Source organism: Mucilaginibacter sp. SG564 (assembly GCF_013149275.1).
GTDB lineage: Bacteria > Bacteroidota > Bacteroidia > Sphingobacteriales > Sphingobacteriaceae > Mucilaginibacter.
In genome coordinates this window covers 461374-692059 of the sequence record NZ_JABGNA010000001.1, presented here as the reverse complement: position 1 = coordinate 692059, position 230686 = coordinate 461374, and the positions used below count along the sequence as shown (strand labels likewise).

The following is a 230686-nucleotide window of genomic DNA, read 5'->3' as shown; positions in this document are numbered from 1 at the left end:
TGCCGCCTGTTTCCAGGTGTACTGTTTTAATATGCGGTGTCTTAAAGTCTCATTGTAAGGCGTTTTGCTTGCCTTTTCAACAGCGGCCAGGATACTTTCCGGTGATGATGGATCGCAGTAAAAGGCGTCGTCGGCAAAATACTCGCGTACATCGCCTTTATCGCTGGTTACAATATTGCAACCCATGAGCGCGGCTTCAATCGAGCTCAGGCCGGTAGTTTCAAACCAGCTGGGCAGGATGTGCACTTTTGCCCGGCGGTAATATTTTACCAGTTCCTGCTGTGGGATGTGATCAATAAAAATCACATTATCGGCAGCTATTTCCCGGCATTCCTGGTAATAGGCCAGCTGATTTGGGGCATGTGTGCCAATCAACAGTAAGCGATAGGGGGTATTGTTGAGCGCACGTATCAGGTTCAGCTGATTTTTGATACCCTCTATTCGTGCTGCGCAGATCACCAGTTTCTCATCCTTTGGATAGTCCGGATCATACTGAAACATATTCTGATCGGCCCCGTTAGGCACTACCAGGTGTTTCACCTTGCGCTCGTATGATTGGATCACCCGGTTATACTCCGACTCTGAATTGGGCAGTATCATAGCGGCCCTGCTCAATATATTCTTGATGCTCTTACGCTGACCAAGCCAGGTGTATGACAAGCTTGCCAAACTATCGCGCCCCAGCAGGTAACGGGCTATGGATTTAATATACTCGATAGTATCAGTCGACAAATAGCGCAGCAGTCTGCCCATGCCTTTGCGATGGTATTTATCATACTCACCGTAATTGCACAAAATGGTAGATACTACATAGGGCTTACCTGCTTTCTGGCTATGATACAGGATATCGGCCGGGCGGGTAAGATTAAAAAAGTGAAGCAAATCGTAATGATTGTAGTGGATACTTTCATTAGCCAGCCTGATATCGGCAGTGATGCCCATCTCTGTCAAGTGACGCGCAGTCTGCACCGCCTGGATGGTATCACCGCCGGGCACGGTATATATGGTTGAGCGGGTTATAAATGCTACTTTGATCATTGCGCCAGCCTCCCTGAATTTAATTTATGAAACCACATGATGAATTTTTCGGGCAAAAAGCTGATAGTATATAACAGATAATTATCAAGTCGTAATGGCGATATGCTGATAGCTTTTACCACATGTCCCCGTGCCTTTTGCGGATGATAATTATTGACCAATAGTTTTTTGGCACACAAGGCATAATAGGCGCCATGCTTAACCTGGCGCAATTGCTGTTTTTGACCCATTGCGGTTAGCTGAGCACCGTCATCTGCGGTAACTACCTTGTTTTTAAGCGTGCTGTATTTTATTTTGAGGAATTTACGAGGTCGCCATTTTTCATCAATAGTGATGGATTCCGGATTAAGCCTGTGTTTGATTAAAGGCTGGGCGAAATTACAGGCCTTTTGATCTTTCAGGATGCTTACCCATAAAAAATGATCCTCATAGGTGTAAGCATATTCGCTATAACCGCCTGCTTTTAAGATCACTTCTTTTTTATAGAACACGGTGGGATGCATAAAGGGGCAAACCGACGATGCCAATTGCTGAATGTCTTCATTGCTTGTTGCCGGAGGGGTAGAGGTAAAAAGATAAGTACCTTCCATATCCATATAATCGGCGGCGGAGCCTATGATACTGTAATCGGGATTGTTGATCATAAAATCATACTGTATTTGTAAGCGCTCAGGATGGCACACGTCATCGGCATCAAACCGGGCTATATAAGGGGCACGGGCATATTTTAACCCGGTATTCAAGGCCAGGGATACCCCTTTATTGTCCTGGTGTATCATCACTATGCGCGGGTCGGCAAAGGAATGGATCACATCAACGGTATCATCTGTAGAGCCGTCATTAACTATAAGCAGTTCAAAATCGGTAAACGATTGCTCCAGCACCGACCGGATAGCATCGGCTATATATTTACCCACATTATAAGCAGGCATCAGAACCGTTATTTGGGGTGTGTCAAAATTCATGGGAGAATTGGTTTAACGGTTTCATTTTCTTTGATATTGAGCAATAACAGCAGTTCAAAAAACACCATTACCGATAGTTGTTCAAACCAGTAATCGGTCAGCAGAACAGCCAGCACCAAAAACAATATGGGCAAACCATAAGTGAGCTTTTGATAATGACGTATAAAAAAGCCTATATAACAGACTATAAACAGGATAATACCCAGTAAACCGTATTCGGCCAGTAATTGGTCATAAACAGAATAGGGGCTATTACTGATGGAGTGTAAACTTGTTTGTTTGCTATAAAAATACAGGTACAGATCAAGGTGATTAACCAAAAAATCGTGGTTGATATAGGCATATTTGGCAGGATACCCACCGGCAAAACCAGATCCTGCTGTTCGGTAAGCCAATTTCGATGAGAAATTACCAATACCTGTACCAGTGAGTATCTTGCCCAAATGGGTCCGAAAAAAGGCAATGGTTTGCAAAAATCCTGCCGCCTTACCGGGTATAGCATAAACAAAATCATCATTTCCGGCAGTAGGCAGGGCTGTTTTGTGCAATTTTATAAAATTCACCAATTGCAGCATTGCAAGCGGGGTTTCTTTATTGTATTGATAAAAATCACCGTTCAGGTTGGGTTCTGTAATGGCTATACGCCCTCCATCAGCCAGGAAAGCATTCTTTGCATAGTCCGGACGTCTACGCACCCTTATCGAATCCAGCATCTTGCCTACGCTGTCCAGATACAGGGTAGCTATCTTTTGTTTGCGTTCTTCGGGCGTTAGGGTATTATCGGGCCGGTCGGTAATACGCCAGTCGGCCATTGGGTTTACAGGCACGGCCGCGGTATTTACCGGTTTATCTTTTTTAAATAAGTGAATGAGTGTTTGCGTGGTGTAATTATTATTCTGCGGCGATATCTTAGCCATGAAAACAACCAGAAAAACAAAGCATACAACAACCAGGCTTTTTTGATAACGATCAGTTTTAAAAACAAACAGCAGCAATAATATGGGTAGTAAAGCCAGATTAACAAAATTGCTTGCGGTAAGCAGCAGGATAGCCATACAAACCAGCAGCATTGCGGCATTTTTGCGTATCAGGAAGTAAATAACACCAAAAGCGCATAATGTAGAATTGGTAATGGAAGTATCAAAGGCTATTCCTTTAATATAATCACCGGTGTTGATAAAGTATTTCTGATACTGCCCCTGGTAGGTATATGGGTTGATAGTGTGCGTTTTTAAAACGATAACGGCAAGTATCAATAAAGATATCAGGGCATTGATTATAAAAAAGGCTGTTATGGTTTGATGTACCTTTTCGGGGGTATTGTTGTCAATAGCCAGTTTAACCTGGTGTATAGCCAATATGCACAGCAGCCAAAAACCAATGCCGGTAAGCAGCACAATATTGTAATTACCATTGGTATAACCTTGATAAATGATCCAGTTAACTACAGCTATGATGATGATGAGCGGATAAAAAAGCGGCAGGCGGGAATCTTTAAACCGGAATCCGAATTTAAAATTGGCGGGCCATAAGCTAAACAGCAAAATAACCGGAATTTTTATGGCCAGCTTTACGTTTAAAAAAAGCAGCAAAAAGGTGAGTAGCCTCCAATCCACCTTATCATTTATTTTATCCCTATAAAAAGCCACTGCTCTGGTCAACATGCTCCGGTTTCTTTATAATCATTACGACCTAAAAATGGGATTGGTTGCCTGGAAGTTTTTTAAAGTATCAAGTAGTTAGTGTCAAGTATCAAGACTTTTAAAAATACATTCAGTCTACAAAAATCCAGATACTGGCTATCCGATACCCTGATCTATCGACCCAATATTTTACGGAAATTTTTATAGTCGGCAATTTTGATCTGGCGGCTAAGTGCTAAAGCCATAAAGTAAAAAGCCACCGAGGCCAGCAAAGCCAGCCAGAAGTTTTGGAATAGAAATTTAGCCAATACACCGCCGATAAGCGCGCAGGTAGTGCATTTTAACAAAATAAACAGACTACCATTCAATTCGCTGAGTTTATTTTTTGAGTTGAATAAAATAGCCTGCACAACGCATGATGCCAGGAAAGCGATAGCGGCGCCTTCGTTTTTAAAAAAGGGGATCAGCAGCAAATCGCCTATAACATTTACACCAAACGTTACCAGGAAAACCTGCAGGATCATTTTTAGGCGATTCTGTACAAAGTATATCGTCCAGAAAAAATTCATGATGTATATGAATGGCAGGCATAACGACAGGATGAAAATGGTATTACTATTAACTACGCCGTATTTTCCGCCGGTGATGTGATCAATCAATGGGTTCCAGCACATGTTCAGCAGCAAAGCAGTAAATGTAGCAATAACCATCTCGGCCCTGATCAGGAGTTTCAGGTTATTGCCGGTATAGCTTTCATCTTTAAACAACTGGGTAAATCGGGGTATCAATAAGGGCGCTATAGCCAGCAGGGGCAGGGTACCTATTTCGAATACTTTGTATGCAAAGCTATATTCGGCCAGTTTGATGGCCGATACCATAAAGCCGATAAACAACCAATCAAAACGGGCCAGTGCCGAGGTGATCAAAACAACGCCTACCTGTGGTAAGGACTGCCTGACCAGCAAACCGTATTCGGCTTTATTCCATCGGGGCGCGATGGATATGCCAATATATCTTTTGAACAGGTATACGCTGAATAAGAACTCCAGCGTATCACCGGCTATAAATACCCACATAATACCGGTAATGCTTAACAAATGCGTTATCGCTAATACAACCAAAGCGCAACCCCGAACGATGTTTGACACCACCAGCATATAAGCCTGCAGCTTAAATCGTTCCATCCCCCCGGATATCTGTTTAAGCGGGGTAGAAAAAAAGAGCATCAGCTTGCCCGCGCCAATAAATAAAATGAGCCGGTAAAGTAAGATGTCGCTGGTAAAAACTAGTTTGCCCAGTAACAGGATACCGTAGAACAAGATCCCCGTAAAAACTACATGGAATATATAAATGGATAGCACACTACGGGCATCATCGCCATGAGCTATCTTCTTTACCACGGTTTGATCGATACCAAAAGAAAGGATATTGAACGCGGTAAATATTACCGTAAGCGCCAGGTTAATCAACCCAAAACTATCTTTATCCAAATTGACAGAAAGCACGTAGAACATCAACACTCCGAACAATTGATTGATTACCAATTGCAGTGTATTGGCCGAAAGGTTTTGGATGAGCGTTTTTTTCATGGGCAACGCCCCGCTTTATTCGGTATGGGCATTGGCTTTAAGTTCGTATGCCATAACAGGTACTTCATACAGGTTTTTCTTTCCAACGGGATTTTGTTCGGCCTTATCCAGGTAATAATATTTTAACCAGGTATTTTTAAAGGCCATGCGGGCAATATTCCAGCCTTCTTTGCCATCTAAAAAACCTAATAAAAATACGTAAGCTTTTACAAAATGGAAGATAGGAGCAAGATATAATTTTACCATGCTGGCTTTTTTACCACTTTGCTGATATTTTAAGGCGCTCAACTGAGCGTAGTGCACAATTTTGGCCTCATGTTCCTGCACATTTTTAACTGAATAGTGGTGCAGATGACCGCTCAATTTCTGCACACGCATATTCTGCGGCAGCACCAGGGTTTCATGTACAGGTGGCTCCGACCATTTTACACGTGTGCGGTTAAATAACCTGATGTGATGATCGCGGCCCCAATTGCCAAAATTGATAGCTTTGTTGCCATAATAAGCTTTAAAAGGTATATCATAAACGGTATCGCAATCATCCAGCTTTAAGCGACTGATAGAAGTAAGCAGGTCAGCATCTGGTATTTCGTCAGCATCGATGCTCAGTATCCAGTTATAGCGGGCAAGGGCAATACCTTTATTTTTATTAGCTCCGTATCCGTCCCAGCTTTTTTGGTAAACGCGGCAGCCATTCTCTACCGATATATCAATAGTATGATCGGTACTATCGTTATCAACTACAACAATATCATCGGTTAACTGCCTCAGCATCGTGATGCTGCGGCCTATCATTTCGGCTTCGTTTTTGGTGATGATCACAACTGAAACTGGTACCATATGCAGATAATTAAAGATTTATCAAGCTTTTATTACACCATACCCGCCGGATACACCTGCAGGCTCTAATATGGTTGTCTATTAATATATCGTTGCTTCACAGCAAAGGGTTGCCCAACGCATAAAGAATTGTCGTTTTATTTTAATATTTTATGATGTAAGCACTGTTAACCAGAGAAATAATTTGCGGTGGCCGAATTTTAGATACATTTGTAGAGTGATTAGTCAGTTTATATATGGATAAGTCAGCATCAATTCTTTCAACGGCCCTAAAATTGTTTGTACAATACGGGTTTCACGGTACACCCACCAGTAAAATAGCTGTGGAGGCCGGTGTATCAAACGGTACACTTTTTCATTATTTTAAAACCAAAGACGAATTAGTAGTGACCCTGTACAACCAAACAAAAGAGGAGCTGAACACCCATCTGTTTGAAAAGATAGACCAAGGCGAAACTTTTAAAGATAAATTCAGGAACATGTTTGTGTATTCGTTAAAATGGGGGGTTGCACATCCGGAAGAGTTCTTTTTTCTTCAACAATTTCACTTTTCACCACACCTGGCCTTGGTTCCTGCCGAGGATATAGCCAGGCATTCCCAGAAGCATACGCAACTTTTAGAGGGTGCTGTACAGGCCGGAATATTTAAGTATTTACCTACCGAGCTAATTGCCACGCTTGCCTGGAGCCAGATTAACGGGATGTATGAGTTCTTGGTGAAATGCGATCTATGCAGCGACAAAAAAGAGCAGATCATTAACGATGCATTTGATCTCACCTGGTTAATGTTGGTAAACCCTGCAAAATTATGAGAACAAAAATAAGGGCTATTATAACAGGGGCCACCGGAATGGTAGGCGAGGGGGTGATGCACGAATGCCTACAGCACCCCGATGTAGAAGCTGTTCTGCTGATCAACAGGAAAAGCATGAACATTACCCATCCCAAACTTAAGGAGATAATACATGGTAATTTTTTTGATCTTTCGGCTATTGAGCGTGAGTTATCAGGATATAACGCCTGTTATTTTTGTTTAGGGGTATCATCAGTAGGCATCAAAGCCGAGGAGTATTATAAGTTAACTTACACGCTAACCATGCATGTGGGCGAAACGCTGAGCAAACTTAACCCTGGCATGACCTTTTGCTACATCTCCGGAGCCGGAACTGACAGCAATGAAAAAGGCAAAGGCTGGGCCGCCGTTAAAGGAAAAACCGAAAACGATTTGATGAAATTATCTTTTAAGCAGGTATTTGCCTTTCGGCCAGGTTTTATCAGGCCGATAAAAGGTTTGTTGAACACACATAGTTTTTATAAATACATCAACTGGTTGTTCCCCATTGGCAGAGCGTTGTATCCTGCTGGCTTTGTTACTTTGCAGGAGTTAGCCCATGCCATGATCAGCGCTACCAATGATGGCTATGGCAAGCAGATTATAGAAGGGAAAGACATTATTGCTCTGGCTAAAAGCCAGTAAAATAATGTCATCGCGAAGAGGTACGAAGCAATCTCGTAGCTATGCTAACCGTTTAGAACGCGAGGAGATTGCCACGCTGCGCTCGCAATGACAGATTATGGAATAAATGCGTAGGGAATGTCAGTCTGAGCTTGTCGAAGACTCGCGCGCAGAGGCCTGCCCACCATGCTTCGACAAGCTCAGCATGACATCCTTTTTGTTACCCTTTTATTTAGGCCTAGCCGGGTTGATATTCCAGTTTACACCCACAGCAACACCTGTTGACCGGAGGTCAACACGACCAACGCCTATGCCTGTAACCGGGAGTTTCATGTATGGCTGTATAACAGTGCTGAATTTGGAATTGATCCTGCGCTCGTAAGTCGCATTTAAATTCAATACGCCTAACCAATGCTGGTTGCGGCCATCAACCTGAACATCATATGAGGGTTTTGAGCCATCGGCAAATTCAAAATGATAATTTTCGCGCAGCATAATATAGGATGACAAACCACTGCCTATGGCAAACTTGTTTCTTCCCTTGGCATAGAACTGATAATTCAGATTCAGTGGTATATCCAAAACCTTGCAATTGGCGGTTACATAATCGGGCAGATCACTACTTGATCGCCCCTGCCAGGCTATGGAGTTATATTGGCTGCCGGTAGCTTGATATGGCTTAACCGCATATGAAGCACCGGTAGATATACTAAATTTTTTAGACAGATGAATGCCCAGCTGCACACCAAAGTTGGTACCTACCTGGTTACGACTGAATGAATTTACCGCATTCAGATCAGGTGCGGCCATTATGGCAAGTGTAAAGCGTGGGCCTGTCCTTAATATCGGTTTAAGAGATGCCTTATCCTTTTTGGTTTGTTGCACAGGTGGTGTTACTTTACCCGCGGTATCTGGCTGGTTGGTATCCGGCGTGTTGGCGGCCAGGTTATTTTTCGTTTGCGTATCGGTAGAAGCAATCTTTGACGGATCAACTACACTGTTATTTTTATCTGCCGGAACCGGAACAACCTTATTTTTATCGACACTGTCTTTTGTTACTTTGTTGTTCTGCACATATGGAGCCATAGGGCTTTGATCTGCAGGTATATTATTGTTTTGCTGCTTTTGTTTACCTGGGGTAATACCCAATATTGATGATCCTGACTGACTTTTGTTACCATTTACATCACCCTTAGCCAAATTTTCGATACCCGGAGTTACATGTTTAACCGAATCTTTTACAGGCTGAATATTTTGGCCATTATCTTTCACTACAGGTACAGTTGTATCTGTTTTGATTTTTGGTTTAACAGCCAGTTCATCTTTGGGTTTTTCTACTTTATTGTCCCCGTTAAATAAGAACAAGCCTATCGCCAATAATAAAATAGCCGCTATAGCCGCTGAGTAATAAATTATCCTCCTGATGGCGGCCTTTTTACTGGGTTTATTATCCAGCAGGCGCTCCATAGAAGCCCAATCCTCCTCACGAAAAGCAAAATGATCTTCAGAGCCGGATAACCCGTCTTTGAATAGCCGATCTAATTTATTTTCGTTTTTCCCTTCTTTCATCGCATTATTAATTCAAGCAAGTGTGATAATCCAACAGTAAACGCGCCTATTGCAACAATTTTATGCCGGATATCCTCAGAACCATTGTCCGGCAAACGGCCGGAGTTGAGTACCATTGTTTTTAGTTTTTCCCGCGCTTTAAATAAGTTAGATTTTGAAGTACCGGTACTGATACCCAACTGGGCAGCTATTTCTTCGTGCGAGAAACCTTCAATAGCAAACAAGTTAAACACGGTACGGTAGGCATTCGGCAGCTGCTGGATCATACCCAGCAGGTCATCATAATTTAGTTTTTGGTCGGGCAGTTCATCATGGCCTATATCTTCGGCAGCATCCAGATCATCATTAAGTGATAGTTTAAGGTTACTCCTGTAATAATCAACCGAGGTATTCATCATAATACGGCCAACCCAGGCAATGAACGGCCGCCCCGTATCATATTTATTCAAATTAGTGAATACTTTTAAAAAACCCTGATTCATGATCTCCGACGCCTCATAGCGGTTACCTGCATATCGCAGACATATGCTCATAGCAAAGCCATAAAACGCCTTGTAAAGCATTTTCTGATCCTTTCGGTTTTGCTGCAAACAGCCCGCAATAAGTTGTTGTAGTTCCGCCTCTCCCATATAAGGGGTAATAATGGGTTAAATTGTACTAATATTTATCATTTTTTCAGTTATCACGTAGCCTGATAATAAAAGGTTGCCTGCACAATTCATTTTTTTTAAAAATATATGATCAGTTAAAAAACCACTAAACCCAGGGGCGAAGAATCTATGGGTAAATGTACTAAAATTAAGTATAAAGACATTTCAAATTTCTCCCTGACTAGTAAAAATCATAACAACGCCGCGAACCTTCAAATTTACGATAGGTATCAGAGCGGGATGGCAGTGTAGTTTCATACCCGATACTCCCCTCTGATGAACCGCTGGTATTACTGTAATTTAAACCACCGAAGGGAGCATCATGACTAACCCCTAAACGCAGCTTTTCGCCGGCATCGTGATGGACAAAAATATCAAATATCAGCGAGAGTACCACCGCACTTGGCCCTGCCGATCCGCCGGTACGGTACCACAGGCCAGCATTGATGCTTCTCCGTTTAAACTGCATACCTGCATTGATAGATTGCGCGCTGGCTTGTTTATATAAGATAACCGATGGTATCAGGAATGATTTTTCGTCCTCATCAAGATTAGCGTAAGGATTCAGATCAAGGCGGTAACTCGCGTGGGCTGTGACACGCATGGGTAACTTGGCCGGAATACCTGTAAACGATTCATTGGGGCGATTGATGTGTTGTAATGCGCCGCCGATATTAAAATCGCTGATCACAAGGTTAATACCCGCACCAGCATCAAAATAATAGCGGTTATCAAAAAGTGGCGGTTCCGCGGCGGTAGGGGTGCCCGGTATATAGCCAAACTGCGGGTCTATCTGATCGCTGAACACCAGTTTATTGTAATTGACCGACCGATTGGTAATGCCCGCCTGCAAGCCAAACGACAATACAAAATCATCTGAACCAACGCTGTAGGAGTAAACACCGGCTATATTATTTTTAACCAATCCGGCAGCGCCCTCGCTGCCACGGGTAAACAATAAACCTACACCACCGCCAAACCGTGGAATATTATAATCAACAGATGCCGTGATATAATTAAACCCCCCCGGTACCGAGGTATACTGATTACGGTAGATAAGGTTCATCCGCAAATCGCCGGGGAACTGGCCATTCAACGCAGGGTTTAAGTATACCGGTGAATTAAAGAATTGCGAATACATATGATCCTGGGCAAAAGTTATCATGCCTGTCAGCAGTGCTGCAAAAAATAAAATACCTTTTTTTAATGGGTTGCGCATCTGCTATCGTATTAAATTGATGGTACCTGTACGTTTGGGCAGCGAGTTGTTATAACTCATGCCTTTCCACTCCGTTCCGTTGATAAATGTTGCTGAGGCCTGCCATATATAAACACCTTGCTGTACCGGTGCCCCCCTGAAAGTTCCGTCCCAACCGTCGCCACTAACAGGTGTACCTTTGTAATCATCCAGTTTATCGGTTTCCCACATCAGCTGCCCGTAATTATTGTACACCTGCAGGTGCCATTTTTTGATACCTGAGCCCTTGGCTATAAACTTTTGTAGCTCAGTTGAACCACTGGTGGGCATAAAAGCATTGGGCAGATAAAGTTGTCCCGGAATGCCCGTGATATGAACCTTGTGCGAAATAACACTATCGCAACTGCCCCGATAAGTAGTTAGCGTTACTTTATAAGTGCCTGTATCAATATAGGTATGGGCAGGATTTTGATTGTTAGAGGTTTGCCCATCTCCAAAATCCCAGTGCCATTGCGTGGGGCCATTGGTGCTTTGATCAACAAAAGTAAAGCGGTAATTAGGTATACTGATAGTGGTATCCGGCTTAACCCCAAACGCGGTAAAAGGCGGCGGGTTTACCGTGATATAAGTATTTTTAATCAGTGTGGCCGTACATCCGGTTACAGGGTTGGTAACCAGCAATGTAACCGTATATGGCGTATTGCTAAACTGATAAGTATGCGGGGCCGGGTTTTGCTCAAACGCGTGTGCGCTCCCATCACCAAAATCCCAGTCGTACTGGTAAGAGCTCGCGCTGGAATTTCCATCCGGCGCTTGTGTGCTATTGGTAAAATTTACCACCAGCGACTTACAACCTGTAGTAGCATCGGCTGTAAAAGCAGGTAAGGGTAATGGATTAACCGTTACCGTTACTTTATCCGACTCGATAGACGAACAGCCATTAGCCGCCGTAATGGAAACCCTGTAAACACCCGCCGCGGTAAATGTATAAGCAAATGTACTGCCCAAACCACCGGCAGTTAAATGGGTAACATTACCATTAGGATCATAAATATTATAGGTAAACGTATCACCACCGGTTGAGGCATTTACAAAGCTGGTAGCAAAAGGAGCGCAGCCCGTGTTATTATTATCGGTCACAAAGGTTTTTGCTACAAAATCTGGTGGCGATACGGAGATGGGCCATTCTATACTTTTTGTAGTATTACCGCAAAGATCTTCGGCTACCATATACAACTTAAACAATTTGGCTACTGTTGAAGTTACGGTGAAAACAACCGAAGTTTTATCGGTCTTTGTTACAGGAGGCAGAACGTCCTGCTGTGTGGCCGGGTCATATAGGTGATAAGTATAGGTCTTATTATTACCCGGCGATGCATTCTGAACGGTTACATCAAATGGAGAACAACCACTTAGCGGACTTGGAAGAATAAGTGCCACCGGTGATGCAGGGTGCACAGTGATTGTAGTTGTAGCAGCAGGTACATTTCCGCAGGAACTTACCAAATTCAAAGTTACTGTATATGTCTTATCCTTACCATCGGTACCCGGTGCAAAGGTATGGGTAGGGTTTACTTCGGTTGAGTTAGTACCGTCGCCAAAATCCCAGGTAAAGCTGCTGCTGAGCGGTACGGAGGTGTTAGTGAATTGAACAGGTAACGCCCCGCAACCAGAGGTTACACTGGCAGTAAAGCCTGTTGTAATATGTGCAGGTAAAACATGAACAGTTAAAGTAAAAGGATCGCCGTTACAGTTACTGCCCGTAGCCTGTATAATATAGGTGACTACAGCGAAATTGGATGGATCGCTGTTGGTGATCACATCGTTGATAAAAGAACCACTGCCGTTGGTATAACCCGTAGCCGATGGCGAAGTGTTGGCAGGATCAATTGTCCAGGTAAAAGAGCTATTGGGTTTAGAAGCTGTTATATGATAATTAAGGGCAGTTCCCGAACACAGATTATTAACCGTAGGGGCGCTGGTGATCACCGTTTGAGGTTCAATAAGTACCGTTACCGTACTTATCACCTTATCGCAGGGAACGGGCAGGGTAGTGGTACCGGCTAATGCAAATGTAACCTTCCCGGCGGCTATATCGGCGGCTGATGGCGTATAAGTAGTAACCAATGCGTTAGCATTGTTAAAAGATCCCGTACCGCCTGTCCATGTCTGACTGGTTATGGTGCCACTTAATACAGTACCTGTTAAATTAATATCCGATCCCGCGCAAACTGTCGGGGGGGCGGCAGTGCTAATGGTTGGCGATATTTGAAAAGTAAGGTGCTGGGTAGCTGTTGCCGGTGGGCCGCAATTATTTTTTACAGCAACAGTAATGGTATAGGTGCCGGCGTCTTTAAATAATATCTGCGGATATTGAGAATTAGCGGTGGTTCCGCCGGTAAAATCAAACGCGCCGCCACTTATTGTCCAGGTGTAGGAATCAGGTTTCAATTCACCTATACCGTCCAAAACCGTGTGGGTAATACCGGCATCGGTATTAAATTTAAGGGTTTGGTTAATACCGCATACCTGTGCATCTGCCGAAAGTTGGGCAGTTGGCGTATCATCAACTGTTATGGTTTGCGCGGTACCTAAAACCGGACCGCAGCTTTTGGTATTGATAATAAGGTTAACCCGGTAAACACCTGCTTTAGAAAAAACCATATGTGGTTGCTGACTATTAGCGTCTGTATTATCTGCGTAAGTAAGGCTTCCTGCTGGCGCATCCGTTATCCATTGATAGGCATTGGTATTATTACAATTGGCATCAATAACCGATGTGTTATCGGGTATTACGGTTAAAGGCCCGCAGCCAGATTTCACCGGGAAATTAAACTGTACTGTTGGTGGATTCTGGATACAAATTTCCCGTGTAACATCGGCAGCCCCGCAAATACCGGCGGTATTTTGTAACACCAGCCTTACTTTATGTATACCCTGTGTAGTAAAGGTGTAAATGAAGGGCTGGGTAGCTCCATAATTTTGAACCTTCAACACATCATCAACATACCAAGAATACTTAGCATCCGTATTAATACAACTTGCCGAAGTATTGGTAGTGCTGCCAGATTGCCCCGGATAGGAGGTATTGGCAAAAGTAACAGGTGTATTTACACATCCTACATCATTATTGGAAAACTTATTTTCGGGTGGGGTAAGTACCTGCGCATATTGAGTTGCAGGAGTGCCTATATCACCGCAATACGTGCTGGTAAGCTGTAAATTAACGCCAAAAACGTTCTTAACTGTATTGTTAACGATACTGCCGCATGACGACGCGGTATAAGTATGTACAATTTTACCACCTTGTGCAATAATTTGGCAAAGCGTAAAGGTGCTGCTTGTACCATCTCCCCAGGATACCTTGTAAATATGGCCCGGGTAGTTATTCTGCAAACCTGTTTCCGGCGATGTGATATCGGCATTAAATGTTAGTTCGCCGCTGCCGTTTGACAAACATACCGAGGTAATACCCGTAGCCCCCAAAACACGATTGGCTACGTTATTCATAAGCAGGTACGACTTTGTACCTACAACACCGCCGTTTACCGCTTTAACGGTTACCGTATAATTAGCAGCCTTAGCGTTAAAAACCCCGTTGGGCGAAATGCTGACAACGCCACCTTCGACCGTTTGTGCCAGGTCATTAAAAAAGGTTGCCGTAACAGATGTTCCCGATGCCGATTGATTTAAGAAAGTATAAGCTGTAGCAGCATTAGGCCGGCCGTTACATGTACCAAACACTTCGGGATATTGCGGATTGATGATCTGGGAACTTACCGCGGCAACCACCCCGGCCACATTATTAACAGTAAAGGCCGAAGAGGCCGCGCTGGTAACAGCGGGTACTGTAGATACCACCCTTAATTGATATCCGGTTCCGGATGGCGTTCCGGCAGGGATAATACCGTTTACAAATGTGGCATAAAAGCCGCTGATACTACCTATCTTTTGTTGTGATCCGAAATTCCCATTGGCATCTGATAAGTAAAGATCAAACTCATTGTTTGCGGCAAAACAATCAGAATTACTCAGTTTTATAGATATGCTAATGGTTGAGCCCGAACCATAGGGTCCCGCATCAACAGTACCAATATTGATGGTTTGAGCTGCGGCGGATGACACAAGTAGACAGAGAAGAGCTAAAAAAAATAATTTTTTAGTGTACTTTATGTTCATTAAAAATTGGTTTCACAATGATTAAATGCTTCTTAACTCACCATCCTATTAAGGTGAATTTGGGGGCAAAACAATTATCAAGCGAAAACAGCTAACGTGAAGCAGGTTTCACGGTTGCCGAATCCGTACTCTTATACGGAATATTTTTACTGCTGGTTACAAAAAAAGAGAAGGATATGAGGGAAAATTAACTTGTTGGAAAATATCGAAATCTATTGAAAATTAAATTATTAACCAAAAAACAAATAGGCCACCAGAATAGCGGCAATAACGCCGGCACAATCGGCTAGCAGGCCTGCCGGAATAGCATAACGGGATCTTTTTATACCTACCGATCCAAAGTAGAGGGCTACAATATAAAAGGTAGTATCGGCCGAGCCATTAAATACACAAGCCAGGCGCCCGGCAAAGCTGTCAACCCCAAAAGTTTGCATAGTATTGATCATCATGGCTTTCGATCCCGAACCACTCAGAGGTTTCATATAAGCAACCGGCATAGCATCCACAAAACGGGTATTGAGGTTAAATTGAATACATACCCAGCGCAAGCCATCGTTCATATAATCCAAAGCGCCACAGCTTCTAAAAACACTGATGCCAACCAGCATGGCTACCAGGTACGGTATTATTTTCACCGAGGTTTCAAACCCGGCTTTAGCTCCATCAATAAAAGCATCAAATACATTGATCTTTTTGATCAGCCCGCCCAAAATAAACATTACGGGTATGGTGAACAGCAAAAAGTTACTGCCTATGTTTGATACCGCGCTGATTTGCACTTTGGTTAAGTAATGGGTAAAGCACCAAACCAGCAAGGTTATAAAAGCGGTTAAGCCGCCCAGCCAGGTTATGATCACCCTATCCAAAAGGTTTATTTTTTGTTTAACCGCCACCACAAGCAGACCAACCACAGTGGCTACATACGTAGCGATAATACAGGGTATAAATACATCGGTAGGATTGGCGGCATTTAGTATGGCACGCTGCGCTATAATGGTAACGGGCAATAATTGTAAGCCCGAAGTATGCAGCACCAGGAACATGATCTGGGCGTTTGAGGCCGACTCTTTATCCGGGTTTAACTCCTGCAGGCTGCCCATAGCTTTTAAACCCAGGGGAGTGGCAGCATTATCAAGTCCTAATAAATTGGCCGAGAAGTTCATGAGCATTTGCCCGGTAGCCGGGTGGTCGCGGGGTACCTCGGGGAAAAGCCTGCTGAAGAAAGGTCCTACAATTCGCGAAAGAAAATTAATGGCACCCGCCTTTTCGCCAATATTCAATATGCCCAGCCAAAATGCCATGGCACCAACCAATGGCAACGCGATATCCATTACCGATGATTTTGAGGAACTGAATATACCATCAACCAATAACTTAAACGCTTCTGCATCACCAAAAAATATTAGTTTGACAAAAGCAACCACAAAGGCGATCAAAAAAAAGGCTATCCAGATATAGTTAAGGACCATCGGCTATGTTTAAGGCTTTGAAGTTAATGGTTTTGTTATTTAATATGAAATAACAATCTTTAAATACTATTTGATTAAAGCAAAATGAACCACGTTGTACAGGAATTAACCGATACCATTGATGAATTTCAGGATATCCGATTACAGGCGATTGACTGGGAAACCTGGCCAGCTCCCGGCAAGTGGTCAAAGAAAGAGATCTTGGGCCATTTGATCGATAGCGCGCAAATTAACCTGCAAAGATTTATACGCTGCACCTACGAAGAAAACTTCAGGCTTACTTATGAACAGGATGCCTGGGTAAGTGTGCAACGCTACCAGGATACAGAGGTTAATGACATCATCGATCTTTGGATACTGTTGAACAAACAGATCATCAGCGTATTAAAAAATTATCCTTTGGATAGGGTAGATGCCCGCTGCGACAACAGCAAATCGGAACCAAACCTGCAAACCGTAGCCTGGCTGGCTAATGATTATGTGGAACATTTAAAACACCATATGCGGCAGATTGCACCATGACCGGATATTCAGGAACACCACTGGCAAAAAAGCTGGGCATCAAACCAGGCTTCAAGATTAAGCTGATCAACGCGCCCGCTTATTATATGGAATTGTTTACCGATTTGCCATCGGGGCTATATTTTGATGATACCCCAGGCCCGCAAAAGGATTTTATCCATTTCTTTACTTTAAATAAGGATGAGCTGCTGATCAGGCTGCCCTTACTGAAAAGGCAGATCAAAGCAGATGGCATGATATGGGTTTCCTGGCCCAAAAGGGCCTCTAAAGTAACAACTGATGTGACGGAAGATCTGGTAAGGGGTACCGCTCTTAAAAGCGGACTGATTGATATCAAAATTTGCGCAGTAGATGAAACATGGTCGGGCTTAAAATTAGTGATACCTGTAAAAGACAGGAAACCATCAGTTTAAGATCATTTTTATCAAAAACAATATAAAGCGGCCCGGCTGTACTTTATTAAGCGCCCGCAAATACGTAACTTAGCCTTACAATATATTCAATATGCCTAATAAAATAGAACTTAAACGTGTACACGGCGATTTCGGGTTTGAAGCGGTTGACGCTAATGGCCACACTGTAAAAATGGATAGCAGTCCTGAGAGTGGCGGTGAAAATTTTGGTGTTCGCCCAATGCAGATACTGTTAATGGGCCTGGCAGGCTGCTCGGCCATTGACGTGATCAGTATTCTTAAAAAACAACGTCAGGAAGTAAAAGATTACAAAATGATAGTTAACGGCGAGCGTGAAGCCGGTAAAGAACCCTCATTATGGGAGGATATTGAAATTGAATTTCATTTATACGGCGACATTGACGAAGATAAAGCGGCCCGCGCGGTCGAACTCTCGTTAACCAAATACTGCTCTGTTGCAGCTACCTTGGGTAAAGCCGGTGCTGATATTAAATCAAAAGTTTTTGTACACCCTGCTGTAATATAGTTCATGGTTCATTGTTGATGGTTCATGGACACAGATTGAAGAATGTAGTTACTACGAACCTTGTGGATTCAGATGTAGCTCCTATGATCTATGAACCATCAACTACAACTATGAACACTATCCCCATACCAACCATACACCTTTTTCCAATTCTGGATCAATTGCTCATTGAACTGCTCAGATCCTTATTGCCCGAAGATTGGAACAAACCTACTGTAGCTAAATTATGGACGGTAAAGGATGTCACTGCGCATCTTTTGCATGGCAATGTGCGTACGATATCTTCCAAACAATCATTTACCGGTGATACGCCTCCTGTTATTAACAGCTATAATGATCTGGTTAGTTTTATCAATAATGAGAACGCCGTTTGGGTAAAAGCGATGAAACAGGTAAGCCCTGATCTGCTGATACAACTACACGAAACAACCGGTAAACAGTTCGTTGATGAATTAGCATCTTTAGACCCTTTTGCCAATGCCCGCTTTTCTGTAGCCTGGGCAGGAGAGGAGCAATCGGCCAATTGGTTTCATATAGCCAGGGAGTATACCGAAAAGTGGCACCATCAACAGCAAATACGCGATGCGGTAAACAAACCGGGTATTATGCGCCGCGAGTTATTTTATCCTTGCATGGCCACTTTTATGCATGCATTGCCGCATACATATCGTCATGTACAAGCTCAAGAAGATACTTTAATTAAAATAATCATTGAAGGTGAAGCGGGCGGCGAATGGTATATAAAAAGAAGTAACAACAAATGGATTATTGCTCCGGAAACCAACAACCCGGCAGATTGCACCGTCAGCATCAAACCAGATATTGCCTGGAGACTTTTCACCAAAGCCATTACACCAGTAGCGGGTTTACAAAATTCAATATTACAGGGTAATACTCAACTGGGTGAAAAAGTATTTGATACTATAGCCGTTATGGCTTAATGTGTATTTATTATTTATAATAACATTTATTTAATAATTAACAATACAATATATATCTTCAAATAAAAACCTTATTATTGTTTAAATTTCATCCAAATTTCATCTTCTGGGTTTCAGGAGGTTTATGAACAATATACCTATAGTTAATTATTGTATAGTTTAATATATACAAATTATAAGTTTTGAATACAGATTGTACTGTTTTTTACTCATTAACTATCCGATACAAAAAGTCAATAATTAATAATTCCAACCCGTTAAAACACGGGTTTTTCCCTTGTTCAGGCGATGCTCTTAAAAGGGGCTCTATCAGTTGTTTATACTCAATTTTTGACTCTTTTACCTTAAAATGAACCTTCATTTTAACTTGTCGGCTGATTTAGAAATTAGACAGCTGGCATTAATGTTGCCAAATGGGGGTATGGTTTATTCAACAGTAAACCAATAATTAAACACAACGATATGAAATCAAATTTAAAAAAATCCACGCTGCTTCTAACAGCACTTATGGTAGGTGGTAAACTATTTGCCCAATCACCTGACTCTACGGCTTCGAGCTATGATTATGTAAAACCTTTTTCAGGTGGCGATAAATTACGTACGTGGTCTATAGGTGTACACGGTGGCATGTTAACCCCTTATACCATCTTCGGCACCAATAGCAGACAGGATTTTAAAAATCCAACCGAACAACTAGGTTACGGTGCTTATATTAAAGATCAGATCCTGCCTTCATTAGGTATACAAGCTGATTTCTTACGCGGTAAAGTAAAAGGTAACAACAGCGCCCAGCTAGATGGATCAGGTAATTCTATTTACAGCTCATTTAGCACCCAGATCAATTGGTCGGCGGCGTTAAGCGCAAACATTACTCTGGCTAACATTAACTGGCGCCATGACAAACCATTTATTCAGCCTTATTTAACTGTAGGTGGTGGATATATGAGCTACAAACAAAAACTCATCAACACGGCAGGTCAGGAAACCAACTTCAGAACAGATGGAAAATCTACCAAGGAAGTTTTTATCCCGGTTGGTCTTGGTTTGAAGTTTGACATCGCTCCGGGTGTAAACCTTGATTTGGGTTACCAGGTTAACTTTGTACAATCTGACAACTTTGATGGTAACAACTACGGATCAGGTAACGACAGATTTTCTTATGCACACATCGGTTTAGAGTTTGCTTTGGGTAGCCGTAAAAAACCACAAATGGCAACACACAACCCGGTATCATCAATGCGTAAAGAATACTTATGGGAAAATCAACAAACCAAAACTGCATTACAACGTGAAATTGATGCAGAAAGAGCTAAAAACGACCAGTTAAGAAATGATTTGAACACTACTAATGCTAACCTTGCCAAATTAACAACCGATAGTGATGGCGATGGAGTTCTGGATATTAATGATAAATGTCCAAATACACCTTCTGGTACAAAAGTAGATGGTTCTGGCTGTCCATTAGCTAAACCGGTTATCGTGGTAACTGAAGAAGATAAAAAAGTTGTTAAAGACGCGATCAAAAATCTTGAGTTTGATTTAGGTAAATCAACTATCCGCGCTCACTCATTACCAAGCTTAGACAGGGTTGCTAATTTATTGATTGAGAAAAACTTTAGCTTAAAATTAGCAGGTCATACTGATAACACAGGTTCAAAAGATCTGAACATGAGATTATCAAAAGACCGTGCAGAGTCAATCAAATCTTACTTAGTAAGTAAAGGTGCCAACGCATCACGTATTGAAGCTACTGGTTATGGACAAACACAACCAATTGCATCTAACAAAACAGCTGCAGGCCGTCAGGCAAATCGCAGAGTTGAGTTCACACTATATTAATAGTTGAATTTCAGTTTAGATACAATCTATCAAACAAAAAAGCCGCTCATTTGAGCGGCTTTTTTTATTACCCTTATATCATTGCAATGACGCTTTTTTTATTATTATTCTCCTTCAAAAAAGTCTATCAGGCCACCAAAATAGCTGTTATTCCAGCCGTCAACCATATCATCAAAGTCAGTATCTGGGATATTAGTGTGTCTCAGTTCTACCGATGATCCTCCTTTATCAGTGTGTAGTTTAATTGTTACTATGGAGTTATCAGATTCGCCTTCAAAATACCATTGTTGTACGATCTTCTTGTTTGGCTCAAATTCCAAATTTTTGCCAGTGATACTGCCATCCCACATCGAAAATTCAGAACCTGGTTCGGTTGACATTTCTGCGATTTCACCAGTCCATAATTCTATGGTGATCGGATTGGTCAGGGCCATATAGATCTCTTCGGGAGTGGCCGGTATATTGTAATATTTTTTAAAATCTTTCACCTGCGCAATTTAGCAGAATTAATTTTAGCTTTTAAATTAAACATTAACCGGACCTATGGGTAATATAACCCTGCCATAAACTTCATTTAACACATTGGCAATACCTGTATATATAGCCGATGCGCCGCAAATAATTCCTTCATACCCGGCCAGATGTTTTATACTATTGTTACCTGTGGCATCGCCGGCAACCAGCAAAAAGAATAGTATGGTTAAAGAAGCGAATACAAACTGCAATGCACGATTGAGCTTTAGTGTACCAAAAAACAATAGTAAAGTAAATATGCCCCATACACTTAGATAAGCACACATAGCGCCTTCTGAAGGCGCAGCACCCCAGCCCAGTTTTGGCATTACAATTAAACCTACTAATGATAGCCAAAAGAAACCATAAGAGGTAAATGCAGTTAAACCAAACGTATTGTTCTTTTTGGCTTCAATTACGCCGGCTATTACCTGGGCTAATCCGCCGTAAAATATACCCATGCATAGAATCATCGTATTCATCTCAAAGAAACCGGCATTATGGATGTTTAACAATACGGTGGTCATACCAAAGGCACAAAGCCCAAGAGGAGCGGGGTTGGCAATGCCATCTTTAACTGCTACAGGTGTTGTAGGAATCATAATAGGTTAGATTTTAAATTGGTTCACCGCAATCTAACTGATTTATAAATATTAAGCAAATTTTTGCAACTCAAGAGCTACTTTTATGTTAAGTATTTACCTATGCAGAAATTAGTATTGATACGCCACGGCGAAAGTGCCTGGAATTTGGAAAACCGCTTTACCGGCTGGGAAGATGTTGACCTTTCGGAAAATGGTTATATACAGGCCAGAAATGCGGGCAACATCCTTAAAAAGAATGGTTATAAATTTGATGTCGGTTTCACCTCTTATCTTAAACGATCCATCAAAACCCTGCATTTTATTTTAGAGGAATTAGATCATCTCTGGATACCGGTTGAAAAATCGTGGCGGCTAAATGAGCGTTTTTATGGCGCGCTGCAAGGTATGAATAAAGATGAAGCTATAGCCCGGTACGGACCCGAACAAGTTCATAAATGGCGACGCGACCCCAATGAGCATCCACCGGCAATTACCAAAGATGATCTGCGTTATCCAGGTCACGATCTGCGGTATAAAGGACTCACTGAAAGAGAACTACCTCTAACTGAAAACTTGAGCGAAACTATGGATCGGGTTTTACCTTTTTGGAACGAGCGCATTGTAAAGGCTATGCGGCGCAATCAAAAGGTAGTGATCGTTGCTCATGGTAACAGCTTGCGATCCCTGGTAAAATATATTGATTTGCTGAGTGATGAAGACGTCAGCAATCTTGAGATACCCACAGCTACGCCATTAGTGTATGAGCTTGATGAGGGCTTGAACCGGATAAAACATTATTACCTCGAGTAGAAGATATTCAGGTTGAATAATTAAACACAGGTAATGCGGCTCCACATTATTTTATCGTAGAGACACATTACATGCGTCTACTGGATAATATTAAACGGCCTCTGCAGTTTGTTCAACCGTCGCGGCTAAAGTCACCCCGGTAAGCTGATCAGCAAAAGCGATGAAGGCTTTACTCTCAGAAATAAGATCCTGGTTATCGATCAGGTCCTGCAGGTTAACTTTTCCGATAACAAACTTATAGCTACCTGAATAATAACGCTCCTGTATATGCTTAAAGTTTAATGCTTCAACCAGGCTTTCGTCGTCATATCGTAGGTAAATATTCAGTTCGATATTATTGGTAAAGTTAAGATCGGTTTTTTCTTTGGCCTTCTTATACTCATACTGGTAGTTATAACGTAAGGCCGCGATATCAGACAACACCGCCGATCCGGTAGGATGGCCCCCCGCGCCTTTACCAAAAAAGAATTGCTGGTCGGCAAATGCGGCTTGTACAGTTACGCCGTTGTATTCATACTCTACATTATATAAAAACTCCGTTTCGTTTACAAATTTGGGTAGTACAAACAGGGCCACATTATGTTCATCCAGCTCTTTGGCTACCGGAACCAATTTGATCTTCAGGTTCTTTTCGCGGGCATATTGCAAGTCTTGTGCGCCCAGGTTTTGTATACCGAAGTTAAACACTTCGTCGGGCTGTACAATTACACCGTAGGCATGCGCAGCAGCTATTACCAGCTTGTATTTGGCATCAAAACCGCCAACATCACTGGTTGGATCTGTTTCTGCAAAGCCAAGGTCTTGGGCTTGTTTCAGTGCGCTGTTATAATCCAGGCCCTCTATAAAACCTTTTGAAAGTATATAATTTGATGAACCGTTAAAAATACCGCTGATTGAGTGCAGCAACTCGTTATCATAATACTCTTCCAGGTTACGAATGATCGGGATACTACCGCAAACCGCGCCCTCATATAATAAAGATGTCCCGTATTTATGCTGTATTTCGATCAGTTCCTCCAAATGAAGGGCGATCATTTTTTTACTGGCCGAAACCACATTTTTACCAGATTTTAATGCTCTTGATACAATTTCAAAAGCAGCCTCCGTATCATTGATCAGCTCTACAATAGTATTGATCTCCGGGTTGTTCAATAGCTCGTCCCGGTCTGTAGTAAACAAATGTGCAGGCAAAGAACGCTCTTTATGCGGATCCTTGATGGCAAATTTTACAATTTCAATGTTTAAATTTTTGGTTTTAACGATGTCATAAAGTCCTTGCCCAACAACTCCAAATCCAAATAATCCGATATTTAACTTCTTACTCATTACGCTGTACGTTGTAATTCTATAATTTTTCCTTTTACATCAGTTTTAAAAAACGATGTGATAATATTTGTTAATGCTTCTGTTTCAATTAAAAACCCATCGTGTCCATAAAATGAATCAAGCTCAGCAAAGGCTGATTTGGGGATATGGTTAAATAAGTATTTCTGTTCTTCAAGCGGGAACAGCACATCCGAATGGATACCGATTACCAAAGTACGGGCCTTGATCAGGCTTAAAGCCTTTTCAACTCCGTGACGGCCGCGCCCCACATTATGCGAATCCATGGTTTTGGTCAGATACCAGTAACTATAGGCATTAAACCGGTTCACCAGTTTTTGCCCTTGGTAGCTTTGGTAGGTTGACGCACGGTAATCATCTGTTTTATCATCGCTTTCTTCCTGCTGGGTTATGGAATAAGTTTTATAGCCACGATAGGAGAGCAGGGCGATGCTTCTGGCCGCTTTAAGTCCTTTTTGACCACCATCGGGCGTATTGGCATAAAAAGTACGGTCGGTTGTAATAGCCAAACGTTGCGACTCGTTAAACGCTATTCCCCATGGTGAATGACGCGCGTTGGTAGCTATCAGGATCAGGTTTTTGATTCGTTCAGGCTCTGTAATAGCCCACTCAACAGCCTGTTGCCCCCCAAGTGACCCACCTACCAAAATATGTATATGATCAATCTGTAAATGGTCTGCAAGCAACTGATGTGCTTTTACAATATCCCTGATGGTAAATTGAGGGAATGCCTGATAATAAGGCTGCCCGCTTACCGGGTTAATACTTAAAGGATTACTTGTACCATAAGGCGAACCCAGAATATTCGCGCACACAATAAAATGTTCTTCGGGATTGAAAAGATAACCTGTACCCACCAGCCCCTTCCACCAATCAAATACGTCGGCATTGGCTGTGAGAGCATGACAGACCCAGATCACATTGTCCTTAGCTTTATTTAACCGGCCATAAGTATGAAAACCTATTTCCAGATCCTGTATCTGCTGACCCGATTCAAATTCAAATGCTTCTGTGTACTTAAATATTTCTGTATTCATTATTCTATTATTCGAGTTTTAAGCAGTGCGTGTTGAGTTTCTATTTTCAACTCACCACTCACTGCTCACCACTCACTTATTATACTAACTCTGCAGCAAGCTGCTCTACTTTGGCAAATGCCTGTTCAAAATCGGCCTTGATGTCATCAATATGTTCGATGCCTACCGATACCCTTAATGATGTTGGTGTAACGCCCGCAGATAACTGTTCTTCGTCAGAAAGCTGCTGGTGCGTTGTAGCCGATGGTTGGATGATCAGCGTTTTGGCATCACCTAGGTTAGCCAAATGACTTACCAATTGTAAACTATCAATAAAATGACTTGCCTGTTGTTTGTCGCCTTTGATCTCAAAGGACAATACAGCACCAAATCCATTTTTTAAATATTTTTTTGCCAGGGCATGATATGGGGATGAAGCAAGGCCCGGATAACTAACCTTAGCTACCTGCGGATGTTGCTCCAGCCATTTGGCCAGTTCTAAAGCGTTATCTACATGGCGCTGTACACGCAAAGACAACGTTTCCAAACCCTGTATATTCAACCAGGCGTTAAACGGTGATTGCGATGGACCGAAATCTCGCAAACCTTCCACACGGGCACGTATAATAAATTGGATATTGCCAAAACGGCCGTCAATACCAAATACATCGGCAAATACTAATCCGTGGTAACCTTCAGATGGTTCAGTAAACTGAGGAAATTTTCCGTTACCCCAATTGTAGTTACCACCATCAACTATAATACCGCCAATGCTGGTTCCGTGACCGCCGATCCATTTAGTGGTTGATTCTACCACGATATGAGCACCATGCTCCAAGGGGCGGAATAGGTAACCTGCCGCACCGAATGTATTATCAACGATCAGCGGTAGATCATGCTTTTTAGCCAGGGCTGCTACTTTTTCAAAATCGGCTATAGCAAAACCCGGGTTACCTACAGTTTCCAGGTAAATGGCCTTTGTTTTATTATCGATTAAAGCCTCCAGATTTTCGGCGGTATCATCTTTGGCAAAGCGAACATCGATGCCTAATCGCTTAAAAGCTACTTTAAACTGATTGTATGTACCGCCGTACAGGAAAGGGGAGGTCACGAAGTTATCGCCAGCCTGTAATATATTATTTAGTGCTAAAAATTGTGCTGCCTGCCCGGATGCTGTGGCTAAGGCTGCAACACCGCCTTCTAAAGCCGCTACCCGTTTTTCAAAAACATCGGTAGTGGGGTTCATTAAGCGGGTGTAGATATTACCAAACTCCTTGAGCGCGAAAAGATTAGCACCATGCTCCGCATTTTTAAATACGTATGATGTGGTTTGATAAAGTGGTACAGCACGTGAGCCTGTTGTTGGATCAACCTCCTGACCGGCGTGTAATTGAAGGGTTTCGAATTTTAAATTGTTGGCAGACATAGTTGTAAGATTGAAATGTGTTTAATTAATTTTTTACTGTTTTGATGGATTTTTAACGGGCGGGTAAATAAACTTTACCTGTTTGTTGCAACACGTGTTTTCCGGGATCAGAAAAAGAGGACGCGTCCAGTGGATCAGCAGCAACACATACACATACTGCTAATATTTAAGCAAATAGGTTGTATGTTACCGTTTGAGGTATTAAAAATGTGGCGCTGACTAAATTTAATTAAACTTTTCATGGTTATAAATTTATATTCCCCGGGGTTATTTTCCGGGACAGGAATTGGCACCTTCTCCAATTTTGGAGGGTTGCCAGCGGGTCATTGAGCCTGATCTCTCGCCGCTTCTTTATAAATCAAAACCCGAACTATCGCGGAGAATTGATCAATGGTATCGCTACCAAATATTGTTGCAAATATAGGGTGATATAAATTAAAAAACCAAATTAAATTTTAGTAACTTGTTTTAACCAATGAATACCTGCGTAAAAAAGTGCATTTTCTTACTTATTAGTCTTTTATACTCATTAGCCAGTTTTGGGCAGATCAAAGAAGATACTGCTCTAATAAAACCTGAATTAATTGAAAAAGACTCTCTGTTTGTAAAGCGGTTAGCTCATGTATATAAAAATGCTCCGGCCAGTATACTACCATTGTTTAATGCAGTAAACCGAAAAAGTAATGACCTTGGTTTTAATTATTACTCAGTTCGTGGCATTTACGAAATCGGGTATTTATCCATTCGCTATCATTTTATTTTCTTTAAAGATAAGTTGATCAGTTATGAACTAAGCTCTCTTTTACCATTTGACAGCCGATTAACAAACAGGTACAGAGAAATTTGCTCACTACTATTTGAGCCCGGCAATGGTTATTTCACTAAGCCTGTTTATTACAAATACGATGAGATGGTAAAGCCTTTAAATACGAACACAAAACAATATACAACAGATAAAAAAATACAATTTTTAATGACACCGTACTCGGGTGAGATATATGGTGTTTATGCTTTTATGGGGTATTCCCCCATTTTACTTGAAAATCGACGTAATTATAACGCCATTAAAGATAAGATCACTCCCGAAATTGAGCTCATGTTACTTTACAGTAAAAATCCTGCTACACGTTTATCGGCAATTGAATATTACTATCAACACCCGGAACAATTTATAAAGGATAAAGACAGGTATGAAAAAAGGGTCAAGGCCATATATGCGGAATCTCCTTTAATTGAAACAGTTGTTGCAGACCGTCCCTCTACACAAAATGCAGAAGAAATGGTGAAACTATTTGCAGCCTGGCATTAATCCAAAGCTTGTTTCAAATCCGCTATCAGATCATCAATATGCTCTAAACCAACTGATACTCTAAGCAGGTTTCTAGGAGTTTTAGTGTCCGGACCTTCAACGGTTGCGCGATGCTCAATCAGGCTCTCCACACCGCCCAAACTGGTGGCACGGGTAAACAACTTGAGTTTGTTAATGATGTTATGCGTATCGTTTTCATCGCCCTTAACAATAAAAGATAACATGCCTCCAAAAGCCAGCATTTGTTCTTTAGCAATGGTATGTTGTGGATGTGAGGGTAAACCTGGATACATTACCTGATCAACTTGAGGATGCTGCTCTAAAAACTCAGCCAGCAGTTGCGCGTTTTGTACATGGCCTTTAACCCGGTAAGGTAGCGTTTTAATGCTGCGGGCCAGGTAATAACAATCAGTTGGAGAGGGGATTGCGCCCCCCATTTCCTGTACCTGCCGTATTTTTTGCCACCATTCACTTTTTTCGGCTGTGATCAGCGCGCCGCCCATCAGGTCGCTGTGGCCGCCAAAATATTTGGTTGCGGAGTGCATTACCAGGTCGGCGCCCAAAGCAAGCGGTTGCTGACATATCGGCGTGGCGAAAGTATTATCGCAAACCACTTTAATCCCTTTCGCTTTGGCAATAGCGACAACCTTTTTAATATCGGTTATTTTAAGTAAGGGGTTCGATGGCGTTTCCAACCATATCACTCCTGTTTCTGGCCTGATGTGCTGCTGCAACACCTCTGTATCGTTTACATCGATAAAATCAAAAGTTAAAATTCCGGCAAACAGGTTTTTAAGCTGGTTGCGCAATCCATGATACATATCATCAGGCGCTATAACATGCGTACCTGGAGGCAGCGACTGGAATACAGACATACCAGCAGCATTACCAGATGAAAAAGAAGCCGCATCTGCACCATTCTCTAGCTTAGCCAATACATTTTCTAGCGACCAGCGGTTGGGGTTTGATGACCTGCTATAGATATGTCCGCCCGGGAAATCACCATCAATACCACGTTCAAAAGTGGTAGATAATATAATAGGCTGTATTACTGCTTTTGACGATTCGTCCTTTTTATTCCCGGAGTGGATAGCTATAGTTTCAATCTTCATTTGGCCAAATTAAATAAGATTATTTTTATAAGGTGTAACGGGGGGCATAATTTTTGCGTAATATTCTAAAATACCCCCCTGTAATCATGAAAAATTTTTATTTCTCGTTAATTATTGCTTCGTTACTGCTAAGCAGTTGCAAGAAAGACAACATTGCTAATGAAAGTGAGTTTAATAAAAGCTATAACGCTTGGTTAAGCTTTAAAAGTAATGCGCACAATTCCTATCTCTATACCTCGAACTCCGGATCCGTTTTCGGTTATGGGTCAGAGACTAAAATCAGTGTAATTAATGGTAAGATAGTTTCAAGGGATTTTATTTCAACCCAACTTAAGCGAAACGGCACAGCTCAAAAAGACACGTTAAAACAATGGCATGAAGATGCTGATCATATCAACACACATCCTAACGATGCAGGCGAATCACTTATATTAGATGATGTTTACCAAAAAGCCAAAACGGTTTGGCTTAAAGCCGATAAGAAAGCCAATGACATTTACTTTGAAGCGAAAAATAACGGTATGATATCCAGTTGCGGATTTGTTCCCAAAGGGTGTCAGGACGATTGTTTTAACGGCATCAACATAAGCCTGATTACCCCTGTGCAATTTTAGTGTCATTTACTTCCATCCGCTTTGCAATGAATTATCTCATAAAGCATAGTTTTATGCTTTTTAGTACATTTGCGCAAAGTTTTTTCCATGGAAGCTGAAGGTAATTTACAGTTATTATTACAAAATCCGGATCTATCCGCTGATTTAAAGCACATTGCCGAAAAAGTTCTTAATAACGAACGCATCACCTTTGATGAAGGTGTGATATTATATGAGCAGGGCGACCTGGGTTATTTGGGCGTTTTAGCCAACTACATCCGCGAGAAACGGCATGGTCATAAAACTTATTTCAACCGTAATTTTCATATCGAGCCAACTAATTTGTGTGTTTATGACTGCAAATTTTGCTCGTACTCTCGCTTGCTGAAGCAAAAATCAGAAGGCTGGGAATATACCATGGACGAAATGTTTAACATGGTGACCAAATATGATGGTGAACCCGTAACCGAAGTGCATATAGTAGGTGGCGTTTTGCCACAATACGACGTACCTTTTTACCAGGAGCTTTTTAGCCGTATCCGCGCTCATCGCCCGGAACTGCATATCAAGGCATTAACACCTGTTGAATATCATTATATATTTAAAAAAGCCAAAATTGACTATGCTACAGGTATGCGCCTGATGCAGGAAGCTGGTTTACAGTCAATTCCCGGCGGTGGTGCCGAGATTTTCCATCCCGAGGTTCGTGACCTGATATCCAAAGATAAATGTACCGGCGACCAATGGCTGGCTATTCATGAAGAATGGCACAAGCTGGGTGGCCGCTCCAATGCTACTATGCTTTATGGTCATATAGAAAAGTTCTGGCACCGGGTTGATCATATGGAACGCCTGCGCCAGTTACAGGATAAAACTGGAGGCTTCCAAACCTTTATACCGTTAAAATTCCGCAACCAGGATAATCAAATGTCGCACGTGCCCGAGTCAACCGTGGTTGAGGATCTGCGTAACTATGCGGTGGCACGTATCTACCTTGATAATTTTGATCATATTAAAGCTTACTGGGCTATGATCAGTCGTACTACGGCACAACTATCCCTAAACTTTGGAGTTGATGATATTGACGGTACGTTGGATGATACTACTAAAATATATTCTATGGCTGGTGCCGAAGAACAGCACCCGGGCATGAGCACCAAACAATTGGTAGAACTGATCAAAAATATTGGCCGACAGCCTATTGAGCGCGACACTTTATATAATGTAGTAACCGACTATACTAATTTTGAATTCCCGGAAACTGAGCCAAAACCTCAGTATTACAAGTTGCCTGTAATTAATTGATGGTGAAAGGCGAAGGGTGAAAGGTAAAGGGTTTATCTTTTTTATACAAACCTTTTACTTTTCAGCTTTTACCTTTCATCCTAAACAAGAATGATACAAAAAACCTTATATATAGTACGCCACGGCCAAACAGAACTCAACAGGCTGGGTGTTGTACAGGGACGGGGAATGGATACCGATTTAAACGATGAGGGCCGTAAACAGGCAGCTCAATTTTTTGAGGCATACAAAACTGTACCATTTGATAAAATATATCTATCGGCCTTAAAGCGTACTCAACAAAGCGTTCAGCCTTTTATTGATCTGGGAATTCCCTATCAAAAACTATCAGGCCTGGATGAGCTGGCCTGGGGAATACACGAAGGGCAACCGGCTACGGCCCAAAACAAAGCCGCCTTTTTACAAATCATGCGCGACTGGCTCGATGGTCGCTTAGACAGTAAATTTGAAGGCGGTGAAAGCCCTAACGAGGTGGAGATACGAGAGCGTGAAGCGCTCGATGTGATCATGAGCCATCCCGAAGAAAAAACAGTACTCGTCTGTATGCATGGTCGTGCCATGCGCTTATTGCTTTGTATATTATCAGGCGTTCCGCTTACAGAGATGGACACCTTTCCGCACCAGAACCTGGTTTTATACAAAGTGACCTACAACGGCGAAAAATTTGAGATCGTCGATTTTAACAACTCCGAACATTTAAAACAATCCTGAAAGAGAGCGTTTCTGTGAATAAGATAAGAATATCAGCTGTAAGCTACACCAACACCAAACCCTTTATATACGGCATCCAGCATAGTGGAATATTAGATAAAATTGAATTGAGCCTCGATATGCCGTCAGACTGTGCTCAAAAACTAATAGATGATGTGGTTGATATCGGCCTCATTCCTGTAGCGGCTACCTTGAATTTACCACATTGGGAAATAGTTTCTGAATACTGTATCGGGGCAGTAGGCGCTGTAAATTCGGTATTTATTTTTAGCAATTGCGATGTTAAGGACATCAAATACCTACAGCTCGATCCGCAATCGCGCTCATCCAATAACCTGGCGCGTGTTTTACTAAAAAACTACTGGAATGTAAACCCCGAATTAATTAAAGATGCTACAGACTACAGCGAATCTACAGAAGCCAACACCGCTTTTGTACAAATAGGCGACCGCACCTTTGGCAAAAAAGATAAATATAATTATGTGTATGACCTTGCCGAAGAATGGCAAAACTTTACGGGTTTGCCTTTTATGTTTGCCGGCTGGATAGCCAACAAACCTATTCCACAGGATTTTATGGACGAGTTTAACGCCGCCCTGAAACATGGTCTTGATCATCGGGCAGAGCTTTTTAAAGAACTACCCATGCGTGAAGATTTTGACATACAGGATTATCTGATGCACAAGATAGATTTCGATCTTACCGAAGGAAAAAAGAAAGCGCTTTATATGTTTTTGGATTATATAAAAGTACTATAGCCATCACCAACATATTTTTTCTGTTGAAGGGACGCGTAATTGCGTCTCTTTTTGTTTACAAATGTTTAATATATAAAACCTTATCCTGTAAAATACATTGGTTATATTAAAACAATTAAATCTGTAGATAAATGAACCCATCATTAAAAGGACAAGCGGCACTGGTTACCGGTGCCGATAGCGGTATCGGTAAAGGGGTAGCCCTGGCTCTCGCAGCCGCTGGTGCCAAACTGGTTATCAATTACGCCCACAATCATGATGCTGCGGAAGTTACCGTAGCTGAAATAAAGGAGATTGGCGGCGAAGCATTTGCCGTACAAGCTGATGTAAGCCAGGAAACTGAGGTAAAAGAAATGTTTGCCCAGATGTACGCGCAATACGGCACCATCGATATATTGGTAAACAATGCAGGTTTGCAAAAAGATTCCAAATTTGTAGATATGACCCTGGATGATTGGAATACAGTGATCAGCATTAACCTTACCGGGCAGTTTTTATGCTCGCGCGAAGCAGCCAGAGAGTTTATACGCAGGGGGGTAGTGGACGAACGAAGCCGTGCAGCTGGCAAGATCATTTGCATGAGCAGTGTACACGAGGTAATTCCATGGGGAGGGCATGTTAACTATGCCGCAAGTAAAGGGGGCATTAGCATGTTTATGAAAAGCATAGCCCAGGAACTGGCCCCGCATAAAATCAGGGTAGTGGGCATCGGACCCGGAGCTATACAAACACCTATTAATAAAGCTGCCTGGGATACACCCGAGGCATTAGATAAACTGCTCACCCTCATACCTTATAACCGAATTGGCAAGCCTGATGATATTGGCAAACTGGCTGCCTGGCTGGCATCAGACGAGGCCGATTACATCACCGGCACCACCATTTTTATGGACGGAGGCATGACTTTGTATCCAGGTTTCGCGGATAATGGTTAAATTGAGGTTAAAATAATTTGAAAAATCGGTTTAGCTAATCCAAAACCTATTTTTTTGCACATTTTTAAATTTACATATTGTAAATTATACACTAAGTGCATTATAAAAATTTAAATTTTTCATCATAAAAGTAATATAATTATAAAATATTCATAAAAGTTAAATTTTATTTGTGACATTACTAATCTTAGCATACTTTTGTTATGGATTTAAAATTTAAACGAACATGAAAAAGATATTTTTAACAACAGCAATTGCCGCTTTATTAAGCGTTAATGTATTTGCCGCTGACGGCGTAAAAAAAGTAGTTGATGGTGGAACAAACGTTTCTTACATCGCTTTACACGGTTTCACAGTTGACTTTTCCGATGCAAAAGATGTAAACTGGACTGTAACCAAAAATTGCCAAAAGGCTACCTTCACTATCGATGGCGTTAAAAAAACCGCTTTCTACAACCTGAATGGCGAGTTTTTAGGTGTAACTCAACGTGTTGACGCTAAAGCTATCCCTGCTAAAACTTTAAAACAAATTGCTAAAGATTACAAAGGTTACGAAATAGGCGAGGTTATCGTTTACCAGGCTAATACCGACCTGAACGACAACATCGACCCAACTTCATACTTTGTTGACCTGAAAAACGATACTCATGAAGTATTGGTAAGGATCACTCAACAAGCTAACCTTGAGTTTTTCCAACAAGTAAGATAATTCTAAATAGTCTTCATAAAAAGCCATTCCGACAATCGGGATGGCTTTTTTATGTCACAAGCTTGTTATTTTGCCCTTCATTGTAACTATTAAGCAAACAAATTGAGGCTTTCTGTCTTTATTAATAAGTATAATTTATTAATATAATTCGCAGATATGCCCAAGACCATCATTGTATCTAACCGGTTACCTATCAAAATTTCAAAAAACGAAGACGAGTATATTTTATCGTCCAGTGAAGGGGGTTTAGCAACCGGTTTAGGTTCAATATATAAACAAGGTAATAATGTATGGATAGGCTGGCCCGGCATCGAGATCACCGAGCAACAGGATAAAGACCATGTTTCCCATCAATTAAAAGAACTCAGCCTAATACCAGTTTTTCTTGACCAGGAAGAAATCAATCAATATTATGAAGGATTCTCCAACGAGGTATTATGGCCGGTTTTCCATTATTACGCCTCCACGTACGCCAATTACAAGCAATCAAACTGGGATTATTACCAAGCTGTAAATCAAAAATTTAGAGACAGCATCCTAAGTGTTGCCGAACCTGGCGATATTATATGGATCCATGATTACCAGTTATTACTTTTACCTGCCCTGGTAAGGAATGAATTGCCTGATGTTTCTATTGGCTTTTTCCTGCATATTCCATTTCCCTCACATGAAATGTTCCGGTTGATACCCTGGAGATCTGAACTATTGGAGGGTATGCTGGGTGCCGACCTGATTGGCTTTCACACCTTTGATGATGTGCGTCATTTTTTGGGAGCAACCTCACGTATTTTGCCGGTAAATACCTCATCAAACATCATCACCATGGATGAGCGTTCCATCGTGGTAGAATCATTCCCCATGGGAATAGATGAGCAAAAATATGCCACTTTACCGCTACAGGATGATGTCAAAGAACAGATCGAGCTGATAAAAAACAATTTCAAAGACACCAAGCTCATCCTTTCTATTGACCGGCTGGACTATAGCAAAGGTATACTACAACGCTTGCAGGCTTTTGAATTGATGCTGGAGCTTTGCCCCGAGTGTATTGAAAAAATAACGTTCTACATGATCGTTGTGCCTTCAAGGGATACCGTTCCGCAATATGCCCACCTGCGTGAGGAAATTGATAAAAGGGTAGGTAATATCAATTCCATATATCGAACCATGGATTGGACACCTATCCATTATTATTACCGGTCGTTCCCGATCGAAACACTATCTGCCTTATACCATACTGCCGATGTATGCCTGGTAACCCCCATGCGCGATGGTATGAACCTGGTTAGTAAAGAATATATTGCCAGCAGAACAAATAACGATGGCGTATTGATATTAAGTGAGATGGCCGGTTCATCTAAAGAATTAATTGATGCTATCGTCGTTAACCCAAATAATACGGGCGAGGTTTGCCGGGCGATACTGGAGGCCCTTAGCATGCCACTGGAAGAGCAGCAAAGGCGCATGATACCTATGCGGCAGTTAGTATCAAAGTTTAATATTTCGCACTGGGTCAAAATTTTCTTTGACCGTTTAAAGGAGGTTAAACTCATGCAGCGCTCCCTACAGGCCCGGCATGTTAGTTTCGCCACCGAACAATCTATCATCAACCGGTATATCAAAACCAAAAAAAGGATCATCTTTTTAGATTATGATGGTACCCTTGTGAACTTTAAATCAAATATTGAGCAGGCCAGTCCCGATAAAGAATTATACGATATAATTGATAAACTATCAGAAGATCCTGCCAATCAGGTCGTGCTCATCAGTGGTCGTAAGCATGAAAACCTCGAAGAGTGGTTTAGCCATACCAATATATACCTGATTGCCGAACACGGTTCCTGGTTTAAAAGACCTGGCACCAGTTGGCATAAAATATCGGGATTGAGCGATCAATGGAAACATGATATTTATCCCATCCTGGAAACCTATGTAGACCGTACTCCGGGCTCATTTATCGAAGAGAAAACCTATTCGCTGGTTTGGCACTACCGCAAGGCACAAAATGGCTTAGGAGAGCTTAGAGCGAGCGAATTGATGAACAACCTGAAATATTTGGCCAGCGATAAAGGCCTACAGCTGCTGGCAGGGGATAAGGTACTGGAAGTAAAGAACATGGATATCAACAAAGGTAAAGCCGCGTTAACCCTAACAGAAGGCAAAGATTATGATTTTATTATAGCCTTTGGCGATGATTATACCGACGAAGATATTTTTAAAGCATTACCGGAAACTGCAATTACCATCAAAGTAGGCAGCAATTTATCAGCAGCTAAATTTTATCTCCGCAACCCCGCAGAAGTACGCAAACTACTCACCAGCTTCACCCAGCATATTACGGTGGAAGTTAATTAGAGAGTTAAGTTAGTGATTTACTGAATTAGTGATTAAGTAAATTAATTAGTGAATTATTGAATTAGTTGCGTATTGTTCAACTAATTCAATAATTCAATAATTCACTAATTCACTAATTCACTAATTCACTAATTCACTAATTATAGAAATATAGGTCTGTCCAATTTCATGGCTATCCGGTAGGCCGCGTTCATCAGGCCTACGTGGCTATATGCCTGCGGAAAATTACCCCATTGGCTACCGTCCTGTTCATCAACATCCTCACTAAACAATAGCAGGTGATTAGAGTATTGCAGCAGATTGGCAAACTCGCGCTGGGCATCATCCAGGCGACCAACACTGGCCAGAGCCTCTACATACCAAAAGGCACATATCAGGAAAGTAGTTTTAGGTTTGCCAAAGTCGTCAGTATATAAATATCTGTAAAACAACCCATTAGGGGTTCTTAGCTCTTTTTCTAATGCAAGTAAATGATCCTTAGCTTTTTGCGATTCCGGGTCAAGATAATTCATCATGATCAATTGCAGCGTACTGGCATCCAGATTGGAGCTACCTGCCGAATTGGTATACACTTTCCTCACCGGGTCATAACAGCTTTCTATATGCGCGGCCGCGCGTTCTTTCAATTCTATAGCCTTGTCAATAAGTTCTTTATTGTCAATAGTGCGTGCCATCTTTTCAGCGGCCGAGGCCCCGGCCCATTGGAACAGGTTGCTGTAGCAATGTATATTGGCCATGTTTCTGAACTCCCAGATCCCGGCATCCTTTTCATCAATGGTACGGTCAATCTTATTCAGTAGCGACTCTATCCAGCGAACCGAATCCTTCCGTTCCGAAAAAACGAAACGGTGATCGGTATATAGCGGGAGCAGGGAGATCATTACCTGCCCATAAATATCATTCTGGATATGCTCATAAGCCTGGTTACCAATACGTACCGGCTGGTTACCCATATAACCATCCAGATCGGTCAGTATTTCCTCAACCAATTTTCTTTTACCGGTTATGCCGTAAAGTGGCTGATAGCGTTCATCTTCGGAAAAGGAGATATCCGTAACATAGCTAAAATACTTCTCCATTTCCTCAAAGTGACCAATGTGGTTCAGCGCGGTGATCACATAGTAAGTATCACGCAGCCAGCAGTAGCGGTAATCCCAATTGCGACCACTTCCCGGCGATTCGGGTAAACTTGTAGTACTTGCAGCTATAATGGCCCCCGTATCCTCAAACTGGTGTATTTTTAATGCCAGGCCTGAGCGGATCACAAATGGCTGATAATACGTAGCGATAGAGGAGTGCTTGATCCAGGTGCGCCAGTATTGAATGGTTTCGGCCAAAAATCGGTCAGCGGTTGATATCAGGGCGGCTTCCAATGGTTCGCCGTAGGTTAAGGCGAGGTATTTGGTTTCATTCAGCACAAAGGCCTGCTCATCAAATACATAACTGATAGGAATATTGGTGGTAAGCCGCATATTCTCCTCACCGCCAAGGTATTGTATATGGTTACTTCCACGGTTTACATTCAGCTTTACCGCGCCATATTCAGATACAGGTTCACACTTCACAATAACCCTGGGCGAGCCTTCAATAGCTTCTATTTTCCTGATCAGCATTAAGGGTTTATAATACCGCTGATGCTGATAAAACCTTGGTGCAAAATCGGTTATACGGTATTTACCACCACTTTTGGGGCTTATCTCCGTTATCAGCACATTGGTATTTTCCAGGTAGTGCTGCTCCGATGTATATTCTCCCTCAGGGCGGATGGAAAACTCGCCGCCCTTTTTTTTATCCAGCAAGCCGCCAAAGATGAAGGTGCTGTCGAACTTGGGCCAGCAAAGCCAGTCGACGTTGGTATTTTTATTAATATGGGCCAAAAAGGCGCAATTTCCAATTATTCCGGTCTCATAGGTATGTCTGCTCATTCAGTTTTTGTGCTTAGTTAATAGGTTCAACAATATTTGCGGCGTAATGTTGAAGCAAAATTTAAAAGCGCAGATCCGTAATGGTTAACAATTGGTCTTGAGTTTTTTAACCCGGTTACAAAATTCAAACCTCAGGATAAGGGCAGCAGACTTTTTAAACCCTTATTTTAACACTTTTCTGATCAAAAATGATGTAAAGAAGCTCACTTATTAGCCATTTTAACAAAGCTTTAACGCCATTTTAACACTTTTTAACAAATTTTTGATGGGTTTTAAAAACTTTAAAAAGAATTAATTTTCTGATATCCAAATAACTGCGTACTAAACAATGCTTTTTTAGCCTATTTTGTCTCTTTAACCAAACGGCCCCACTTACATTTTTCAATTAAGTGGGGCCGTGGCTGGTTATACTTAAATATACAAAATATTTACGGTTTTTGCAATTAAACATTTTCAACAACAAGCAGGCAGTTTTATCCGTTACATAATTCTGTAAATTTTAACCCGATGTTATTTTTACATTTTGATTTATCAATTAATGTATAGTAACTTAGTAGTCATTTATTCTTTATAAATAAAACAACATAATCATGAGTTTACGATTAGGCGATAAAGCCCCAAATTTTCAGGCAAAAACATCAGCAGGTGAAATTGATTTTTACGAATATCTTGGCGACAGCTGGGGCGTGCTTTTTTCGCACCCAGGCGATTATACCCCGGTTTGTACAACCGAATTAGGTAAAACTGCCGCTTTGAAAGACGAATTCAGCAAGCGCAATGTAAAAGTATTAGCGCTGAGTGTCGACTCGGTAGAATCTCACCATGGCTGGATAGGGGATATCAACGAAACCCAGGGCGTAGAAGTAAATTTCCCGATCATCGCCGATGAGGATCGCAAAATTTCCGAAGCCTATGACATGATCCATCCAAATGCCTCCGTTAACGCTACAGTACGATCGTTATTCATTATCGGTCCGGATAAAGCGGTTAAGCTCATCATTACTTACCCGGCATCAACAGGTCGTAATTTCCAGGAGATCCTACGGGTAATCGATTCTTTGCAATTAACAGCCAATTACGGTGTAGCTACACCGGCCGACTGGAAAGACGGAGAAGATGTAGTAGTGGTACCAGCTATAAAAACAGAAGATATCCCGGCCAAATTTCCAAAGGGTTATAAAGCTATAAAACCCTATTTAAGGATAACCCCACAACCAAATAAATAATTTTATTTGGTTTATTAATAATTTTATATATTTGGTAAAGATGGGTTTATCTATTCCTTCTGATTATTAAAACCGTTTTATTTTCAGTTTGGCTTTAGTTATTAATCTTATATACGAATTTTTTTTTAATACGATAATTATAATTATGAAAACTGGAAAAGTAAAATGGTTTAACACACAAAAAGGTTATGGCTTCATCGTTACCGAGGATGGTAAAGATCTTTTTGTCCACTTTAAAGATGTACAAGGCGGCGTAAATGCTATTAAAGATAATGATGATGTAACTTACGAAGTGGAAGAAGGCAGAAAAGGATTGCAAGCGGTAAACGTAAAAAAAGTATAGTTTAACCAAACACTCAAAAAAAGCCCCTGCATACACAGGGGCTTTTTTCATGATTAAATTTTTGATTTTATATAATTCTGCTACTTTAGCCTCCACAAATACCCCATGAAAAACATATGACTACTACTACAACACCATCGGCCCAAGCCACAAGGAACATGCTATTCCTGGTTCTTGTTGCCTCACTTGGCTATTTCGTTGATATTTATGACCTGCTTGTTTTTTCCATTGTACGGATAAGCAGCCTGAAAGATATTGGTTTAACTCCCGAGGAAATAACAAGTAAAGGACAGTTTATTATCAGTATCCAAATGTTTGGACTTCTTTTAGGAGGCATTATATGGGGTATTGTTGGTGATAAACTTGGGCGCATTAAAGTTCTTTTCGGCTCAATTTTATTATATTCCATTGCCAACTTTGCTAATGGTTTGGTGCACGATGTAAATACCTATGCCATTGTCAGGTTTATCGCAGGTCTTGGTCTTGCAGGCGAACTGGGTGCTGGTATTACCCTGGTAAGTGAAACTTTAAGCAAAGAAAAAAGGGGGTACGGAACCATGACGGTTGCCGTTATTGGCCTGTTTGGCGCTACTGCTGCTTACATGGTTGCCAAATTTGGCTGGCGAAATGCTTACTTCGTAGGAGGTGGCCTGGGAGTACTTTTGCTTTTATTGAGGATAGGTACTTTTGAATCGGGAATGTTTAAGAATATCGAACAAAGTAAAGTATCAAAAGGAAACATGCTTATGCTCTTTACCAATTGGAGCAGATTTAAAAAATATCTTTATTGCATACTGATAGGTGCACCGTTATGGTATGTGGTCGGCGTGCTGATCAGCTTTTCTGACCAGTTTGGGATAGCACTTGGCGCAAAAACAATCATCAAACCAGGCGATGGTATTTTTTATAGTTATATCGGCATAGCAGTTGGCGATCTTTTCGCAGGCTTGCTGGCCCAGATCACCAGATCAAGAAAACTAACCATGGCTGTTTTTCTATTATTATCGCTGGTAAGCGTATATTTTTACCTGAGTGCCACAGGTATTACCCCCGAGCGTTTTGTATGGCTTAGCTTCTTTATGGGGTGCACTGTTGGCTATTGGGCTACATTTGTTACCATTGCTTCAGAGCAATTTGGCACCAATATACGTTCAACCGTAACCACAACGGTACCAAACTTTGTACGCGGATCCCTTATTCCAATAACAATAGCATTTAACGCATTTAAGGCAAATTACGGCGTTATAACCAGTGGTTACATTATGATGGGTATATTAACCCTGATAGCCTTATTCTCTTTAAGTCAGCTCAAAGAAACCTTTGGCAAGGATCTGGATTATGTGGAGATCAGTTAGGTTGAAGATAGTATCAAGTAGCTAGTATCAAGTATCACGACTTTTGAAAAGCATATTTATAAACTACCGGAAATCTTGATACTTGATACTAGCTACTTGATACTAAAAAAGTATTTTTACATCCTATGATAAGCAAAGAACAAATAGCCACCGATTACCAGCAGATACAAGACGAAATATGCGCGGCGCTGGAATTAACCGACGGCCAAGCCCGGTTTGAAGAAGAAGTATGGGAACGTGACGGCGGCGGCGGCGGCAGAACCCGCATCATCCAAAACGGCAATATATTTGAAAAGGGAGGCGTGAATTTCTCGGCCGTTCATGGTAAACTGCCCGAAAATATGCAAAAGGCCCTGCAGGTAGAGTCGGACGATTTTTTTGCTACCGGCGTATCTATCGTGATTCACCCGAACCATCCTTTGGTGCCTATCATCCACATGAATATCCGGTATTTTGAAATGCCAACACCAGCAGGCAGCGATCAGCAGCCAAAAAGATGGTTCGGCGGCGGTATCGATCTTACACCACATTACATTATTGATGCTGATGCCCGATATTTCCACGGTAATATCAAAGCGGTGTGTGATACTTATTATCATGATTTTTATCACCGGTTTAAACTTTGGGCCGATGATTATTTTTATATCAAACATCGTAACGAAACCCGGGGCATAGGCGGCATATTCTATGATCGCTTAACTGCCAATGAGGAGTTATCATGGGAGAGCATTTTTGAGTTTTCAAAAGCCCTGGGCCGATCATTCATCCCTACCTATACCGAACTGGTGGAACGTAACCGCCATAGCGCGTTTACCGAAGAACAGCAACTTTGGCAATACCAGCGCCGCAGCCGCTATACCGAGTTTAACCTGGTATATGATGCAGGCACCAAATTTGGACTGGAAACCAATGGCCGTATCGAATCTATACTGATGAGCTTACCGCCCACAGCCAAATGGATCTATAACTATCAGCCTGTAGCAGGCAGCGAAGAAGAAAGGACATTATCTTTACTCAAAAAAGGGATTAACTGGGCTTGAGAGTCAGTATCAAGTAGCAGAATTTGATATCAAGCAGCTAGTATCAAGTATCACGACACTCAAATGTGGTATTGAAGAAGAAAAATCTTGATACTTGATACTAACTACTTGATACTAAAAAATAAATACTATGAAAAAAACGATCTTCCCGGTATTACTGATTGCCCTATTATGCGGCTTTACTAATGGTGAAAGCCCGTTAAAAGGCGTTTGGGAGTATAGGGGAGGGCTGTTTAATGGTAAACAGGACAGCGTATCCACCAGCTACACATTGCAGCGTACGTATGACGATCTGCATTACCAGGCCAAAGTAATTGAAAAGGGACAAAAAACTTTTATTTACGAAAAGGGCGACTATAAACTACAGGCAGATACCTGCTTTGAAACACAAACCTATTGCAATCAACCATCAAAACTGTTGGGCAAAACTGTAAAATACGCTTATACAGTGAGCAACGATACGCTTAAACTTTTAGCTACCTTACCCAATGGCAACAAGATCGAAGATCATTGGGTGAGGGTTCATTAGTGTCAATGGTTCATTAGTTCATTGGTATTATTAGTTCATTGGTTTGTATCGGGTAATATATTGCATTAAATTGGTTTGGTGATTTTTGTTAAATCATTTACTAATAAACTAATGAACCATTGACACTAATGAACTAATAATACCAATAAACCACTATGATTAAACAATGGATAAAAGGCCGGATCATGAAATATATCAGCCATTTCAAAGATCTGGACGGCTGGCTTACTGAGCGCGAGGCTATGGGATTGTTTCTTTTAGCCCTTAAGGCACCACGCAATGCCACCGTAGTTGAAATAGGCAGCTGGCAGGGTAAAAGCACCTATTGCTTATCCAGAGGGCTCAGATCGGGCAGGGTTTATGCCATTGATCCTTTTAATGCTGATGGCGGCCTGGATAAGGATAGTGAAAAAATATACGCCGAAAAAAAAGGCACTGATGATCTTTATGCCAAATTCATGGATAACATGACCAGGCTTAAAGTGCTGTCAAAAATTGTTGCCAAACGGGGATATTCCTACCAGTTTGCCGCAGATTTTAACAAAATAGACGTGCTTTTTATTGATGGCGATCATTCCATAGAAGGTTGTAAGCTCGATTTTGAGCTATTTTCACCTAAGGTTGCTATCGGTGGCTATATCGCTTTTCATGATTATGATCAAACACGTGATGAGCTGGGCCCTACCTATGTAATACAAAATCTGGTGATGAACTCATCATCTTATGTTTATTACCGGCAATATGACTCGCTGTGGGTGGCTAAAAAGATCGCGTAGGGTAACCTATTAACTTTTACGCAAATCAATAGCACTAATGAACTATTGAACCAAAAATTGGCACAATAATCAACTATTTTCTTAACTTCGCAAGTCGCTTAAAAAACACTTTTTAACGCGCAATTATAGAGAAGATTCCACAAATTAATAAAAATGGCTGAAGGAACAGAAAACGACAATTCAAGCAAGGAAGACAGAATAATTTCGATAAATATTGACGAAGAAATGCGATCCGCTTACATTGATTATTCAATGTCGGTGATCGTTTCCAGGGCATTACCCGATGTCCGCGACGGATTAAAACCTGTACACAGACGTGTTTTATATGGCATGTTTGATATGGGCTTAAATAACAACAAGCCTTATAAAAAATCGGCCCGTATTGTGGGCGACGTAATGGGTAAATATCACCCGCACGGTGATAAATCTGTTTATGATACCATGGTGCGTATGGCCCAGGACTGGAACCTGCGTTACCTGCTGGTTGACGGTCAGGGCAACTACGGCTCGATGGATGGTGACGAACCAGCGGCTATGCGTTATACCGAGGCCCGCCTGAAAAAACTGGCCGAAGAAATGGTAGCTGATATCAACAAGGATACTATCGATTTTCAGCCAAACTTTGACGAGTCGGAACAGGAACCAACCGTATTGCCATGTAAATTCCCTAACCTGCTGGTTAACGGTGCATCTGGTATCGCGGTAGGTATGGCTACCAATATGGCACCGCACAACCTCTCTGAAGTGATTGATGCTACCATCGCATTGATAGATAACCGCCAGATAGAGATAGCCGAACTGATGAAATTTGTGAAAGGTCCGGATTTTCCTACAGGTGGTATCATCTATGGTTTTGAAGGCCCGCGCGAAGCGTTGGAAACAGGCCGGGGCAGGGTAGTGATCCGCGCCCGGGCCGAAATTGAGACCCATGGCAGCGACCGCGAACGGATTGTGGTGACCGAAGTACCTTACCAGGTAAACAAGGCCCTTATGATTGAACGTACTGCCGACCTGGTAAATGATAAAAAACTGGAAGGTATATCCGCTATCCGCGATGAATCAAGCCGCGAAGGTATCCGTATAGTTTATGAAATTAAACGGGAAGCCAATGCTGCTATAGTACTGAACAACCTGTTCAAATATACCGCGCTGCAAACATCGTTCAGCGTAAACAATATCGCGCTGGTTAATGGCCGGCCAATGATGCTGAACCTGAAAGATCTGATTCACCATTTTGTGGAGCACAGACACGAGGTTGTTGTTCGCCGTACCAAATTTGAATTGGCCGAAGCGGAAAAACGCGCCCACATATTAGAGGGTTTATTAATTGCCCTGGATCATCTGGATGAAGTAATTCGCCTGATACGTGCATCACAAACACCTGATGAAGCCCGCGAAGGCTTGATGAGCCAGTTTGGTTTAACCGATATACAGGCCCGTGCCATATTGGATATGACGCTTCGCCGGTTAACCGGACTGGAGCGCGACAAGATCAAAGATGAATACGCGGAGTTAATGAAACTGATCGACTATTTAAATTCAATTTTAAATGACGAAGGTTTAAGGATGCAGATCATTAAGGACGAGCTGATTGAAATAAAAGACAAATACGGTGATGAGCGCAGAACAGAAATAGTTCACTCATCCGCCGAAATGCAAACCGAAGACTTTATTGAGGACGAAGATGTGGTGATCACCATATCGCGCGAAGGATATATCAAACGTACGCCTTTAACAGAATATCGTCGTCAGGGCAGAGGGGGTAAAGGCTCTATCGGCAGCAATAGCCGCGATGAAGACTTTATTGAACACCTGCTGGTAGCATCCAACCACAACTACATGTTGTTCTTCACCGAATCTGGCCAGTGTTACTGGCTCCGGGTATTTGAAATTCCGGAAGGCACACGTACCTCCAAAGGTCGAGCTATCCAGAATATCATCAATATCCCTAAGGAAGACAATATCAAGGCTTATATTAAACTCATCAGCCTTAAGGATCAGAACTACCTGGAGAACAACTTTATTATCATGTGTACCCGCAAAGGTACCATCAAAAAAACCTCGCTCGAGGCCTACTCACGTCCGCGTGCCAATGGTATCAACGCCATCAACATCAACGACGGCGATTCGTTACTGGAAGCAACCTTAACCACAGGCAGCAGCGAAATTGTGATGGCCTTAAAATCGGGCAGGGCTATCCGCTTTAATGAGTCGACTGTTAGACCGATGGGCCGTACCGCAACCGGTGTTCGTGGTATCTCATTAGATAGCGACAACGATGAAGTAGTAGGTATGATCAGTATTGACGACGCCGAAACAACCGTTCTGGTAGTATCAGAAAAAGGCTATGGCAAACGTACCGATATTGATGATTACAGGGTAACCAACCGCGGTGGTAAAGGTGTAAAAACTTTAAATATTACCGAAAAAACCGGAAACCTTGTGGCCATAAAAGGTGTTACTGATAAAGAAGACCTGATGATCATCAACAAATCGGGTATTATTATACGTATAGCGGTTAGCGAGCTGAGAACTATGGGCCGTGCCACACAGGGCGTTAGATTAATTACTTTAAAAGGTAATGACGAAATAGCTTCTGTTGCAAAAATTGAGCATGACGAGGATGAAGAGGCCGAACTGGATGAAAATGCCGTAAATGATGCCGGTGATGGTGATGAAGCAGCTAATGACAGCAACGAATCAGCAACAGAAACTACTGAATAAACAATATGGGTTACCGTAAAATTATCCTGGCGGTTATAATATCATCAATGACTACAACCTTTGCCTTTGCTCAAAGCGAAGCGCTAAAGGTTGTGGTTAATAATCTGGCTTACTATAAGCAAAAGAATGATCTGAAGTACCTGGCAGCGGCCAAAAAATCGGCTGATAGCCTGATCATTACCAAATCAGACACGGCCGATCTGGAAAAAAACACCTACCGGGCCCTGGTTAACGCGAGCATTCTGTATATCGATTCGCTCAATAAACTGGGTCAGCCGGATAAATTATTACCGGAAACTTCGACTTTAGTTGATAAACTTTCGGCAAATAAAAAGGAATACAAATTCCAGGCAGAAATTGATTATAGCAAGCGCTGCTTAGCCAATGTTTACATCCGTAAAGGATTTGAGTTTACCAATAATTCAGATTTCACCAAAGCCAGGGAAGCATTTGACAACGCACGCAAATATGCCCCCAACTTTAAACAAATTAATGATTATATAGCCTATTCAAACAATAAGGCTGGTAATTTAGTAGATGCAGCGAAATACTACAGCAGATTATTAGCGGTTGACAGTAATCGCGCCGAATACATTGAAACCGCTTCCAGTATTTATAAATCATTAGGAGATACCTCCAAAGCTTTAGAGATATTGCAAAAGGGGAGGAAGGTACTACCCAACGACCGCTTCTTGCTGCTCGATGAGGCAAACATTTACAACAACCAGAAAAATTACAAGGCCCTGGAGCCATTAATAGGCCCATTACTTGATATTAATGCAAATAACGCCGATATTGCATTTGTAGCGGCTAATTGCTATGATCATTTGAATAAATTTGATAAGGCGGAGTCACTTTATCTGCGTACAATTGAGTTAAACAGTTCTGCCTACGATCCCGCTTTTAATTTGGGCTTGCTTTATTTAAAACAAAGCGCCAATGCAAAGGAGGGGAGCGAGGATCAGGATATCGGTCGTGCTGTACAATGGCTTGAAAAAGCTAACGAAATATCCCCTAATAATGTACAGGGCTTAAAAGCGCTGCAACTGGTTTATACTAAAACCGGCAATAAAGATCAATTAGATAAAATAAACAGTAAACTAAAACAGTTAACAAACTAAATAAACTATGAAAATCAAACTTTTGATGGCGGGCCTGTTAGGCTTAGTTTCAGCAACAACGTTTGCACAAAAAGGTGAATTAAGCACTGCAAAAAGTGAATATGACAATTACGAAGGACTAAGGGGATCAAAAGCTACTTTAGCCGTTGCTACTAAAAGCCTTGGAACTGCCAAAACCTCTATAGACAAAGCTGCTGCTAATGAAAAAACAGCCAACTTACCACAAACTTTTGCTTTAAAAGGCGCCATTTATGCTGCGCTGGCCGTTCAGGATACTGTTGCTGCCACCTCATTACCTTTGTTTACAACTGCCGATGAGTCATTAAAAAAAGCCAAAGAACTGGATGCCAAAGGCGAAAACAAACAAGTAATTGATAACGCTTATTTAAACCTGGCTCAATACCAATTAACCAAAGGTGTTGCTGAATACGGTGCTCAAAAATATGATCAGGCGTACCGTTCATTTGATTACTACCGTACTGTTTTGCCTGAGGATACCAACGCTATTTACTACACAGGTTTAGCAGCAGCCAACGCTAAGAACTATGCAGCGGCAATTACCAATTATAACAAACTGGTAACCACCAAGTACTCCAAAAACGCGGGTGTTTATATGGACTTATCATCGCTTTATTTAGCTAATAAGGATACTACCAACGCTCTTAAATCAGTTAGCGAAGGTATAACCAAATATCCATCAAATACCGATCTGCGTAAAAGAGAGATTGAAATAAGCCTGCAAACCGGTAAAGAAAAAGAAGTGATTCAAAAAATACAAGCTGCTTTAACTGCCGATCCTAAAAACAAAACACTATACTACTACGCAGGTTTAACTTATTCACAAACTGCCGAAGCCATTATTAAAGAACAAGCCAAAGCAAAAGACGCTGCAGCCAAAAATACTTTACAGCAACAAAAAGTTGATAATTACACCAAGGCTGCAGACATGTACAAAAAAGCCCTGGAAATTGATCCAAACTACTTTGAGGCTAACCTGAACTTAGGTTACGTAATTTTAAACCCAGCCATTGACGCCTACAACGCGGCAAATAAATTACCTGCCAACAAACAAAAAGAATATGACGCGGCTATTAATAAAGCCAATGCACAATTCGACCTGGCAAAACCATACCTGGTGAAAGCCACAGAGTTAAATCCAAAATCAATTGACGCTTTAACAAACCTGAGAACTTACTACTTAGGTAAAAAAGATAACGTTAACGCAGAAGCAACCAAAAAGAAAATTGACGCGCTAAACGGTCAATAAGATATCATACAGGAGAGGGGCTTTTTATAAAAGCCTCTCTTTTTGATTTTATTACTTAACATAATGTTAATTATGTGAAAAAAATTCAATTACATTTTGACGAACCATTTTTAAAAACCTTCCAGAGCAAGCACCAGGTTAATTTAATAAGATTTAAATCTGATACATCCTTTTTACAGTTTGAGGATAATGAGCTGATCCCAAACTTTGTTCGGTCATTAACACCTTATTAATAATGCCGATGGCCAAATGGATAAAGCTTTTTTTGATGTAAAACGCGAAGAGCTGCTGCTTATATAAATTCAATGTAAGCGTTGAACGGTTCGCCTATTTAACCGGGCGAAGCTTATCGGCCTTTAAGCGGGATTTCAAATTCATCTTTAATCAAACACCCAACCGATGGCTGGTGGAAAAACGTTTACAGGAAGCTCATTTTTTAATTCAAAGCAAGCATGAAAAACCTTCCGAAATTTACCAGGACCTTGGGTTCGAAGCCCTGTCGCACTTTTCATTTGCTTTTAAAAAACTTTTTGGAGTAACGCCAACAGCATTAACCGGGCAACGGAATAACTAAATCCATCTTTAATATCGTAATATAAAACTCAAGGTATCTGATTGAAAAGCAGTGAAGATCCCTATGCCATTAACCACATTAGTTGGTGTATTGAGCAGGTTTTGGGAATTGGAACCAAGGGTATTGCTCTTTAACAGATCGGCATACTCCTGGTTCACACTGAGCAAAACCACCTGGAAATTACCGTAATAAGGAAAGCTGTCAGACTCTACGAAATACACCGATTTTCGATCTGCCTGCATTATAAATTGATATGATCCGCTATTGGATATAATGCCTGCCCGTAGCGGAAGCGTTGTTTTTTCGATATTATCAAATACCAGGACATGGTTGAGCGAATCGGGGTTATCCCAGGTAAATTTGTTCAATGTATCAATCTCTCCACGGGTTGTATTTTTATCATTCTCATAATAAACCTGGCCATATTGCGTCTGAAAATTTTGTGGTTTGTATGGCATTACGGTTTTCGCAGAAACTGTTTGTGACAAATATTTAAAGCTCAGGCTGTAAGTTTTGCCCGAAACCAGGAAGGTGCTATCATTCGAAGTGTACGTACCTTTTGTGGTTTCGGTCAACTGGATCTGCTTGCTTCCATCAGATATATAAAGCTGCTGCCCGGTTATTGCTGGGCCATAATTCGCGGTATCAGTCAACGATTTTTGCTGATACAGATTAACTGTAATGGGATGACCTGCTAAAAGGTAAGCCTGAACTACAGGTTGCCCTGTCGAATTGAGATTATTTTTCTTACATCCGGTCGTCACCATAAAGATGATACCGGTTAGCCAAATGAAATATAGGTTGCGTTTCATTTAAATCTTAAACTTAAAGTAATATTAGGTGTAAAGCCCAGGTAATCAACGTCGGTGCTCACCGCCGCGTTATTGCGAATAAAGTATTCCTTATACCAGGTATTCACGTGATTGTACACATTAAAAAGCGAGATACCGATGCTTCCTATTTTATCGCCGCTGATTTTCAGCAGGTCATAAGTAGCAGATAGGTCGAGCCGGTGATAATCTGGCAAACGCTCTGCATTTTTACCGCTCACATTAAAGTAAACGGTGCGGTTACCATCCACACCGGTAAGCGTATAGGTTGACAAAGGAGCAGTGTATGGATGCCCTGTACTGAATATAAATACTGCCGAAAAATTCCAGCGGTTATCATGATACATATTGATGGCTTTAAACTCGTGGCGTATGTCCTGATCGGCGGGATAATAATTATTACCATAAATGGCAAACTTATTCTCGGCATTCGCTAGTGTATAGCTCAACCAGCCGGTATATTGGCCCAGTTTTTTCTGAACGAGCACTTCAATACCCTTGGCACGTCCCGAACCTGTGTAAAAATCCTCGGTAACAGTGGGGTTACCCCCTCCCCGGCCGAAACCGGTTTGGGTAATGTTATATTGCGTTAAATCGGAGAGCCATTTGTAGTATCCTTCTACATCTATCAAAAATTGATCATTTTCATAAGCCACCCCTCCCATTAAATGACGCGACCGGCCAACAGGGATATCGTTATTATTGGATAAAACCCAAAAATTACGGTTGCCATTGGCAATATCATTGCGTGTTACCGAATTCATGAACTGGTAGAACTGCCCGGTAGCGAATTTAATCGTGTAATTATCATTTAAAACATAACTTGCCGACAGGCGTGGTTCTACATATACCTTACTGGTTGGGTTATAATAAGTGGCCCTAATCCCCGGCTGCACATGCAACGCGCTTGTAGGGTCATATTCGGCTTCCAGGTAACCACCTCCCGAGAAGGCACTATTGTGCTGATTGATCAGGTGTGAAGTATCATTTTGGATGTAATCATAGTTGATATGCTGAAAGGATGTAAAACCGCCATATAAAAGTTTGAAATTGTTATTCATTTCCCACACCCAATCTGATTTCAGGCCCACGTCTTTCAAATTATTATTCTCCACCGTACCGTTATTAAAACTCGTCTGGTTACCATTGCTATCGGTGGTGGTACCGGTTGTTGAGCGATTCCTGTCGTTGAAATAAGAAGAATAAGTTATATAGGTGTTGGAGTGTAATTGTTTATTCCATTGCCTGAACCATTTTAAACTGCTGGCCAGGTTGCCATATTTGGTATAGTCGGTAATATCTGGCGCGGTGCCGCCCAAAAAAGAAGGTAACTCAAGTTGCCGGCTATTATCAGTATTATCCTCACCTGAGTAAAAGCTCCAGGTAAATATGTCATTCTGATCTGCACGGTAATTGTATCGTACATCGGCATCATAAAAATGAGAAGCCGGTGTGGTTTGCTGACCGAATCCACCTCTTCCGCCACCGCCTGCCCCGCCGCCAAAGCCACCACCGGTAGATGTATTAAACTGGTGGAAGATCTTATCATAAAAAGGCCCCTGGTACGAGCGCCGGAATGTCATCAAAAGTGATGATTTATCGTTGATCGGCGTTTCCATGAATGCGTTTAAACTCAATAGGCTGACATCAACCCCGAAAGCGGCTTGTTTAGTATTACCATCCTTACCACTGATTTGCGTTACGCTGGAAAGGCGCCCCCCATATTGCGCGGAAAAACCGCCTTTAAACAGCTGTACTTCTTTTATCGCGTTGCTGTTGAAAGCACTGAAAAAACCGTAAAGATGGTCTACCTGGTAAATAGTAAAACCATCAAAGGTTACCAGGTTCTGATCAGGCGTGCCTCCCCGTACATATGCTCCTGAGGAGGATTCATTGGTTGCCCCTACTCCCGGCATGAGCTGGAAGGCACGCATTACATCCTTTTCGCCAAGGTTTGGCAATTTGTCAAGATTGGCCGGTGTAAGTTGTAGCACGCCAACCTTTTTAACATCGGTATTCATTACGCCACTTTTTTGCCCCATGATATTAACCTCATTTAACGTAGTGAGGGCTGGTAACAAGGAAAGTACTAAGGGCTTTTGAAGCAGATCGGGGTTGAGTTTGAAACTGTCTGGCTGATAGCCGGAATAAGAAACATCCAATGTGCAGGTATCTGCGGGTACATTAAATAAAGTAAAATTACCATCATTATTGGCAACAACCGTAAGATTGGTATTGCGCACCCGAACTGTTGCCGAGGGTAAAGCCAGGCCCGAGTTCATATCAGCTACTTTACCACTTACGGTAAGGTGCGAATTTGACTTAGTTTTATCAACCTGGCTAGCCTGTAACGACATCTTATTAGTTGATACAGCCTTTGATTTTTGACCCACACCTCCACCCTCTGCTGCCGGTGGTGAAGCATTCGCCTGCTTAAGTTTAGCGGCCTTTTGTTCGGCTTCATACATGGCGTCAAAACCCCGATCTTGTTCTACGGGCGTACCATCCGGGTTCTTGGATTTAAGAGCTGATTTTGGCGACTTCAGGGTTTTAGCCAATTGCTTCAGCCTTTGCATATCATCTACATCCTTTACAATAAACACGGTGCCACTGGCATCGGTCCAGTAGTGCAGGTTGAATTTTTTGCAGCAGAAACCGAGCACATCTTCTAAGGGCTCTTGAAAAAAGTGTTCCACCACATCATATCTATGCAGTGAATCGCGCTCAAAAACAATTTTTAACCCGTAATTAACAGAAATTGTATCCAGCAATTCATCAAAAGGACTGGATACAAATTTGTTGAGTGTATCCTTACGTAGTAATTGTTTGGTGTTTTGCGCGTTGGCATAACAGGTGCAAATTATCAGGAAGATCAGAAGTAACAGTTTTTTCATTCGCGGGCTGGTTACAGCAGGCAATTTGCAACCTATGCGCAGACGATAAAAATAAATGAGACCATCGGGCCGAATGTGTAGACAAGGGGCCCAATTGTGCGTTTACGCCAAAGCTTTCCCGGTCATTCTATCAATCATATCGCGGTAAGCATCGCTTAGCGGTAGCTCGCTGGTTAATGTTTTTATCTTACCCCTGCGAATATGCTGTACATAATCTACATTGATAATATACGATTTATGTACCCTGTAAAAACGTTCAGCCGGTAATTGAGCTTCCAGCGTTTTTATGCTCATTCGTGTGAGCAAGGGTTTGTCGGCACCTGTAAGGTGGATCTTCACATAATCTTTAAGGCCTTCTGCAAATTCAATCTTATCCAGGTTGATCTTAATCAGATTATAATCCGAATAAACAAAAAGATAATTGCGCGACTGTGCCGCAGGTAATATTTGCGCTGCTTGGCGTGTTTCCATAACGCGGTAAGCTTTCTGGCAGGCTCGCAGAAAGCGATCCATCGGAACAGGCTTGATCAGGTAATCCAGCACCTCTAAATCAAAGCCCTGCAGGGCAAAATGCTCATAGGCAGTCACAAAAATAATCATTGGCCGCACGGTCATACTGCTTACCATTTGCAAACCGCTGATCCCGGGCATCTGTATATCGCAAAAGATCAAATCTACCGGGTTATCTCTTAATATCCTGAGGGCATCTGCCGCGTTGCGCGCTTTTCCTGTTACCTGTATATAATCAACCTGCCGCAGGTTATCCTCTAACAGATCAAGCGCCAATGGTTCGTCGTCGATAATAAGGCATCGTATCATTTTAATTGCAATTGAAGGTGAATATTGTAGGTGCTGTTTAATTGTTGAATGTCCAAACGGTGTTTATTGGGATACAGCAGTGCAAGCCTGCGTTTAATATTGTTAAGTCCTATACCGTGATGTTCATCCTTATTAAGTTCAACCGGGTTGTATTGATTGGATACCCTGAAATCAAGCATGCGGTTGTCGGCTATCAGGCTGATCGCTATAGAAGGATTAGTAACATCGCCTGTGCCGTGTTTAAAAGCATTTTCAACAAAGGGAATAAGCAGCATGGGTTCAATTGTTTTTTCGGGCGAACCGATGTGCGCATCGAAATCTACCTGAACAGCAGAACCGAAACGGAGTTTTTGCAGTTGGATATAACTGTTCAGGTATTCCATTTTCCGCCCCAGCGTAATTCGTTCCTCATCAGATACATACAGCATGTAGCGCAATAATTGAGACAACTGTATAAGCGTAGGTTCAACAGCCGGGGGATTCAACCGGGATAATGCTACAACGCTGTTGATCACATTAAACATAAAATGCGGACTGATCTGCGAACGCAGAAAAGCGATCTCCGAAACCATGGTGGCATTAGCAATCTCCCCTTTTCTGGCCACATAGCGAAAATGATCGGTAAGATACCGGTAAGCAAAGCTGCCGGCGGTAATAGCTATCAGCGGCAAAATGAAAAAATTACGTCCCGGCGGTGGTCTGTGCCCCGCAAACATACCCGGTGGAAAAAAATTTCTTGGACGCATACAAGTAATCAGCACACTGGCCAATAAAAAGGTAAGGATCAATAGAAAAAAGAATATCCAGGGTTGCCTGTGCTCATTCAAATAAAAAGGTATAAGGATAAAGGCATTCAAATAAAAAACAACGGCAAGCAGTGTATTGATCAACACGATATGTTGAAACGGGATAAACCGGTGCGGTGTTGCAGAAAATAACGGCAGTAAAGTGATGAGCGCCCAAAAGAGCACATGCAGCAGCACCTCCAGCAATATGGCAGGTTTTATACGGCTTAAGTTAACCATCGGGAGTGAATCAGTTTTAGTTTTGGTATGGGAACGCACGTTAGCTGGCGAAATTATAGCTACTGTTGCCTACATACGTCAAAGTGAACTGATTTAACATTTTTTAACGTAAAACACAGTCAAAGAAACAGCTGTACAGATCTTAAAAATGATTATTTCTGCGATAATATTTTATCCCGCGTAGCCGTGGTGTATGCTTTTTGCATGTTGGTAGCTACAGGCAGTTGCTGTGCTGCAGCTCTTAATGTTACAAGTGACATGCAAATAACAAGTATTGGGAACTTAGTAATCATCTGTTGGTATTTCAAAAATAACGCTGATAATAAAGCAAGCGAATTTATAAGAATTATCAAATAACAGGTGTAGTTTATTTTAACGCGACTTAAATAAGGTTGCCAGTGTTGTTGGATCAAACCCTGAATATCGTTTAACTTCATTAGACAGATGCGCCTGGTCATAATAACCCATTTCATATGCAAGCTGTGAAAGGCCTTCTTTAAAATCTTTTTTACGAATCCTTTTCAAAACCTGCTGAAACCGGATCACTTTAATAAACTCCTTTGGACTAATCCCCATATGTTCATTAAACATACGCTCCAGGGTTCTGTTGGTGATGTGATGTTTTTTAGCCAGTTGATCTACCGTAATTTTCCCTTTATTGTTTTCTACAGTTTTAGCCAAAGAAATCAGGTTGCGGGTATCCTTGATTTTCCGGGTAAAGAAATCATCCAAACGATCGGTAACTTGAGCATCCACATCTAGCAGATCATACAGAAAACGATCCGGGAACTCTATAACTTCATCGGTAAGTTCTTGCAGTGGTAGTTTATAAAAGAATGCGAAACCGCCGGGCTTAAAACGGATGCCAATGAATATGCTGTTCGGCAAACGTTGAATAAGGCTTGAAGTGGTCATGGTGCCACCAAAGTAAATAGTACCGGGTAAAAGCGGTGTATTGTTAAGTAAAGGCCTGGTGCTACCCATATTAACAAAAATATCTGTAGTGCCATCCGCATATAACCGTACCTCTGTCGGCTGGTATAACGGTCCGGTTTCCATTATCCAATACGTATCTATAAAATCCCTCAGATGTTCAACCGGAGGAATTTCGACATACCTGAATGAGCTCATAAACAAACTTCCTACCCCTATCCTGAATAAAATTAACGATTTTTTGCCGCTCTTTCCAGGTTTTTAATTACGCTATTGCTCTTCGCATCAGGAAATTACGTCGTTCCTCAAAATTATTTTGTTCTACAGGCAACAATATGTTTTCCAATAATTCAGTAACTGCCGCAGGATGATTAGTGGCCTTTTGCGTTTGGGTGTTAAAATACACAAAGTTTGTCCATAGCATGGCCTTCAGTTTAGTTTTGCTTTCGTTCCACATACGCATTTCGATATGGACACTTTTGGGAGTGAAGGCGATCAGCTGTGATTCGATGAGTACATTTTCAATCACGTTTGCCGGGGTCAGGTAACATATCTGATTAGATACCACAATCCAGGCCTCACCCGTGGTTTTTAAATTTTCGAACACATCAAAATTGTAATTATCCAGTAAATGATCTTCGCGGGCATTAATGAAGTAATTAATATAACTGGCATTGTTTAAGTGATTAAATGGGTCACAATCCTGAAACCGGATCTTGTAGCTGGAGCTTAATATTTTTTCCATGATATTTTTATAACTACCTGCAAAAGAAAGCATCAGGAATAAGAATGATTTGGAAAAATACGACAAAATGATTTTTCCAGGGCGATAATCATCGTTGCAGTTATTTTCCTTATTTTCAAGCAACTTAATTACAGACACCCATGGAAGAAGAACAAATACTTGATGCCCTGAATGCGCACTGGCGCGCGTCGGCAGTTGGTGATATAAACGCGGAACATGATATTTATGCAGACGATGCCATTTGTGACTATCCCCAATCGGGCGAGCGCATCCTTGGCCGAAGTAATTTACAAGCCTTGCGGAGCCATCATCCGGGTAAACCATCGGGTTTCCATATTAAGCGAATGCTGGGACAAGGCGATCTTTGGATCACCGAATATACCATCACCTACCAGGAGCAATCGGCATACACGGTGAGCATTATGGAGTTCAGCAATGGTAAAGTGGTACACGAGACACAGTATTTCGCCGATGCTTTCGAAGCACCTGCCTGGCGAAGCCAATGGGTTCGGCAACTCCCTTAAAACTTTACAATACTTTGCAGGAAAGTTTCTGTTCGGCAACGTACAGCAACTGTAACATTTCCGAACAATTGAGCTTTTATATGAGTTATAAATCACTAATAATCAATATATTATAATAAAGGCACGTTATTGGCATACTTGAGGTAGTATCGACACATTTTAAAACCGGCCGCACCATGATCAAAACATACTTTAAGCTTGCTTACAGGAATATCGTTAAGGATAAAGCCTATTCCATTTTAAATATAACAGGTTTAGCCATAGGCCTGGCATCAAGTATTTTAATCTTACTTTGGGTACAAAACGAATTAAGCTACGACAAGTCCCATAAAAATGCCAACCAGATCTATCGCATCAATAACGATTTTGGTGATTCAAAAACCGCGGCAAGTTCTGCAGGCATGCCTGCCGGTTTGAAAGCGGAAATGCCAGTTATTAAAAATACAGTTCGTTTACAACCAGCTTTTCCTTCTGTTTTATTTGAAGTGGATAACAAAAAATTCCAGGAAGAGCGTGCGTTTTATGCCGATCCGAGCTTTATGGATGTGTTTTCTTTTCCGTTAGTGAAGGGCGATCGTACCCAAGCATTAAATCAGGTTGATGGCGTTTTAATAACGCAGGAAATGGCCACAAAATACTTCGGCAACGAAGACCCTATTGGGAAGATAATAAGAAAAGACAATAAAGAAAACGTGGTTGTAACCGGTGTTTTGGCCAATATCCCTGCCAACTCCGATCTGCAATTTGATTTTATTCTTCCAATGGCCTCATTAGCCAGGACGAATAATGATTTAAAAAATAGCGTGTGGACTAATTTTAATTTTTATGACTATGTTCTGTTAGATAAAAACTTCGATCCTTCCCCAGCCAATTTATCAAAACTGGAAAAGCAAATTGACCAGATATCGCTAAAACATACCCCGGGAATCGAAGTAAAAGCTTCTTTTCAATTGGCACCTCTAACCAAGATCCACCTGGCACCCGAAAGATTGGGCGATTCGCCGGGCCATGGAAACGCGCAATATGTAAGCATCTTTTTTATTATCGCTGTTTTGATATTGGTAGTAGCCTGCATTAATTTCATGAACCTGGCTACCGCAAGGTCGGCCCGCCGGGCTAAAGAAATTGGTTTACGTAAAGTGGCCGGTGCTGTACGTGGGCAACTGATCTTCCAGTTTTTAAGTGAATCGGTATTTATTTCTTTTGTGTCCTTATTGCTTGCGCTCGGGATCGTTATTTTATTCCTGCCTGTATTTAATGAACTGGCCAACAGAAAACTCAGTATTGATGTGTATGATGTGAAGCTCTGGTTAAGTCTGTTTGGTATTGCCCTGTTAACCGGGCTTATCTCTGGCAGCTACCCTGCCTTATTCCTTTCGGGCTTTAACCCGGTTAAAGTACTCAAAGGCAATGTAAAATCAATGGGGGGCAATTTATTGTTTCGCAACGCCCTGGTTGTAATCCAGTTCATGGTTTCTATTGTATTACTGGTTGGCACCGTAGTTATTTACAACCAGCTTAAATTTATCCGCGAACGAAACCCCGGCTTTGAAAAGGCTAATCTTTTGTATATACCCGTAACCGGAGACATCTGGAGCAAGAAGCAAGCCTTAAAAAACGAATTAAATGCCAACCCGCTTACCAGCGATTTTTCTATCATTACCGATCTGCCCACCAACCTCGGCGGCTGGACAATGAGCGTTGACTGGCCCGGCAAAGATCCCCGCGCCCAAACAATTTTCCCGGTAATGGGTGTGGACGAGGATTTTACCCATACATTCAGGATGAAGATGATAGCGGGCCGCAGCTTTTCAAGGGCCTTTAAAACCGATTCAGCTAACTACCTGGTTAACGAAAAAATGCTGAGCATTATGGGCTTAAAGCCTAATGCTGCAATAGGTAAACCATTAACACTTTGGGGCAACAAGGGTACTATCATTGGCGTGGTGAAAGACTTTAATTTTAAACCGATCCAGCAAGCTATAGAGCCATTGGTTATGCCGTTTAATAAAAATGGCAGCTTTATAGTAGTACGAACATTGCCCGGCAAAACCAATGCTACCATAAAGGCATTATCAACCATAAGCCAGGAACTTAACCCGGCCTACCCTTTCAAATTTGATTTTCTTGACCGGGATCTGGCTAACCTTTATAAAGGCGAACAACAAATGGGCGAAATTTTTAACCTGTTTGCCGCATTGGGTATTTTTATCTCCTGCCTGGGTTTATACGGCTTATCTGCCTTTATGGCCGAGCAGCGCACCAAAGAGATTGGTGTACGCAAAGTGCTGGGTGCATCGGTATTAAGCCTTGTTTATTTATTAGCTTCTGGCATCACCAGGCTTATCCTGATAGCCATAGTTATAGCTATACCACTTTCCTGGTACGCTGTGAACACCTGGCTAACGGGTTTTGCCTATCATATCCATGTAGGCTGGCTGGTATTCATCATAGCATCGGTATCTGCATTGGCAATTGCATGGCTTACGGTTAGCTATGAATCTGTAAAAGCAGCCGTTGTTAACCCTATCAAGAGCTTGCGGACAGAGTAATGATATGATGCAACCATCATATCATCTTTTTAATTTGTGAAGCCATAAACGTAGTACCCAGGCCTAATAATGCGATCAGTGTGAAAGACCAGCGTAAATTTGTTGCTTGCGCGATAAAACCGATCAACGGTGGCCCTATCAGGAAACCCAGAAAACCGACTGTTGATACTGCCGCAATGGCAATACCCGGCGCCAATGTTTTTGATTTACCTGCTATGGCCAATACCAATGGCACTACCGATGATACGCCTATCCCTACCATTAAAAAACCAGCTGTAGCCGCGTATATGTTAGGAAACAGAACCGCAAGCAATAAACCTGTTGTACTGATCACACCGCTGCATTGCAAAATCCTGCTCACACCATATTTGGTTACCAGGCCATCGGCGGTAAACCGGCCCATAGCCATGGTGGCCATAAAGGCTACGCTGCCTACGGTGGTTAAGGTTTCTGGTACGGTGACTACTTTCTGGAAATAAACGCCGCTCCAGTCAAACATCGTTCCTTCGGTTATCAGGCTCGCGAAAGCGATGAAACCCAGTTTCAGTATATTATAATCGGGCTTGGCAAACAGCGGTTGCGATTCTGAGGCTTCATCCTCGGGCAACAGGTTTTTAAAGGAGATCAATACCATGATCCAGCAGAGTACAGCAATAATGATATAATGCATCCAAAGCGGCCATCCCAGGTTTATAGCCAGCGTACCTATAGCCACGCCACTAAAACCGGCCAAACTCCATAAACCATGAAAGGATGCCATGATAGACCGGCCATATAATGATTCGATGCCTACTGCCTGGGTATTCATGGCTACCTCAAAAACATTATTCAAAAAGCCAAAGCAAAACAACACGATAACCAGCTGCCATATATGTGTTATCAAGCCAATCATACATAAAACCAGTGGAAAAAGTATGCCAGCGGCTATCAGTACCCGGCGACTTTTATACTTGGTTACCATCCAGCCCGAAATAGGTAAACTGGTGAGCAGCCCTATGGGCAAAGCAAATAATACGCTGCCCAGCTCAGCATTGTTCAAACTAAAAAATGCTTTCAGATCATGTATGCGGCAGGTCCAGCTGGAATAGGTTAAACCGCAGATAAAGAAAAATATACAGGTAGCAACGCGATGCGAACGCTTGATATCAATAGATGAAGTGGATACTGGTGATGACAACATACATTTATTTAAAAGCCCGGGGGCGGTAGTAAAATTACCTGTCCGGAATATCGGTTATTCCAGACAGGTATTATCCATTAAGTATTAAGCAGGCACAGCCTGGTTCCAGAGGTGCTGATGAATTTCATCATAATCGTCCAGTTTTACAATATGGCTGATCTCGGCCAGTTTTTTATTGTTGATACCGATAAAGCGGATCCCCAACTGTTTCGTGGCTTCATAATCCCAGCGACCATCGCCTACATAAACAATATCGTTCTTGGGTACTTCTATGTTATGCTGTTCGTTCATCTGCCTGATGGTATTGCCAATAATATCGCGCCTGGCTTTGGCATCCTGAGCAAAAGAAGTAGCAACACAACCTTCCAGATTGATACCGGCACAACGCAGCTTAAATAAAGCCGACTCACGCCAGCCACCCGTAGCCAAGCCAATACTTATCCCCTCTTGCCCACAAAGCGTATTGAAAATCTGGGCGGCTTTGGGTATTTCTTTCATGCAATGCTTTTCCTGCGCATAAGCCGCTTTTAACAAATTACAAAAATGACTGATAAAGCTTTCCCGTTCTGCATCGGTATAGGTACGCTGATGCTGTTCCTGGAATAATTGATCAATAATACCAGAATCGGTGGTATTTACATAATGACCGTAATTGGTTTCAAAGCCTTTGAATCCAAAAACATCTTCCAGGGCCCGTGTAAAACAACGATCGTCAACCTCTGTCGTATCGGTTAAAGTTCCGTCGATATCAAAAATAATGTATTTCATGGTTTGATTTTTAATAGGGTATTAACTAAACTGAATTAAATGGTGATCACCGATTTTAAGCTCGAAATATTATTGCTGCGCTCACGCGTGCCCACGTTAACACCTAAATGCTCAATGGCCAGCTTAAAATCATCCAGGTTATAATCATTGGTGATGATCTTTTCCAGACCCATGCGTCCGCCATTGATCATATCCACCGCATGTTTAAAAGTGTCCATAGAGTCAATAGAACCAATAATGGAAATACTGCGATCGGCTATCTCCCTTGGGTTAATGGTTTGCTGGTTATTACGCAGCCCCATCATGGATATTTTACCGCCATCGGCAATAGCCTGCATTGATTTTTCCAATAAGGAACCTGTAGTATCGATGATCAGGTCGTATTGATTTTTTTGGGGGATAAAGGCCGGTTCAATTTTCCAATGTTTGGATAATACATTGTTATCCTCTATCAGTTTGATCCTTTGGCGCGATGCTTCATAGATCACCCCTTCTTGTACACCATGCTGGGTAAGGGCCATATAAAACAGTAAACCTATCGGGCCGCCACCCAAAATGGCCGTGCGCATAAAAGGTGTTACTGCCAACTTTTTTACTGCTGTGAGTACACAGCTCAATGGTTCAGACATGGCGCCTTGTTCAAAAGGGATATTGTCATTAAGCGGGTAAATGAAGTGTTTGGTAGTTTTAAAATATTTGGTAAAAGTACCATCGATAGATACACCCGCTTCGGTACTCGATTTATGCAGACAGTGGTTACGCTGCCCCCTGCGGCAGTTTTCGCAATAACCGCAAAAATAAGTTGGGTCGATGATCACGCGCTGGCCCTCGAAGCAGTTATCAACCCCGCTCCCCTTGGCTACAATAATACCGGCCGATTCATGCCCGATGATCACACTGGGTTTGGCGTTATACTCGCCCGAGATGATACTCAGGTCGGTACCACAAATACCCGTCGCTTTAATTTCTACGATCACCTCATCTGGCAAGGTAATTTCCGGTTCTGCTTTGTCCTGAATATCAATATCCCAGGCTCCGCTGTACACAATTGCTTTCATGTTTTTATATCTGACTAAAAATTTTATTTAAACGCGAATAGATCTCTTCAATATCATCAACAGTGGCGGTAAGTGCCGGGCGGACTTTTACCACATTGCCAAAACCATAGCGGGAGCTTCGTAAAATGAGGCTATGATTTTCAAAAGCAGCATCAATGATCTTGTTGGTTAGATCCGGATTGGGAGCACCATCCTTATCGATGATCTCCAGGCCCCACATATACCCGATGCCCCGTACATCGCCAATAATACGCGGATAATTTTCCTTCAGCTTATTCAGTAAGTCGCCCAATATGATGCCAGTGCTGCGTACGTTTTCCAGGAAACCTTCGCGGGATACCACTTCCATGGTTTTTTGCGAAGCGGCCAGCGACAAAAGATTACCGCCCGAGGTATAAGAATGCTCGAACTTTTCCAATACAGCATATTCCGGCTTATACAGAATGGCGGCTGCCGGGATACCAATGCCACCCAGCCCCTTGGCCAGTGTAATGATATCGGGCTTAATATCATAATGTTCGCTGGCAAACATGTGGCCGGTACGTCCTATACCTGTCTGCACTTCGTCGGCAATGAGGGTGATATCCAGCTCATCGCATATCTGCCGTACTTTTTCAAAATAACCTTCCGGTGGGATAATATTGCCCCCATTGCCCAATATAGGTTCCATCACCATCGCCGATACACTGCCCGAGCTGCCATATTCCACATAATCATAAATAGCCTCGGCGCACAAAAAGCCACATTTACCCGGACCTTTAGCCGAGAATGGGCAGCGGTAGCAATAAGGGGCCGGCACAATGGCGTTTTTAGTAGAAATAGTATTGGAAAAAGACTTCCGCCTAAATGCGTTGCCCGAAATATTGGTGGTATACAATGTTTGCCCATGATGTGAAAGCGAAAGGCTAACCACTTCATTTTTGCCATTAAATTTGTTTGCGATCTTCACCGCGCCCTCATTTGCCGTTGAACCGATAATGTCGCGCATCCAGCCATCGGTGATATGCTCCGGCGCTTCGTCCAGAATGCGGTCAAGGACCTCTTGCGCCAGCTCTGCCGTAAACGCCGATGATACATGGATCAAATTTTCAACCTGTTGTTTAAGTACCTCTACCAGTTCGGGGTGACTGTAGCCCAGTGAGAGGTTAAATGTTCCTGAAGCCCCGTCTATGTACTCTTCATTTTCGGGTGTGTAGAGGCGAATGCCACTACCTTTTGTAAAAGTGACGTTGTTGGACATGTTTTTAATGTTTGGTTAGATAAATTGGTTTTTATAAGCTTTTAGTTCATTATTTATTAGGCAATACTATTCCATATGGCTATTTTTCAGTGCCATAAACAAATAAGTAGGAATATATTATCCTATAATAACTTAATAAAACGTTTTATTAGGTAAATAATAAGCGCAATGTAGGATATTTTTATATAAAGTCAAGAGATTTTGTATTTCTTTTAGATTAATAAATAATGAACTTTACTTTCTCATGAAGAAATTTTATTGACATAAATAAAAATTAATTCATTTAATCGATTATAAACCAGTCATTTTAATAATATAAATTACTTTATAAGGTACATGATCTACAATACGCGTTATTACCTACAGGTATTATAATATCAAAAACACATATATAAACCCAGGCAGATTTATAATGAAAAGTAATACCGGCACCTTCTGCGCGGAACATTTTGAATTCAAAACCACATACAAAAAAAAGGCTTTCGTCATACTGACAAAAGCCCTTCGATATCTCACAAAAAAAGCCTGAAGTTATTTCAGGCTTTTTTGTTAAAAAATTTCATCAATAATTTTAATCATCATGTCCATGATGTTTATCATGACCATGACCTCTGTCATCGTCACGGTCTTTTTTCCAACCTTTATCTTTTTTATACCAGCCTTTGTGTTTACCGTTATCCCAATGATTACGATATTTCTCTTCTTTGCTATCACGGATGATCACCTGATCGCGTCTGCCACGATAACCGGCATACCTGGTCCTGTAAATATTGTTCCTCAACCATGGATCCCGGTCATTGATCACCACTTTATACCCCCGGTACACATCGTAGTTGCGATACCTTACCGGTAATGTTACCGTACGTACCCATGCATTATTTTGATAATAAATATATTGGTGCGTTGGAACCGAGTAATAAGCATCAATATCGGGCATGTAATAGTATTCGGCATGATCATAACCAACTGGCCCCCATTCTGGCTGACTACCAATGTTTATGCCTAAACTCACATTAATTTGAGCACTGGCTATTTTGAATACGAAGCAGTTTACTAATAAAGCTGCGGCAAAAATTATTTTTTTCATCTTACAGGATATTTATACAGTACGACAGCATTACATTCAATTGGTTTAATTTGTTTTGTCTGCAGGCGCAAGACATTACACTTTTTAAAGTGCAAAAAGGCGTATTTCTGTATTAAGATACGCCTTTTTTGCAATATTAAATAATAATTCTAATTAATCTTTTCAAACCGCCATTGTTGCGCGCCACCCCCGTTATCTGTATAAATCTCGACATTGTTATTGGCATCGGTTCCGCTGGTAACATCCAAACATAGTGTTGGCGCATTGGCCGGCTGTAGTTTATAATAACCCGAGCCCACACTCACTACTTTCCATTTCTGCGCGTTGGAACTCACATCGCTGGAAATATCTACATTGGTACCTGATGCAGTACCACCACCTGTAACATTAAGCACTTTGCCGGGAGCATTTTGCGGAGCCAACTTATAATAGCCATTACCCTGGCTGGTTACCTGCCAGCGTTGGTTGTTGGTATTGCCATCGGTATAAACCGCCACATTGGTACCATCGGCGGTGCCGCTGCCGGTTACGTCCAGGTTGCGTCCTGGTGCACAAGCGGCTTTCAGCTCGTATACACCATCGGTCAGAGCAGTTGTCTGATCAAAATTAAAATTGATCACGGGAAGATTATTGGCAAAAGTATATAAATAGCCAACTGTGCTCCTGTTGCCATTACCCATGATGAGGGATATAAACAACTCATAGTCGCCGGTAGTTTTCTGCAGCTCTGAAATAGGCATGGATACCGTAAATGAATTTCCAGTTGGATTAACCGACCAGGCTACTGCATCGTAATTATTATTGGGCTCACCATAGGCAGGTCCGGGATCCTGGTAAACATTTACCGCGGTTATAACATCGGTAGTTGTAAACGTTCCGGAAACTATAAAATTGCCATTGCTAACGCTTCCGTTCAACGATGTGAGTGATGCCGATGATGTATTGTAAAATGTTTTTACCGTTTTTGAGAATACCTGGCAATTATTCAGGATGGCACTACCTGCCCGGTTTATAAATGTTGGTGCCGAACCCAGTGTATAATTTCCAGAGCCCATCAGGTTGGTACCCAAAGTTGAATGCTCTGTATTTGTTTCGTGCGAGTGTGGCAGGTTTAGACCATGACCCAATTCGTGCATCATACCACCAAACCACTTGGTAAGCAGGTTGCCGTCAGTTGTAGCCTGGCCCATATACTGGATGTCAAATTTGGCGTAATCCAGTGCATAGCAAAATCTGCCGGTTCCGTAAAAAGGTACATCGGCAGCATTAATATCCGGCACCGGCATAATAACCAGGTAATGATCGCTTGCTTTGAGGCTTGGGTTAGCTGTAAAATAACTATTGATCTCCTGTTCCACCGTACCTTTATTACTATAGGTATAGGAACTCGCCGGACTTTGCCCGTTGATAATTACAATACGAACAGATGAGGTATCGGCTGTTTTTACAAACAACCCGAATGTGGAGTTATAACCATTACGGATCATGTTTGAACGGTAAAACTCCTGCCCCCAGCGCAATAATTTACTCAAACGGGTCTGGTAACCGTTGATCGCTGTACGGTCTGATGGCACAAAATAAACTACATTCAAACTGTAAGCATTCTCCGACGAATAATCGCCGCTTACCACTCTGGGTTGTGTGTTGGATCCCGTCTTGTTTGCTTCGTTTGGTGATTTACTAACCAGGTCTTTTTTGCAGGAGCATGCCAGGGCAACCCCACATAATAATACAATTGTTGTGAATTTGTTTAACCTCATTTTCATAGTGATTGTGGTAATTTAATTGGTTTGTTATTATTTGATAGATATTATTATAGAAAGGCGCGACCCTACAAACCAATGGATACCTAAAACCCACCACATACCTCACCAGGAACCGAGCCTTAGCGCCCGATCAAATTCAGCATCTGAAAGCAAAAGCATGCTTTCGACACATCATTACAATTAATTAATATTCAGTTATTTATTGGCTTGTGTCAACAAGATAAATATTAAATGTTCGGGAAACATTTCTAATCTTAACACAAACGTTTGTGTTAAACCTTTTAATTGACGGGAAAGTAAATTTAATTTTATTTAACTGAGTTTAAATACACACTAAACATTCATTATTTACAGAATATAATCCATTAATAATAAACTTATAAATAACATAAGTTTCATCATATAGCATTATCGGCAAAAAATAGCACACAAACGTTTGCTATCCATAAAAAACAAACTATATTATAATAGTTTTAATACATAAGAAAGGGGCTTTATATACATAAAACGCCTTTCTTCTCTAATAAAATAACTTATTATTGACTAATCAATTTTATCACCCGGTCAGCTTCGGTTAAAAAATTGCCGGTTCCTTTAGTTGGATAAGCGTTTTGCTGCCTGGCCCAGTTTTTTTCAACAGTAAAATAGTCAACTGTTTTTGAGCGTTGCCCTTTAAGCCGGCTATCCAGTTCGTTGAAAAACATTTGCCAGCGATGCAGGTAAAAACTACCCAGCATACCACCCCACTCTTTATTGGCGTATTCGTGCAGGTCGGTCTTTGGGTTATAATCCGGCCCCCAATAGGTTATTTGTGCCCTGGCATTCCACTCGCAAAGTTTTTTATCATCTGGGGTAATACCAAAGGCTCTGGCCTGCTTCAGCCATGTACCCAGCATAAAATTGGGTTCGGTATTTAATAACTCGTTTTGCAAGCGTATCATTTGCAGAAACAGATCTCTCCATTTTTGATAAGCCTTAATATCTTTTGCCTTATAGGCTTTCATACAATCAACATAAACCACCCGGCCCTGGTTTGACATCACCTGCCTGGCCAGATCAACCATATCAACCTTAAAAGTAACCGAGCCTTGAAATTGTACAGCAGCTTTGCGGAAAAGCCGCAATGCCTGCACCGGTTTCTGAGCATCGTACTGCGTGGAATCGGATCCCCATGTGGATGTGTTGGTCACATTTTCAGAGGGCCGGGCGCAAAATATAGCTTCTGCGCCTTTGGAATCGGGTACACCGTACAAAGAATTTAATAATAGTTTCCAGCCCTCATAAACGTCCTTATTATAGGCCCCGTAACGGTACGAGATATACCTTTTGATCACATTATCCATATCGGCTCCAGGTTCAGACCAGGCCGTTTGCAAGGCCAGGTCAAAAGCAACAGGATTAGCAGTGATTGATTCAGGGATAATACCGATCCCTTTCATCCATTTACCCTGCGGCGATCGGTATGCCCGCTGAGGTTCAGTAACCAATCGCTTCAGATCACCTATCATGGTGATCTTACCGCCCCAGTCATTTACCGAGCCCCATATGTAAGGTGTCCCCTCAAAACCATTCCGGCTTTCCCATTCGTTAAACTCTTCTCCTTTTAAATCCAGGATCAGCACATTTTCCTTTTTGAGTCCCGCTAACAGCTCTTTGCGGGGATTGTCCTGCCAACCCTGTAAAACCCAGATGCTGCCGGGATAATATTGCTGCATGATCTTTTGAATATCGCCAGCCGCCTCCGGAACATCAATGCCCGTTGCTTTGCCACCCTCATGAAACAGATCGCCGCCAAAATACTGGATGTCCTTACCATACAATGTTTGCATTTCAGTATAATACTGACGGGCCATTTTTATGAACAAGCTATCTGAAGGGGCCAGAAACGCCGGACGCTGAAAGCCACCCGCCCATTTTCCCTGCCTTACAATTTTAGCTTTAGGGTATTTTACAGCCAGGTTATCCGGCACCAGCCCGGTGAATGCCTGCAATACCGGTTGGATACCCAGTTCTTTCATTCGTTTTATTATTTTTTGCTGAAGAAGCCCCCATTTGTTAATCATACCATCGCTCACCGGCCCACCCCAGCCTTCCATATTACCCATCAGCCACCATGCATTAAAACCCGGGCCCGGGATATAAGCGCGAATCTCGCTATCCGTATAACCCAGACTAGTCAGCATTTTTTGCCATATTTTTTCGGTGCCTATGGGAGCCAGCATAGTGTTTATACCGTTGAGGGCCATCCAATCCAGCTCCCGTTCCCAATCATTCCAGTTATAAAAGCTGTACGTATAATTATAGGTGCAATAATTTAAGGCGTAACGGATCTGAAAAGGTGTATTTACGCTGACAGTATCTGTAACTGCAGGTAGCTGTGTTATCGCTCTTACATTATCGCCATAATGAGAAAGCGACATGTGGGCATAATTTTTCAGATAATAATTTACCCCGTAGGCCGCCGCCGACACCGTACTGGCCTCGATAACCAATGACCTACCATGCTGATAAAGCCGAAAGGTATCTCCCTTATCCTTTATGGTTGTTTTCCGGAACTGGACTTTTCCTTTTAAAAAAGGGAACTGCCTATTGATGAGTTGCTGAACCTGGCTGTATTCCTGGGCATGGGGCAAGCTAAACGCCATACAGGCTATCATTAGGGTAAATATCTTCTTCATAATTGCATGAAGATATCATCCTGATGAGTAAGCGGCTCATATTTTGATCAAATTTCTCTACACAAACGTTTGATGATCACCCATAATAAGCAAGGGGAGCGCTCTATATAAATAAAGCTCCCCCCTTCTCCTATCAAAACACCTTGTTATTAACTAACAAGCTCTTTTAAAACCGGATCAGTACCTTACCAAAAGGCCTGTCTTCAATTAAATAACGTTGTGCTTCGGCAGCATCGGCAATATCAAATACTTTGGCCACTATGGGTTTTATTTTTTTCTGCGCTAATAATGGCAGCAACTGATCCCATACCTGTTTTTGTTCTTCGGCATTAAACCATCCAGCAAGGCTTTGCCCCCTCATTTGTAAACCCTTCCATACAAAATCGGTTATGTTGGCTGTGAATTGCACACCCGCCGAGTAGCCAATGGTAACCAGTATACCATTACGGGCCAGCGAATGAATGGCCTGACCGGTTAAATCTCCACCGATACTGTCAACCACCAGGTCTACCCCTTTCCCTTCGGTTATTCTTAATACACCATCGCTGATGGATTCTTTGGAAAGATCAATAACATTTTCGATACCCGCTGACCGGGCGGCTTCGGCTTTTTGAGTTGAGCCTGCAGTAGTGATAACCAAAGGCGAGCCATAAGCTAATGCCAGTTGAATAGTGGCGTTACCAACAGAGCCACCCGCGCCTAATGCCAATACACTTTTGTTGTTGGTAAAATCACCTTTATTTAAGCTGGCCTGTGCCGAAAAAAACGCAACCGGAAAGGTGGCGGCTTCTTCATCAGATACATGATCGGGCGTTTTAATCAGTTCCTGCGGGTATAAAGCCAGATACTCTTGCCAGGTTCCGTTGCTTGAGATGCCTCTTATCGAACCATCGGGTGCAAATGGTGATATGATCACCCTTGTCCCCTCCGCAAACTCGCTGTTACCATGTACCACTACCCCGGCGGCCTCGTTGCCCAAAATCATAGGCGGCTTTTTTGCCTGCGGTATTAAACCTTTTCTGATAGTATTATCTACTGGGTTCACCGCGGCTACATTTATTTTAACCAATAATTGCCCCTCCTGTAGTTCCGGGATATCAAGGTCGACTACTTTAAGGGTTTCATATGCTCCGTATTCTTTAAATTGAATTGCTTTCATGTTAGTTTTCGTTGTTCAAATGATCAGCCGATCATTCATCGAAGCAAAATTATACCGATTGGTATAATTTATTATAATTGGATTGTCACACTTTTAAATTTCCATTTTGTCAGCACCATTCCATCTTTTGTTTGTAATGATATATGCCGACAAAACATTGGTACTTTTAATCATCAACTTAATTATAGAAAGAATATGGATCTTCAATTGAAAAATAAAGTGGCGCTGGTAACCGGTTCAACCGCCGGCATTGGTTATGCCATAGCTAAATCACTGGCTGCCGAAGGCGTAAAAGTATATGTAAATGGCCGTACCGATGAGCGTGTTAAAACCGCGGTAGAGCAGATCAAAAAAGAAAGCGGCAGCCAGGATGTTTATGGCTTAACCGGCGATGTGGCCAGTAAAAGTGACATTGACCGTATGATAAACAGCCTGCCTGATGTTGACATACTGGTTAATAATGTAGCGACTTTTGAACCCAAGGCATTCCAGGATATTCCTGATGAGGACTGGCTGAAATTTTATGAAGTAAATGTATTGAGCGGTATCAGGTTTTCCAGGGCATATTTTGACAAGATGCTCCAAAAAAACTGGGGTCGCATTATTTTCATCTCCAGCGAGTCGGCTATACAAATTCCCGAAGAAATGATCCATTACGGCATGACCAAAACCGCGCAGGTAGCCGTAGCACGTGGCCTGGCCGAGCTAACTAAAGGAACAGGAGTAACGGTAAATTCCATTTTACCTGGCCCCACCCGCTCAGAAGGCGTTGGTGGTTTTATTGACAAGCTTGCTGCGGAGAAAAAACTAACTGCCGGCGAAATGGAGAAGGAGTTTTTTAAAAACATGCGCGGCACATCTGTCATTCAGCGTTTTCTTGATCCGGATGAGATTGCCAACATGGTTGCTTATATAGCAAGTCCGCTATCGTCAGCAACCAACGGGGCTTTGCTGAGGACCGATGGAGGCGTGATCAAAAGCGCGTTTTAAAATAATTGCCGGATGATGCTCTCATCCGGCAATTATTTATTACGTAACCTGTGTTAATGAACAGGCTTTGTTGTGGTGTCTTTTTTAGTAGTATCGGGCTTTGCCGTGGTATCGGTTGCTGCGGGGGCCATCTTTTTTGAAGTGTCGGTGCTCGTACTATCTGATCCGCTGGCTGTTTTTGAAGAACTACAACCCGCTGCTATTGCACCTACCATCGTCGCGACAAGTGCCAAACGTAAAATTTGCTTTTTCATAGTTATCTGTATTTGAATAAATTATCTATTTTATATAGAATACCTTATTAACCATACAGCAACAATTTTGTTTAAGTTAAAAAATCTATCACCCTATTTATATACCAGGAACAACCCTAATTTTACATTATAAATGCTATTAATTTCTTATAATTTTCAGATATTTAGGGTCTATGGTGGTATCTGAACGAATGTTAAAGTGGGCGATGCGTTTATACCCCCCTCTTTTTTTTCAGCGTATCTGGGTGATAAAATTTGATAAGGGGTTTAAGGGTGTTAAGGTAAAGATCGCTAAGAGCATCCTGAATAAAAACTATAACAATGCCATTTTTGGTGGTACCATTTTTTCGGCTGCCGATCCGTTTTACCCGATATTGTTTCACCAGTTACTTATTCAAAAAGGTTATAAATTAAAGGTATGGTCAAAATCATCAACTATACATTACTTAAAACCAGGCTCGGGTAATTTGTATTTTACGATAACTTTAACCGACGCGGAGATTGAACATGCCGAAATGCTGTTAAATACCGAAGGCAAATACATGGTACACCATCCTATTGATATTTATAATAAAGATGGTGAAATGTGCGTATCAGTAACCATTGAGGTGTATTTGCGCAATTTAAATTTTACAAGTACTAACTTATAATTCTATCTTAATGGCTACATATATGAACGATGAAGTCTTTATCAAAAAAGGCTTCCTGATATCTACCGATAAAAGCTTACTCAACGTTGATCTGATATACAATTACCTGAACGACGACTCCTACTGGGCACAGGGCATCCGGCGTGAAGTGCTGGAAAAAGGCATTGCCAATTCCATGTGCTTTGGCATTTATCAGCAAGGTGTTCAGGCCGGTTTTGCAAGGGTTGTTACCGATAATGCCACCTTTGGCTATTTGTGTGATGTTTTTGTTTTGCCCGATTTCCGCCAGAAAGGCCTGTCTAAATGGCTGGTACAAACTATCGTTAAACATCCCGATCTGCAGGGATTAAGAAGATGGTCATTAGCTACTTTAGATGCACAGGGCCTTTATAACCAGTTTGGATTTACCCAGATAGTTCACCCCGAAAGATGGATGGAAATACATACCCCTTATATTAAGCCTCAGTAACCAGTTTAACGGATAGGATAAAGCGCAAACATGAACCATATCAAAAAATTGATATTTGAGGGCGAAGGTGTATCACTCGACTTTAAAAAAACAATTACAAGCTGCGAAAAGATTGCCCGCACCATGGTATCCTTTGCCAATAACAAGGGCGGCAAACTATTGATTGGTGTTGCCGATGATGGTACCATTAAAGGTGTAAAATCTGAAGATGAGGAGCGCTATATGATCACCAAAGCTGCGCATATGTTTGCCAGACCGGCTTTGGAACCCATATTTGATGAGGTTTATGTGGATGATAAACTGGTGCTGGTGGTAGATATACCCGCAAGCGACCTGAAACCGCACTACGCCCTGGCCGAAGACGGCAAATGGTGGGCCTATGTGAGGGTAAAAGACAAAAGCGTACTGGCCAGCAAAATTGTTCTGGAGGTGCTTAAACGCTCATCAAGTGACGAGGGAGTATTAATTGAATACTCTGAAAATGAAAAATCACTATTGCAATACCTGGAGCTGCATACCCGCATTACCATTAAAGAGTGCGCTGAGCTGTTAAAGATAGGCCGGCGACGGGCACAACGCATCCTGGTTGACCTGATATTATCGGGACTTATCCGCATCAATACCACCGAAAAAGAAGAGTTTTATACGGTAAGCTGATAAACCTATAGCTTAAAGCCGAAGGCTAAAAGCTATATCAATACCAAAACTATTGCCCGGTGCTGACGCGGTAGCCAAAAAATTTATAGTAATTTTGCCAATAACCAGCAATGCAGCTTTGGGCTCTCTGCCTTTAGCTTTCTGCTCTCCTGTACCTGAATAAATGAAAAACGTTTTCCTGAAATACAAACCTTATTATGGCGAAAGCCTTAAACTGGCTATCCCCGTGGTGATATCACAGCTAGGGCATACGCTGGTTCAAATGTCCGATTCTATTATTGTGGGCCACTTTGCGGGTACAGTATCACTTGCCGCGGTGTCATTGGTGAACAGCCTTTTTATGACGCCGTTGGTTATTGGCATGGGTATCTCCTATGGCTTAACTCCCCTCATCGCACAAAATAACGGTCGGGGAAATGTTAAAGAATGCGGTTTACTGCTATCCAACAGTTTGTTTTTAAACATCCTGAGTGGCATCCTGTTGTTTGCCGGCATTTACTTTGGCACTATGCTGCTCATTGGTCATTTGGATCAATCGCCAGAGGTGGTAACCGAAGCCAAGCCTTACCTGCTGCTGCTTAGTTTATCATTGATACCGCTGTTGATATTCAATACTTTTAAACAGTTTGCCGAAGGACTTGGATTTACCAAACAAGCCATGCTTATTTCCATCTGGGGTAACGTACTGAACATCTGTTTGGGAATCATCTTTGTAAAAGGCCTGTTTGGTGTACATCCTATGGGCATTAAAGGTGTTGGCTACAGCACCCTGATAGATCGTTGTGTGATGGCCATAGTAATGGCTACATACGTTTTCAGATCGCCCATATTTAAGCAATATCTGAAAAGCTTTGCAATTAAGAACATCGATCGCCTGCGGGGCATACAGATTATGAAGATAGGCGCGCCGGTGGCTTTGCAGTACACATTTGAGGTAAGCGCATTTGGTGGGGCCGCCATTTTAGTAGGTGTTATCGGGCTCGATCAGCAGGCCGCGCACCAGGTAGCCATCAGCCTGGCATCCATGACCTACATGATGGCCAGCGGTATATCTGCCGGGGCGGCCATTAAATCGGGCAATTATTTTGGTGCGGGCCATCATCAAAATCTGCGAATGTCGGCTATTTCCAATTATCATATTGTGCTGGCATTTATGTCGGTCACCGCGCTCATATTTACTTTCGGCAGGCATTTACTACCCTGGATAATAACTTCCGATCAAACTGTTATTGACATTGCAGCACAGTTACTTATCATAGCGGCCTTTTTCCAGTTATTTGATGGCGCGCAGGTGGTTGGCCTTGGCATCCTGCGCGGTATGGGTGATGTAAATATCCCCACCATTTTTACCTTTTTGGCGTACTGGGTAGTGGGCTTACCCGTGGGTTATCTATTAGGGATCAAGCTTAACCTGGGCGTAAACGGAGTTTGGTATGGTTTAACTTTAGGGCTGGCAACAGCTTCGGTGTTGTTATTTATCCGGTTTAATATTATAAGTAAAAGGCACCGACAAGACACTGTGCCGATACTGGCGAAGGATTAAAAGAAAACCTTATTGTCATCCTGAGGAAAGAAGGATCTACTCTGCGATTGAAAAGTTTCATAATAGATGCTTCATTGCGTTCAGCATGACAAGCATTTTTTAAAAATTAACCATTATCAAAAATACAGATCAGCCGCTACCTTAAAAGTATTGCAATGCGCCTCCACAATATCTTTGATCTGGGGTGAATAACCGCCACCCATACTAACCTGTACCGGCAGATTATGGGCGATACACTGTTCAAACACAAACTGATCGCGGGCTTTGCAGGCTTCTTTACTCAGGGCCAGTTTACCCAATTTGTCGGTCGCCAGGATGTCAACACCCGAAAGGTAAAATATAAAATCGGGCTTTTGTTGTTGGATCAGACCAGGAAGGGCACCATACAGTATACTTAAATATTCATTGTCTTCAACTCCATCAGCCAGTGGAATATCTAAGTCGGATGTCTCCTTACGATAAGGAAAATTATTTGCACCGTGCATCGAGAAAGTGAATACCCGGGGCTCGTTTTCAAATATCTGGGCGGTACCATTACCCTGGTGAACATCTAAATCAATAATTAAGATAGATTGAGATAAATTATTATTTAATAACCAGTTAGCCGCTATAGCCTGATCGTTTAACAAGCAAAAACCTTCGCCCCAGTTACTACCCGCATGGTGCGTACCCCCGGCTACATTAAAAGCGATACGATCATCAAAAGCAAACCTGCAGCCATCGATAGCTCCCTTAGCTATCCTGATCTCGCGCTCCACCAGCCGAGCTGATAGAGAAAAACCAATGCGGCGCTGCTCCTTTTCGGGCAAGGTCAAGTCGCGCAGTTGGTGCCAGTAATTTTCATCGTGTGTTTGCAGGATAATATCCTCCGATAACACATCCGGCGAAAACAAGTTATCGCGGCTGATCACACCTTCATGCAGCAATTGAGCAGGGATCAGCTCATATTTCAGCATCGGGAAGCGATGTCCTTCGGGCAGCGGGTGCGCGTATATGGGATCGTAGGCTATCTTGAACATATAATTTCTTTTCTACCCATCACGTCATTGCTGCACAGCGTGACAATGACGTGGGGCTGTTTTTCATCTGCACATCTGAAATTCGCACATCTGCACATCTAAAAACCTAACCCAATATCTCCCCCACATGTTTCTGAATATTCTCGCAGATATTATCCAGCGGCAGGTCGTTCGCATCGTAACCAAAGGGGTCTTCTATCTCCTCGGCCAACAGCTCGATACTGGCAAAAACAAACAATACAAACGCAATGATCGGGATAATAAAATACTTCAGATCAAAGGCCCAGGTAAAGGGCAGTGTCATGATGTAAGTAAAAATAAACTTCTTGATAAACACATTATAAGAAAAAGGAATAGGTGTTTTTTTGATCCGCTCGCACCCACCACAAATATCTGTAAATGAAGTTATTTCTGCCGTAATACTAAACAATTGCTCCGGATTAATTACGCCACTTTTATTGAGCTTGTACACGTTTTCGATAATAGCCGAGGCCACCTGATTGGGCACATGTTTCTGCGGATCGATGGTAATGAATTCAGATTCTTCTGGTACATATTTGTCGCGCAAATGATCCCGGAGCGAGCGTGCATAAAGCGATATCGTGTAGTTGAAAAACGCAGCGTCATTGTCACCAACCAGGTGCCTTAGCTTGATGGCCAGGTTACGGCTGTTATTGGTCAAACTCCCCCAAATCTTACGTCCTTCCCACCAACGGTCATATGCCGAATTGATACGGAATGCCAGCAATAATGAAAATACAAAACCAATGGTTTGATGAATGTAACCTACCTTGCGGAGCAAGCTACTATCGGGCAATTGCCAAAAATCGATCAAAAAATAAGTCACCACACCAGCGTACGCACCAACCGCAATCATCAGCGGAAACAGCTCCCGCATCGTATCGGCCTTATTAATCTTGAAAATAAAAGAAAACCACTCTTTAGGATTATAGTAAACCATGTTTTGTTAAGTCAAAAGTAAAAATTCAAAATTCAAAAGCTTTCCTGCTTCGGTATTACTGCTTTATCGCCGCAGCCATTTGTTGCACGGTTTTATACACATCCTGGAATGTATTGTAAAGCGGTACCGGGCTCAGCCTGATCACATCGGGTTCGCGCCAATCGCCTATTACGCCGTTATCGGCCAGGGATTGGAAAATAGCTTTGGCATTCCGCTTACAAACTACCGATAACTGACAACCCCGCTTCTGCGGATCTGCTGGTGTAATGATCTTAAACACCTCCTCGCCCTGCGCCGTATTCAACTCATTGATCAAAAACTCCATATAACCCGTTAAAGCCACGCTTTTCTCGTGCAGGACACCAATACCACCCGCTTCATCAAAAATAGCCATAGAAGCCTTAAATAAAGCCAGGAGCAATATCGGACTGGTGCTCACCTGCCAGCCATCGGCGCCTTTAGCCGCATCAAAGCCGGGCGCCATCAAAAAGCGCTTATCTGACCGGTAACCCCACCAGCCCGCAAAGCGGTCTAATTCTGGATTGTCGAAATGCTTTTCATGCACAAAAACACCACTGATTCCACCCGGACCTGAGTTCATGTACTTATACGAGCACCAGCAGGCAAAATCAGCACCCCAATCGTGCAATCTCAGCGAAACGTTACCAGCAGCATGAGCCAGGTCGAAACCCGCGTAGGCGCCGGCTTTGTGAGCCGCAGCGGCAATGGCTTTCATATCGAACAGTTGACCGGTATAATAATTGATGCCGGCAAACATCACGAGGGCCAGCTCATCGGCATGTTCATAGATAGTTTGGAGGATATCTTCAGTGCGTAAAGTAAGCTCGCCTTCACGCGGAAAGACCTCCACGATAGCATCCTTTGGATCAAAGCCATGGAACCGAACCTGGCTTTCCATAGCGTACTGATCTGACGGAAAAGCCCCCCCTTCCATGATAATTTTAAATCGATTACTATTTGGCTTATAGAAACTTACCATTAATAAGTGAAGATTCACTGTAAGTGAATTCATCACCGTAACTTCATTTTCCTGTGCACCTACAATGCGGGCTATCGATGGCGTAAGCTGTTGATGATAAGCAAGCCAGGGATCATCGCCCTGGAACCAACCCTCTACCGCGAGGTTCTGCCAGGTACTGAGCTGATCGGCTATATATTTCCCTGCCGAGGCCGGTTGCAGACCTAAAGAATTGCCGCATAAATAAACCGCGTCGGCACCCCGATGTTGGGGAATCAGAAAACGACTCCTGAAATTTCTTAACGGATCAAGCGCGTCCTGCTCCAAAGCAAACGCTAAACTATTTTGATAATTCATCGAGCCAAAGATAATTAATTAGTGAGTGGGGAGCAGCGAATGGTGAGTTTTCACTTCAAATAAAAAACCTTACTAAGTCCCCTATTACTACTACCTACTCACAACTCACTTATTCGGTTTACTTACATAAACATCACCTTTCACGTAAAAGCGATACGGCAACAGCGCATCTTCGGCTGCATAGGCAACCCCTATCCGCGGTCCTACCGTTATCTGGTCATCGGTAAAATTCAACCCACGATCTTCCAACCAGAGCGTGTCGCTCTGCAAACTAATAGCATTAATATTCCGGGAAATACCTAAAGCTTTAGCGACAGAACCCGGTCCGGCAGTGATGGTTGATTTAAGTACCGGCATATTACGCCGCGCCTGCATGGCCTCGATACCATCGGTTGGGTGCATGGCCCTGATCAGGATAGCCTGGGGATGCCCTTCTGTAGAAGTTACGATATTAAACATTTCGTGAATGCCGTAGCACAGATAAACGTAGGCTATACCACCCTGCATAAACATGGTTTGGGTACGTGGCGTAAGTCGGCCGCCATAGGAGTGCGCGGCTTTATCTACGATGCCATTATAGGCTTCTGTTTCAACAATATAACCACCCGTAGTTACACCATCAATACAGGTAAATAAATACTTACCTAATAAACTTTTACTTATAGCCACCACATCGGTGCCCAGGTAAAACTCTTGGGGCAACTTCATTTTTTGAGGATGTTTTTTAATAATTTATTGATCTCTTTTGCCTTATCAAATATCATAATATGAGTACCACCTTTAACAATGGTGGCACCAATGATACGCTTAAAAGAGAACACCAGATCCTTATCACCGGTGATATGAAAGAGATTTGGCGGGATAATATCGTTTTTCCAGTGTAGAACTACCCCCATGGCCCACTTCACAAAAGTCGGTGATGAATTTTTCAGCATATCGTTAAACAACCAGGCATCTTCTGCACTCATATGCCCAAATAAAGGCTTGATCATAAAGCCCATTGCGGTGAACAATTTCCCGGGAATAAGCTTATAAATGGGCAACGCGCGAAAGACACTAAAATACCCGGGCGCTTCGCTATTTGTTTTGATGCTCGATACCAGGATCACCTTTTTCACCGGGATCTGTTTTGCCATTTCCACAGCTATCATTCCGCCTAAGGAGTTACCTATAAGGATCGAATTAGGCAATATATGATATTGATGGATAAGTTTTTGCGCATAAGTATTTAAAGTATCTGATTGATGGGGTTCAATCCAGTCAACAGGGATCACTTCATGATCATGAAGGTCGATATTGTTATAAACCCGGGTATCGGCACCCAAGCCAGCTATCAGATAGATCCTGCTCATGCAAAGTTCAGCAGCTTTACAATTTGCTCCAGGTACAGCGCATCGGTTTCATCAAACTGATCCAGCAATTCGCTGTCCACATCCAAAACGGCAATCACTTCTCCATTATGAAATACAGGCACTACAATTTCTGATCGCGAAAGCGAACTACAGGCGATGTGACCAGGGAAGGCTTCCACATCGGGCACTACCAGCGTTTTGGCCTGCTGCCATGCCGCGCCACAAACACCTTTACCTAAACCAATACGGGTACAGGCTACGGGGCCCTGGAACGGACCTAACACCAGTTCGCCATTTTTTACCAGGTAAAACCCTACCCAAAACCATTTAAACTGCTCCTTTAAAGCCGCGGCCACATTGGCCAGGTTAGCCACCAAATCAGGCTCGCCATAAAGCAGTGCCTCAATCTGCGGAATAAGCGTAGTATATTGCTCAGTTTTATCGGTTGATGTGGTTATGTTTAAATCCTCTGCCATAGTACAAAAATAACAATGTACCGCAGAAAGTACATCAACAGCATATCATATTTAGGCTGTTGACGGGATAAAGGTATTTGCCGCGTGATATTGACCCGCCTTGACATTGCTGCATATTTCCTATATGTCATTGAAAGGAGGAACGACGAAGCAATCTCCTTGCGTTCTCATCGACGAGAATAGCTACGAGATTATTAATGTTGTTAACTGTTTTTTACGGCATTAATGAGCTCCCGCTGGTCGGTTGTCCACGCTTCTCTCAGCAATGACATGTTTTTTTACCCCGTCTTTGCACGGAAGGCGAACTTGAATACCAATCCAATAAATCTTTTTAAAGTTTTTAAAACCATCAAAAATTTGTTAAAAAACGTCAAAATAACTTTAAAGCGTTAATAAAAATGATGATCACTTGTTCTTTTCACCCTGTTTTTGATCAGAAAATTGTTAAAATTTGAGGTTTAAAAAGTTTTTTGGCGGGGGTTTTACAATTAATGTTTTATTTAGCAAAACATGATCGTTAGCCTTACCATTGTCCGATACCGGAAACTTTTTATCCCTTTTGCATTGCTGGCCATGGCCATACATCGCCTGCCCATGTGGCTGCAAAAAGGCTGTAGTTTTTATAAACTGCTGGGCTCGGGTCATAATGGCACATTTGATTTGCAGCCCGACTGGCAGCAATGGGGCCTGCTGGCCTGCTGGGACAGCCGGGAAGATTTCGATCGATTTCAGGCCAGCTCTGTTGTTTCGGGCTGGTGGAAAATATTTGGCCATGAAGGCTGGACGGTACTATGTGAACCTCTGCAAAGCCATGGCAAATGGGATGGCAAAACACCCTTTGGCAACCCGGAAATAAAAGAGTATACCGGCCCTATCGCAGTACTTACCCGTGCTACGATCAGAATAAGCCGGTTGAAGAACTTTTGGTCGCATGTAGACGAGGTAGCCAACCTGATGGCCAAAGCACCGGGTTACATTACCTCTTTTGGCATTGGCGAAGCGCCGGTTTACCGCCAAGCCACCTTTTCGGTTTGGCAAAGCCTGGATGCTGTGAAAAATTTCGCCTACAAAAGCCGCGAGCACGCAGAGGTAATCAAACTCACCCGCAGCGAAAACTGGTACAGCGAAGAACTTTTCGCCCGGTTTGAAATACTGGAAAGCTTTGGATCACTCCACGGAAAAGATCCTCTGGAAGATACTGGAGCAAGGATCATTGGAGCAAAGAACAGGAATTTTGAGAGCAAGGATTTTTAGAACGAGAATTTAAAGATTAAAGACAAAAGTTATTATTCAAAAATCCTTACGCCTTACTCCAAAAATCTTTACTCCATAAACAACTCACTAATTCAATAAATCACTAATTCAATAATTAATCTATGAGAATTATAGCCGAACTACCGCACCCGGATTTTAAAATATCCATCCTGAACATGAACCAAAAGTTTATTGTGAAGATAGAACAGGGCGCCCTGGAACAAAGTTACAAGATACCCGAGATGGATTTGACGGATGGCGTAAACAGTGTTTTTGAATTACTGGATGAAGAGTTTTTGAAAACGGTAGGCGCTCGCTTTACCGAAATGCGAAAAGACTTCAAAGAGTCATATTATCGGTACAATTATTAACCATAACTATCTATAATACAGTTATTTAATTTTAAATAGCATTACAAACAGAATTTTATTCTGCAATAAAGGCTAATTTAAAGCCAAAAATAATTCCTTATTGCTATTAATTTACACCATTACTTTGTATTTATTATTTAATTAATTGTAATATAAATAGTTATACATATATAGAAAATTTAATTCTGCGGCTATTTTTGCCAAATAAATGGGAAGTTATGCCAAAACAAGGTCGCAATACCAAAATCCTGAGCGTTTTTGATCAGTTACCGAAACGCAGGAGTCATCGGCATTTTGGGGCGCTTTATATTCTTTAAAAATCTTCACTCCTGTTTTGTAAGGTATCGTATTTTTAAAAATCGGGCCCTTAAAAGTGAAGGTGTGGAACTCACCATTCTCGCCGCAAACATCTACATCATCGGGCAGGGCATCAATCAGTTCCGGGCTGATCTCCTTCCCTACTATGCGCTCCAAACGTTCCTGGGTACAGGCTATCACGGTACCAAAGCCAAGGCTTAAAAACTCACTAATCAATTCGCCGGTATCACGTTTCCACAAGGGATATATGCCTCGCAAACCTACCTCGCTCAGGCGGGCATCGCGGTAAGCTTTCAGGTCTTCTAAAAATATGTCACCAAAAATGGCATGGGTAATACCCTCGCTCTTAAAATACATGAGGTGGCGGTGCATCACCTCGTCATATTCCTGCATACCGGGCATCTCGGGCAGGCGGATCTGGTATAGCGGGATGCCGATACTCTCAGCCTGTTTAATCAGCAGTTCCGTACGCACACCATGCATGGATATCCTGTCGGCCGCGTCATTAATAGTGGTAACCAGGTATTTGATCTCCAGATCAGGGTTCTGAAGACAATAATATAAGGCTATGGCGCTGTCCTTACCCCCGCTCCAATTGAATATGCACTTTTTCATTATTTTTTAATTAGTGATTTAGCGAATTAGTGATTTTTAAAAATGCCAGGCAGATTTAAATTATTATTTCTGAAGTTTTGCAGTTCACACGAGCAATGTCATTAAAGGTTTACTACTCCGTAGGAGTAAAAGCTTTGTAGCAAACAAAGAATAATATTTTAGCATACCATAGGTATGCAACCTGAGTGCAGTACCCACGGCACTGAATGAAAATCGACTTTTTTACTACAAAGCTTTAACCCCATGGGGTTTGCAAAATTCTTTAATTTAATAACATCACCCCTTGATCTTGAGGTCTCTTACCCTCAAAAAGTGGGTTTACATGTAAACCCACTTTTTGAGGGTAAATTATATTTAAATATTTGATTTTCAGATAATTATAGTAATTCAAACCATAAAAAGTGTAAACCATGTAAACCCACTTTTTAGATGACTACTTAACCCCTTAAATTATTGATCTTTCAGAAGCTGATCTACCAATGCAGGTACGCCAACAGTAGCCCTCTCCTGTATTTTTATCAATTGGCCCCTCACACTTACATCCGGTATCTTTGGGTCGATAATATATCTTGGGATCTCCGGTCGCACATAGCTGATGAGTCCCGCAGCCGGATATACCGCCAGGGATGAACCTACAAGCATAAAAACATCCGCATCGGCACAAATACGCGCGGCGGGGCCTATCATGGGTACGTCCTCGCCAAACCAAACGACATGGGCCCTCAGGGGCGAGCCTAATTCACACACTTCATCCACCCCAATCTCCCAGCCATTAATGGGATAAGTAAGCTCAGGATCGATACTTGATTGCGATCGGGTTATAATACCATGCAGGTGCATTACATTGGTGGAACCAGCCCTTTCGTGCAGGTCATCGATGTTTTGGGTAATGATAGTTACCCGATATTTTTCTTCCAGTTGGGCGAGAGCATAATGAGCAGCATTGGGTTGCGCTTCTAATACCGATTTGCGGCGCTCGTTATAAAATTGCTGTACCAGAGCCGGGTTTCGCTGCCATGCCTGCGGTGTTGCCACGTCTTCTATATCGTAACCTTCCCACAGGCCGTCGCTGTCTCTGAAAGTCTTTAAACCGCTCTCGGCGCTTATACCTGCGCCTGTTAGCACTACCAGTTTTTTCATAGGTATCTAAAAATTATATATCCATAAAAAAAGCGACCTGCCCTGGTGGCAAATCGCTTTTCTATATTATTGAGTTAGCTTAAAGTGCCAGTTGCTTTTTAGTGCGTAAAAAAGTGTATTTGGTTTTAGCCAGTTCAAAACCGCCAAATAAAATAAAGCCAAATACTAAATTGCCAAATACCATATTCTTTTCGAATGGGATGGCGTTAACCAACGATGTGCCATAACCGGCTAAGGTGTGGGGATATAAAGTTCCCGGTAGATCGGTGAGCAACCAATGGATCAATACGGAAGCAACGGAAGCTAAAACTACATTCAGTACAGTTACTTTTTTAATCAGGCTACCCACCAGGATCATTAAAATAAAGGCCAGATACGTCCATTCGGCACCGCTATACCATAAAGTTAATTTATGGAAGTACAAGTAATTCAGGATAATATCCGTTCCGAAAAGGGCCAGCATTACCGTAACGTAGCTTTTCCATTTATCGGCAAAATACACACCGCCAAATATAGCTATGGCTCCTACCGGATTAAAATTACTCAGCTCCTTATACTTAAATGCCAGCAACCTGAACGCGGCCGCTACCACGATCATCAGTATCAATACGATATTGCGGGTTGTATTATCTTTTGAGTTCATGATTCAAATTTATGAGGTAAAATTACTTATAAATGTACTAAATAAAAAGCTGCTAATTAAACTGGTATTTGGCCCCAAGCATGAAGTTGATACCCATGGTATTGTAACCCAACCAGTCGGTATATTTTTGATCCAATAGATTATTCAGATCGCCAAATACGCGCAGGTTTTTGGTTGCCTTCAGCTCCAGGTGCAGATCGGCCAGGTGATAATGTTTTAGAGTAACTACTGTAGACGGATAGGTTGCAAAGTTTTGATCGGTACGGTTGCCGGTATATTTATAATTCACGCCAAATGAAAAATCTTCAATAACCTGGTAGTTAAAATTAATGCCTAATGTGCTTTTTGGTCTGCGGTAAAGATTGGCCGTTTGTACGCCCTTTTCATCGGTCAATTTACCGTTTACATAAGTATAATAGGCTGCAGCCGTTAATTTATCAGCGTGATAATTCAACTCGCTCTCAAAACCTTTATCCTTTTGAAACTGACCGTTTTGATAAAAAGATGCAAAGGGCGAAACAGACTGAGTAAAGAAATAGATCACATCCTTAGCATTCCGTTTATAGAAATGGGTATTGAATGTCAGTGCGTTTTTAACAATCTCCCAATCAAAACCAGCTTCATAGGAGGTAGTAGTTTCGGGCTTTAGTTTTACATTACCATATTGGGAATATAACTGATACAATGATGGCGATTTATAGGCTGATGCTATTGATCCGAAAATTTTAAATTGATCGGCCAGGAACAAAGACGGGTTAATGGTATAGGTAAAATTATCGCCATACGTGCTATGGTGATTGTATCGCCCACCCAGTTCCATGTGAAAAATATCAGCTTTAAAAAACAAAGAAGTATAAGCGCTGAATATATTATTATGAGCCAAATTATCGGCGATAGTACTGGCTCCGGGATGATAACCTGTTGATTCATATAAGCTATATTGGGTAGTGTTGCTATATTTAAAACTTACCCCACTGGTTATGTCAAAATATTTACCTAATTCTTGATTCAACACAACTTCGGCATTGGTAATACGCCCAATATTTTTAGTTATCTGGTGGGTAGAATCGTTGTCGGTAGGAAAGTTTTTAAAATTATTCCAAACTGTATTTTGCGATATATTGAAACGCAGCGACCCTTTTGGCAATATTAATTTAGCCCCTAAACCTCCAAACAAAAACGTATTGTTGTAAGTATAATTTTGATCGTCGGTAAATGCTCCGTAGGGTAAATTACCTGATGTATAGCTTGTTTGCAGGTTTCCATTCAGGCTGAAATTCCTGGAAACTGCCTGATTGATATTTACACTCGCCGAACGCTGATGAAAGCCATCTTTTTTAAAATTGCCTTTACCCGTTGTATCTGTTGCTGCCGCAAAACCTCTTGAATCGGAATTGGAAATATTTACAGCAACTCCCGTTTTGTTTACCGTTCCATTTAATGAAGCCGACTCTTTGAAGGTTTTATAACTACCACCCATTAGCTGCAGGCTACTTTTAAGTCCTTGCCCCTTTCCTTTTTTGGTAATGATATTGATAACACCGGCCACAGCGTCTGAACCATACAAAGTTGATCCGCTTCCTTTTAAAATCTCGATATGATCTATCAGATCCAATGAAAAAGCGTTCAGGTCATAACTGCCGTCTATGGCTGCTGCATTGTTCACTGGGAAACCATCAATCAATATCAACGTGTTTCCTGTAGATGCTCCATACAGATAAATGGATGTAGCGATACCCGGCGCATTCTGGGCGCCCGAAAATGTAAGTCCCGGAACGGTATTTAGTAATTGGGGTAAGGTTTTCCCCTGTGAGCGATTAATCTGCTCGGCCGGGATCACGGTAACTACCCTGCCTATATCAGATAGTTTTTTTGGTGAGCGGGTAGCGGTAACCACTACATCATTAAGCAATCGCGTAGTATCCTGCGCTTGTGCTGTGGTTACCAGCAATGTAGCCTGCAATAATCCAATTCCTAAAATACCTTTAAAGTAAAGTTTGTCCATATAACCTGTTATAATTAAATAATGCTTGTTATCAACTTATACTATATCCAATATATGATCAGGGCAAATGAAAATACACTCAATGAAGGGCATTCACATTCAAGCTTCAATCCCCGAAAGCTATGAATACTATAAGTGCCTGGGCAGGTGTTCTGACTTGCTCCCCAAATTGCCCTGCCTTCCCATTCTTTTCAGAACAGTGGCCATAAGAGTGGGCAATGGTTAAAGAGCTTACAGCTGCGGGACAGTTACGGATTATTCACCGTATTCCCTTTTAATTCATTTACAGTAATAAACCGTATGAAACCTAAAGCGCAACAAAAGTAAGCTAACTATGAGCAATCGCAAAGTAACAATCTGTATATTTATGATAATGAAACCGTACATTACATTTCTGTTGCTGGTAATCGCCATATCCAGCTTTGCTCAGCAACCTGATACTGTTTTCCTGAAAGAGCTTTTACAAAGTCATCCGGAGCTATTTAGTAAGATATTGAGCCATCCTACCCAAAATGAGGTACAAATATTGTATACGCAAATCGACCGAGATAAAAACAACACACCGCATTTTAAGTCATACAGTTATCGACTTAACGCTAAACATTATTTCTATCCTGCCAGTACAGTTAAACTACCAACAGCCATTTTCGCGCTGGAAAAACTTCACGAATTACATGTTAAAGGCTTAACCACAAGATCAACTATGATCACCGACAGCGCCTTTGCCAAACAAACCAGGGTAAAAACAGATACCTCATCGGCAAATGGGCTACCCAGTATAGAGAATTATATTAAAAAAATCTTATTGGTAAGTGATAACGACGCTTTCAATCGCTTGTATGAATTTGTTGGCCGTGAAGAGATCAATCGCAAACTAAAAAAATACCAGTTATATCATACCCGTATTGTGGGTCGGCTGGCAGTAGGCGATGCCGGAGAAAACACAAGACATACCAACCCCATTACTTTTTACGATGGAAACCAAGTGGTATACCGCAAAAAGGCATTATATGATAGCTTAAACTATCCGATGCGCCTGGATAATATGATTATGGGGAAAGCCTATCTGGACAGCAGCGACCGCCTCGTGAATAAACCCTTTAATTTGAGTGAAAAAAATGTGTATTCTATTGCCGATCAGCAGCTGGTATTAAAGAGACTCCTTTTTCCGCAATCATTTCCGACGAATCAGCGCTACAACCTCACATCTGCCGATTATGCTTTCATATACCGATATATGAGTACATTTCCTACAGAAAACATAAAACCAACCTATAACCGACCAGACTATTTCCCGGCATACTGCAAATTTTTATATTACGGTGGAGATAGTTCGGCGGTAATTGAACCCAATATCAGGATATTTAACAAAGTAGGCGACAGTTATGGATATGATATTGACAACGCCTACATTGTCGATTTTAAAAATCATGTTGAGTTCTTACTAACTGCGGTAGTGCAATCAAATGAGGATGGGGTTTATAACGATAATAAATATGAATACGCCACGATTTGCCTTCCATTCCTAAAAAATCTGGGGCATGTTATTTATCAAAATGAATTGAAAAGGCCTAAAAAACATCTGCCCAATTTAACTCAATTCCAATTTAATTACTCACAGACAAAATAACTTCATACTAAAACAAAAAGGCCTTCTGAATAAACAGAAGGCCTTTTTTATTAAGCTTGCGCTAATTATTTTACTGCATCAATCACGGCTTTGAAAGCATCTGGATGATTCATCGCTAAATCAGCCAATACTTTACGGTTTAAACCGATTTCTTTTGCTGCTAATTTACCTATTAACTGAGAGTAAGAAATTCCGTGCTGACGGGCACCTGCGTTAATACGCTGTATCCACAAAGCTCTGAACTCTCTTTTTTTGGTTTTGCGGTCACGATAAGCGTACTGTAAACCTTTTTCAACTGTGTTTTTTGCAATGGTGTAAACCTTGCTACGTGAACCCCAATAACCTTTGGCGAGGTTCATGATCCTTTTCCTGCGTCTTCTCGACGCTACTGCGTTAACTGAACGTGGCATCTTGTTTGATTTTGGTAGTGAGTGCCTGTTTTTATAACAGAACTTAAAACTCTAATACCTGGTTAAAAAATTTGTGAATTACTTTCCGATACAAAGCATACGTTTAACGTTACCCATGTCAGCATCAGAAACTAAGCTGGTGTGACCAAGGGCGCGCTTACGTTTTGTCGACATCTTGGTTAAGATGTGGCTTTTGTATGCGTTTTTTCTTGCGATTTTACCGGTTCCAGTAAGCTTAAAACGCTTTTTTGCACTGGAATTGGTTTTCATTTTTGGCATAACTCTATTTATTTGTTTTTAGATATTAACGTTTCTCAACGTTTTCCTTTATTTAATGGTACAACGTCAACGTCGTACTTAAAAATTATTATTTTTTTACTGCTTTAGGAGCTAGAGTTAAAAACATCCTTTTTCCTTCAAGCTTTGGTAACTGCTCTACTTTACCGTTATCTTCCAACGCCTGTGCAAAACGAAGTAACAGGATTTCGCCCTGTTCTTTGTACACAATGGCACGGCCTTTAAAGTGTACGTAGGCTCTCACCTTTTCACCGGCTTCCAAAAACTTCATGGCATGCTTCAATTTAAATTCAAAGTCATGGTCATCGGTATTTGGTCCGAAACGGATCTCTTTAATAACCGTTTGCTTGGCATTGTTTTTTATCTCTTTTAGCTTCTTCTTTTGTTCATAAATGAACTTATTATAGTCCGTTACCTTACAAACCGGTGGGACAGCGTTTGGAGATATTTCAACCAGGTCGAGCTCTTGCTCCTGTGCAATTGCCAGCGCGTCTCTTAAAGAGTAAACTCCCTGCTCAACGTTATCGCCTACCAGACGAACTTCCTGAGCCCTGATGAATTGATTAATGTTGTGTTCAGCTTCTTTTTTCTTAAAAGGAAGCCTTGGTCCTCTATTGAAAGGTTTGTTTAATGCCAAGTTATACTTTTATTTCTTTAGTTATTTGTTCTTTAAAATCTTCTATGCTCATACTTCCCAAATCGCCCTGACCATGTTTCCTTACAGAAACCAAGCCTTCAGCCGCTTCTTTTTCACCTACAATCAACATATAAGGGATCTTTTTGACTTCAGCATCACGTATCTTACGCCCTATTTTCTCGTCTCTAAAATCAATCAGCCCGCAAATATCGGAATCTTTTAACACATCAGAAAGTTTTTTTGCATATTCCTCAAATTTTTCTGATATGGGCAAAATAATAAACTGCTCCGGCGACAGCCAAAGCGGGAAATTACCTGCGCAATGCTCAATCAACACCGCTATAAAACGCTCCAGGGAACCAAACGGCGCCCTATGGATCATTACCGGACGATGTTTTTGATTGTCACTGCCAGTATATTCCAGTTCAAAACGTTCAGGAAGATTATAATCAACCTGTATAGTACCCAATTGCCATTTACGACCCAGGGCATCCTTCACCATAAAATCAAGCTTAGGGCCATAAAAAGCGGCTTCGCCCAATTCCTGAACGGTGATTAAACCTTTTTCTTCGGCAGCTTCAATAATTGCCGACTCAGCCAAAGCCCAGTTTTCGTCAGTACCGATGTATTTACCCTTATTTTCAGGATCGCGAAGCGATACCTGCGCAGTATAGTTCTCAAAACCAAGGGCTTTGAATACATACAACACCAGATCAATCACTTTTTTAAACTCATCCTTTACCTGATCTGGGCGGCAAAACAAGTGCGCATCGTCCTGAGTAAAGCCACGTACACGGGTTAAACCATGCAGCTCGCCGCTTTGCTCGTACCGGTAAACAGTACCAAATTCCGCCAAACGTACCGGCAAATCTTTGTAAGAGCGCGGCTTGCTTTTGTATATTTCACAGTGGTGCGGGCAGTTCATTGGTTTTAAAAAGAACTCCTCTCCCTCCTGCGGTGTTTTTATCGGCTGAAATGAATCGGCGCCATATTTTTCGTAGTGACCTGATGTTACATACAGGTTTTTATGCCCAATGTGTGGTGTAATTACCTGCTCATACCCTGCCCTAACCTGCGCTTTTTGTAAAAAGCTGGTCAGTCGTTCACGTAATGCAGTGCCTTTGGGTAACCACAATGGCAAACCCATACCCACTTTTTCAGAGAAAGTGAACAATTCCAGTTCTTTACCCAGCTTGCGGTGATCGCGCTTTTTAGCTTCTTCGATCATGTGCAGGTAATCAGTTAACTCGCTGGCTTTGGGAAATGTAACCGCGTAAATGCGTGTAAGCTGTTTACGGGTTTCGTCACCGCGCCAGTAAGCACCGGCCACGCTCATCAGTTTAACAGCCTTAATAAAGCCTGTATTAGGGATGTGCGGCCCACGGCATAAATCGGTAAAATTACCTTGTGTATAAAAAGTGATCGAACCATCGGCCAGATCCTTGATCAGATCAAGCTTGTATTCATCGCCTTTTTCGGTAAAATATTCAATCGCATCGGCTTTGCTCACCGGTTTGCGGATGTACTCTTCTTTGGTTTTGGCCAGCTCAATGATCTTATCTTCAATCTGTTTAAACTCATCAGACGAGAATTCACGATCACCAAAGTCAACATCATAATAGAAACCGGTTTCAATAGCCGGACCGATACCAAATTTGGTACCCGGATACAGGGCTTCCAGGGCTTCGGCCATTAAGTGGGCTGATGAATGCCAGAAAGTTGATTTACCCGAAGCATCATTCCAGGTTAATAATTTAACGTGCGCGTCCTGTTCAATGGGGCGGCTGGCATCCCAAACCTGACCATCAACTTCGGCGGCTAATACGTTACGTGCTAATCCCTCGGAGATCGACTGGGCGATCTGTGCGGAAGTAATCCCCTTGTCATACTGACGAACGGATCCATCAGGAAGTGTAATACTAATCATCTACAACTATGATTTAAATTTTTATAAAATTACGTTTGCTGATCACCTACAAAGTGATCTTTATTTTTGTGGCGCTAATTTAGGATTTTATTTTGATTTAGATTTTCTAAATCCCTATACCCTTTCCAAAAACTTTTTAAACCTTAAATTTTAACAATTTTCTGATCGAAAACGGAGTAAAAACGGCTGAAAATTGATTCAAAACCATCAATTTTAACACTTTTTAACAAATCTGAACACTGTTTTGTTATGCTTTTAAAACTTTAAAAAGTATTAAATATTTAATTTTCAAATAACTATATGCAAAACAGACAATTTTTGATCATGTCTTGGTCTTAACTAAACAGCCCGCTGCTCTTAGAAAAAGAGCAGCGGGCTGTTATAATATAAAGATACGAAATCCGGAGCAGACCGGCAAATCCGGCCCCCCCAGGGCATAACACATGTTGATTTTAGCTCAGGTATTTTTCTTTAATAATATTAATATGATGCAGCTCGTGCCCGGCAATATGATAGGCAAGGGCCCTTACCGTAGCGTCATTGGCGGTGCCGGTGCCATGTCCCATCCTGCCGAAAGCATTATCGGGAAGGCCATTAAATAAAGTTATGGTTGCCCGCCTCACGGCCTCATACTCTTCAAAAATATTATCGAGCGAACGGCTGTCGGCTTCCGAATAAAGCGCATAGCTATCCTGGTCAAAACCGATGAGGTTGTTTTTTTCGTTACGGGCAAAGCGCAGGGCACGATAGGCAAAAATGCGTTCGTCATCAATAATATGTACCAGTGTTTCTTTTATACTCCATTTACCAGGGGCATAGCGATAGTATAAGACATCTTCGGGTAAGGAATAGACCAACTGCTTCACCATATCAAAATTATCCTGCAGGTGCTTTAATATCAGTCCATCGGTAGGTAGTAATTTCATGTACATGATAGCGTACGACGGGTATTCTCCGGGTTGGGGTGGTGGTATTATTCTCATCAATGGTTTTTACTTATCTGTTTTTTCGGGCAGCATTTTTATTAATTCGGTTTCGCCGTTAAGCAGGTAATAGGCCACAAATTTAAGCGGTTCGGTATCCGATTGGTTATCAAAATGCGCGATGGTAGTATTTGCAGGTTCATAAAAGGCATCGCCTGCGTGTAATACTTTAGCGGATTGTCCTTCTACCTCAAACAATACCGTTCCCGAAACAATGTAGCCCATTACCGGTATAGGGTGCTGATGCCTGCCCGTTTTTTGTTTTGGGCCAAAATTAATCTCACGAACATCAACACTGGAAACATTACGCGTTGGGAATTGAGCCAGCAATATCTTTTTTCGGATGATACTATCCGGCAGGTTGAATTTATCAGGATGTGGTAAACCTTTAGCACTTGCCATACCGGCCACTGCCAAACAAAGTAATAAAACGGCTAAGTTTTTCATACTGTTATGACGTGGCAATATCATTTTTGTTTCAATGTAACTTGCAGTTAACCATAAACCCTTTTTGTTTTTTCCTAAGGCTGCTATTGATCTTTTTATTATTTTCAAACCCGGATACTAACCTTAAATCACACAAAAGCATGATCATTTATGGTATGCGGGCCTCCCTGCGCAAAACAGAACTTATTGCCGATAACTGCCGGCAGATATTGAAATTAAAGGAAATGCCGGCCTCTGTAAAACTGGGATACGAGAACCTTAAAACCCATGCTAAAATGCCGGTATGGACTTTCTCCGGACTTTTACTTATAGCCCTTGCCATTGTTGGCTTTTCCATCGCTGATAAGCAAAAAGCGGCCAAGGTTAGTCATATGATGACTTCCTTAAAAAAAGATGATATCCTGGAAGTTAAAATGAAAGATGACCACTAAACCCTGTTCAAGGTTGATCATGTTGATGGTAACATGGTTTATATAGCTATCAATAAATACCAAACAAATATGGAAACCGGAATCAGCGACCTGAAAGACAAGGAGTTTGATGAATCTGTTATCAAGGAATTCCCGGTATCACAACTTCTTCAAAACAGTAATTTCGAAATTATAGATATCGATAGGAAGTAGGTCGTTGACTTTCAAGAGACCAAGAGATGACAAAAAACTATGACCTAATGAATGTAAGCCATTCTTGTAGCAAGGCCTTTAAATCCTGCATAGATATAACTAAGTCATTTTCACCGAAAACTATATTGGGAAAATTCAATTCTATACTCTCATGTTCGGTCCCGTCTGTTACAAAGTATTGTTCATGATATTGACCATTAAGAACATTATTTATTCATCAATTAAACTTTGTGTTTCAGTTTGATTAAGTTGTTGGATGATTTGTAGTACATTATACTCGTTAATAACACCCCGTCTATTGCAAACATGAATAATACTCCCATCAATTGGATCTTTACTTTTATAAAACTCCAGTCCGTATTGTTCTCTTTTTGTCATGATATTGAGGCGTATTGTTAAAGAAACTTGATCTGTGTTACAATGTTGGCAATGGGTCTATATCATTTGGTCCAAGTATAGAGATTGCTTCGTACCTCGCAATGACGTGGTTTTTATATAACTTCACTCACATCCCAATTCCCAAATCAAACCCTACACATTCCCCCAACCCAGTGTCAGCACATCGGCCAGGTGCATGGTTTGTATCGGGATACTGTTTTTGTCGATATAGCTTTGCAGATGTAGCAAACAGGAGGCATCAGTGGAGATAATATACTCCGCTCCTGCGGCCAGCGCGTTATCCACCTTTTGTTGGGCCATAGCAGTAGAGATGCCATCAAATTTTACGGCGAAGGTTCCGCCGAAACCACAACAGGTTTCGTTATCTTTCAGGTCGAGCAGTTCCAGGCCCAATACTTTGGAGAGTAGCTGGCGGGGCTCGTCCTTGATCTTGCATTCACGCAGGCCTGCACAGCTGTCGTGGTAAACGGCTTTACCGTCGAGCTCGGCGCCAAAATAATCAAACTGCAGGATGTTCACCAGGAAGTCAGACAATTCATAGATATTGCCCTGCACGGCCCTGCATTTATTGTGTACAGCGGTATTGGTGAACAGATCATTATAGTAATTTTTCACCATGCCGGTGCAGGAAGCGGACGGCGTTACGATGACGCTATCGTCGGAGAAATCACTCAGGAATTTGCTACCCACGGCTTTGGCCTCGTCCCAGAAACCGGCGTTAAAAGCAGGTTGTCCGCAGCAGGTTTGGTTTGGATTAAAGCTCACTTTACAGCCAGCCTTTTCCAATACTTTTACGGTATTAAAAGCGGTATCGGGAAACAACTGATCAATAAAACAGGGTACAAATAACTCAATCTTCATCTCTTACACAATTACACGGCGCTTAGCTCCGTATTTTTCTTTAGCTTATTTTCTGCTGCCAGCAAAGAAAACAATAATATTAAACCTATTATAAAAAAGATGGCCAATACCAGTACCGAATTGCGCGGACTGCCGGTAAGCTCTTCAAAAAAACCAAAGCTGAATACTCCGCCCACTATCGCCAGCTTTTCGGTAACGTCATAAAAACTGAAGAACGATGCAGTGTCCGTAATGTTTTCGGGTAAATATTTAGAATAGGTTGAGCGCGACATGGACTGGATGCCGCCCATCACCAGGCCTACTACTGCGGCTACTACATAAAACTCTGTGGCCGTTTTAGTTAAATAAGCGGCAGCACACACCCCTATCCAGATGATCACTACGGCAATGAGCACTCGTACGTTGCCATATTTGCCCGATAAGCGCGACATAAGTGTTGCCCCACCAATAGCCACCAATTGGATAATTAAAATGGTTGTAATGAGGGCCGATGTAGGCATGTGCAGTTCCTTGGCGGCAAAACCTGTGGCTACCAGCATAATGGTTTGTACCCCCATGGAGTAAAAGAAAAACGCCGGGAGGTATCTTTTAAGCAAAGGCATGGTCTTCACTTTTTTCCAAACTTTTCCAAGTTCTATAAAGCCTCCTTTAATGATATTATGATCATGACTAACCGCGTTGGGGCTCCCCTTGGGTAGTACGATGAATGGTATAAGAGCGAAACCCATCCACCATAAACCAACCAGTAAAAATGATAAACGGGCAGGGAATGTTTCATCAACAATACCAAACAGCTCGGGCTTCAGCACAAACACAAAACAAATAAGCTGCAGCAGCACGCTGCCGATATAGCCATAAGTAAAACCTTTAGCGCTCACCTTGTCCTGCATATCTACAGTAGCAATTTCGGGCAGGTAAGAGTTATAAAATACAAAACCACCGCTGTAACCAATAGCAGCCAGCGCGAAGGCGATGATCCCCGGCTCAATATGATTCGCGTCGAAAAAATAAAGCACACAGCACGCTATTGCTCCAATGGCCGTAAAAAACTGCATGAATATTTTTTTATTGCCCTTATAATCGGCAATGGAGGATAGTATGGGCAACAGGAAAACAATGATAAGATAAGCGACCGACAAGGCATAATCAGACAAGGCTGTATTTATAAAGGTTTTGCCGAAAAACTGCACCTTACCCCCATTGGTTTTAGTAGTGGTAATAGCTACATAATAAGCCGGAAAAATGGTAGAGGTGATAACCAGGTTGTATGCGGAGTTGGCCCAATCAAAAAAGGCCCAGGCCCTGATGGTTTTTTTATTGTTTTTGGTTTCCATTGAACAATAAAAGTATACAAATTTTGGTATTTGCAAAACCACTGCTGGATATATAGCTCAATTAAGATGCTTAAAATTATGCGTGCATCTGGCAATACTGGTTTAATTTTTGAGAGAGTAAGAAATTTTGATAATTTAAGTAAGGGATGTAGCCAATAAAAATATAAAATGCATCTTTTACAAGCCAGGTTATATAAAACAATTATAGCGGCGACTCGGGAAGGATAATATTTTAATGGAGGATTTGTCAAAACTAATCATCACATGAAGCAAACCGGCAAAACAGAAACAACAACTCAAGACCTAATTCATCATCATGACGCCAAAGCGCTGCTTTTAGATGCCAACAACGCGCATGGCGGCAGGAAACTTGACACGATCAAAACACTGCGCTATACAGCTACTATTATGGGTGTAAAAGCAGTATCTTATGTTGATATTCAGGATAATAAAATACGGATAGAGCTTTGGGAAAACGAAAAGGTTATTTCGACCGAACAGGAAGAAAATGGCATTGGCTGGCAATGGCTCAACGGCAAAAAAGCAGATATGCCCCCTGCCCGGATAGCCGAAATGAAAAGCACATTTTACTCGGGTTTACTTGGGCTGCGCAAACCAGCCATCAACCAGATGCAGGTGCTGCATATGCAAAAACTCAAAAACAATACTTATTCGGTTCAGTGCAAACTGGACGGTAACGATTATATTTTTGCCATCAACAACCAAAACCAACTGGTAGCCGAGGCCAATAAAACATTCGGTCGGACATCGGTATCCGCATTATCAGATCTGCGCCCGGTACAGGGAATTATGATACCCTTTCATGAAGTAGTAACCTCGGGTATAAAGAAATTGGTTATACAATATGATAGTTTTGAGATTAACCCAGTGTTTAATGCTGATACGTGGGCTGCACTGGCGGGAATGTAGGGAGGCATAAAAAAAACATGTCATTGCGAGGCACGAAGCAATCTCCTCGCAGGTATGAATAAACGCGAAGAGATTGCCACGCTGCGCTCGCAATGAGATGTTTTTTATTTTATAATTGGAACTATTTACCGTTCCACTTTTGTTGTAAAAGCTTGATATAATATCCACCCACCACACTACGAGCCTGGAAACCTACCTGTTTCCCGTTGATAGTTTCGTGCCAGTCGCTTAGTGGCACACGAGTTGGGGTTTCCATAGCGTATTTATAAACCGGGTTAACCAATGCCTCAAAATCGGCCCTGTTTTTGGCTAAAGTAGCTGTCCAGATGATCCAATCACTTTTGGTATAGGTTTTACGGCTATCCAGCGGTATACCATATTGGTTTTGTTTGGTCAGATAAAACTTTATTTCGCGGTCATAAACCGATTGCGGGAACAGGTTTAAGCCCAGTATCTTATCCCAAATGATATTATACTTCTGGCTCCAGGTATCTTTTTTATCAAACACCAGGGAATAATGATCTCCGGCATCGGCCATTTTCATCCATTTGGAAACCATATCCTTAGCCATGGCATTGTATTTTGCAGCCACATCTTTTTGACCAAGCAGGCCAGCCAGGTGAGCATAACAGCCCACACCCACAATAGCCTTAGCCGATAGATTGGCATTACGCGCCAGGTGACCCGCAAAATCATCGGTACAAAGCTGGTTGGCAGGATCCAGGCCTTCTTTAGCTAAGTAATTTGTCCAGGTGGTTAAAGTTTTCCAGTGTTTTTTGGCATAGGCCGGGTTGTTGCCGTTGGCACGTACTATAGCCGCAGTTAAAGCCAGCATATTACCCGATTCTTCAACCGGCATGCCCTCACCATAGGTTTGTCCATTGGCTAATGGATAAGTACCCAGGTCATGCGCAGCGAAATCATGCGCGAATTTACCCGTCTCACTAAAGTAGAAGATACCATTCAGCATACCTTCCATCAACTTAGGATTGTAAAGCAGGAATAAAGGTGCCGATGGGTATGTTACGTCGACCGTATTGATAGAGCCATTACTAAAATTCTCTTTCGACAGGAATAAGATCTCACCCTGCGGACTTTTCACCAGGATGTGAGCAGCAATACTTTGCCTGTAAGCCAACACACATAATTTAGCATAAGGTGTGCCACCCGCATTTTGGGCATCTTTATACATAGAAGTATTAAACGCGGTACATTTTTGCAGCACTGCCGGATACTCCGCGGCAGCTTTGGCTAATACCTGCTCTATGGTTTTGGTTTGCGCGTTTTGCCACCATGGCTTTAAATTGGCATGAAAATATTGTACGGGAGTGATATCATCATAGCCCAATTCTACAAATTTAGCTACCGCTGCTTTGCCCACCTTACCAAAAGGGATCACGGTATTTAAAACCAGGTTGGTTCCCTCCTTTACCGTTGATTTACTGCCTCCACTAAAAAATGAATCGACAGCTTGCTTACCGGTGCTTACGTATTGCTGTACGTTGGCAGATTTTGGTGCAGCTACATACATATACCCCCAGTCGATACGCAGGTCATCACCTTTCTTTTGCAATACCGGTTGTTCTACAGTACCCGCTTTTAAAACAGATAACGTGCCCGATATGTACTGTTGCGTAGTTACCGGTTGCTGTGGTGTGTTACGCGCGATATCTGCCGATGCACCGAAATAAACTTTTATATCATGTGCGGCACCATCATTTGATTTTACTTTATAGCTGATATAAGATACCGGGCGCGACAACAGGTTCAGGTCACTCATCAATAAAGGTGAAGTAAATGTAACCTGCAGATCGGCCTTACCGCATTTAAAATTATAAATGGTTTGGGTGGCATTTAAGGTTACGCTGGTTTGTTTGGCCAGTTCAAGAGCGGCATGACCCGTTGGTTTTAACTCATCGGCCAAACCGGCATCAAGCCAGGCGCCACCGCCTGTGTTGGTACAATGTAATGCCAGCACATTTTCACCTTTTTTCAAGGAACTTATGGCGGCATCGTTCAATGCAAAATATTGCAGATCGCCGTTGGCACCACCTTGTTCGCTTACTTTTTTTCCATTGATATAAACCTCTGCTTCATCATCATGGTGCAGTCTTAACCAAAGCTTATTAAAGTTAAGATCATTCAGGGTAAAAGTACGGCGTACCCAGATTTCCCGGCCTGTCCATAAAGTTTTGGCAGCCTGTTTATCATTACTGAAAGGTGCCGTGCCTGTTTTCCAACCGCTATCCTCAAATTTGGCAGACGCCCAGTCTTTGGAAGGTTCTGCCTCCGTATACTTACAGGTATAGGGCTTTTCGTCGGCCGCAGCCAGTACAGTTTTGTACTCCACGGGTTCCTTACCCATAAAACGGTAAACAGCACCGTCAACCTTGATCAGGCCCAGCAGCGATTGATCTTTACCGGTCCAGTGATGGGTGGTAGATTCATTCAGGTTATCGGTGAACGACCAAATACTGAAATAAGGATTGTGTGTAATGAGCGGATAAGCAGGCGCTTTGGTAGCCTGTGCCCTGGCCAAAAAGCCTGCTAACATAAGGCAAGCAACTAATGGGAACCTTTTCATGTTTTTATAAATGGTTTATACAATATGGATTTATAGAGCCGTAAATATTTGCATTTTCCGGCTTAAAACAGATATACCACTACAAAAAGCGTTAAATTGACGATTAATTGAGACGATATGTAGAAGATGTGCAGATGTGCGAATGTCCAGATGAGATTGAATATGTAAATGCACCAGATCAAGAAATCAAATCATTAATCATTACCTTCATTTGCACATCCGGCCTTATTTGCATATTTGCACATCTTGTATTACTTAAATAGTTCAAAACTATATTGGGCTACGCTCCAGAATTCGTCAAGCGCTATGATGCGGGGTTTAAAAAAGGATATCAAATTTGGCCAGTCGTTACGGTTAAAGATGCTTGCTGATGGTAACGTTTTGATGATGCGGCTTACCAGTTTATTGTTTTCGTCGCGCGTATGCAGCTCCCAGTCCCACTCTTCATTAACATTAGCATCAAATACTGTTTTTAGCTCTTTGAATTGCTCAAACATCAGTTCCTGCATCCCGGCGTCGGGATGAGAAATTTCGATAGCAATGTAGGCCTGACGATTACCGGTTTGCATTTTAAAGTTAAGGTATTTGATGCCTGTTTTGTAGTTGATCCAGTTAATTCTTAAACCATCGGCCGAAAGTTGCGGCGCTATGTATTGCCCAAATGCGGTCCAAAAAGCCTGTCTGATCTGTGATGCCTCGTCTTTTGAATACAATTTTTTATTGATTTTTACCAAAGCGTCAAAATTAACAAAAAATTGACTGACGCGTTAAAGGATAGGCAGGATATAGAGATATAGCCGTATAAGAATATGGATCATCATTTTGATAATCTCTGGGTACTGGTTCATGCTCATAACCAAAATTCAACTGTGAATACGAAATAGGTTTTACTTTAAAATAATCACAAGCAGCCTCAACCAGGCTGCTTGTGATTAGAAGGACTGGCTTAAAACCTGTCCCAAAATGCAGGTGGCTCGATACCCAAACTACGCAAAAAAACGTATCCCTGAGCCCTGTGATGGATCTCGTTGTCTACAACATACTGTATCGTATTGATATTTTTATTTTCATAAGCACCAAAAGCTACTTCCACTTCCTGAAAACGCTCGGGTGAAATTTGTGGCCAGTATTCGTTCAATTCCTGGGTGATCTGATCCCAGCGTTGCAAGATGGACGCTTTACTTTCAACCGCTACTTTTTCTGTGGCATGATCAAGCGTTTCGGCCGATCTCCATGTACCAGTCACTACACCTTCAACACCATATTGTGACAGATCCATAATTTCAACAGCCATTACACCAAATGAACGCATCCCTCCTATCGAATAACCAAATAATTTATCTTCCGGAAAAGCCTCAATGACTTTTCTGGTTAGGCCGCGGTGTCCTTGCCAATTATTTAAAAAAGTTTCAGGTGAAATGAACTGGGCAGTTGAATTTTCTACTTGTGGGATTGCATTTGTTTCCATGGTTTCTTTTGTTTTGATTTTGTATTACAAAGAAACCTATGGTTAGTGACAGCCTTATGTCAGTAGGATTCAAAGAATTTAAAAAAGTTGAAAATTCTTTGAATTATCTATTTTTTTATAAGTTTACCGCAACTTTAGGGGTGTCCTTTAATGGACTGAGATAATACCCTTTGAACCTGATGCAGTTAGTACTGCCGAAGGGAAAAGTGACGATAACCCTATGTGGTTATTTTTTCTTTCCTCCATGTAAACGGGGCCATTCCTAAAGTCGAAATTTTAGATGCAGAATGGAAATCACCGTAAATCAACAAACTTACCAGGTTACCGATGTGTGCAATGTACAGCAAATGCTGGCTATTGTATTTGATGCCCAGCCAAAAGGCATTGCCGTAGCCATTAATCAGGTCATTATTCCGCGATCCAACTGGGCAGATCAACAGGTCAGCCACCAAGATCAAATCGTCATCATCAAAGCAACCCAGGGAGGGTGATGTTAGATGTGCAAATATGCGGATGTGCAAATGAGTTTCCCTTCATAGAACGCACTAACGCACTAATTCAATAATTATGATGTGCAAATGAATCCCCCCTTCAAAAAATCAATAAATCAATAATTAGCTCCAATCACTAATTCACTAAATCAATAATTCAATAATTGTATAAGTATGAAGCAAGAAAAAATTCCAACCGGCCAGGTATTAACTACCGAGCCTTTCCCGGCCTCCAGAAAAGTTTTTGTGCAGGGACAGCTGCATGATATACAAGTAGCCATGCGCGAGATTAGTTTAAGCGATACTAAACTGCATGGTCGCTTTGGCGAAACAGAACCCAATGCCCCCGTTACCGTTTATGATACCAGCGGCCCCTATACCGATATAAACGCCACTATCGACGTAAAAAAAGGGCTCCCCCGCCTACGTGAGCAATGGATCACGAACCGGAATGATGTGGAACAACTCAATGGCATCTCCTCCCAATATGGGCAACAGCGTTTAAACGATCAAAGCCTGGATGAGTTACGTTTTGCGCACGTAAGTAAGCCTTTAAGAGCTAAACCGGGTATGAACGTATCGCAGATGCACTACGCAAAAAAAGGTATTATTACCCCCGAAATGGAATACATCGCGATTCGCGAAAATCAGCGCATCGACCTGTTAAAAGAGCAATTGAATGGGCAATACGAGGTGATGAGTCATCAGCACCCCGGTCATAGTTTTGGTGCAAATACACCAAAAGGGTACATAACGCCAGAGTTTGTTCGCTCGGAAGTTGCCGCAGGCCGTGCGGTGATCCCCTCCAATATCAACCATCCAGAAATTGAACCGATGATCATCGGTCGTAATTTTTTGGTGAAGATCAACGCCAATATCGGCAACTCGGCGGTTACTTCCAGTATTGAAGAAGAAGTAGAAAAAGCGGTATGGGCCTGTCGTTGGGGAGCTGATACTATTATGGATTTATCAACCGGGAAAAACATTCATGAAACCCGCGAATGGATCATCCGCAATTCGCCGGTGCCTATTGGTACCGTTCCCATTTACCAGGCTTTGGAAAAAGTAAACGGTAAAGCCGAGGACCTAACCTGGGAGCTATTCCGCGACACACTGATTGAGCAGGCAGAGCAAGGAGTGGATTATTTTACTATCCATGCTGGTGTACTATTGCGCTATGTGCCGCTTACCGCCAAACGCATTACCGGTATTGTATCGCGTGGTGGCTCTATTATGGCCAAATGGTGCCTGGCCCATCACAAAGAAAACTTCCTGTACACCCATTTTGAAGAGATCTGCGAGATCATGAAAGCTTATGATGTGGCCTTCTCTTTAGGTGATGGTTTACGACCAGGCTGTATTGCCGATGCGAATGATGCAGCACAATTTGGCGAACTGGAAACACTGGGCGAGTTAACCAAAATTGCCTGGAAACACGATGTGCAAACCATTATTGAAGGCCCGGGCCATATCCCCATGCACATGATCAAGGAAAACATGGACAAACAACTGGCTCATTGCGGTGAAGCGCCATTCTATACATTAGGTCCGCTTACTACCGATATTGCTCCTGGCTATGACCATATTACCTCGGCCATCGGCGCCGCCATGATCGGTTGGTTTGGTACAGCGATGCTTTGTTATGTTACACCGAAGGAGCATTTGGGCTTACCCAATAAAAAAGACGTAAAAGATGGGGTAATTACCTATAAAATAGCCGCTCATGCGGCAGATCTGGCTAAAGGACACCCCGGTGCGCAGTATCGTGATAATGCCTTGAGTAAGGCCCGTTTTGAGTTTAGATGGGAGGATCAGTTTAACCTTTCGCTCGATCCGGATACCGCCAGGGAATTTCATGATGAAACCCTGCCTGCCGACGGTGCCAAGATAGCCCATTTCTGTTCCATGTGCGGCCCTAACTTCTGCTCCATGAAAATCACCCAGGATGTACGGGAATACGCCAAAGAAAATGGTGTGGACGAAGCTGCTGCACTGGCAAAGGGGATGGAGCAAAAATCAAAGGAGTTTGCAGAGAAAGGGAGCGAGATATACCTGTAATAAAATCTGGTACAAGAGCCAGGTTGTCATGCTGAGCCTGTCGAAGCATGGTGAGTAGGCCCCTATACGCGAGTCTTCGACAAGCTCAGACTGACAGGCTCTTAATGAATAAAGATATATGCAATTGATAGTTATTTCATATCCCCAGCAGGTAATCAACGAGGCTGCGATAATAAATCAACTTTTTGAGGCTGGTTTAAAGCGCTATCATTTGCGGAAACCGGCTTGGGACGAAACACAGCTGGTTGACCTGTTACAGCAGATAGATCATGCTTTTTATCCGCAGATAACATTACATCAGCAACATCACATCGCCTCGGATTTTGATATCAAGAAATTGCATTATACCGAAAAACACAGGTTAGATACAGAACCGGGTAAACTGATCCTTAAAAAAGAAGAAGGTTACGTATTGAGCACATCAATTCATAATATAAATGAGTTGAGCTCATTACCACCATTTGACTATACTTTTTTCGGGCCTGTATTTAATAGTATATCCAAACCGGATTATCAAAGCCAACTGCCCGATAATTTTCAACTGCCACCAAACACTGCAACACAGGTTATTGCCTTAGGCGGTGTAGGGTACGCAAACCTGCATAAAGTAAAACATATGGGTTTTGACGGCGCGGCGGTTTTGGGTACAATATGGAACAATCCGGCGCATGCGATCACCAACTTCAACAAATTACAGGAACACCTTTTAATTAAACAAACATGATTGATAAGCTTCATTATATATCGCAACAAACACCAATCCGTACGCATCTCTCGGCCATCAAAGAAGCCCTTAACGCGGGCTGCAAATGGATCCAACTGCGGGTAAAGGATGAGCCCGAATCTACCATCCTGGAATATGCACAAGAAGCTCAGGCATTATGCGAACAATTTAGTGCAAAGCTGATTGTGAATGACCATCCGGAGGTTGCACTGAAAGCCGGCGCTTATGGTCTGCACCTGGGTTTACAGGATATGCCCATTGCAGAGGCACGGCGTATAGTAGGCCAGGAGATGATCATCGGTGGCACAGCCAATACTTTTGAGCATATTCAACAAAGAGTTGCCGAAGGCGCCGACTATATTGGTTTGGGCCCCTACCGGTTTACCAAAACAAAAGAAAAGCTGAGTCCGATTTTGGGATTAGAGGGCTATCAGGATATTTTGGCTCAAGTAAGATCGGCAGCGATGAACATCCCCATCATCGCCATTGGTGGGATTGAACCTAATGATATTGCCGCGATCATACAAACCGGGGTACATGGCGTGGCTATTTCCGGAGCGATCACCCACGCTGCCGATGCTGCACAAACCACGCAATACATCTACCAACAGTTACATATGAACGTTTTAAAAGAAGTATAAGATGTTAAAAATAGCCGATAAAACTTTCAGTTCCCGCCTGTTCACGGGTACGGGCAAATTCAGTTCATCCGCCTTGATGGAGGAAGCTTTGGTAGCTTCGGGATCAGAATTGGTTACCGTAGCTCTGAAACGGGTTGATGTGAAGAACAATGACCAGGACGATCTGCTGATCCGCTTAAAATACCCGCATATTAACCTGCTGCCCAATACATCTGGCGTGCGCAATGCTAAAGAAGCCGTTTTTGCGGCACAACTGGCACGGGAGGCCCTGGAAACCAACTGGATAAAACTGGAGATCCATCCTGATCCCAAATACCTGATGCCCGATCCTATTGAAACACTTAAAGCCACGGAAGAACTGGCCAAAATGGGCTTTGTAGTACTCCCCTATATCCATGCCGACCCGGTTTTATGTAAACGACTGGAGGATGCGGGTACCGCAGCGGTAATGCCTCTGGGTTCGCCGATTGGCAGCAACAAGGGATTAAAAACCATTGATTTTTTAGAGATCATCATCGCACAAAGCAACGTGCCCGTAATTGTTGATGCCGGGATTGGTTCGCCATCTGATGCTGCCCGGGCACTTGAGATTGGCGCCGACGCGGTCTTGGTAAACACCGCCATAGCTGTTTCGGGTGATCCTGTGCGTATGGCCGCGGCCTTTAAAATTGCTGTGGAGGCTGGTCGGATGGCCTTTGAGGCTAAGTTGGCCTCACCTGTTTCACATGCTGTCGCCAGTAGTCCACTAACCTCTTTTTTAGATGCATAGCTTTAACGATATTTTTGAAACCTATAACTGGGACGAGGTCAAAGGCAGCATCTACGCCAAAACCGGCGCGGATGTGGAAAAAGCTTTATCAGCTACCAAACGTACGCTGGAAGATTTCAAAGCTTTGGTTTCACCCGCGGCTGCTCCTTATCTGGAACAAATGGCACAACTTAGCCAGCAATTAACCCTTAAACGTTTTGGCAAGGTGATCCAGATGTATGTACCGCTTTATCTATCCAACGAATGCAGCAATATTTGCACCTATTGTGGCTTTAGTTATGATAATAAAGTAAGGCGAAAAACGCTGTCGCCCATGGAAATTATGCAGGAAGTGGCAGTGATCAAGGATATGGGATATGAACATGTGCTTTTGGTGACCGGCGAGGACAATGTTACGGTGCATGTAGATTATTTTAAGAAGGCGCTGGAACTTATCCGTCCACACTTTGCGCATATCTCTATGGAGGTACAGCCCATGGATCTGGAAGATTATGAACAACTTACGCCATACGGCTTAAACACCGTACTGGTTTATCAGGAAACCTATCACCGGGAAGATTACAAAAAACATCATCCCAAAGGCAAAAAATCCAATTTCAAGTACCGCCTCGAAACACCTGACAGGCTCGGTCAGGCTGGTATCCATAAAATGGGCCTGGGCGTATTGATAGGTCTGGAAGACTGGCGTACCGATTGTTTTTTTACCGCCCTGCACCTGAATTACCTGGAAAAACGATACTGGCAAAGCAAATACAGTTTATCGTTCCCCAGATTACGCCCATTTAGCGGTGGATTAGAACCTAAGGTAGAAATGAATGATCGCGAATTGGTTCAACTGATCTGTGCCTATCGCTTGTTTAACGAGGAGGTAGAACTATCAATTTCTACACGCGAATCGCCGCGTTTTCGGAACAATATCATCAAACTAGGTATCACCTCCATCAGTGCGGGTTCAAAAACCAATCCGGGAGGCTATGCCGTTGAGCCAGAATCATTGGAGCAGTTTGAAATATCGGATGAACGGAGCCCCGCAGAGATTGCCCGGGTGATCAGCCAGCAGGGCTATGAACCGGTATGGAAGGATTGGGATAATTGTTTAACATAGTGCCTTACCCTGCCCTTTACATCCCGATAGCTATCGAGAGAGAGGGTTCAAAATATAAAAAGATGTTGGAACGTGATGAACTGAAACTATATAACCGCCAGATCATACTGCCAGAATTGGGTTTAATCGGTCAGGAAAAATTAAAAGCTGCCAGCGTGCTGATGATCGGCGCAGGTGGCTTGGGTTGCCCTGTTTTACAATACCTGGTGACTGCCGGTGTTGGCCATATTGGTATAGTTGATGATGATGTGATAGATATGAGCAACTTGCACCGGCAGATCTTATATACTATTACCGATGTGGGAAAACCCAAAGCCGAAACGGCTAAACAAAAGCTGGAATGGCTTAACCCTTTCGTAGAATTGATTGCTTATCAGGAAAGATTAAATGCTGATAACGCAGAAAAACTTATTAAGGAATACCACATCATCATCGATGGTTCGGACAACTTTACCACACGCTACCTTGTTAATGATATCTGTGTAGCCCTAAACAAACCCCTGGTATTTGGTTCCATTTTTAAGTTTGAAGGACAGGTATCGGTATTCAACTATAAAGGCGGGCCAAATTACCGGGATCTGTTTCCAGAGCCCCCTCCTAACGACGAAGTACCGAATTGTGACGATGCAGGCGTTATCGGTGTACTGCCGGGTATCATCGGTACCTATATGGCCAATGAAGCCATCAAGATCATTTGCGGTTTCGGTGAAACCTTATCCGGCAAACTATTCAGCATGAACGCACTGGATAACAGCATGAGTGTTTATCAAATAACCAAACAAAAGCAGGTTGTTTCAACACCTCCGCTTGTTGATAAAACAGTAGCCAAAGATCATGATATCAGCATAGAAACTTTAAACAACTGGCTGGCAGAATCACCTGACGACATCTGTCTTATTGATGTACGCGAGACCTATGAATTCGATGATTATAATATTGGCGGGATAAATATCCCCCTGTACGAGCTACAGGAATCTGCGGATATGATACCTCTTGACAAAAAACTGATATTCATTTGCCAAACGGGGCAAAGAAGCAAAATAGCCCTGCAATGGACAGATCCGTATTTAAAAAATGAAAAATACAGTTTAAAAAATGGGATTAAGTTTTGATGTGCGAATGCCATCATGTACGAATGTGTAATTTTACAGACATGCTCAAAATCAGATCATCAGGTATAATTATTTTCATCTGCACATTTGCATATCGGCACATTTGCACATCTGATCACATCTGCACATCTATTTTTTATCCTAAATTCGCTCTTGTTATTTATACCGGAGCAAAGCATTGAGCAATACAGAAACACAGGACAGCAATCACCATTTTATTTTCAGGGGCACCAACCTGGAATCGATGACCAGCAGGGATATCGCTCAATATAATTCTGCAGGTTTCTATACTGATGAAGATGCCGGGCAATATCTTAATCCGCTAAGTCTGACAGTTAACGAAGGAGCATTTAATAATCTTAAAAACATCACTTTCCCTACTGTTACAGTATCACAGGAACCCGAGCAATTGCTGGTCACCTGCACCTGTACCAACGAGTTGGGGAAATTATGTGAGCATGAGGCAGTGGTATTGCAAACCATCCTGCGAAAGGATGAATTTGTTGTGTTTTTTAATACACGGATTCGCCATCAAAAATTAAAAAACGCGGCCATACCTTATGGCTTGGAAAACGAGCCTGATCCCGATCAGTTTTTCCGGATCGAGCTGATTTATAATAAGCTGGTGATCACTTCACATTCTCCCGATCTTTTCCCAGTGACTAAAGAAAGCCTGAACACGCTGCGCACCATGCTACCTTCGAACCCTGATCAGCCGCCAGCGTCATCCCTTGATGATCAGGAACAAAGCGCATTTGTGGTGATCCGGGAGCATAAATATTATAAGTATCTGCATGTAGAGCTTTTTGCTTCGGCACTTACCAAAGAGGGAAAATTAAAAAACCCGCTGAACCGCCTGGAACCCATGGACCTGGTCTGGAAAACTACCGATCATGAGGAGCTGAAATTCTACACCGGTATCAGCAAATTCCAGAATAACCTTACCGGTAAAAAAAGCGAAACAGACCTGGCAGCTTTAAGAGCCATCGCTAAAAACCCAATGGGTTATCCTTTTTATTATCAGGACGCAGAAAAAGGAGAAAAGATCAGTGCCTCATCATTGATACCTGTAAAAGTAGCACCGCTTCCGCAGGGTGTGCAGCTCCGCGTAAAACCCGACGGCTCTTTTTTTGAACTGTCGCTTGATATCACTATTGATGGCGAACGCCACACTCTGAAAGACCAGCGCATCATGTTCAGCTATTTTTTGCTTAATGGCGATACACTGTACCTGGCCGATAACCTGCAGGCTCTGAATGTGATGAGTTTTCTGAAACAAAGACCCGGCAATATGCTTGTGCACCAATCTAAATACCCTTTGATCAAAAGTCAATGGTTAGGCAAACTGGAGGATACCATCGATGTAAAATACCAGCATATTCAAACCGCCACGCCAAAGCAGCTGGAGCAAATGGGCTTTAACCAGGATCCGGAAAAGATCATCTACCTGTCGGATTTTGGGAGCCATATTATGCTTATCCCGGTTATGCGGTATGGTGAAGCTGAAATACAAATCCGTACCCCAAAAAATATTTATGCCATTGATGCTAACGGAAAAGAATTCCTGGTACAGCGCAATGAGCCCGCTGAAAAAGCCTTTATAGCCAGTTTGATAAGGCAGCATCCTTATTTTGAGGAACAAGCTGATGACGACCTGCACTATTTTTACCTGCATAAAAAACACTTCCTGAATGAAGATTGGTTTCCGGATGTTTTTGAACAATGGCGTAATCAGCAGATCATTATACTGGGTTTTAATGAGATAGAAGGTAACCGGCTTAGCCCTTACAAGATCAGTATTGATATTAAGGTACTGAGTGGCATGAATTGGTTTAATACCATTATAGAAGCCAAGTTTGGACAAAAGAAAGCGAGCTTAAAAGCTTTGCATAAAGCTATCCGCAACAAAAGTAAATTTGTACAGTTGGATGATGGTACACTCGGCATCCTCCCTGATGAATGGATTGCCAAATTTGAAAGCTATTTTAACGCGGGCGAAGTTGCGGACGATGATATGCTACACACGCCTAAAATCAATTTTTCATCTATAGAGACGATCTATGAGGCACAAGTGCTGGCAGAAGAAGTTAAACAGGACCTGAGGATTTACCGCGAGAAATTTGCAAACTTCGAAACGATCAACCCCGTTGATGTGCCCGCTGATTTATTAGGAACCCTTCGCCCCTATCAACAACAGGGATTAAACTGGCTCAACTTCCTGGACGATTTTAATTTTGGCGGCTGCCTGGCAGACGATATGGGCCTGGGAAAATCAATCCAGGTGATAGCTTTTATCCTGTCGCAACGTAAAAAGATTAGTCAAAACACCAACCTGATTGTCGTGCCGACATCACTCATTTTTAACTGGCAGCAGGAAATACAAAAATTCGCCCCTTCCATTCGCTTGCATACCCTTTATGGGGCCGACCGGGTAAAGGAGATACATGATTTTGATCAATACGAAATTATCCTCACGAGCTACGGCAATATGCTCTCTGATGTTCGTTTTCTGAAAGATTACCATTTTAACTATGTTATTCTGGACGAATCACAGAACATCAAGAATCCGTCATCGCAACGATATAAGGCAGCCCGTCTGCTAAAATCGCGCAATAAACTGGTGGTAACCGGCACACCTATAGAAAATAACACCTTTGACCTGTACGGCCAGCTTTCCTTTGCCTGCCCCGGTTTACTGGGCGGTAAGCAATACTTTAAGGATATCTATTCTACACCTATTGATCAGTTCAAGAGCGCGATCCGTGCTGCCGAATTACAGAAAAAGATAAAGCCTTTTATCCTGAGAAGAACCAAGGAGCAGGTAGCCGGCGATCTGCCCGAGAAAACAGAAATGGTACTACATTGCGAAATGGGTGCCGAACAAAAACGGATCTATGATGCTTACGAAAAGGAATTCAGGGAATATATTTCGGCCATTGATAATGAGGAGCTGAAGAAAACCCCGATGAACGTATTAAAAGGGCTTACCAAGCTCCGCCAGATCTGCGATTCGCCGGTTTTAATGAGTGGCGACCGGCTGCCGGGCAAAGAGTCGGCCAAGATCGATACGCTGATCGAGCAAATAGAAAGCAAATCGCCGGAGCATAAAATACTGGTGTTTTCGCAATTCACCGGTATGCTCGACCTGATTAGCGAAGAACTGCTCAAGCGGAAGATCTCCTTTGTGCAGCTCACCGGCAAAACCCGCAACCGCGAAGCCGTAGTACAATCATTTCAACAGGATCATCACTGCCGGGTATTCCTCATCAGCCTAAAAGCCGGTGGCACAGGACTCAACCTTACCGAAGCTGATTATATCTACCTCATCGACCCCTGGTGGAACCCGGCAGTTGAAAATCAGGCGATTGACCGTGCTCACCGCATAGGGCAAAACAAAAGAGTTGTAGCCATCAGGCTGATCTGCCCTGGTACTGTAGAAGAAAAGATCATGCAGATACAGGAAAACAAAAAAGGCCTTGTGCATGACCTGGTTAAAACGGATACCAACATCCTCAAATCCCTATCCCGGCAGGATCTGTTGGATCTGCTCACGCCTATGAATGTTTTATCGGTTTAGGTGGAGATATGGTGGTGTGTTTTTTCTTCCACTCAGAATATGTTTTATCAGATAAAATTTAACATATCTATTATCAAAATGTCATTCAATTATTATTAAAAATCAATATGTTTAAGTCATTAAACCTTGACAACAAATGATTATAAATCTTCCATTCTTTAACGAGTTAGATTCTGATTCTTTAACAGATTATTATGAAATTGATATTGATTTAGAGCAGAACCAAATTCAATTAGATATAAATTTCGACGAAACAAACATTGAACCTGGTAGACTTGCTGTTTTAAAAAGCTATTTGGATGATCTTCCTAAAATTATTGATACTGCAAAAAAAGAGATCTTCAATGACTTTGACCAGGGCGACGCGGTTAAGGAATATTTAACTTTTCATACCGAAGAACTCGATCAGAGTGACTTGGATAAACTTCTGAAAAATACAGACAAGAACTTGTCTATTGATCTTCAATTACTTTCCATATTAAAATTAAGAAGAATTGGCTTTTATCCAGACGAAGAAGAAGAGTTCGCCATTTTAGACTTTATTCTTGATAAAGATATATCACAATATATTCTGGTTGTAAAAATGAATGATAACAAAACCCTTGATCACATAACCATGGAAAGCTGAATGCAAAAAAAAGCCGGCCTTAACGACCGGCTTTTTTGTCTACCTATTTAGCACGCTCAACGTATTCGCCGGTACGGGTATCTACCTTTATTCTATCGCCCTGATTAACAAATAGAGGCACTTTAATTTCTATACCATTTTCGGTAGTCGCTGTTTTCAGCGCGCCTGATGAGGTATCACCTTTAACGGCAGGTTCGGCGTAGGTAATTTCCAGCTCCACAAAGTTGGGTGCTACAGCCATGATCGGTTCTTCGCTTTCAAACGAAACGATTACGCTCATACCTTCTTTCAGGAATTTCACCGCGGGCCCAAAAAGCGCCTTAGGGATATTATGCTGCTCAAAGGTGGTATTATCCATGATCACCATGGCGTCGCCATCTTCATACAAGTATTGAAAATCGTTGGTTTCTACACGGCAAATTTCAACCTGCTCGTCGGTGCCCAAGCGGGCCTCAACAATTTTTCCTGTTTTTATGTTACGAAACTTATCCAGGTAGAATGCTCCGCCTTTGCCTGGTGTACGGTGCAGTACTTCTGTTACGGTTACCAGTTCGCCGTTGAAGCGCAATATATTACCTACTTTAATTTCGGATGCCTTTGCCATGAAAATATAATTATAAGATTTAAGCCCCAAAGATAGATTAACTTTGCTAATCACCTAAAATTAAAGTTCGGCCGTCAAAACTTAAGTAGTTTTGATCCTTTCAATCAGTATACGTAACTACAATTTAACACCCATACCCAAAGAAAGCAAATTCATTTTTTGTTTGCTGTTCTTTTTAAGTCCATCAAAAATAGCGCTGAGGCTAAGATTTAATAACAGGTAATATGATCTTTGAACTGTTGTGATAAACATTGATAGTTTCTTTTACAAAATCCGTATCCTTTGCCTGGTTAATATCCAAAAATTGCTGCGGATTTCTGTCTGTTAACGGGAACCACGAGCTCTGTATCTGTACCATTATTTTATGGCCTTTTTTAAAGGTATGTGCAACATCGGGCAGCGTGTACTTTACCCGTGTTGGTTTACCAGGTACAAATGGCTCAGGCTTTTCAAAACTGTTGCGAAATTTGCCCCGCATGGTTTCTGCGCGTACCAGCATCTGATACCCACTCATCGGATATCTGGTGATTGGGTTAGCCTGTGTATCTTCCGGAAAAACATCAATTAGCTTTACTATAAAATCAGCGTCTGTGTTCGATAGGCTTACCAATAGGTCGGCAACTACCGGACCTGCTAATGTTATATCATCCGTTAGTATTCCTGTATCATAAACCAGCACATCCGTACGGCGTGCGGCAAAACGCTGGTCATCAACCATATATTCACGGGTACGGTCGGCATGTATTTTTTCCGCATAAGGTACCGGCTTAGCAGGGTCGCTTACATAGCTGTCAAAAGTAGGCTTTGTACTTTTTGTGGCTGTAAATGATATCTTACCATGTGGCAACAGGTAAATTGGTGTTTCTTTGATGTCGGCTAGCGGCCATTGCGAAAATTTACGCCATTTGTTTTCGCCCGAGAAGAAAATTGTCACTTTACTTAACGAGTCGGTTCCTTTTCCCTTTAGGTAATAATTAAAGAACGGAACTTCCATATCCTGGTAATAAGCTGCCGTATTACTATCAAACCGCACATTGCCTAAATGAGTACCGTCTCTGCTCGCCCATTGGCCATGGTACCAGGGCCCCATGACAAGCTTACTGTTTGTTGCAGGGCTTTGCTTAATCAAAGCTTCATAAGTATGCCAGGCGCCGTATCCATCCTCTGCATCAAACAATCCTCCGGTTATCAGCATAGCCGGTTTAACATTTTTTATTCCGGCACGGGCATCACGCGCTTTCCACCAGGCATCCAGGTTGGGGTGGTTCATCATGTCGCTCCAAAATTTCATGGTATCACCACTCAATTTGGTCAAATTGGGCATTGCCCCCATTTTTAAATAATAATCGTAATTGTCTTTATAATTGATGTCAACGCCTTTGGCCCCTTTTATGGATGGTTTACGGCTTGGCGCGCTAAAACCATAGCCTACATGAAAATCAAAGGCGTCCATCAGCATCAAAACACCATTATGGTGGTCATCATCACCAAAAAAACGATCGGTAACCGGTGCCTGCGGACTAACTGCCTTTAGCGCCGGATGCCCGCTTAGCGCTATCATGGTAGCAAAAAAGCCAGGGAACGATATACCTATTCCGCCAACATTACCATTGTTGTTATCAATATTTTTAACCAGCCAGTCAATCGTATCATAACTATCGCTTGCTTCATCAACATCCTTATTTGTTTTTTTTTGGGGGTTAAATGGCCTTACAACTTCAAATATCCCCTCGCTCATGTACTTGCCACGGATATCCTGGTTAACCATAATATAGCCCTCGCGGCAGTAGCGCATCATATAACCCCGCCAATACGGCCTGTAAGCTGCACCATAAGGCCCAACCGAATATGGGGTTCGGGTTAATAATATGGGATGTTTTTCTGATTGATCTTTTGGTATGTAGATAGATGTGAAAAGCTTAACCCCATCCCGCATCGGTATAGTTACTTCTTTTTTAATATAATTATTTACAAACCACGTTGAATCTACGTTTTGGGCATTGGCTGTAATTGAAAAGAAAAGTAATACCGATAAGTAAATGTTTTTCATATAGAAGAATAGGAGCTTTGAAGCTAAATATATTGATTTTTGCTGGGAATGAAAACAAAAAACCCAGTCAAATATGACCGGGTTTTTAACTGTTGTGCGGAAGAAGGGACTCGAACCCCCACGCCGTGAAGCGCCAGATCCTAAGTCTGGTGCGGCTACCAATTACGCCACTTCCGCATTAGGATTTTTAACAGGTCGCAAAGATAGTGTTTAATGCTAAATTTTAAAACAAAAATTTAGTTTTTTAGCTATCTCTCTCATTTCTTTGCTATTAATTTAACGTTAATTCATTTATTATGCTTTTAAAATAGCCAGGGGCATACAATAATCGGCTGCCATACCACGAAAATATTTCACCATCAACCAGCATGATTTTTGCCTTAGGCAGCATAAGCTGAAATTCGTCGATATGTTTTTGCTTAAACGGATATGGTTCTGATGATAAAAGGATCAGATCGGGGTTAATTTTTATAATTTCCAGCGAGTTTATCTCCGGATAACGATCAATATCAATAATGTTCGTAAGTCCGCATTTTTGAAGCATATTATCAATAAAAGTCCCAGTTCCGGCAACCATATAAGGCTTGCGCCAGATAAAATAAGCTACGCTTAAATTTGTGTTTGGTAATGCAAGATTGTTAAAGCGGTTAGTAATATCAACACACAGCCTATTGGCTTCTGTTTCGCGATTGACCAGCAACCCTACAGTACGGATCATATCAAGCGCGCTATTCAGGTCATGGATGTCGCTTACCCAAACCGGGCAAATATTCATGAGTTCCTCTACCTGGCTGCGTTCATTTTCTTCTTTATTGGCGATGATCAGATCGGGCTTTAAAGCTTTTATCAGTTCGATATTTAATTGTTTGGTACCCCCTACTTTAGTTACCGTTTGAAATTTATCCTTCGGATGGATGCAAAACTTAGTGATGCCAATGACCTCCGTATCGAGCCCTAAATAGAACAACAATTCAGTTTGCGATGGTACTATAGATATGATCCTTTTGGGGATTGCCGGCAAGCTGATTACACGATTGAGCTGATCGTGAAAAATAGCCATGTTAAAACGCGTTTTTCTCGCCTTTCACCACATTCCATACGGTAAGGAAGATGATCTTCATATCCAGCAGGAACGACCAATTTTCCAGGTACCAAACATCAGCTTCTACCCGTTCAAGCATAGCCTGGGTTGTTTGTGTTTCGCCTCTAAGGCCCTGTATCTGCGCCCAGCCGGTAATGCCCGGTTTAAGAAAGTGGCGTACCATGAAAGTATCAATCAATTGAGAGTATTGCTGGGTATGGCTAATCATGTGTGGCCTTGGCCCTACTACAGACATATTACCTAAAAGTACGTTGAAAAACTGTGGTAATTCATCAATACTTGTTTTACGGATAAACGCCCCTGTTTTGGTAATACGCGAGTCGCCGCGGGTCGCTTGCTTCTTATCAGAATCTTTATTTACCCGCATGCTTCGGAACTTATAGCATTTGAAAGGCTTATTGTCGCGACCTGAGCGTTCCTGCACAAAAAATATAGGCCCCCTTGATTCCAGTTTTATCAAAATAGCGAGTATAGGAAATAACCAGCTAAACACGAATAAAATGATAAACAGGGAAAATGCAACGTCAAATAATCGCTTAATTGACCGGTTAAGCATGTTCTCTAAAGGCTCGGGCCTTACTGATATTACCGGAATATGCCCAAAGCTTTGTATAAAAGTTGGTTTTTTGGCGTAATCATAATATTCGGGAATGAATTTAAACCTGATGAGGTTTTTATCAGCATCGAGCATCAGCTTTTCAATAGTTTGCGCCTCTGAATTAGGCAGGGTACAAAATATTTCATCAACTTTATTATTAAGCACCCAGCTAATACAATCTTCCGTTCCGCCCAGATAAAGACGCTTATCCATAATATGATCGGTGTTATCATCAAAGAATCCGATCATGCTATATCCGCGTTCGGGATTTAATTTAAAAAAGCTGTAAAGGTCGGCACCTATTCTGCCGCCTCCAATAATAATTACGGCCCTGGTATCAATCAATGAAGCACGATCGCTTTTACGTATGGTGAGGAATACCAGCTTCCATAACCCCAGCAAAAAGCCAAATAATGCCAAAGAATAAAACAAATATTCACGCGTTATAAAATACGCCTTTGTGCCTATCAGTATGATAATGGTGAAACAAATAAAGCTTACAAATAAAAGATAGGTTTTAATTACACCCCGATAAGTTTTTATGGAGTCTTTGTTTAAAACATGTTCATATAAACCGGTGATATTTGCGGATAACAGCCAGATCAAATTAAACACCAGCACAATGGGTAAATATCTCCTGTTATTTATCCAAAAAATATACGATCTGTCTTCGATGAAGTAAGAAATTACCATGCTTATATTAAGTATAATATAGTCAATGGTAAGGTTCACTGCTTTAATAAAAGTAGCGTATCTGTGAATCATTTATTAGAGCTTATTATAGTAGAAAACACACGCTAAAATTAGCATAATTTATTTATAAAGCAACCTGAAGGCTGAATGTTAAACGGGTTGTAAAGCTGTAAAGTTGCTGCCCGCAAAATTATAAATTAAGAGAATCCATACAAAACCAAATATAAAACAATTAACTAAAACAAAAGACCCCGCAATATATAAACAGTTTTTTATATAGCCGACAGGAATTATAAACGCCCGCTTACAAGATCTTTTTCTAAAATTCCTTTGATATCATATATAACCGATAAATCGTTTTTCTTGAGCTCATTGTAATTTAGATTAAGAAATTCCCGGTGTCCTACGGCAATAACTATCGCGTCATAATTTCCGCGCAATTTATGAATGTCCTTTACCGTATCTACGCCATACTCTTGTTTAACTTCAGCCGGATCAGCCCAGGGGTCATATATTTCACAACGGGCTTCGAAGCCGCTTAAAACTTTTACAATATCAATGACCCGGGTGTTACGCACATCCGGGCAATTTTCTTTAAAGGTAAAACCTAATATTAGTATATTGGAGTATTTAACTGATATATCGTTTTTTATCATCAGTTTTATAACCTCCAAGGCTACGTAAGTACCCATACCATCATTCAGTCTGCGCCCTGCTAGTATGATCTCAGGATGATAACCCACCTCTTGTGCCTTTTGAGCAAGATAATACGGATCAACCCCTGTACAATGCCCGCCAACCAGTCCAGGTTTAAAATTCAGGAAATTCCATTTGGTGCCCGCGGCTTCTAAAACAGCATGGGTATCAATATCCATGATGTTAAATATTTTGGCCAACTCGTTTACAAAAGCAATATTGATATCCCGTTGCGAATTTTCGATAACCTTGCATGCTTCGGCCACTTTTATATTGGGCGCCTTGTGCGTTCCCGCGGTTATAATAGACCGGTAAAGCCCATCAATAAAATCAGCGGCCTCGGTTGTTGATCCCGAGGTTACCTTTAAAATATTGGTAAGTGTATGCACCTTGTCGCCCGGATTGATACGTTCTGGTGAATATCCAGCAAAAAAGTCAGCATTAAATTTAAGTCCGGAGCTTTGCTCCAACACCGGGATACAAACATCTTCTGTAGCACCCGGATATACTGTAGATTCATAGATCACCACATCCCCTGCTTTAAGCACGCTGCCTACACTTTCACTGGCTTTAATCAGCAAACCCAGATCAGGACGATTATATTGATCTGTAGGGGTAGGAACAGCGATGATATAAATAGTACAGGAAGCGATATCCTGGATAGAAGATGTAAATAAAAGCCCTTTATCTGCTGCTACATTAGTTGTTAATACCGAAGATAATACAGCCGAATCCGTTTCGAGGGTACGATCAAAGGCACTGTTCAATTCTTCAACACGGCTTTGTTTGATATCAAACCCTTTTACCGGGTATTTTTTGGCAAACTCTACGGCTAAGGGCAACCCAACATATCCTAATCCAATAATAGCAATATGAGTATTGGCTGATGGTGTAAATTTTTTTTGGAATTGATTTGACTCTTGATCAATCATTTTATATAGCTGTAGATCGTAAATATAGATTTATTTTTTTGTCGCTTAGCCTACCCTATTGATTATAGATCTGGTAAACTCCCTTGATAGTTCTTTCCAATGCAGAACCCACTAACAGTGTTGTGATCTTTTTTTCGATCATTAATTGTTCGGCCCGGCTCACGAATTCCTCTTCATCAATAATAATAGGGTTCGGGGTCATAATTTCGGCAACCGTTAAAGTTGAAGTATCCGGATGTTGTAATAATGCCCTGCGCAAATCACCGTCGGTAACTATTCCTTTGATATAAGTGGCGTCCCCTACCATTACCATCCCTAATCTCCCGGCAGACATGCTGAGCAATAACTCCATAAAGGTGGCGCTTTCATTTATAAAAGGCAGCTTATCTGTACGCATCAGATCCTTTACCTTAACTAATAACTTACGTCCCAGGCTTCCGCCGGGATGAAACCGGGCAAAATCATGTTGCTGAAAGTCTCGTGATTCCATTAAGGCTATAGCAAGGGCATCGCCCATAACCAATGCTGCCGTAGTTGATGAAGTAGGCGCCAGTTCAAGTGGACAAGCTTCTCTTGAAATTTTTATATTTAAATGATGATGGCTGTTTTTTGCCACTGTTGAGTTCGGGTTACCCGTAACACCAATAACAACGTTCTTATTCCAGGTTAAAAATGGGATGATCCTGAGCACCTCATCCGTCTCTCCCGAGTAAGATATCAGCATCACCATATCATTGGAGCTTACCATACCCAGATCTCCATGAAAAGCTTCGCCCGGATGCAGAAAAAAACTGGGTGTTCCGGTACTGGCTAGCGTGGCTGCTATTTTCTTGCCTATCAAACCAGATTTACCTATCCCGATCACGACCAGTTTACCTGTAGATTTTAGTATAACATTAACTACTTTGGAAAATTCATCATCAATTAAGCCGGCCACATGTTGTAACGACTCAATTTCAATATCAAAAACCCTTTTAGCAATATCTTTCATCCACAATTAATTATTGAATTATTGAGTTACTGAATTAGTGATTTACACATTATTCCTTCTGTGTATGAATACATACTCATGAGCAGTACTTTATTAGGTTTACCATAATCGAAATTTTACTTATTAATTATTCAACCTGGATTCTGTTAATTCTTTAATTCAGTAAATTCAGATTCAGACAAATTAGTTCATCAAGACACCAGCGGAGCCATTACCTTATCCAGATCATGCAATTTAACCATGTTTGGGCCATCACTTAGCGCGTTATCCGGATCAGGGTGTATCTCCATAAAGTATCCATCGGCACCAAATGCCTTTGCCGCCAGGGCCATCATGGGTACAAAAGTACGATCGCCACCAGTTTTACCACCAGCACCACCGGGGCGCTGTACCGAGTGGGTACAATCCATACAAACAGGATGTCCGAAAGCTTTCATATCATAAATATTCCTGAAATCAACAGCCAGGTTATTGTATCCATACATATTACCCCGCTCGGTAAGTATCACCTGATCATTACCGGCTTCAATAACTTTTTGTGCAGGGTAAAACATATCCTGACCTGATAAAAACTGCGCTTTTTTTACATTGACTATCTTACCAGTTTTTGCAGCAGCTACCAACAGATCGGTTTGGCGGCATAAAAAAGCCGGAATTTGAAGTATATCAACTACCTGGGCGGCTATAGCAGCTTGTGCGGGTTCATGAATATCGGTAGTTACAGGCAAGCCAAAACGGTCTTTTACATTTTGCAGCATTTCCATCCCTTTTTCGATACCCGGGCCACGATACGAATGGATAGATGTACGGTTAGCTTTATCAAATGACGATTTAAATATTACAGGAACCTGATAACGTTCACCTGCTTCGGCCACTTTTTCGGCTACCTGGTATAAGAGCTCCTGGTTTTCCATTACGCATGGCCCTAATATAAAGAACGGCTTCTGCCGTATTTTTTCAAACAACATATTGCGGTGTATTATGGTGTAAGAGGCAAAGATAATGATAAGCACCAATTACAACGAATAGGAAATACCGGACACTAATTTCACGGATAAAAACTAATTAGCACGAATGGATACTCGCAAATAGAAATTGCACACAGTTCAATAATATGGATGTAATTAATGCACATCCATTCGTACTAATTAGTTTTTATTAGTGAAATTCGTGCTATGAATTATTTTGAATTTTACGACATACCTGAATCATTTGATATAGAAGCGGCATTGCTGAAAAAGAAATTTTACGCGCTAAGCAAACAATATCATCCTGATTTTTATGCCGGCGAAGATGAAACTAAACAGCAGGAAATACTGGAATTATCTACACTAAATAACAAGGCTTACCAGGTACTTTCGGACCCGGCACGCCGTATGGAATACATTTTAAAGCTGCATAACCTGGTATCTGAGGGGGCAAAACCACAACTTCCGGCAGATTTTTTAATGGAAATGATGGATATTAATGAACGCCTGATGGAAGTTGACGACGCCGGACAGCTGGCTGAGGTTACCGCGGAAGTGCTTGCTATTGAGGGCGATATTAATGACAAACTTACTAAACTGACTGCCGGTTACGAACATTTGGACCACACAGCGCAGGAAAGCCGACGCAATGAAATAGCAGAAATTTACTTTAGACAAAAATATCTGTTGCGAATTAAAGAGAGTTTAGATACATTTGCAGCCCGCTTGTAAGAAATACCACTTACAATAAGAGCATGCCCAGCTGGCGGAATTGGTAGACGCGCTGGTCTCAAACACCTGTGGGAAACCGTGCCGGTTCGACTCCGGCGCTGGGTACAAAGCCCTCTTGATTTTTCAAGAGGGCTTTTTCATTTTAGCGAGGGAACCGAATGATTATTGCAGGTTTAATAATTAAACTTGATCTACTTTTGACAAGTAATAATTGATACTGTATTGTTGATGAATAGTATCGTAGTCCAACAGATCGTTATCTGTTCTGAATCGTGTATCCAGAATCTCAAATGCCCGGCCGTTTTTATAGATCTTCTTTAAATTTTCCAGTGTAAGCAGGTAAACTTTATCTGAACCCTTTATGCTGAAGTAATGGGTAAGGATTGGTTTGAAAAGGTTAAGCTTATCCCCCGGACGCTGGCGTTCGTAAATGATAATTGCACCTCTTTCCAGAATTTTAAAATCTGATAGCTTCAGATTTTTAATTGCCACGAGTGAATCCTGTGTTAACGGAGTAAGTTGAATATTAAAGCTATTGGCCTGCACTAATGATTTTGCCAAAAGCAGAACAAATAAAATGATCGAAAATTTGAAAGTTTTCATTGTAAAAAATATAAGTACCGAAATTCTCCAGCAACAAATTGATAAATAGGAGATATTAAATAATAAGTTGAACAATTAATTTCGCCTGAATAGCGATTAAATGATTATGGGGTGAAATACCTGAGGTATTAAATTCTGTAACTGGAATATAGGATGTAAAGAGGATTACGCTGAACATGTGGTGCCTCACTATTATAACCCTGTAATTCTTTTAAGGCGATCTTTTCCAGGGAAGCTGGATTGAAAAATACAAGATCAACTAATGCAAACGATTTTTTTAAGCTTAAACCTGTTTTGGCCGAAACATGATTGTCTTTTACTTTGAAGTTTGCCTTAACAATTTTGCAGCAATCGGAACCACTTGCTGCCTTATGGTCACTTTTTAATGCGGGACTAACAGACAGAGAAACACCGGCTAATTTACCACAGCAATAAAACTTAGTTATGGTAATTCCACAAACAGATGCCGTGTAGATCAGGAGAAGTAATATGACTGCGACTCTTTTCACAGTGCTAAATTACGGCAATTCTTTGATCCGTTTTTATACAATTATGGTAAAAGTTTATACTCTGTTGCAGGATATAAAATTCAATTGCATCGTAGATATCACAACCATTCAATATTGATATACCCTCTCAAAATGAGAGTTCTTTCAAAGCGTGGCGTATACATAGCACTCTGTTATTTTTCAATTTAATAAATTGACCAACAATCAATTAGTTTAGTTTACTGCGATTTTCTCCTGGTCTGGCCCTTGTTTTGGCACTACGAGGCAAACAAGAAATGCTCGCCATGCAAAAACGAATACATCTCCCCGCCACTAAGTCCTCTGAAGAAAAGGAAAAATACACATTTAAGGATGTTGTCATTATTGTTTTCGCCTGGCTCATGACCTTGTCCCTGCTCTATATCTGCTACTTAAAATTTCATTTTTTCCTGCATCACTAAATAAATACTCAAAACAAATAACAACTATGATCTATGCCCTGCTCGGCCTCGCTTTCTCGCGGCTATTTTTAAATCTGTCCACTCCTTCAGAAACTAAACCTTATGATCTTCATCCTTGCCATATTCATGTTTGCGTGCATGGCTTATGTGCTCCTAAACTCCAAATTTCTAATTACCAAAACTATAAATCCTGTGCTACAGGTGTTTAACTCAGCGAAAGTAAATGTATTATAATTAAACGCGCCATTAGACCAGTTGAGAACAAAGAATTAAAACAAAAAAACAAATGAAAAAACTTATTACAGGAATAATATTATTAATGACTGCCGGTGCAATGGCACAGGAAACAAAAACTTCTCCCATTACCATAAGTGCTTACCTGGAAGCTTATTACAACTATGATTTTAACAGGCCACTCAACAATACTATGCCGCCATTCTTATACAATTTCAGCAGGAATAATGAGGTTAATTTAAATCTGGCATACATTAAAGCCGCTTACAGTTCTGACAAAGTGCGGGGGAATTTCACATTTGCCACCGGTACCTACATGAATGCTAATTATTCTGCAGAACCTGGCCTGCTCAAAAATATCTATGAAGCTAATATTGGTGTCAGGTTATCATCTAAAAATAATTTATGGATAGATGCTGGTGTATTGCCATCACACATTGGTTGGGAAAGTGCTGTAGGCAAGGATAACCCAACACTTAGCCGCAGTTTGGCTGCCGAAAACTCACCCTATTTTGAAACCGGAGCGAGGCTGAGCTATACCTCCCAAAATGAAAAATGGTATTTAAGCGCCTTAGTGCTGAATGGATGGCAGCGCATACAAAGAATTGATGGTAATACCACTCCGGCCTTTGGCACACAGGTTACTTTTAAACCATCATCCAAAATAACACTGAATAGCAGCACCTTTATTGGAAATGATAAACCGGATAGTGTGCGAAAAATGCGTTACTTCCATGATTTTTATGGCATTTTTCAGTTAAGCGACAAATGGGCGGCCACACTTGGGTTTGATATAGGAGCTGAGCAAAAAACCAAAGGATCATCAGATTTTAACACCTGGTATACATCTGCCCTGATCTTAAAATACGCGGCTACGTCCAAAACCAGCATTGGTGTAAGGGCTGAATATTATAATGATAAAAATGGCGTCATTATAGCTACAAATACACCCAATGGTTTTAAAACATGGGGCTTTTCGGCAAATGTAGATTATAACATCCTCAGCAATTTAACATGGCGAACAGAGATTAGGAGTTTGAATAGCAAAGACGATATTTTTGTCAATAACAACAACAAAACATTGGATCATAACATCGCCTTAACCACTTCACTGGCGTTTAGCTTTTAATTGACCGGGTACCGATTTAAAAATTACGGGGTAATGGTAAGAATTGTATCCAGGAAGCTTTTTTTTCATGGATACAATTCCTTTCATAAAAAAGCCGATGTTACCCTTAGACCGTCTTGTTAACTTTTTTATATAATTTAACTTTCGTATTTTGATATAATTGCATCAGATATATCCTAAATATGCCACCTCCTAAAATGCAGCACCAAGAATTTGAACCTCCTGAAGAGCTACGGGATACCATAAAATGCTTTTGGTACAACATAAGAGAATCAGGAGAATTACCATCAAGTTTTGAAGTGCAGCCTGATGGCTATGTGGAGATTATTTTTTATTTCGGAGATATCTTCATTTCATACAATGGCGATTTGCAGCCATTACCATCACCGTTTATGATGGGGCTACTCAATCAGCCTGCCCACTTTTACTCAAAAAAACGTTTAGAGATTATCGCCATCAGGTGCTTTCCTTGGACGGTTTTCGATTTGCTTGGACTGCCTTCTGGTGAAGGTGGGGTGCGTACATTTGAGCATCCCATAGCCCAGCTTCAGCCTGCATTAAACAAGTATATTCAAACAGGTAAGATAAACGAAGCGATAGCCGAGGTAAAACAATACTTTATGAATGCACGGTCGAACGTAGCTACCAGCAGCATGCTATTTAAAGCAGGAGTTGCCATGAGAGAGGCAAACGGCACTATGCCGGTAAGTCAGGTAGCGGAGGCTGCTCATGCAACTGTTCGTACCCTCGAAAGAAACTTCAAGCAATCATCGGGACAAACGGTTAAAGATGTATCTGCCCTGATACGTTTTGAGCAGGTACGAAACCAATTATGGACTAATCCAAACGTCAACATTACCGGCTTAGCTCATGAACTGGGCTATACGGATCAACCACACCTAAGCAGGGAATTTAAACGTTACAGTGGAACAACACCAGCTGCCTTCGCGCGAAAAGCCAGAAAAGAAAGACCGGCTATAAGCAATGATTTTGTCGCGTTTATACAATCCTGATACAGGAACATTCGGGAGTTTTGTGTATAAATAATTCAATATGAAAACTACACAAAATCAATCAATATACGATGTAATTATTGCAGGCGCAGGCCCCGTGGGTCTGTTCCTGGGTTGTGAACTTGCCCTGGCCAAATGCACAGTTCTTATACTGGAAAAGGCCGAGAATCCTCATTCACCTCTAAAACAGCTTCCTTTCGGTATCCGGGGGCTTAACGCGCTTTCTGTTGAAGCGTTATACCGCCGTGATTTACTAAAAGATCTTGAGCTACATAAGCGCGTTAAAAACCCACATCAAAATACCAAACAAGGCGCACAACGCCCCGGAGGTCACTTTGCCGGCATTCAATTTCTTGATGCCAACATTGACACTTCACAATGGAAGTATCGCCTGCCAAGTTCCACCGATACCAATTTGATCACCGAAATGCAGGAGCTTGAGACCGTGTTGATCCGTCGCGCGGAATCCCTGGGCGTAGAGATCAAACGCGGGCTGGCCATTACCGGCTTTCATCAAACCCCGGATGGAGTTACCGTTCAATCAGATGAGCAATCTTTTCAAGGTAAATACCTGGTTGGTTGCGATGGTAGCCGTAGCGTGGTTCGTAAAACCGGCGGCTTTGAATTTGCCGGTACCGAACCGGAATTTACCGGTTACTCTACACTGCTTGATATTACGGATCCCGAAAAGCTCAAACCGGGCCGAAACGTGACAGATAAAGGCATGTATATGCAATCGCAACCGGGTTACGTACTATTACAGGATTTTGATGGCGGTGCATTCCATCACTCAAAGAAACCTCTTACGCTTGAACATGTACAGGAAGTGCTGCGCCGCATCTCCAATACCGATGTAACTATCAGTGCCCTGCGTACCGCAACCACATGGACCGACCGTGCACGGCAAGCCACAACCTACCGCAACGGACGGGTATTTTTAGCAGGCGATGCCGCTCATATTCACTCACCCTTGGGCGGCCAGGGACTTAACCTTGGCCTGGGCGATGCCATGAACCTTGGCTGGAAGCTTGCTGCCACCATTCACGGGCAAGCGCCGGAAAGCTTACTGGATAGTTATTATACCGAACGCTATCCTCTTGGGGCACAGGTGCTGGATTGGTCACGCGCCCAGATCGCAATCATGAAACCGGGTACCACAGCCAATGCACTTAACACAATTTTTCGCGACCTGATTAACACCCGCGATGGCGCCACCTACTTTGCAAGCCGCGTATGGGGCATTAACACGCATTATAATCTCGGTAATAATCACCCGCTGCTCGGCCGTAGCATTCCTAACTTTGAGTTGGAAAACGGCGTTACAATTGGCGAATTCATGCACCAGGGTCAGGGAATATTGCTTGACTTTGATTCGAATGCTTCACTTAAAACACTCGCTGGTGAATACGGTAACCAGATCAGGTATGTTTCGGGCCGGGCAAAAGAACAACTAGGCCTAAGCGCCTTACTAATACGTCCGGATGGGTTTATCGCCTGGACTTCTGATCAGGATCCTGACCTTGCAGAAATTCAACGGGCTGCCGAAACCTGGTTTGCTGCTCCACACTATAAACTTACCTAATCTACCCCATTGCACATTTTAATAAGTTCGTTGGCATCATCGTCAACGAACTATTATGCTATCATGAAGAATCCTCTTTTTGTTATTTTCACTGCCATAGCACTTGATGCCGTTGGCATCGGTCTTATATTTCCTATATTACCTGGCTTGCTCCGGGAAGTGACACACACCAGTAATGTAGCTCCTTATATCGGCATAACAACCGCACTTTACGCAGTAATGCAATTTGTATTTGCACCAGTGCTGGGCGCGCTCAGCGACAGACTGGGGCGGCGCCCTGTATTACTAATATCGCTAGGCGGAGCAGCTATCAGCTATGTACTGATGGCATCTGCATCAACACTTTGGTTATTACTGATCGGACGTGCCATCGCCGGACTTACCAGCGCCAATATGGCCGTTGCAACAGCTTATATCACCGATATATCACCAGAAGATAAACGAGCTGGCCGGTTCGGTGTTTTTAATGCCATGTTTGGCGTTGGCTTTATTATAGGCCCCGTTCTCGGTGGTCTACTGGGCGATTACTGGCTACGGCTCCCCTTCATCGTTGCTGCGGGCCTTAATGCTTGTAATATGCTGCTGGCATTATTTGTACTGGCCGAATCGCGCAAAGCTCAGCAAGAGAAGATCGATCTAAGCGCATTAAACCCACTACAGCCAATGAAATGGGCTTTCTCCATGAAAGTGTTAGCGCCATTGATCTTAGTATTTTTCATCTTCAGTTTTTCTGGTGAGGTATATGGCACCTGCTGGGCGCTATGGGGCGCCGACACCTTTAAATGGAATGGGTTATGGATTGGTTTATCATTGGGCGCATTTGGCGTTTGCCAGGCGCTTGTGCAGGCTTTCCTCACCGGGCCCGCGGTTAAACTTATGGGCGATCGTCCAACCATATTTGTGGGTCTTGCTTGTGCATGTCTTGCACTGGTGGTCATGGCTTTGGCAAAACAAAGCTGGATGATTTTTGCGATAATGCCGGTCTTCGCCCTTGGTGGTATAGGCACCCCAGCCCTGCAATCACTGGCTACAAAACAAGTAGAAAAAGGTAAGCAAGGGCAGTTTCAGGGAGTGCTTACCTCTGTTATCAGCCTATCTGCTATTATAGGTCCACTGGTTTTCTCTTCCATCTATTTTCTGGTTCAAAAGCAATGGCCAGGTGCTGTTTGGCTATCCAACATTGCTGTTTATATGATCATCGTACCCATAGTTATGAACCTACGCCTGAAGAAAGAAGAACCAGGCCTCATCAATGACCTGGACTAATGCAATACTATTTATAGTTCAAATCAAGGCTTCTTTATATCGGAAAGATCAAAAAGAACAGTATTCATTTCGGGCTTTAACCGGAACAAAACTCCATTGCCAGGTTTTGAAAAGCTGCCCCTGATTGGTTTAAAAACATAGTCCATACCTTCAAAACTACATGCGATCTGATTATCAAGGATTGCTTCAAAGGGCAATTTCGCGTTAGCAGCGGTAGTCATATCAAAATACCACGTATAAGCATGGTCACTAACCAGCTTCATTTTCAATCGCTTTTCGTCCATATCCATCTCAAAAGATCCCTTAACAGAGGTTAAGGGCCAGGTTACATGTAAGTGACCGGCCTGAGTTTGACTATATACCGGATCTTTCCCTTTTACCAATACTTCCTGCCCATCAATCAATACTTTCAATCTTAGGCCAGCTATTTGATCAGGTTTACTCCAAATATAGCCATCAATAACCGGTAAGGTAAAAAATGAGCATTCATTAGAGGTTGCTACTTGTTTGGTATAAACAGAGGGAAAACTTTCATCAAAAAGATGAAGATCACGAATACGGAGCGTACCATTTTCCCACAACATATTGATCCGGTAAAAACGACTATTGAACCATACGGTTTTCAGATCACTTCCCTCCATATCTTTACTCACCGCGAATGAAGTGGCTGGTGTAACTTTATATTTCTCTTTAAACCAGCGGCCCGAAGTTTCCATAGTTTCCACCCTGATCTTGTGCTCATCTCGTAATCGCGCCAATAAAGGCATCTGTATTTCAAAACCTTTAGCCATAGCATCCCAGGTAAACGAATTTTCCTGCCCCGCTTGTGTATAATTAAATCCAAGACACTTATCCTCTGTAAATGATTTTAAAAACCAATTTACCCAGGCAGAGTCGCCGCCGCCAAATTTGTAAACGGGCTCTAATGTTACCACGCCCTGGCGGGTTGTCCCCAGACCAGTATCATACTGGCGTATGGGATCAGATCCCAGCATCCGGAAGATCGGCACGGGGATCTGGTTCTTTTCGTTTTGAGCAGGCATATAGGAGTTGATCTTGCTCGGATAATAAGCCTGGTTCCAATAACCACCCCAAAGGGTATAGCCATCCGTACCGTATTGATCTTTGCAATTGCTGGACGCCACAATATGGTATTTTTGATACATATAATTCAGGCTGTAACTATCAATGAACCAGGAACCCACAGACTTAGGATAATAACCAAAGATCCGTTTAAATTCGGCCATGTACACATCAATCAGCTTTTCCCGTTCCTCTGGTGTATAGCCGGTGGAAAAACCAATATTGGCGCGCCAGTCCCATGGATATCTTCCGCGCCATTTTAATCCCGCTTTTTCTACCTGTGGCTGGGGTATTTCCCACCAGGCTCCTATCTCAAAAGAATCGCGGGGTAAAGCTTTCAGCAGTTTTTGATACCGTGGGTCAATCAGCGCGTCATATTGTAATAAAAAAGTCCCCCCGAGTTTATACTTCTTCATGATCTCTACCTGCTTCACCACAGTCTGGTACAATACATCCTCGGTAATCGCGGCATCACGGGGTTCCAGTAAACGAATGAAATTGACAATATTAACGATGCGGGGTGTTGGCTCATCTACCGGGGATGTTGCTTTCTGCTTATTTTGATTCCGAAACGAGCTTAACGTACCGATACACAGCAATCCTATTATAAAAGAAGCACCAAAAATTTTACTGATTATATTTTTCATTAACAGATTATAAAGTGGCATTGTGAGGGAAGTTGTTCTATTACGATCTTCTGAACAGAAATACCGGTAAACTTCATCACATAGCGTTATAATGGTTCAGGCTAATGTAATCATAGCCAGATAATCCACTATCCTTGTCTGTCTTTTAAGGAAAAGTTTTTCTATCGTGGTTTAACTGGCAGCCCTGTTAAGACTTACCAGGTTATTGTTATAAGCATCAAGGTAACCACGCGGAGAATTACCAATAATATACTTAAACACACGGTTAAAATTGGTTATGCTGTTAAAACCGCATTTATAGGCAATTGAGTTAATGCTTTCAAATTTGTGAGCGATCAGTTTTTTGCAGGCCTCGTTGATCCTGATCTCATTCAGAAATGAAACAAAGGTATGCCCAGTGTGTTTTTTAAAATAACGGCAAAACGACTCTGGTGTCATATAGGCTACTTTAGCTACATCCTCCAGGGTAATAGGATCGCTATAATGCTGCATGATAAAATTATAGATTTTACCGATGCGTATACCTTCATTTTCGGTGATACCGGGGAGATTACCATAGGTGGATAATGGATCTAATTTATCTTTTAGATTAGTAAGCCCCTTAAGAAGATATAAAAACTGCACAAGCTGATCAGGGCCCGATGCATTTTTCAAAGTGGTCATTATTCGCAATATCTCATCTGTATTCTCACCAGGAATCTTAAACCCTTGTTGATGCTGTTGCATAAATATCCTGCCCGGGGTCATCTCCGGTAAATTAAACAAAGAAGCCAGCGCTTCCTCCGGGTCAAAAAAGATGGTTAATGCTTCTACCTGTTTATTGGTGTTTTGCGCAAAATATTCGGGATTGCTTTTAAATACATGCGGCAAATTGGCTCCTAAAAAGAATATATCACCGGCCGAATAATCATGCATATTATTTCCGGCTATCAAAGTACCCTCCCCTTGCCGTATCCAGGTGATCTGGATCTCTTTATGCCGGTGTAGATAAGGATAATGATGAGGTAGATGAACCTTTTCCACTATTACACTTTTGTCATGAGGCAACGGGATGGTAAATTGTAAAACTTTCATCTTGCTGTGAATTAATTCATTCTGAAATTACATTTATTTAACTCAAAAAACCATTAATCAAACATAAAAAGATAATATCCGGCTATTAGTGGATAATTTATTGTAACATCAGGATAAAAATGCCCTAAAAATTGACGGATAGTTTGCTTTTATTGTTAACTAAACAATTTTAAAATATAGAATAACTATATATAAATATGAATATTTATAATTGTAAATAAAACAATTATAAATAAATTATTAATATAATTCTACTAATAAGAGGATAACTATCATGAGAATTTGAATTTATCCTACCGGTTAGGATCAAAGCCATTAATATTGATGGTTGTTGGTTTACCCGAAATAACTTCAGTTACCAGTAAACCGGTTGCCGCCCCCAAACTTAAACCCATCATGCCGTGCCCGGTAGCTATGGTCAGATTAGCGTATTTATTACTCCTGCCTATATAAGGCAACCCATCTGCCGATGCTGGCCGGAAGCCATACCAGATATCTTTTTGCTGTGGAACAACAGGTTTAAGATCAGGAAAATATTGAGGTACCGACTCTACTATGCCCTTTACTCTGTTCATATTTATCCGGCTATTGATCCGGTCAAGCTCCATTGTTCCGCCGTAGCGTAAACCTCCGTTCATGGGGGTAATAGCAACACGGGCTTCGGCCAATAAGGCTGGGATCTGCATTACATCGGCATTATCCGAAACATTAAAGGAATAGCCCTTACCCGGCATCAGCAGGATTTTCAATCCTAATAATTTGCCTATGGCTGGCGACCATGAGCCACCTGCTATCACATATTCATCAGCTGTAAATTCTTCTCCAGATGCCCATGCACGGCTTACTTTGCCGTTTGAAGTTTCAATTTTTGTAACTTCCTTGTTAGCGATCAAATTAACACCTACAGCCCGTAGATATTTTAATAAAACAGTCATGAGCTTATTGGGCGAAAGGTGCGCATCACAACCGTAATGCACTGCACCCAATACATCCAGATTCAATTTGGGTTGCAGCTTTATGCAGTCGGCTGGTGTGAGCACTTTCATATCCAGGCCTAGTTGCCTGCCCTTTTCAGTCATATGAGCTTCTTCTTCGGCAGCCTTTTCGGTTTTATAAAACATCAAGATACCCTTTTCAATCAAATCAAATTCAAAATCAGGCTCTTTGCTCAGCTCCTGGTAAAGTTGTTTGCTCAATAAAGAAAGTTCTGTTAAAGGAATAGCCGATCTTTCCACATGCTCAGCATTAGCCTTTTTCAGGAATTTAAGGCCCCAGGATATCAATTCCGGATTGAGCGAAGGTTTTACATAGAACGGGCTTTTACTGCTAAACATCCAGCGGATACCCTGACTTACCATACCTGGTGTGGCCAGGGGTATAAAATGACTTGGTACGATCATGCCGGCATTCCCATAAGAGCAATTGTCGGTCATATTTCCTTTATCAACCACGGTAACCTGGTGCCCGGCTTTATGTAAATAATAAGCTGAACTCAGACCAACAATCCCACCACCAATAATCAGCACTTTAGTCATAATGTATTTTTGAGATTTTGATTTTAAAAATAAAGCAAGTTATATCACCTGGAAACCATGAGCGTAAGGATCGTCATCGTCTATTTTAATGGTATTGTAGCCATACACCTTTGCCCAGCCTTCCACACTTGGAATAATGGCATCTATATCATTGATCTTTACCACTTCTTCTACCCTGCCTGTAAATTTACTACCAATAATACTTTCATGGATAAAAGGCTCACCAACCTGCAGCTTTCCCTTGGCATGCCATTGCGCCATACGGGCTGAAGTACCTGTGCCGCAAGGCGACCTATCTATAGCCTTATCGCCATAAAATACCGCGTTCCGGGCTGTGGCATCGGCGGATAATGTAGCCCCGGCCCAGAGGATATGTGTACAGGTATTGATGGTAGGGTCCTGTGGATGCACGAACTCATATTTTTCGTTGATACGTTTGCGTAATACCTGGCTCCAGGCAATCAGTTGCCCGGCGGTATAATGCTCAATCCCTCCAAAATTGGGCTGTGGATCAACTATGGCATAGTAATTTCCACCGTAGGATACATCAATGGTGAGCATGCCCAGGTCCGGGCATTCCACCTGCAGATCTGTTGCTGCCAGATAAGCCGCTACGTTTTTAAGCTTTACCGAAGTAACTTTTTTACCTTCCTGTTTATATTCGATCAATACCAGGCCTGCGGGGGCTTCCATGCGGATGATACCCGGCACTTTAGGTTGTATCAGTCCCTCTTCCACAGCAATGGTAATAGTTCCGATGGTTCCATGACCACACATGGGTAAACAACCACTGGTTTCGATAAACAAAACAGCCACATCATTTGCCGGGTCATGAGGCGGATACAGGATACTACCCGACATCATATCATGGCCCCGGGGCTCAAACATTAGTCCCGTCCTGATCCAATCATACTCCTTCAAAAAGTGCTGGCGCTTTTGACTCATGTTATCGCCCTTTAATGTTGGGCCGCCACCGGCCACCAACCTTACAGGGTTACCGCAGGTATGCGCATCTATGCAAAAAAAAGTTTTACTGGCCATGTGTTTTATTGTTATACAACCACGTTTAATTTACCCCAACTTCCTACAGGTAACAACGGACGAACAGCAAGCGCATCGTTAATGATCTTTTGAACTTTTTCACGCTCAGCACCAACTAATGGCAAACGCGGAGCACGTACATTTTCGGTACCAATACCGGTTGCCACTTCTGCCAGTTTAATGTATTGTACCAATTTGGGATGGATATCCAGCTCCAATACCGGTAAAAACCAACGGTATATAGCCAGTGCCTCATCGTATCGTTTAGCCTTAACCAGGCGGTATATGGCTACAGTTTCTTTAGGGAAAGCATCAACCAGGCCAGCAACCCAGCCGTCTGCACCCATCACCAGGCTTTCCATAGCCAGGGGATCAACACCGGTTAATATTTTAAACCTGTCGCCAAAGCGATTGATCATGCGTGTTACGTTAGATACATTGCGGGTTGATTCCTTTACCGCCTGTATATTATCATAGGCTGCAAGTTGTTCAAACATATCCAGGGTGATCTCTACCTTATAATCAACCGGGTTATTGTAGATCATGATGGGTAGCGGCGTGCTTTTGGCAATAGTACTGATATAAGCGATGGTTTCGCGCTCATCGCTGCCATAACGCATGGGCGGTAATAACATTAAGCCATCAGCTCCATTGTCAAATGCTTTTTGCGCGCAGATAACGGCAGCCTTGGTTGTTTGCTCCGCAATATTGAGTATAACAGGCACTTTTCCCTCCACAAAGGCTGCGGTATGAGCAAGCAGATCGTATTTTTCCTGATCGCTCAGTACGCTTGCTTCACCTAAAGACCCGCCCAGTATAAAACCATCAACACCCGCTTCCAGTTGGGCATTTAAGTTGATATTAAAAGCTTCAAAGTCCAATTCATCATGATTGGTAAACTTGGTAGTTACGGCGGGTAATACGCCTTTCCATTCAAATGCTATCATTGCTAAATGTTTTTTACAAACTTAGTTTCGCAGCCCATATGAATAACTCAATAATTTAACTGGTACTAACCATATTTTATCCAGGCAAACTGTTTTCGGCACTCAAATCGTGATAATTCATGGTGCAAAAAACTTTTTAAACCTTGAATTTTAACACTTTTTTAGTCAAAACGGAGGTAAAAGCGGCTATAAAATATTCAAAACAGCCTCATTTTAACACTTTTTAACAAATTTAAACCCCATTTTGATAAGCTTTTTTAAGGCTTAAAAAAGTATTAAATAATTGACTATCAAATAACTAAATAAAAAACAGACTATCTTTGTTCCTTTCTGCGTTTAACCAAAACAGCCCGCTCGTATTTTTTACATACAAGCGGGCTGTTACCTACACAAATATACTAAATAAATTTGAGGCATATACTGACAGCAAAATGGGGTAAAATCCGGTTATCACCCTGCAAATTATCATCCATCACATTTCTGTACATACCTGTAGTTTTACTTTACATATCCGGAAAACCAAACGTATGATCAAGAAAAGAAAAACAGTCTGCATGCTACCGCTATTCATAATAGCATTTACAAATATGGCCTTTTCACAGCAAAAAGATTATCCTATACAGCCTGTGGTCTTCACCAGTGTTCACGTGAATGATCATTTCTGGCAGCCCAAAATGGAGGTTAACGCCAATGTGACCATCCCCTACGTTTTGGCGCAATGCAAGGCAAACGGCCGCATGGATAATTTTTTAAGGGCCGCCAAAAAACTTGATGGCGATAAACTAAGCGAATTCCCGTTTGATGATACCGATGTATATAAGGCTATCGAAGGAGCCTCCTACTCCATGCAAAACAAAGCTAACCCTCAACTTGATAAATATATCGATACACTGATCAGCATTATCGGTGCCGCACAGGAACCCGATGGTTACCTGTATACCTTCCGTAGTGTACATGCCCAAAAACCGCATGAATGGATAGGCGCCAAACGCTGGGAACAAGAGGAAGTACTAAGCCACGAATTGTATGATTGCGGCCACTTGTACGAAGCTGCCGTTGCCCATTACCAGGCTACCGGTAAACGTACATTGCTTAATATCGCTATAAAAAATGCCGATCTGCTGGTTAGGGTTTTTGGACCGGGCAAGCTGGAAGAATATCCCGGTCACCAGATAGTAGAAATTGGGCTATCAAAAATGTACCGGGTCACCGGCAACAGGCAATACCTTGATCTGGCCAAATTTTTCCTGGATGTGCGCGGCCCCAAGGGCGACGCTTACAACCAGGCCAACAAAAAAGTAGTCGACCAACATGAGGCCGAAGGGCATGCGGTAAGGGCAGCTTATATGTATACCGGTATGGCAGATATTGCAGCCTTAACGGGCGACACCAAATATTTAGCCGCTATTGATGATATATGGGGCGATGTGGTCAACAAAAAACTATACATCACAGGCGGTATAGGTGCAACCGGTAACGGCGAGGCTTTTGGCGACGCGTACCAGTTGCCAAACATGTCGGCTTATGCCGAAACCTGCGCGGCTATTGGTAATGTGTACTGGAACAACCGGATGTTTTTGCTGCACGGCGATTCCAAATATATTGATGTACTGGAAAGAACACTTTACAATGGTTTGCTCTCGGGTGTTTCGCTCAGTGGCGATCGTTTCTTTTACCCTAATCCACTGGCATCTATGTCGCAAAACGAACGCAGTGCCTGGATCAGCTGCGCCTGCTGCATCAGCAACATGACCCGTTTTTTGCCATCGTTGCCGGGGTATGTTTATGCCAAAAACAAAAATGACCTGTACGTAAATCTGTTTATGGGCAATACCAGTAACATCAAACTGGCATCAGGCAATGTGAACATCGTTCAAACAACTGATTACCCCTGGAAAGGCAAAGTTGATATCACGGTTAATCCGGAAAAAAACACCGAATTTACCTTAAGGATACGTATACCAGGGTGGGCCAAACAGCAACCAGTGCCGGGTGATCTATATACTTTTATGGATAAAAAAGTGTTACCCGTGATGTTATCCATCAACGGTAAACCGCAATCATTTGTTACCGAAAAAGGATACGCGGTATTAAAACGTACCTGGAAAAAGGGCGACCAGGTTTCCTTGCTGTTACCCATGAAAACCGAAAAAGTATTGGCCAACCCATTGGTAAAGGATGATATCAATCGTTTTGCTTTTGAACGCGGACCAGTTGTGTATTGCCTTGAAGGCCCCGATAATAAAGACAGCCTGGTTCAAAACATTATGGTTGATAAAAACGCCATTGCCGAGGCAAATTATTATGCCGATCTGCTCAACGGCGTTGATGTGATAAATACCGTGGGTAAAAGCACAAAACGCCAGTTAAACAGCAATCGATTAATCGAGGCCAACCAACAGGTAAAAGCCATTCCCTATTATGCCTGGGCAAACCGCGGACCAAGCGAAATGACCGTATGGATCCCGTACGAAGCTTCGGCTGCAAGGCCAAAACCTGCACCTACCATAGCAAGTACCAGCAAGGTAACATCGTCGTTAAAAAATACCAGGATGTTTGCATCTATAAAAGATCAATATGAACCTGCTGACTCTAAGGATACCAACTACCCTTACCTGCATTGGTGGCCGGCTAAAAACACCAGCGAATACGTACAATATAATTTTGATACCGCACATACCGTCAGCGAATCAAAGGTATACTGGTTTGATGATGGCCCCTGGGGCGGCTGCCGTATCCCGGCATCGTACAAAATACTGTACCTGAAAGACGGTCAATGGGTGCCGGTAAAAAACACTATTCCGTACAATATCAGTAAAGACAGTTTTAATACCGTAAGCTTTGAACCAGTAAATACTACGGCTTTAAGAATGGAAATTCAGTTACCGGCAGATAATTCATCGGGGATACATGAATGGGTGGTGAAGTGAGTAATAAACGATGAAAAGGCATAACGAAAAATACTACTAAAAAAGGGGACTGTCACCCTGAGCGCCGTCGAAGGGTGGAGCTCAGGGCCCCCCACCACCATGCTTCGACGGCGCTCAGCATGACATACTTTTTAGGATAGCTACTACTTAATGGGTTATTACTGTTAAGTGATCATCACACCAATGATTGCCACCAATTATCCCATCCTTTTGTAATTGCCATTTGTTACATTTACATATACATTAACCTTATTTTATGGCAACAGTGGCATTGGGCAGTTCGGCCGGTAAATGGATCATGGTTTCGTCTATCATGGCCTCGGCCATGGCTTTTATTGATGGCACTGCCCTTAATGTGGTACTGCCATCGTTGCAACAAAGCCTTAATGCCAGCGGTACGGACCTTTTTTGGATACTGAACGCTTATTTATTGATGCTGGCCGCATTAATCATGATCGGTGGCGCTCTGGGCGATAAATTGGGCCGAAAAAAGATATTTATGGCAGGCATCTTTATTTTCATCGTGGGCTCAACAACCTGCGGCTTTGCCCCCGATGTTAATTTGCTCATAGCATTCCGGATGCTGCAAGGTATTGGTGGCGCATTGATGATACCGGGCAGCTTATCTCTAATATCCTCCTCCATAAACGAAAAAGAACGGGGCAAGGCCATCGGCACCTGGTCGGCTTTTACTACGGTAGTTACTTTAGGGGGCCCTATTTTAGGCGGCGCTTTTGGCGATGCCGGTTTATGGCGCTATATCTTTTTCATTAATGTACCGATAGGCGTTGTAGCCTTGCTGATCCTTTGGTTTAAAGTAAACGAAAGCCGTGATGAAGACACCGACCACACTCTCGATTTCCCCGGAGCGATTTCCATAGCACTTGGCTTAGCCGCGCTTACCTTCGGCTTTTTACGTGCGCCAGCTATGGGATTTGGACACTGGCAGGTTTACACTACCTTAATAGCGGGGACAGTGCTGCTAGCCACTTTTATCTTTATCGAAAGTAAAAGCACTCACCCGATGATGCCCTTAACACTATTCAAAAACATGACTTTCAGCGGGGTTAACCTGCTTACGTTTTTTTTATATGCCGGCCTTAGCGCGGCTATGTTATTTCTTTCGCTCAACCTGGTACAGGCACAGGGTTATAGTCAACTACAATCAGGTCTTACTTTTTTGCCTTTCACTATACTGATGATCATTATGGCCCGTTTTTCCGGGGCCATTGCGGATAAGCACGGGCCAAGATTGTTATTGATAGCAGGGCCAGCGACAACAGGCATAGGCTTATTAATCTTATCATTTGTTGGGCAAACCAAAGGCCCGGCAGATTATGGGACCACCTTTTTCCCGGGTATCATCATATTCGGTACGGGCATGTCGTTTACGGTGGCTCCTCTTACAGCGGCGGTTATGGGCTCGGTAAGTGATCATTATTCGGGAACGGCATCGGGAGTAAATAACGCACTTTCGCGCATTGCCAATGTTTTTGCCAATGCCATATTGGGGGCCTTTGCGGTTTTGCTTTTCACCGGCGCGCTACAACAGGATATTCAGCAAATCCCATTAAATGAAAAACAAAAACAGGCAGTGATGACGCAGGCGGTTAACCTGGGCGATGCCAAAGTGCCCGCAGGCTTTGACACGCATGACCAACAGGTTATTAAAAAACTTTACCGATCTGGGTTTATTACTGTTTACACCAAGGTGATGCAGCTGTCGGCTTTGCTTGCTTTTTTAGGTGCTTTGATGTCATTTCTGTTTATTCGGAACAATACCATTAAAAAAGGCTCTACCTTGGATGCCTCATAGGAATAAATATTTTTGAGATTCAGGAGGCTCCTCTGGAGCTACTGCACTTTATTACTCTTTCTATAAACAGGATGCTCCTCCGGAGCTATAATTTACGCTGGTTTCACGATGGGACACCGGTTATAGTTAATACGAGTTTTTTTCTCGGCAACCATTCATTTTATTAATTTTTATGAACGCAGGAACTACAAACTATCAGGCTCCAGAGGAGCCATCTGTTTATAGCTGATAGGAGATATTTCCCGGCTCCGTAGGTGCCTCCTGCACCATCGTTTCGGGCGGCAATGCTAATCACGTCCAATACGTTCAATCTCATAATATGGAACAATCATAACAACTTTTGCGCCCTGAACAGGTTATCTGTATTCTGTAATATTTTGGCTTTTAACTTTGGATTATAGTTGGGATGAGTACTTAAAAATTTTTCTACAACTTCGGTAGCTTCCTTGTCCTGATAATAACCAAAGATCGCCTGCAACCATGATTGCGGGAAAAATATGTCTCCCGTTCTCTGTATCTCTTCTACCAGTTCCAGGCTTTTGAGCAGATACTTTTCCGAAGTTTTTTGTCTAAGCGGATGATGCAGGTAAATCAAAGCAGTGGTTACCCAGGCTTCTTTTTGCCGGTTCTTCACATCCTGTAAACTATTAAAAAAACGGTCTCTTTCCTGCTCGTCTGAGGAGAGTGCCGGAATTAAAAATTCCAATCGTTTTTTACGATCTACATTGGCAATTCTTGTCTCCTGCATCTGTAATACGCCGGGCACCGAATCACTTTTTAAAGCGATACTCAGTGCCAGGGAGGTATAATCATCTTCATTTAACTTTACGCCCAGCGGTGGTTTTTGCTGCTGCCATATAGTGTAGATATTCTTTATAGCAGCCCTGGTTAAATACACATCCTGATAAGCGCGGAACAGTACTTTTTTATTATTTGGCTTCTCTTGTTGCTGTAATGCATACCATAAATTATTCTCCAGATCAGCGGCTATAGCATCACGAACAGCAGGTGTGATAAACTCCCAGTAAATATTACCCATATAACCGGTTAGCAGCCTCAGATTTGTTTCTTCTTTTTCCCGGGCTAACCCTTTTGAAAAAATACTTAGTAGCTCCTGTGGCTTAAAATATCGCCCTGCCAACATATTTTCGTAGGCAGATATATATAGCGAGGCCCTTTGCAGAGGGCTGCCGATCCGGAATAAACTATCCGTGCCAGCCTTATCTACCGGAAACAAGCCATATCCTATCCCGTTTGAATTGAATAGCACATACTGGGGCTTATCAAGACCTTCCGCTTCCTTTAGTTCAATACCCGCGCTTTTCATATTCACAGCAATGTTTTTGGTGTAGGCCGGGTAAACCAGGGTCACGTTGAACGATTGCGGCCAAATACGTGCAGCACCAAACTCAGGATGTTGGGTTATGGTAAAATTGCTGATCTTGTTATCCTTGTAAAGGACCTTATCGTCAAAAACAGGCCGGCCGGGTTGATTTACCCATACTTTATTCCAGGTATACAGGTCGGTTGTAGTGTGTTTACTCAGAATAGCTATCAGATCGTTCCAGGTGGCGTTGCTATAAGCATATTTTTTCAGATATTCCTGTATTCCCAGCCTGAATGGCTCCTTTCCCATCAATAATTCCAATTGCTGCATCATGATGGGTGCTTTGTGGTAAATAATGTTACCATACAGCGAGCCTGCATCTTTCAGGTTATCCAGATCCTGCCGTATAGGGTTAGCGCCTTGTGTACGATCGATGCTGTAAGCCGCCGGGTAATGATCCTGCAGGAATTTCAGATCAAAAGTTTCGCTGCCCATGAGCTTTTCGGTTATTTTATCGGCCATAAAATTAGCGAATACCTCCTTCATCCATACATCATTGAACCAGCGCATAGTTACCAGGTCACCAAACCACATGTGTGCCGTTTCGTGCGAGAACAGGTTCGACCGGGCTATAATCATATCTTTGGTAGCCCCATCATCCAGAAACACCGCCGAAGCTTTGTATTGTACTTCGCCAGGGTGCTCCATACCACCGAACTGAAAATCGGGTATGGCTATAAAACCCACTTTTTGAAAAGGGAACGGGATGCCTGTCCACTGTTGTAAAAAGCTAATAGCATCTTTATGGGCGGTAAACGTTGGAGCGATGCTCAGTTTAATCTTGGTGGTATCTGTTTCGCGATATAAAAACTCGGCCTGCCTGCCATCAATAAGCTGTTTAATGCTGTTGAATTTACCTGCAGCAAAGGAAAATAGGTAAGTACTCAGTTTGTCCGATCTTTTGAAGCGATAAGTGGTTCTTTGATTCCGGGTTACCGAATCGGCAATAGCCGCGTTGGTCAAGGCTTTCCATCCTGCCGGTACGGCGAGCGTAAGCAGGTAATTAGCTTTCAGATCGGGCTGATCAAAGCAAGCAAAAACCGTGCGTGCCCTGTCGGGTACAAATAAAGCATATAAATAATCGTCATTACGGTTAAGGGATTGATCGCCCGTAGTAAATTGAAGCGAGATGGTATTTTTACCCACACGTAAATATCCGGGAGCTATCAATAAATGCTCCTGCTCCAATTTTACAGGAATTTGTTTGTAATTCACTTGTATGGCATGCACCTTATCCGCACCCTGTTTCAAATCGAGCTGCAAGGGCTGATCAGTATGTTTTAAAACCAGGCTGATGGATTCTTTAGCTTCGATACCTTTATTTTTATCTGCAGGAATATCCAGATTAAGTGTATATTGAATATCGCTGATCACCGAACGCCTGTATTGAGCCAGCACCCGTGATACGCCCAGTTCAACTACCTGATTGTTGGTTTGCGCATAAGCAATTACCGCGTTAAAAGCAATAAGGAATAAGGTAATACCGGATTTGTGTATTTTTTTAAAAATCATAGGGTAAATCAACAGCCTGGTACCAGGTCATCAAATTTATAAAAATGAACCCGGTTATTCATGATCAAAACAAACCCATAAACACTTTCATAGCATTTGACTGCGGCAGGTCTTTCCGGTACGCGATCAACGTGGTTAATACGCCCTGCTCGCCCTCGATGCGGTATGTTTTTAACTTCCGGTTATAATACATCTGGCTGAACAGATCTTCGGGCATAATAGTTATCCCCACCCCTGCTTCCACAAAATTTACTATGCCCTCCAGCGTATTCAGCACGGTACATTGGTAATTAAATATCCCCTGGGCTTTTAGCCAGTCTTCCAGCTTGGGGCGATAGCTACAACCCACGTCAAAAACAACAATTTTCACTTGTCCTTTTTTTACGTAATCCTGCAGATCCGGATAATTAGCGGCCGTAGCGATGGCCAGCGTTTCTTCTTTTACCAGATGTACACCCAACTCCGGCGCGGTAACCGGAGCGGCTACAAAAGCGGCATCGAGCTTATAGTTCAAAACATCATTGATGAGATTACCGGAGTTGTCGGCCCTGAAACTCAAGGTAACATCGGGGTATTCATCAGTAAACTTCTGTATCAATCCGGGCACTTTAAGCGCCATTGTAGTTTCAATACACCCAATTTTAAGCGAGCCGGATAGCTGATGAACATTGGATAATTCCTGTTTTAAGGTTTCGGTGAGATGGTTCAGTTTTTTACAGTATTGGATAAATATCTCACCCGCCGATGTTAACTCTACCGTGCGCGATGTTCTTTTAAATAACTGCACATCAAATTCCTCTTCCAGGCTTTTTATCCTCGCGGTAACGTTTGATTGTACGGTGAACATGGCCTCGGCAGCTTTGGTAAAATTACCATGGGTGGCCACCGCTTCAAATATTTTAAGATCATTACTATTCATAAATCACTTTTTATGATGTTTTGCATTATTATTAATCGTTTTTAATAATCAAATATACAATATAAATTTGAACTATGAAATCAATCACATTAATCAAATGGCAGTTTATACTACTGCTTATCACGGGCGGAACTTTATCCCTGCATGCCCAGCAAATACATACAACAAAAAACAATCAAATGAAAACGACAACCATCCATTACAACAATGTTAAGGTAAATGAGCTGAATATTTTTTATCGTGAAGCAGGCCCAAAAGATGCACCGGTTATCCTGCTATTGCATGGGTATCCTACTTCATCATTCATGTTTCGTAAGCTGATACCTATACTGGCTGCACAATATCATGTGATAGCGCCCGATCTGCCTGGTTTTGGTTTTTCAGATGCTCCCGATCCTAAAACTTACAGTTACACCTTTGATAACCTGGCTAAAGCGATGCAGGGTTTTATTGATAATTTGAAGATCAAACGTTTCGCGGTTTATATTTTTGATTATGGCGCTCCTACCGGTTTGCGCCTGGCGCTGGCCAATCCTGAAAAGATAACCGGTATCATCTCGCAAAATGGGAATGCTTATGAAGAAGGTTTAAGCACCGCCTGGAACCCGATCCAAAAAGCGTGGGACAATCCATCGCAGGAAAACCGTGATGCTTTAAAAAACTTCGTATCATTAGATATGGTAAAATTTCAGTATGAAACCGGTGTGACCGACAAATCGTTGATCGAACCGGAAGCTTATACCTTTGATAAACATATCCTCGACCTGCCCGGTCACGTAGACATACAAGTTGACCTGATGGTTGACTACAAGAGCAATGTGCTGCTGTACCCTAAATTCCAGGCCTACTTCAGGGATAAAAAACCAAAACTACTTGCCGTATGGGGCAAAAATGATCCCTTCTTTTTGCCTGCCGGCGCTGAAGGCTATAAAAAGGATAATCCCAACGCCAAAGTGAAGTTTTATGATACCGGTCATTTCGCCCTGGAAACTCATGTCCAGGAAATTGGCGCCGATATTCTGGAATTCATGAAAGATTTGCCAAAATAAGTTTAGATCTGGTACAAAAACAAAAAGCCCGGTATAGTATACCGGGCTTTTTGTTTTGATCAAGGTTTACAATTTCACTTTCTTTTCGCCTTCATCCACACCTTGGATGAATTTTATTAAACCGTTCATATAGGTTTGCTGATCATCATACATGCTCATGTGACTGCCATTGGCGCAATACAGGTAACTGCCATTTTGAAACTGGGTCGCCATCCACTGCATGTGTGCGGGATCCATCGTATCATATTTGCCACCTATACTCAAAGTTAGGACTGAAATTTTAGGCAGATCTGCTTTACGATCCCAATGCGTTAACTTACCGGCAATACCAAATTCACTGGGCCCCTGCATGGTTACATATAACGATTGGTTGATCTTGCTGAAAGCGCGGTTAACAGGTTCGGGCCATTGCTCAATCGGGATACGGCATATATGCTTAGCGTAGTAATTGGGCAACAGCAACTGCATATACTCCGGGTTTTCAAAATCGCCTTTGGCTTCAATTGCCCTGATGCGGGCCAATACCTTGGGATCAAACTGCTTGGCCAAAACATTATCGGCATATTTACCATAGTCCGGACAACTGGACATCATGTTGGAAATGATGAGCCCTTTTAAATTCTGCTGATATTTAAACGCGTATTCCAGAGCCAGGATACCACCCCATGAATGGCCCAGCAGGTAAAAATTATCTTTATCTAATTTGAGCGCCTGCCTTACCTGCTCCACCTCTTCTACATAACGCGGTAAGCTCCACATGGCGGTATCTTTAGGATTGTCGGAATTTCCTGTACCCAGTTGATCGTAATAGATCAGTTCAATGCCCTCGGCAGGTAAAAAGCCTTCCATGCATTCAAAATACTCATGGGTAGCGCCCGGTCCGCCGTTCAGCAGCAGTAACTTAATCTTAGGATTATTACCAATTTTCTTTGTCCATACATTAAATTTTCCTTTTGGCGTATTGATGGAAACTACCTGCACCCCGCCTTGTTGTACACCTTTTGTAGTGTCTTTTAAAAAACTGTGTAAACTCAATTCGGTCTTCTGCGCTGCATCAGGGTCTTTACACGCTGCCAACCAGGTAAGCGCGATAAAAAATGCGATTTTTAAATGTTTTATGTTCATAGTAAGTGTTTGGTATTACAACAGGATATAACCAATTGCATTGTTTGTAATTTATAGCCCTAATTTATCAACTTTAAATCATTAAGCATATCACCAAAAGCGGTGGTAAAAATAGTTTACCTGTTGATATTTAAAATAAAGGGATGTTTGTTGATTGCTTTAAAGTTTATACATTTGCGGTATTACAGTTTCACATCAAAAACATGAAAAGAATATTAGGGCTTTTAATCACAACAATAGGTATCTTAATCATAGGCGGTTTCTTTATTTTCACGCCAAACCACGCGTTTAACCCTGCTGATTCTATTAGCGGTGTTCAGGCTTCTGCCGGTGTTGTTTATGGTGGTTTTATAACTTTCGGTATAGGTATGGTTATCTTTATATCTACTTTACCATTCGCCGGAGAAAAATCAAAAAACTCCTGAGTGATATAATACTTAAGGAAAATTCTTTTTCGACATATAAAAGGCGGTCTGTTAACAGACCGCCTTTTACTTTTTAAGGCAAATACTATCAATACGCAATTGCCCCCGCATATTGTCACATTCACACCCTTTTCAGTAGGATTGCTTCAGGTAACTTTGGTATAACAAAACAAATTGAAGTAAATCATATTAAAACAAATTAAGGAGAATACATTATGCAAAAGATCACCCCATGCCTTTGGTTCAACGGAAAAGTTCAGGAGGCTCTCGATTTTTATACCTCGATATTCAAAAACTCAAAAGTTTCAGATATTACCCGCTATGGTGAAACACATCCACAATTAGCCGGCGATATACTGGTAGCCCGCTTCGAGCTGGACGGACAAGAATTTATGATATTGAACGGAGGCCCTGGGTTTCCGTTTACCGAGGCGATATCATTATCGGTTATCTGTAAAACCCAGGAAGAAATTGATTTTTATTGGAATGCCTTATTAGCCGATGGTGGAAAAGAAAACCAGTGCGGCTGGCTTAAAGACAAGTTTGGCTTATCATGGCAGGTAAGCCCTATAGAAATTGAGGCCATGCTGAAAGATAAAAACACCAAAAAAGCCAACAATGTGATGAATGCTATGATGCAGATGGTTAAAATTGACCTTAATGTATTAAAGGAAGCCTACGCGCAAGGCTAATCATCAATTCGGTATATTTATCTGCTATGAGAGGTTCAGATCTTCCGGCACCACGAGATGCCGATGAATATATTGCCCAACAACCAGCAGCATTCAGAGCGATACTGGAAAAGTTAAGGCTCATCATCAAAGACACCGTTCCGCAGGCCATTGAAATGATTAGTTATCAGCTGCCTTGCTACAAGTATCATTACATGCTGGTGGGGATCGGAGTAAATAAAAAGTACTGCAGCTTTTACACCATGAACCCCAGCCTGGTAAAATCTATGAAGGATGAGCTCAAAGATATCAGGGTATCTGGTTCTACACTGCATTTTGCACCAGGCGAAGCCTTACCTGTTGAACTCATCAGGAAGATCATATCAGAACGAATGATGCAAAACGAGATCCTGGCCCTATCCAAAAAAAGTAAAAAATAACCTTCATCTCTCAGGTACGCTACCGGTGCCTGAGAGATTTGTTTTAGTTAGTTTCGGTATGATCATCCGTTTCGATCATTTCCAGGCCACCCCGTTCATTCACACTATATTTTGAAAAAACTTTAACACTTGAGGGTCGATCTGGCGTGTTTTCCCGTCGCCTGGCGGGCCCTCGAAATGGTAATATCAGGATACAGAGAAAAATACAGACCTTCATTATAGCTATCAGCATAACATTGATTTTGACGCGACTTTAACAGCCGCATTACAGCATAATAAAGCACATGATTGGTTGAGCTTTGCAGATGTTTAGCCGCGGTTGATTAGTCCCGGCTCACAAAGGCTAAGATAAGGAAATGATCAATATTTCTAAAATTTGAGTCTGAATGTTATTCAGGCTGGGCAATAGCAGTGATGGCCTGCATAAACCAGGCCGCATGAGGCAGCCATTGCTCTGTCCAACGCCACTCGTTTCCGTTATCTTCAGTTTTAAAATCAATGCCGCTGCCATCTGGGTTGCCTTCTTTCCCGGTAATACCATTAGATATACCACCCTTGCCCGATCCATGCCCAAAACTGGAGCTCATGTACGGTACATTATTTTTGCCAAATTGGTACATAAAGCACATGGAATACGGGTTGCAGCCCAGTATCCATGATAACTGATCAGATGCATAAACAGCCAGATCTTTCTTTACACCCCAGCCGCTCTTTTCGGGGTAAACCAAACGACCGCCAACTATAGCCGCGGTCGCCAATGAGCCCAGCCGGGCATTTTCGCCCTGCCACCACCAACCGGTTTCATTTTCATGTGGTATAAAAAATCCGTTCTTGATTTGATTATTTAAGCGGAAAGTTTGCCGGGCATAGCCAAAGGGATTATTCACTTCATTGGTTACACGCAGGTTGTAATCAAGCGCTTTTTTGATTACGGTTAACGCCGCTGTTCTTTCACCCTGCTCTTTCTCCTTAGTTAAATATCTGCATAAAGCAATAATGGGCAAACCGGCATCGGAGGCATGCCAAAATGGGCGCCCCTGGTCGTTACTGATAAAATAGCCTGCGGGGCTCATTCGCTTTTCGATATGTTGTGCCCGCTTGCGGGCTTCGTCCTGATAAAATGAGCTATCTGTTGCTATCCAAAGCTCAGTTGCAGCCATCAATGCGCAATAATCATCAATGATATTTTCCTTACCGTCATCATCATATTTAGTATTGTTGATGAGCAGATGGGCATAAGCACGTTTAGCCGCAGCAAGGTATTCTGCCGATTTATAGTCGCCATCTTTTTTTAAAGTAGAGATACGGGCAAGGGCGGCTATACCCATACCGCCTCCCTCGCGAAAAGCGCATTGATATTCGTCGGTTGTAACACTGTTGGCTCTTAAGCCCACTATACGGCGTGCTTTGGGATCTTTGCTGAAGTAGCTAAAAACGGTCATATAAAAATAGCCTTCTTTGGATAGCGAGCGCATGATGTAATCGCCTCCCCATAGAGCCTCGCTGGTCATACTATTTTCTGCATTGATCTGTTTGAGCAAACCCGGTATAGTTTGCACCGCGTTCACCATTGACCAGGTTACCAAAGGAATTTGCTGCGGCGACATATAATTGGCATAAGCCAGGTGCGAAAAATACTTACTTACATCTCCCGAGGCATCACACCAGCCGCCGCGTACATCCGCGGTTTTGTTGCTGCCAAAAAGGATGATAGCTTTATCAACATCGAGCTCTGTTGGCGTATTAGCCCTTTGTTTATTATAATAGTTAATGATGGCAGGCAGGGTGTTTATCGCGAGCGCGTTTTCACTAATCTCAAAACCATCTGAAAGATATACTTTGCCGTTTACGCTGATGCTCAATTTATACTTACCCGCTTGTTTAAATGATGAAAAATCGGCCTGGTAAAAAAAAGCACCCTTAACCCAATCTTCAATTTGCTCAGGTCCTTTGAGTGCGCCTGTAAATGCAACCTTACCAGATGAGTTGAGCAGGTTAAACGTTAGCCCGCTTAGGTTAACATCATTACGGATAACCGCCTGTTTTGCACCCTTTGTATCAAAAGCCACCTGGTTAACATAAATGATAGGGGCCGCTTTAGCTATAAAAGCAAGCGTGATTAAAAAACAAGTCAGTAAGGTTTTGAATTTGTGGCTGTAGGTCATTTCTCTGCTGGCAAAATTTATATGTGCAAATTACTAATTAATACGCCGCTGATCTCATGAACAGTCTTAAATTGGCCGGTCACGAGCCCCTATATTACCTCTACAGGATACCAGCAGGCATTAAATCATATCAAATAAAGTCCGGTTTAACTTTTATCATCCCAGCATGAGTCCTTTGCACATTAATTTACTTAGCTTTGAAAAATCATGCGGTAACATTATGGAAGGCCTGCTGCTCGCCGTTACCTTAATTTAACAAACAATAATTTTCAATAAATAGGATCAGGAAATATCACCTGTTCTTACAATCATTTTACGCCCTTGTAGAATAACCTCACGAGGGCCTTATTTTTTATAGAATCATAGTTTAGTATGGAAGAAAGAAAGTTTTTAAGTACCTGGCAAAGGTATATGCCGGTTATTCGTTTGCATTTGAAGAAGAGCCTGAATGAGGATCAGCAGTTTAAATTGAATATAACCGATTTTGAGTCGGCAGGTGGCCGCAGTAAAACGGGTTATACGTTTAACATCAGTATGGAAAACGGCAAGGTGACCAACAACATCAGCGGATCGCCAATAGCACGTGACCTGTACGAAGCTATTAAAACCGACGAAGGAGTAAAAGCATTATTGCAGGATAAAAACGTGAAAATAAGCGTAGGTAAATCATTTATGCTAAGCATAAAAACAACCCATCTTTCTACTTACAGATAGGCTTTAAGACAGGTAAAAAGGAAATAACCGATTTGGTTATTTCCTTTTTTTATGAGCTCTTTTTGAGCTTTTATGATCCTTTTTTGAATTGCTATGTTTTTTCCGGCTTACTTTCCCATGTTCTCTTTTTGAAGCATGCCGAACATATGACCGGGCTTTAACCAGCTTAACACGTGGTACAAAATCAACAACCTCGGGATGAAAATTTGGCTCAAACGGGTTATAATAGTAAATACCGGCGGCATCATAGTTTTTAAAATCAGCCTTTAATTTTTCTGTAAAAGCCAGCTCATTTTTTTGGTCTGGTGCAGTCCAGGCAGCTTCGGCTAAACCGGCTATACGCGGGAAAAGCATAAAATCCAGACGTTTTTCAGACTCTATGGTTTCTGACCAAATATTGGCCTGCACACCTACAATAAGTTTGGAATTGAGCTCATCGGCAGACACTTGCCTGTCGGGAAAATTATAAACATCCGTTACCCTATTAAATACGCCATTCCAATTCCTGCCCGCCACGAGTCCCGTATCCTGTAAAAAATCAAAGTACAGCGGTAGCCTTGGACAAAGTACTACCTGGTAATTTTTCTGCAAGGCAAGGTGCAGCTGACCGGGTAAGTTTTGACGCCACCAAAAAATAATAGTTTTATCAGCGGGTAGGCTTCCGCCGGTGGCTTCGTCCCAGGCCAGTATCTTACTATTCAGGCTGGTAACAGTATCGGCCATACGCTTAAAAAAGTACTGCTCCAATTGGCTAACACCATCAAAATTTTTCTTTTGCATCATACGGGCAATAGCCGTATCCAGCGACCACGCTTTAACGCCATAGGCAACTTCATCACCACCCAAATGGATCATGTGTGCCGGAAATAACGAATTGGTTTCTCTGATAATATCAGCCAGATACTGGTAAGTATTTTCGTTAGCCGGATTAAAGGTAAAATTGGGATAACCGGCAACGCTACCGCCCGAATACTCGGGATAGGCTTTATTAGCTGCTGTCGCATGCCCGGGCATATCAATTTCGGGTATTACGGTTATAAAACGTTGCGCCGCATAAGCTACAATTTCGCGGATTTCATTTTGCGTATAATACTCAGCCTCAGCAGAGGTATCACTGTAATTGCCCATGCCACCTACTGTTGCCAGTTTGGGGTATTTTTTGATCTCGATACGCCAGCCCTGCACATCGGTTAAATGCCAATGAAACTTATTCAGTTTATAATAGGCCATCCAGTCAAGTAACTGTTTTACTTTGTCTTTACCAAAAAAATGTCTTGCTTCATCAAGCATCAGACCGCGCCATTGGTAACGTGGAGCATCAGCTATTTTACAGGCCTGTAAACATAAATTATTGTCGTTATCTGCCTGCTGATCTTTTATGAGTTGAAGCAGTGTCATCAACCCATAAAACACACCCTCCTTATTGGATGATGAAACCGTGATATGCTCTGGTGTTATGTCTAAAATATAAGCTCCGGCTGTTTGCGGAGTGCTGCTTAGTTTAATATCAATTAAGCTTCCGGAACCAACATTTTGTACAAGTGCTACATTTTTTGCTTTATGTACCTCTTTCTGGAAATAACCAACCAGAACAGATAATGCGGTATCGGTTGTACCAATTGTGGTACGGTTGTTTAAATAAAACTGACCTTCCAGCCGGTTAATAGATTGCGGTTGCGGAATGATGTTGAGATTTTGGGCCCAACCGTATGCAGAAAGCAGAAGAAATGCTGTTAATAGTCTAAATTTCATTCAATAAAAAGTTCAAATCTCTCAAGGGTACCGCTATGATAGCAAAAATATGGCTATTTCAGGGTAATTATTTGCAATATGTAAAATTAATGATCTGATAGAGCGCCATTTTTTTTAAACAGCCGGTTTATTCAAAAAAACGCAAAGGTTTATTCTTTATGTATTTTTCAGCATTATATAATAATATTTTTTTTATAGACAATTACACTAAGTATTGTATGTACCCGGAGCTTTAAGATACACTATGCTTAGCCATGTAACCCTAAAAATTCGATATTTTTATAGCTAAAACGCAAACGTTTTCGTAAATAAATTCCTCAACAACAGCTTATTGTAACATACACATCATATAGATTTGGTTTACCAATATATACCGAATAATAATAATTTTTTGATAAAAATACCGAACGGAGATCCTGCAAACTCCGAACAGGATTTTTATGTGCTTTTGCAAACCAAATAATAAACCATATACTAAACTTTAAATTATGAAAAACAAAAAAATCAGCTCTACGCTGATCGCCATTGGCTTGGTTGCCGGGAGTACATTTTTGTACCAATGTAAAAAGTCATCAAATCAGGAAAACGCAGCATCCGGCAATGCTGCCAAATCTGATAAACTGGCTGCAAGTGCAGTAACTACCTTTGTACACCCGGGGGTATTAAACACACAAGCCAGCCTGGATCTGGTTGCAGGACAGGTAAACGGAGGCGATGCAACCCGCACAGCTTATTACCAAAAAGTTCTGGATTACATTAACAGTCACTCCTATCCTACTTCATTTCCAGCAACAGTGGTAGTAGGTTCAAACGGTGCTACTACCCCATCCAAAGATCAGATCCGTAAGGATGCCGAACTAGCCTATGCCACGGCACTAAGATGGGCCAAAACCGGCACTGCAAGCTATGCACAACAAACCATTGCTATTTTAAATGGCTGGGCATACAATTTCCAGGGCTATGGCTTGAAAGATTCATCTACCAATCCGAATCAGCCAGATCTGGAAGCTTCCTGGACAACGCCGAGTTTTGTTGCCGCCGCCGAGATTATCAGATATTACAAAGTTAATGGTGTAGGTGCCGGCTGGTCGGCTGCGGATATTACCCAATTCAGTAATTTCCTTAACCTGGTTAAAAACAATTATATCAATAATACGCCTACATCGTACAATAACAATTGGGATACTTCAGCCGGATACGCTAAGATGGCCATTGGGGTATTTTTAAACAGCGCTACCGTTTTCCAGAATGGTGAAGATATGATTAAAAACTATCTGCCAATAGTTATACAAAGCAATGGTACGCTCCCTGAACTGTGCGACAGGCAAGATTGTGTGCACTATCAATATACCCTGACTGCACTGGCTTATGCCGCACAAATTGCCGGCATACAAGGCGATGGTTCCATCTGGACAGCCAACTCCAACAGGATTAGCGCTGGTTATGATTTTATGAGAAGTGCTTATAATCAAAGTACCGGTTGCAATTATTGCTCAACCTCAAGCCCGGTATTCCCTGGTACCGAGGTGGCATACAACCATTACAAAACAGCTAACCTGAAATCATTAAGAGAGATCAATCCACCAAATGGCGTGCCGAATGACAACACCTTTTTAGGGTTTACAAGCTATACACATTTCAATGTATCAGGGTTATAAGTAACCCACTTTAACCAAAAAAGCGGCCCCGTAATAAACAGGGCCGCTTTGCATATATATTGGGTGGAGTTATTTTTATTTCCAGCCACCGCCTACTGAGCGGTACAAATCAGATACAGCGTTTAAACGTGCATTCTTTACGGTTGCCAGATCAAGCTCGCTTTGCAATACATTACTTTGAGCAGTGATCACTTCAAGGTAAGTAGCCTGGCCGTTTCTGAACAACAGGTTAGCATTGCTGGTAGCTTTTTGCAAGGTGCTCACACGATCGGCAATAATACCTTGTTGTGTTTTCAGCTTTTCGATCTTTACTAAAGCGTCAGATACTTCACCTACAGCATTTAAAACAGATTGTCTAAACTGTAAAACAGTTTTTTCGCGATCAACCAAAGCAACTTTATATTGAGTTTTCAGTTGTCTGTGCTGTAATAATGGCTGAGCCACCGCACCGGCTACGGTACCAAATAAGGAAGCCGGGATGTTAAACCAGTTGCTGGCTTTAAAGCTATTTAAACCTCCGCTACCCGTAATAGTTAATGAAGGGTACATATTAGCCTGCGCGATACCAACATTAGCATTAGCAATGGTTAAGGCTAATTCTGCACTTTTCACATCCGGTCTGCGACTTACTACGGCCGATGGTACACCGGCTGATAGATTATCAGGAATGGTAACTTCTTCTAAACGAACAGTACGTTCAACCCTGTCAGGAAGTGAACCGGTTAATATCTTAATGGCATTCTCCTGAATAGCGATGTTCTGTTCAAATCCCGGTACCAACTGAGCGGCGGATAAGCGTTGAGCTTCGGCCTGTTGTACCGCCAATAATGTAGTTTGACCTGCATCAAATTGTAAACGGATAATACGCAAAGTGCTGTCATTAAGCTTTACATTTTTTTGTGCGATAGCCAACTGATCATCCAGCATCAGCAGATTATAATAACCTTGTGATACGCTGGCCACAATATTAGTCTGAAGCAACTTTTTAGCTTCGGCTGTTTGAAGGTACGATGCTAATGCTGATCTGCTTTGATTGCGGATCTTGCCCCAGATATCAGCTTCCCAGGTCAGGGCCAGATTAGCATTGTAGTCCTCTACATGCTTCGTTTTCAGGAAAGTGCTTGTACTTAAACCATTCAAACTATTATTAGAAGGCCTGTTGGTATTAGCCGTTACATTTAAATCCAGCTCGGGAACGTAGTTCCATTTTACCTGTTTAAATAATAACTGCGATGCTTCGATGTTTTTAACAGCTATCTGCATATCGTAATTTTTAGCAATAGCGCTATCGATTAGCTTTTGCAAAGTAGCATCGGTAAAAAAGCTTTTCCATTGAATATCAGCAATACTGCTGGTATCGCTGGTATTGGCTGCATTTCTGAAATTAGCAGGCAGCTCTGCTTTTGGTGTAGCCACATCCTTTGATACTTTACAGGCGCTTATGAAAGCAACTGCCAGTATTAATAAGGCGTATGGTTTTATATATGGTTTCATCGATTAATTATTGAGTTAGTGATTTTCATTTTTCAGTATCAAATAGTGAGTATCAAGTATCAAGATTGATTAACAATCTCAAATACAACTTTTTTAATTATTGATACCTGATACTCACCATTGACATATACTAAAATTAATTTTTAGCCAGTTCAAAGTCTGTTACATGAACATCTTTACCACCATTATTCGCTGGTGCTTTAGGTGCTCCTGAAACTTTTTCCTGCAAGTATTGGAATATCACAAACAGTACCGGTATGATGAATAAACCCAGGATTACTCCTGAAAGCATACCACCTGCTGCACCAATACTGATAGAGTGGTTACCTTGTGCAGACGGACCTGTTGCGATACTCATCGGGAACAAACCGAATACGAAGGCCAGTGATGTCATGATGATCGGTCTTATCCTTAATCTGGCTGCTTCTATAGCCGATTCAACCAAAGTATGACCTGCTCTTCGTCGCTGTACCGCATACTCCACAATAAGGATGGCGTTCTTGGCCAACAAACCGATGAGCATGATCAAGGCTACCTGTACATAGATATTATTTTCGATACCGGTTAAGCCTAATACCACAAACACACCGAATATACCTGTAGGGATGGAAAGTATTACTGCCAGTGGCAGGATGTAACTTTCATACTGTGCTGATAGTAAGAAGTATACAAATATCAAACAAAGCATAAATATCACAGCCGATTGACCGCCTGAAGAGATCTCCTCACGTGTTTGGCCCGAGAACTCATAAGCAAAACCATTTGGCAATTCTTCTTTAGCTGTTTCCTCGATAGCCTTAATAGCATCACCAGAGCTGTAGCCTGGTTTAGGAATGGCTTGAACCTCAATAGAGTTAAACAGGTTATAACGTGAAGCAGTTTCTGAACCGTAAACACGGGTTAGTTTAACCAAAGTGTTAATAGGCACAGTTTCTCCTGCTTTGTTTTTAACAAATACGCGGTCAATAGATGCAGGGTCGGTTCTGTCGGCAATATCAGCTTGAACTATCACACGATAGTATTTACCAAAGCGGTTAAAGTCTGATGCTTGCGCAGTACCGAAGTAAGCCTGCATGGTTGATAAAATGTCTCTGACATTTACCCCTAATTGATTAGCCTTTTCGTCATTAACCTCTAATTGTAATTGAGGGTAATTGGCTTTATAAGAAGTAAAGGCATAAGCTACTGCCGGTTTTGCCATCAGCTTTCCGATAAAGTTATTGGCTACGCCGCTAAATTTATCCAGTCTGCCGTTGGTTCTGTCCTGAAGCTGAACGTCCAAAGCTTCTACGTTACTAAATCCGGGAACTGTTGGAAAGCTGAACACGAAGAACGTACCACTTGGTATACCGGCTAATTTGCCTCTTATTATATTTTGTATATCATCAATATTCTTAACGGCCCCTCTTTCTTTATTAGGTTTTAACAACAGGAAGATCTGACCTGCTGATGGGCTGTTTGATAGCGTTAAAAAGTTAAAGCCAGACAATGCCATCACAAATCTTGCTGATGGTAAAGCTCTCAATTCTTTTTCGGCTTGATTGATTATTTTACTGGTATTGGCTAATGAAGTTCCGGATGGTGTTGAAACCGCGATAGCCACGAAGCCCTGGTCTTCTGTTGGAATAAAGCCTGTTTTTGTTCTGTTTACCAGGTAAACTGTAGCAACAACTATTAATGCAAGGCCAGCCATACTGATCCATTTATTGCGAATAAGGATCTTTAAGGCTCCAACATATCTGGTGGTCATATAATTGAACCCACCGTTAAAACCAGCGTAAAATTTTTCGACAAAACCTTTTTTAGGCGCTTCATGACCATCGGCAGTATGTTTATTCTTTAAGAATAAAGCAGCCAGGGCCGGGCTTAAAGTTAAAGCGTTAACAGCCGAAATAATGATGGCTATAGACATTGTTAACGCAAACTGCCGGTAAAATATACCTGTTGAACCTGTCATGAAACTAACCGGTAAAAACACCGCCGCCATAACCAATGTAATTGATATAATGGCACCGCTAATTTCGTGCATAGCCTCGGTAGTTGCCTCTTTTGGGGTAAGTTTTGGATTATCCTCCATTTTGGCATGAACCGCTTCCACCACCACAATCGCGTCATCCACCACAATACCGATGGCCAACACCAGAGCGAACAAGGTTAACAAGTTAACAGAGAAGCCAAACAGGTTCATGAAGAAGAAGGTACCAATAATGGCCACCGGAACCGCTATGGCCGGGATCAATGTTGACCTAAAATCTTGCAAGAATATAAATACTACGATAAATACCAATATAAAGGCCTCTACCAATGTATGCTCAACCTGATCAATTGACTCATCAAGGTCGGTCTTGGTACGATAAAACTGATTGAATTTGATACCTGCCGGGAAATCTTTTGATAATTTCACCATCAGCTTATCAATGGCAATCTGGATCTCGTTGGCATTTGAGCCTGATAATTGAATAATACCAATAGTAATACCTTCGTATCCGTTTAAGCGGTTAACACTGCTATAGCTATAAGCGCCCAGTTCAACACGTGCTACATCTTTTAAACGCAGTACGGAACCATCTGCATTTGCACGGATAGCAATATTTTGATATTCCTCTGGTGTGGTAAGTTTACCTTTATATTTAATTACATATTCAAATGCTTCATTGCTACGCTCACCAAGTCTACCAGGTGCAGCCTCCAGGTTTTTGTCCTGTATAGCGGCCATTACTTCGGCAGGTGTAATTTTATATGTAGCCAATTGAGTTGGATTTAACCAAACACGCATGGAGTAATCCTTAATACCACCAAATACACTGGCAGAACCTACACCCGGGATACGTTTGATCTCAGGAATAATATTGATCTGTGCATAGTTGTTTACAAAGGTCGCGTCGTATTTTTTTGGATCTTCTGAGTAAATACCCATAGCTCCAATAAAGCTATTTTGTTGTTTGGTAGTAGTTATACCATATTGTACAACCTCGGCAGGTAATTGACTGGTTGCTTGTGAAACACGGTTTTGAACGTTTACAGCAGCCTGATCCGGGTTGGTGCCTTGCTGGAAGTAAACGGTGATACCCAGTGTACCGTCATTACTGGCAGTGGAGGTCATGTAGGTCATGTTTTCCACACCATTGATGGCCTCTTCCAATGACGGAGTCACGGAACGTAAAATAGTCTCGGCATTAGCGCCCGGATACACAGCAGATACCAATACCGACGGAGGCGCGATATTTGGAAACCGCTCTAAGGGCAGTTTTGTTAAACCAAGTATACCAACTATCACCAATAATATGGAGATAACAGTTGATAATACCGGTCTTTCTATAAATTTCTGAAACATGACTTTAAAGTTTAAGTGTATGTATTATTTTTTTGTTACAGCGGCGTCAGCTACTTTATCTGTAGCTTTTTGAGGTTGGATAACCATACCCTCTTGTAATTTATCAACACCGCTTAACACAATCTGGTCGCCTACTTTTACGCCGTCTTTAACCAGATAATTGTCACCGTTTTTACCAACAATAGTAATGGCCGCTTTTTTCACTTTGCTGCTATCACCAACGGTAAACACAAATACTTTATCCTGCATATCAACAGTGGCTGATTCAGGTATAATTAAGGCGTCTTTATGTTCAAGACTTAGACGTACTCTGCCAGTATTACCTGAACGTATTAAACCTTGTGGATTAGGGAAACTTGCACGTACGGTGATAGCGCCGGTGTTTTTATCAAACTGACCGTCGATCATATCTATTTTACCTTGTTTGGCATACTCTGTACCGTCAGCCAATAATAAGGATACGGCTGGCAGTTGTTTTAATTTTTCACTTAAGGTTTGACCAGGATATTGTTCTTTAAAGTTTATAAAATCCTTTTCGCCTAATGAGAAATAAACACGTACATCATGCACATCTGATAGTTGAGTAAGCGCGTCAACATCTGCCGGAGTAACTAAACTCCCTTGTTTTTTAAGTAGCCGGCCAATATAACCGCTTACAGGAGCTTTAATTAAAGTATAACCCAAATTGATTTGAGCAGTTGCTATGTTTGCTTTTGCCTGTTCGATATTTGCTTTAGAAACCTGATTGGTTGCTTTAGCTGTTTTTAACTGATAGTCAGAAACTACTTTGTTTTCAACTAATGGAGTTAATTTATCAATTTCCAGTTGTGAATTGAGCTGGGTTGCTTCGGCAGCGTGCAAGGCAGCGATCGCGTTGTTTAAAGCAGCACGGTAAGGTTGCTCATTAATTTTAAAGATTGGTTGACCAGCGTTTACAAAAGCACCTTCGTCAACAAAAACTTTATCTAATGTTCCGCTTACCTGCGGACGGATTTCTACGTTAACAATCCCTTCTATTGATGCAGGGTAATCTTGATAAGTAGTTTGTGTACCTGCTGTAACAGCAGCTACGGGTAAAGATGGTGGCGGCGGAGCCTGCTGCGTTTGCGGCTTTGAAGAGCAACCATATAATGAAAGTGCTAAAAGCGCTAAAATGAAACTTTTCATAAATAATTAATTTTTGATGATGATAAATGATAGGAGTTAAAAATTGACCCTGCGGTCTGCATATATGTTGATTGAGTTATGTTCATATGTATATGATCCGGTTGTATGCAGCTAACACGCTTTGTAAGCAGTGCTGGCTTTAACAGTTTTAAGCTTCTTAATACCGTTAATGAGTAGCATGTAAAATTTGATGTCCATGATTGTTTGTATTTATATGTTTGATAGATAGATGTTTAAACTTTATATGTTTAACAGTGTTAAATGATTTAACATTGTTTTAATCCAGGCAAAATTTTAAGCCCTTTCTATTGATTTGATGATTGTTCCGATAGCATCCTTTAATACCTGTTGGTTCATTTCATCAGAGTAACCCCTGCGCAGGATATTGATCGAGATCAATCCGTGTACTACAGACCAAAAAGTGTAGTATTTTAAACATACCATATCTTTGGTTGGGTTTTCAATGTGCATGAGTTCAATAATAGCCTGACTGAATTCGTTATACGGCCCTTCTGATTCTTCGAGGGTTGCCACCATATCGCAGCAACAATTCATTTCTACACCGAACATCAATTGATAAAGTTCTTTATTCTTCATCGCAAAATCCCAGTAGGCAAGCCACATGGCCTCCAACTGTTTTGCCGGCAATTCATATTTAGCTCTCACCTCCTGTAAATCCCGGGTCAATATCAGGTAACCTTTCCGGGTAAGCTCTAACAGGATGGCTTCCTTATTAGCAAAATACTCATATATAATGGGCGCAGTATATTCAATTACATCGGCAATTTTACGCATGCTCAAAGCTTGCCAACCCTCCTCCTTTACAATTTGGAGGGAAGCATCCAGGATATTGATCCTGGTTTCTTCTTTTAAGCGTTGTATCCGTTCTTTGCTTGCCACTTTTTTACTTAATTAAATTATTTAACAGTGTTAAATGATTTTACAAAAACAACCGGGTTTTATCTCAGTTCCCGGTTTATTTTAACGCTTGTTAATTTATTTAACAGCGTTAGGCAAAAGTATAAAGGATCTAAATTTTATTTACCATCCTTTTGTCAAATTCATTTCACCGAATTGTCACGTAAAGCCCTTTATACGTTTGGTTTGCTCAACAGGTAAACTAATTGCCCTAAATGATATCCCTGATGAATGGTTCTGTTGATCAGAATATTCAGTTTATTACGATGCGGTTCCCGCTCAAAGTCTTCTGCCGACACAGCGCTGTGTTTAGCAAACCAGGCTTCTGCAGGTAATGCTTCCATTTTTTGTTTGAGCTGTGCATTTACTTCAGCCCAATAAGCCTTCAGTTCTACTATCGATGGTCTTTCCAGCTCAGCAGCCTCCGGGTTTCTCAGAAACAGGTTATCCAGCTCGGGGTGAAGCCTGTCGCCCAGTTCCAGGTAAGTAAACATACCGTCACTTACGCCGGTAAGGTGTCCCAGCAGATATACGCCGCTGTTACGTCCAGGTGCCGTTTGCGCGGCCAGTTGTTCGTCGCTTAATTTGTCTAACAACGAATTAAGACGGGTATTTTGCAGCTCCCAGTTAGATATAGCCACTTTAATTGCTGTGTTCAGCAATGATAGCGCATTGGTTTCGGTTATAGAATTGCTCATGTTGTGGTGGTTTTTGATGAGTAAAAGCCCGGCGTTTTTTACCGGACTTTTAATTTGATGCAATTATAGGTTAAATCCATATTTATTGGCCCATCTGTCTTTGATCTCCGCACGAGATTTTACAAACTCATGATCTGTACCCTGTGCAACGGCGTCCAATGGAAAACGTAAGGGGCGTGTACCTTTCTCTTTATTGATCAATTCCAACACACCATCGGCTATGGTTTGCGGATCCATTTTAAACTCGGCCATTTTGCCAAACAGCGCTGTACCCATAGCGTTAAAAGTGTCTACAGCGACACTTCCATAAGCTGCTATAATATCTTCCTTATCGGCATTAACCCCGGGCTTAACGCCGGTATTCATTTCGGTTGGATATACCCCGCTTTGGATAGATACGTTTTCGATACCGTAATCTTTTAACTCATGCTGAAAACCTTCGGTAAGGGCCTCCATGGCAAATTTAGAAGCCATATAAGGCACCATAAAAGGCAAAGTAAAACCGCTGGCTCCGGTTGAAAGGTTAATGATCAGCCCATCTTTACGCGCTCGCATAGATGGCAGCACCGCATTATAAGTGCGCAACACGCCATAGAAATTCACCTCGAACAGGCGTCTTACCTGGTCAAGCGTATAGGCTTCGGTTACACCAAAACCGGCTAAACCCGCATTATTCACCAATACATTAATATGGCCATATTTAGCAAGGCTTTTTGCAAATGCTTCCTGCACAGAGGTATCACTCGTTACATCAAGCTCAACCACATCAACACCGGGCAATGCAGCGAGCTCCCGGGCAACCGCCTGGTTCTTATCATTCACTCCGCGCATGGCGGCTATTACAGTATGGCCTTCTTTTGATAACGTTTGGGTTATTAATTTGCCGAATCCTGTACTGGTTCCGGTTACTAAAACTATCTTTTTCATTATTGCTATGTTTTTATTTACATAGCAAAGGTGAGATAAGCCCAAAAGCTGCTAAATGATATAAAGCAAAAAATTACCTTGACATTTATCAAGAGTTTAGGATGTAACCACAGCTTCGGCTTGCGGTTTAAGCTTTGATACCATAACAATGATCAAGGCCCCGAAACCAGCCACAATACCAAAGGCCCAGCGTAATCCTGCCGCTTGCGCTATAAAACCTACCGCCGGTGGTATGATCAAAAAGCCCAGATAGCCTACTGTTGATATAGCGGCCAACGCCTGCCCTGTATTCATACTTTGCGATTTGCCCGCCATACTGAACACTAACGGTACCACGCAGGATACCCCCATCCCCACCATCGCATAACCCACATATACTGTATAACTATATGGTAAAAGGACAGAAAACAACAAACCAGTCAATATCAAAATACCGCTAAAACTAAGCACTTTTTTTATACCTGCCGATGCCACAAGCTTATCCCCGGTAAACCGGCCGATGGTCATAGATACCATATATACTACAAATGCAGCCGTTGCCGCTGGTTTTGAAGCATGAAGCACTTTTTGAAAATAGATACCGCTCCAATCATACATGGTATTCTCACAGGCCATGGATGCAAAGCAGATCAGCGAGAATTTGATCAGGTGTTTATCGGGCAAGGTAAAAACCGAGCGATTGATCTTATTAACCGGCTTTTCATAATAAGCATGCGGGTAAAAGATCAGTGTGATAATGATCATGCTGATTCCAACAAACAATAAGTGGTAAGAAGGGGCTACATTATAAGATACCATCAAATATCCCACAGCAGCGCCGGCAAACCCAGCCATACTCCAGATACCGTGAAACGTAACCATGATAGACCGGTCATAAAAGCCCTGTACACTCACCGCCTGGGCGTTTACCGAAAGATTGAATATGTTACGTGCAGAACCAAAGAAAAACAGCAATACTAGCAGTTGCCATATATAGGCTGTAAAACCAGGTAAACACAGTAAAAGATTAAAAGCGATAGCGCCCACCAGCATAATACTCCGGCTGCTGAAATGCTTTAACATTTTTGCAGTTATAGGGATAGTAAGCATTAAGCCTATAGGCAGGGCAAATAATACGGCCCCCAACTGGCCTTCGTTCAAGTGTAATTGTTGCTGTATGGATGGGATACGTGAAGCCCACGATGAATATCCAAACCCCGAAATAAAAAAGAATACCCCGCAGGCAATTCGCAATTTCAATTTCCCCGGAGTTGTGAGCTGATCCATACCTGTATTAAAGTGGCAAAAGTATGGATAATTTGCAAGCGGGGGTACTATTACTTCAAAGTCATTTGCTTACGTATACGGCTTAATGTCTCGGGAGAAATGCCCAGGTAAGAGGCGATCATACTTTGAGGAAAACGCTGCAAAAATTCGGGGTAAGTATTCATTAAATCGGTAAAGCGCTCTTCTGCAGTTTGACTGATGGATGAGCGGATGCGTTTTTGATGAGACACGTAACTCCGCTGGTTCATTTTTTCGATCATGGCGTCAATAGCCGGAACTTTCTCCTTTAACTCCTCCAGATGTTCGCTGCTGATCTGAAAGAGCTCGGTATCTTCAATAGCATCAATATCATAACTGCAGGGCGTTTTGGTGGTAAAACTTTCATAATCGGCCATCCACCAGCGCTCAATACCAAAGCGTACAATATGTTCAACGCCTTTATCATCAACAACATACTGCCGCATTGCGCCTTTGGCTATAAATGAAAGATATTTACACACATCGCCCTCCTGCAGCAGGTATTGTTTTTTACGCAGTTTTTTGGGTTTGAAAGCTGCCTGTATCAGTTTAAATTCCTGATCTGATACTTGCATTAGCGAGTAATCAATAATATATTGTAACAGCGTTTGGTACATAACATACAAATATCAATATAAAGACGATGCTCCTGATTATAAAATTAAGATATTACTTTACTAAAACAGAATTATCCGTTAATTGCAATTTTGAGCTATTTGTTTGTGATGGCAGGTAAATAGCGTTATTTTTGGTAAGATAACAAGCCCTCTATTTGAAAAAAATGAAAACCAGCAGCACCACTTCAGAACCTACTTATAAAGCTGCCAGGGTTGTAGCGCCTGCCATTGAAAGGCATTTTAAATATTTTCATTCGTTAGTGAATGCTAATGCCGATACGGAAGACGTTGCCGCCCCTACTCCTGATATCAACACCATTGAAAATATAATTGATATAGCCTTTTGGGCAAGTTTGCGGCGTGAAGAGGGCTATTCGCCAAAGTTTACTTTAGCATTTCTGCCGCCTGAAAGTGCCGGGCAGCCTTTGCTGTTTGGTCATAAAATACCGCTCGCTCCCAATATTCTCACCAAGTTTGCATCTGCGGTTCAGCAACCAGGCATCCATTTAGGTGTGTGGATTGATGATGATGGACTTTACGTTTGGGGAACCACTTTAGCCATACCCGCTTATTGTTTTGTATTGGAAGTTATAGAACCGGGCCTGCTGGTGATCAAGCACCGCAGAGTCGATGGTTTTGGCAAATTTGTAAACATCGCTATTTTAAAAGGTGATGACATCAAGGTGGTAGATGAGCAGGGTTCAACCTTGTCCGATTGCCCTACTATACTCACTTCCATGCTTGATTTTACCCTGCCATCGTTGTGGAACGACCCGGTGAATGTATTGGTACAGCTGGCTGCTTCTATGCAAGCTCACCGTCGTGGCGGGATCTTGCTGGTAGTACCTTCCGGGAACGACGACTGGAGGGAATCGATCATTACACCGATATCTTACCCGGTATCCCCAGCCTTCTCTGGTCTTACCGATCTGATGATACACGAGGGCATCGAAAAATACCATACCTCCTGGCAGGAAAAGCTGCGCCGTGCGGTAGATACCATTGGTGGCTTAACCTCTATAGATGGAGCTACTGTGATCAACGACAAACACGAATTGCTGGCATTCGGAGCCAAGATAGGCCGATCATCTAAAAGCGTTCGCGTTGAGGAAATTATTGTTACAGAGCCAGTAGTTGGCTGCTCTACCCAAATCATCCACCCGGCACAAAATGGAGGCACAAGGCATTTATCGGCTGCTCAGTTTGTATTTGATCAAAAGGATGCCATAGCGCTGGTAGCCTCGCAAGATGGCAGGTTTACGGTTTTCGCCTGGTCTCCGGTAGTAAATATGGTGCATGCGCATCAGATAGATATTCTTTTACTCTAAACTTTTAAGAGAAAGACTTACGAAGTTTTAAAAACTTCGTAAGTCTTAAAATCACTTTATTACCCCAAAAAGTGGGTTTACATGGTTTACACTTTTCACGGTTTACATTGACTTATATATTTGATAATCAAGTACTTATTTAAATTTATGCAAAAAATGTGTAAACCCACTTTTTGCATAAATATTACCGGTTAAGTGTCAATTCATCCCAAACGTTATCTGTTTTTATTCTCTTGTTATTTTATAAAATGATGGGTAAAGACTTACGAAGTCTTTAGAATGTCTATTTAAAACCTGAAACCTATCGATATATAGGGCAAAGCGCCTTCTTTGGAAAAACCAACCACCCCTTCAATCAGTACCAGTTGAGCGGGTATCAGGTAGATACCGCCTCCGTAACCATCATGCCATTGGTCGGATGATTCACCTGGTTGCCAAACCCGCCCTACATCGTTAAATCCGATAATGCCTAAGGAGCCTGGTAACAGGTATGAGCTAAAGTCGAGCACTTTTAAACGGAGCTCCAGGTTATTGTAGGCGATGGTTTTACCGGTAAACCTGTTGGTATGGAAACCCCTGAAATTTTGCGCCCCGCCGAGTTTCATCAATTGAAAATAAGCTGCATCGCCTACGGTTGTACCTAAGCCGGTGCGGTTAGCTATCACCAAAACAGAATCCCTGTCGGGATTTAAGTAAAAGCTAAACTCGGACAAGACCTGCCCATAAGTATTGTGACTACCAGCGCCACCACCCGAAAAACCGCTGATGGTTGTATTCCATAAGACCCCTTGTGTAGGGATAATCAATTTATTACGCGTATCCAACCTGGCATTTGCTGTTACTCCGCCATAAACCTTGGTGCCAAATACTTTTTCATTGGGATATGCCCGGTTATAATCATTCAAAAAACGCTCATCGTTGTTGGATGCCTGGCTATTATAAAACTGCCCGGCTATGCCTGCGCTTATGCGCCAGTTGCCATAAGTATGATGTAACGAAACATCGCCGGTAACATAATCATAGCGGTTACGATAGTAAGATATCTTATGGTCATCCTTATTTTCAAAAACGGTATTATTACCTATCCCAAAAAAGTTACTGAGGTTGTTTGGCCCCCGCGACAGTATATTGATACCAAAATCATTATTGCCTATCAGCTTTTTCCATTCGGCTACATAGGTAAACAATAATGATTTCCGCGCGAGCGAATAGTTGGTTAAAAATTCCTCCCTAAAAGAATAAGGCTCTTTCCGGAAACCATGTTTTTCATACGAAAAACCACCTATAAGCAATACGCCGATATCATTGCTGTAGTTAGCTAAAATAATGGGCTCAAAACGGTCGAATTTATAGCTGGTTTTATCGTAACTATTTACAGCGGTATCCGTTGAGGTTTTATTTTTTGCCTGGGATAACAGCGGTAACTTATTCTGCTGATCGGATCGGTCGTAAATATATAAATTGCGCTTATTATGCAAACTATCGTTTACAGCAAAACTATCCATACCATCCCCACCTACCATACGCACTTTGATGGGCGAAGGCTGGCTGCCGGTAACTGAAAACACATCATCACCGGCGAAACCATATAGCCTGACTTCTTTGGTTACCGAAGGTGTAAATGTACGGTGATAGGTTACTTTATCGATGCTGCCATCCTTTTTGATCTTGTTAACCGTTACGGTTAAATTACCATCCGCTTCGTTGTGAATGGTGAACTGATCCGTTTTATCACTCGCCGGGATCTCTACCTCACGAGATATAAAACGATAGTATTCCAGCGCTTGTTTGGCAAGTCCATTCCTGCGGGCTATCATTTTTGCGGCTATCTCTTTACCAGAAAGCTGATAGATCGTATCGGGCATCAGTTTCATAGCCTTGTTGATCAGCTCATCCGTTAATTTCGATTGTACAAAGCTGATCTGCTCCTTCCAGTCATCTTCGCTTAACTGGTTTAAAAAGTAACGGTCGAAATAACGGGCATTAAAGTTCCAGCCGTTGATATCTCTAATCTCGTTGCTATACCCCTGAAACTTTGATTTTAACCATTGATGGGCTACTATCCAGGGTAACACACCCGATGTTTTGTAATACACCTGGTCACGGTCGCGCGGCACAGGTTCATAAATGGTTTCGTGCTTGCCATCAATCTTTTCCCAGCGCCACTGGTCTTCGTGCCTGTCCCAATCGCCCAGGAGCATATCCAGCAGGCGTGCCCTTAAAACCGTTTTTTCGTTAACCCGGTTATCATTATCTTCCTGCAGTTTCCGCTGTACTTTTAGGGTATTGTCCGTCTTGTCGGCATCAAGGGGCTCGCGTTCTTCAAATAAGAAAACCTGGTTGGCAAAATCTTTCCGGTAATCGCCCAGGGCCAGGTCATCTGGCACATAAACTACTTTGGGGTTGGAGTGCGGCACACCCAATGCTTGTGCCAGTGGCGGTACCGTAAGCGCCGAGAACGGATGTGCTGCCGATACCTGATCCTGCAGTATATCTTTGGCTACCGTAGGCCTAAGATCAACAGGTAAACCCTTCTCCGGGTATTTTTGAATGGTACGCAATACCCATTGCTGACCGGTAGGGTCTTCCAATCGCAATGATTTGGTTTGCTGCCCTCCGCCCTTTTGCAGAATTTTTAAGCCGCCTTTTTCTGTAGCGATATGAAATATGGGAAGCTTAACAGGTGCGGCCCAAAGTTTCCGGTAATTTTCGCCCAGGAAAAACCGGTGGGTTCCGCTTACATCATTATAGGTGGGTTCTATGGCCAGTTTTATGCTATCGCCGGTAACCTGTGCTTTTAAGCATTGCGGACCTAACAGGACAACTCCCGTTAAAAACAGGAATAATAATTTAAACACGTTTTTAGCAGGCCGCATGATATGGTTTTTGTTTAGCAATAGTAGAACCATTGTATATTACAAAAATAGTTTTATTTTTCTAAAGCTATTTCGTAATTAACACCAACCCTTAGTGCTTTTAAGCCGGTAACACCCTGCAATTCCTCCAATTCAAGCTCTTCCAGGTCATCCAGCAATATATTTTCTTCCTGCAGGTATTTAATATATTCCATGTATTCGGCCGCTTCTGTCTGGTTAAAATAAACCAGGGCTATTTTGCCGGGCTGGGTTAAACGTTCAATAGTGCCGGCTATTAAAACCTTATCAATGCGTTTTTTGACCACCTCGTACCGAATGTTATAAGCCCCTTCCACATCAAAGCGCCTTTCATCGTTCCTGAAGCTGATATCGATAGGATTTGAGTGTATAAATATCAATTGCGTAGTTTGCAAAGGCCTTGAAAGCTGATCGGTTAAGCTATGGGTAAGCCTGGCTATTTCGGCCATTGACTTGAGCTGCCACAAGCGAATATTCTTTAAATACAGCACATCAAATGCCTTGTCTGGCGCTATAGATTGCCCTATGTAAATATCATATTCTACCCCATCTGTTCGAAACTTTTCAAAATAGCATGGGTACGATCCCTGTACTTCTTCCTGTGCCTGCTCCAGGTAATGGTTGATGGAAGTGTTGATCAGTTGCATAGATGCCTCCAGGTTGCGCCTGTTGGTATACGAAAGGCCATTTTCTTCCCCAAGGGAATCAAAATAGCGATCGATCACCTCTTTTTCGTTCGGATAGTTTTTCCGGAAATGGTCAAGGAAGGGATTTACCTCATCCCGCAGAAAACCATCCAGCATTAACTCATCGTTGGTGGTTATAAAGCCGTTCACTTTTTCCAGCCACTCCTCACATTTATATATCAACCTATCGGTGAGTGTGAGATGAATATGTTTTTTTAGTACCGTTAACGTTTCCATAATAATGGTTAGCAACGCTTTTAGATCCTCCTGCAAGGCACTATTACGTTCGATAGTAGAGTTGCGGATGTCAACAGCACCAAACAATGGATACACATCATCAAAAACTACAGTCTCTATTTCCTGGTTTTTCTTTTTCCGGTTGCTCTTTTTCAGATAATTCCAGGCCACTTCGTTAAATTTCCACTGAACCGATGGCTGTAACGAGGTAAATTTATCTTTGATAATGGTTTCTATACGGAAGGCAAACTGGTCGATGCTGTTTTGCAGCAACTGAGCTACCAGGGGAATAGCCGCCTGTAACTTCGACAACAGCTTTTCATAAAACACGATCTCCTGGTAGGAATAAACCTCCATAATACCGGCCATTTTTTTATTGTAATAAACCGGGAAGATACCGTACGACTTGATACCCGCCTGTTTTAAAATATTCAGGAAGGGGTGCTTTGATACCTTCTCATCAGTCAGCGACCGGAAAAATACAGGCTTGGGATTCTGCTTATAATCGTCGGTAATGGCATAAAATGTTTCTTCTGCCAGGCTAAACTCCTTCGCCGATGAAATGAGTACGCTTTGCGAACATTCGTTTGTATCAAATATCAGTTTATTGTTGACTGTTAAAAAAGGCAGCAAACCAAACTCGATAGCCGAATTTTCAGAAAGCGTTTTCAATGAATCGATGATCTGATCATACTGATCGGCTTCCTTATTGGAATGGTTAACCAGCTCGTTGCGGATGCTTTCAACCGCGTGAGGCAAGGTTACATCGGTAAGGGTTATCACTGTAAAACCTTCAAACTTAAAGTTAGAAAGCGGCAGTATGTCTTCTAAAACATCTATCCCCTCGTAGTCATTAATATAGGGCTCAATCGCATCAAAATTGATCTCGGGTAACTCGCCAATCAATTTCACATTAACAAACTGCGTATTGGTTTGGATATTATAATAGCGGGAAAGCCCTGTTTCGGGATCAGCATTAGTAAACAGCAATTCATTTTTCGACACCGTTGTGAAGCCGTATAGCCGGTCAAGTATCAGGTTGTATATGAACCGTTTCTGGCGCTGGCTAAACAGTTCGCCCTGGGTCATATTTACAGCGTGCAGGCTGGAATGATTGCTGGAATGGAAATCGAAAAAAGCGTCGGTACTGAAAAATATTTTTTCGGGCACGGGTGTACTCAGGGCCCAAAAAAACTCTTTTTCGTTTAAGATTGGTGGTGTAAGTATGCTATAGATAAGTTCGAGCATTTCCCGGTACTTTTCGGCATCTTCGGGATGCATATCCAGATCTATACAAGTGTCATTTTCAAATTTATTCAATACATACCTGTAAAACTCACTTTTAAGTGTTTTTTCAGTTTGTACGCGTTCTTGCAGATGCTCCACGAACGGATTAAATGACAGGCAAGTATCTACCTGGCATAAAAAACAATCATCTTTATTTATATTTAAAACTTCTGTGTGCATTGTGATTATAAAATTACCCTGTTAAAAACTACAGACAGATACGGGTACAGTCTCTCTCCGGATTGAGCAGCTTATTTCTTTTTAAGAAAGGCTCTACGATTTATTTTGTCAAAGTTATAACTATCACGCACAATTGTCAGTAATGCTTTTGTAATTAAAACGATTGGTATTATACTTATTATCAAACATATACATTAATCAAACTTTTTAGATTTCTGACGTTGTTGAAATAACTTTTGGTTAAACCAATGCCCGGCGTAAGCCGTACCAATGCCCACAGCTGCCCCTGCCAGTACATCTGTTGGGTAATGTTTACCTAAATACATCCTGGAATAAGCTACAGAAGAGGCCCATACGTAAGCGGGTACAGTAACATACCATTTCTTGTATTGCATAGATAATGTTGTTGCTGTTGCGAAGGCCAGACTGGTATGCCCTGACGGAAAAGATTGGTTATGCGTAGGGGTATTGACAAATATCAAATCAGGATATCTATCAGCTGGACGGGTACGGTTAACACTGATTTTTATCAGGTCAGTAACCAACACATTTGCGCCCAAACTGATCAGAGTTTCAACCGCGTTATGTTTCACTGTGGCATTATCACTTGCCAAACCATATATTAAAGTACCAAATGAAGCTGCACCCGCCACATAATATGCAGAATTACTGGTACCGCGCCAATATTGCGAAGTTGGATATCTCGGATTAATACTTTTTAAAATATTAACATCAAGATTTTGTGCTAAGCTACGTCCGGTGTTTATAAAGACAAAGAGCCATATTAAAAACAGGAAAAACTTTTTGTTTTTTATCATTAAATTACTTTGTATAGTTAAATTTTAATACGTTACCTGCGCTTACCAGATCGCCCTCATTTGATATGTAAAGATTGTTTTGGTCATCAAACGCAATACCCTCTGGCTGATTAAACAGCGTGGGGTTCAGGGGATAAACATTTTTAATCTTCCAGGAAGCATCAGCAACCACCAGTACCTTATTTACCGACGAAAGAATATACCACTCGTTGGTATTTAAATTTTTGGCCAATGCCGAAGGACGAAATGCGCCTTTCTTTTTACCTGTAAGTAGTTGTTCTACCGCTTTAACATTGACACTAAAACCACCAGCAGATTTAACCGTCCCGTCGTTTTGCAGTTGTAAAATATAACCACTGCTAACCTTGCCCTTATCGCCATCACAGTTTTTACAAAGGATGTATAACCGATTTGCTTTTTCATCGGCATACATACCTTCGTACTCGCCGGCAGGTACTACATCCTTTAATTTCTTAACATCTTGGATCTCTTTATTCCTTACCTGGTTAAACGGAAAAGTAAACAATGTACCATCGCTGCGCAAGATGATCGTGTAATTATTACTGATAGCGATATCTTCATAATCACCCGATTTGCCAAAACGGCTTTCGCTTACCTTTTTATCGCCTAATTTTAAATAATATACATTACCATTCTCATCCTCCTCCGCATATAACGAATCGCTTTTACCGTGCCGGAAGGCAATGCCCGATATTTCGGTTAAATTGATGTGCATGTTATACTTTACCGGTTTATTCAGGTCGTATCCCTTTGGATTTGTAATAACTTCGGGCTTACTGGTGCATGACATGCCTAACACTACCGCAATACCAGCAATCACCATCATGATCAAAGCAGCAGTCTTTCCCTTCATTTTGTTGTTTTTAAACTTTCTCATCGGTTTTGTGCTGTAAAAGTTCATATATAGCCCGTTGCGATTGTATGAGGGGTTCGTGCTTTTCGATGCTGATGTTTTGCAGCTCTTCATTAAGCATTACCGCCTGTACATTATCATTTAACTGCAGATCGATGATTTGCATGATCTCGGCCCTGATACCCTGATCATAAACCGGGAAACAGACCTCGATCCGCCGGTAAATATTGCGGTTCATCCAATCAGCCGAACCCAGGAAAACCTCCGGTTCGTTATTGTTATGAAAAATAAATATCCTCCCGTGTTCCAGGTAACGATCAACAACGCGGCGTACTGTTATATTTTCACTCATCCCTTTAACACCAGGTATAATACAGCAAATACTACGTACAATAAGTGATATTTTTACCCCTGCCTGTGATGCCTCATATAGTTTAGAGATCAATATACGCTCTTCCAGGTTATTTAGCTTAATGGTGATAGCACCATCCAAGCCCTTTTTTACATTATCTATTTCCCGGTCAATCAGTTCCAGGAACCGTTGCTGTAAATTAAACTGTGCCACCAGCAGGTGCTTAAAATCAATAGGATACCCTTCGGATGTCTTCGCTTTTTTACCCAGGAACATAAACAGCAGCTCCATTTCGCGAAGCAAAGCCGGATTAGCCGTCATTAAAATATGATCGGTATAAAAGGCGGCGGTACTTTCGTTAAAGTTACCTGTGGCCAATAAGCCTGCATATTTAACCCGGCCATTCACCAATCTTTTTACCAAAGCAATTTTGGCATGCACCTTTAATGCCTTATCGCTATAAATTATCTCGACACCGGCAGCCTTCATTTTTTTGGCCCATTTAATATTATTGGCCTCATCAAAGCGGGCCTTAAGCTCCACCATTACCCTCACCTTTTTGCCATTACAAGCTGCGCTGATGAGCGCGTTCACAATACGGGAATCACTGGCTACCCGGTACAGGGTCACGGAGATTTCCTGTACATCCTTGTCAATGGCTGCCTCATTAAAAAAACGCAGTATACTGTTGTACGATTGATAAGGCGCATGGAAAATATGGTCATGATCGGCAATGTGATCAAACAACGATTCTTTATCTATCAAACCTGTATTGACAATTGGCGGCCAGCGGGTATAACGCAAAGCAGGTAAATTAACAGGCAGGCTCATCAGATCTTTCAGATTATGATATACGCCCCCTTCAACCACGCTTGAACCCTGCAAACCCAGCTTTTCGGTGATGGAGTGTAGCGTACGCAGCGGGATTCCGGGTTGGTGCAAAAACCTGGTGGCCATGCCCATGTCTCTTTTTAACAATTGCTTTTCGATCTGTTCAGACAGGTCGCCGTGGTACTCGTCTTTGAGGTCGAGCTCGGCATCACGGGTTATTTTAAAACTGTAACAACCGCTTACGGTTTCGCTGGTAAATAGCCTGTCAAGGTTAAACCTGATGATATCATCCAGGAATATAATATACTGCTGATCATCTGCGGATACGCTGTAAAAACGAGGTAGTTGATTTGAAGGGATATTAAGCAGTATCGTTTTTTCCTTTTCACCCTTCACCTCCAGGCTGATCAGGAAATATAAGCGGTTGTTTTCTGGGAAGAACTTTTTCCCGGTCTCCGAAAGGTCAACAGGCTGCAAAAAAGCCATCACCTGGCTAAAAAAGTAATCAGTTACTTTATCCCGCACCACTTCCGGAAGTGGTTCATTGAACAAGAGGTTTATCTTATTTTGTTTAAGCAAGGGTATTAGCCTGCCGGTAAACACTTGTCCGAATTTTTGCTGCTGCCGTTCAATCAGTTGCTGGGCTTCCAGTAAAACGTCTGCTTTTTCGTGTGCAGCGCCTTTACTCAGTTTGTTAACCGCCAGTATAACAGGCATCCTAACCCGGTAAAACTCATCCAGATTTGAAGAAAATATCGAAAGAAAATTCACCCTTTCCATTACAGGCAGATCTTCCTTTTCGGCCTCCAGCAAAATACGCTCGTTAAAAAGCAGCCAACTCAGGTCTCTGTCAAAAAATGAGTAATGATCCATAAAGATGTTTGTTTAGCAGATTATATCAGTGATGAGATCAGGAACGCCAATACCGAAATAATAAGACCGAACATGAATACATTATAAGAAACCCGCAATAACCTATATTTTTTGCCCAATACAACACCCTGCGAATAATTATCGCGGATAAGACTACCGTACAAGAAATCCTTATCGTCCATCATTTTTACCATACCATCGCTGTAATCGTTTAACGACATACGGTAAAAATTACCAAAGAAAAGTAGATTGACCGTCTTTTTTTCAATATCATCGGGCGAAAAAATACCCGGCGGAATTGAAGGCCGTGTGGACAGGATAGAGAATATCATGGTGGTTAAACTTACTGTGAGCAGCATAAAAGTAGGAATCAGCAGGTTGGAATGCTCATCCAACTTGCGCAATACCAAACTGATAATGGCAGATAAGATGATCGAATTCACTGTGATCATGATATGGGCCTTATTGTCGGCCATATCGCTCAAACGCTGATGATTTGCTGAACTGATACGAAACATGGTTTCGATACCCCTTTCCGGCTTATCACTTTTATGTTTTTTTTCATGATGTTCCTCTTCTTTAACAAGAGCAGCTTCAACATGATCTGTTTCAGTCACATTTCGGCCTTCCGCCTTTTCCTTTTTTTCGGATTTCTCTTCCACTTCGCTTTGTTTATCCTTTAATTTTTCAAGGTTCTTTTGCTTCTGGTCATTTAACAGCAGTTGGCAATAATCGGTAAAGTAATGGTGCGACTCTAACAGTTTAATATTACCCTCGCGCCAGGTGTCTTTATTAATTTCGATGTGCCTGCAGGCCTCCAACTCCTTGCGCATCAGCTTGCTTTTTTCTCTAAAATCATCGGTACCCAGGTGAAACAGATCGGCATCGCACAAAATTTCTTCCGACAGATTGGTTGGTTTTTGGGGCATTTCGGTAGCCATGATACAGGCGTTTACCTTATCAATTACCGCGTTATCTACCTTTTGTTGTTTCAGAAAATGGGTTGCATTTTCGGTACTTTTCACTTCATGATTGCTTTTATCAACAAAGTAGCCGGTATCATGAAACCATGCTGCGGAAAGCACTATAAAAAAATCTTCGTCAGATAGCTGGTAGTGGTTGGCTATCTGAGTAGCAGCAGCAACTACGTCTTTAGTATGTTTAAGATTATGGTATGCAAGTTCGGGATCATCATGCACATCAAAATATGATATGACATAATGTTTTACCTCTTCTAACAACTGTTGAAATTTCATGATGGCTTTTTATGGTTAAAGTAATCAAATTTATTTTAAAAATTAATATTTCCGGCAGGCCGCTAAATGTTAATTGGATATTATAGAATGCACCCGCCCGAAAACTTTTTAAACCCATAATTTTAACACTTTTCTGTTCAAAAAACGACTAAAAACAGCCGATAAATATTCAGTTTAATGGAGTTTTAATGCCATTTTAACAAATTTTCAGCGGGTTCTGAAAGCTTTAAAAAGTATTTGATAATTGATGTTCAAATAAGTAAATCTAAAACAGTCTCTATTTTTGGTCGGTTTTATCCTTTAACAGAACGGCCTTGCTTTCTGTTAAACAGAAAGCAAGGCCGTTATATATACAAATATACGAAATACCCTGCAGAATACATAGAAGGCATAAAAATCACCTCGGTCAACCTGTAAAAGATCTGTATAGAGAGTATACCAGGGCGTTTTACCCTTCCTGGTGTGGCTGTTCTTTAGCAAACGTTTCGGGCCCTTCATAACTGTAATTATATGGAGGATACGGCACAATAAATGTTTCGGCAACCCGGGTTGATTTCTTGAAATAAGAGATCCAGATAACTGCTACCACAAACGAACGTACCGCTACCGAGATACTATCATTAGTTAAGGCCGCTTTGTGCAACGGCTGCACAACAATGATCTTTAAGGTAAAAAAGATCAAGCCATATATAAAATACCCGATGATGAAAGATGGTAATATGTCTCGCTTATTAAGCAGCAATACCAGGCAAAATATGGCATAACCAGCCAATATTGTATCACCTACCAACTGATATACAAGCGCCAGTTTATAATTAAACTCGTGCCGGCTGCCAGCATAGAGAGTCCAGGTATGCAGACTAAAAATATGATCCGAAAACTCGCGAAAAATTGCCGCTAAAGCGGTTAATGCCAAGCCTATAGTCACCAATACCAGCCAACCGCCAATAGGATGAAAGCCGGAGCCATGAGCAAAAACTATGGCCGGTGTTTCCCGCTGATATATCCGCATGCATAAAAAAACAAATCCTGCTATCAGTACAACAGTCAGTATGATCAGAAAGCTGTTAACGGCAGTTGCTGATGATGCAGAACCTGCGCCAATGTAAGAGAAGCTATAACTAAGCTCTTCATTATTGATTGTTTTAATATCACCTTTAAATTCGGCGAGCTTATTAAGAGGCGCGTTGTCTTTCAGAAATGTAAGTTTGTATTTCAAAAATAAGCTATCGCCAACAGCATTACGATTTGAGGAAAAACGAAAATAATCCCTGTTGATGGAGGCGCTATCAGGTGTTATATCCCAGCCGCCTGGTAGTATTATCTGCTGTGTATACTCCAAATTGTATGGATAGCTTAATGATACGGGAGTTTTTGTTTGCCCGGTAATGGATGGAAACATTTCCGATATACTGTAGGCATAAAGCCCCCCGGTTAAGCGGTTGGTTGTGGAGTCTTTTTTAAAAAAATTATTGATCAAATAAGTTTCTGTAGTAGTGATGATATTCTTTTGGAGATCGTCTGATATGGCTAAAGAATCTTTACGCTCAATTTTGGTATATATTTTAGCATAATATTCCAGGTAGCTTTTTTCAGTTTCGGCAGTGCTGTTAGAGGCTAATCTATCGCGTACATTATCTGCATGGTTGCCGGTGTACACCGTTTTAACAGTAAGTAATACCGGCGATTTTTCATCTTTAATGGTATAAATATCCTTACCGGTGATCTTGCCTGTTTTTGAAGGCGGTATGGTTGTTAAAGCGTTATTACCTGCTTTTAATACCAGTCCCCTCCCATAATCGGGGAAGTAAATATCAGTGCCTTCACCACCCTGGTAATCAATAGTAGCATCAACCCAAACCTGTTTGCCATTAACATTAGCGGTTACTACAGCGTGATTAAAAGCATAGTAGGTAGGTATATAATCGGCTATATGTTCATTGCGGCTGGCATTTACCAGCACCATATGCGCTTCTATGCAGTTGGCATTCAGCATGGATACCAACAACAGGGATTTGTCTTTACAATCGCCATAACGCTGTTTAAATACTTTTTGAGGGTCATTGGCCCGGTGCGAGTACTGTCCTATCTCGATACCCATGTACCGAACCTCATTTTGCACCGTCCGCACAGCCGCCCTGAAATATTTTTCCTTATCGTTACCGGCCTCGATTTTAAGTTTTTTTATACGGTCAGCCAATTCACCTGTGATATGCGTATCGGTTGGATTAATACTCAGCGCCCAATCCACCACATCGGCCCAACTGTTATATTCACTGATCTGTACATGCCCCAGCGGATCGTACCAGGCGGGCTGGTTATTATCATCCTCACCTGCCGGTATCTGAAAATCTTCATAAGCGTACTGTTTAAGTCCGACGTTTTCAGAAACTGTTACTTTGGGTGTTTTATTGAAATATTTAAAATTGAGCTTTCTTTGTGGCGACGTGATAACAGCGGTATACTGATGAGCTATGGGCGTGTACCATTGAAAATAAATATTATCGCAGTATTTACCCTTAAAAATGGGGTTACGACCGGTAAGTGTATAGGAATACTCGATCCGGTCGCCTTTGCGGATATCATCCAATATGCATAAAGCCGAAAAGGTACCCTGGTATAAAAAATCAGAGAGGTTTTTTTCGTCGGCCAGCACTTTAAACGCCGATATTTTTAAGCGGTTTAGTGGTTTATTATCGCGCCAAACGGTGATATCATGAAAGTCGAGACGTTCAAAGGCCGGGTCAAAACTGATAGATATCTGCGAGGCATTTTGAATTCCTGCGTCTGATACAATTTCGCGGATCACGTGATGATAATCGGCCTGTTTTTCTACCTGGATCTGTTCTTCTATCAACGCATAAAAAAAGCCTCTTTCAATGGTTCGTGCCGATGGCTTCTGATCATAAGTTTTAACGCTGCTTAACCATGTTGGCCTGGGCGATTGATGTATAACGGGGGTACCTGCTTTAGCTAATTGACTTTTAAACAATACTAATAGCGGGCAAAAAATTAAGGTTAGGTATATTTTTAAACACTTTGACATACAGGCATTGAAAATAAACAAAGAACCCGACTTTTTGATATTTATTTAAAATATCAAAAAAGCTTATAAAAAAAGCCATCTCACAAAATGAGATGGCTTTTTGATATAGTTGAAAGTATACTATTGTCCGCTGCCTAAGATTGGCGCAAACTTTTTCATATAATCATTCAATTGCGCTGATACCTTTTTATTGATATCGGTTTGCTTGTTTTCTTTGGTGAAATCGGCTATACCGTTTAGCAATTGCAAACTGATCTGCACATCGCGCATGTTTACGTTACTGGAGTTATCTGATAACAAATGATAGTTATAATCTAACTGATCGGTCACGTAATCATCAATGCTGGCAGTAAGTCTTTTACCAAGAACCACATCATTAAGCTGGAATGCCAGCTGGGCCAGAAATAATTTACGACCGGCCACATCAATATATGGCGTAATATCGGGCATTTCCTGATCGTACTTATGGAGCGCTTTCAGCGCCAGGTCATTATGCCCTTCCTGCATCAGGTTTTGTATCAGATCAATAAAGGTAGAGGCCATCACCGGGTAAAACATGGATGTTGACTCATGATCAAGGTAACGGGCATTTTTAAAGTTGCCGAATTTAAACTTGTTCATGATGTTGTTATACATTACCATGGTATTGGTTTTGCCCAACTGATCGCGTTTGGTGGTATCTTTTTGAAAAGGGATCAGGTGGTAGGTAAAGCCTTCTTTATACAAATAAGGTTGTAAACCTATCAGGTTATCGTTACCGATAGTGGTGGTAAAACAAATTGGCCTTTTCCAATGGTTATGGGCCAAAATATCCAACATGGCCAGGTTATCTTTAGTAACGTAGTTGGAGGTATATTTCCAATCCATCACCTTGGCTATCTTATCTTTCTGATCAGCCGCTACTACACCATTTTTAATCACCTCATCAGGATCAATAGTGATCTTAAAGTTTTTGGTTGGTAAATAGTTACCCCAATCGCCACTTTGATACTGCACCTGCGTCGCTCTATCATCAGAAGAGATAAAGTCGAAAACCTCTTTTACTTCTACAGGTCCGGCTATTTTACGATCATTGTAATAAATGATGTCCCTCACCCCTTCCTTATATTTATCATAAGGCATGGTGATAGGCAATGGTTCCGACTGGTTCATTTTTCCCTGCATCTGGCGGATATACCAATCGCCTGTAAACAAGCTCAGGTTAACAATGCGTACGTCCGGGCGTATACCTTCCACTTCCTGGTCATACCATAACGAGTAGGTATCGTTATCGCCATAAGTAAACAATATGGCATTTGGCGGGCACGATATCAGGTAATTATAGGCCATATCATGGGCTGTCCATTTGGTTGAACGGTCGTGGCTTTTCCACTCTTTGCTGGCCAACAGCACCGGCGCCAGCAATAAACAGATCACGGTTGAGCCGATAGCGGCGGTATTGGCATTGATATATTTACGGGCAAATTCGGCAATGGCAATAACGCCTATACCTATCCAGATAGCAAATGCATAAAAAGAACCTACGTATGAGTAGTCACGCTCACGTGGCTGTATAGATGGCTGATTAACGTACAGTACAATAGCGAGTCCCGTAAAGAAAAATAACAGCAATACAATAAGCGCGTCCTTCTTTTTACGGTTAAGGTGATAAAACGCACCAATTAAGCCAATAATAAGTGGAAGCGCATATAACGGTGTATAGGTGGTCCCGTGTAATAATGATTTGGGTAGATTCTTATCAAAAAGGCCTGTAGTCCAGTTTCCATCAATGCCACCAGTGCTCGTTTGCCCGTCGGCGTCATTGGTACGGCCCACAAAGTTCCACATAAAATAGCGCCAGTACATCTGGTACATTTGCCAGCTAAACATAAATTTCAGGTTATCGCCAAAGCCCGGCGCCTGGCCATCCGGAATACGCAACCACTCTTTATAAAACTGAACATCGTTAGGTTCGGTACTATACATGCGCGGGAATGGCGTAGTATGGCTGTACTCTGTCTCGATCTTTTTACCGGCATTCTCATACTTTGTTTTTCCTTTACGATAAATAGTACTGCCTTCTTTCTGATCGGTAACGGTAGCATCATAATATGGGCCGCTTAGTAATGGCGTTTCGCCGTATTGGATACGGTTTAAGTAGCCATAAAGTGTAAAAGCGTTATCCGGGTGAGAGTTATTCAGATCGGGGTTAGCTGTAGCCCTGATGGGGATATAGGCAAAAGCCGCGTAGCCAAAATATATAAAGGCCACACATAATAAAGCCAGGTTAACCGTTGGCTTTTTAGCGCGGATACTATATATAATACCACCCACAAGCACTACAACAATTAATAAGATAAAGAAAAATGCTCCGCTGCCAAAGCCCAATCCCAGTGAGTTCACAAAGAAAAGATCAAAATACGCCGCGAATTTGATAGTATATCCCCTGATGCCGTATTGCACCAGCCCCAGGATAACAACGCCTGCTAAAAATGCCAGTATACCATTTTTAACGGTAATATTTTTGCTCCTGCGGAAAAAGTATACCATGGCAATAGCCGGGATGGTTAACAGGTTAAGCAGGTGGATACCGATAGATAAACCGATAACGTAGGCTATAAAAACCAGCCATTTATCCGCGCCTTTTTCATCGGCATGGGCATCCCATTTTAATATGGCCCAAAATACAATAGCGGTACATAGGGATGATAATGCAAATACAATGGTCTCAACAGCCGAAAACCAAAAGGTGTCGGTATAAGTAAAGGCCAACGCGCCAACCAGGCCTGCTCCCATGATCAGGATGAGGTTTGATTGCTCAACCACATCATCACGTTTATTTAAAAGCATCTTTTTGGCCAGGGCGGTTATCGTCCAGAACAAGAACATAATAGTGGCCCCGCTGGCTACTGCAGAACCCAGATTGGTAAAATAAGGCACCTTGGTATTATCGCCAAAGGATAACAGCGAAAATAATTTGCCCAGCATAGCAAAAACAGGATAACCGGGTTGGTGGGCTACCTGTAAACGGTAAGCACATGAAATAAATTCGCCGCAATCCCAGAAACTTACGGAGGGCTCCAGTGTTAAAATGTAGGTAACAGAAGCTATAACAAAGCAAAGCCAGCCTAAAAGGTTATTGATTTTTTTGTATTGCATTTATATTATATATGGGTTCATTAGTTCACTTGTCCATTAGTTTATTGGTGCATCTGTTCCATGTTCATTAGCGGGATGTATATGAATAACCATGCAAAGCTATTCGTTCAACAACCAATGAACAATTGAGCCAATAAGCGCGCAAATATCAGGATTTTTATAGCTTATTAAAAGAAATCAGCTTAGTGTCACCAAATTTAACATAAATTAACTTTTACAATCAAAAGATTAAAGATTTTTGGAGTATAGAATATATACTTCCTATAAGCGGATCAATCATACTTTCAGATAGTTATAAATCTGGAACTACTATAATAAAAAGCCCTTACTCAAAAAATGTTTACGCTAAAAATCGAAACTCAAGCATTAATATGTTATTTTGTGAAACAAATAAGGGGGTTATTTCCTTAGCCAATTAAGCGCTGATCCAATTTTCATGTTAATATAAATAATGCTTACTTTGTTGTGATGCAAAAACTTTACTTCGTTCAATCTATAAAACTTTTTTTGTTAGCGGGGATACTCCTCCTTTCGGTTCAGACAAGCCATGCACAATCTGTTTATTTACCACAATCCTATCTGCTTTATCAAAAATTTAACGGTGATATATATAGTGTAAAAAGCTCATTTCATACATCCTTACGCCCTTTTTTGATAGACAGTGTGATCAATGGCACCTATGATTCTGTAATGAACATAGGCGTTAGCGACAAACGTAAAACCTGGCTTAGCCGTAAGTTGTTTAACGAACATTTGTTTGATGTACAAACCAAAGATTATACTTTTTACGGTGATGTTATTGCCGATCTGCAGCTGGGCAGAGATTTTTCGGGCAAACGATCCACCTATTTAAATGCCCGTGGTTTTCAGTTTGGCGGTACGGTGGGTACAAAATTCTCCTTTTACACCAGCGGATTTGAAGACCAGGCCAAGTTTCCGGATTATTATAACGATGTTGTAAATGCAAACGCCTTTGTACCCGGCCAGGCTTATGCCCGCCACTATAACGGCCAGGCACAGAACTCTCAGGATTGGTCGTACGTTACAGCTATCGCATCTTACACGCCTATAAAACAACTGAACATTACCCTTGGACAGGATAAAATGTTTGTAGGTGATGGCTACAGATCGCTACTACTTTCAGACTATGCTGCTAATATGCCATTGTTAAGAGTTACTGCTAACCTTGGCAGCGTACAGTATATGATGGCCTGGGCCTATCTGGAGGACCTTAAAGCGCCAAAATTTGACCAGTTGGGAAGCAACAGGCGCAAGTGGGCCCTGTTTCATTATGTAGACTGGAACGTAAGCAACCGTGTATCGCTGGGTTTCTTCAACGCGCTCATCACCCCGGAAGCCGATGCACAGGGCAACAGGCGCGGGTTTGATGTAAACTTTATCAATCCACTGGTGTTTTCCAGCGGTTTAGGCTCGTCTGGCTCACCCAGAGACAATGTATTTGTAGGCTTTACCGGCAAGTATAAGATATTTGATAAAACGGCTATTTATGGTCAGTTACTGCTCGACAGGTTTAAATTCAACAACTTCTTTTCGGGCAATAACCTTGACAATACTAATGGTGTACAATTGGGTATACGTGGGGCCGATATATTTAAGGTTAACCGTTTAAACTATCTTTTTGAGTTTAATACCGTGAAACCGTACACCTACTCCAACACGCAGGTGCTTAATAATTATACTTTTTTCGGCGATCCTCTTGCTCATCCATTCGGAGCCAATTTCAGGGAGTTTCTAGGTATCATCAACTACTCTATCGGCCGGTTTGATTTTCAGGGCCAGGTTGATTATGGTAAATACGGACTTGATGCTAATGCGGCGGATAATAACGGAAAATTATTGACAAAGCCATACCCGGTTAACCCTAACCCAACTCCGGTTATTGGCCAGGGCATCAGTACACAACTTTATTATGGTGAAGGTACCATATCATTCCTGGTAAATCCTAAAACTAATCTCCGTATTGAAATTGGCGGCCTTTACCGCCAAGAGAAGAATGCGCTGAATGATAATAAAACCACCTTATTTACATTCGGTTTAAAGAGTGGCTTCCGGAATTTATATCATGACTTTTAAGATAGGAAAAGTAGCTGGTATCAAGTAGCTAGACAAGATATCAATAAGTCGAAAATCTTGATACTAACTACTTGATGCTAAATCTCACAATTTCAAAGCGATGATAATCTGCCGTACCAGTTCTGCCTCGGCAAATGGTTTGCTTAAAAAACCTGAAAACCCTTTTTTGAAAAGCTTTTCAGCATCTGATGGTCTTGAGGTGCCACTGATAGCAATAACCGGTACTTTATTTAACGGGGCTTTTAAATGCCTGATAGCGGCTATAAGCTCATGACCATCCATGGCAGGCATCTGGATATCGGTTAGAATAACAGTAATGGATTCTTTAGCCAGGATATCCAGTGCAGCCTCTCCGTTATTGGCCTGATAAAATTTAATATTCCATTTGCTGGTCATCATTTTCAGAAACATTAAACTAAGCTCGTTATCGTCTACAGCAAGGATACTAATACCGCTAAGCAAGGATAGCGGATCATCTATTTTTTGTTTATCAGCAACCAGGTTGCCCGCCTCATAAGGTATATAAAAACTAAATGTGCTCCCCTTTCCGGCCACACTTTTTACACTGATCTGTCCTTTTTGCAACTGAACCAACTGCTTACAGATATAAAGCCCAAGTCCGGTACCTGTTTGACCTTTCGCGGAGTTGGTTTGGTAATATTTAGAAAAAAGGTTTGCCTGCTGCTCTGTACTTATACCTGCACCCGTATCTATGATGTCAACCGTCAACCTGCTTTCTTTATTTACCTGTACCAGGGAAGCTTTTACGGTAACACTGCCTGTATCGGTGTACTTAATGGCATTACTTAGCAAATTAACCATCACTTGTTTAAGCCTGAAACTATCGCCCAAAATCAGGGCACCCTTATCGCCTTCAAAATGATATGCCAGGCTGAGTTTCTTTTTGGTGGCACTAAACTCCATGCTCTCTATCACCTCTTTCAATACAAAATCAGCGTTGAAAGGATCGCGGTTTATCTTAAACTCGCTATTCTCCATTTTAGCGGCATCGAGCGTATCATTCAATGTACGCAGCAGCATATCAGACGAAAGCCTGATGGAGCCCAACATATCTGCCTGCCGTGGCGAAAGATTAGTTTGACTGAATATATACAGAAAACCTTTTATAGCGGTAAGTGGGTTACGTATTTCGTGGCTCATATGCTGCAGCAGATCCATTTTCTGCTGAGCAATGGTGACCGAACGCTCGTTTTCTTGTCGTAGCAGGGTTTCAGATACACCCAGTTTAAGGATAAATACAATGAGCAACGCAGCAAATATCAGTACTAAGAAAAGAGCCGCCAGATAAAAATTATTGATTAGCCGGGTTGTTTCCTGGTAACTTTTAAATGTCATCCCTTTAAACTCATTGGCCATATTGTAATTGATATCCTTTACACCGTTTATAATACTCTCCATCTCGTTACGGATATGAATATTAAGGGCTGTCAGATCTTTTTGAGTAGCCAGTAATTTGATATTCCGCTCCTGTAACTGCTTTAACTTTTGATTAAAGTTCTTTTTATCGCGGTAAGCCACTTTACGGGTTGCCGAATCGACCAATAAGTTTGTGCGGCTATGGTTAACCACGATAATGCTGGAGGATGTATTGTTGTTTTTATTAACGATAGCGTCTTTGATTCGTCCGAAAAGGCCCTTCTTTTTACCAACAATATCTTTTTTTATGGTATCAGATTTACTCTCTACATTTTTTTTCTTGGGCCCGGTGGTCGTGGTGATAACAACCGGTTCTTTACCAGTAGCCTCATTAAAATCGGCATAAACAGTAAGCAGGGAATCAAAATTATGCTTAAGCTCATATAACTTGCCCGATAATTCCAGTTTTTTTACGCGCCAAAACAGCACTTTTTGATGTTGCTCGTCGCTTAAGCCCGGTATATTACTGTGATCTCTAAGCAGCGTATCTATCAGGTCAAACGCTTGTGAGAGTTTTAACTTGTATGCTTTACTTTTTTCGTCGTCGGCACTTAATAACGATTCCTGAAAATCATCTTCGGCCTCATGCAATAATAACAAGGCTTGTTGGGGTCTTGACTGATCATATTCAACATCGTGCGCTAATTTTGAAAGGTCCTGTAATTTATTGGAAATAGAATTACGTACAAAAAGCGCGATGATGGCAAGGATAATGATCAATGCCAAAAACGCCAGCATGATCTTCCTTGAGATTTTTTGAGTATATGTAGATTTCATTAAAGCAGTAACCTAAGCAAGTATGATGCCGATATTTAAATGGAAAAATTAAGGGCAATAATAACACTTATTAAAACCGGGGAAGATATATTTTTAACTTCTTATGAGAATAAGTTTAAAATATAAACCATTAAATAAAAGTATAGCTCGTAAACGAAAACCAGAAGGCTAAAAATGGATGGTTATGCGGGCTGTAGATACCACTTAAAAACTCCGCCAACGGTTAAATATTGGGTAATAGTAACAGCAGAAAAAAAATGAAATATTATTTTGGATTGATTTTTAGGTATAACCAGGTCAAACAGGAATAGCCATGCCGACCTGGTTATGCATTTGAATTTTATTTTCTTTCCAACAGGATACGCCATGCCGCGGCACTTAATATAGCACCCAATATGGGAGCCACAATAAATAACCATAACTGGCTGATAGCCGCCCCGCCAACCAGCAATGCCGGGCCAATGCTACGTGCCGGATTTACAGATACACCGGTAACCATGATACCTACGATATGGATAAGCACCAGGCTTAAACCTATTGACAGACCCGCGAAACCACCATGTATATTTTTTGTAGATGTTGAACCAAAAATTACCAGCAGGAAGATGAAGGTAAAAACAGTTTCGGCAATAAAGCCGGATAATAAATTGTAATGCCCCGGTGAAAAGGCATCAAATCCATTTTGTCCTAAACCATTAGCGGCTACGCTATACCCATCCTTCCCCGATGCTATGAGCAATAAGATACCAGCGCCGGCAATAGCCCCCAATACCTGGGCAATAATGTAAATAACCGCTTCACTTGCTTTCATACGGCCGGCAACAACCATACCTATAGAAATGGCCGGATTAATGTGGCAACCAGATATGTGACCAATAGCATAAGCCATTGCTACAACCGATAAGCCAAAAGCAAAAGAGATACCCAACAAACCAACACCACTTGTGCCATTGGCGCCGGCAATCACCGCGCTGCCACAGCCCATCAAAACCAATACCAGTGTACCGAAAAACTCGGCCGAAAATTTTGAAAAAGTGCTTGTCTCCATCTGAATTATAAATTAGGTTAAAGGATTAGGTAAATAATAACTAAACTGCAACATGGGTTTAGTTATACATAACCTGTGCATAGTTATATAAAGCTACGCATTGTTATATTGCAAATCCGCATCAAATAAAATAAGTTTTCAATCGAATGTTAAATAGTTTCGACAGATACTATTATCCTTTCGACAAAAGTTCAAAACCAGAAGATAAAGCTTAAAACCACTTATCGATAAACTTTTTAAACGGTTCCCGGTACTGTTCGCTAACAGGTATCAATATTTTTCCAAATCGGATGGTACTCCGGGTAACACTATCGATCTTATCCAGCGAAACGATGAAAGAACGATGCACCCTCATAAATGCGCCACTCTTTAATTTTTCTTCCAGATTTTTCATGGTAGTGAGTGATTTTATATAACCATCGGTATTGGTTACATAAACTTTTACATAATCTTTGAATCCTTCAATGTAAAGTATATGCTTTAAATAAACCTTTACTAATTCATACTCAACCCGTAAAAAAATAAAATCATGCTCTGTATAATCTGTGATTTGCAATTGCGTATTACCTTCCAGATCTGCTTTAGCTTTATACATTGTTTTCAGAAACACCTCATATTCAATTGGCTTAAGCAGATAATCAAAAGCATTTACTTTGTACCCTTCTATCGCAAAACGATCAAAACCTGTGGTAAAAATAATACGTGGCGCATCGGTGCCCATACGCTCATTAATAATACGGGCGAGTTCAATGCCGTTGAGGCCAGGCATATTGATATCCAGAAAAACCAGTCTTGGGTTTTGGTTTTCTATGGCTAACAGGCCCTCGTTAGGGTCGGTATAAAACGATAACAGGTTTAAAAACGGGGTATTGTCAATAAGACTACGAAGATGAAAAACAGCCATCTCATCGTCATCCACAATCATGCAATCAATCAACATAGGTTTCAGAGTATAGCTGATCAAGACAAAATTCAGACCACCCAAAAGCTATCTCCAATGACCTATATGACACATCATACAACCAATAGGAATAGTTTTAAAAGCGTGTATATTATTCCCCAATTGGTAAAAAATAATGCGCCCTTAAATAATGGCGCATTATCAATCAATATAAGGTTTCCTCTAAAAATACATAACTCGAATTAAACGCTAAACCTGGAATATCGCTTTTAGCTAATTGTGATAAATAGTTAAATCAGACCATCCTATTAGAAACTGTGATGACGAAGAGTAAAGTTTATTTTGACACTCTTGCAACGTTTGTATGTTAAAATACATTTAAAAGAAGCCAAAAAGATGAAATATTTATTTGTTGCTGCAATTTGCCTATGCCTCAAATTATTATTGGAAGCATATAAATAAGTAACACGTACAAACATATAAACCTTACAATAATGAAAACCATGTATACAGCTATTTTGATTGTAATAGCACAAATCGCGCACAGCCAAACACCACAAGGACATTACGAAGGTGCCCTGACAAGAGATGGATCTGTTCAATTAATCTCCTTTGATTTTGCTATAGATAAAACAACTTACGACATTCCTGAAATTGGTTATTGGGATGTGACTACAGAAAAAATAGCTTTGAGAAAGGACACTTTGAATTTAAAAATATTCTATGGCGATTTCTCCTGTTTTTTAGACTCTAAAACAGGAGATTTAACAGGTATAAGCAAGGATATGAATCCTAAAATCCGGATTCACCTGAAAAAAACGGCGGCGAAAAAAAAGAGCTTTTCAGAAGAGGAAATTAAATTTTCTAATGCAGATGTTTCCCTTGCAGGAGTTTTGTTTAAACCCAAAAAATCAGAGAAACCTATTCCTTATGTGATTTTAGTACATCGATCCGGATGGGAAGACAGGAACACACCTTGGTATCATTCATTAGCTTATAGTCTGGCAAGCAAGGGTATAGGAGTTTTACTTTATGATAAACGTGGGACAGGTAAATCAACAGGTAATTTTTCATCAGCAGATTTCAATGTTCTGGCAGACGATGCTGTTTCCGCGTTCAATTATATAAAAGAAAGAAAAGATTTGAATTATACCAAAATAGGCTTTATTGGCGCAAGCCAGGGAGGATGGATTACACCGCTTGCAGCCAATAAAGTCTCAAACTGTGGCTTCGCAATTTTAATAGTAGGTCCCGCTGTTTCTCTTTATGAGCAAGATGTTAATCGTGTTCAATATACGTTGACTGATGAAGGTTATTCAAAACATTCTATTGATTCTGCACTTCATTATTCGGGACTTTTTTTCAAATATATTCAGAGTAATCATACAAAAGATTGGGAAGCGCTTAAAGCTTATGCCTCGAAAATAAAAGATAAAAAATGGATAGATAATCTTGATATACCTCAATCACAAATAGGGAACGACATATTGTGGTGGAGAAAAAATAGGTATGACCCTAAAGAAGCTTTAAATAACATAAAATGTCCTGTGTTAAGTATTCTTGGGGAAAAAGATGTATTAGTGCCCCCAGCCGAAAACAAAATTAAAATGGAAACCTACCTGAAAAATGCAGGCGTGGATTATAAAATTGTTATCGTAAAAAATTGCGGGCACGACATGATAACAAAGGGAGAGCTGAATGGTACAGATTGGAATTGGCCATATACTTATTGGCAATGGCAAAAACAACCTCAGGAATTTTTCAATTCAATATTTGAATTTATAAACAAATAACAGCGAAACCAAAGCTAAAACTGCAGCAGATAACTATAGGCTCGGCAATATGGCGCAGCAACATGTTTCTTTATAAATTCATCTTCTCGACAGGTATGTTACTCATAACTCTGATTATCTACTTCCTGCTGCACACCACCCAAAATGGTCAAATCATGCTTACCAAATACTTTATGAAAGTTTAACTGGCTATAAATGGTAGAGTGTGTTAAACACCTTAAAATAAACAACTTTCAAAACTATATACATGTAACCGCCCGTTACCACGTATTTAAACATCTGAAAGCTGCACGAATTAATTGTGTGGAATACATGGAGCAGTTTGCAGAAATGGAAGAAATGGTGGTATACAACACCGCCGACAGCAAACTGGGTTACGAATCATTTGAGACAGAACTGGCGCAGCTATTAAAAGATTACCCCGCCGTTGCCAGGAGATATTCTGGTTAAGCCGGGTACAAAATTTAAGTAATGACGAGATAGAGGGTAAACTCAACATTTCTAAACGTACGGTTGAAAACCAGATAACCCAGGCGTTAAGATACCTTCGTGTTTCTTATACAAAACTATCAACGGTTTCATCGCGGTGATCATTGCCCTGCTTTTGAGCAGAGTACACTGAGTTTTTAGCTTCTGATCTCACTAGGCAATATCCCAAAATACTTTTTAAAAGCTTCGGACAGATGAGACTGGTGCTTAAAACCAACCTCGTAGGTCACTTCCCTGATGGTCATTTTCTGATCAACAAGCAAGTGCCGGGCACGCTCCATTTTTAACCTGGTTACGTAGCCATAAATAGTTGTACCAAAGTATGCCTTAAAACCACGCTTCAATTTAAACTCATTGAGGGATACCATACGCGATAAAACCGGCAATACGGGCGGGTTGGCAAAATCCTGGTCCAAAATATCACGGGCCTGCTCTATCTTTTCCTGCTCAAGGTTGGAATACTTGCGCACTTCATCATGCTGATCGTTCTGCAATTGTTCCATCTGAAGCATCAGCAGTTCCAATATTTTCGATTCGGTATGCAACCGTTTCAGTTCACCGGCTCTTTTGCATTCTACAATATCATTGATGGTTTGTCTCATTTCGTGCGATACCAGCAAATCCTGGGCGGATATAGAAGTGAATTTTCCATTCTTAATTTCCTGTACAAAATCGGCATGCAGCAAAGAATCTTGGTTGATCAAATGAAAATAATATTCTTTCGACAGTACTACCAGGAAGTAATTGTACACCACATCGGGCAACAACTCATATCTGCCCGACAGGGAGGGGATATAACGAATATTATGCCTTGCTCCTCCCCGCATTTTTTTGGTGCGCTGTTTATCGTCCAAAGCTTGCTTTTGCTCATAAAATATAAACTGCGAGGTTACAGTTTCACCTTCTATCTCAAAAAGGATACTGGCAGGCTCATTAAACTGCATCTGCACATTCATCAGAAACAAACCACCCGAGCTGATCATATGATTTGAGAACTGCTTAACCGGCGGGCGCTTAATGGTCATGCTTTTTTCGGCCAATGGCGTTTGCACGTTATAGTTGTCAGGCAGTTCTTCTATAAAAAGCCAGTCTTCAAAACCTTCTATTTTTGATTTGATATGCATATGGTACTTTAACTTTATAGCCCGCATCCCAAAAGATGCAGGCTATGTTTTCATAGATATATGTAGGTGTTTGTGTTATTCTGTTACTTGTATTCCATTGCCAGATCTGTCTATACCATATAGCGTATCATTTTTATCATACAGATAAATGTTTTCGATCTTGATCAATGGGAAATCAACCGGTACTTGTAATTTTATTTCGTCGTTGGTTATGCTAACTATATTTACCGGTTTTTCGGTGAAAATATCAATGGACATAGTCGCCCTGACAAATATTTGCTTGTAATATTTTAATGAACCATTATCACTTGTAATGGAAAGGGTTCCACCACGTTTAACCGTAGTAATTGTTGCAGGCACCACCAATGATAAATCAGGTGGGGCTATATGGATTGGCCCTTTTAACTGGATCAGGCTACCTGTTTTAAGCTTAACCCGGTATGAACCGGTATCAATTGATATCGGAATATTAGCTATGAGCCGTGATGCCGTAAATTCCGTAAAGGAAGAACCCGGCAATTGGGTCTCTTTATTGTTTTTATCAACAATATATAATTTTGTACGACTGGTATCGGGCACCATGTATTCGCCGAATAAAACAAGCACATCTCCTAAACGTGAATCCCCAACCTCAAAAGCAGGATTGGGCTGATTTATTGCAGGTTTAAGCCTGTAGGTTTTAACGCTACCGTCCTGTGCCTTTACTTTAAAAGTCACCCCCGTTTTAAAGGCAACCTGCGCACCAGAGGCCGGCTCAATAACCGCCCTTTCAGAAACAGTGATCTGCGGATTGATAAAATCAGGGACAGCCATAAAAGGAGGATAATAAACTATAATATCTGATCCTTCAATACTTGCTTTTATTTCTGTACCATTTGCATCTTTTATGGTAAAACGCTCAATATCGTTATAAGGATATTCAACGTACTCCTTTTTACAGGAGGATATAACAAAAACAGCCGCAAGTAACGATAGCAAGAAACATAGTCTTCCTGATTTAAAGTAGATCATTATTCGAATATTTATTTTATTAGGGTAAATTGTAAAGAGGCAAGCCGGATAACCGGCTTGCCCCGATATTTAATTAGTTGTTATTAATTACACCGGTTTTAATAGTGTATACACCTCTGTTGCTGGTAGTTGTACCATCACCGGTAGCTCCGGTAACTTGTAGGGCATATGGGCTGCCAGACGCGGGAGTAACCAGGATGTAAAAGCTAGCGATAGCTGTTACACCACCTGGCTGAACATAGTTGTACCAGCCATTAGGAGCATTTGGATCGGTTGAAGTGTTTCTGCCGATGCTTGCGACTGCGGTAATGCCAGCAAAATCAGAAATTTTCAATGAGGCAAATGTTTTAGTTGGAGCATACAAATACTTTAAAGTAGAGCCTGAAATGGTTTGTATAACCGAGTTATTGGTACTTGTAAAAAGCACGTCGGCAGCGGTAAAACTGCTTGTGCTTTGAGCACCAGTAGCCAGATCTACATAAATAGTACCATAACCGGCCGGGCCTTGTGCCGGGTTGGCATAAGTGCCGGTTACTGTATAAGTATTGCTGGTTGGCACCGCGTTAACAGATAATTTTGAATTTGCCGAAGCATCATTGTTTGCAGGGGCAACGCCTTTGTCTTTAGAGCAGGAAACTGCCAGAACCGCGATAGCAACAACAGCTACGCCAGATTTTAAAACGCCTAGAAAATTGTTTTTCATGATGAATAAGATTGAATTTTAATAAATGAATTGAATTAATATATGTTAATCACCTTCGTACGCAGGTGGGATAACCATGTGTTATTTGGCCGTTACCGTTAACGCCCCGATTTTTTTGACCGCATCCCAGCCATCAAATTGAAAACTGTATTGGGCCGTGTAATAATAAACCCCTACCGGAAAATCATCAGGTATCTTCAGCGTCATGTCGGTATAAGTGTAGCTTTGTATAGGCAGATCATAAGTTTTACCATTAACCGTTACCGAAGCCGCTTTAAAACCAACAAATACAGTATTAAATGAGGTAAAACTGATTGTGCCTCCCTGCTTTACTTCACGTGATGGTATCAGCAGATTGGGCTGTTGAAAAAAAACATGAATAGGGCGTGTTATTTCGGACGTATGCCCAAGATAAGTAACCTTAACCTTGTATGATCCGGTGTCAATATCAGCGGGTAATATTACCCCGTTTAATACATACAGGTTATCTGAAGGGCTAAGGGAAAAAGCAGACCCCGTAGGGAACGTAACCACCTTATTGCTTTTTTGATTGGTCATTTGAACCTGCACCAAAGAGCCGTTCCTGCTTTGAAAATCACCAATAATCGGGGGCAGTTGTAATAAAGGCGACACTTCCAGGGTAGCGTTAGCACTCCAGTCAACTGTTAATGATGGTGTATTTTGCTGTACTATTTTAAGTGTATATATATTGGTGCTGCCATCGGCTGCCTTAACCGTATATTTAACGTCTTGTGCGCTAATAGGTATCGGTTCAACTTTTCCTACAATACTTGCTCCTTGCGATACTGATATAGCAGGATCAATAACCGTGAGGTTAAGATAAAACGGTACATATACCGTGATAGATTTATCAATTTGATCAATAGCGCCATAAATAACCGTATCAGTAAGGTTAACTACCTTATATTCTGTGATCTTGTTTTGGGGCTGTGCAGGCAGTTCAACAGTTTTTTTGCATGAAGCGAAAACAGTTGTTATCAAAATGGCTATTAAAAAGGGTATTAGTTTTAATTTCATCGGGATATGCAGGTGTAAGTATTATTTAATTTCAAACTTGGTGCTGCCTTTCGGGACGATCACATACTCAAATGTGAAATACATGTGCGGTGTATCGCGAAACCATTTATCAGCAGTAAGCACATCTTTATAACAGCTGATCATTTTGATCTTGGCATAATTACCCGTTGCGGTACGCACTACCAATGTGCGCGACTCAGGCATCGCGTAAGCCACATGCTGTTTATTATAGCTGCCATCGCCCCTGATGTTTCCGCCAAAATCATACAGATACCAGCCGGTTCCCTCGCCAAAGGCTCCCTGGTCATCTGTACCAAAAGTTTTGGAGGTTGAAAAATCCTTATCAGCCGGAACATCAGTAACCGTTTCAAATGCTTGTTTTAAGATGAGTATACCACCTACTCCATTGGCTGTGTAGCCCGGGTTTGTTGCATCTTTACCATTATTGGCACCAATAAAACTGTTATACAAATTGGAAAAAGATAGATCCCAGCGGGCCGTTTTTTGATAGTCGGCAGGTGCTTGCACTTTATTTTCAAGACTGAAATAAAGAACAGGAGGCGCCGTTGTAGGAGCGCTGTCATCCGTAGGAGCCGAAAAATTTTCAACTCTTTGCAGTTTATAAAAAGGTACGGAACCAGATGCAGCTGGTGTATCGGTTTTTGGGTCAGGTTCAGGGTTGTTACTTTTTGAACAGGAACTAAAAAGCATACCGGCAATGGTAAGCACGCCAAGCCATTTAGTGAGATTATGGGTGATTGATCGCATGATAATATGTATGTTGGTGTAATTATTCAATTAGTCTTTGGTTGATAGATTGCGGCTGCCATCTTGCTGTACAAAATACCTGAAGGTGAAATAAGGCGCCGGCCAGTTCAGATCGGTTACTACAGCTGGCGCCCCTTTATACATGCTCACCATTTCAAGTTTGGCATATCTACCATCCGCAGTACGTAAAACATAAGTACGGTTCTTAACTGGCACTGCCAGGTGGGTTTTCAGGTCATAGAAATACCAACCGCTGCCATTACCACTATCCCAACCTGCAGAAGTTATTGCTGCGGAGGTAAATACATTATCTGATGGGGCTTCAGTAACCTGGTCATAGGCTTTATTTACCACTACCATGCTGCCTTTTCCTGTTCCGCCAAAACCTAAACTGGCATCGTTAGTACCGTTATTTATACCTACATAGGAGTTGTACTCCCGTGCGAAAGAAATATCCCATTGCGAACTTTTCTTCTGACCGCTATCAATTTTAGCATTGGTAGTAAAACTGAAATAAAAAGTTTTGAAACCGCTGCTGATCGTGCTGCCAACATCGCCGGGCAAATCATTTACTACAGTGCTTTTGCCATCCTGTAGCTGAGGTTTTACTTGTTCCTTAGTACATGAACTGATCAATAAGGCCGAGGCAACCGTAATGAGTAGTGTTTTCAAGTAATTGTATTTGGTCATTTTCATATATCTTATCTGTTAAAAGAACCGGTAGTTTAATCCGGCCAGTATCATACGGCCAGGTTGCCCGGGCATCAGCATATCCCGGTAGTTAAATAGGTTATCGGCCGTAAGCTGTATGGCCATGTGCTTGTTGAGCAGTGTTTTTTGAACCGATGCGTTGAAAAGGAAAAAGCTCGCCACATAAGTATCATAGGGATCTAAAAAGCCATTTGGTCGGTTTGATTCCTGAAAGCCATACTTACCACGATAGTTTACCCAGAACGTGCCAGTGATACCTTTAGGCTCATATTCATAGTTAAACCTGATATTGGCCATATGGCGCGAACGGTTGGTTAACCCAAAGTAATCAGAAACTTTTGAGCGGCGCTCTTCACTCGTATTAGGGTTATAAACCGTAGCGTAATTACCCGTGCCCGCCTTTATGGAATCAACAACGCCACGATCTTTGGCATAGAGCAATTGGTATCCTGCCGCAATGGTTAAGCCCTTGGCGGCCAACCAGCTCATACCTACATCCAGACCAGAGAGGAATGCCTTATCAATATTAAAATAGGTGAATACCTGCTGCCCCCCTTTTTTGGAAGCCACCTGATCGGTATTGATGAAATTATGAACGTTGTTATAAAAGCCGTTCACATCGATCTTGAACGCGGCAACAGGTGTAAATGTAAAACCAGCACTATATGATACCGAGCGCTCGGGTTTTAAGGCGCTTACTTTAGAAGCATTAGGAAAAACAGCTGATATTTCGCCGGCATCCTGCAATTTTTTTAGTTCTGCCGCAAATTGCTCGGTGCCCAATACGGTATAACCGCCACCAGCAAAATTGGTAAATACTAAATATAGCTGCCTGAAGTCCGGTGTTTTAAATCCTGTAGCTATGGCTGCTTTTAAAACCAGCATTTTTAAGGGCTGATAATTGATGCCAAAACTTGGTGTAAGACTGCTGCCATAACGGCTATGGTGCTCCAGCCTGAATCCGCCTATTACGCCCACTTTATTGCTTACTTTCCAATCGCCCTGGCTGTACAAGAAGGAATTTTGCTGATGTTTGCCGCCAGGGAAAGCGTCATTATCCATGGTTTCATACTGCGTGCCTATACCGCTGGTAACCCTTAAGGAATTAAACCACATTTTAGATGCCTGTACTTCACCGCGGTGCAGATACTGCGTAAAATTATTGCCCGGGGTTACCTGGTTTGAGGTAAGATCAGTAATGTTTTGCCCGGTAGCATAGCGGGTAAGATAATACTGCGATTTAATGCGCAGGCCACTGCTTAAGTTGGTATTCAATACTACCGATCCGTTCAGATCGTCCTCATCCAGTTTATCTGTTGTTGGACTACCGGTATATGATTTATCATTTACAGAATGGCGTGATGCAAACCTGCCGGTAAAATTGAGGGTGTTAACCGTACTCAACATATATTTTGCACGCCCTTGTATGGTATAGCTGGTATATGGTGGTACGGTTTTTCCCTCTGATAGATAAGGATTGGCATTAAAGCCGTCAGTTCGATAATAATTTCCAGCTATATATCCCGAGCCTTTACCATTGGCAAAGGGACTTTCGCCTTCCAGATTGGCATCAACGGTATTGAAGGTTCCGTACCGTACACCTGCCATTCCCTGGCTTTGCGATACGTGCTGACGTGTTACTATATTAACTACGCCAGCCATCGCATCGCTCCCAAATAAACATGAAGAAGCTCCTTTGATGATCTCTATCCTTTCGATATTGGCCACTGTAATGCGCGACAGATCAAAATTACCCGAGTTACGGCCCGTCATGGGTTGGCCGTCTATCAATATCATGGTATAACCGCTATCAAAGCCCTGCATCTGCAAACCAATGGCTCTTGCGCCAGAGCCAATATCATTTACAATGGCCAGGCCGGTTTGCTCTTTCAGCACCTCATCTAAACGTCGGCTGCCCATTTGCTCAATTTGCTTGCGTGTGACCACCATAGATGGCATTGGCGTACGCTGCAGATCAATAAGGTTATCGGGATTATATTTTTTAGCGTTGATGTTTACCTCATTCAACATATTCATATCCGATTCTACGCTGATAGGTAAAACCAGATGCTCATTTGTCTTCAATATGGCCTTAACCACCATGGATCGGTATCCGATAGCATTTACCCTGATATGATAAACTCCAGCGGTGATATTGCTTATAGTATATTTCCCTTTTTCTGTAGTGGCACCACCTTGCCCTGTTTGTATAATAGTAACCGCCGCTCCTGCAACCGCATTGCCCTTATCATCAGTAACCGTACCCTGTATTTGGGCCGATGATGATTGAGCTTGAATATGATTAATGTACAGGAGCATGACGAGTAGTGGTAAAAAGTATTTCATTTAACTTTTCTTATTTTTAATCAGTCTAAATAAGAACAAGACAAAAGTGCTTAGTTTATTTGATACTTTGTTACCGGAATTCGGATTATTTTTTACGACTTTGGGACTATTATTTCGGTAATTATCCTATCTGGATGCCATATTGTAGACCTAAATAATTAAACAAATACTACTTCTCATACAATTAATAAATTAACAATCAATTATTTAATTAAATATCATTGACTTATACTACCAGATATAGGCCCCGAATCACAAAGAGCCGGATTTCATAAATAAACATCACCTTATTTGGAATAATTATAAATAAGAGGTTCATTTGTGTTATGAAAAAGAACACATGCTACAGGAACGTTTTTGTCCTGACTTTAACCATACTATTATATGGCAGCCATATCATGGCACAAACCAGCACCAGAACATTCAAAATGGTAAATGACCAGGATGCGGTTAAGCAAAAAATCTATTTCAATTTTGACAAAGGCCAAAAGGTTGAAGGTGCAGATACGACAGGCAAAGACTGGGACTTTGTTTTTGCCCGCACTGTAATACTGGTTAACAGCGGAACCAGCGGCAAAGGAAATACAACCGCTCAATTGTTAAAAGATGCTTCTTTTGATAAGATCCTTAAGGCTCCAGCAAACGGTTACCTGGAAGACAGCCAGAAAACAAAAGCAATTCCATGGGGCAGTAATAATGGCTGGTACACTTATGATATGACCAATCATAGCATCACTCCTATACCCGGTCGTATTATTATTGTGCACACCAGTTCAGGTAAATATGTTAAGGTTGAGATTCTGAACTATTACAAAAATGGCGATGGTGACCCGGGCTATTACACGTTCAAATACGCCTTTATCGAGCCGGAGAATTAATTATATAGCACAAACACATGAAAAGATATTTTTATCTCCTGCTATTCATAGCCAGGCTTACATTACATTCCAAAGCGCAGGCACAACCTAAGCGTATCGTTACCCTAAATGGTGCTTTAACCGAAACCTTGGACGCATTAGGTTTGGGTAAAAGCATTGTTGCTGTTGATGTTACGAGCACCTGCCCTGCTTATGTCAATACGCTTCCCAAGGTGAGCAAAAACCGCTCTGTATCCGCTGAGGGCTTAATATCCTTTAGTCCGGATGTGGTGTTGGCACCAGATGGTTCGGTATCAAAAGAAATTGAATCTCAAATTAATGCCGCGGGTATTAAACTGGTGCGTATAAAACAGATTTTCACCTTAGATGGCACCTATCAATTTATTAAGGATGTTGCCGCGGCAGTAAATGCTACAGCCAAAGGCGATATATTGATCAAGCAAACCAAAGATAAGGTAGCTAAAGCTCTTGCCCTGGTAAAACAACAGCCTAAAAACGCCAAAGTACTGTTTATTTATGCCCGAGGCCCGGGGGTAATGATGGTAGCCGGTAAAAACACACATATTGATGCTATCATTGGTCTTGCCGGTGGTAAAAATGCGGTAAGCTCTTTTAATGATTTTAAGCCTTATACTACCGAAGCGCTTGTGGAAGCCAATCCCGATGTGATCCTGATGTTCGACTTTGGCTTTAGCAGCCTTGGTGGAATGGATAGCATCCTGAAAATTCCGGGCATGGCACAAACCAATGCGGGCAAAAACAAACGTATTGTACAAATGGATGCCGACCTGCTCATCAATTTCAGCACCAGGCTTGATCAGGCCATTTTACAATTGCACAGCAAAATTTAACTGTAGAGTCAAGAATCAGGACGAAATAACATGCGCAAAGGACTCATATATATTATTCTATCTATCTGTATTTTAATTGCGGGCATTTTTTCGGTTGGATTAGGCGCCGTGCCTATTCCTGCCGGAGAAGTATTTCAGTTGATGCTGCACAAGCTGGGCATTTACCACATGGCTCAGGTGAATGAACAGCATAACGTTATTATCTTTATTGTAAGGTTCCCCAGGCTGTTACTGGCTATTTTGGTTGGTGCTGCGCTTGGCATATCTGGTGCAGCCATTCAGGGCATCTTCCGGAACCCACTGGCCGAACCCGGCCTCATCGGCATATCTGCGGGAGGTACATTGATGGCTGTAGCCATTATCGGGTTAGAAGGGGCTTTATTAACCGGTCTGAGTAATATCTTTGGTTATTATCTTTTAGCTTTTGGCGCGTTTGTGGGCGCGGGTATTACGGCACTGCTCATTTACCAGATATCAAAACACAACGGCAAACCCAATGTAGCTACCATGTTGTTGGCAGGCATTGCTATCAATGCGCTTGCCGGGGCACTTACGGGTCTCATCACCTATTTATCCAGTGAACAGCAGTTACGCAATATTACCTTTTGGATGCTGGGCAGTCTGGGCGGTGCTACCTGGCAAACTGTAACCTGCCTTGCGCCTTTTGTATTGATCCCTGTTCTTTTGTTACCGGCATCGGGCAAGGCCCTGAATGCTTTTGCCCTGGGCGAGATGCAGGCCGGTCACCTGGGTCTTGATGTCAATAAAACCAAGCGCAGGGTTATTCTGCTATCCACTATGGCCATCGGAGCGGCGGTATCACTTACCGGCATCATCAATTTCATGGGCTTACTGGTACCGCACATTGTACGGCTGGTACTGGGTGTTGATAATAAACACGTTATACCGGCATCGGCCCTGCTTGGGGCGCTGACCCTTATTGTAGCCGATATTATATCCAGAACCCTGATAGCACCTATTGAACTACCCATCGGGGTGATCACCGCCTTAATTGGCGCACCGGTATTTCTGTATATCCTCATCAGGGACAAACGTAAACTAAGCTTCGCGTAAATATGCTGACCATAAACAATATAACCTACAGTGTTGGGCAAGCTAAATTACTCAAGGACATATCCTTCAGCATAAAACCTGGCGAAATGGTAGCCATACTGGGTGCCAACGGCGCGGGCAAATCAACCTTATTAAAAATGCTGGCCGGTACCGATCAGCCCGAAAGCGGTTCGGTATCCCTTCATGGCCGGCTTCTGAATAGCTACACACAACTTGAACTTGCCCATCAGCGAACAGTATTAACCCAGCAAAATGTGGTGAGCCTGCCTTTTCTGGTTAAAGAGATTGTGATGATGGGGCGTTATCCGCATTTTCAACATAGCCCGGCGGCCAAAGATTTCCATATCGTACAAACCGCCATGGAGGCCACTGGTGTACAGGCATTTGCCGATCGGCAATACCCTACCTTATCCGGTGGTGAGCAGCAACGGGTTCAACTAGCCCGTTCGCTTGCCCAGGTTTGGGAACAGCCGAATGCGCTACTACTGATGGATGAACCCGTTGCCGGTATGGATATCTTATATCAGCAACAAACACTGGCCATTTTAAGATCGATGGCGCAAAAGAAATTCATCGTGGTAAGCGTCCTTCACGATATGAACCTGGCCTCACAATATGCCGACCGCATTATCATGATGAAACGCGGCCGCAAGTGGTATGATGGTACCCCCGCCGAAGTATTGAACCCTAAATCGGTTTATGAAATATTTGAAATTAAGGCCGATGTATTTACCAATCCATCAACCCTGAAACAGATCATCATGCCGCACGAAATAGTATTTGAACAAAGTAAAACACCTTTAACACACTAACCCTATGGAAACAACAACCAGCACATTAAAAACAAAATACGAAGAATATAAACTGGCCAACCCTAAAAAGCGCATCAGGGATATCGCCGCCGACCTACAGGTAAGCGAAGCAGAATTATTGGCCACCGGACTTGGTGAAACCGTAACTCTGCTGAAAAAAGATTTTGAAACGATCCTTAAACAGGTAAACAGCCTGGGTTATGTGATGGGTCTTACCCGCAACGAATATTGCGTGAGCGAGCGTAAGGGTGTATATGAAAATATATCCTTTACCCCGCATGCAGGTCTGGTATTGGGCGAAGACATTGACCTTCGTTTATTTATGCAGCAATGGCATTTCGGGTTTTCAGTGAAGGAAAATAGGCGCGAAAGTCTGCAGTTTTTTGATCGGCAGGGTACCGCCATACACAAAATATATCTAACCGATACCAGCAATAAAGCTGCTTACGATGACTTGGTACAGCAATTTCAGGATACAGAAAATCCGGAGATCGTAGTGAGCCCGGCGCAAAACTCAACAATAACAGAACTGCCTGATGCTGCTATCGAAACCACCGCTTTTCAGGATGCGTGGAAGGGGATGAATGATAGCCATGAGTTTTTTGGACTGTTGAGAAAATTCAAACTGAGCCGAACACAGGCATTACGCCTTGCCCCTGCCAGATACACTAAAAAAGTTGATCTGCAAGCATTTAAAACCATTGCAGAAACATGCTCCACACAGCAAATACCTGTAATGATATTTGTAGGTAATAAAGGTTGTATCCAGATCCATAGTGGTAACATTACCAAGCTGGTGCCTATGGGGCCATGGTTCAATGTTCTTGACCCGGAATTTAACCTGCACCTGCGCGAAGATATGATAGCTGAAGCATGGCATGTGATCAAACCATCAACAGACGGCGATGTAAATTCTATTGAATTATATGATGCCGATGGCGAAATGATACTGCAAATGTTTGGCAAACGCAAACCTGGTATTCCTGAGCTGACTGAATGGAGAGACCTGGTAAATAATACAAGCAAAGGCTAAAATAGATCATGGTTCATGGTTCATAGATCATGGAAAACACCCTGTGTTAATCTACATGCAAAAAACCATGAACCATGAACTATTATCTATGGACTATAACTCCATGAACTAAAATCTACCAGAACCTGATATAAATGGCTGATAACAATATCAATATCACCGCTATCAGCATAACAGATGATGGCTTTAGCTTAAACATCGATCTTTCGATAACAATAGCTTTAGCATTAACCACATGTCCTTTTAAGCTGATGACGATCATCACCAAACAAGTGATCAGGAACGACCAACTCAGTGAAATAAAGAATGGGATCTCATAAACGCCTTTTGCGTTGTGAAATGCGGAGTAAAATATCGTTTCAGGTCCAAACCACTCAACTGCAAAACTGTTAAAAAATATAGAAGAAGTAATACCTACCAATATCCCGACAATAGCCGCCATAGCAGTGGTTCTTTTCCAAAACATACCCAGCAGAAAAGTAGCTAATACTCCGGGACTTACAAAGGCCGAGTATTTCTGAACAAAGGTATATCCGCCCTCGCCGCTGATGCCTAACACGTCGTTCCAGGTAAACATAACGGCTATAAGCAAACTCATTAAGATGGCCGCTCTGCCTGTCCACACCATGCGGCGTTCGCTGGCGTCTTTCTTGATGTATTTTTTATAGATATCCAGCGTGAAGATGGTAGCTATACTGTTTACCTTACCAGCCAGTGATGCCACTATAGCAGCCGTTAAAACGGCCAGGGATAAACCTTTTAAACCCGACGGCAAAAAGGATAACATGGCAGAATAAGCTCCGTCCTTACCCCCGGCTAACTGCGGCAAATGACCATTTTTATATAGTACAAAGGCCACAATACCTGGCAGCATCACAATTACCGGCATCAATATTTTCAATAAACTGGCAAATAAGATACCTGTACGCGCGGTAGTAATATTGGCACCCAGGGCTCTTTGGGTGATGTATTGGTTACATCCCCAGTAATTTAAATTGCTGATCCACTGCCCAGAAATATACATGGCAAAACCAGGTAAGATCAGGTATTTGGTGATAGTTTCGGTTGATGCTCCTGCCGATGGTTTTTTAAATATCAGGTGAAAATGATCGGGCGCGTTTTTCAATAACAGGTTGAAGCCGGTAAGCACATTGGTGCCAAAGCCAAATTTTTCGCTCACGATGGTTAAGGATAGATAAGTGATAGCCAAACCACCCACTATAAGCACCCCTACCTGTATAACATCGGTATAACCTACCACCTGCATGCCACCCAGCGCAATGATAACCCCAAATATGGCCAAACCAATCATAACCTGGTGAAAATACTCACCACCGAGTAAGCCATTAATGGCCAACGCGCCCAGGTATAATATAGCTGTGAGGTTGATAAAAACATATAAAAGCAGCCAGAATATCGACATCACCAGCGCTACACCGCCATTATACCTGTCCTGCAAAAACTGCGGCATGGTAAATATCTTGTTTTTGATATACACCGGCATAAAAAACACCGCTACAATGATCAGGGCCGCTGCACCCACCCATTCATATACGGCTACGGCTATCCCGGCAAAAAAACCATCACCGCTCATGCCTATAAACTGCTCTGCCGAAATATTGGAGGCAATGATAGAGGCACCAATAGCCCACCAGGTGAGCGATCCTTCGGCCAGGAAAAAGCTATGTGAGCTATTATTGGTTTCTTTTTTACGACGATTATAAATGTAGTACCCGTAACTGGCAACTATGACAAAATAGAAGAAAAAGACCAACAGATCGGCCGTAGAAATGTGTTTCAGCATGAGTTTTTTTGCAATAGGATATTTAGGCCGGTATTTTTTGGCCGGTTCAATTTTTCAAATCTATGAAATAAAATGAATTGACATAACCGCCGGTGATATAATGTCACCAGCGGTTATGCTAATGGGGTATTTGTAGGAAACCCTGTTAGAATTTCAGTGTTGCCGGTAAATATTTGGCAACCAGATCTTCATAGTACGGGCGCAATTTTTTCCAATCCGGTGGAACCGGACTCTTGGAGTAAAGATCATATGGATTAAACAGATCAACAGATTTAAATAACTGGTGATCATGTGGGGTCATTAAATGGCTGTAGGCATTTTCCCGGTGCTGTGGGTAAAACGAGTGGTAACGCAGCATGTACAAAGCCTGCTCGGGCAAGTAAGGCTTCATGATGTGATAAATATACTCATCATGTCCCCAGGTCATGTGTACGTTCTCTAAACCGCAATTGGGCTCATAAACACCATATTTGGTATTGTAACGCGGATCGTGATGATCGGGGTTCAGGTCAAAATACTCTGAGTAAACGATCTTGTCAGAAAAAGCGCAGCCTACCGGGTAGCTATCACCCACTACGGCCCATTGCGGTTCGCCAAACAGGCACAAAACCTTACCCAGGTCATGGAATAAGCCGGTGAGTACCATCCAATCAGGTCGGCCATCGGCACGGATAGCTTCTGATGTTTGCAATAAATGCTGTAACTGATCCAGGTCGGTATCCGGGTCTGAATCGTCAACCAGTTGATTTAAAAAATCAAAGGCTTCCCAAACGGTCATTTCCTGTTTGTCAAACGACAAGTATTGCTGTTTTTTTTGCAATACAAAATCATAGGTTTGGTTGATGTGCTGTAAACGATAAAACTCCCTTACACTATCTTTTGTAGTAGCTTCGTAGTCACGATATGCTTGTGTATCCCTGCCGGCAGCTATGGAATCAGCATCGGGGTAACGGGCTAATATATCATCTTCCCACTCTTCAATAGAATTCAACGGACCTTGCTGCGGTGTTTCGATTATCTTACTCATGATGTTATAATTTAAAAGGAAATATAATTGGTAAACAATCCTTTATAGCTGGTTTTTATAGCTGTGTTATACAAATTTGTCCATTTTTAAAATCAGATTTATCAAAAATGGCGTATTTATTTGCTTAAACGTTTACTTAAACCGTACAAATGACAGCTATCTTAAGCCTACATATTTTAAACGCTATTTTTATTACCTTGCTAAACTTTTTTTTAGTTTAGCGATAAAAATCGCTTAACAGTTAGTTAAAATCCGGAAAAAATCTGTACCCCTATGGCCGAAGCAAAAAGCAACAAAGTAAACATGAAAACACTGGCAAAAGTGTTAAATGTATCTATTGCAACTATATCAAAGGCCTTGCGGGATAGTCATGACATTGGCGAAGAAACCAAGCAAAGGGTTATAGAAACCGCGAAACTACTGCACTATGTACCCAACCCTTACGCCAGCAGTCTCCGGAAACGGTCAAGCAATACCATTGCCATTATTATTCCCGAAATTGCCGACAGCTTTTTTAGCCAGGCTATTAACGGTATCGAGAGCATTGTAGGGCAGGAAAAATACCACGCACTCATCTATTTAACCCACGACAGCTATGAGCGCGAAGCACAGATGTTTGCCGACCTGAGCAGTGGTCGCGTAGATGGGGTGATCATGTCGGTTGCCAGCAATACCAAGGAGATCCGTCATATACAGGAATTGCAGCAGGCCGGTGTGCCTATTGTATTTTTTGACCGGGTTTGTGAGGATATCCCTACCGCCAAGATCAAAACCGACGATTTTAACAGCGCCTATATGGCCACCAAGCACTTGCTTGAACAGGGTTGCAAAAACATTTCGCTGGTTACCATTGAGGGCTATCCCTCTATTTTACAGGCTCGTGAAGGTGGTTACAAAAAGGCACTGACCGAACATCAGGTGAAACACAAAGAGCAAAATATCATCAGCTGCTCCAATAAATATAACCAGGAAAACATTGCCTTTTTAAAAGAGCACATCGACAAAATAAAACCCGATGGCATTATTGCTACGGTTGAACATCTGGCCACAACCACCTACCTGGCCTGTGAGGAACTGAAGCTAAACATCCCTAACGATATCAAAGTGGTTTGTTTTACCAACCAGATCACTGCGGCCATATTGAACCCGCCGCTTACCACGGTTTTACAACCGGCATACGATATGGGCCGCAAAGCAGCCGAGCTTCTGTTTGGTCATCTGGCAGGCAAGCCTATACAGCTGGAAAAGGAAAATATCACGTTGCCATCTAAACTAGTGGTCAGGGATTCTACGCGGGCGGGCGACTAACCACAAATACTACCTGCCGCAGCAAACACACGTTAAGTAAGCACATTCAACAGGCGTAATTTGATTAAAAGTGGGTTTACATGGGTTTACACTTTTCAGGACAAAAATCAATTTAACTATTTGATTATCAATTAGTTAAATAAAAATACACCCAAAATAGTGTAAACCCACTTTTTAACCAAATTTGAGTTCAATCCAACATACGCTATTTTATAGTTTTTGCGGTTTATCGGTCATGGTGAAGGCCAGTGTACCGCCCTCGATGATCTGTTTGTGCGAAATGGTATAATCCTTTATTGGCGTACCGTTGAAGCTTACTTCTTTTACATATTTATTTTTAGCCGAAAGCCCCGTAGCCTTGATGATCAGCTTTTTATTGTGCTGCAGATTCAAAACCATATACGGGAATTGCGGAGCACCTATACTGTAAATGCCAGATGCCGGTGCTACCGGGTAAAAGCCCATTACGTTGAAAATATACCATGCCGAAGTTTGGCCGCAATCATCGTTTCCGTTGATACCGATAGCCGCATTCCTGAAGTTTTGCGATGAAGTATGCTCGCGTACCAGTTCCTGTGTTCTCCAGGGCATACCGCAATAATTAAATAGGTACAGGTAATGGTGTCCCGGCTCGTTATCGGCACGATAATGCCCACCGCTGAAATTCTGGCTCAGCTTATTGGCAAAAGCCTTTTCGCCACCCATCATTTTGATCATCCCCGGTATATCATGCATAGCGCCGAAGGTATAGGTCCACTTGGTACCTTCGGTAAAGCCCGAGTCAGGCTTGACCGAAAAATGCCCGTCGGAGTTACGCGGGGCCATAAAGCCAGTAGCTTTATTGTATACGTTCTCGTAGTTTTTACTCCAGTTAATCAGCTGTTTATAGTCGTCGTCTTTACCCAAACCTTTAGCCACCTGGGCCACGGCATAATCATCGATAGAATACTCAATGGTACGTGAAACTGATTCCCTTGTCTTATCCACCGGTACATATCCCAATTTATGATAATTGGTGAGGCCGCCGCGGGCTTCAAAGCTCGTCCACAGGTCACGATCGCCCCAGCGTTTATGGGTATCACCATCGGGGGCATCGTATGAGTCTTTATGCAGGGCTTCATAAGCCAGTTTGGTATCAAATCCTCGGAAACCTTTTACATAAGCATCGGCCACAACAGCATCACCGTGGGTACCTATCATAATATTGGTATAGGTTGGATTTGGCCACATCGGCATCCAACCTCCCTCCTGGTACATCTGTAGCAGCGATTGCACTATGCCGTCCACCCGTTGCGGTTGGGTAAGCGTTAGCAGCGGGTGCAGCGCCCTGAAGGTATCCCACAAGGAATAATCGTTATAGGATATACCATGATGCACTTTATCATCAAAGGCGCTGTAGTATTTACCATACTCCGAAAACTGCCTCGGAAACAGCATGGTATGAAATAATGCGGTATAGAAAATCGTCCGCTGATCTTTGCTCACACCGCTTAACTGTATAACTTTTAGGGCCTGCTGCCATTGGTCGCGCGTGTTTTTCACTACCCGGTCAAAGTCCCAATCAGGGATCTCTTTTTTAAGGTTTTCGCGTGCCTGATCAATACTGATAAATGAAGTGGCCACTACAACCCTTACCTCATCGTTGGCCTTAGTACGGAAGGATATGAATGCGCCCATGCGGGTACCGTACTGCTCATGACTGCCTTTGCTGATCACCTGTTTATCCCAGGTGCCGTATTTTTTGATCTGCTTGTTGAATTTGATCACAAAATACCCTTTAAAATTCTTCAGCTCAGGACCTAACTGGGCCGATTGCCTGTCGGGGTTATAGCCTGTTATTTCGTTATTTACGGTATCTACATGCACATAGCCTTTCAGCTTTTTCAGTCGCACGGTATAGCCATTGGCCCAATCTTTAAGCTCGGGGTTCAGGTTGATACCTTGTATAATGATATGCGCCTGATCGGCCTTGGGGAAGGTGAACCGGAACATGCCAGAGGTATTGGCACCCGCTATTTCGGCTTTGATCTTGTCTGTGCCGGTCGCCTTTAGCTTTACCGAATAGTAATACGGTTTGGCAACTTCCTCGGTATGGCTATAGGTAAGCGCCCGTTCTTTCGGCAAAACACGCAATTTACCTACTTGCGGCATCACCGAAACATAGCCGTAATCGCCCATCCAAACGGTGGGCTGATGAGTTGCCGTGAACCCAACAACCTTGCTATCCTCATAGTGGTAAACCATGTAGCTCATTTTGTTTTCGCGGCTTTGAGCCACAAAATTGGTCATGGCAAATGGTACGTTTACACAGGGCATAGTACCGCCACCACCATTGCCCGCCTCGAAATCCCTGGCGAAACCTTTTAAAGAAGTCCCTATTATAGGATCAACATAATCAACCTCATCCAGTTGCTTTTTAGGGGTTGTGGTTTGGGCGAAGTTATCCGCGTAAACAAAAACTAGTAAGCCTAACAGGTAAATGCTACGTTTTAATTGCATAGTTAGCAGAAAGTATAATTGGTGAATGATCTGATCACAGACCGAAAACAAATCTCTCATTTTTAAGATCACATTGCTTAAAAATTCTCGAAATATTTACTTAATCGTTTTCCTGATCTTTTGTTTGATGATGATCATGTTTTATTGCATGCCCCTCTTCAAAAACTTTTTAAACCTTGAATTTTAATATTTTTTCAGGCGAAAACAGCGTGAAAAGAGCTTGAAACCGATTAAAAAAATTCCCATTTAACAAATTTCAACCTGTTTTTTTGGTGGTTTTGAAAACTTTAAAAAGTGGCGGATAATTGGTATTCAATGTTCATAAAAAACGCGTCATTGCGGGCGCAGCGTGGCAATCCCCAATTGGCAGAGCCGCTCTGTATAGTTAGGGCTTGCCACGCTGCGCTCGCAATGACGCTTGGTGAGTTTATTTCTCACCTCCTCCCATTTGCCACCAGATTGTAAGAAATAAGCGAAAATTATCAATTTAATATAAAGTCTATGGAATTAGTAGAATTATTTATATGTTTGCAGTCGAAATCGTTCTTTATTTCATTTTTTAATTATCCAGAAAGACTGAGGGAAAGGCCCTGTGATGTCTTAGCAACCTGTACAGATTGTTATAAAGGTGCTAATTCCTATCTGCAAAAATTGCAGAAAAGATAATGATACGTCCACACAATACAGCTATAGCCTGTTTCGATATCCCCCTTCCATCCTTTCTGTTTAATTGAAAAAGTTATTTTTTACCGCCTGCTTAATTATAGAGGGCCCTATTTAATATATTCAAATGAACAACAAATTTTTACTCATAGTTTATCTTTTCCTGTTTACCGGTATTGCTGCCCGGGCACAATCGGCCCAAGCTATTGACTCGGCCAATATCGACCGCGGTTACCTGGTTAAAGTTGGCGAACAGGCCCCTGATGATTTTGAACTGGTACTTACCGATGGTACCAAAACAACTTTAAAGCAATTACGCGGCAAAGTAGTTATACTGCAATTTACCGCCAGCTGGTGCAGCGTATGCCGCCAGGAAATGCCACATCTGCAAAAAGACATCTGGGAAACCTACAAAGACCAGGGACTGGTATTAATCGGTGTCGACCGCGATGAACCTCTGCAAAAAGTGCAGAAATTTCACCACGATATGAAGATCACCTACAACCTGGCGCTTGATCCGGGGGCGAATATTTTTGGAAAATTCGCCAATAAAAAGAGTGGTGTTACCCGCAATGTGGTGATCGATCGTGATGGACGCATTGTTTACCTCACCCGCCTGTATGATACGCAGGAGTTTGCTTCGATGGTAAAAGTGGTGGACGCTTTGGTGAACAATAAAACCGCCTCTGTAAACTAAAATAAATAACCGGGCAGGTGTCGCTTTATGTTGTCACCGTAACTGCTATATCGATTTAACTGATTATCACAACGCGCATGAAAACAAATTACATAACCTTAAACAACGCTATTGTTTTGAACATTTACACTTTAATACCTTCTTCTACCCCTATGTCATCTATGCAAAACATGTGTTGCTGCTGTTAAAACACAGCGTTGCTCGGGTCGGTCAGGCTTTTATCTCAATCAACGCAACACAACCCAACAATCAAAACTTTTACAGTTTAACGGAATGATATAACCGCCCAATTGGCGGGTAAGTAAAACCTTTGATCATTCCCGGTACTGTATGGTATCATTAACATTCACAATCCATTACCATGTTTAAAAATTACAAACTACTACTGGCAATACTGTTGCCTTTTATTTTCATCCAAACGGTTGCGGCGCAATCTGTTAAAATAAGCGGGGTGGTAACCGCCAAGTCAGACGGGCTGCCCCTGCCCGGCGTGAGTGTTTCTGTTAAAGGAACCACCAACGGTGTACAAACCGCCAGTGATGGCCGGTTTAGCCTCAACGCCAAAGTAAATGATGTGCTACGAATAACTTATATTGGTTTTACTACCAAAGAAATACCTGTTACCGGGGCTGATGCATCACTCCACATTATACTGGAGGAGCAAGCCAACGCCCTGAACGAGGTTGTGGTTACCGCTCTCAATATATCTAAAGATAAAAAGACGCTCGGTTATGCCGTACAGGGTCTTAAATCAAAAGATATATCTGAGGCCAAAGAAACCAACCTGGTGAATGCGCTGAGTGGTAAAATAGCAGGTGTAAATGTAACCAACAGCCAGGGCGATATGGGATCGTCACGTATCATTATCCGTGGCGAAACTTCTATTGCAGGCTATAATCAGCCATTGTTTGTGGTTGATGGTTTACCGGTTGATAATACCCAGCAATTGGGTGTAGGCGGTTCAAGGGATTTTGCCAATCCTATTTCAGACATCAACTCCGAGGATATTGAATCCATTTCGGTATTAAAAGGCCCTAATGCGGCCGCGCTTTATGGTTCACGCGCTGGGGCTGGTGTTATCCTCATCAAAACCAAAACCGGTAAAGGCGCCAAAGGCCTTGGTGTTAACATCAACTCCAATACTTCATTTTCGAGCTTATTGGGCCTGCCTAAATATCAAAACGAATACGGACAAGGTTCAAACGGTAAATTCAGCTATGTGGATGGTAAAGGCGGCGGTGTTAATGATGGTGTTGACGAAAGCTGGGGACCCGCGTTAAATGGCCAGCTTATACCGCAGTTTAACTCCAATGGCGTTCCGGTTCCGTTTGTGGCGCATCCCGATAACGTAAAGAATTTTTTCAGAACAGGTGTTACGCTCAACAATGGCGTTTCACTTTCCGGCTCGGGCGATAAATATGATTTCCGTTTAGGCTATAACAACCTGCACCAAACCGGCGTAATTCCCAATACAGAGCAGGGCCGCAATTCATTTATATTGAATGCTACCTATAAAATTACGCCTAAATTAACCTTAACTACCATTGCCAACTATATTAAAGACGATGCCGATAATTTACCGGGCTCGGGCGGTAAACGTGCTACCAGTACCATGCTGCAGTTTACCTGGTTTGGCCGTCAGGTTGATATCAGCCAGCTAAAAAACTACCGCGATGCCAATGGCAATACGTTTAACTGGAACAACAGCTATTATAGCAACCCATACTTCCAGGCTTATGAAAATACCGTGAGCCAAACCCGCAACCGTTTTATTGGTAGCGCGGAGTTGAATTATAAAATCATTGATGGCCTGTCGGCTAATTTCCGTACCGGTACCGATTATTATAATGATCGCCGTAAGATCAGGATAGCTTATGGCACCAATGGTACACCATTCGGCTCGTACGAAGAAGATGCTTATGACGTTACCGAAACCAATACCGAAGGCAGGTTGCAATACACCAAAAAATTAAACGATGATTTCTCGATCGACGCGTTGATTGGTGGTAACATCCGGGTAAATACATTTGAAAATAACGACCAAAAAGCGCCTAAACTGGCGGTTAGCGGCTTATATACCCTGAGCAACTCACGTGATCCGCTGATATCGTCAAACAATTACGGTAAATCAAAAAGGTACAGCTATTTTGCTTCGGGACAAATCGGGTTCAGGAACTATGCGTTTATTAACGTTACAGCCCGTAACGATTGGTCGTCAACCCTTCCAAAAGCCAGTTTAGCTTACTTCTATCCTTCTGTAAACGGCAGTTTGGTATTATCAGAAGCGCTGGATATTAAAAGCGATATATTAAGTTATTTAAAACTACGTGGCGGATGGTCAAAAGTAGGTAAAGACACCGATCCTTACCAGCTGATCAACTTTTACAACTTCACCGCTCCGTTTAACGGAAACCCACAGCAAAGCGCCAACAGCATACAGCTTAACCCTAACTTAAAGCCCGAAATAACAACCTCGGCCGAAGCCGGTTTTGAGCTGGGCTTTTTTAACGACAGGATCCGTTTAGATGCAAGTGTTTATAACACCAACAGTAAAAACCAGATACTTAATGTGAATGTAAGCCAGTCGACCGGATATAGCCAAAAGCTTATCAACGGCGGTACTATTAATAACAAGGGCCTGGAGGTAGTATTAGGTTTAACACCGGTTAAATTAAAAGATTTTAGCTGGGATGTAAACGTAAACTATTCCCGCAACAAGAGCAAGGTACTTTCGTTGTACAATGAAGGCAACCTGCAGAGCTATCTGTTAGGATCTGATGGCACTGTACAGGTACTGGCCGCGGTAGGCAAGCCATACGGCGCTATTTATGGTAACGCTTTTCAGCGTAACGCCAGCGGGCAGGTAATTGTAAATGCCGATGGTACACCTGCCATTAACCCAACTATCCAGTATCTGGGTAAATATACACCAGACTGGCTGGGCAGCATCAACAACAGCTTTACCTATAAAGGCATCAATTTAAGTGTATTGATCGATGCGCACATTGGTGGTTCTATTTACTCAGGCACCAACAGCACAGGCACCTATACCGGTATACTGGCATCTACCCTGCCAGGCCGTGGTACATCTAATGGCGGTATAAGCTATTATTACCCGGGTAACAATACATCATCGGCACCGGTACAGATAAGCGGCAGCGCACCAAATGGCGTAACCGTATATAATGATGGTATTGTGTACAATGGTGTAAAAGCCGATGGCAGTAAAAACACCACCATTTTATCAGCACAGGCATACTATAAAGCTTTAACCAACGCCGATGAGCCATTTGTTTACAGCGCCACCTATGTTAAATTAAGGGAAGTAAAACTGGGTTATACCCTGCCTCAAAAATGGGCCAAAAGCATTGGCTTCCAGGGAGCGTCATTCGCTGTTGTAGGCCGTAACCTGTTGATCATCCACAAAAATGCGCCAAACATCGATCCGGAAACCGCATTTAGTACCGGCAACGCGCAAGGTATGGAAGATTTAACCCTGCCAACTGTACGCAACATTGGTTTTAATGTTAACCTTAAATTCTAATTGTAATGAAACTTAAATATACATCCATCATATTATCAGGCACGTTGTTATTATCATTGGCATCGTGCAAAAAAGAGCTGGTAAAAGTTAATGTAAACCCCAATGCTACCGAAAACCCGCTTCCCGACTACCTGCTTACCGGCGTGATCAAAAACATGGCCGATACTTATTGGGGTACCGACAACAACATGAACTCAAGCCTGCTTTTTGCACAGCATTGGGCCAAAATTCAGTATACCGATCCGGATCGGTACATTTATACCAACAGCTCGTTTCAAAGCTTATGGACTACATCATACACCAAAGGTGTTATCAACCTGAATAAGATCATTTCAATAGCCGATGGCCAGGGAAATACTAATTATAAAGGCGTTGCCCTGGTACTGCGTTCATGGGTATTTACCCTGCTTACCGATCAGTATGGCAACATACCTTATAAACAGGCGGTTAATATTGATCAAAACCTTACTCCGGTATATGATACACAGAAAGATGTGTATTTTGCCTTGCTTGATGATTTGAAAGCGGCTCAAACAGCACTTAGTACATCGGGTAAAACTATTTCGGGCGATGTGATATATGGTGGTAATATTGCCTCCTGGAAAAAATTCGCCAATTCGCTGCGTCTGCGTATCGCGCTTCGTATTGCTGATCGTGAACCTGATAAAGCTAAACAGGTATTGGCAGATGTACAGGCCGAAGGCAGCGGTTATATCAGCTCAAACAGCGAGATTGCGCAACTGATTTACGTTGATTCGCCAAACCAAAACCCGATCAGCAATTTGTTTGATACCCGCGATGATTACCGTATCAGCAAAACCATAGTCGACCAGCTATTCGCGCTAAATGATCCTCGCCTGCCAATTTTTGCCAGTCCAACCAAGGATGCTACCCCGCAAACCTATGTAGGCGTACCTAATGGTTTATTGGTTGGCGATGCCAGCAGTTTGGGTTTAACCAAAACATCAAAACCAGGCACCTATTTCCTGGCGCCGCATGCCCCTGCCGTAATCATCAGTTATGCCGAGGTATTGTTTGATCAGGCCGAAGCCGTAGCACGCGGCTTTATAGCCGGTAACGCAGCCGATCTGTACAACCAGGCAATAACCGCTTCATTGCAACAATACAACATCGGCAACGCGGCCATTGCCGCCTATCTTAATACCGCGGCAGTTAAGTATGATGCATCGAACTATAAAAAATCAATTGGTAATCAAAAATGGATAGCCTTATTTGGCCAGGGCCTGGAAGCCTTTGCCGAATGGCGCCGCCTGGACTACCCGCAACTAAAGCCAGCTGTTGCCGGTGCCTTGAACGGTAAAATGCCGGTAAGGTTTATTTACCCGGGTACCGAGCAAACATTAAATGGTGCCAGCTATCAGGCAGCTGTAGCCAACCAGGGTGCCGACGTACTCACCACCAAACTCTGGTTTGATGTGAACTAATATCATGTCACCTAATAAATAAGAAAAGGCCGCTTAAGCGGCCTTTTCTTATTTATAAACTATTCAAAGCATTTTACTAAACTAGTAAAACACAGTTTTAGCAGAACTTAAACAAGCAAAAAAAATAAAAAGCAGAGCTAATAGCTCTAAAACCACCTCTCAAAACCTGGATTTATATAAATACTTACACTTTAGTTTATTTTTTAATGCAACAGGCAATATAAATTTCAAAAAGTACCAATACCAGGCTCTATGAATACCCCACCTTCTTCCCTTCCGAACTATCTGGCTACCAAACACTTGATAGATATTATTTTTATAATAAATATACAAATATCTAAATATCAGATAATTACATATTAATTCACTCGTATTTAAAGCAATTTTATCAAGGTAAATTCTACTTTAAATAAATATTAACAAATTAGTCAAAATTACGCCGAATAAAGATATTTAACTCAAGGGAATCTATTTATTAACCAATAATTATCATTATTATTTGAGGTAAATCCTTTAATCTCTCTGATAAACAACATAATATTAGGCCATTACCATATGTTCCGGGGCTTTTTTTTCATTTTGTTCTTTTTCTGTTCATTGTATTCACTGTGCAGAAATATAAAAATATAGTGGTATTATTGTATAATTAATAAGATTAAGATGTCTTTGTTATTAAATTATTACTTTTTGATTAAAGTATAAGATTGATTTATTATTTTCATCTGCCATAATATTTAGTGTTCTCTATATCCTCATCTGGGATTTGTATGGTAGTTTTTGCAGATAGCCATCTATTTAAAAATTTTATCTACCCTATACCATGAAAAAACGTGCAATAATTGGATTAACCCCCTTCGAAAAACCCGATGTATCGCTTGCACTTGATCTGCATCAGGCGGGAGCTTATCCTGTACTGAGTCTTGGGTTCAACAAAACCATTGCCGAAGCTGCGCTTGAAAATTTAGTAAACCGCGGCTTAATCGATTTTGGTGTTTGTTTTACAGGAGCCGACATCATCGATATCAAACTCCCTGAGCAGGTGAGCATGATCATAGCTCCATTCGGGGTAAAGATCAAACAGCCTAAAAATACCGCGCTTGTTTACCAGGTTTATGACCTTGCTTCTGCTAAACAGGCAAAAGCACAAGGCGCGGCAGGTATCATTATTAAAGGGAATGAAGGTGCCGGTAATGTGGCTTACGAATCATCATACATCCTATTTCAGCGCGTTATACAGGAGGTAAAAGATATCCCGGTTTGGGTGCAGGGCGGTGTGGGTATACATACAGCAGCCGCGTTATCTGCGCAAGGAGCAGCCGGTGTTATATTAGATAGCCAATTAGCACTATTCCCGGAGTGCTCTGTGCCAAAAGAATTGAAAGAGCTTTGCACCAAACTAAGTGGCACGGAAACCAAACTGATCGACAACTGCAGGGTACTGGTTCGTCCAAACTCTCCTGCCCTGCCAGATAATACTACTTATACTAATCTTAAAGCTTATTTCACCGATCTTCAGGTAGATAAAAGCTATATTCCTATGGGTCAGGACATCGCCCTGGCCACCGATCTGATTAACCGTTATAAAAAACTAAACAAACTTGTATTTGGTATCAAAGAAGCCATGTATGGCCACCTGAACCAGGCACGGGCCCTAAACGTGATCAGACCAAACAATGCTTTAGCCAAAGATCTGAATATCACCTATCCTATTGCCCAGGGCCCAATGACCCGCGTAAGCGATGTAGCTCCATTTGCCGATGCCGTGGCAGAAGCGGGCGCTTTATCATTCATCGCGCTGTCGTTATTAAAAGGCCCCCGCGCTAAAGAACTGGTGATGGATACCAAGAAACTCGCCGGTAATAAAACCTGGGGTGTAGGTATCCTGGGGTTTGCCCCACAGGAACTGCGCGACGAGCAAATGCAATACATCCTGGAAGCTAAACCACCCGTAGTATTGATTGCAGGCGGCAGGCCATCACAGGCTAAACCGCTTGAAAAAGCAGGTATAAAAACATTTTTACATGTTCCTTCAGTTTCCCTGCTGGATATGTTTCTGAAAGAAGGCGCCCGCCGCTTTGTTTTTGAAGGCCGTGAATGCGGTGGCCACGTTGGCCCGCTATCGAGCATGGTGCTTTGGGAAAAACAAATTGAGCGCCTGTTAAAAGAAGACAAGCCCGAAGAGATCAGCGTATTTTTCGCCGGTGGTATACATGATGCATTTTCATCGGCCTTTATAGCCGTAATGGCAGCTCCACTGGCCGCCAAAGGTGTAAAAGTGGGTGTGCTGATGGGTACCGCTTATTTATATACTAAAGAAGCGGTGATCACCGGCGCCATTCAGGATAAATTTCAGGAGCAGGCCCTGCAAGCTAAAGACACTGTATTGCTGGAAACAGCACCGGGTCATGAAACCCGCTGCCTGAACACCGCTTTCGCTGATTTCTTTAGTACAGAGAAAGCCAAACTGCAAGAGGCCGGTATCGACAAAAAAGAGATCTGGGAAAAACTGGAAAGCCTGAACGTAGGCCGTCTGCGTATAGCTGCCAAAGGCATCGAGCGTCGCGGCGACGAGTTGGTAACCATCAACGAGGCCGATCAGTTAAGTCTGGGTATGTACATGATAGGCCAGGTGGCCGTGATGCATAACAAGGTTATTTCCCTGCTGGAACTGCACCAGGATGTGGCCGAAAACAACTATCAGCATATCCAGAAAGCCGCTTTACCTGCCGCGCCAGAATCAACCGAGCGTTCGCTTGATGTGGCTATCGTGGGTATGGCCTGTATTTTCCCTGAAGCAAAAAATATTGAAGAATACTGGCGCAATATCATCTTAGGAAAAGATTGCGTAACCGAGGTGCCTGATGAGCGCTGGAATAAAGCCTTATATTACGATCCTACATCTACCGCCGATGATATGTCGCACTCCAAGTGGGGTGGCTTTATTCCAAAGATCGATTTTGATCCGTTGGAATTTGGTATCCCGCCGCAATCATTGGCCGCCATTGAGCCAACACAGCTGTTAACCCTATTGGTAGCCAAACAGGCTATGGAAAATGCAGGTTATGGCAGCGGTAATTTTGATCGTGACAACATATCTGTAATTATTGGTGCCGAAGGTGGTAACGACCTGGCCAACAGCTACAGCTTCAGGGGATATTACAAACAGGTATTTGGCGAGATCCCTGCCGAAGTTGATGCGGCTTTGCCAAAAACTACTGAAGACTCGTTCCCGGGTATCCTGGCCAACGTAATTTCTGGTCGTATCACCAACCGTATGGATTTTGGTGGTCGTAACTTTACGGTAGATGCCGCCTGCGCATCGTCGTTAGCAGCTATTGATCTGGCTTGCCAGGAATTATTCCTCGAAAAATCAGACATGGTACTGGCCGGTGGCGCCGATTTACACAATGGTATCAATGATTACCTGATGTTCTCGAGCACCCATGCCCTATCCCGCAAAGGCCGTTGCGCCACATTTGATGGCGAGGCTGATGGTATAGCTTTAGGCGAAGGCGTTGCCATGATCGTATTAAAAAGACATGAAGATGCCCTGCGCGATGGCGACCGTGTTTATGCGGTGATCAAAGGCGTTGGCGGATCAAGCGACGGCAAAGCGCTGGGCTTAACCGCTCCACGCAAAATCGGTCAGGTACGTGCATTGGAACGTGCTTATGAACAAGCCGGTATCACTCCATCGTTATTAGGTTTGGTTGAAGCCCACGGTACAGGTACCGTAGTTGGTGATAAAACCGAGTTAAGCGCATTGACCGATATGCTGAACCAATCGGGCGCGCTTGCTGGTCAAACACATCTGGGTTCGGTAAAAACACAGATCGGGCATACCAAATGCGCCGCCGGTTTGGCCGGACTGATCAAAGCTTCCCTGGCGGTTTATCATGGTATAAAACCACCAACCATCAATTTAACATCACCAAACGCGTTTTATAATCCGGAGACAAGTCCTTTCGCTTTCCATACCGAAGCCGGTTTATGGATGGAAGAAAAACGTTATGCTGGTGTAAGCGCATTCGGTTTTGGGGGTACCAACTTCCACGCTGTAATTGAAAGCGGCACCCCGGTACCGGCAGACAATCCTGCATTAACATCATGGCCTTCAGAGCTTTTTGTTTTCCGTGGTGATACTTACGACGAAGCAAAAGCAAAACTAAACTCAGTAAAAGCTTTACTGGAGATCAACGGCAATATCGAACTGAGAGACATAGCCTTTAGCTTAGCAACTGCAAGTACCAAACCGGTACAATTGAGCATCGTTGCCGACAATGCCGACGACCTGATGATGAAGGTTGAACTGGCCCTTTCAGGCATCGAAAGCAAAGACACTTATATAGTTAAAAAACAGGAAGGTAAAGTGGCCTTCATGTTCCCTGGTCAGGGAAGTCAGCGTATCAACATGGCACGCGACCTTTTCGTGGTGTTCCCGGCCATGCGTACTTTATTAAAGCAGTACCCTGAATATGAAAAAGTACTGTTCCCGAACGCAGCCTTCGATCCGGAACTGATCAAAGAGCAGAAAGAGACCATTAAAGATACCCGCATGGCACAGCCATTACTGGGTATGGTTGACCTTGCTTTGGCCAACTTCCTGAAAAACCTGGGCATTGAGCCGGATATGGTTGCCGGTCATAGCTATGGCGAATTGCCAGCCCTGTGTTTTGCCGGAGCGTTTGACGAAAACGAATTGGTAAACCTGAGCGCCAAACGTGCCCAATCAATATTAGACGCCGTTGTTGATGGCGACGCGGGCGCGATGATAGCCGTAAACGCTACTCAGGACGAATTACAAAAAATCATTTCGGGATTAAAAGATATTTACCCGGTTAATTATAACTCTCCGTTACAATGTGTAATTGCTGGTACAACCCCTGCCATACACAGCTTAATGGAAACATTAAAAACGGCAAAAATATCGGCCAGGAAACTGGAAGTAGCCTGTGCATTCCACAGCCCGCTGGTTTCCAGATCAAAAGAACTGTATACCGAAGTACTTGCCGGTGTAAACTTTAACGATCTGCACTTGCCGGTATGGTCAAACACTACCGCAGCTGCCTACCCTGTTAAAGCCAAAGAAATAAAGGAACGCTTAAGCGATCACCTGGTAAAACCGGTAAAATTTGTGGAAGAAGTACAGCAAATGTACGCCGCAGGCGCCCGGATATTTATAGAGGTTGGCCCGGGTAAAGTATTAACCGGTTTAACTAAAGCCTGTTTGGGTAAAGACGAAGTATTGTTATTTGCCGAAGATAACAGCCGCAACAAGCTAACCCATCTGCTTTGTATGCTGGCCGACTATATGGCTACAGGCCGTAACATCCATATCGAGAAATTATTTGAAGGCCGCGGCGCCAAATTATTAAACCTGGACGAACCAGCTTTATACAAAAAGAGCGCTGCTGTTTGGTACGTAAACGGCCAGCAAGCCATACCTGCTAATGGAAAGCTGCCGGCTAACGGAGCCCTACCTATCATTGAACCTATTAAAATGAAAAACAACGAAGTACCGACACAAACGCACACCGTCGTAAATTCGGGTGCGGAACTGATGATGCAGGAATACCTGAACAGCATGAAAATGCTGATACAGGCCCAAAGAGATGTGATGATGTCCTTTTTAGGACAAAATCCGGGCAGCCCGATGATTTACCAGCAGCAGGCGCCACAATATCAGCAACAAGCTTATGTGCAGCAACACCCTATCCCGGTAGCCCCTGTTGAAGTTAAACAGGAAGTAAAAGCTATCGCACAACCGGTAGCAGCACAAGTTGCCGCGCAAAAAGATGTTAAACAGGTATTATTACAGGTAGTGAGCGATAAAACCGGTTATCCGCAGGATATGCTGGGTATGGAGATGGACCTGGAAGCCGATCTGAGCATCGACTCTATTAAACGGGTGGAAATCATTGGTACTTTACGCACCGAGCTGGGCGGTTTTAGCAACAGCGAAAAAAGCGAGGACACCATGATGGAGCAATTGGCCGGTATCAAAACCCTGAGCGGTTTGGTAAACTGGATCAATGAAAATACAGCACAGGCACCCGCAGCTGCACCTGTTGCAGTTAATGTGGAGGTTAATGTGCAGACAACTTCAAAAGTTAAATTCTCTATTGAAGACCTGAAAGCGGCCATATTATCTGTAGTAAGCGATAAAACAGGTTATCCGCAGGAAATGTTGGGTATGGACCTGGATATGGAAGCCGACCTGAGCATCGACTCGATCAAACGTATGGAGATCATCGGCGATCTGAAACTAAAGATAGGTTTTGGAAAAGCCAATGAACAGGCAGATGATATGATGGAAAAACTGGCAGCCATTAAAACATTGAATGGCCTGGCCAACTGGATTGCTGAAATTGAATCAGAAACAGAAGGCCTGGTGACCGAAGCTAAAAAGATCATAGAAGAGCCCGTAGCTGAACCAACAGCCGACGAAACATTGTCACGTTTACGTTTCGAGCTTACCCCTACCAAACAGGCAACTGCCGAAGACGCCATTATTAAAGGTAAACGCTTTGCAATTACTGATGATGGTGGTATACAGGCTATCAAGATCAAACATTTACTGGAACAGCACGGCGCACTGGCCGATATTGTGTATGCCGGTGGTAACCTGCAGGGCTATCAAGGGTTGATCATCCTTAATATGTTTGCTTCTCAAAAAACAGTAGGTATAATCGATCACTTCGCTTTGATCAAGAAACTGGATTTTGACACTGTAAAATGGGTTTATATCATATCAGATACCATGCTGCATCTGAATGAATTTACGGACATCAGCTTATTAAGACGCTACCAGGGTTATCCAGGCTTCTTTAAAAGCCTCGACCGCGAGTTTGAACAAACCAAATGCCGTGTAGTAAGCGTAGGCACGCCAATGACCACTGAGGAGATAGCTGACGTTACCCTGAAAGAGATCCTTAATCCCGATAAACCATCGGAAGTGATTTACCGTGATCATCAAAGACATGTAATGGAACTGATCCCGTCGCAACTGATCACCGGTTTGGAAGAATCACATATTAAACTGGATAAAAAATCGGTAGTGATCGTATTTGGCGGTGCCCAGGGTATCACTTCAGAGCTGATGATCCATTTTGCTAAGGATTATCCATGTACTTATATCCTGGTGGGACGCTCTGCCGATCCAAGAAAAGCTGAAGCAAGCGCTGCCGACGCGCTGGAATCAAAAGATGAGATTCGTGCATTCGTGATCAAACAAGGCGTTATTAAAAAACCTGCCGAAGTTGAACAGGAAACTGCCCGTATCTACAAAAACAACCAGGTGATGCGCACCATCGCTCAAATGGAAGCCGGTGGTTCAACCGTAGTGTACAAATCACTCGACCTGTGCGATGAGCAACGCCTGAGCAGCTTTATCGATGATACTTATGAAATATATGGCCGTATAGATGGTGTGGTACACGGTGCAGGCTTACTGGAAGATAAATTATTCCAAAGCAAAACCCCGGAATCATTTGGCCGCGTTTTCGATACCAAGGTAAAACCATTGCGTATCCTGGCCGAGCAACTGCGTCCGGAAACACAGTTCGTGATCCTGTTCTCGAGTATCGCTTCGGTTTATGGTAACCGCGGACAAACAGATTATGCGGCAGCTAACAGCGTGTTAGACAAATATGCATGGGTGCTTAACAAACGCATCAATGGTAAGGTAATGTCTATCAACTGGGGCCCATGGAAAGGTGCCGGCATGGTATCGCCAACCCTCGAAAAAGAATACGAACGCCGTGGCATAGCGCTGATACCGCTGCAACATGGTCGTGAAATATTTTTAAATGAATTAAAATACGGCAAAGAGAGCCAGGTATTAATTATGGCAGGTAACAACTGGTAATTATACATCGGTTAAACCACATTCCACATATGAAGAAAACGGATGTAGCAGTAATAGGGATGTCATGCATTTTTCCGGGAGCGGGCGATGTAGAAACCTTCTGGCAAAATATAATTAACCGGGTCGACTCAACTCAAATAGTGCCACCGGATCGTATTGATCCGGTGCATTTTAGTAAAGAGGGGTCGGCAGTAGATCGTTTTTACTGTAACCGCGGCGGCTTTATTCCTGATTATGAATTTGACCCTCGCCGTTTCGGCATTCTGCCGGTAGCTGTTGAAGGCACCGAGCCAGATCATCTGCTCACGCTCGATCTGGCCTACAAAGCATTGGAAGATGCAGGCGTATTTGCCCGCAATGTTACGCTGGATAAAACGGGGATTATCATTGGTAAAGGTAATTATACCGGTCCCGGTGCAACCCGTGCCATTGAGATAGTACGTACCGGCGAGCAGATCGCTTCCTTATTAAAAGAAATATTACCCGGCTTGGGCGATGCCGAAGTAGAAAAAGTAAAACAGGAATTCCAACTACGCAAGGGGCGTTTTAGCGCCGATACCGCCATGGGGCTTATCCCCAACCTGGTAGCATCGCTGGTGGCTAACCGCTTAAATTTGGGCGGTGTGGCATTCACTCTGGATGCTGCATGTGCCAGTTCACTCATTGCTATCGATCATGGTGTACAAGAACTGAACAGCGGCCGTTGCGATATGGTGATAGCCGGTGGTGTGCACACCGGGCAAAACGCTGCTTTCTGGAGTATATTTTCGCAATTGGGAGCTCTATCCCGCCAGGAAAAAATAAAACCTTTTGATGCTGCTGCCGATGGCCTGATCATTGGCGAAGGCTGTGGTTTTGTGGTTTTAAAACGCCTGGAAGATGCCATAAACGATAAAGACAAAATTTACGCAGTTATAAAAGGTATTGGTGTCAGCAGCGATGGCAGCGGCACCAGCGTAATGAGCCCTGCGGTAAAAGGCCAGCTTAAGGCCATTGAGCAGGCCTGGGAAAATGCAGGTATTCCCACAGATAAAATTGGGTACCTGGAAGCGCACGGTACAGGTACCCCACTGGGCGACAAGACCGAGCTGCAAACCCTGGCCCAGTTTTTTGGCTACCATCCCGAACTGCCTGATGCAGGAATCGGTTCGGTAAAATCAAATATCGGTCATGCCATGCCTGCCGCGGGTATTGCTGGTTTTATCAAAACCTGCCTGGCTTTGTATCATGATACTTTGCCGCCAACCCTGCATTGCGAAACGCCTTTGGCTCAAATGGAAAAAACCCGGTTTTCACCGGTACAGGCATCCCGTAGTTGGTCGGCATCTGGTTTACCCAAGTTTGCCGGTGTAAATGCCTTTGGTTTTGGCGGCATTAATGCTCACGTGGTATTGGAAGGCTTTAATGCGCCTAAAAAGGACGAGGTATTATTATTGGCCCGTGAAACGCACGAGGCACTGATCACCGCGTTGGAAACAGGAGACTTCAGCGAAGGCCAAGGCAATTTCCGTATAGCCTTGTTCGACCCAACACCCGAAAGAATAAAGAAAGCAACCAAAATAGCTGCCAAAAACAATCCATGGCGCAACAAACAGGATATCTGGTACACCAATGCCCCTTTATTGAACGATGGCGGTAAGGTGGCCTTTGTATTTCCAGGCCTTGACGGTTTAGCAGGTGGCGAAGTAACTACCGTAGCCAATTATTTTAACATCACACCGGATAATGACACCAAAGCCGATGGCTTACTGAGTGAAGCCTTAGGCATACTCAATAAAAGCAGCATCCTGGATACCGCCCTGAAACAACTGGGCGTAAAACCGGATATGAACGCCGGGCATAGCCTGGGCGAGTGGTTGGCTGCCCGTTCATCTGAACTGGCCGAAGAAAGCTCGGTACTGGAACTGCTGGATGTATTGAACCCGGAAACATTCGAACTAAAAGACTCTCGCTTTATAGCAGTAGGTTGCGGTATTGATCAGCTGGAGCCTATTATGGCCGGGATTAAAGATGTATACCTATCGAACGATAACTGCCCGCAGCAAGTGATCCTTTGCGGCAGCAAACCCGCGTTGGATGAGTTGGTGCCGATATTAAAAGCCAAACAGATCTTTCACCAGATACTGCCATTTCAATCAGGCTTCCACTCCCCTTTTGTGGCCGATAAGCTGGACCTGATATTGGATGGGATGCGCAACATGCAGTTCCGCAAAACAACTACGCCGCTGTGGTCGGCTACTACATTGGAGCTTTATCCGGAGGGTTTTGAGGCCATCAGGCAACTGAGCGCCGAGCACTTGATCAAACCGGTACGTTTCCGTGAGCTTACCGAGAAACTATACAGCGAAGGCGCCCGTGTTTTTATACAAGTTGGCTCGGGTGGTTTGATAGGTTTTATTGACGATACTTTAAAAGGCCAAAGCTTTAGTACTATAGCATCAAACGTACCCACGCGCCCTGGCTTAAACCAATTGCAACGGGTATTGGCAGCCTTGTTTGTGGAAGGTAAAGAGGTTGCGCTTGACTTTATGGGTCGCCAAAAAACCTCTTCACCCGCTGCTACAAAAGGTATCAAACTGGAACTGGGTTCGCCCATTGTACATAACCTGACCGGGCTTAAAAATCTTGCCCCGGTTAAACAGCAGGTACCGGTAAATCACGAAGCTATGCTGGTTGACGTTGCTGATCCGATTATGCGGGCCTTCAGCGAAAACGTGGCCGAAATGGTGAGCATACAGAACGAGATGCTACAGCTTTTCCAGAACAGGCCTGCACAACCGGTGGTACGAGCTACGACAAAATCAATACCTGTTCAGGCACCACCACCCGTGGCTCCGCCGCAAATAACTACTGATGCTCCGGTAAAAAGGGTTCCTTTTTCTAAACAACTGGATGTTAGTTTGGATAACTGCCCTTACCTGATAGACCACTCCCTGCTGCGTCAGCCAAAAGGCTGGCATTGCGTAGAAGATATGGATCCGGTGATACCGATGACCATGATATTTGAGATGTTTGGCGAAATAGCTGCCGAACAATCACCCGGCGAACAGGTGCAAAAGATCATGAACATTAAGGTATTCCAATGGATGAACGTAGTAAAACCTTTCCGCGAAACTGTTAAAGGCGAATGGAAAGATCAGCAACGCGTTTACCTCGACCTGGATAAATTTGCCAATGCCGAAGTACAATTGGCCCGCGAGCTTAGCCCGGCACCAGACCGTCGTTTTGATGTAGGCGAACTGCTGGACATCCAGCGCACTGCCGAGCAGATCTATGACGCGCATATGTTCCATGGCCCGCGTTACCAGGGTATTCGTTCCCTAACGGCTGTAGGCAAAAAAGGTATCACCGGTATTATTGAAGGCGATGCCGGTAAAGGCTCCCTGCTGGATAACGCCGGACAACTGTTCGGTTTATGGCTGCAATTAACGCTCACCAAAGACCGTATCGCATTCCCGGTAAAAATTCAGGAGATCGAGTTTTTTGAACCAATGGAAGACCAGAAAGGTCAGTTTGAGTGTACCTGCGTACTCACCGAACTGAATGATGAATTTGCCACTGCCGATTTTGTGATGAAGCGTAACGGCAAGATCTGGGCCATCATCACCGGCTGGCAAAACCGACGGTTGGAAATTGACGAACCACTGTGGAACGTATCCATGTCGCCATTGCACAACCGTTTATCAGAAGAGATAGCGCCGGGTATATTTATGTTCCATCAGGCTTACTCACGCGTGGTATCCTGGGATTTTATCCTGAAACGTTATTTCAACCAGGACGAGAAAAAACACCACAACACGCTGATGCCAAACAAGCGCAAGATCTGGATGATCAGTCGCGTGGCGGTAAAAGATGCTGTGAGGAACCTGCTCAACAAACAAAAACAACAGGCCTGCTACCCTATCACCTTCGAAATAAAGGCTGATGAGCTGGGTAAGCCCTATCCAAGTGGTGGCCTTGCCGATGGTATCCACATATCCATTGCCCATAAAGGAACAGATGCCGTAGGTATTGCCCAATATGATAAACCGGTGGGTATCGACATGGAAACCATCGAAAATCGCGGCACAGGCTTTTTTGACATGGTATTTACCGAAACTGAAACAGCCCTGTTAAAAGACAAGGATGCAGCCGAATGGGCAACCCGTTTCTGGGTGGCCAAGGAAGCTTATGGCAAATACCTGGGCAAAGGCCTGCAAGGTAACCCCAAAGCATACGTAGTTGAGGAGATTAAAGGCGACGAACTGCGCATTAAAGACATTTACATCAAAACATTAAAACATAAAAACTACATAATCGGATGGACACAGTAGCATCAACAGGAAAACTAAACAAAGAAGAAATATTTGATCTGATGAAGCAATTCATCACCGAAGTTATAGGTGAGGAATTTGTGGAGGAAATGGATATCACTACCGAAAGTTCATTCACCAAAGACCTTGAAATGGACAGCATCGAGATCGTGTCTTTTTCCGAAAAAATTAAAGCCCATTTTGGTGACCAGATCGATTTTACCGGCTGGTTGTCATCCATGGATCTTGATCAGCTCATCAATCTGAACTTAGGTATGATCATCAATTACATTTACGAATGCCAGTAATCAAAGTAAATAACAGGGATGTGCATATCCAGGAGCTTAACAAAGGCGCGGCCGAAACCGTGCTGCTGGTTCATGGCATGTTTAGTAACCTCTCTGTTTATTATTTTAATATCGCCCCCATTCTGGCCGAGCATTTCCACGTGGTGATGTACGATCTGAAAAGCCATGGCATGAGCGAACGTACCCTTCACGGTTACGACCTCAACAGCATGACCGATGACCTGAACGGTCTGATGGAAGCGCTGAACTTGAACACGGTGCATCTGGCCGGTTACAGCTTTGGCGGGTTGATCGCTCTGAAAATGGCGCTGCGTTTCCCGGATAAGGTAAAGAAGCTCGTAGTTATTGAAGCACCTGATCCAAAGGACGAGAAAGCACGTGGTATTATTGACGATTACAGTCGTGAGTTTTTGGAGCATTACGTAGAGAACTTTACCGATACCACCAAGGTAAAAATGGGTAAACGGCAGATGGAACGTAACCACCGCATGTATGAATACCTGTTTTACCAAACCAGTATCAAAAGTGATATGATAGCCGAAAAGGATTTTCTGGACGAGCCGGAGGTTGCCCTTTTGAACAAAGATACGCTGTTGCTTTACGGAGCAGATTCCAATTGCCTGGAAACCGGCAAAGAGCTCAATGAAAAGATAAAAACATCAGAACTAACCCCGGTTCCTGGTGACCATAACATACCGATACAAGAACCTGTATTGATCGCTAATATGATCAATACATTTTTCAGGAACTAAACTTTACCCGCGAAAAACTTATACCTATGGCAAAGTTTGTATTTATAGTACCTCCTTTAACCGGGCATATCAACCCTACTTTAAGCATGGGCGCTGTTTTACTGGAACGCGGCCACCGCGTAGGCTGGATAACGCTCGACGAATCACTGGCTGCCAGGCTTCCGGAAGGCGGCGAACTGCTGCACATCAGTTACGACGAAAACGACGAACAGAAACGGGAAAGCGAGCAATACCTGGACATCATCACCAAAAAAATAGTATACGGGATTGATAGTCTCAAATTCCTGTACGAGGAAGTGTTGATCCCCCTTAACCGTCATAGCTATGATGGCATTATCCATTTGCTCGACCAATTTGAACCAGACCTGGTGATCACCGACCATCAGATGTTCGCGGGTGCTATTGCAGCTACCAATAAGGGGCTGCCCTATGCTACATCGGTAACTGCACCTGCTGCTATCAAAGTAATGGAGGAACTGCCTAAAGTACATGAATGGGAAATGAACCAGGTAATAGGTTTACAGCAGGAGTTTGGGGTTGACGTTCCTACTCCTATTGTTTGTTCTGACCTGCTAACCATGGTGCTTACTTCGCAGGCCTTTTTTGGCGATATGGAATTAACGCCAAACTTCCGTTTTACCGGCCCGGTGATCAATCGCCCGGCTACCAAAACGGCATTTGATTGGGATAAACTAAAAGAGAGCAACAATCCTAAAATACTGATAAGCATAGGCACAACTTTTGACCACGAGCATAAAAAGAGTTTCTTCAGCAAAGTGATAGAAGCCTTTGGCAACGAGGATATTACCGCAGTTGTGGTTTCTGACCCCGACCTGTTTGAGCAATGGCCCGCCAACTTTATTGTACAGCGCCACGTACCCCAGCTCGATCTGCTGCCTCATTTGGATGCCGTAGTTTGTCATGGTGGTCACAACACTGTTTGCGAAACACTGTCAAATGGTTTACCTATGGTGGTAATCCCTATTGCCTATGATCAGTCACATGTGGCTGGCCGTGTGGTGCGCACAGGTGCCGGTGAGCGCTTAAACTTTAACCGCTTTAAAGCCCATCACCTGAAAGAAGCCGTTAACACCGTACTGAATAACCCTGCTTATAAAGAATCAGCAGAAGTGATCAAACAATCATTCCTGGAGGCTGGCGGCACAGCAACTGCGGCCGACCTGCTGGAGCAGGTCGCGTCAAAACAATCTTTGGAAGTATTAAAAAACTAACAATATCATCATCAATCTACCATGGCAAAGTTTTTATTTGTTGTTCCACCATTTTTCGGGCATATCAGTCCAACATTAAGTATTGGTGCAAGTCTTATTGCCCGCGGTCATGAAGTAAAATGGCTGGGTATTACACCACTGGCCGATAAACACATCCCTGCAGGCGGCGAGTTCATATATCCCGCGGCTGAGTTAGAGGAGCATCTGGATGAAATAAACCGGATCCTGAAACGCCAGGATGATGGCCCTGCCTGTTCAGGTCCGGAGGTGATGAAACTGGCTTTGGAAGAAACTTACGTGCCCTTTGCCCGTATCATGATGCCCGGACTAAGCAATTTTGTAGATGCCTGGAAACCCGATGTTATCATTAACGATTGTATCACCTTTGCAGGCGCCCTGTGCGCCCACATCAAAGGCATCCCATCGGTAACCACTACACCTGTACCACCAGATGTGATGGGCGATACCGCCAACAGCGCACCTAAAATTTTTGAATGGCAGCAAAACCTGGTAAAAGGCTTGCAGCAGGAGTTTGGTGTTTATGGCGATGAGATCGTTATCCACTCCCACAAGCTCAACATGGTATTTACTTCGCAGGCCTTTGCTGGTTTTGATGAAGTATCACCGCACATGAAATTTGTTGGCCCTGTAAAAGGCAGGCCCAACAATGCCGCTTTTGATTGGGAAAGGCTGGCAAAAGCTACCACACCAAAGGTATTTGTATCATTAGGTACGTTACTGGTTGACATCCGCAAGGAATTTTTCCAGAAACTGATAACCGCTTTTGCAGATCAGCCGGTAACTATAGTAGCCGCCACCAATCCTGATATTTTTGAGGTATGGCCCGATAATTTTATCGTAAACGGCTTTGTACCTCAAACCGAACTGATGCCGCATATGGACGCCGTGATCTGCCATGGTGGTTTCAACACGGTAAATGATACGT

General features: G+C 42.3%; 182 protein-coding genes, 2 tRNA genes, 1 pseudogene and 4 riboswitches (2 of these 189 running past the window's edge). Of the genes and pseudogenes, 82 read left to right on the top strand and 103 right to left on the bottom strand.

Annotated elements, in window-relative coordinates; translation table 11 throughout:
• From FHW89_RS02520 to FHW89_RS02500, 5 genes are all read right to left on the bottom strand, one after another.
• Positions 1-1038, bottom strand: the 5' portion of a protein-coding gene (locus FHW89_RS02520; RefSeq protein WP_172333421.1) for a glycosyltransferase family 4 protein. The gene continues 36 nt to the left of window position 1, outside the view; only the first 1038 of its 1074 coding nucleotides appear in the window; the start codon lies at positions 1036-1038; the stop codon falls past the left edge of the window.
• Positions 1035-2003 (bottom strand): glycosyltransferase, encoded by a 969-nt coding sequence (locus tag FHW89_RS02515; RefSeq protein WP_172333420.1) that lies wholly within the window; start codon positions 2001-2003, stop codon positions 1035-1037. Before FHW89_RS02515 ends, FHW89_RS02520 begins: the two co-directional genes overlap by 4 nt.
• Entirely contained in the window at positions 2000-3667 is a 1668-nt protein-coding gene (locus FHW89_RS02510; protein WP_172333419.1) for a hypothetical protein, read from the bottom strand. The genes FHW89_RS02515 and FHW89_RS02510 overlap by 4 nt, the downstream gene beginning before the upstream one ends.
• Positions 3668-3819: 152 nt before the next feature.
• Positions 3820-5235, bottom strand: a complete 1416-nt coding sequence (locus tag FHW89_RS02505; RefSeq protein ID WP_172333418.1) for an oligosaccharide flippase family protein — start codon at positions 5233-5235, stop codon at positions 3820-3822.
• Between the two features lie 15 nt (positions 5236-5250).
• On the bottom strand, positions 5251-6075 hold the full coding sequence (locus FHW89_RS02500) for a glycosyltransferase family 2 protein (RefSeq protein WP_172333417.1): 825 nt from the start codon (positions 6073-6075) through the stop codon (positions 5251-5253).
• Between the two features lie 236 nt (positions 6076-6311).
• Here FHW89_RS02500 and FHW89_RS02495 point away from each other — a divergent pair, with 236 nt between their 5' ends.
• Entirely contained in the window at positions 6312-6887 is a 576-nt protein-coding gene (locus tag FHW89_RS02495) for a TetR/AcrR family transcriptional regulator (RefSeq protein ID WP_172333416.1), read from the top strand.
• Positions 6884-7552: an NAD-dependent epimerase/dehydratase family protein gene (locus FHW89_RS02490; protein ID WP_172333415.1), complete on the top strand. Its 669-nt coding sequence runs from the start codon at positions 6884-6886 to the stop codon at positions 7550-7552. The genes FHW89_RS02495 and FHW89_RS02490 overlap by 4 nt, the downstream gene beginning before the upstream one ends.
• A gap of 207 nt (positions 7553-7759) precedes the next feature.
• On the opposite strand, the gene FHW89_RS02485 is transcribed toward FHW89_RS02490, so the two are convergent.
• The 5 genes from FHW89_RS02485 to FHW89_RS02465 all read right to left on the bottom strand — a co-directional run bounded on the left by FHW89_RS02485 (position 7760) and on the right by FHW89_RS02465 (position 16596).
• Positions 7760-9100 (bottom strand): hypothetical protein, encoded by a 1341-nt coding sequence (locus FHW89_RS02485; RefSeq protein ID WP_172333414.1) that lies wholly within the window; start codon positions 9098-9100, stop codon positions 7760-7762.
• Positions 9097-9729, bottom strand: a complete 633-nt coding sequence (locus FHW89_RS02480) for an RNA polymerase sigma factor (protein ID WP_172333413.1) — start codon at positions 9727-9729, stop codon at positions 9097-9099. Before FHW89_RS02480 ends, FHW89_RS02485 begins: the two co-directional genes overlap by 4 nt.
• Before the next feature lie 202 nt (positions 9730-9931).
• Entirely contained in the window at positions 9932-10969 is a 1038-nt protein-coding gene (locus tag FHW89_RS02475; RefSeq protein WP_172333412.1) for a PorP/SprF family type IX secretion system membrane protein, read from the bottom strand.
• Between the two features lie 3 nt (positions 10970-10972).
• The gene (locus FHW89_RS29085; RefSeq protein WP_172333411.1) at positions 10973-15073 is read right to left on the bottom strand and encodes a PKD domain-containing protein; all 4101 of its coding nucleotides are present in this window, start codon (positions 15071-15073) and stop codon (positions 10973-10975) included.
• Positions 15074-15357: 284 nt separating this feature from the next.
• Positions 15358-16596 carry a nucleoside recognition domain-containing protein gene (locus FHW89_RS02465; protein ID WP_172333410.1) on the bottom strand — a complete coding sequence of 413 codons (1239 nt, stop codon included), beginning with the start codon at positions 16594-16596 and terminating at the stop codon, positions 15358-15360.
• Positions 16597-16680: 84 nt separating this feature from the next.
• Between FHW89_RS02465 and FHW89_RS02460 the strand changes: the two genes are divergently transcribed.
• From FHW89_RS02460 to FHW89_RS02440, 5 genes are all read left to right on the top strand, one after another.
• Positions 16681-17118: a DinB family protein gene (locus FHW89_RS02460; protein WP_172333409.1), complete on the top strand. Its 438-nt coding sequence runs from the start codon at positions 16681-16683 to the stop codon at positions 17116-17118.
• Positions 17115-17531, top strand: coding sequence for a DUF3052 domain-containing protein (locus FHW89_RS02455; protein ID WP_172333408.1), 417 nt, complete (start codon positions 17115-17117; stop codon positions 17529-17531). The genes FHW89_RS02460 and FHW89_RS02455 overlap by 4 nt, the downstream gene beginning before the upstream one ends.
• A gap of 91 nt (positions 17532-17622) precedes the next feature.
• Positions 17623-18057, top strand: a complete 435-nt coding sequence (locus tag FHW89_RS02450) for an OsmC family protein (RefSeq protein WP_172333407.1) — start codon at positions 17623-17625, stop codon at positions 18055-18057.
• Between the two features lie 110 nt (positions 18058-18167).
• Entirely contained in the window at positions 18168-18998 is an 831-nt protein-coding gene (locus FHW89_RS02445; RefSeq protein ID WP_172333406.1) for a maleylpyruvate isomerase N-terminal domain-containing protein, read from the top strand.
• Positions 18999-19460: 462 nt separating this feature from the next.
• Positions 19461-20837 carry a DUF6089 family protein gene (locus FHW89_RS02440; protein ID WP_172333405.1) on the top strand — a complete coding sequence of 459 codons (1377 nt, stop codon included), beginning with the start codon at positions 19461-19463 and terminating at the stop codon, positions 20835-20837.
• Between the two features lie 104 nt (positions 20838-20941).
• Here FHW89_RS02440 and FHW89_RS02435 read toward each other — a convergent pair whose 3' ends face one another.
• Together FHW89_RS02435 and FHW89_RS02430 are read right to left on the bottom strand one after the other, a co-directional pair.
• Positions 20942-21325 (bottom strand): SRPBCC domain-containing protein, encoded by a 384-nt coding sequence (locus tag FHW89_RS02435; protein WP_172333404.1) that lies wholly within the window; start codon positions 21323-21325, stop codon positions 20942-20944.
• A 36-nt stretch (positions 21326-21361) separates the two neighbouring features.
• Positions 21362-21952 (bottom strand): acetate uptake transporter, encoded by a 591-nt coding sequence (locus FHW89_RS02430; protein WP_172333403.1) that lies wholly within the window; start codon positions 21950-21952, stop codon positions 21362-21364.
• A gap of 102 nt (positions 21953-22054) precedes the next feature.
• On the opposite strand from FHW89_RS02430, the gene gpmA reads away from it, so the two are divergent.
• Entirely contained in the window at positions 22055-22744 is a 690-nt protein-coding gene (gene gpmA / locus FHW89_RS02425) for a 2,3-diphosphoglycerate-dependent phosphoglycerate mutase (protein ID WP_172333402.1), read from the top strand.
• A 90-nt stretch (positions 22745-22834) separates the two neighbouring features.
• Here gpmA and FHW89_RS02420 read toward each other — a convergent pair whose 3' ends face one another.
• From FHW89_RS02420 to FHW89_RS02410, 3 genes are all read right to left on the bottom strand, one after another.
• The gene (locus FHW89_RS02420) at positions 22835-24070 is read right to left on the bottom strand and encodes a homoserine dehydrogenase (RefSeq protein ID WP_172333401.1); all 1236 of its coding nucleotides are present in this window, start codon (positions 24068-24070) and stop codon (positions 22835-22837) included.
• Entirely contained in the window at positions 24070-25125 is a 1056-nt protein-coding gene (gene metX, locus FHW89_RS02415; RefSeq protein ID WP_172333400.1) for a homoserine O-acetyltransferase, read from the bottom strand. Before metX ends, FHW89_RS02420 begins: the two co-directional genes overlap by 1 nt.
• Before the next feature lie 79 nt (positions 25126-25204).
• A complete protein-coding gene (locus FHW89_RS02410; RefSeq protein WP_172333399.1) occupies positions 25205-26530 on the bottom strand; it encodes an O-acetylhomoserine aminocarboxypropyltransferase/cysteine synthase family protein in 1326 nt (441 codons plus the stop codon).
• Between the two features lie 249 nt (positions 26531-26779).
• Positions 26780-26890, bottom strand: a riboswitch (SAM riboswitch).
• A gap of 115 nt (positions 26891-27005) precedes the next feature.
• Here FHW89_RS02410 and FHW89_RS02405 point away from each other — a divergent pair.
• Positions 27006-27839, top strand: coding sequence for a hypothetical protein (locus tag FHW89_RS02405; RefSeq protein WP_172333398.1), 834 nt, complete (start codon positions 27006-27008; stop codon positions 27837-27839).
• Here FHW89_RS02405 and FHW89_RS02400 read toward each other — a convergent pair.
• Positions 27836-28951, bottom strand: a complete 1116-nt coding sequence (locus tag FHW89_RS02400) for a PLP-dependent aspartate aminotransferase family protein (RefSeq protein WP_172333397.1) — start codon at positions 28949-28951, stop codon at positions 27836-27838. The genes FHW89_RS02405 and FHW89_RS02400 overlap by 4 nt on opposite strands.
• A gap of 86 nt (positions 28952-29037) precedes the next feature.
• Between FHW89_RS02400 and FHW89_RS02395 the strand changes: the two genes are divergently transcribed.
• From FHW89_RS02395 to FHW89_RS02365, 7 genes are all read left to right on the top strand, one after another.
• The gene (locus FHW89_RS02395; protein ID WP_172333396.1) at positions 29038-29565 is read left to right on the top strand and encodes a hypothetical protein; all 528 of its coding nucleotides are present in this window, start codon (positions 29038-29040) and stop codon (positions 29563-29565) included.
• Positions 29566-29652: 87 nt separating this feature from the next.
• A complete protein-coding gene (gene mqnE, locus FHW89_RS02390; RefSeq protein ID WP_172333395.1) occupies positions 29653-30849 on the top strand; it encodes an aminofutalosine synthase MqnE in 1197 nt (398 codons plus the stop codon).
• Between the two features lie 90 nt (positions 30850-30939).
• Positions 30940-31560 (top strand): histidine phosphatase family protein, encoded by a 621-nt coding sequence (locus FHW89_RS02385; RefSeq protein ID WP_172333394.1) that lies wholly within the window; start codon positions 30940-30942, stop codon positions 31558-31560.
• Positions 31561-31574: 14 nt separating this feature from the next.
• On the top strand, positions 31575-32318 hold the full coding sequence (locus tag FHW89_RS02380; protein WP_172333393.1) for a menaquinone biosynthesis protein: 744 nt from the start codon (positions 31575-31577) through the stop codon (positions 32316-32318).
• A gap of 131 nt (positions 32319-32449) precedes the next feature.
• The gene (locus FHW89_RS02375) at positions 32450-33253 is read left to right on the top strand and encodes an SDR family oxidoreductase (RefSeq protein WP_172333392.1); all 804 of its coding nucleotides are present in this window, start codon (positions 32450-32452) and stop codon (positions 33251-33253) included.
• 226 nt (positions 33254-33479) lie between these two features.
• Complete coding sequence (locus FHW89_RS02370; RefSeq protein WP_172333391.1) at positions 33480-33962, top strand: hypothetical protein; 483 nt, start codon at positions 33480-33482, stop codon at positions 33960-33962.
• Positions 33963-34118: 156 nt separating this feature from the next.
• Entirely contained in the window at positions 34119-36317 is a 2199-nt protein-coding gene (locus tag FHW89_RS02365; RefSeq protein ID WP_172333390.1) for a bifunctional alpha,alpha-trehalose-phosphate synthase (UDP-forming)/trehalose-phosphatase, read from the top strand.
• Positions 36318-36457: 140 nt separating this feature from the next.
• On the opposite strand, the gene FHW89_RS02360 is transcribed toward FHW89_RS02365, so the two are convergent.
• The gene (locus FHW89_RS02360; protein WP_172333389.1) at positions 36458-38242 is read right to left on the bottom strand and encodes a glycoside hydrolase family 15 protein; all 1785 of its coding nucleotides are present in this window, start codon (positions 38240-38242) and stop codon (positions 36458-36460) included.
• A gap of 590 nt (positions 38243-38832) precedes the next feature.
• On the opposite strand from FHW89_RS02360, the gene FHW89_RS02355 reads away from it, so the two are divergent.
• The 10 genes and pseudogenes from FHW89_RS02355 to FHW89_RS28760 form a co-directional block, all read left to right on the top strand.
• A complete protein-coding gene (locus tag FHW89_RS02355) occupies positions 38833-39468 on the top strand; it encodes a peroxiredoxin (RefSeq protein ID WP_172333388.1) in 636 nt (211 codons plus the stop codon).
• Positions 39469-39613: 145 nt separating this feature from the next.
• Positions 39614-39811, top strand: coding sequence for a cold-shock protein (locus tag FHW89_RS02350; protein WP_172333387.1), 198 nt, complete (start codon positions 39614-39616; stop codon positions 39809-39811).
• Positions 39812-39927: 116 nt separating this feature from the next.
• The gene (locus FHW89_RS02345) at positions 39928-41166 is read left to right on the top strand and encodes an MFS transporter (protein WP_172333386.1); all 1239 of its coding nucleotides are present in this window, start codon (positions 39928-39930) and stop codon (positions 41164-41166) included.
• Positions 41167-41291: 125 nt separating this feature from the next.
• Positions 41292-42206 carry an oxygen-dependent coproporphyrinogen oxidase gene (gene hemF / locus FHW89_RS02340; RefSeq protein WP_172333385.1) on the top strand — a complete coding sequence of 305 codons (915 nt, stop codon included), beginning with the start codon at positions 41292-41294 and terminating at the stop codon, positions 42204-42206.
• Between the two features lie 130 nt (positions 42207-42336).
• Positions 42337-42735, top strand: coding sequence for a hypothetical protein (locus FHW89_RS02335; RefSeq protein ID WP_172333384.1), 399 nt, complete (start codon positions 42337-42339; stop codon positions 42733-42735).
• Positions 42736-42890: 155 nt separating this feature from the next.
• Positions 42891-43511, top strand: coding sequence for a class I SAM-dependent methyltransferase (locus tag FHW89_RS02330; RefSeq protein WP_216650449.1), 621 nt, complete (start codon positions 42891-42893; stop codon positions 43509-43511).
• 153 nt (positions 43512-43664) lie between these two features.
• Positions 43665-46235: a DNA gyrase subunit A gene (gyrA, locus tag FHW89_RS02325; RefSeq protein WP_172333383.1), complete on the top strand. Its 2571-nt coding sequence runs from the start codon at positions 43665-43667 to the stop codon at positions 46233-46235.
• Positions 46236-46240: 5 nt separating this feature from the next.
• Positions 46241-47356: a lipopolysaccharide assembly protein LapB gene (locus tag FHW89_RS02320; RefSeq protein ID WP_172333382.1), complete on the top strand. Its 1116-nt coding sequence runs from the start codon at positions 46241-46243 to the stop codon at positions 47354-47356.
• Positions 47357-47363: 7 nt separating this feature from the next.
• Positions 47364-48623 (top strand): lipopolysaccharide assembly protein LapB, encoded by a 1260-nt coding sequence (locus tag FHW89_RS02315; protein ID WP_172333381.1) that lies wholly within the window; start codon positions 47364-47366, stop codon positions 48621-48623.
• 346 nt (positions 48624-48969) lie between these two features.
• Positions 48970-49197: pseudogene (locus FHW89_RS28760) on the top strand (helix-turn-helix domain-containing protein); the annotation flags it as partial.
• An 8-nt stretch (positions 49198-49205) separates the two neighbouring features.
• Here the strand turns inward: FHW89_RS28760 and FHW89_RS02305 are convergent.
• The 6 genes from FHW89_RS02305 to FHW89_RS02280 form a co-directional block, all read right to left on the bottom strand.
• Positions 49206-50009 carry a DUF4249 family protein gene (locus FHW89_RS02305; RefSeq protein ID WP_172333380.1) on the bottom strand — a complete coding sequence of 268 codons (804 nt, stop codon included), beginning with the start codon at positions 50007-50009 and terminating at the stop codon, positions 49206-49208.
• The gene (locus FHW89_RS02300; protein WP_253952143.1) at positions 50006-52921 is read right to left on the bottom strand and encodes a TonB-dependent receptor; all 2916 of its coding nucleotides are present in this window, start codon (positions 52919-52921) and stop codon (positions 50006-50008) included. Before FHW89_RS02300 ends, FHW89_RS02305 begins: the two co-directional genes overlap by 4 nt.
• A 102-nt stretch (positions 52922-53023) precedes the next feature.
• Positions 53024-53740, bottom strand: a complete 717-nt coding sequence (locus tag FHW89_RS02295) for a LytTR family DNA-binding domain-containing protein (protein ID WP_216650448.1) — start codon at positions 53738-53740, stop codon at positions 53024-53026.
• A complete protein-coding gene (locus FHW89_RS02290; protein ID WP_172333379.1) occupies positions 53737-54765 on the bottom strand; it encodes a sensor histidine kinase in 1029 nt (342 codons plus the stop codon). Before FHW89_RS02290 ends, FHW89_RS02295 begins: the two co-directional genes overlap by 4 nt.
• A 372-nt stretch (positions 54766-55137) precedes the next feature.
• Entirely contained in the window at positions 55138-55896 is a 759-nt protein-coding gene (locus tag FHW89_RS02285) for a helix-turn-helix transcriptional regulator (protein ID WP_172333378.1), read from the bottom strand.
• A 67-nt stretch (positions 55897-55963) separates the two neighbouring features.
• Positions 55964-56443, bottom strand: coding sequence for a thioesterase family protein (locus FHW89_RS02280; protein WP_172333377.1), 480 nt, complete (start codon positions 56441-56443; stop codon positions 55964-55966).
• A 140-nt stretch (positions 56444-56583) separates the two neighbouring features.
• On the opposite strand from FHW89_RS02280, the gene FHW89_RS02275 reads away from it, so the two are divergent.
• Both FHW89_RS02275 and FHW89_RS02270 read left to right on the top strand, forming a co-directional pair.
• Positions 56584-56967 (top strand): nuclear transport factor 2 family protein, encoded by a 384-nt coding sequence (locus FHW89_RS02275; protein WP_172333376.1) that lies wholly within the window; start codon positions 56584-56586, stop codon positions 56965-56967.
• Positions 56968-57143: 176 nt separating this feature from the next.
• Positions 57144-59519, top strand: a complete 2376-nt coding sequence (locus tag FHW89_RS02270; RefSeq protein WP_172333375.1) for an ABC transporter permease — start codon at positions 57144-57146, stop codon at positions 59517-59519.
• 16 nt (positions 59520-59535) lie between these two features.
• On the opposite strand, the gene FHW89_RS02265 is transcribed toward FHW89_RS02270, so the two are convergent.
• The 8 genes from FHW89_RS02265 to FHW89_RS02230 form a co-directional block, all read right to left on the bottom strand.
• On the bottom strand, positions 59536-60699 hold the full coding sequence (locus FHW89_RS02265) for an MFS transporter (RefSeq protein WP_172333374.1): 1164 nt from the start codon (positions 60697-60699) through the stop codon (positions 59536-59538).
• Positions 60700-60783: 84 nt separating this feature from the next.
• A complete protein-coding gene (locus tag FHW89_RS02260) occupies positions 60784-61467 on the bottom strand; it encodes an HAD family hydrolase (protein ID WP_172333373.1) in 684 nt (227 codons plus the stop codon).
• A 35-nt stretch (positions 61468-61502) separates the two neighbouring features.
• The gene (locus FHW89_RS02255; protein ID WP_172333372.1) at positions 61503-62525 is read right to left on the bottom strand and encodes a zinc-binding dehydrogenase; all 1023 of its coding nucleotides are present in this window, start codon (positions 62523-62525) and stop codon (positions 61503-61505) included.
• A gap of 4 nt (positions 62526-62529) precedes the next feature.
• Positions 62530-63765, bottom strand: a complete 1236-nt coding sequence (locus tag FHW89_RS02250; protein ID WP_172333371.1) for an aspartate aminotransferase family protein — start codon at positions 63763-63765, stop codon at positions 62530-62532.
• A 571-nt stretch (positions 63766-64336) separates the two neighbouring features.
• Positions 64337-64852, bottom strand: a complete 516-nt coding sequence (locus tag FHW89_RS02245) for a hypothetical protein (protein ID WP_172333370.1) — start codon at positions 64850-64852, stop codon at positions 64337-64339.
• Between the two features lie 149 nt (positions 64853-65001).
• Positions 65002-66618 (bottom strand): RICIN domain-containing protein, encoded by a 1617-nt coding sequence (locus FHW89_RS02240; RefSeq protein ID WP_172333369.1) that lies wholly within the window; start codon positions 66616-66618, stop codon positions 65002-65004.
• Between the two features lie 536 nt (positions 66619-67154).
• The gene (locus FHW89_RS02235) at positions 67155-69296 is read right to left on the bottom strand and encodes an alpha-N-acetylglucosaminidase (RefSeq protein ID WP_172333368.1); all 2142 of its coding nucleotides are present in this window, start codon (positions 69294-69296) and stop codon (positions 67155-67157) included.
• Between the two features lie 166 nt (positions 69297-69462).
• Positions 69463-70455 carry a zinc-binding alcohol dehydrogenase family protein gene (locus FHW89_RS02230; protein ID WP_172333367.1) on the bottom strand — a complete coding sequence of 331 codons (993 nt, stop codon included), beginning with the start codon at positions 70453-70455 and terminating at the stop codon, positions 69463-69465.
• Positions 70456-70650: 195 nt separating this feature from the next.
• Between FHW89_RS02230 and FHW89_RS02225 the strand changes: the two genes are divergently transcribed.
• Complete coding sequence (locus FHW89_RS02225) at positions 70651-71445, top strand: SDR family NAD(P)-dependent oxidoreductase (RefSeq protein WP_172333366.1); 795 nt, start codon at positions 70651-70653, stop codon at positions 71443-71445.
• Between the two features lie 53 nt (positions 71446-71498).
• Here FHW89_RS02225 and FHW89_RS02220 read toward each other — a convergent pair whose 3' ends face one another.
• The gene (locus tag FHW89_RS02220; RefSeq protein ID WP_172333365.1) at positions 71499-71699 is read right to left on the bottom strand and encodes a hypothetical protein; all 201 of its coding nucleotides are present in this window, start codon (positions 71697-71699) and stop codon (positions 71499-71501) included.
• A 206-nt stretch (positions 71700-71905) separates the two neighbouring features.
• Between FHW89_RS02220 and FHW89_RS02215 the strand changes: the two genes are divergently transcribed.
• The 4 genes from FHW89_RS02215 (at position 71906) to FHW89_RS02200 (ending at position 75018) form a co-directional block, all read left to right on the top strand.
• Complete coding sequence (locus FHW89_RS02215) at positions 71906-72349, top strand: DUF4442 domain-containing protein (protein ID WP_371742416.1); 444 nt, start codon at positions 71906-71908, stop codon at positions 72347-72349.
• Between the two features lie 22 nt (positions 72350-72371).
• Positions 72372-72818: a GNAT family N-acetyltransferase gene (locus FHW89_RS02210; protein ID WP_172333363.1), complete on the top strand. Its 447-nt coding sequence runs from the start codon at positions 72372-72374 to the stop codon at positions 72816-72818.
• A gap of 30 nt (positions 72819-72848) precedes the next feature.
• A complete protein-coding gene (locus FHW89_RS02205) occupies positions 72849-73475 on the top strand; it encodes an RNA-binding domain-containing protein (protein ID WP_172333362.1) in 627 nt (208 codons plus the stop codon).
• A 163-nt stretch (positions 73476-73638) separates the two neighbouring features.
• The gene (locus tag FHW89_RS02200) at positions 73639-75018 is read left to right on the top strand and encodes an MATE family efflux transporter (protein WP_172333361.1); all 1380 of its coding nucleotides are present in this window, start codon (positions 73639-73641) and stop codon (positions 75016-75018) included.
• A gap of 116 nt (positions 75019-75134) precedes the next feature.
• Here FHW89_RS02200 and FHW89_RS02195 read toward each other — a convergent pair whose 3' ends face one another.
• The 6 genes from FHW89_RS02195 to FHW89_RS02170 all read right to left on the bottom strand — a co-directional run bounded on the left by FHW89_RS02195 (position 75135) and on the right by FHW89_RS02170 (position 80162).
• Positions 75135-76037, bottom strand: coding sequence for a histone deacetylase (locus FHW89_RS02195; protein WP_172333360.1), 903 nt, complete (start codon positions 76035-76037; stop codon positions 75135-75137).
• A 106-nt stretch (positions 76038-76143) separates the two neighbouring features.
• Positions 76144-76998 carry a bestrophin family protein gene (locus FHW89_RS02190; RefSeq protein ID WP_172333359.1) on the bottom strand — a complete coding sequence of 285 codons (855 nt, stop codon included), beginning with the start codon at positions 76996-76998 and terminating at the stop codon, positions 76144-76146.
• A gap of 55 nt (positions 76999-77053) precedes the next feature.
• Positions 77054-78334, bottom strand: a complete 1281-nt coding sequence (gene kynU, locus FHW89_RS02185; protein WP_172333358.1) for a kynureninase — start codon at positions 78332-78334, stop codon at positions 77054-77056.
• A gap of 105 nt (positions 78335-78439) precedes the next feature.
• A complete protein-coding gene (locus FHW89_RS02180) occupies positions 78440-79042 on the bottom strand; it encodes a DNA-3-methyladenine glycosylase (protein ID WP_172333357.1) in 603 nt (200 codons plus the stop codon).
• Positions 79039-79686, bottom strand: a complete 648-nt coding sequence (locus FHW89_RS02175; RefSeq protein WP_172333356.1) for an alpha/beta hydrolase — start codon at positions 79684-79686, stop codon at positions 79039-79041. The genes FHW89_RS02180 and FHW89_RS02175 overlap by 4 nt, the downstream gene beginning before the upstream one ends.
• A complete protein-coding gene (locus FHW89_RS02170) occupies positions 79683-80162 on the bottom strand; it encodes a GAF domain-containing protein (RefSeq protein ID WP_172333355.1) in 480 nt (159 codons plus the stop codon). Before FHW89_RS02170 ends, FHW89_RS02175 begins: the two co-directional genes overlap by 4 nt.
• 510 nt (positions 80163-80672) lie before the next feature.
• Between FHW89_RS02170 and FHW89_RS02165 the strand changes: the two genes are divergently transcribed.
• Together FHW89_RS02165 and FHW89_RS02160 are read left to right on the top strand one after the other, a co-directional pair.
• On the top strand, positions 80673-81416 hold the full coding sequence (locus tag FHW89_RS02165) for a DUF3291 domain-containing protein (protein ID WP_172333354.1): 744 nt from the start codon (positions 80673-80675) through the stop codon (positions 81414-81416).
• Positions 81417-81538: 122 nt separating this feature from the next.
• Positions 81539-81787: a hypothetical protein gene (locus FHW89_RS02160; protein WP_172333353.1), complete on the top strand. Its 249-nt coding sequence runs from the start codon at positions 81539-81541 to the stop codon at positions 81785-81787.
• Positions 81788-82003: 216 nt separating this feature from the next.
• Here FHW89_RS02160 and FHW89_RS02155 read toward each other — a convergent pair whose 3' ends face one another.
• The 4 genes from FHW89_RS02155 to FHW89_RS02140 form a co-directional block, all read right to left on the bottom strand.
• Positions 82004-82720, bottom strand: coding sequence for a diphthine--ammonia ligase (locus FHW89_RS02155; RefSeq protein WP_172333352.1), 717 nt, complete (start codon positions 82718-82720; stop codon positions 82004-82006).
• Positions 82721-83170: 450 nt separating this feature from the next.
• Positions 83171-83860: an NAD-dependent deacylase gene (locus FHW89_RS02150; protein WP_172333351.1), complete on the bottom strand. Its 690-nt coding sequence runs from the start codon at positions 83858-83860 to the stop codon at positions 83171-83173.
• Positions 83861-83939: 79 nt separating this feature from the next.
• Positions 83940-84503: a DUF6580 family putative transport protein gene (locus FHW89_RS02145; RefSeq protein ID WP_172333350.1), complete on the bottom strand. Its 564-nt coding sequence runs from the start codon at positions 84501-84503 to the stop codon at positions 83940-83942.
• A gap of 52 nt (positions 84504-84555) precedes the next feature.
• The gene (locus FHW89_RS02140) at positions 84556-86508 is read right to left on the bottom strand and encodes a TonB-dependent siderophore receptor (protein ID WP_172333349.1); all 1953 of its coding nucleotides are present in this window, start codon (positions 86506-86508) and stop codon (positions 84556-84558) included.
• A 124-nt stretch (positions 86509-86632) separates the two neighbouring features.
• Positions 86633-86834: riboswitch (cobalamin riboswitch) on the bottom strand.
• A 47-nt stretch (positions 86835-86881) separates the two neighbouring features.
• Here FHW89_RS02140 and FHW89_RS02135 point away from each other — a divergent pair.
• Positions 86882-88138 carry a serine hydrolase gene (locus FHW89_RS02135; RefSeq protein ID WP_172333348.1) on the top strand — a complete coding sequence of 419 codons (1257 nt, stop codon included), beginning with the start codon at positions 86882-86884 and terminating at the stop codon, positions 88136-88138.
• A 65-nt stretch (positions 88139-88203) separates the two neighbouring features.
• Here FHW89_RS02135 and rplT read toward each other — a convergent pair whose 3' ends face one another.
• The 6 genes from rplT to FHW89_RS02105 form a co-directional block, all read right to left on the bottom strand.
• Positions 88204-88548, bottom strand: coding sequence for a 50S ribosomal protein L20 (gene rplT / locus FHW89_RS02130; protein ID WP_078346323.1), 345 nt, complete (start codon positions 88546-88548; stop codon positions 88204-88206).
• 78 nt (positions 88549-88626) lie between these two features.
• Positions 88627-88827 carry a 50S ribosomal protein L35 gene (gene rpmI / locus FHW89_RS02125; protein ID WP_022829872.1) on the bottom strand — a complete coding sequence of 67 codons (201 nt, stop codon included), beginning with the start codon at positions 88825-88827 and terminating at the stop codon, positions 88627-88629.
• 88 nt (positions 88828-88915) lie between these two features.
• The gene (gene infC, locus FHW89_RS02120) at positions 88916-89482 is read right to left on the bottom strand and encodes a translation initiation factor IF-3 (RefSeq protein WP_090470682.1); all 567 of its coding nucleotides are present in this window, start codon (positions 89480-89482) and stop codon (positions 88916-88918) included.
• A 1-nt stretch (position 89483) separates the two neighbouring features.
• Positions 89484-91409: a threonine--tRNA ligase gene (thrS, locus tag FHW89_RS02115; protein ID WP_172333347.1), complete on the bottom strand. Its 1926-nt coding sequence runs from the start codon at positions 91407-91409 to the stop codon at positions 89484-89486.
• Between the two features lie 452 nt (positions 91410-91861).
• Complete coding sequence (locus tag FHW89_RS02110; RefSeq protein WP_172333346.1) at positions 91862-92392, bottom strand: DinB family protein; 531 nt, start codon at positions 92390-92392, stop codon at positions 91862-91864.
• 9 nt (positions 92393-92401) lie between these two features.
• Positions 92402-92839 (bottom strand): cupin domain-containing protein, encoded by a 438-nt coding sequence (locus FHW89_RS02105; RefSeq protein WP_216650447.1) that lies wholly within the window; start codon positions 92837-92839, stop codon positions 92402-92404.
• A 140-nt stretch (positions 92840-92979) separates the two neighbouring features.
• Between FHW89_RS02105 and FHW89_RS02100 the strand changes: the two genes are divergently transcribed.
• Both FHW89_RS02100 and FHW89_RS28925 read left to right on the top strand, forming a co-directional pair.
• Positions 92980-93270, top strand: a complete 291-nt coding sequence (locus FHW89_RS02100) for a hypothetical protein (protein WP_172333345.1) — start codon at positions 92980-92982, stop codon at positions 93268-93270.
• A gap of 69 nt (positions 93271-93339) precedes the next feature.
• Positions 93340-93462, top strand: a complete 123-nt coding sequence (locus tag FHW89_RS28925) for a hypothetical protein (protein WP_256367746.1) — start codon at positions 93340-93342, stop codon at positions 93460-93462.
• A 210-nt stretch (positions 93463-93672) separates the two neighbouring features.
• On the opposite strand, the gene FHW89_RS02095 is transcribed toward FHW89_RS28925, so the two are convergent.
• The 3 genes from FHW89_RS02095 to FHW89_RS02085 form a co-directional block, all read right to left on the bottom strand.
• Complete coding sequence (locus FHW89_RS02095) at positions 93673-93840, bottom strand: hypothetical protein (RefSeq protein WP_172333344.1); 168 nt, start codon at positions 93838-93840, stop codon at positions 93673-93675.
• Between the two features lie 153 nt (positions 93841-93993).
• The gene (locus FHW89_RS02090; protein WP_172333343.1) at positions 93994-94722 is read right to left on the bottom strand and encodes a (Fe-S)-binding protein; all 729 of its coding nucleotides are present in this window, start codon (positions 94720-94722) and stop codon (positions 93994-93996) included.
• Between the two features lie 11 nt (positions 94723-94733).
• Complete coding sequence (locus FHW89_RS02085; RefSeq protein WP_172333342.1) at positions 94734-96056, bottom strand: MFS transporter; 1323 nt, start codon at positions 96054-96056, stop codon at positions 94734-94736.
• 264 nt (positions 96057-96320) lie between these two features.
• Here FHW89_RS02085 and FHW89_RS02080 point away from each other — a divergent pair, with 264 nt between their 5' ends.
• Positions 96321-96986: a hypothetical protein gene (locus tag FHW89_RS02080; protein WP_172333341.1), complete on the top strand. Its 666-nt coding sequence runs from the start codon at positions 96321-96323 to the stop codon at positions 96984-96986.
• A 121-nt stretch (positions 96987-97107) separates the two neighbouring features.
• Here FHW89_RS02080 and FHW89_RS02075 read toward each other — a convergent pair whose 3' ends face one another.
• From FHW89_RS02075 to FHW89_RS02065, 3 genes are all read right to left on the bottom strand, one after another.
• On the bottom strand, positions 97108-99570 hold the full coding sequence (locus FHW89_RS02075) for a glutaminase family protein (RefSeq protein WP_172333340.1): 2463 nt from the start codon (positions 99568-99570) through the stop codon (positions 97108-97110).
• A gap of 251 nt (positions 99571-99821) precedes the next feature.
• Complete coding sequence (locus tag FHW89_RS02070; protein WP_253952142.1) at positions 99822-100304, bottom strand: DUF4268 domain-containing protein; 483 nt, start codon at positions 100302-100304, stop codon at positions 99822-99824.
• 212 nt (positions 100305-100516) lie between these two features.
• Positions 100517-101038, bottom strand: a complete 522-nt coding sequence (locus FHW89_RS02065; protein ID WP_172333339.1) for a DinB family protein — start codon at positions 101036-101038, stop codon at positions 100517-100519.
• A 126-nt stretch (positions 101039-101164) separates the two neighbouring features.
• Positions 101165-101258: riboswitch (TPP riboswitch) on the top strand.
• Positions 101259-101325: 67 nt separating this feature from the next.
• On the opposite strand from FHW89_RS02065, the gene thiS reads away from it, so the two are divergent.
• The 9 genes from thiS to FHW89_RS02020 all read left to right on the top strand — a co-directional run bounded on the left by thiS (position 101326) and on the right by FHW89_RS02020 (position 112143).
• Complete coding sequence (thiS, locus tag FHW89_RS02060) at positions 101326-101529, top strand: sulfur carrier protein ThiS (protein WP_172333338.1); 204 nt, start codon at positions 101326-101328, stop codon at positions 101527-101529.
• A 174-nt stretch (positions 101530-101703) separates the two neighbouring features.
• A complete protein-coding gene (gene thiC, locus FHW89_RS02055; protein ID WP_172333337.1) occupies positions 101704-103587 on the top strand; it encodes a phosphomethylpyrimidine synthase ThiC in 1884 nt (627 codons plus the stop codon).
• A 118-nt stretch (positions 103588-103705) separates the two neighbouring features.
• The gene (locus FHW89_RS02050; RefSeq protein WP_172333336.1) at positions 103706-104311 is read left to right on the top strand and encodes a thiamine phosphate synthase; all 606 of its coding nucleotides are present in this window, start codon (positions 103706-103708) and stop codon (positions 104309-104311) included.
• Complete coding sequence (locus FHW89_RS02045; protein ID WP_172333335.1) at positions 104308-104952, top strand: thiamine phosphate synthase; 645 nt, start codon at positions 104308-104310, stop codon at positions 104950-104952. Before FHW89_RS02050 ends, FHW89_RS02045 begins: the two co-directional genes overlap by 4 nt.
• Position 104953: 1 nt before the next feature.
• On the top strand, positions 104954-105721 hold the full coding sequence (locus FHW89_RS02040) for a thiazole synthase (protein WP_172333334.1): 768 nt from the start codon (positions 104954-104956) through the stop codon (positions 105719-105721).
• Positions 105714-106826 (top strand): 2-iminoacetate synthase ThiH, encoded by a 1113-nt coding sequence (thiH, locus tag FHW89_RS02035; RefSeq protein WP_172333333.1) that lies wholly within the window; start codon positions 105714-105716, stop codon positions 106824-106826. The genes FHW89_RS02040 and thiH overlap by 8 nt, the downstream gene beginning before the upstream one ends.
• Before the next feature lie 62 nt (positions 106827-106888).
• Positions 106889-107938 carry a HesA/MoeB/ThiF family protein gene (moeB, locus tag FHW89_RS02030; protein ID WP_172333332.1) on the top strand — a complete coding sequence of 350 codons (1050 nt, stop codon included), beginning with the start codon at positions 106889-106891 and terminating at the stop codon, positions 107936-107938.
• Positions 107939-108116: 178 nt separating this feature from the next.
• Positions 108117-111515 carry a DEAD/DEAH box helicase gene (locus tag FHW89_RS02025; protein ID WP_253952141.1) on the top strand — a complete coding sequence of 1133 codons (3399 nt, stop codon included), beginning with the start codon at positions 108117-108119 and terminating at the stop codon, positions 111513-111515.
• Between the two features lie 136 nt (positions 111516-111651).
• Entirely contained in the window at positions 111652-112143 is a 492-nt protein-coding gene (locus tag FHW89_RS02020) for a DUF2004 domain-containing protein (RefSeq protein ID WP_172333331.1), read from the top strand.
• Positions 112144-112186: 43 nt separating this feature from the next.
• Here the strand turns inward: FHW89_RS02020 and efp are convergent, their stop codons facing one another.
• From efp to kdsA, 8 genes are all read right to left on the bottom strand, one after another.
• On the bottom strand, positions 112187-112747 hold the full coding sequence (gene efp / locus FHW89_RS02015) for an elongation factor P (RefSeq protein WP_172333330.1): 561 nt from the start codon (positions 112745-112747) through the stop codon (positions 112187-112189).
• 202 nt (positions 112748-112949) lie between these two features.
• Positions 112950-114797, bottom strand: coding sequence for a CocE/NonD family hydrolase (locus tag FHW89_RS02010; protein WP_172333329.1), 1848 nt, complete (start codon positions 114795-114797; stop codon positions 112950-112952).
• Between the two features lie 95 nt (positions 114798-114892).
• A tRNA-Leu gene (locus tag FHW89_RS02005) sits at positions 114893-114974 on the bottom strand.
• A gap of 94 nt (positions 114975-115068) precedes the next feature.
• Positions 115069-115857, bottom strand: coding sequence for an ABC transporter substrate-binding protein (locus FHW89_RS02000; RefSeq protein WP_172333328.1), 789 nt, complete (start codon positions 115855-115857; stop codon positions 115069-115071).
• A gap of 1 nt (position 115858) precedes the next feature.
• The gene (locus FHW89_RS01995; RefSeq protein ID WP_172333327.1) at positions 115859-117262 is read right to left on the bottom strand and encodes an undecaprenyl-phosphate glucose phosphotransferase; all 1404 of its coding nucleotides are present in this window, start codon (positions 117260-117262) and stop codon (positions 115859-115861) included.
• A gap of 218 nt (positions 117263-117480) precedes the next feature.
• Positions 117481-118818: a nucleotide sugar dehydrogenase gene (locus FHW89_RS01990; RefSeq protein WP_172333326.1), complete on the bottom strand. Its 1338-nt coding sequence runs from the start codon at positions 118816-118818 to the stop codon at positions 117481-117483.
• Between the two features lie 55 nt (positions 118819-118873).
• Complete coding sequence (locus FHW89_RS01985) at positions 118874-119809, bottom strand: SIS domain-containing protein (RefSeq protein ID WP_172333325.1); 936 nt, start codon at positions 119807-119809, stop codon at positions 118874-118876.
• Positions 119810-120000: 191 nt separating this feature from the next.
• On the bottom strand, positions 120001-120777 hold the full coding sequence (kdsA, locus tag FHW89_RS01980; protein WP_172333324.1) for a 3-deoxy-8-phosphooctulonate synthase: 777 nt from the start codon (positions 120775-120777) through the stop codon (positions 120001-120003).
• Between the two features lie 207 nt (positions 120778-120984).
• On the opposite strand from kdsA, the gene hscB reads away from it, so the two are divergent.
• Together hscB and FHW89_RS01970 are read left to right on the top strand one after the other, a co-directional pair.
• The gene (gene hscB, locus FHW89_RS01975) at positions 120985-121509 is read left to right on the top strand and encodes a Fe-S protein assembly co-chaperone HscB (protein ID WP_172333323.1); all 525 of its coding nucleotides are present in this window, start codon (positions 120985-120987) and stop codon (positions 121507-121509) included.
• A gap of 25 nt (positions 121510-121534) precedes the next feature.
• Positions 121535-121614, top strand: a tRNA-Leu gene (locus FHW89_RS01970).
• 75 nt (positions 121615-121689) lie between these two features.
• Here FHW89_RS01970 and FHW89_RS01965 read toward each other — a convergent pair.
• The gene (locus FHW89_RS01965) at positions 121690-122112 is read right to left on the bottom strand and encodes a hypothetical protein (protein WP_172333322.1); all 423 of its coding nucleotides are present in this window, start codon (positions 122110-122112) and stop codon (positions 121690-121692) included.
• Positions 122113-122240: 128 nt separating this feature from the next.
• Positions 122241-122621 carry a hypothetical protein gene (locus tag FHW89_RS01960; RefSeq protein WP_172333321.1) on the bottom strand — a complete coding sequence of 127 codons (381 nt, stop codon included), beginning with the start codon at positions 122619-122621 and terminating at the stop codon, positions 122241-122243.
• Positions 122622-123347: 726 nt separating this feature from the next.
• Here FHW89_RS01960 and FHW89_RS01955 point away from each other — a divergent pair.
• The 4 genes from FHW89_RS01955 (at position 123348) to FHW89_RS01940 (ending at position 128285) form a co-directional block, all read left to right on the top strand.
• Positions 123348-124424 (top strand): porin, encoded by a 1077-nt coding sequence (locus tag FHW89_RS01955; RefSeq protein ID WP_172333320.1) that lies wholly within the window; start codon positions 123348-123350, stop codon positions 124422-124424.
• A gap of 197 nt (positions 124425-124621) precedes the next feature.
• Positions 124622-125437: an AraC family transcriptional regulator gene (locus FHW89_RS01950; protein ID WP_172333319.1), complete on the top strand. Its 816-nt coding sequence runs from the start codon at positions 124622-124624 to the stop codon at positions 125435-125437.
• A 40-nt stretch (positions 125438-125477) separates the two neighbouring features.
• Entirely contained in the window at positions 125478-127019 is a 1542-nt protein-coding gene (locus FHW89_RS01945) for an FAD-dependent monooxygenase (protein WP_172333318.1), read from the top strand.
• Between the two features lie 63 nt (positions 127020-127082).
• Positions 127083-128285 (top strand): TCR/Tet family MFS transporter, encoded by a 1203-nt coding sequence (locus FHW89_RS01940; RefSeq protein WP_172333317.1) that lies wholly within the window; start codon positions 127083-127085, stop codon positions 128283-128285.
• A gap of 23 nt (positions 128286-128308) precedes the next feature.
• On the opposite strand, the gene FHW89_RS01935 is transcribed toward FHW89_RS01940, so the two are convergent.
• The 5 genes from FHW89_RS01935 to FHW89_RS01915 form a co-directional block, all read right to left on the bottom strand.
• Positions 128309-130015, bottom strand: coding sequence for a hypothetical protein (locus FHW89_RS01935; protein WP_216650446.1), 1707 nt, complete (start codon positions 130013-130015; stop codon positions 128309-128311).
• Positions 130016-130186: 171 nt separating this feature from the next.
• Positions 130187-131089, bottom strand: coding sequence for an AraC family transcriptional regulator (locus tag FHW89_RS01930; RefSeq protein ID WP_172333316.1), 903 nt, complete (start codon positions 131087-131089; stop codon positions 130187-130189).
• Between the two features lie 293 nt (positions 131090-131382).
• Positions 131383-132624, bottom strand: a complete 1242-nt coding sequence (locus FHW89_RS01925; protein ID WP_172333315.1) for an FAD-binding oxidoreductase — start codon at positions 132622-132624, stop codon at positions 131383-131385.
• A 39-nt stretch (positions 132625-132663) separates the two neighbouring features.
• The gene (locus tag FHW89_RS01920) at positions 132664-133665 is read right to left on the bottom strand and encodes a 4-hydroxyproline epimerase (protein WP_172333314.1); all 1002 of its coding nucleotides are present in this window, start codon (positions 133663-133665) and stop codon (positions 132664-132666) included.
• An 11-nt stretch (positions 133666-133676) separates the two neighbouring features.
• Positions 133677-134612 carry a dihydrodipicolinate synthase family protein gene (locus FHW89_RS01915; protein WP_172333313.1) on the bottom strand — a complete coding sequence of 312 codons (936 nt, stop codon included), beginning with the start codon at positions 134610-134612 and terminating at the stop codon, positions 133677-133679.
• Positions 134613-135199: 587 nt separating this feature from the next.
• Here FHW89_RS01915 and FHW89_RS01910 point away from each other — a divergent pair.
• A complete protein-coding gene (locus FHW89_RS01910; protein WP_253952140.1) occupies positions 135200-137542 on the top strand; it encodes a glycoside hydrolase family 127 protein in 2343 nt (780 codons plus the stop codon).
• 256 nt (positions 137543-137798) lie between these two features.
• Positions 137799-139358 (top strand): MFS transporter, encoded by a 1560-nt coding sequence (locus FHW89_RS01905; protein ID WP_172333311.1) that lies wholly within the window; start codon positions 137799-137801, stop codon positions 139356-139358.
• Between the two features lie 328 nt (positions 139359-139686).
• Here FHW89_RS01905 and FHW89_RS01900 read toward each other — a convergent pair whose 3' ends face one another.
• Both FHW89_RS01900 and FHW89_RS01895 read right to left on the bottom strand, forming a co-directional pair.
• Positions 139687-142257, bottom strand: coding sequence for a M1 family aminopeptidase (locus FHW89_RS01900; protein WP_172333310.1), 2571 nt, complete (start codon positions 142255-142257; stop codon positions 139687-139689).
• A gap of 64 nt (positions 142258-142321) precedes the next feature.
• Complete coding sequence (locus FHW89_RS01895; protein ID WP_172333309.1) at positions 142322-143176, bottom strand: LysR family transcriptional regulator; 855 nt, start codon at positions 143174-143176, stop codon at positions 142322-142324.
• A 74-nt stretch (positions 143177-143250) separates the two neighbouring features.
• Between FHW89_RS01895 and FHW89_RS01890 the strand changes: the two genes are divergently transcribed.
• Positions 143251-144225: an alpha/beta fold hydrolase gene (locus tag FHW89_RS01890; protein ID WP_253952139.1), complete on the top strand. Its 975-nt coding sequence runs from the start codon at positions 143251-143253 to the stop codon at positions 144223-144225.
• 66 nt (positions 144226-144291) lie between these two features.
• Here FHW89_RS01890 and FHW89_RS01885 read toward each other — a convergent pair whose 3' ends face one another.
• Positions 144292-145350: a proline iminopeptidase-family hydrolase gene (locus tag FHW89_RS01885; protein WP_172333308.1), complete on the bottom strand. Its 1059-nt coding sequence runs from the start codon at positions 145348-145350 to the stop codon at positions 144292-144294.
• 203 nt (positions 145351-145553) lie between these two features.
• Here FHW89_RS01885 and FHW89_RS01880 point away from each other — a divergent pair, with 203 nt between their 5' ends.
• The 3 genes from FHW89_RS01880 (at position 145554) to FHW89_RS01870 (ending at position 146886) form a co-directional block, all read left to right on the top strand.
• Positions 145554-145775, top strand: coding sequence for a hypothetical protein (locus FHW89_RS01880; RefSeq protein ID WP_172333307.1), 222 nt, complete (start codon positions 145554-145556; stop codon positions 145773-145775).
• Between the two features lie 215 nt (positions 145776-145990).
• The gene (locus tag FHW89_RS01875; RefSeq protein ID WP_172333306.1) at positions 145991-146467 is read left to right on the top strand and encodes a VOC family protein; all 477 of its coding nucleotides are present in this window, start codon (positions 145991-145993) and stop codon (positions 146465-146467) included.
• Between the two features lie 26 nt (positions 146468-146493).
• Positions 146494-146886 carry an iron chaperone gene (locus tag FHW89_RS01870; RefSeq protein ID WP_172333305.1) on the top strand — a complete coding sequence of 131 codons (393 nt, stop codon included), beginning with the start codon at positions 146494-146496 and terminating at the stop codon, positions 146884-146886.
• A gap of 389 nt (positions 146887-147275) precedes the next feature.
• On the opposite strand, the gene FHW89_RS01865 is transcribed toward FHW89_RS01870, so the two are convergent.
• Positions 147276-149051 carry a glycoside hydrolase family 9 protein gene (locus FHW89_RS01865; RefSeq protein ID WP_172333304.1) on the bottom strand — a complete coding sequence of 592 codons (1776 nt, stop codon included), beginning with the start codon at positions 149049-149051 and terminating at the stop codon, positions 147276-147278.
• 372 nt (positions 149052-149423) lie between these two features.
• On the opposite strand from FHW89_RS01865, the gene FHW89_RS01860 reads away from it, so the two are divergent.
• Positions 149424-149765: a hypothetical protein gene (locus FHW89_RS01860; RefSeq protein WP_172333303.1), complete on the top strand. Its 342-nt coding sequence runs from the start codon at positions 149424-149426 to the stop codon at positions 149763-149765.
• Positions 149766-149801: 36 nt separating this feature from the next.
• On the opposite strand, the gene FHW89_RS01855 is transcribed toward FHW89_RS01860, so the two are convergent.
• Positions 149802-151517 (bottom strand): beta-N-acetylhexosaminidase, encoded by a 1716-nt coding sequence (locus tag FHW89_RS01855; RefSeq protein WP_172333302.1) that lies wholly within the window; start codon positions 151515-151517, stop codon positions 149802-149804.
• Between the two features lie 488 nt (positions 151518-152005).
• Between FHW89_RS01855 and FHW89_RS01850 the strand changes: the two genes are divergently transcribed.
• Positions 152006-153175: an alginate lyase family protein gene (locus FHW89_RS01850; protein ID WP_172333301.1), complete on the top strand. Its 1170-nt coding sequence runs from the start codon at positions 152006-152008 to the stop codon at positions 153173-153175.
• 75 nt (positions 153176-153250) lie between these two features.
• Here the strand turns inward: FHW89_RS01850 and FHW89_RS01845 are convergent, their stop codons facing one another.
• The 8 genes from FHW89_RS01845 to FHW89_RS01810 all read right to left on the bottom strand — a co-directional run bounded on the left by FHW89_RS01845 (position 153251) and on the right by FHW89_RS01810 (position 163572).
• Entirely contained in the window at positions 153251-154669 is a 1419-nt protein-coding gene (locus tag FHW89_RS01845) for an efflux transporter outer membrane subunit (protein WP_172333300.1), read from the bottom strand.
• Positions 154670-154805: 136 nt separating this feature from the next.
• Positions 154806-158003, bottom strand: a complete 3198-nt coding sequence (locus FHW89_RS01840; protein ID WP_172333299.1) for an efflux RND transporter permease subunit — start codon at positions 158001-158003, stop codon at positions 154806-154808.
• Positions 158004-158027: 24 nt separating this feature from the next.
• A complete protein-coding gene (locus FHW89_RS01835) occupies positions 158028-159170 on the bottom strand; it encodes an efflux RND transporter periplasmic adaptor subunit (RefSeq protein WP_172333298.1) in 1143 nt (380 codons plus the stop codon).
• Positions 159171-159464: 294 nt separating this feature from the next.
• The gene (locus FHW89_RS01830; protein WP_172333297.1) at positions 159465-160070 is read right to left on the bottom strand and encodes a TetR family transcriptional regulator; all 606 of its coding nucleotides are present in this window, start codon (positions 160068-160070) and stop codon (positions 159465-159467) included.
• 191 nt (positions 160071-160261) lie between these two features.
• Positions 160262-160786, bottom strand: coding sequence for a DinB family protein (locus FHW89_RS01825; RefSeq protein ID WP_172333296.1), 525 nt, complete (start codon positions 160784-160786; stop codon positions 160262-160264).
• 63 nt (positions 160787-160849) lie between these two features.
• Positions 160850-161713: an SDR family oxidoreductase gene (locus FHW89_RS01820; protein WP_172333295.1), complete on the bottom strand. Its 864-nt coding sequence runs from the start codon at positions 161711-161713 to the stop codon at positions 160850-160852.
• Between the two features lie 96 nt (positions 161714-161809).
• Entirely contained in the window at positions 161810-162979 is a 1170-nt protein-coding gene (locus tag FHW89_RS01815) for an MFS transporter (protein WP_172333294.1), read from the bottom strand.
• Between the two features lie 50 nt (positions 162980-163029).
• Positions 163030-163572 (bottom strand): Crp/Fnr family transcriptional regulator, encoded by a 543-nt coding sequence (locus FHW89_RS01810; protein WP_253952138.1) that lies wholly within the window; start codon positions 163570-163572, stop codon positions 163030-163032.
• 206 nt (positions 163573-163778) lie between these two features.
• On the opposite strand from FHW89_RS01810, the gene FHW89_RS01805 reads away from it, so the two are divergent.
• Positions 163779-164942, top strand: coding sequence for a putative sensor domain DACNV-containing protein (locus FHW89_RS01805; protein WP_172333292.1), 1164 nt, complete (start codon positions 163779-163781; stop codon positions 164940-164942).
• 287 nt (positions 164943-165229) lie between these two features.
• Here FHW89_RS01805 and FHW89_RS01800 read toward each other — a convergent pair whose 3' ends face one another.
• The 8 genes from FHW89_RS01800 to FHW89_RS01765 all read right to left on the bottom strand — a co-directional run bounded on the left by FHW89_RS01800 (position 165230) and on the right by FHW89_RS01765 (position 181414).
• Positions 165230-167818, bottom strand: coding sequence for a hypothetical protein (locus tag FHW89_RS01800; protein ID WP_172333291.1), 2589 nt, complete (start codon positions 167816-167818; stop codon positions 165230-165232).
• 53 nt (positions 167819-167871) lie between these two features.
• Positions 167872-170226 (bottom strand): GAF domain-containing protein, encoded by a 2355-nt coding sequence (locus FHW89_RS01795; RefSeq protein WP_172333290.1) that lies wholly within the window; start codon positions 170224-170226, stop codon positions 167872-167874.
• A 194-nt stretch (positions 170227-170420) separates the two neighbouring features.
• A complete protein-coding gene (locus FHW89_RS01790; protein WP_172333289.1) occupies positions 170421-171044 on the bottom strand; it encodes a phosphatase PAP2 family protein in 624 nt (207 codons plus the stop codon).
• Between the two features lie 4 nt (positions 171045-171048).
• Positions 171049-171942 carry an SdiA-regulated domain-containing protein gene (locus FHW89_RS01785; protein ID WP_253952137.1) on the bottom strand — a complete coding sequence of 298 codons (894 nt, stop codon included), beginning with the start codon at positions 171940-171942 and terminating at the stop codon, positions 171049-171051.
• Entirely contained in the window at positions 171929-173974 is a 2046-nt protein-coding gene (gene ppk1, locus FHW89_RS01780; protein WP_172333288.1) for a polyphosphate kinase 1, read from the bottom strand. The genes FHW89_RS01785 and ppk1 overlap by 14 nt, the downstream gene beginning before the upstream one ends.
• Positions 173975-173994: 20 nt before the next feature.
• Entirely contained in the window at positions 173995-175230 is a 1236-nt protein-coding gene (locus FHW89_RS01775) for a Pycsar system effector family protein (protein WP_172333287.1), read from the bottom strand.
• 448 nt (positions 175231-175678) lie between these two features.
• The gene (locus FHW89_RS01770) at positions 175679-178276 is read right to left on the bottom strand and encodes a DUF3857 domain-containing protein (protein ID WP_172333286.1); all 2598 of its coding nucleotides are present in this window, start codon (positions 178274-178276) and stop codon (positions 175679-175681) included.
• A 120-nt stretch (positions 178277-178396) separates the two neighbouring features.
• Positions 178397-181414 carry a DUF2723 domain-containing protein gene (locus tag FHW89_RS01765; protein WP_172333285.1) on the bottom strand — a complete coding sequence of 1006 codons (3018 nt, stop codon included), beginning with the start codon at positions 181412-181414 and terminating at the stop codon, positions 178397-178399.
• A 468-nt stretch (positions 181415-181882) separates the two neighbouring features.
• Here FHW89_RS01765 and FHW89_RS01760 point away from each other — a divergent pair, with 468 nt between their 5' ends.
• A complete protein-coding gene (locus FHW89_RS01760; RefSeq protein ID WP_172333284.1) occupies positions 181883-183508 on the top strand; it encodes a gliding motility protein RemB in 1626 nt (541 codons plus the stop codon).
• A gap of 84 nt (positions 183509-183592) precedes the next feature.
• Here the strand turns inward: FHW89_RS01760 and FHW89_RS01755 are convergent, their stop codons facing one another.
• From FHW89_RS01755 to FHW89_RS01745, 3 genes are all read right to left on the bottom strand, one after another.
• A complete protein-coding gene (locus FHW89_RS01755; protein WP_253952136.1) occupies positions 183593-185683 on the bottom strand; it encodes a hybrid sensor histidine kinase/response regulator in 2091 nt (696 codons plus the stop codon).
• Positions 185684-186062: 379 nt separating this feature from the next.
• Positions 186063-186770 (bottom strand): aquaporin Z, encoded by a 708-nt coding sequence (aqpZ, locus tag FHW89_RS01750; protein ID WP_172333282.1) that lies wholly within the window; start codon positions 186768-186770, stop codon positions 186063-186065.
• A 211-nt stretch (positions 186771-186981) separates the two neighbouring features.
• Positions 186982-187710, bottom strand: coding sequence for a LytTR family DNA-binding domain-containing protein (locus FHW89_RS01745; RefSeq protein ID WP_172333281.1), 729 nt, complete (start codon positions 187708-187710; stop codon positions 186982-186984).
• Between the two features lie 455 nt (positions 187711-188165).
• Between FHW89_RS01745 and FHW89_RS01740 the strand changes: the two genes are divergently transcribed.
• The 3 genes from FHW89_RS01740 to FHW89_RS29080 all read left to right on the top strand — a co-directional run bounded on the left by FHW89_RS01740 (position 188166) and on the right by FHW89_RS29080 (position 190054).
• Positions 188166-189464 carry a S9 family peptidase gene (locus FHW89_RS01740; RefSeq protein ID WP_172333280.1) on the top strand — a complete coding sequence of 433 codons (1299 nt, stop codon included), beginning with the start codon at positions 188166-188168 and terminating at the stop codon, positions 189462-189464.
• Between the two features lie 195 nt (positions 189465-189659).
• Positions 189660-189914, top strand: a complete 255-nt coding sequence (locus FHW89_RS01735) for a hypothetical protein (protein ID WP_172333279.1) — start codon at positions 189660-189662, stop codon at positions 189912-189914.
• The gene (locus FHW89_RS29080; RefSeq protein WP_172333800.1) at positions 189872-190054 is read left to right on the top strand and encodes a sigma factor-like helix-turn-helix DNA-binding protein; all 183 of its coding nucleotides are present in this window, start codon (positions 189872-189874) and stop codon (positions 190052-190054) included. Before FHW89_RS01735 ends, FHW89_RS29080 begins: the two co-directional genes overlap by 43 nt.
• A 36-nt stretch (positions 190055-190090) precedes the next feature.
• On the opposite strand, the gene FHW89_RS01725 is transcribed toward FHW89_RS29080, so the two are convergent.
• The 7 genes from FHW89_RS01725 to FHW89_RS01695 all read right to left on the bottom strand — a co-directional run bounded on the left by FHW89_RS01725 (position 190091) and on the right by FHW89_RS01695 (position 197654).
• On the bottom strand, positions 190091-191077 hold the full coding sequence (locus FHW89_RS01725) for an AraC family transcriptional regulator (RefSeq protein WP_172333278.1): 987 nt from the start codon (positions 191075-191077) through the stop codon (positions 190091-190093).
• 75 nt (positions 191078-191152) lie between these two features.
• Positions 191153-192088, bottom strand: a complete 936-nt coding sequence (locus FHW89_RS01720; RefSeq protein ID WP_172333277.1) for a hypothetical protein — start codon at positions 192086-192088, stop codon at positions 191153-191155.
• A gap of 73 nt (positions 192089-192161) precedes the next feature.
• The gene (locus FHW89_RS01715) at positions 192162-192791 is read right to left on the bottom strand and encodes a hypothetical protein (protein ID WP_172333276.1); all 630 of its coding nucleotides are present in this window, start codon (positions 192789-192791) and stop codon (positions 192162-192164) included.
• Between the two features lie 81 nt (positions 192792-192872).
• On the bottom strand, positions 192873-193829 hold the full coding sequence (locus FHW89_RS01710; RefSeq protein ID WP_172333275.1) for a hypothetical protein: 957 nt from the start codon (positions 193827-193829) through the stop codon (positions 192873-192875).
• 21 nt (positions 193830-193850) lie between these two features.
• Positions 193851-194597 (bottom strand): HmuY family protein, encoded by a 747-nt coding sequence (locus FHW89_RS01705; RefSeq protein ID WP_172333274.1) that lies wholly within the window; start codon positions 194595-194597, stop codon positions 193851-193853.
• Positions 194598-194627: 30 nt separating this feature from the next.
• On the bottom strand, positions 194628-195293 hold the full coding sequence (locus FHW89_RS01700) for an HmuY family protein (RefSeq protein WP_253952135.1): 666 nt from the start codon (positions 195291-195293) through the stop codon (positions 194628-194630).
• A gap of 12 nt (positions 195294-195305) precedes the next feature.
• Positions 195306-197654 carry a TonB-dependent receptor gene (locus tag FHW89_RS01695; protein ID WP_172333273.1) on the bottom strand — a complete coding sequence of 783 codons (2349 nt, stop codon included), beginning with the start codon at positions 197652-197654 and terminating at the stop codon, positions 195306-195308.
• 326 nt (positions 197655-197980) lie between these two features.
• On the opposite strand from FHW89_RS01695, the gene FHW89_RS01690 reads away from it, so the two are divergent.
• The 5 genes from FHW89_RS01690 to FHW89_RS01670 are packed head-to-tail and all read left to right on the top strand — an operon-like array spanning position 197981 to position 202302.
• Positions 197981-198532, top strand: a complete 552-nt coding sequence (locus FHW89_RS01690) for an HmuY family protein (protein WP_172333272.1) — start codon at positions 197981-197983, stop codon at positions 198530-198532.
• A 17-nt stretch (positions 198533-198549) separates the two neighbouring features.
• Positions 198550-199383 (top strand): hemin ABC transporter substrate-binding protein, encoded by an 834-nt coding sequence (locus FHW89_RS01685; protein ID WP_172333271.1) that lies wholly within the window; start codon positions 198550-198552, stop codon positions 199381-199383.
• 30 nt (positions 199384-199413) lie between these two features.
• A complete protein-coding gene (locus FHW89_RS01680; RefSeq protein ID WP_172333270.1) occupies positions 199414-200457 on the top strand; it encodes an iron ABC transporter permease in 1044 nt (347 codons plus the stop codon).
• Positions 200458-200459: 2 nt separating this feature from the next.
• The gene (locus FHW89_RS01675) at positions 200460-201269 is read left to right on the top strand and encodes a heme ABC transporter ATP-binding protein (RefSeq protein WP_172333269.1); all 810 of its coding nucleotides are present in this window, start codon (positions 200460-200462) and stop codon (positions 201267-201269) included.
• A gap of 4 nt (positions 201270-201273) precedes the next feature.
• The gene (locus FHW89_RS01670) at positions 201274-202302 is read left to right on the top strand and encodes a hemin-degrading factor (RefSeq protein WP_172333268.1); all 1029 of its coding nucleotides are present in this window, start codon (positions 201274-201276) and stop codon (positions 202300-202302) included.
• A gap of 115 nt (positions 202303-202417) precedes the next feature.
• Here the strand turns inward: FHW89_RS01670 and FHW89_RS01665 are convergent, their stop codons facing one another.
• Both FHW89_RS01665 and FHW89_RS01660 read right to left on the bottom strand, forming a co-directional pair.
• Positions 202418-204106: a sodium/solute symporter gene (locus FHW89_RS01665; RefSeq protein ID WP_172333267.1), complete on the bottom strand. Its 1689-nt coding sequence runs from the start codon at positions 204104-204106 to the stop codon at positions 202418-202420.
• Positions 204107-204251: 145 nt separating this feature from the next.
• Positions 204252-205133, bottom strand: coding sequence for an inositol oxygenase family protein (locus FHW89_RS01660; protein WP_172333266.1), 882 nt, complete (start codon positions 205131-205133; stop codon positions 204252-204254).
• Between the two features lie 273 nt (positions 205134-205406).
• Between FHW89_RS01660 and FHW89_RS01655 the strand changes: the two genes are divergently transcribed.
• Entirely contained in the window at positions 205407-206441 is a 1035-nt protein-coding gene (locus FHW89_RS01655) for a LacI family DNA-binding transcriptional regulator (RefSeq protein WP_172333265.1), read from the top strand.
• A gap of 210 nt (positions 206442-206651) precedes the next feature.
• Here the strand turns inward: FHW89_RS01655 and FHW89_RS01650 are convergent, their stop codons facing one another.
• Positions 206652-208940 carry a GH92 family glycosyl hydrolase gene (locus tag FHW89_RS01650; protein ID WP_172333264.1) on the bottom strand — a complete coding sequence of 763 codons (2289 nt, stop codon included), beginning with the start codon at positions 208938-208940 and terminating at the stop codon, positions 206652-206654.
• 560 nt (positions 208941-209500) lie between these two features.
• A riboswitch (SAM riboswitch) is annotated at positions 209501-209609 on the top strand.
• 121 nt (positions 209610-209730) lie between these two features.
• Here FHW89_RS01650 and FHW89_RS01645 point away from each other — a divergent pair.
• The 9 genes from FHW89_RS01645 to FHW89_RS28610 all read left to right on the top strand — a co-directional run.
• On the top strand, positions 209731-210300 hold the full coding sequence (locus tag FHW89_RS01645; RefSeq protein WP_172333263.1) for a TlpA disulfide reductase family protein: 570 nt from the start codon (positions 209731-209733) through the stop codon (positions 210298-210300).
• 361 nt (positions 210301-210661) lie between these two features.
• Complete coding sequence (locus FHW89_RS01640; protein WP_172333262.1) at positions 210662-213844, top strand: SusC/RagA family TonB-linked outer membrane protein; 3183 nt, start codon at positions 210662-210664, stop codon at positions 213842-213844.
• 5 nt (positions 213845-213849) lie between these two features.
• Entirely contained in the window at positions 213850-215289 is a 1440-nt protein-coding gene (locus tag FHW89_RS01635; RefSeq protein WP_172333261.1) for a SusD/RagB family nutrient-binding outer membrane lipoprotein, read from the top strand.
• 820 nt (positions 215290-216109) lie between these two features.
• A complete protein-coding gene (locus FHW89_RS01630) occupies positions 216110-223156 on the top strand; it encodes a type I polyketide synthase (protein WP_172333260.1) in 7047 nt (2348 codons plus the stop codon).
• Positions 223157-223185: 29 nt separating this feature from the next.
• Entirely contained in the window at positions 223186-227469 is a 4284-nt protein-coding gene (locus tag FHW89_RS01625; RefSeq protein ID WP_172333259.1) for a type I polyketide synthase, read from the top strand.
• Positions 227457-227756: an acyl carrier protein gene (locus tag FHW89_RS01620; RefSeq protein ID WP_166086025.1), complete on the top strand. Its 300-nt coding sequence runs from the start codon at positions 227457-227459 to the stop codon at positions 227754-227756. Before FHW89_RS01625 ends, FHW89_RS01620 begins: the two co-directional genes overlap by 13 nt.
• Complete coding sequence (locus FHW89_RS01615) at positions 227747-228508, top strand: alpha/beta fold hydrolase (protein WP_172333258.1); 762 nt, start codon at positions 227747-227749, stop codon at positions 228506-228508. The genes FHW89_RS01620 and FHW89_RS01615 overlap by 10 nt, the downstream gene beginning before the upstream one ends.
• Positions 228509-228534: 26 nt before the next feature.
• Entirely contained in the window at positions 228535-229740 is a 1206-nt protein-coding gene (locus FHW89_RS28615) for a glycosyltransferase (RefSeq protein WP_216650444.1), read from the top strand.
• 21 nt (positions 229741-229761) lie between these two features.
• Positions 229762-230686, top strand: partial view of a glycosyltransferase gene (locus FHW89_RS28610; RefSeq protein WP_216650443.1) — the 5' portion only. It continues 281 nt past the right edge of the window; 925 of the gene's 1206 nt are visible here — the first part of the coding sequence; it begins with the start codon at positions 229762-229764; its stop codon lies off the right edge, out of view.

Excerpts from the sequence above, each read along its gene's own strand:
- FHW89_RS02515 (WP_172333420.1), bottom strand. The coding sequence starts at position 2,003 with ATGAATTTTGACACACCCCAAATAACGGTTCTGATGCCTGCTTATAAT.
- FHW89_RS02510 (WP_172333419.1), bottom strand. The coding sequence starts at position 3,667 with ATGTTGACCAGAGCAGTGGCTTTTTATAGGGATAAAATAAATGATAAG.
- FHW89_RS02505 (WP_172333418.1), bottom strand. The coding sequence starts at position 5,235 with ATGAAAAAAACGCTCATCCAAAACCTTTCGGCCAATACACTGCAATTG.
- FHW89_RS02500 (WP_172333417.1), bottom strand. The coding sequence starts at position 6,075 with ATGGTACCAGTTTCAGTTGTGATCATCACCAAAAACGAAGCCGAAATG.
- FHW89_RS02495 (WP_172333416.1), top strand. The coding sequence starts at position 6,312 with ATGGATAAGTCAGCATCAATTCTTTCAACGGCCCTAAAATTGTTTGTA.
- FHW89_RS02490 (WP_172333415.1), top strand. The coding sequence starts at position 6,884 with ATGAGAACAAAAATAAGGGCTATTATAACAGGGGCCACCGGAATGGTA.
- FHW89_RS02485 (WP_172333414.1), bottom strand. The coding sequence starts at position 9,100 with ATGAAAGAAGGGAAAAACGAAAATAAATTAGATCGGCTATTCAAAGAC.
- FHW89_RS02480 (WP_172333413.1), bottom strand. The coding sequence starts at position 9,729 with ATGGGAGAGGCGGAACTACAACAACTTATTGCGGGCTGTTTGCAGCAA.
- FHW89_RS02475 (WP_172333412.1), bottom strand. The coding sequence starts at position 10,969 with ATGCGCAACCCATTAAAAAAAGGTATTTTATTTTTTGCAGCACTGCTG.
- FHW89_RS02465 (WP_172333410.1), bottom strand. The coding sequence starts at position 16,596 with ATGGTCCTTAACTATATCTGGATAGCCTTTTTTTTGATCGCCTTTGTG.
- FHW89_RS02460 (WP_172333409.1), top strand. The coding sequence starts at position 16,681 with ATGAACCACGTTGTACAGGAATTAACCGATACCATTGATGAATTTCAG.
- FHW89_RS02455 (WP_172333408.1), top strand. The coding sequence starts at position 17,115 with ATGACCGGATATTCAGGAACACCACTGGCAAAAAAGCTGGGCATCAAA.
- FHW89_RS02450 (WP_172333407.1), top strand. The coding sequence starts at position 17,623 with ATGCCTAATAAAATAGAACTTAAACGTGTACACGGCGATTTCGGGTTT.
- FHW89_RS02445 (WP_172333406.1), top strand. The coding sequence starts at position 18,168 with ATGAACACTATCCCCATACCAACCATACACCTTTTTCCAATTCTGGAT.
- FHW89_RS02440 (WP_172333405.1), top strand. The coding sequence starts at position 19,461 with ATGAAATCAAATTTAAAAAAATCCACGCTGCTTCTAACAGCACTTATG.
- FHW89_RS02430 (WP_172333403.1), bottom strand. The coding sequence starts at position 21,952 with ATGATTCCTACAACACCTGTAGCAGTTAAAGATGGCATTGCCAACCCC.
- gpmA (WP_172333402.1), top strand. The coding sequence starts at position 22,055 with ATGCAGAAATTAGTATTGATACGCCACGGCGAAAGTGCCTGGAATTTG.
- FHW89_RS02420 (WP_172333401.1), bottom strand. The coding sequence starts at position 24,070 with ATGAGTAAGAAGTTAAATATCGGATTATTTGGATTTGGAGTTGTTGGG.
- metX (WP_172333400.1), bottom strand. The coding sequence starts at position 25,125 with ATGAATACAGAAATATTTAAGTACACAGAAGCATTTGAATTTGAATCG.
- FHW89_RS02410 (WP_172333399.1), bottom strand. The coding sequence starts at position 26,530 with ATGTCTGCCAACAATTTAAAATTCGAAACCCTTCAATTACACGCCGGT.
- FHW89_RS02405 (WP_172333398.1), top strand. The coding sequence starts at position 27,006 with ATGAATACCTGCGTAAAAAAGTGCATTTTCTTACTTATTAGTCTTTTA.
- FHW89_RS02400 (WP_172333397.1), bottom strand. The coding sequence starts at position 28,951 with ATGAAGATTGAAACTATAGCTATCCACTCCGGGAATAAAAAGGACGAA.
- FHW89_RS02395 (WP_172333396.1), top strand. The coding sequence starts at position 29,038 with ATGAAAAATTTTTATTTCTCGTTAATTATTGCTTCGTTACTGCTAAGC.
- mqnE (WP_172333395.1), top strand. The coding sequence starts at position 29,653 with ATGGAAGCTGAAGGTAATTTACAGTTATTATTACAAAATCCGGATCTA.
- FHW89_RS02385 (WP_172333394.1), top strand. The coding sequence starts at position 30,940 with ATGATACAAAAAACCTTATATATAGTACGCCACGGCCAAACAGAACTC.
- FHW89_RS02375 (WP_172333392.1), top strand. The coding sequence starts at position 32,450 with ATGAACCCATCATTAAAAGGACAAGCGGCACTGGTTACCGGTGCCGAT.
- FHW89_RS02370 (WP_172333391.1), top strand. The coding sequence starts at position 33,480 with ATGAAAAAGATATTTTTAACAACAGCAATTGCCGCTTTATTAAGCGTT.
- FHW89_RS02365 (WP_172333390.1), top strand. The coding sequence starts at position 34,119 with ATGCCCAAGACCATCATTGTATCTAACCGGTTACCTATCAAAATTTCA.
- FHW89_RS02360 (WP_172333389.1), bottom strand. The coding sequence starts at position 38,242 with ATGAGCAGACATACCTATGAGACCGGAATAATTGGAAATTGCGCCTTT.
- FHW89_RS02355 (WP_172333388.1), top strand. The coding sequence starts at position 38,833 with ATGAGTTTACGATTAGGCGATAAAGCCCCAAATTTTCAGGCAAAAACA.
- FHW89_RS02350 (WP_172333387.1), top strand. The coding sequence starts at position 39,614 with ATGAAAACTGGAAAAGTAAAATGGTTTAACACACAAAAAGGTTATGGC.
- FHW89_RS02345 (WP_172333386.1), top strand. The coding sequence starts at position 39,928 with ATGACTACTACTACAACACCATCGGCCCAAGCCACAAGGAACATGCTA.
- hemF (WP_172333385.1), top strand. The coding sequence starts at position 41,292 with ATGATAAGCAAAGAACAAATAGCCACCGATTACCAGCAGATACAAGAC.
- FHW89_RS02335 (WP_172333384.1), top strand. The coding sequence starts at position 42,337 with ATGAAAAAAACGATCTTCCCGGTATTACTGATTGCCCTATTATGCGGC.
- FHW89_RS02330 (WP_216650449.1), top strand. The coding sequence starts at position 42,891 with ATGATTAAACAATGGATAAAAGGCCGGATCATGAAATATATCAGCCAT.
- gyrA (WP_172333383.1), top strand. The coding sequence starts at position 43,665 with ATGGCTGAAGGAACAGAAAACGACAATTCAAGCAAGGAAGACAGAATA.
- FHW89_RS02320 (WP_172333382.1), top strand. The coding sequence starts at position 46,241 with ATGGGTTACCGTAAAATTATCCTGGCGGTTATAATATCATCAATGACT.
- FHW89_RS02315 (WP_172333381.1), top strand. The coding sequence starts at position 47,364 with ATGAAAATCAAACTTTTGATGGCGGGCCTGTTAGGCTTAGTTTCAGCA.
- FHW89_RS02305 (WP_172333380.1), bottom strand. The coding sequence starts at position 50,009 with ATGAAACGCAACCTATATTTCATTTGGCTAACCGGTATCATCTTTATG.
- FHW89_RS02300 (WP_253952143.1), bottom strand. The coding sequence starts at position 52,921 with ATGAAAAAACTGTTACTTCTGATCTTCCTGATAATTTGCACCTGTTAT.
- FHW89_RS02295 (WP_216650448.1), bottom strand. The coding sequence starts at position 53,740 with ATGATACGATGCCTTATTATCGACGACGAACCATTGGCGCTTGATCTG.
- FHW89_RS02290 (WP_172333379.1), bottom strand. The coding sequence starts at position 54,765 with ATGGTTAACTTAAGCCGTATAAAACCTGCCATATTGCTGGAGGTGCTG.
- FHW89_RS02285 (WP_172333378.1), bottom strand. The coding sequence starts at position 55,896 with ATGAGCTCATTCAGGTATGTCGAAATTCCTCCGGTTGAACATCTGAGG.
- FHW89_RS02280 (WP_172333377.1), bottom strand. The coding sequence starts at position 56,443 with ATGGAAAAAATATTAAGCTCCAGCTACAAGATCCGGTTTCAGGATTGT.
- FHW89_RS02275 (WP_172333376.1), top strand. The coding sequence starts at position 56,584 with ATGGAAGAAGAACAAATACTTGATGCCCTGAATGCGCACTGGCGCGCG.
- FHW89_RS02270 (WP_172333375.1), top strand. The coding sequence starts at position 57,144 with ATGATCAAAACATACTTTAAGCTTGCTTACAGGAATATCGTTAAGGAT.
- FHW89_RS02265 (WP_172333374.1), bottom strand. The coding sequence starts at position 60,699 with ATGTTGTCATCACCAGTATCCACTTCATCTATTGATATCAAGCGTTCG.
- FHW89_RS02260 (WP_172333373.1), bottom strand. The coding sequence starts at position 61,467 with ATGAAATACATTATTTTTGATATCGACGGAACTTTAACCGATACGACA.
- FHW89_RS02255 (WP_172333372.1), bottom strand. The coding sequence starts at position 62,525 with ATGAAAGCAATTGTGTACAGCGGAGCCTGGGATATTGATATTCAGGAC.
- FHW89_RS02250 (WP_172333371.1), bottom strand. The coding sequence starts at position 63,765 with ATGTCCAACAACGTCACTTTTACAAAAGGTAGTGGCATTCGCCTCTAC.
- FHW89_RS02245 (WP_172333370.1), bottom strand. The coding sequence starts at position 64,852 with ATGAAAAAAATAATTTTTGCCGCAGCTTTATTAGTAAACTGCTTCGTA.
- FHW89_RS02240 (WP_172333369.1), bottom strand. The coding sequence starts at position 66,618 with ATGAAAATGAGGTTAAACAAATTCACAACAATTGTATTATTATGTGGG.
- FHW89_RS02235 (WP_172333368.1), bottom strand. The coding sequence starts at position 69,296 with ATGAAGAAGATATTTACCCTAATGATAGCCTGTATGGCGTTTAGCTTG.
- FHW89_RS02230 (WP_172333367.1), bottom strand. The coding sequence starts at position 70,455 with ATGAAAGCAATTCAATTTAAAGAATACGGAGCATATGAAACCCTTAAA.
- FHW89_RS02225 (WP_172333366.1), top strand. The coding sequence starts at position 70,651 with ATGGATCTTCAATTGAAAAATAAAGTGGCGCTGGTAACCGGTTCAACC.
- FHW89_RS02220 (WP_172333365.1), bottom strand. The coding sequence starts at position 71,699 with ATGAAAAAGCAAATTTTACGTTTGGCACTTGTCGCGACGATGGTAGGT.
- FHW89_RS02215 (WP_371742416.1), top strand. The coding sequence starts at position 71,906 with ATGCGTTTATACCCCCCTCTTTTTTTTCAGCGTATCTGGGTGATAAAA.
- FHW89_RS02210 (WP_172333363.1), top strand. The coding sequence starts at position 72,372 with ATGAACGATGAAGTCTTTATCAAAAAAGGCTTCCTGATATCTACCGAT.
- FHW89_RS02205 (WP_172333362.1), top strand. The coding sequence starts at position 72,849 with ATGAACCATATCAAAAAATTGATATTTGAGGGCGAAGGTGTATCACTC.
- FHW89_RS02200 (WP_172333361.1), top strand. The coding sequence starts at position 73,639 with ATGAAAAACGTTTTCCTGAAATACAAACCTTATTATGGCGAAAGCCTT.
- FHW89_RS02195 (WP_172333360.1), bottom strand. The coding sequence starts at position 76,037 with ATGTTCAAGATAGCCTACGATCCCATATACGCGCACCCGCTGCCCGAA.
- FHW89_RS02190 (WP_172333359.1), bottom strand. The coding sequence starts at position 76,998 with ATGGTTTACTATAATCCTAAAGAGTGGTTTTCTTTTATTTTCAAGATT.
- kynU (WP_172333358.1), bottom strand. The coding sequence starts at position 78,334 with ATGAATTATCAAAATAGTTTAGCGTTTGCTTTGGAGCAGGACGCGCTT.
- FHW89_RS02180 (WP_172333357.1), bottom strand. The coding sequence starts at position 79,042 with ATGAAGTTGCCCCAAGAGTTTTACCTGGGCACCGATGTGGTGGCTATA.
- FHW89_RS02175 (WP_172333356.1), bottom strand. The coding sequence starts at position 79,686 with ATGAGCAGGATCTATCTGATAGCTGGCTTGGGTGCCGATACCCGGGTT.
- FHW89_RS02170 (WP_172333355.1), bottom strand. The coding sequence starts at position 80,162 with ATGGCAGAGGATTTAAACATAACCACATCAACCGATAAAACTGAGCAA.
- FHW89_RS02165 (WP_172333354.1), top strand. The coding sequence starts at position 80,673 with ATGATCGTTAGCCTTACCATTGTCCGATACCGGAAACTTTTTATCCCT.
- FHW89_RS02160 (WP_172333353.1), top strand. The coding sequence starts at position 81,539 with ATGAGAATTATAGCCGAACTACCGCACCCGGATTTTAAAATATCCATC.
- FHW89_RS02155 (WP_172333352.1), bottom strand. The coding sequence starts at position 82,720 with ATGAAAAAGTGCATATTCAATTGGAGCGGGGGTAAGGACAGCGCCATA.
- FHW89_RS02150 (WP_172333351.1), bottom strand. The coding sequence starts at position 83,860 with ATGAAAAAACTGGTAGTGCTAACAGGCGCAGGTATAAGCGCCGAGAGC.
- FHW89_RS02145 (WP_172333350.1), bottom strand. The coding sequence starts at position 84,503 with ATGAACTCAAAAGATAATACAACCCGCAATATCGTATTGATACTGATG.
- FHW89_RS02140 (WP_172333349.1), bottom strand. The coding sequence starts at position 86,508 with ATGGACAAACTTTACTTTAAAGGTATTTTAGGAATTGGATTATTGCAG.
- FHW89_RS02135 (WP_172333348.1), top strand. The coding sequence starts at position 86,882 with ATGAAACCGTACATTACATTTCTGTTGCTGGTAATCGCCATATCCAGC.
- rplT (WP_078346323.1), bottom strand. The coding sequence starts at position 88,548 with ATGCCACGTTCAGTTAACGCAGTAGCGTCGAGAAGACGCAGGAAAAGG.
- rpmI (WP_022829872.1), bottom strand. The coding sequence starts at position 88,827 with ATGCCAAAAATGAAAACCAATTCCAGTGCAAAAAAGCGTTTTAAGCTT.
- thrS (WP_172333347.1), bottom strand. The coding sequence starts at position 91,409 with ATGATTAGTATTACACTTCCTGATGGATCCGTTCGTCAGTATGACAAG.
- FHW89_RS02110 (WP_172333346.1), bottom strand. The coding sequence starts at position 92,392 with ATGAGAATAATACCACCACCCCAACCCGGAGAATACCCGTCGTACGCT.
- FHW89_RS02105 (WP_216650447.1), bottom strand. The coding sequence starts at position 92,839 with ATGAAAAACTTAGCCGTTTTATTACTTTGTTTGGCAGTGGCCGGTATG.
- FHW89_RS02100 (WP_172333345.1), top strand. The coding sequence starts at position 92,980 with ATGATCATTTATGGTATGCGGGCCTCCCTGCGCAAAACAGAACTTATT.
- FHW89_RS28925 (WP_256367746.1), top strand. The coding sequence starts at position 93,340 with ATGGAAACCGGAATCAGCGACCTGAAAGACAAGGAGTTTGATGAATCT.
- FHW89_RS02095 (WP_172333344.1), bottom strand. The coding sequence starts at position 93,840 with ATGACAAAAAGAGAACAATACGGACTGGAGTTTTATAAAAGTAAAGAT.
- FHW89_RS02090 (WP_172333343.1), bottom strand. The coding sequence starts at position 94,722 with ATGAAGATTGAGTTATTTGTACCCTGTTTTATTGATCAGTTGTTTCCC.
- FHW89_RS02085 (WP_172333342.1), bottom strand. The coding sequence starts at position 96,056 with ATGGAAACCAAAAACAATAAAAAAACCATCAGGGCCTGGGCCTTTTTT.
- FHW89_RS02080 (WP_172333341.1), top strand. The coding sequence starts at position 96,321 with ATGAAGCAAACCGGCAAAACAGAAACAACAACTCAAGACCTAATTCAT.
- FHW89_RS02075 (WP_172333340.1), bottom strand. The coding sequence starts at position 99,570 with ATGAAAAGGTTCCCATTAGTTGCTTGCCTTATGTTAGCAGGCTTTTTG.
- FHW89_RS02065 (WP_172333339.1), bottom strand. The coding sequence starts at position 101,038 with ATGGAAACAAATGCAATCCCACAAGTAGAAAATTCAACTGCCCAGTTC.
- thiS (WP_172333338.1), top strand. The coding sequence starts at position 101,326 with ATGGAAATCACCGTAAATCAACAAACTTACCAGGTTACCGATGTGTGC.
- thiC (WP_172333337.1), top strand. The coding sequence starts at position 101,704 with ATGAAGCAAGAAAAAATTCCAACCGGCCAGGTATTAACTACCGAGCCT.
- FHW89_RS02050 (WP_172333336.1), top strand. The coding sequence starts at position 103,706 with ATGCAATTGATAGTTATTTCATATCCCCAGCAGGTAATCAACGAGGCT.
- FHW89_RS02045 (WP_172333335.1), top strand. The coding sequence starts at position 104,308 with ATGATTGATAAGCTTCATTATATATCGCAACAAACACCAATCCGTACG.
- FHW89_RS02040 (WP_172333334.1), top strand. The coding sequence starts at position 104,954 with ATGTTAAAAATAGCCGATAAAACTTTCAGTTCCCGCCTGTTCACGGGT.
- thiH (WP_172333333.1), top strand. The coding sequence starts at position 105,714 with ATGCATAGCTTTAACGATATTTTTGAAACCTATAACTGGGACGAGGTC.
- moeB (WP_172333332.1), top strand. The coding sequence starts at position 106,889 with ATGTTGGAACGTGATGAACTGAAACTATATAACCGCCAGATCATACTG.
- FHW89_RS02020 (WP_172333331.1), top strand. The coding sequence starts at position 111,652 with ATGATTATAAATCTTCCATTCTTTAACGAGTTAGATTCTGATTCTTTA.
- efp (WP_172333330.1), bottom strand. The coding sequence starts at position 112,747 with ATGGCAAAGGCATCCGAAATTAAAGTAGGTAATATATTGCGCTTCAAC.
- FHW89_RS02010 (WP_172333329.1), bottom strand. The coding sequence starts at position 114,797 with ATGAAAAACATTTACTTATCGGTATTACTTTTCTTTTCAATTACAGCC.
- FHW89_RS02000 (WP_172333328.1), bottom strand. The coding sequence starts at position 115,857 with ATGGCTATTTTTCACGATCAGCTCAATCGTGTAATCAGCTTGCCGGCA.
- FHW89_RS01995 (WP_172333327.1), bottom strand. The coding sequence starts at position 117,262 with ATGATTCACAGATACGCTACTTTTATTAAAGCAGTGAACCTTACCATT.
- FHW89_RS01990 (WP_172333326.1), bottom strand. The coding sequence starts at position 118,818 with ATGATTGATCAAGAGTCAAATCAATTCCAAAAAAAATTTACACCATCA.
- FHW89_RS01985 (WP_172333325.1), bottom strand. The coding sequence starts at position 119,809 with ATGAAAGATATTGCTAAAAGGGTTTTTGATATTGAAATTGAGTCGTTA.
- kdsA (WP_172333324.1), bottom strand. The coding sequence starts at position 120,777 with ATGTTGTTTGAAAAAATACGGCAGAAGCCGTTCTTTATATTAGGGCCA.
- hscB (WP_172333323.1), top strand. The coding sequence starts at position 120,985 with ATGAATTATTTTGAATTTTACGACATACCTGAATCATTTGATATAGAA.
- FHW89_RS01965 (WP_172333322.1), bottom strand. The coding sequence starts at position 122,112 with ATGAAAACTTTCAAATTTTCGATCATTTTATTTGTTCTGCTTTTGGCA.
- FHW89_RS01955 (WP_172333320.1), top strand. The coding sequence starts at position 123,348 with ATGAAAAAACTTATTACAGGAATAATATTATTAATGACTGCCGGTGCA.
- FHW89_RS01950 (WP_172333319.1), top strand. The coding sequence starts at position 124,622 with ATGCAGCACCAAGAATTTGAACCTCCTGAAGAGCTACGGGATACCATA.
- FHW89_RS01945 (WP_172333318.1), top strand. The coding sequence starts at position 125,478 with ATGAAAACTACACAAAATCAATCAATATACGATGTAATTATTGCAGGC.
- FHW89_RS01940 (WP_172333317.1), top strand. The coding sequence starts at position 127,083 with ATGAAGAATCCTCTTTTTGTTATTTTCACTGCCATAGCACTTGATGCC.
- FHW89_RS01935 (WP_216650446.1), bottom strand. The coding sequence starts at position 130,015 with ATGAAAAATATAATCAGTAAAATTTTTGGTGCTTCTTTTATAATAGGA.
- FHW89_RS01930 (WP_172333316.1), bottom strand. The coding sequence starts at position 131,089 with ATGAAAGTTTTACAATTTACCATCCCGTTGCCTCATGACAAAAGTGTA.
- FHW89_RS01925 (WP_172333315.1), bottom strand. The coding sequence starts at position 132,624 with ATGACTAAAGTGCTGATTATTGGTGGTGGGATTGTTGGTCTGAGTTCA.
- FHW89_RS01920 (WP_172333314.1), bottom strand. The coding sequence starts at position 133,665 with ATGGCCAGTAAAACTTTTTTTTGCATAGATGCGCATACCTGCGGTAAC.
- FHW89_RS01915 (WP_172333313.1), bottom strand. The coding sequence starts at position 134,612 with ATGATAGCATTTGAATGGAAAGGCGTATTACCCGCCGTAACTACCAAG.
- FHW89_RS01910 (WP_253952140.1), top strand. The coding sequence starts at position 135,200 with ATGGCCTTTTCACAGCAAAAAGATTATCCTATACAGCCTGTGGTCTTC.
- FHW89_RS01905 (WP_172333311.1), top strand. The coding sequence starts at position 137,799 with ATGGCAACAGTGGCATTGGGCAGTTCGGCCGGTAAATGGATCATGGTT.
- FHW89_RS01900 (WP_172333310.1), bottom strand. The coding sequence starts at position 142,257 with ATGATTTTTAAAAAAATACACAAATCCGGTATTACCTTATTCCTTATT.
- FHW89_RS01895 (WP_172333309.1), bottom strand. The coding sequence starts at position 143,176 with ATGAATAGTAATGATCTTAAAATATTTGAAGCGGTGGCCACCCATGGT.
- FHW89_RS01890 (WP_253952139.1), top strand. The coding sequence starts at position 143,251 with ATGAAATCAATCACATTAATCAAATGGCAGTTTATACTACTGCTTATC.
- FHW89_RS01885 (WP_172333308.1), bottom strand. The coding sequence starts at position 145,350 with ATGAACATAAAACATTTAAAAATCGCATTTTTTATCGCGCTTACCTGG.
- FHW89_RS01880 (WP_172333307.1), top strand. The coding sequence starts at position 145,554 with ATGAAAAGAATATTAGGGCTTTTAATCACAACAATAGGTATCTTAATC.
- FHW89_RS01875 (WP_172333306.1), top strand. The coding sequence starts at position 145,991 with ATGCAAAAGATCACCCCATGCCTTTGGTTCAACGGAAAAGTTCAGGAG.
- FHW89_RS01870 (WP_172333305.1), top strand. The coding sequence starts at position 146,494 with ATGAGAGGTTCAGATCTTCCGGCACCACGAGATGCCGATGAATATATT.
- FHW89_RS01865 (WP_172333304.1), bottom strand. The coding sequence starts at position 149,051 with ATGACCTACAGCCACAAATTCAAAACCTTACTGACTTGTTTTTTAATC.
- FHW89_RS01860 (WP_172333303.1), top strand. The coding sequence starts at position 149,424 with ATGGAAGAAAGAAAGTTTTTAAGTACCTGGCAAAGGTATATGCCGGTT.
- FHW89_RS01855 (WP_172333302.1), bottom strand. The coding sequence starts at position 151,517 with ATGAAATTTAGACTATTAACAGCATTTCTTCTGCTTTCTGCATACGGT.
- FHW89_RS01850 (WP_172333301.1), top strand. The coding sequence starts at position 152,006 with ATGAAAAACAAAAAAATCAGCTCTACGCTGATCGCCATTGGCTTGGTT.
- FHW89_RS01845 (WP_172333300.1), bottom strand. The coding sequence starts at position 154,669 with ATGAAACCATATATAAAACCATACGCCTTATTAATACTGGCAGTTGCT.
- FHW89_RS01840 (WP_172333299.1), bottom strand. The coding sequence starts at position 158,003 with ATGTTTCAGAAATTTATAGAAAGACCGGTATTATCAACTGTTATCTCC.
- FHW89_RS01835 (WP_172333298.1), bottom strand. The coding sequence starts at position 159,170 with ATGAAAAGTTTCATTTTAGCGCTTTTAGCACTTTCATTATATGGTTGC.
- FHW89_RS01825 (WP_172333296.1), bottom strand. The coding sequence starts at position 160,786 with ATGAGCAATTCTATAACCGAAACCAATGCGCTATCATTGCTGAACACA.
- FHW89_RS01820 (WP_172333295.1), bottom strand. The coding sequence starts at position 161,713 with ATGAAAAAGATAGTTTTAGTAACCGGAACCAGTACAGGATTCGGCAAA.
- FHW89_RS01815 (WP_172333294.1), bottom strand. The coding sequence starts at position 162,979 with ATGGATCAGCTCACAACTCCGGGGAAATTGAAATTGCGAATTGCCTGC.
- FHW89_RS01810 (WP_253952138.1), bottom strand. The coding sequence starts at position 163,572 with ATGCAAGTATCAGATCAGGAATTTAAACTGATACAGGCAGCTTTCAAA.
- FHW89_RS01805 (WP_172333292.1), top strand. The coding sequence starts at position 163,779 with ATGAAAACCAGCAGCACCACTTCAGAACCTACTTATAAAGCTGCCAGG.
- FHW89_RS01800 (WP_172333291.1), bottom strand. The coding sequence starts at position 167,818 with ATGCGGCCTGCTAAAAACGTGTTTAAATTATTATTCCTGTTTTTAACG.
- FHW89_RS01795 (WP_172333290.1), bottom strand. The coding sequence starts at position 170,226 with ATGCACACAGAAGTTTTAAATATAAATAAAGATGATTGTTTTTTATGC.
- FHW89_RS01790 (WP_172333289.1), bottom strand. The coding sequence starts at position 171,044 with ATGATAAAAAACAAAAAGTTTTTCCTGTTTTTAATATGGCTCTTTGTC.
- FHW89_RS01785 (WP_253952137.1), bottom strand. The coding sequence starts at position 171,942 with ATGAGAAAGTTTAAAAACAACAAAATGAAGGGAAAGACTGCTGCTTTG.
- ppk1 (WP_172333288.1), bottom strand. The coding sequence starts at position 173,974 with ATGGATCATTACTCATTTTTTGACAGAGACCTGAGTTGGCTGCTTTTT.
- FHW89_RS01775 (WP_172333287.1), bottom strand. The coding sequence starts at position 175,230 with ATGAAATTTCAACAGTTGTTAGAAGAGGTAAAACATTATGTCATATCA.
- FHW89_RS01770 (WP_172333286.1), bottom strand. The coding sequence starts at position 178,276 with ATGTCAAAGTGTTTAAAAATATACCTAACCTTAATTTTTTGCCCGCTA.
- FHW89_RS01765 (WP_172333285.1), bottom strand. The coding sequence starts at position 181,414 with ATGCAATACAAAAAAATCAATAACCTTTTAGGCTGGCTTTGCTTTGTT.
- FHW89_RS01760 (WP_172333284.1), top strand. The coding sequence starts at position 181,883 with ATGCAAAAACTTTACTTCGTTCAATCTATAAAACTTTTTTTGTTAGCG.
- FHW89_RS01755 (WP_253952136.1), bottom strand. The coding sequence starts at position 185,683 with ATGCTGGCGTTTTTGGCATTGATCATTATCCTTGCCATCATCGCGCTT.
- aqpZ (WP_172333282.1), bottom strand. The coding sequence starts at position 186,770 with ATGGAGACAAGCACTTTTTCAAAATTTTCGGCCGAGTTTTTCGGTACA.
- FHW89_RS01745 (WP_172333281.1), bottom strand. The coding sequence starts at position 187,710 with ATGTTGATTGATTGCATGATTGTGGATGACGATGAGATGGCTGTTTTT.
- FHW89_RS01740 (WP_172333280.1), top strand. The coding sequence starts at position 188,166 with ATGAAAACCATGTATACAGCTATTTTGATTGTAATAGCACAAATCGCG.
- FHW89_RS01735 (WP_172333279.1), top strand. The coding sequence starts at position 189,660 with ATGGTAGAGTGTGTTAAACACCTTAAAATAAACAACTTTCAAAACTAT.
- FHW89_RS01725 (WP_172333278.1), bottom strand. The coding sequence starts at position 191,077 with ATGCATATCAAATCAAAAATAGAAGGTTTTGAAGACTGGCTTTTTATA.
- FHW89_RS01720 (WP_172333277.1), bottom strand. The coding sequence starts at position 192,088 with ATGATCTACTTTAAATCAGGAAGACTATGTTTCTTGCTATCGTTACTT.
- FHW89_RS01715 (WP_172333276.1), bottom strand. The coding sequence starts at position 192,791 with ATGAAAAACAATTTTCTAGGCGTTTTAAAATCTGGCGTAGCTGTTGTT.
- FHW89_RS01710 (WP_172333275.1), bottom strand. The coding sequence starts at position 193,829 with ATGAAATTAAAACTAATACCCTTTTTAATAGCCATTTTGATAACAACT.
- FHW89_RS01705 (WP_172333274.1), bottom strand. The coding sequence starts at position 194,597 with ATGCGATCAATCACCCATAATCTCACTAAATGGCTTGGCGTGCTTACC.
- FHW89_RS01700 (WP_253952135.1), bottom strand. The coding sequence starts at position 195,293 with ATGAAAATGACCAAATACAATTACTTGAAAACACTACTCATTACGGTT.
- FHW89_RS01695 (WP_172333273.1), bottom strand. The coding sequence starts at position 197,654 with ATGAAATACTTTTTACCACTACTCGTCATGCTCCTGTACATTAATCAT.
- FHW89_RS01690 (WP_172333272.1), top strand. The coding sequence starts at position 197,981 with ATGAAAAAGAACACATGCTACAGGAACGTTTTTGTCCTGACTTTAACC.
- FHW89_RS01685 (WP_172333271.1), top strand. The coding sequence starts at position 198,550 with ATGAAAAGATATTTTTATCTCCTGCTATTCATAGCCAGGCTTACATTA.
- FHW89_RS01680 (WP_172333270.1), top strand. The coding sequence starts at position 199,414 with ATGCGCAAAGGACTCATATATATTATTCTATCTATCTGTATTTTAATT.
- FHW89_RS01675 (WP_172333269.1), top strand. The coding sequence starts at position 200,460 with ATGCTGACCATAAACAATATAACCTACAGTGTTGGGCAAGCTAAATTA.
- FHW89_RS01670 (WP_172333268.1), top strand. The coding sequence starts at position 201,274 with ATGGAAACAACAACCAGCACATTAAAAACAAAATACGAAGAATATAAA.
- FHW89_RS01665 (WP_172333267.1), bottom strand. The coding sequence starts at position 204,106 with ATGCTGAAACACATTTCTACGGCCGATCTGTTGGTCTTTTTCTTCTAT.
- FHW89_RS01660 (WP_172333266.1), bottom strand. The coding sequence starts at position 205,133 with ATGAGTAAGATAATCGAAACACCGCAGCAAGGTCCGTTGAATTCTATT.
- FHW89_RS01655 (WP_172333265.1), top strand. The coding sequence starts at position 205,407 with ATGGCCGAAGCAAAAAGCAACAAAGTAAACATGAAAACACTGGCAAAA.
- FHW89_RS01650 (WP_172333264.1), bottom strand. The coding sequence starts at position 208,940 with ATGCAATTAAAACGTAGCATTTACCTGTTAGGCTTACTAGTTTTTGTT.
- FHW89_RS01645 (WP_172333263.1), top strand. The coding sequence starts at position 209,731 with ATGAACAACAAATTTTTACTCATAGTTTATCTTTTCCTGTTTACCGGT.
- FHW89_RS01640 (WP_172333262.1), top strand. The coding sequence starts at position 210,662 with ATGTTTAAAAATTACAAACTACTACTGGCAATACTGTTGCCTTTTATT.
- FHW89_RS01635 (WP_172333261.1), top strand. The coding sequence starts at position 213,850 with ATGAAACTTAAATATACATCCATCATATTATCAGGCACGTTGTTATTA.
- FHW89_RS01630 (WP_172333260.1), top strand. The coding sequence starts at position 216,110 with ATGAAAAAACGTGCAATAATTGGATTAACCCCCTTCGAAAAACCCGAT.
- FHW89_RS01625 (WP_172333259.1), top strand. The coding sequence starts at position 223,186 with ATGAAGAAAACGGATGTAGCAGTAATAGGGATGTCATGCATTTTTCCG.
- FHW89_RS01620 (WP_166086025.1), top strand. The coding sequence starts at position 227,457 with ATGGACACAGTAGCATCAACAGGAAAACTAAACAAAGAAGAAATATTT.
- FHW89_RS01615 (WP_172333258.1), top strand. The coding sequence starts at position 227,747 with ATGCCAGTAATCAAAGTAAATAACAGGGATGTGCATATCCAGGAGCTT.
- FHW89_RS28615 (WP_216650444.1), top strand. The coding sequence starts at position 228,535 with ATGGCAAAGTTTGTATTTATAGTACCTCCTTTAACCGGGCATATCAAC.